The sequence below is a fragment of the Flavihumibacter rivuli genome (genome assembly GCF_018595685.2).
GTDB classification, from domain to species: Bacteria; Bacteroidota; Bacteroidia; order Chitinophagales; family Chitinophagaceae; genus Flavihumibacter; species Flavihumibacter rivuli.
In genome coordinates this window covers 4,011,661-4,242,346 of the sequence record NZ_CP092334.1, presented here as the reverse complement: position 1 = coordinate 4,242,346, position 230,686 = coordinate 4,011,661, and the positions used below count along the sequence as shown (strand labels likewise).

General features: G+C 47.8%; 188 protein-coding genes and 1 tRNA gene (2 of these 189 running past the window's edge). 79 read left to right on the top strand and 110 right to left on the bottom strand.

Annotation, left to right across the window (positions count from 1 at the left end; genetic code table 11):
* From KJS94_RS17965 to KJS94_RS17910, 12 genes are all read right to left on the bottom strand, one after another.
* A protein-coding gene (locus tag KJS94_RS17965) for a cell division protein FtsQ/DivIB (RefSeq protein ID WP_214446671.1) crosses the window boundary here: on the bottom strand, positions 1–784 show its 5' portion. The gene continues 302 nt to the left of window position 1, outside the view; the window shows 784 of its 1,086 coding nt (coding positions 1–784); the start codon lies at positions 782–784; the stop codon falls past the left edge of the window.
* 87 nt (positions 785–871) lie between these two features.
* The gene (gene murC / locus KJS94_RS17960; RefSeq protein WP_239804226.1) at positions 872–2,257 is read right to left on the bottom strand and encodes a UDP-N-acetylmuramate--L-alanine ligase; all 1,386 of its coding nucleotides are present in this window, start codon (positions 2,255–2,257) and stop codon (positions 872–874) included.
* A 15-nt stretch (positions 2,258–2,272) separates the two neighbouring features.
* A complete protein-coding gene (gene murG / locus KJS94_RS17955) occupies positions 2,273–3,382 on the bottom strand; it encodes an undecaprenyldiphospho-muramoylpentapeptide beta-N-acetylglucosaminyltransferase (protein ID WP_214446670.1) in 1,110 nt (369 codons plus the stop codon).
* Position 3,383: 1 nt separating this feature from the next.
* Positions 3,384–4,607: an FtsW/RodA/SpoVE family cell cycle protein gene (locus tag KJS94_RS17950; RefSeq protein WP_214446669.1), complete on the bottom strand. Its 1,224-nt coding sequence runs from the start codon at positions 4,605–4,607 to the stop codon at positions 3,384–3,386.
* Positions 4,608–4,704: 97 nt separating this feature from the next.
* Complete coding sequence (murD, locus tag KJS94_RS17945; RefSeq protein WP_214446668.1) at positions 4,705–6,045, bottom strand: UDP-N-acetylmuramoyl-L-alanine--D-glutamate ligase; 1,341 nt, start codon at positions 6,043–6,045, stop codon at positions 4,705–4,707.
* A gap of 132 nt (positions 6,046–6,177) precedes the next feature.
* Complete coding sequence (gene mraY, locus KJS94_RS17940) at positions 6,178–7,452, bottom strand: phospho-N-acetylmuramoyl-pentapeptide-transferase (RefSeq protein ID WP_214446667.1); 1,275 nt, start codon at positions 7,450–7,452, stop codon at positions 6,178–6,180.
* 137 nt (positions 7,453–7,589) lie between these two features.
* Positions 7,590–9,056 (bottom strand): UDP-N-acetylmuramoyl-L-alanyl-D-glutamate--2,6-diaminopimelate ligase, encoded by a 1,467-nt coding sequence (locus KJS94_RS17935; protein ID WP_214446666.1) that lies wholly within the window; start codon positions 9,054–9,056, stop codon positions 7,590–7,592.
* Entirely contained in the window at positions 9,056–11,026 is a 1,971-nt protein-coding gene (locus KJS94_RS17930) for a PASTA domain-containing penicillin-binding protein (protein WP_239804225.1), read from the bottom strand. Before KJS94_RS17930 ends, KJS94_RS17935 begins: the two co-directional genes overlap by 1 nt.
* A 196-nt stretch (positions 11,027–11,222) precedes the next feature.
* A complete protein-coding gene (locus tag KJS94_RS17925; RefSeq protein ID WP_214446664.1) occupies positions 11,223–11,540 on the bottom strand; it encodes an FtsL-like putative cell division protein in 318 nt (105 codons plus the stop codon).
* A gap of 123 nt (positions 11,541–11,663) precedes the next feature.
* Positions 11,664–12,653 (bottom strand): 16S rRNA (cytosine(1402)-N(4))-methyltransferase RsmH, encoded by a 990-nt coding sequence (rsmH, locus tag KJS94_RS17920; protein WP_239804224.1) that lies wholly within the window; start codon positions 12,651–12,653, stop codon positions 11,664–11,666.
* A complete protein-coding gene (mraZ, locus tag KJS94_RS17915; protein ID WP_214446663.1) occupies positions 12,637–13,098 on the bottom strand; it encodes a division/cell wall cluster transcriptional repressor MraZ in 462 nt (153 codons plus the stop codon). Before mraZ ends, rsmH begins: the two co-directional genes overlap by 17 nt.
* A gap of 460 nt (positions 13,099–13,558) precedes the next feature.
* Positions 13,559–14,305 (bottom strand): hypothetical protein, encoded by a 747-nt coding sequence (locus KJS94_RS17910; RefSeq protein ID WP_214446662.1) that lies wholly within the window; start codon positions 14,303–14,305, stop codon positions 13,559–13,561.
* Between the two features lie 47 nt (positions 14,306–14,352).
* Between KJS94_RS17910 and KJS94_RS17905 the strand changes: the two genes are divergently transcribed.
* Positions 14,353–15,609, top strand: a complete 1,257-nt coding sequence (locus KJS94_RS17905) for an S-adenosylmethionine:tRNA ribosyltransferase-isomerase (RefSeq protein ID WP_239804223.1) — start codon at positions 14,353–14,355, stop codon at positions 15,607–15,609.
* 56 nt (positions 15,610–15,665) lie between these two features.
* Here the strand turns inward: KJS94_RS17905 and KJS94_RS17900 are convergent, their stop codons facing one another.
* From KJS94_RS17900 to KJS94_RS17875, 6 genes are all read right to left on the bottom strand, one after another.
* Positions 15,666–15,956, bottom strand: coding sequence for a GNAT family N-acetyltransferase (locus KJS94_RS17900; RefSeq protein ID WP_214446661.1), 291 nt, complete (start codon positions 15,954–15,956; stop codon positions 15,666–15,668).
* 9 nt (positions 15,957–15,965) lie between these two features.
* Positions 15,966–16,820, bottom strand: coding sequence for a pirin family protein (locus KJS94_RS17895; RefSeq protein ID WP_214446660.1), 855 nt, complete (start codon positions 16,818–16,820; stop codon positions 15,966–15,968).
* Between the two features lie 29 nt (positions 16,821–16,849).
* The gene (locus tag KJS94_RS17890; RefSeq protein ID WP_214446659.1) at positions 16,850–17,719 is read right to left on the bottom strand and encodes a pirin family protein; all 870 of its coding nucleotides are present in this window, start codon (positions 17,717–17,719) and stop codon (positions 16,850–16,852) included.
* Between the two features lie 51 nt (positions 17,720–17,770).
* Complete coding sequence (locus KJS94_RS17885; RefSeq protein ID WP_214446658.1) at positions 17,771–18,148, bottom strand: hypothetical protein; 378 nt, start codon at positions 18,146–18,148, stop codon at positions 17,771–17,773.
* Positions 18,149–18,243: 95 nt separating this feature from the next.
* Positions 18,244–18,828, bottom strand: coding sequence for a Crp/Fnr family transcriptional regulator (locus tag KJS94_RS17880; protein ID WP_214446657.1), 585 nt, complete (start codon positions 18,826–18,828; stop codon positions 18,244–18,246).
* A 29-nt stretch (positions 18,829–18,857) separates the two neighbouring features.
* Positions 18,858–20,198: a sensor histidine kinase gene (locus KJS94_RS17875; RefSeq protein ID WP_214446656.1), complete on the bottom strand. Its 1,341-nt coding sequence runs from the start codon at positions 20,196–20,198 to the stop codon at positions 18,858–18,860.
* A gap of 170 nt (positions 20,199–20,368) precedes the next feature.
* Here KJS94_RS17875 and KJS94_RS17870 point away from each other — a divergent pair, with 170 nt between their 5' ends.
* Positions 20,369–20,926 (top strand): YqgE/AlgH family protein, encoded by a 558-nt coding sequence (locus KJS94_RS17870; RefSeq protein ID WP_214446655.1) that lies wholly within the window; start codon positions 20,369–20,371, stop codon positions 20,924–20,926.
* Between the two features lie 14 nt (positions 20,927–20,940).
* A complete protein-coding gene (locus KJS94_RS17865) occupies positions 20,941–21,207 on the top strand; it encodes a hypothetical protein (RefSeq protein WP_214446654.1) in 267 nt (88 codons plus the stop codon).
* Between the two features lie 224 nt (positions 21,208–21,431).
* Here the strand turns inward: KJS94_RS17865 and KJS94_RS17860 are convergent, their stop codons facing one another.
* From KJS94_RS17860 to atpD, 3 genes are all read right to left on the bottom strand, one after another.
* Positions 21,432–23,306: a mucoidy inhibitor MuiA family protein gene (locus KJS94_RS17860; protein WP_214446653.1), complete on the bottom strand. Its 1,875-nt coding sequence runs from the start codon at positions 23,304–23,306 to the stop codon at positions 21,432–21,434.
* 206 nt (positions 23,307–23,512) lie between these two features.
* Positions 23,513–23,782, bottom strand: coding sequence for an ATP synthase F1 subunit epsilon (gene atpC, locus KJS94_RS17855; RefSeq protein ID WP_214446652.1), 270 nt, complete (start codon positions 23,780–23,782; stop codon positions 23,513–23,515).
* 84 nt (positions 23,783–23,866) lie between these two features.
* Entirely contained in the window at positions 23,867–25,366 is a 1,500-nt protein-coding gene (gene atpD / locus KJS94_RS17850; RefSeq protein WP_214446651.1) for a F0F1 ATP synthase subunit beta, read from the bottom strand.
* A 196-nt stretch (positions 25,367–25,562) separates the two neighbouring features.
* On the opposite strand from atpD, the gene KJS94_RS17845 reads away from it, so the two are divergent.
* Complete coding sequence (locus KJS94_RS17845) at positions 25,563–27,161, top strand: L,D-transpeptidase family protein (protein WP_214446650.1); 1,599 nt, start codon at positions 25,563–25,565, stop codon at positions 27,159–27,161.
* A 526-nt stretch (positions 27,162–27,687) separates the two neighbouring features.
* Entirely contained in the window at positions 27,688–28,908 is a 1,221-nt protein-coding gene (locus KJS94_RS17840) for an IS256 family transposase (RefSeq protein ID WP_239804222.1), read from the top strand.
* 300 nt (positions 28,909–29,208) lie between these two features.
* Here KJS94_RS17840 and KJS94_RS17835 read toward each other — a convergent pair whose 3' ends face one another.
* From KJS94_RS17835 to KJS94_RS17810, 6 genes are all read right to left on the bottom strand, one after another.
* Complete coding sequence (locus tag KJS94_RS17835) at positions 29,209–30,597, bottom strand: efflux transporter outer membrane subunit (RefSeq protein ID WP_214449388.1); 1,389 nt, start codon at positions 30,595–30,597, stop codon at positions 29,209–29,211.
* Positions 30,587–33,745, bottom strand: coding sequence for an efflux RND transporter permease subunit (locus KJS94_RS17830; RefSeq protein WP_214449387.1), 3,159 nt, complete (start codon positions 33,743–33,745; stop codon positions 30,587–30,589). The genes KJS94_RS17835 and KJS94_RS17830 overlap by 11 nt, the downstream gene beginning before the upstream one ends.
* A 35-nt stretch (positions 33,746–33,780) precedes the next feature.
* On the bottom strand, positions 33,781–34,938 hold the full coding sequence (locus tag KJS94_RS17825; RefSeq protein WP_214449386.1) for an efflux RND transporter periplasmic adaptor subunit: 1,158 nt from the start codon (positions 34,936–34,938) through the stop codon (positions 33,781–33,783).
* A gap of 143 nt (positions 34,939–35,081) precedes the next feature.
* A complete protein-coding gene (locus KJS94_RS17820; RefSeq protein WP_214449385.1) occupies positions 35,082–35,453 on the bottom strand; it encodes a hypothetical protein in 372 nt (123 codons plus the stop codon).
* On the bottom strand, positions 35,419–35,805 hold the full coding sequence (locus tag KJS94_RS17815) for a phage holin family protein (protein ID WP_214449384.1): 387 nt from the start codon (positions 35,803–35,805) through the stop codon (positions 35,419–35,421). The genes KJS94_RS17820 and KJS94_RS17815 overlap by 35 nt, the downstream gene beginning before the upstream one ends.
* Positions 35,806–35,808: 3 nt before the next feature.
* Complete coding sequence (locus KJS94_RS17810; RefSeq protein ID WP_214449383.1) at positions 35,809–36,057, bottom strand: YtxH domain-containing protein; 249 nt, start codon at positions 36,055–36,057, stop codon at positions 35,809–35,811.
* A gap of 243 nt (positions 36,058–36,300) precedes the next feature.
* On the opposite strand from KJS94_RS17810, the gene KJS94_RS17805 reads away from it, so the two are divergent.
* Entirely contained in the window at positions 36,301–37,473 is a 1,173-nt protein-coding gene (locus KJS94_RS17805) for a hypothetical protein (protein ID WP_214449382.1), read from the top strand.
* A 12-nt stretch (positions 37,474–37,485) separates the two neighbouring features.
* Here KJS94_RS17805 and KJS94_RS17800 read toward each other — a convergent pair whose 3' ends face one another.
* Positions 37,486–38,583, bottom strand: a complete 1,098-nt coding sequence (locus tag KJS94_RS17800; protein ID WP_214449381.1) for a fatty acid desaturase family protein — start codon at positions 38,581–38,583, stop codon at positions 37,486–37,488.
* A gap of 148 nt (positions 38,584–38,731) precedes the next feature.
* Between KJS94_RS17800 and KJS94_RS17795 the strand changes: the two genes are divergently transcribed.
* Both KJS94_RS17795 and KJS94_RS17790 read left to right on the top strand, forming a co-directional pair.
* Positions 38,732–39,895, top strand: a complete 1,164-nt coding sequence (locus KJS94_RS17795; protein ID WP_214449380.1) for a hypothetical protein — start codon at positions 38,732–38,734, stop codon at positions 39,893–39,895.
* Between the two features lie 110 nt (positions 39,896–40,005).
* A complete protein-coding gene (locus tag KJS94_RS17790; protein ID WP_214449379.1) occupies positions 40,006–41,865 on the top strand; it encodes a DNA polymerase III subunit gamma/tau in 1,860 nt (619 codons plus the stop codon).
* A 48-nt stretch (positions 41,866–41,913) separates the two neighbouring features.
* On the opposite strand, the gene KJS94_RS17785 is transcribed toward KJS94_RS17790, so the two are convergent.
* Entirely contained in the window at positions 41,914–42,105 is a 192-nt protein-coding gene (locus tag KJS94_RS17785; RefSeq protein ID WP_214449378.1) for a hypothetical protein, read from the bottom strand.
* A gap of 239 nt (positions 42,106–42,344) precedes the next feature.
* On the opposite strand from KJS94_RS17785, the gene KJS94_RS17780 reads away from it, so the two are divergent.
* The 5 genes from KJS94_RS17780 (at position 42,345) to KJS94_RS17760 (ending at position 49,891) form a co-directional block, all read left to right on the top strand.
* Positions 42,345–43,613: a sensor histidine kinase gene (locus KJS94_RS17780; RefSeq protein ID WP_214449377.1), complete on the top strand. Its 1,269-nt coding sequence runs from the start codon at positions 42,345–42,347 to the stop codon at positions 43,611–43,613.
* A gap of 4 nt (positions 43,614–43,617) precedes the next feature.
* Positions 43,618–44,307: a response regulator transcription factor gene (locus KJS94_RS17775; RefSeq protein WP_214449376.1), complete on the top strand. Its 690-nt coding sequence runs from the start codon at positions 43,618–43,620 to the stop codon at positions 44,305–44,307.
* Positions 44,308–44,417: 110 nt separating this feature from the next.
* Positions 44,418–45,680, top strand: a complete 1,263-nt coding sequence (locus KJS94_RS17770; protein WP_214449375.1) for a TolC family protein — start codon at positions 44,418–44,420, stop codon at positions 45,678–45,680.
* Positions 45,681–45,689: 9 nt separating this feature from the next.
* Positions 45,690–46,766 (top strand): efflux RND transporter periplasmic adaptor subunit, encoded by a 1,077-nt coding sequence (locus KJS94_RS17765; RefSeq protein WP_214449374.1) that lies wholly within the window; start codon positions 45,690–45,692, stop codon positions 46,764–46,766.
* Positions 46,767–46,783: 17 nt separating this feature from the next.
* A complete protein-coding gene (locus KJS94_RS17760; RefSeq protein WP_214449373.1) occupies positions 46,784–49,891 on the top strand; it encodes an efflux RND transporter permease subunit in 3,108 nt (1,035 codons plus the stop codon).
* Between the two features lie 34 nt (positions 49,892–49,925).
* Here KJS94_RS17760 and KJS94_RS17755 read toward each other — a convergent pair whose 3' ends face one another.
* A complete protein-coding gene (locus KJS94_RS17755; RefSeq protein ID WP_214449372.1) occupies positions 49,926–52,046 on the bottom strand; it encodes a M48 family metalloprotease in 2,121 nt (706 codons plus the stop codon).
* A gap of 182 nt (positions 52,047–52,228) precedes the next feature.
* Here KJS94_RS17755 and ubiE point away from each other — a divergent pair, with 182 nt between their 5' ends.
* The 3 genes from ubiE to KJS94_RS17740 all read left to right on the top strand — a co-directional run bounded on the left by ubiE (position 52,229) and on the right by KJS94_RS17740 (position 54,689).
* Entirely contained in the window at positions 52,229–52,996 is a 768-nt protein-coding gene (ubiE, locus tag KJS94_RS17750) for a bifunctional demethylmenaquinone methyltransferase/2-methoxy-6-polyprenyl-1,4-benzoquinol methylase UbiE (protein WP_214449371.1), read from the top strand.
* A 5-nt stretch (positions 52,997–53,001) separates the two neighbouring features.
* Positions 53,002–53,700 carry a type IX secretion/gliding motility protein PorT/SprT gene (gene porT, locus KJS94_RS17745; RefSeq protein ID WP_239804221.1) on the top strand — a complete coding sequence of 233 codons (699 nt, stop codon included), beginning with the start codon at positions 53,002–53,004 and terminating at the stop codon, positions 53,698–53,700.
* Between the two features lie 200 nt (positions 53,701–53,900).
* Positions 53,901–54,689 (top strand): rhomboid family intramembrane serine protease, encoded by a 789-nt coding sequence (locus tag KJS94_RS17740; protein WP_239804220.1) that lies wholly within the window; start codon positions 53,901–53,903, stop codon positions 54,687–54,689.
* Between the two features lie 18 nt (positions 54,690–54,707).
* Here KJS94_RS17740 and KJS94_RS17735 read toward each other — a convergent pair whose 3' ends face one another.
* Complete coding sequence (locus tag KJS94_RS17735) at positions 54,708–55,850, bottom strand: hypothetical protein (protein ID WP_214449369.1); 1,143 nt, start codon at positions 55,848–55,850, stop codon at positions 54,708–54,710.
* 98 nt (positions 55,851–55,948) lie between these two features.
* Entirely contained in the window at positions 55,949–57,562 is a 1,614-nt protein-coding gene (locus KJS94_RS17730) for a pyruvate dehydrogenase complex dihydrolipoamide acetyltransferase (RefSeq protein WP_214449368.1), read from the bottom strand.
* Between the two features lie 203 nt (positions 57,563–57,765).
* On the opposite strand from KJS94_RS17730, the gene yihA reads away from it, so the two are divergent.
* Together yihA and KJS94_RS17720 are read left to right on the top strand one after the other, a co-directional pair.
* Entirely contained in the window at positions 57,766–58,398 is a 633-nt protein-coding gene (gene yihA / locus KJS94_RS17725; protein WP_214449367.1) for a ribosome biogenesis GTP-binding protein YihA/YsxC, read from the top strand.
* A 56-nt stretch (positions 58,399–58,454) separates the two neighbouring features.
* Positions 58,455–58,898, top strand: coding sequence for a hypothetical protein (locus KJS94_RS17720; protein WP_214449366.1), 444 nt, complete (start codon positions 58,455–58,457; stop codon positions 58,896–58,898).
* 157 nt (positions 58,899–59,055) lie between these two features.
* Here the strand turns inward: KJS94_RS17720 and KJS94_RS17715 are convergent, their stop codons facing one another.
* The 11 genes from KJS94_RS17715 to KJS94_RS17665 all read right to left on the bottom strand — a co-directional run bounded on the left by KJS94_RS17715 (position 59,056) and on the right by KJS94_RS17665 (position 69,413).
* Positions 59,056–59,529, bottom strand: coding sequence for a ribonuclease H-like YkuK family protein (locus KJS94_RS17715; protein ID WP_214449365.1), 474 nt, complete (start codon positions 59,527–59,529; stop codon positions 59,056–59,058).
* A 97-nt stretch (positions 59,530–59,626) separates the two neighbouring features.
* Positions 59,627–59,995 carry a CoA-binding protein gene (locus KJS94_RS17710; protein ID WP_239804219.1) on the bottom strand — a complete coding sequence of 123 codons (369 nt, stop codon included), beginning with the start codon at positions 59,993–59,995 and terminating at the stop codon, positions 59,627–59,629.
* Positions 59,996–60,008: 13 nt separating this feature from the next.
* Entirely contained in the window at positions 60,009–60,986 is a 978-nt protein-coding gene (locus tag KJS94_RS17705) for a TIGR01777 family oxidoreductase (RefSeq protein ID WP_214449364.1), read from the bottom strand.
* Between the two features lie 90 nt (positions 60,987–61,076).
* Complete coding sequence (locus KJS94_RS17700) at positions 61,077–61,583, bottom strand: GbsR/MarR family transcriptional regulator (RefSeq protein WP_214449363.1); 507 nt, start codon at positions 61,581–61,583, stop codon at positions 61,077–61,079.
* A gap of 51 nt (positions 61,584–61,634) precedes the next feature.
* Complete coding sequence (locus tag KJS94_RS17695) at positions 61,635–62,399, bottom strand: energy transducer TonB (protein WP_214449362.1); 765 nt, start codon at positions 62,397–62,399, stop codon at positions 61,635–61,637.
* Between the two features lie 31 nt (positions 62,400–62,430).
* Positions 62,431–63,909 (bottom strand): hypothetical protein, encoded by a 1,479-nt coding sequence (locus KJS94_RS17690; RefSeq protein ID WP_214449361.1) that lies wholly within the window; start codon positions 63,907–63,909, stop codon positions 62,431–62,433.
* Complete coding sequence (locus tag KJS94_RS17685; protein WP_214449360.1) at positions 63,893–65,032, bottom strand: NAD(P)/FAD-dependent oxidoreductase; 1,140 nt, start codon at positions 65,030–65,032, stop codon at positions 63,893–63,895. Before KJS94_RS17685 ends, KJS94_RS17690 begins: the two co-directional genes overlap by 17 nt.
* Positions 65,022–65,717: a methyltransferase domain-containing protein gene (locus KJS94_RS17680; RefSeq protein WP_214449359.1), complete on the bottom strand. Its 696-nt coding sequence runs from the start codon at positions 65,715–65,717 to the stop codon at positions 65,022–65,024. The genes KJS94_RS17685 and KJS94_RS17680 overlap by 11 nt, the downstream gene beginning before the upstream one ends.
* Before the next feature lie 5 nt (positions 65,718–65,722).
* Positions 65,723–66,808, bottom strand: a complete 1,086-nt coding sequence (locus KJS94_RS17675) for a type III polyketide synthase (protein ID WP_214449358.1) — start codon at positions 66,806–66,808, stop codon at positions 65,723–65,725.
* The gene (locus KJS94_RS17670) at positions 66,801–67,664 is read right to left on the bottom strand and encodes a UbiA family prenyltransferase (protein ID WP_239804218.1); all 864 of its coding nucleotides are present in this window, start codon (positions 67,662–67,664) and stop codon (positions 66,801–66,803) included. The genes KJS94_RS17675 and KJS94_RS17670 overlap by 8 nt, the downstream gene beginning before the upstream one ends.
* A 69-nt stretch (positions 67,665–67,733) precedes the next feature.
* Entirely contained in the window at positions 67,734–69,413 is a 1,680-nt protein-coding gene (locus KJS94_RS17665) for a hypothetical protein (RefSeq protein WP_214449357.1), read from the bottom strand.
* Positions 69,414–69,447: 34 nt separating this feature from the next.
* On the opposite strand from KJS94_RS17665, the gene KJS94_RS17660 reads away from it, so the two are divergent.
* From KJS94_RS17660 to KJS94_RS17635, 6 genes are read left to right on the top strand one after another with little or no spacing between them, the layout of a single operon-like run.
* Complete coding sequence (locus KJS94_RS17660) at positions 69,448–70,788, top strand: dihydroorotase (protein ID WP_214449356.1); 1,341 nt, start codon at positions 69,448–69,450, stop codon at positions 70,786–70,788.
* Positions 70,789–70,835: 47 nt separating this feature from the next.
* Complete coding sequence (locus KJS94_RS17655; protein WP_239804217.1) at positions 70,836–72,257, top strand: MutS-related protein; 1,422 nt, start codon at positions 70,836–70,838, stop codon at positions 72,255–72,257.
* A gap of 14 nt (positions 72,258–72,271) precedes the next feature.
* Positions 72,272–73,429 carry a nitrilase-related carbon-nitrogen hydrolase gene (locus KJS94_RS17650; protein WP_214449354.1) on the top strand — a complete coding sequence of 386 codons (1,158 nt, stop codon included), beginning with the start codon at positions 72,272–72,274 and terminating at the stop codon, positions 73,427–73,429.
* Positions 73,430–73,480: 51 nt separating this feature from the next.
* Positions 73,481–74,824, top strand: coding sequence for a flavin monoamine oxidase family protein (locus tag KJS94_RS17645; protein ID WP_214449353.1), 1,344 nt, complete (start codon positions 73,481–73,483; stop codon positions 74,822–74,824).
* A gap of 6 nt (positions 74,825–74,830) precedes the next feature.
* Positions 74,831–76,435, top strand: a complete 1,605-nt coding sequence (locus KJS94_RS17640; RefSeq protein WP_214449352.1) for a M1 family metallopeptidase — start codon at positions 74,831–74,833, stop codon at positions 76,433–76,435.
* A gap of 39 nt (positions 76,436–76,474) precedes the next feature.
* A complete protein-coding gene (locus tag KJS94_RS17635) occupies positions 76,475–78,013 on the top strand; it encodes a YifB family Mg chelatase-like AAA ATPase (protein WP_214449351.1) in 1,539 nt (512 codons plus the stop codon).
* Here the strand turns inward: KJS94_RS17635 and KJS94_RS17630 are convergent, their stop codons facing one another.
* Positions 78,014–78,709 carry a sugar transferase gene (locus KJS94_RS17630; protein ID WP_214449350.1) on the bottom strand — a complete coding sequence of 232 codons (696 nt, stop codon included), beginning with the start codon at positions 78,707–78,709 and terminating at the stop codon, positions 78,014–78,016.
* 125 nt (positions 78,710–78,834) lie between these two features.
* Here KJS94_RS17630 and KJS94_RS17625 point away from each other — a divergent pair, with 125 nt between their 5' ends.
* From KJS94_RS17625 to KJS94_RS17590, 8 genes are read left to right on the top strand one after another with little or no spacing between them, the layout of a single operon-like run.
* A complete protein-coding gene (locus KJS94_RS17625; RefSeq protein WP_214449349.1) occupies positions 78,835–79,731 on the top strand; it encodes a glycosyltransferase in 897 nt (298 codons plus the stop codon).
* A 13-nt stretch (positions 79,732–79,744) separates the two neighbouring features.
* Positions 79,745–80,860: a glycosyltransferase gene (locus tag KJS94_RS17620; protein ID WP_214449348.1), complete on the top strand. Its 1,116-nt coding sequence runs from the start codon at positions 79,745–79,747 to the stop codon at positions 80,858–80,860.
* Between the two features lie 45 nt (positions 80,861–80,905).
* Complete coding sequence (locus KJS94_RS17615) at positions 80,906–81,169, top strand: hypothetical protein (RefSeq protein WP_214449347.1); 264 nt, start codon at positions 80,906–80,908, stop codon at positions 81,167–81,169.
* 18 nt (positions 81,170–81,187) lie between these two features.
* Positions 81,188–82,801 carry a glycosyltransferase gene (locus KJS94_RS17610; protein WP_214449346.1) on the top strand — a complete coding sequence of 538 codons (1,614 nt, stop codon included), beginning with the start codon at positions 81,188–81,190 and terminating at the stop codon, positions 82,799–82,801.
* Complete coding sequence (locus KJS94_RS17605; RefSeq protein WP_369806949.1) at positions 82,801–85,134, top strand: glycosyltransferase; 2,334 nt, start codon at positions 82,801–82,803, stop codon at positions 85,132–85,134. The genes KJS94_RS17610 and KJS94_RS17605 overlap by 1 nt, the downstream gene beginning before the upstream one ends.
* Positions 85,135–85,143: 9 nt before the next feature.
* Positions 85,144–87,306 carry a glycosyltransferase gene (locus tag KJS94_RS17600; RefSeq protein ID WP_214449344.1) on the top strand — a complete coding sequence of 721 codons (2,163 nt, stop codon included), beginning with the start codon at positions 85,144–85,146 and terminating at the stop codon, positions 87,304–87,306.
* Between the two features lie 9 nt (positions 87,307–87,315).
* The gene (locus KJS94_RS17595; protein ID WP_214449343.1) at positions 87,316–88,113 is read left to right on the top strand and encodes an ABC transporter permease; all 798 of its coding nucleotides are present in this window, start codon (positions 87,316–87,318) and stop codon (positions 88,111–88,113) included.
* 5 nt (positions 88,114–88,118) lie between these two features.
* Entirely contained in the window at positions 88,119–88,853 is a 735-nt protein-coding gene (locus KJS94_RS17590) for an ABC transporter ATP-binding protein (RefSeq protein ID WP_214449342.1), read from the top strand.
* Here KJS94_RS17590 and KJS94_RS17585 read toward each other — a convergent pair.
* On the bottom strand, positions 88,850–90,163 hold the full coding sequence (locus tag KJS94_RS17585) for an O-antigen ligase family protein (RefSeq protein WP_214449341.1): 1,314 nt from the start codon (positions 90,161–90,163) through the stop codon (positions 88,850–88,852). The genes KJS94_RS17590 and KJS94_RS17585 overlap by 4 nt on opposite strands.
* A gap of 92 nt (positions 90,164–90,255) precedes the next feature.
* Between KJS94_RS17585 and KJS94_RS17580 the strand changes: the two genes are divergently transcribed.
* The gene (locus tag KJS94_RS17580) at positions 90,256–92,034 is read left to right on the top strand and encodes an ABC transporter ATP-binding protein (RefSeq protein WP_214449340.1); all 1,779 of its coding nucleotides are present in this window, start codon (positions 90,256–90,258) and stop codon (positions 92,032–92,034) included.
* Between the two features lie 32 nt (positions 92,035–92,066).
* Here KJS94_RS17580 and KJS94_RS17575 read toward each other — a convergent pair whose 3' ends face one another.
* The 5 genes from KJS94_RS17575 to KJS94_RS17555 form a co-directional block, all read right to left on the bottom strand.
* The gene (locus tag KJS94_RS17575; RefSeq protein WP_214449339.1) at positions 92,067–92,615 is read right to left on the bottom strand and encodes a hypothetical protein; all 549 of its coding nucleotides are present in this window, start codon (positions 92,613–92,615) and stop codon (positions 92,067–92,069) included.
* A gap of 15 nt (positions 92,616–92,630) precedes the next feature.
* A complete protein-coding gene (locus KJS94_RS17570) occupies positions 92,631–95,000 on the bottom strand; it encodes a TonB-dependent receptor (RefSeq protein WP_214449338.1) in 2,370 nt (789 codons plus the stop codon).
* 63 nt (positions 95,001–95,063) lie between these two features.
* Positions 95,064–96,698, bottom strand: a complete 1,635-nt coding sequence (locus tag KJS94_RS17565) for a sensor histidine kinase (RefSeq protein ID WP_214449337.1) — start codon at positions 96,696–96,698, stop codon at positions 95,064–95,066.
* 218 nt (positions 96,699–96,916) lie between these two features.
* Complete coding sequence (locus KJS94_RS17560) at positions 96,917–97,558, bottom strand: response regulator (RefSeq protein ID WP_214449336.1); 642 nt, start codon at positions 97,556–97,558, stop codon at positions 96,917–96,919.
* 285 nt (positions 97,559–97,843) lie between these two features.
* The gene (locus tag KJS94_RS17555) at positions 97,844–99,022 is read right to left on the bottom strand and encodes a thiolase family protein (protein WP_214449335.1); all 1,179 of its coding nucleotides are present in this window, start codon (positions 99,020–99,022) and stop codon (positions 97,844–97,846) included.
* A 162-nt stretch (positions 99,023–99,184) separates the two neighbouring features.
* Here KJS94_RS17555 and KJS94_RS17550 point away from each other — a divergent pair, with 162 nt between their 5' ends.
* Together KJS94_RS17550 and KJS94_RS17545 are read left to right on the top strand one after the other, a co-directional pair.
* Positions 99,185–100,231 carry a quinone-dependent dihydroorotate dehydrogenase gene (locus KJS94_RS17550; RefSeq protein ID WP_214449334.1) on the top strand — a complete coding sequence of 349 codons (1,047 nt, stop codon included), beginning with the start codon at positions 99,185–99,187 and terminating at the stop codon, positions 100,229–100,231.
* A gap of 175 nt (positions 100,232–100,406) precedes the next feature.
* Positions 100,407–101,234: a TerC family protein gene (locus KJS94_RS17545; protein WP_214449333.1), complete on the top strand. Its 828-nt coding sequence runs from the start codon at positions 100,407–100,409 to the stop codon at positions 101,232–101,234.
* A gap of 125 nt (positions 101,235–101,359) precedes the next feature.
* Here KJS94_RS17545 and KJS94_RS17540 read toward each other — a convergent pair whose 3' ends face one another.
* The 3 genes from KJS94_RS17540 to KJS94_RS17530 all read right to left on the bottom strand — a co-directional run bounded on the left by KJS94_RS17540 (position 101,360) and on the right by KJS94_RS17530 (position 104,645).
* Positions 101,360–102,061, bottom strand: coding sequence for an RsmE family RNA methyltransferase (locus KJS94_RS17540; RefSeq protein ID WP_214449332.1), 702 nt, complete (start codon positions 102,059–102,061; stop codon positions 101,360–101,362).
* Between the two features lie 75 nt (positions 102,062–102,136).
* A complete protein-coding gene (gene dnaB / locus KJS94_RS17535; RefSeq protein WP_214449331.1) occupies positions 102,137–103,690 on the bottom strand; it encodes a replicative DNA helicase in 1,554 nt (517 codons plus the stop codon).
* A 535-nt stretch (positions 103,691–104,225) separates the two neighbouring features.
* A complete protein-coding gene (locus KJS94_RS17530) occupies positions 104,226–104,645 on the bottom strand; it encodes a hypothetical protein (protein ID WP_214449330.1) in 420 nt (139 codons plus the stop codon).
* Positions 104,646–104,780: 135 nt separating this feature from the next.
* On the opposite strand from KJS94_RS17530, the gene pheT reads away from it, so the two are divergent.
* Genes pheT through KJS94_RS17515 form a run of 3 tightly spaced genes read left to right on the top strand, consistent with a single transcriptional unit; the run spans position 104,781 to position 107,822 of the window.
* The gene (gene pheT, locus KJS94_RS17525; RefSeq protein WP_214449329.1) at positions 104,781–107,204 is read left to right on the top strand and encodes a phenylalanine--tRNA ligase subunit beta; all 2,424 of its coding nucleotides are present in this window, start codon (positions 104,781–104,783) and stop codon (positions 107,202–107,204) included.
* 30 nt (positions 107,205–107,234) lie between these two features.
* Positions 107,235–107,522: a hypothetical protein gene (locus KJS94_RS17520; protein ID WP_214449328.1), complete on the top strand. Its 288-nt coding sequence runs from the start codon at positions 107,235–107,237 to the stop codon at positions 107,520–107,522.
* Positions 107,523–107,528: 6 nt separating this feature from the next.
* Positions 107,529–107,822: a cell division protein ZapA gene (locus tag KJS94_RS17515; RefSeq protein WP_214449327.1), complete on the top strand. Its 294-nt coding sequence runs from the start codon at positions 107,529–107,531 to the stop codon at positions 107,820–107,822.
* Between the two features lie 66 nt (positions 107,823–107,888).
* Here the strand turns inward: KJS94_RS17515 and KJS94_RS17510 are convergent, their stop codons facing one another.
* Complete coding sequence (locus KJS94_RS17510) at positions 107,889–109,016, bottom strand: TlpA disulfide reductase family protein (RefSeq protein ID WP_239804215.1); 1,128 nt, start codon at positions 109,014–109,016, stop codon at positions 107,889–107,891.
* A gap of 207 nt (positions 109,017–109,223) precedes the next feature.
* Here KJS94_RS17510 and rny point away from each other — a divergent pair, with 207 nt between their 5' ends.
* The 5 genes from rny to KJS94_RS17485 all read left to right on the top strand — a co-directional run bounded on the left by rny (position 109,224) and on the right by KJS94_RS17485 (position 114,477).
* Positions 109,224–110,789, top strand: a complete 1,566-nt coding sequence (gene rny / locus KJS94_RS17505) for a ribonuclease Y (protein ID WP_214449326.1) — start codon at positions 109,224–109,226, stop codon at positions 110,787–110,789.
* A 311-nt stretch (positions 110,790–111,100) separates the two neighbouring features.
* Entirely contained in the window at positions 111,101–111,466 is a 366-nt protein-coding gene (gene rplS / locus KJS94_RS17500; protein ID WP_214449325.1) for a 50S ribosomal protein L19, read from the top strand.
* A gap of 158 nt (positions 111,467–111,624) precedes the next feature.
* Positions 111,625–111,846: a Sec-independent protein translocase subunit TatA/TatB gene (locus KJS94_RS17495; RefSeq protein WP_239804214.1), complete on the top strand. Its 222-nt coding sequence runs from the start codon at positions 111,625–111,627 to the stop codon at positions 111,844–111,846.
* A gap of 53 nt (positions 111,847–111,899) precedes the next feature.
* The gene (gatA, locus tag KJS94_RS17490; protein WP_214449324.1) at positions 111,900–113,336 is read left to right on the top strand and encodes an Asp-tRNA(Asn)/Glu-tRNA(Gln) amidotransferase subunit GatA; all 1,437 of its coding nucleotides are present in this window, start codon (positions 111,900–111,902) and stop codon (positions 113,334–113,336) included.
* A 76-nt stretch (positions 113,337–113,412) separates the two neighbouring features.
* A complete protein-coding gene (locus KJS94_RS17485) occupies positions 113,413–114,477 on the top strand; it encodes a lytic transglycosylase domain-containing protein (RefSeq protein ID WP_214449323.1) in 1,065 nt (354 codons plus the stop codon).
* 53 nt (positions 114,478–114,530) lie between these two features.
* On the opposite strand, the gene KJS94_RS17480 is transcribed toward KJS94_RS17485, so the two are convergent.
* The 6 genes from KJS94_RS17480 to KJS94_RS17455 form a co-directional block, all read right to left on the bottom strand.
* The gene (locus KJS94_RS17480) at positions 114,531–115,721 is read right to left on the bottom strand and encodes an anthranilate synthase component I family protein (RefSeq protein ID WP_239804213.1); all 1,191 of its coding nucleotides are present in this window, start codon (positions 115,719–115,721) and stop codon (positions 114,531–114,533) included.
* Positions 115,722–115,835: 114 nt separating this feature from the next.
* Positions 115,836–116,273, bottom strand: coding sequence for a hypothetical protein (locus tag KJS94_RS17475; protein WP_214449321.1), 438 nt, complete (start codon positions 116,271–116,273; stop codon positions 115,836–115,838).
* 86 nt (positions 116,274–116,359) lie between these two features.
* Entirely contained in the window at positions 116,360–117,625 is a 1,266-nt protein-coding gene (locus KJS94_RS17470) for an adenylosuccinate synthase (protein ID WP_214449320.1), read from the bottom strand.
* 113 nt (positions 117,626–117,738) lie between these two features.
* Positions 117,739–119,049 carry a RagB/SusD family nutrient uptake outer membrane protein gene (locus KJS94_RS17465; protein WP_214449319.1) on the bottom strand — a complete coding sequence of 437 codons (1,311 nt, stop codon included), beginning with the start codon at positions 119,047–119,049 and terminating at the stop codon, positions 117,739–117,741.
* 18 nt (positions 119,050–119,067) lie between these two features.
* Positions 119,068–121,992 carry a SusC/RagA family TonB-linked outer membrane protein gene (locus KJS94_RS17460; protein WP_214449318.1) on the bottom strand — a complete coding sequence of 975 codons (2,925 nt, stop codon included), beginning with the start codon at positions 121,990–121,992 and terminating at the stop codon, positions 119,068–119,070.
* Positions 121,993–122,134: 142 nt separating this feature from the next.
* Complete coding sequence (locus KJS94_RS17455; protein WP_214449317.1) at positions 122,135–124,378, bottom strand: RelA/SpoT family protein; 2,244 nt, start codon at positions 124,376–124,378, stop codon at positions 122,135–122,137.
* A 167-nt stretch (positions 124,379–124,545) separates the two neighbouring features.
* On the opposite strand from KJS94_RS17455, the gene KJS94_RS17450 reads away from it, so the two are divergent.
* The 7 genes from KJS94_RS17450 (at position 124,546) to KJS94_RS17420 (ending at position 130,513) form a co-directional block, all read left to right on the top strand.
* A tRNA-Leu gene (locus tag KJS94_RS17450) sits at positions 124,546–124,627 on the top strand.
* 191 nt (positions 124,628–124,818) lie between these two features.
* On the top strand, positions 124,819–125,646 hold the full coding sequence (locus KJS94_RS17445; protein ID WP_214449316.1) for a universal stress protein: 828 nt from the start codon (positions 124,819–124,821) through the stop codon (positions 125,644–125,646).
* A 161-nt stretch (positions 125,647–125,807) separates the two neighbouring features.
* Positions 125,808–127,187, top strand: a complete 1,380-nt coding sequence (gene tig, locus KJS94_RS17440; RefSeq protein WP_214449315.1) for a trigger factor — start codon at positions 125,808–125,810, stop codon at positions 127,185–127,187.
* 337 nt (positions 127,188–127,524) lie between these two features.
* Positions 127,525–128,211, top strand: coding sequence for a ClpP family protease (locus tag KJS94_RS17435; protein WP_214449314.1), 687 nt, complete (start codon positions 127,525–127,527; stop codon positions 128,209–128,211).
* Between the two features lie 47 nt (positions 128,212–128,258).
* Positions 128,259–128,885, top strand: coding sequence for a ClpP family protease (locus tag KJS94_RS17430; protein WP_214449313.1), 627 nt, complete (start codon positions 128,259–128,261; stop codon positions 128,883–128,885).
* A gap of 144 nt (positions 128,886–129,029) precedes the next feature.
* Positions 129,030–130,262, top strand: a complete 1,233-nt coding sequence (clpX, locus tag KJS94_RS17425) for an ATP-dependent Clp protease ATP-binding subunit ClpX (protein WP_214449312.1) — start codon at positions 129,030–129,032, stop codon at positions 130,260–130,262.
* Positions 130,263–130,333: 71 nt separating this feature from the next.
* Entirely contained in the window at positions 130,334–130,513 is a 180-nt protein-coding gene (locus tag KJS94_RS17420; protein ID WP_214449311.1) for a hypothetical protein, read from the top strand.
* An 80-nt stretch (positions 130,514–130,593) separates the two neighbouring features.
* Here KJS94_RS17420 and KJS94_RS17415 read toward each other — a convergent pair whose 3' ends face one another.
* The 5 genes from KJS94_RS17415 to porX form a co-directional block, all read right to left on the bottom strand.
* Complete coding sequence (locus tag KJS94_RS17415; RefSeq protein WP_214449310.1) at positions 130,594–131,736, bottom strand: acyl-CoA dehydrogenase; 1,143 nt, start codon at positions 131,734–131,736, stop codon at positions 130,594–130,596.
* Between the two features lie 110 nt (positions 131,737–131,846).
* A complete protein-coding gene (locus tag KJS94_RS17410; RefSeq protein WP_214449309.1) occupies positions 131,847–132,821 on the bottom strand; it encodes a ComEA family DNA-binding protein in 975 nt (324 codons plus the stop codon).
* A 50-nt stretch (positions 132,822–132,871) separates the two neighbouring features.
* Complete coding sequence (locus tag KJS94_RS17405) at positions 132,872–133,654, bottom strand: MBL fold metallo-hydrolase (protein ID WP_214449308.1); 783 nt, start codon at positions 133,652–133,654, stop codon at positions 132,872–132,874.
* Positions 133,655–133,698: 44 nt separating this feature from the next.
* On the bottom strand, positions 133,699–133,998 hold the full coding sequence (locus KJS94_RS17400) for a hypothetical protein (protein WP_214449307.1): 300 nt from the start codon (positions 133,996–133,998) through the stop codon (positions 133,699–133,701).
* 113 nt (positions 133,999–134,111) lie between these two features.
* Positions 134,112–135,671: a T9SS response regulator signal transducer PorX gene (gene porX / locus KJS94_RS17395; protein ID WP_214449306.1), complete on the bottom strand. Its 1,560-nt coding sequence runs from the start codon at positions 135,669–135,671 to the stop codon at positions 134,112–134,114.
* 173 nt (positions 135,672–135,844) lie between these two features.
* Here porX and KJS94_RS17390 point away from each other — a divergent pair, with 173 nt between their 5' ends.
* The 5 genes from KJS94_RS17390 (at position 135,845) to KJS94_RS17370 (ending at position 141,155) form a co-directional block, all read left to right on the top strand.
* The gene (locus tag KJS94_RS17390; RefSeq protein ID WP_214449305.1) at positions 135,845–137,098 is read left to right on the top strand and encodes an HD domain-containing protein; all 1,254 of its coding nucleotides are present in this window, start codon (positions 135,845–135,847) and stop codon (positions 137,096–137,098) included.
* 11 nt (positions 137,099–137,109) lie between these two features.
* Positions 137,110–138,156, top strand: a complete 1,047-nt coding sequence (gene lpxD / locus KJS94_RS17385) for a UDP-3-O-(3-hydroxymyristoyl)glucosamine N-acyltransferase (protein ID WP_214449304.1) — start codon at positions 137,110–137,112, stop codon at positions 138,154–138,156.
* A gap of 57 nt (positions 138,157–138,213) precedes the next feature.
* Entirely contained in the window at positions 138,214–139,623 is a 1,410-nt protein-coding gene (locus KJS94_RS17380; RefSeq protein WP_214449303.1) for a bifunctional UDP-3-O-[3-hydroxymyristoyl] N-acetylglucosamine deacetylase/3-hydroxyacyl-ACP dehydratase, read from the top strand.
* 109 nt (positions 139,624–139,732) lie between these two features.
* Positions 139,733–140,539, top strand: a complete 807-nt coding sequence (lpxA, locus tag KJS94_RS17375) for an acyl-ACP--UDP-N-acetylglucosamine O-acyltransferase (protein WP_214449302.1) — start codon at positions 139,733–139,735, stop codon at positions 140,537–140,539.
* Entirely contained in the window at positions 140,520–141,155 is a 636-nt protein-coding gene (locus tag KJS94_RS17370) for an ABC transporter ATP-binding protein (protein WP_214449301.1), read from the top strand. The genes lpxA and KJS94_RS17370 overlap by 20 nt, the downstream gene beginning before the upstream one ends.
* 39 nt (positions 141,156–141,194) lie before the next feature.
* On the opposite strand, the gene KJS94_RS17365 is transcribed toward KJS94_RS17370, so the two are convergent.
* Positions 141,195–141,617: a Rossmann-fold NAD(P)-binding domain-containing protein gene (locus KJS94_RS17365; protein ID WP_239804212.1), complete on the bottom strand. Its 423-nt coding sequence runs from the start codon at positions 141,615–141,617 to the stop codon at positions 141,195–141,197.
* A 107-nt stretch (positions 141,618–141,724) separates the two neighbouring features.
* Between KJS94_RS17365 and KJS94_RS17360 the strand changes: the two genes are divergently transcribed.
* Positions 141,725–143,047, top strand: a complete 1,323-nt coding sequence (locus KJS94_RS17360) for an IS4 family transposase (protein WP_214449557.1) — start codon at positions 141,725–141,727, stop codon at positions 143,045–143,047.
* Positions 143,048–143,056: 9 nt separating this feature from the next.
* Here the strand turns inward: KJS94_RS17360 and KJS94_RS17355 are convergent, their stop codons facing one another.
* Entirely contained in the window at positions 143,057–143,866 is an 810-nt protein-coding gene (locus KJS94_RS17355; protein ID WP_239804211.1) for an alanine dehydrogenase, read from the bottom strand.
* Positions 143,867–143,983: 117 nt separating this feature from the next.
* Complete coding sequence (gene tsaE, locus KJS94_RS17350) at positions 143,984–144,397, bottom strand: tRNA (adenosine(37)-N6)-threonylcarbamoyltransferase complex ATPase subunit type 1 TsaE (protein WP_214449183.1); 414 nt, start codon at positions 144,395–144,397, stop codon at positions 143,984–143,986.
* A 118-nt stretch (positions 144,398–144,515) separates the two neighbouring features.
* Here tsaE and KJS94_RS17345 point away from each other — a divergent pair, with 118 nt between their 5' ends.
* Together KJS94_RS17345 and KJS94_RS17340 are read left to right on the top strand one after the other, a co-directional pair.
* Positions 144,516–146,642, top strand: coding sequence for a heavy metal translocating P-type ATPase (locus KJS94_RS17345; RefSeq protein ID WP_214449184.1), 2,127 nt, complete (start codon positions 144,516–144,518; stop codon positions 146,640–146,642).
* Between the two features lie 50 nt (positions 146,643–146,692).
* Positions 146,693–148,588, top strand: coding sequence for a RecQ family ATP-dependent DNA helicase (locus KJS94_RS17340; RefSeq protein WP_214449296.1), 1,896 nt, complete (start codon positions 146,693–146,695; stop codon positions 148,586–148,588).
* Here the strand turns inward: KJS94_RS17340 and KJS94_RS17335 are convergent.
* From KJS94_RS17335 to KJS94_RS17325, 3 genes are all read right to left on the bottom strand, one after another.
* The gene (locus KJS94_RS17335) at positions 148,572–150,578 is read right to left on the bottom strand and encodes an LTA synthase family protein (RefSeq protein ID WP_214449185.1); all 2,007 of its coding nucleotides are present in this window, start codon (positions 150,576–150,578) and stop codon (positions 148,572–148,574) included. The two genes, KJS94_RS17340 and KJS94_RS17335, sit on opposite strands and share 17 nt — an antisense overlap.
* Positions 150,579–150,677: 99 nt before the next feature.
* Positions 150,678–152,228 carry a helicase HerA-like domain-containing protein gene (locus KJS94_RS17330; RefSeq protein ID WP_214449186.1) on the bottom strand — a complete coding sequence of 517 codons (1,551 nt, stop codon included), beginning with the start codon at positions 152,226–152,228 and terminating at the stop codon, positions 150,678–150,680.
* A gap of 115 nt (positions 152,229–152,343) precedes the next feature.
* Positions 152,344–152,715, bottom strand: a complete 372-nt coding sequence (locus tag KJS94_RS17325; RefSeq protein WP_214449187.1) for a co-chaperone GroES — start codon at positions 152,713–152,715, stop codon at positions 152,344–152,346.
* A gap of 194 nt (positions 152,716–152,909) precedes the next feature.
* Between KJS94_RS17325 and KJS94_RS17320 the strand changes: the two genes are divergently transcribed.
* Both KJS94_RS17320 and KJS94_RS17315 read left to right on the top strand, forming a co-directional pair.
* Positions 152,910–153,614: a response regulator transcription factor gene (locus KJS94_RS17320; protein WP_214449188.1), complete on the top strand. Its 705-nt coding sequence runs from the start codon at positions 152,910–152,912 to the stop codon at positions 153,612–153,614.
* A 77-nt stretch (positions 153,615–153,691) separates the two neighbouring features.
* On the top strand, positions 153,692–153,967 hold the full coding sequence (locus tag KJS94_RS17315) for a hypothetical protein (protein ID WP_214449189.1): 276 nt from the start codon (positions 153,692–153,694) through the stop codon (positions 153,965–153,967).
* Positions 153,968–154,018: 51 nt separating this feature from the next.
* Here KJS94_RS17315 and ruvB read toward each other — a convergent pair whose 3' ends face one another.
* Both ruvB and KJS94_RS17305 read right to left on the bottom strand, forming a co-directional pair.
* A complete protein-coding gene (gene ruvB / locus KJS94_RS17310) occupies positions 154,019–155,050 on the bottom strand; it encodes a Holliday junction branch migration DNA helicase RuvB (RefSeq protein WP_214449190.1) in 1,032 nt (343 codons plus the stop codon).
* Between the two features lie 8 nt (positions 155,051–155,058).
* Positions 155,059–155,502: a DMT family transporter gene (locus KJS94_RS17305; protein ID WP_214449191.1), complete on the bottom strand. Its 444-nt coding sequence runs from the start codon at positions 155,500–155,502 to the stop codon at positions 155,059–155,061.
* An 83-nt stretch (positions 155,503–155,585) separates the two neighbouring features.
* Here KJS94_RS17305 and KJS94_RS17300 point away from each other — a divergent pair, with 83 nt between their 5' ends.
* Positions 155,586–156,014, top strand: coding sequence for a MarR family winged helix-turn-helix transcriptional regulator (locus KJS94_RS17300; RefSeq protein ID WP_214449192.1), 429 nt, complete (start codon positions 155,586–155,588; stop codon positions 156,012–156,014).
* A 203-nt stretch (positions 156,015–156,217) separates the two neighbouring features.
* Positions 156,218–157,243 carry an aldo/keto reductase gene (locus KJS94_RS17295; RefSeq protein WP_214449193.1) on the top strand — a complete coding sequence of 342 codons (1,026 nt, stop codon included), beginning with the start codon at positions 156,218–156,220 and terminating at the stop codon, positions 157,241–157,243.
* A 61-nt stretch (positions 157,244–157,304) separates the two neighbouring features.
* Here the strand turns inward: KJS94_RS17295 and KJS94_RS17290 are convergent, their stop codons facing one another.
* The 3 genes from KJS94_RS17290 to KJS94_RS17280 form a co-directional block, all read right to left on the bottom strand.
* Entirely contained in the window at positions 157,305–159,029 is a 1,725-nt protein-coding gene (locus KJS94_RS17290; protein ID WP_214449194.1) for an alpha-L-arabinofuranosidase family protein, read from the bottom strand.
* 313 nt (positions 159,030–159,342) lie between these two features.
* The gene (locus KJS94_RS17285) at positions 159,343–160,560 is read right to left on the bottom strand and encodes an OmpA family protein (RefSeq protein ID WP_214449195.1); all 1,218 of its coding nucleotides are present in this window, start codon (positions 160,558–160,560) and stop codon (positions 159,343–159,345) included.
* Positions 160,561–160,698: 138 nt separating this feature from the next.
* Positions 160,699–161,415 (bottom strand): peptidoglycan DD-metalloendopeptidase family protein, encoded by a 717-nt coding sequence (locus KJS94_RS17280; RefSeq protein WP_214449196.1) that lies wholly within the window; start codon positions 161,413–161,415, stop codon positions 160,699–160,701.
* Positions 161,416–161,546: 131 nt separating this feature from the next.
* On the opposite strand from KJS94_RS17280, the gene KJS94_RS17275 reads away from it, so the two are divergent.
* From KJS94_RS17275 to KJS94_RS17265, 3 genes are read left to right on the top strand one after another with little or no spacing between them, the layout of a single operon-like run.
* Positions 161,547–162,887 (top strand): MFS transporter, encoded by a 1,341-nt coding sequence (locus tag KJS94_RS17275; RefSeq protein ID WP_214449197.1) that lies wholly within the window; start codon positions 161,547–161,549, stop codon positions 162,885–162,887.
* Positions 162,888–162,897: 10 nt separating this feature from the next.
* Positions 162,898–164,073, top strand: coding sequence for an amylo-alpha-1,6-glucosidase (locus KJS94_RS17270; RefSeq protein ID WP_214449198.1), 1,176 nt, complete (start codon positions 162,898–162,900; stop codon positions 164,071–164,073).
* 6 nt (positions 164,074–164,079) lie between these two features.
* The gene (locus KJS94_RS17265; protein ID WP_214449199.1) at positions 164,080–164,958 is read left to right on the top strand and encodes a carbohydrate kinase family protein; all 879 of its coding nucleotides are present in this window, start codon (positions 164,080–164,082) and stop codon (positions 164,956–164,958) included.
* Positions 164,959–164,973: 15 nt separating this feature from the next.
* Here the strand turns inward: KJS94_RS17265 and treA are convergent, their stop codons facing one another.
* Positions 164,974–166,557, bottom strand: coding sequence for an alpha,alpha-trehalase TreA (gene treA / locus KJS94_RS17260; protein ID WP_214449200.1), 1,584 nt, complete (start codon positions 166,555–166,557; stop codon positions 164,974–164,976).
* A 28-nt stretch (positions 166,558–166,585) separates the two neighbouring features.
* Positions 166,586–168,631, bottom strand: coding sequence for a kojibiose hydrolase (locus KJS94_RS17255; protein WP_239804208.1), 2,046 nt, complete (start codon positions 168,629–168,631; stop codon positions 166,586–166,588).
* A 93-nt stretch (positions 168,632–168,724) separates the two neighbouring features.
* Between KJS94_RS17255 and KJS94_RS17250 the strand changes: the two genes are divergently transcribed.
* On the top strand, positions 168,725–169,687 hold the full coding sequence (locus tag KJS94_RS17250; RefSeq protein WP_214449201.1) for a GyrI-like domain-containing protein: 963 nt from the start codon (positions 168,725–168,727) through the stop codon (positions 169,685–169,687).
* A 22-nt stretch (positions 169,688–169,709) separates the two neighbouring features.
* Here KJS94_RS17250 and KJS94_RS17245 read toward each other — a convergent pair whose 3' ends face one another.
* From KJS94_RS17245 to KJS94_RS17230, 4 genes are all read right to left on the bottom strand, one after another.
* Entirely contained in the window at positions 169,710–173,057 is a 3,348-nt protein-coding gene (locus KJS94_RS17245; protein ID WP_214449202.1) for a VCBS repeat-containing protein, read from the bottom strand.
* Complete coding sequence (locus tag KJS94_RS17240) at positions 173,057–176,374, bottom strand: VCBS repeat-containing protein (RefSeq protein WP_239804207.1); 3,318 nt, start codon at positions 176,372–176,374, stop codon at positions 173,057–173,059. The genes KJS94_RS17245 and KJS94_RS17240 overlap by 1 nt, the downstream gene beginning before the upstream one ends.
* 70 nt (positions 176,375–176,444) lie before the next feature.
* Positions 176,445–177,980 carry a RagB/SusD family nutrient uptake outer membrane protein gene (locus KJS94_RS17235; protein WP_214449203.1) on the bottom strand — a complete coding sequence of 512 codons (1,536 nt, stop codon included), beginning with the start codon at positions 177,978–177,980 and terminating at the stop codon, positions 176,445–176,447.
* A gap of 19 nt (positions 177,981–177,999) precedes the next feature.
* Complete coding sequence (locus tag KJS94_RS17230) at positions 178,000–180,984, bottom strand: SusC/RagA family TonB-linked outer membrane protein (RefSeq protein ID WP_214449204.1); 2,985 nt, start codon at positions 180,982–180,984, stop codon at positions 178,000–178,002.
* A gap of 339 nt (positions 180,985–181,323) precedes the next feature.
* On the opposite strand from KJS94_RS17230, the gene KJS94_RS17225 reads away from it, so the two are divergent.
* Positions 181,324–182,343 (top strand): LacI family DNA-binding transcriptional regulator, encoded by a 1,020-nt coding sequence (locus KJS94_RS17225; RefSeq protein WP_214449205.1) that lies wholly within the window; start codon positions 181,324–181,326, stop codon positions 182,341–182,343.
* 15 nt (positions 182,344–182,358) lie between these two features.
* On the top strand, positions 182,359–182,532 hold the full coding sequence (locus KJS94_RS17220; protein ID WP_214449206.1) for a hypothetical protein: 174 nt from the start codon (positions 182,359–182,361) through the stop codon (positions 182,530–182,532).
* A gap of 54 nt (positions 182,533–182,586) precedes the next feature.
* Here the strand turns inward: KJS94_RS17220 and KJS94_RS17215 are convergent, their stop codons facing one another.
* On the bottom strand, positions 182,587–183,063 hold the full coding sequence (locus tag KJS94_RS17215) for a hypothetical protein (RefSeq protein WP_214449207.1): 477 nt from the start codon (positions 183,061–183,063) through the stop codon (positions 182,587–182,589).
* A gap of 195 nt (positions 183,064–183,258) precedes the next feature.
* Between KJS94_RS17215 and KJS94_RS17210 the strand changes: the two genes are divergently transcribed.
* Entirely contained in the window at positions 183,259–186,576 is a 3,318-nt protein-coding gene (locus KJS94_RS17210; RefSeq protein WP_214449208.1) for a S41 family peptidase, read from the top strand.
* Between the two features lie 149 nt (positions 186,577–186,725).
* Positions 186,726–187,742 carry a hypothetical protein gene (locus KJS94_RS17205; protein WP_214449209.1) on the top strand — a complete coding sequence of 339 codons (1,017 nt, stop codon included), beginning with the start codon at positions 186,726–186,728 and terminating at the stop codon, positions 187,740–187,742.
* 195 nt (positions 187,743–187,937) lie between these two features.
* Here the strand turns inward: KJS94_RS17205 and leuS are convergent, their stop codons facing one another.
* Positions 187,938–190,715 carry a leucine--tRNA ligase gene (leuS, locus tag KJS94_RS17200; protein ID WP_214449210.1) on the bottom strand — a complete coding sequence of 926 codons (2,778 nt, stop codon included), beginning with the start codon at positions 190,713–190,715 and terminating at the stop codon, positions 187,938–187,940.
* A 298-nt stretch (positions 190,716–191,013) separates the two neighbouring features.
* Here leuS and KJS94_RS17195 point away from each other — a divergent pair, with 298 nt between their 5' ends.
* From KJS94_RS17195 to KJS94_RS17175, 5 genes are all read left to right on the top strand, one after another.
* On the top strand, positions 191,014–191,886 hold the full coding sequence (locus tag KJS94_RS17195) for a cell division protein FtsX (RefSeq protein ID WP_214449211.1): 873 nt from the start codon (positions 191,014–191,016) through the stop codon (positions 191,884–191,886).
* Between the two features lie 126 nt (positions 191,887–192,012).
* A complete protein-coding gene (locus KJS94_RS17190; RefSeq protein WP_214449212.1) occupies positions 192,013–192,273 on the top strand; it encodes a DUF3098 domain-containing protein in 261 nt (86 codons plus the stop codon).
* Positions 192,274–192,385: 112 nt separating this feature from the next.
* A complete protein-coding gene (locus KJS94_RS17185; protein ID WP_214449213.1) occupies positions 192,386–193,210 on the top strand; it encodes an undecaprenyl-diphosphate phosphatase in 825 nt (274 codons plus the stop codon).
* 98 nt (positions 193,211–193,308) lie between these two features.
* Positions 193,309–194,637, top strand: a complete 1,329-nt coding sequence (locus KJS94_RS17180) for an MFS transporter (RefSeq protein WP_214449214.1) — start codon at positions 193,309–193,311, stop codon at positions 194,635–194,637.
* Positions 194,618–195,463 carry an MBL fold metallo-hydrolase gene (locus KJS94_RS17175; protein ID WP_214449215.1) on the top strand — a complete coding sequence of 282 codons (846 nt, stop codon included), beginning with the start codon at positions 194,618–194,620 and terminating at the stop codon, positions 195,461–195,463. The genes KJS94_RS17180 and KJS94_RS17175 overlap by 20 nt, the downstream gene beginning before the upstream one ends.
* 116 nt (positions 195,464–195,579) lie before the next feature.
* Here the strand turns inward: KJS94_RS17175 and KJS94_RS17170 are convergent, their stop codons facing one another.
* Both KJS94_RS17170 and KJS94_RS17165 read right to left on the bottom strand, forming a co-directional pair.
* Positions 195,580–196,374, bottom strand: a complete 795-nt coding sequence (locus KJS94_RS17170; protein ID WP_214449216.1) for a DUF3108 domain-containing protein — start codon at positions 196,372–196,374, stop codon at positions 195,580–195,582.
* 18 nt (positions 196,375–196,392) lie between these two features.
* Positions 196,393–197,430: a lysylphosphatidylglycerol synthase transmembrane domain-containing protein gene (locus tag KJS94_RS17165; RefSeq protein ID WP_214449217.1), complete on the bottom strand. Its 1,038-nt coding sequence runs from the start codon at positions 197,428–197,430 to the stop codon at positions 196,393–196,395.
* A gap of 20 nt (positions 197,431–197,450) precedes the next feature.
* Here KJS94_RS17165 and ruvC point away from each other — a divergent pair, with 20 nt between their 5' ends.
* Positions 197,451–198,020 (top strand): crossover junction endodeoxyribonuclease RuvC, encoded by a 570-nt coding sequence (ruvC, locus tag KJS94_RS17160; protein ID WP_239804206.1) that lies wholly within the window; start codon positions 197,451–197,453, stop codon positions 198,018–198,020.
* A 9-nt stretch (positions 198,021–198,029) separates the two neighbouring features.
* Here the strand turns inward: ruvC and KJS94_RS17155 are convergent, their stop codons facing one another.
* From KJS94_RS17155 to rsmA, 5 genes are all read right to left on the bottom strand, one after another.
* Complete coding sequence (locus KJS94_RS17155) at positions 198,030–198,419, bottom strand: HIT family protein (protein ID WP_214449218.1); 390 nt, start codon at positions 198,417–198,419, stop codon at positions 198,030–198,032.
* The gene (locus tag KJS94_RS17150) at positions 198,416–199,078 is read right to left on the bottom strand and encodes a toxin-antitoxin system YwqK family antitoxin (RefSeq protein WP_214449219.1); all 663 of its coding nucleotides are present in this window, start codon (positions 199,076–199,078) and stop codon (positions 198,416–198,418) included. Before KJS94_RS17150 ends, KJS94_RS17155 begins: the two co-directional genes overlap by 4 nt.
* Positions 199,079–199,249: 171 nt before the next feature.
* Complete coding sequence (gene greA / locus KJS94_RS17145; RefSeq protein ID WP_214449220.1) at positions 199,250–199,723, bottom strand: transcription elongation factor GreA; 474 nt, start codon at positions 199,721–199,723, stop codon at positions 199,250–199,252.
* A 120-nt stretch (positions 199,724–199,843) separates the two neighbouring features.
* The gene (locus KJS94_RS17140) at positions 199,844–200,767 is read right to left on the bottom strand and encodes an NAD(P)-dependent oxidoreductase (protein ID WP_239804205.1); all 924 of its coding nucleotides are present in this window, start codon (positions 200,765–200,767) and stop codon (positions 199,844–199,846) included.
* 4 nt (positions 200,768–200,771) lie between these two features.
* Positions 200,772–201,527 carry a 16S rRNA (adenine(1518)-N(6)/adenine(1519)-N(6))-dimethyltransferase RsmA gene (gene rsmA / locus KJS94_RS17135; RefSeq protein WP_214449221.1) on the bottom strand — a complete coding sequence of 252 codons (756 nt, stop codon included), beginning with the start codon at positions 201,525–201,527 and terminating at the stop codon, positions 200,772–200,774.
* An 89-nt stretch (positions 201,528–201,616) separates the two neighbouring features.
* Here rsmA and pdxA point away from each other — a divergent pair, with 89 nt between their 5' ends.
* The gene (gene pdxA, locus KJS94_RS17130) at positions 201,617–202,717 is read left to right on the top strand and encodes a 4-hydroxythreonine-4-phosphate dehydrogenase PdxA (protein ID WP_214449222.1); all 1,101 of its coding nucleotides are present in this window, start codon (positions 201,617–201,619) and stop codon (positions 202,715–202,717) included.
* A gap of 72 nt (positions 202,718–202,789) precedes the next feature.
* Here the strand turns inward: pdxA and KJS94_RS17125 are convergent, their stop codons facing one another.
* The 16 genes from KJS94_RS17125 to KJS94_RS17050 form a co-directional block, all read right to left on the bottom strand.
* Positions 202,790–207,217 (bottom strand): DUF8696 domain-containing protein, encoded by a 4,428-nt coding sequence (locus KJS94_RS17125; protein ID WP_214449223.1) that lies wholly within the window; start codon positions 207,215–207,217, stop codon positions 202,790–202,792.
* 358 nt (positions 207,218–207,575) lie between these two features.
* Positions 207,576–208,277 (bottom strand): LolA family protein, encoded by a 702-nt coding sequence (locus KJS94_RS17120; protein ID WP_214449224.1) that lies wholly within the window; start codon positions 208,275–208,277, stop codon positions 207,576–207,578.
* Between the two features lie 9 nt (positions 208,278–208,286).
* The gene (locus KJS94_RS17115) at positions 208,287–209,126 is read right to left on the bottom strand and encodes an ABC transporter permease (RefSeq protein ID WP_214449225.1); all 840 of its coding nucleotides are present in this window, start codon (positions 209,124–209,126) and stop codon (positions 208,287–208,289) included.
* Complete coding sequence (locus KJS94_RS17110; RefSeq protein ID WP_214449226.1) at positions 209,104–210,039, bottom strand: ABC transporter ATP-binding protein; 936 nt, start codon at positions 210,037–210,039, stop codon at positions 209,104–209,106. Before KJS94_RS17110 ends, KJS94_RS17115 begins: the two co-directional genes overlap by 23 nt.
* A gap of 91 nt (positions 210,040–210,130) precedes the next feature.
* Positions 210,131–210,421 (bottom strand): winged helix-turn-helix domain-containing protein, encoded by a 291-nt coding sequence (locus KJS94_RS17105; protein WP_214449227.1) that lies wholly within the window; start codon positions 210,419–210,421, stop codon positions 210,131–210,133.
* Entirely contained in the window at positions 210,414–211,037 is a 624-nt protein-coding gene (locus tag KJS94_RS17100) for a hypothetical protein (protein WP_214449228.1), read from the bottom strand. The genes KJS94_RS17105 and KJS94_RS17100 overlap by 8 nt, the downstream gene beginning before the upstream one ends.
* Before the next feature lie 54 nt (positions 211,038–211,091).
* Positions 211,092–211,733, bottom strand: a complete 642-nt coding sequence (locus tag KJS94_RS17095) for a hypothetical protein (RefSeq protein ID WP_214449229.1) — start codon at positions 211,731–211,733, stop codon at positions 211,092–211,094.
* Positions 211,734–211,861: 128 nt separating this feature from the next.
* Entirely contained in the window at positions 211,862–214,093 is a 2,232-nt protein-coding gene (locus KJS94_RS17090) for a TonB-dependent receptor (RefSeq protein ID WP_239804204.1), read from the bottom strand.
* A gap of 198 nt (positions 214,094–214,291) precedes the next feature.
* Complete coding sequence (locus KJS94_RS17085) at positions 214,292–215,047, bottom strand: hypothetical protein (RefSeq protein WP_214449231.1); 756 nt, start codon at positions 215,045–215,047, stop codon at positions 214,292–214,294.
* A gap of 427 nt (positions 215,048–215,474) precedes the next feature.
* Positions 215,475–217,052, bottom strand: coding sequence for a F0F1 ATP synthase subunit alpha (gene atpA / locus KJS94_RS17080; protein ID WP_214449232.1), 1,578 nt, complete (start codon positions 217,050–217,052; stop codon positions 215,475–215,477).
* A gap of 30 nt (positions 217,053–217,082) precedes the next feature.
* Positions 217,083–217,646: an ATP synthase F1 subunit delta gene (atpH, locus tag KJS94_RS17075; RefSeq protein ID WP_214449233.1), complete on the bottom strand. Its 564-nt coding sequence runs from the start codon at positions 217,644–217,646 to the stop codon at positions 217,083–217,085.
* Positions 217,647–217,670: 24 nt separating this feature from the next.
* Positions 217,671–218,171 carry a F0F1 ATP synthase subunit B gene (gene atpF, locus KJS94_RS17070; protein ID WP_214449234.1) on the bottom strand — a complete coding sequence of 167 codons (501 nt, stop codon included), beginning with the start codon at positions 218,169–218,171 and terminating at the stop codon, positions 217,671–217,673.
* Between the two features lie 104 nt (positions 218,172–218,275).
* Positions 218,276–218,524 (bottom strand): ATP synthase F0 subunit C, encoded by a 249-nt coding sequence (gene atpE / locus KJS94_RS17065; RefSeq protein WP_214449235.1) that lies wholly within the window; start codon positions 218,522–218,524, stop codon positions 218,276–218,278.
* A gap of 32 nt (positions 218,525–218,556) precedes the next feature.
* Entirely contained in the window at positions 218,557–219,669 is a 1,113-nt protein-coding gene (gene atpB, locus KJS94_RS17060; RefSeq protein WP_214449236.1) for a F0F1 ATP synthase subunit A, read from the bottom strand.
* Between the two features lie 724 nt (positions 219,670–220,393).
* On the bottom strand, positions 220,394–222,178 hold the full coding sequence (locus tag KJS94_RS17055) for an ABC transporter ATP-binding protein (RefSeq protein WP_214449237.1): 1,785 nt from the start codon (positions 222,176–222,178) through the stop codon (positions 220,394–220,396).
* A gap of 121 nt (positions 222,179–222,299) precedes the next feature.
* Complete coding sequence (locus KJS94_RS17050) at positions 222,300–224,498, bottom strand: hypothetical protein (protein WP_214449238.1); 2,199 nt, start codon at positions 224,496–224,498, stop codon at positions 222,300–222,302.
* 148 nt (positions 224,499–224,646) lie between these two features.
* On the opposite strand from KJS94_RS17050, the gene KJS94_RS17045 reads away from it, so the two are divergent.
* A complete protein-coding gene (locus tag KJS94_RS17045) occupies positions 224,647–225,333 on the top strand; it encodes a response regulator (protein WP_214449239.1) in 687 nt (228 codons plus the stop codon).
* Positions 225,334–225,367: 34 nt separating this feature from the next.
* Positions 225,368–226,411 carry a sensor histidine kinase gene (locus KJS94_RS17040; protein WP_214449240.1) on the top strand — a complete coding sequence of 348 codons (1,044 nt, stop codon included), beginning with the start codon at positions 225,368–225,370 and terminating at the stop codon, positions 226,409–226,411.
* 274 nt (positions 226,412–226,685) lie between these two features.
* Here the strand turns inward: KJS94_RS17040 and KJS94_RS17035 are convergent, their stop codons facing one another.
* The 3 genes in view from KJS94_RS17035 to KJS94_RS17025 are tightly spaced (at most 60 nt apart) and all read right to left on the bottom strand, a layout consistent with a single transcriptional unit that may run on beyond the window.
* Positions 226,686–227,126, bottom strand: a complete 441-nt coding sequence (locus tag KJS94_RS17035) for a hypothetical protein (RefSeq protein ID WP_214449241.1) — start codon at positions 227,124–227,126, stop codon at positions 226,686–226,688.
* 60 nt (positions 227,127–227,186) lie between these two features.
* Entirely contained in the window at positions 227,187–228,542 is a 1,356-nt protein-coding gene (locus tag KJS94_RS17030; RefSeq protein WP_214449242.1) for a beta-helix domain-containing protein, read from the bottom strand.
* A 45-nt stretch (positions 228,543–228,587) separates the two neighbouring features.
* Positions 228,588–230,686, bottom strand: partial view of a TonB-dependent receptor gene (locus KJS94_RS17025; protein WP_214449243.1) — the 3' portion only. The gene runs 688 nt beyond the window's last position; 2,099 of the gene's 2,787 nt are visible here — the last part of the coding sequence; its start codon lies beyond the right edge, outside the window; its stop codon occupies positions 228,588–228,590.

Below are 230,686 nucleotides of genomic sequence, written 5' to 3'. Positions count from 1 at the left end.
CCCCGCGCCTTACAGCAACTACCTGTCCTTCGTACTGCACATTCACCTGGCTATACCGGTCAAACCCTGTCCTGCTCAACACCTGTTGGTAAAATTGCTCCAGCCTCCTGAATTTGCTTTCATGGTCATTGCCATCCCCAAACAGGATCACATGGTTGCCCACCATCGGTATCAGTTCAAATTGCCTTTGCGGATTGATATCCACCTGCGTTATCTGAGCTGTCCAGAAACTGTCGCTGACAAGTTTGTTACTGAGTTGCTTTACCTGCTGCAACAGCGCGCTATCGGCAGCCTGCTTCATTCGTAATTTCTCCGGAAACCCGGTGAAAACAGGAAGCTTAACCGGTGGTTTACCATCGGCAAGCGGAAGGTAATGCCCACTGCTATCGATATAGAAAGAAGTCCCCAGTCTTGTAAATATCCTGGCAATGGGCTCCCTTTCTATGATCCGAACCTGCAAAACACCATCCTTATCAAAGAACAGATCAGCATCTTTCACCCATACATTCTTCCCCAACTTTTCCTCCAGTCCTCGAAGGTCAAACTGGTCTACCGGCTTTCCCTTTAGTTTCCTTGTTCCGTTCGGCTGCAAGACCTTCCACACATCATCCTTATCCAGGAACATATAGTTGTTGACACCGGCGATCTCGATCTCCACCCCTTTGCAAACAGAATCGTTGGTCTTCCTTATCGCAGCCACCAGCACCACCAGCATGGCTATGCCGGCCACCAGCCATAAGACAGCTGCTATAACTTTCCTGATATTGATTCTTGCCTTGCTCATTTTTCCCTGGGACCCGCCCGATAGCCACCTCAATCGCCCTTCGGACAGGTACTGTTAGTACAACTCAACTATATGATTCAAATAACTTTACACTCTTTCCAATTCCTTCCGGATCTGTGGCACCAGGGCATCAATATCCCCTGCTCCGGCTGTGATCAGCAACCCGCCAAACTCCGTATTCAATTGCGGAATGAACTCATTCCTGATATACTCCAGCAGGTCTGGCTTCTCCATCAATCGCTTGCGCTCCATTTTCATTTTATCCAGCACCATTCCTGAACTTACTCCCGGCATCGGCAATTCCCTGGCAGGGTAAATGGGCAACAAGATCGTTTCATCGGCCAGGTCAAGGCTTTCCGCAAATCCCCCGGCCAGGTCATTGGTGCGGCTGTACAAATGTGGCTGGAACACTACGGTGCACTTTCGTTGGGGGAACAAGGTCCGTGCCCCTGTTATCAATGCCCGCAATTCTTCCGGATGGTGTGCATAATCATCCACGAATATGATCCTGCTGTTCTTCACCACATATTCAAACCTGCGTTTCACTCCCCTGAAGGCAGCTACAGCATCTTTTATCAACTCCTCTTCTATCCCCAATTGGTTAGCAACCGCAATCGCAGCGATGGCATTCTCCACATTATGCATGCCTCCCATATGAAGCGTCACCCCATTGATCACCTTACCCGGCAGCACAATATCGAAATGATAGCTTCCATCGTGCATCCTGATATTGGCGGCATAGCAATCTGCATAATCGTTCTGCAAACTATAGGTGAAATGGTGGTCTGCCTTCAGGGCCGATCCCCTTTTCAATCCCATCTTGCTGAACAGTACACCTCCGGGCTTGATCTTTGAGCTGAACTCTATGAATGCATCCTGCAGCGCCTCTTCGGTTCCATAGATATCCAGGTGGTCCGGATCCATGGAAGAGATCACGGCCATATCCGGCTGCAAACGAAGGAAGCTCCGATCATATTCATCTGCCTCTATCACCGACACATTCCTGGAATGGCTCCAGAAATTGGTCTCATAGTTCACAGAGATCCCACCCAGGAAAGCATTGCAGCCATAACCACTATGACGAAGGATATGCGAAACCATGGTAGTGGTAGTGGTCTTGCCATGCGTACCACCAATACAAATATTAAAAGAGCTCCTGCTGATCACTCCCAACACTTCACTCCGCTTCATTACCGTATAACCCGACTGCTGGTAAAAGACCAGTTCCGTATGGTCCTTTGGAATGGCCGGGGTGTAAACCACCAGTTCCACTTCCTTAGGGATCAACTCAAGGTTCTCCTCAAAATGAATGGCGATCCCTTCCTGCTGCAAGGCATCCGTAAGCGGTGTTGGTGTTTTATCATAGCCACTCACCTGCTTGTCCTGTGACTTGAAGTAGCGGGCAAGGGCACTCATGCCAATTCCCCCTATCCCAATGAAGTAAACTGTTCGTATGTCTTTTAGTGTCAGCAAGTCAATTCCCTGTTTTCATTTCGAGGTTTCCTTACCGAAAACCAGTTGAATTATTGTATTTGCAATTACCTCGTCAGCGTTGGTAACACCTAAAGGGGTAATATTACTTCTCAGTTGCTTTTGCTTCAATGGATCCTTTGCCAGTTCAATTACCTCAGGAACCAGCTTTTCCTTTGCATCATTATCCCTGATCATGATGGCGGCTAGTTTCTCAACCAGGTTCCTGGCATTCACGGTCTGGTGGTCCTCCGCAGCAAACGGATAAGGCACCAGAACTGCTGGCTTCTTCGTTACACAGATCTCGGCGATGGCCATTGCCCCAGCCCTGGAGATCACTACGTCTGCTGCCGCATAGGCCTGGTCCATCTGCGTGATGAAATCGTTTACCCAAATATTCTTCTTCCCCTCTGCCGCCTGCCTGCCCTGTTCTGCAAATGGCTTTCCGGTTTGCCAGATCAACTGGAGGTCATTCGCGCCAAATTCATTTATAGAAGCTGCAATGGCCTCATTGATACTCTTGGCGCCAAGGCTACCACCTATGGACAGGACCGTTGTTTTGGAAGGGTCCAGCCGAAAGAACCGCAAGGCTTCTTCCCGACTGATCGCTGACTGAACGATATTGGTCCTTACAGGATTTCCGGTTACCGTTATCTTCTCAGCAGGAAAGAACTTCTCCATGCCATCGGTTGCAACAAATACCCTCGTGGCCTTCTTCCCCAACAACTGGTTGCTCTTACCGGCGAAGGAATTGGACTCGTGCAGGAAGGTTGGAATACCTTTTTGCTGAGCGAACCGCAATACCGGGAAACTGGAATACCCGCCAACGCCTATCACAGCGTCTGGCTGGAAGCGACCGATGATATCCCGAACCTGTAAGAAACTCCTGATCAGCTTGAATGGCAAACTGATATTCTTTATCAAAGAACTCCTGTTAAACCCTGCAATATCCAACCCCTCTATCTTATAGCCAGCTTGTGGCACTTTCTCCATTTCCATTTTCCCTTTTGCGCCAACAAAAAGGATCTCAGTATCCGGCATTGCATTTTTCAGCGCATTGGCAATGGCGATGGCCGGGAATATGTGCCCCCCTGTTCCTCCTCCTGCTATGATGATCTTCTTTCCCATTTTATGCCGCTGCCTTTTCTGTACCTGCCTGTTGTTCCCTTATTTCATTCTTCTCTACATACCTTGATACACTCAATATGATCCCAATGGCCAGACAGGTAAACAAGAAAGAACTTCCTCCCATACTTACCAGTGGCAGCGTCACACCTGTCACCGGGAAGAGGTTAACATTCACTGCCATATTGGCCATTGCCTGGATCACCAGTGTAAAACTCAGCGCCAATGCCAGGAATGCACCAAAGGCATAGGGACATTTCCTGAACAACTGTATACTCCTGAACAGGAAAATGAGATACACTATGATCACCACTGCACCTCCTAACAATCCATACTCCTCTATGATGATAGCATAGATAAAATCAGAATAAGGATGCGGCAGGAAATTCCTTTGCTCACTATTACCGGGTCCCAATCCCAGTAAGCCTCCCTTCGCAATGGCGATCTTGGCCTGGTTCACCTGGTAGTTGTCATCATCATCTGTTTCCTTTCCTCCATAAATAAAGTTCTCCACCCTGTTCACCCAGGTGGTGTAACGGGCTGTCAGGCGGGAACGGTTCTCCACTTTCGCCTTCACACCGTTTCCGCTATTATGCTGTACAATTGCCGAAGTCACCAGGAAGGCCACAGGAATAAGTGCCACACCTACACAAAGCAGGAGGTGCTTCATGCTTACGCGTCCGATGAACAGCAGCAACATACTCGTTGCCCCTACCAAAAGGGCCGTGGAAAGATTCGCTGGCGCGATCAGCACACAGGTTACCGCAACAGGCATGATCACCGGCAGGAAACCTTTCTTGAAATCCTTGATCACCTCCTGCTTCTTACTCAGCAATCGGCTGACATACATGAACAAGGCCAGCTTTGCCAGGTCTGAAGTTTGGAAGGTCAGGTTGATAATGGGAAGCCTGATCCATCGGCTACCTTCATTCAACTTCACACCAAAGAAGAGGGTGTAGATCAACAACGGTATGGTCAGGAGAAAGACAAAAAGGGCTATCCTTGAAAAAAGGGTATAGTTGACCTGGTGTACAAAATAGATCACCATGATGCCAAGTGAGATGAAGGCCACCTGCTTGAACAGGTACACCTCCGTATTCCCCCTGTACATTTTATAGGCCAATGAACCAGTTGAACTATAGACCACCAGGAGGGACATCAGCGCCAGCAGTACTACCAGTGCCCAGATCACCTTGTCACCCTTCGTTCTATTTAAGATTTGGTTCATTGAACAATTAAATACTAGATAATAATTTAGCTATGATCTTTTACCAACAACCCTGATCACCCCCTAAAGACTCTTCACTATCCTTTTCACACCTTACTTACAGCGACTTAACCGCCTCCTTGAACTGACGTCCCCTATCCTCATAATTCTTGAAGAGGTCAAAACTTGCACAAGCAGGACTCAGTAATACCGCATCCCCCTTTTCCGCCAGCTGGAAGGCCGAATGAACCGCTTCTGCTGCACTGGATGTATTAACGATAACGGTCACGATATTCTGGAAGGCCTCATGAATCTTCCGGTTATCAACGCCCATGCAGACAATGGCCTTAACCTTTTCCTTCACCAATTCATCCAGCACGGAATAATCATTTCCCTTATCTACCCCGCCAAGGATCAGGATGGTTGGCTTATCCATGCTTTCCAGGGCATACCATGTACTATTTACATTTGTCGCCTTGCTGTCATTGATGAACTCCACTCCACGAACGGTAGCCACCTTCTCCATTCTATGCTCAAGTGACTCGAAGGTCTGGATCGCATCCTTGATCTTCTCCTTCCTCAATCCGACAACGGATGCCGCAATCCCTGCTGCCATTGTATTGTATTGATTATGTTTTCCCCTCAGCGCGAAATCGAACACGCTCATGTCAAACTTTTCCTCTCCGGTGTTGACTGTCATCTCCTGGTCCTTGATGAATGCTCCTTGCAATAGTTCTTTTCTCATACTGAACGGTAATGGGTTAGATAGGATGGAAAATTTATTGATATATTTCATGGTCACTTCATCATCTGCACAATAGATGAAGTAATCGTTCTTATCCTGGTTCATCGTTATCCGGAACTTACTGGCTATATAGTTTTCGAACTTATAGTCGTAGCGGTCCAAATGATCTTCTGTTATATTCGTCAGCACTGCAACATTTGGCTTGAAGTACCGGATATCATCTAGTTGAAAACTGCTCACCTCCACCACATACCATGGTTTGGGTTCTTCTGCTACCTGTCTTGCAAATGAATAGCCGATATTCCCCACCAACGCACAGTCAAGGCCTCCATTATGGCAGATATGGTAGATCAGCGAAGTGGTAGTGGTCTTACCGTTGCTTCCTGTGATGGCAATGATCTTGCTGTCACCTGCAAAGCGGTAGGCCCATTCGATCTCACTGATCACCTCTATGCCCTTCGCCCTGATCTTCTTCATCAGTTCATTCTTCTCCGGGATACCCGGGCTTTTAATAACCAAAGAACTTTTCAGGATCCTATCCTCATCATGTTTACCTTCTTCCCATTCAATTCCGGCGGCATCCAATTCCTGCTTATGGATATCCTTCAGCTTGCCGCCATCACTGACAAAACAGTCATAGCCCTTTTTCTTTGCGAGAAGTGCAGCGCCTACGCCACTTTCTCCTGCACCGAGTATGATGATCGATTCATTCATAAAAAAGTGGTTCTTCACGGATCAGGGGGTTCTTCAAAAGCATTGGTTTCACTGCACCACAATTCCTTTCATGTTTTCAGTAAACCTTGGTCTTTTCCGGGATTGGATTCTTACTGGTTTTTCAGTAAAGCCTTAACGGATCTTCAAGGTCACTATTGAAAAGATCACACATAATATGGTCACGATCCAGAATCTTGTTACGATCTTACTTTCATGGTAGCCCAGCTTCTGGTAGTGGTGGTGAAGCGGACTCATCAGGAATATCCTCCTTCCCTCACCATACTTCTTCTTCGTGTATTTGAAGTAGGAAACCTGGATCATTACGCTCAGGTTCTCTACCAGGAATACACCACAGAAAATGGGTATCAACAATTCCTTCCTCACAATGATGGCCAGGGCAGCGATGATACCACCAAGGGTCAGGCTTCCGGTATCCCCCATGAACACCTGGGCAGGATAGGCATTATACCACAGGAATCCCACACAGGCACCTATCATTGCACCAATGAATACCGACAATTCACCAAGGTTGGGGATATACATGATATTCAGGTAATCGGCCAGCAAGAGGTTGCCGCTGGCATAGGCAAACACACCCAGACAAACCCCGATGATCGCACTCACCCCTGTTGCCAATCCATCCAACCCATCGGTGATATTGGCGCCGTTAGACACTGCGGTCACAATGAAGATCACAATAAGGATATACAGCACAGATGTGAACCCCCGCAGTGCCTCCGGCAATAACTTGGAATAATTGAATTCATGCGACTTTACAAAAGGAATGGTGGTCACCGGCTCATTCGCTTCAACGAAATAGCGCGTCTTCTCCTGGAACTTCAACTCCTTCACGGCTGCTTTCGCAGAAGGAGTACCTTCGTATTCCCGCCATGCCTTGGTATTATCATTGAACAATAGTGTAATGCCAATAACCAGCCCCAGACCAACCTGGCCTAATACCTTGAACCAACCGGCCAGGCCATCCTTATCTCCTTTCTTATAAGCTACACCCTGCTGCTGCGCCAACTTCTTAGCCCTCAGTTTGAGGTAATCATCGATGAAACCGATCATTCCCAGCCAGATGGTACTGAAGATCATCAGGCGTACATAAGCTTTATTGAGATCAGCCAAGAGTAGTGTAGGCACCAGGATCGCCAGTATGATGATGATCCCACCCATGGTTGGCGTTCCCTTCTTTTGCTGCTCCCCTGCCAAGCCGAGGTCCCGAACAGATTCCCCTACCTGCTTCTTCAGGAGGATACTGATCATCTTCTTGCCGAAAACTGTCGTAATGATGAGTGACAAAATCACGGCCAGTAACACCCGGGAAGTGATGAACTGAAACAGCGCACTTCCCGGGAATTTAACTCCCATTTCTTTCAACCAGTCAATTAAGTGGTACAGCATGATGGTTTGTTTGTTACCGGCTTGCTACATAGTGTCCAGCTATGCAGCGTTGATTGTAACCGTCCAATTATCGTTGTCAATCCAATGATGCAACTATTGCAACTTGGTTATTCAATTCCTTTTTTAATCCTTCTCACTCACTTATCCAGGTCCGCTATCACTTTTTCAACCTCTTCCTTATCATCGAAGTGGTGTTTCACTCCTTTTATTTCCTGGTATTTTTCGTGGCCCTTGCCGGCAATCAGGATGATATCTTCCGGGCCGGCAAGGCTGAATGCCGTTTTTATGGCCTCCCGCCTGTCCGCTATGGAGAGGTATTTCCTCTTTGCGGCGGTATTCAACCCCGCTTCCATATCCTTAAGGATCTCCTGGGGATCCTCACTGCGGGGGTTATCCGAAGTGAAGATGGCCTTATCACTGAAATCACAGGCGGCCTGAGCCATTACCGGTCGTTTTGTCTTATCCCGATCCCCGCCACAACCCACTACTGTAAAGATCTTTTCATGCCCCTTCCGCAACTGCTGGATCGTCTTCAACACATTCACCAGTGCATCCGGCGTATGGGCATAGTCTACGATCCCGATTATCCTTTCCTTGGGTGATACCACATATTCAAACCTTCCTTCCGCACCACTCAGCACACTCAGGCAACGCAACACTTCATGCTTGTCCTCGCCCAGGCAAATAGCCGCTCCATATACTGCCAGCAGGTTATAGGCATTAAACTCACCGATCAACCTGAAATGCACTTCCTGGTCGTTGATGGTCATTACCAGACCCGTCAAACCGTTCTCCAGTATCTTTCCCTTGAAATCTGCCAGCGAACGAAGACTGTAGAAATATTTTACAGCATTCGTATTCTGCAGCATTACCTGCCCCCTTTTATCGTCCAGGTTGCTGATCGCAAAAGCCTGGCCACCCAGACCATCAAAGAAGGATTTCTTTACCCTGATGTACTCATCGAATGTCTTGTGGTAATCCAGGTGATCGTGGGTGATGTTCGTAAACAACCCACCCCTGAATTGCAAGCCTGCGATCCTATGCTGGTGAACAGCATGGGAGCTCACTTCCATGAAAGCATACTTACAACCGGCGTTCACCATCTGGTGCAACAAGGCATTCAGGCTAATGGCATCCGGTGTGGTATGCGTAGCAGGCAATGCATTCCCGGCAATAACATTCTGCACCGTACTCAGCAAACCGCAATCGTATCCCAGTGATGTAAAGAGCTTATATAACAAGGTGGCTACCGTAGTCTTTCCATTCGTCCCGGTTACACCCACCAGTTTTATTTTTTCAGATGGCCTGTCGTAAAAATTATGTGCCATTATGCCAGCAGCCTCTGCACTATCCTCCACCTGCACATAGGTTACACCTTCGCTAAGGGAATCGGGCAACTGCTCACAAACGACCGCTCCCGCTCCCTGGTCAATTGCTTTTCCTATGAATTGGTGACCATCTGCCTGCACCCCTTTGATGGCAATAAAACAATCTGCTTTCCCCACCTTCCTCGAATCGATCTGCAACCCAGCGACATCCAATCGGAGGTCACCGTTGATCGACCTGATCCTCACTCCGTATAATATTTCCTGAAGGCTGGCCATTAGTTCAATTCAATCGTTACTGTATTACCTTTTGTGATCAGCGCACCGGGTTCAACCGACTGTTCAACCACCTTTCCCTTGCCTTTGGCCACTACTTTCAGGTTGAGGCTTTCCAGCAAATACAAGGCATCCTTTAACCCCATCCCTTTCACACTCGGCATATGCTGCTTTACTACCATTCGCTTCTGAAGAACAGGTTTATAGTCCTGGCCCGCATATACACTCGTCCATTCCATTTCACGGGCAGAATCCACAAAGGGCACTTTCAGCTTCTCCAACACCCTTCTCACTTCATGGCTTTCACCGGCGTAGTAAAAGGCAGAACTGTCTTTTCCCGGCAAAACTGCTGTTGACACCGGCACCTGGCTTCCATGTAAAGCAAAGAGCTTATCGGCTATTTCCCTGAAAACAGGACCGGCAACTGCACCGCCATAATATTTTACTGCATGTGGCTTATTCTTGATCACCACTATTATGCTGTACTTCGGGTTTTCCGCCGGAAAATACCCGGCAAAAGAGGACTGGTAAATGTGATCCGCATAACCCCTATTGCCATTCGCCACCAGCGCTGTCCCCGTCTTACCTGCTATCTTATAGTAAGGCGTCTGCAGGCTCTTGGCTGTTCCATTTGTCACCACACCTTCCAGGCAGGTCTTCAACTGTCTCAGGGTAGCCTCACTACAGATCTTTTCTTCAAGCACTACAGGATCATTCTTCTTTACCACCAGGCCATTCTCCCTTACTTCTTCCACCAGGTAGGGCTTCATCATCCGTCCGTTGTTGGCCACTGCATTGTACACCATCAAGGTCTGCAAAGGGCTCACCAATACTTCATAACCAAAGGACATCCAGGGAAGAGAGGTAGCACTCCAGGTCTTGGACTTTGGTGTCTTGATCACCGGCCTTGTCTCCCCCACCAGGTCGATCCCGGAGAACTCATGCAGGTGTAGTTTCCGCAAGTGTTCTATGTACTGCATTGGGTTCCTGGAGTAATAATTCATGGCCAGTTTCGCCATTCCCACATTACTACTCAACTCGAAAGCCTGTTGTACTGTCACATCTGTCCTGTTGTGACGCTCACTGTCAAAGACCGTCCGGCCATTCACTTTCCACACCCCATTCTCCAAGTTCACATGGTTGCCGATATGTACTTTCTGGTCTTCCAAAACAGCCAGCATCGTAGCCAGCTTGAAGGTCGAACCAGGTTCTGATGCCCTGATGGCGTAGTTCAGGTCCTCCCAATATTCCCCTTCCCCACGTTTCCCAAGATTGGCGATAGCCCTGATCTTTCCTGTAGCGGTTTCCATCACCAGGCAGGTTCCATGCTCCGCTTCATTTTCGATCATCATCTTCAACAAAGCATTCTCGGCAATGTCCTGGATATTCACATCCAGCGTGGTCACGAGGTCATTCCCATTCTCCGGCTCCACTTCGTAACCTTCAACCGGAACTGCAACCCCACCAGCGATAAAGCGTACCAGCTTCTTTCCCGACTCACCTTTTAACAGGCTATCATAAGTACGCTCCAGGCCAACGTTCTGTGCATTCTCCCGCGCAAGGCCGATGGTCCTGTTAGCCAGTAAGCCAAATGGATTCAGTCGCTTGCTTTTCACTTCGGCGATAAAACCACTTTTATTACGGCCCTGGCGAACCAATGGCAATTCACGCAATTGCTTGTACTGGTTGAAGTCAATGTTCTTCTTCAACTGGAAATAGCGATCCTTCTTCCTGAAGCCATACTGCAGCTGCTTTTTGTATTCAGCAGCAGTCTGGTCGCGAAAAATGGCTGCCAATCCAATACTCAGGGAGTCGATATTATCCCTGAAACGCTTTCCATTTTTCTCCCTCAATCCTTCCGCCCCAAAATCTATATAGATATTGAAGAAAGGAATGGAAGTACTCAGCATGCTACCATCCGCACTATAGATGGTTCCCCTCTCTGCTTCCAGGTTGATGATCCTGGTATGCATGCTGTCGCTTTTGCTTCGCCAATAGTTTCCTTCAACGTTCTGTATGTAAAGAGCTCTTCCTAAAACCAACATGGAAAGGATGACAATGCCAATAAAACTCAGGTACACCCTCCACAGTATGTCTCTTTTTACTTCCAAGTGATGGCAAGGTTATGGTTCTGAAAATTACTTTCTGTGCTTACTAATTCGTTTCAACTCAATTGGCCAGGCTATCCTTCAACACAACCGGTGGCGCAACCAGTTCTTTTAATCCCAGCGGCTCTACAGCCTTTGCCAATTCACTCTGCTTACTCCTGAACATCAATTCACTTTTCAGGGTCTTGTACTCAAATTGCATCTCCTTCAGTTCCCTGTTCGTTCGGTTGATATCCTTGATGATCTTGTCAGAATAATGCCCGTTGTATATATAGATAACAGCCAGCACACTCAGGAAAAGGAAGAATGGAATATTCTTCACTATCCACTGATAATTGATCCTGAATCGCTTTTCCTTCTTTACTGCTGCCTGTTCCATACCAGTTAAAAGTGGTTAATCAATAGGACATTACATTTAACAAGTATTCTTTACAAAAACCGTCATCAGAGGTCGGATACTTTAATTTGAACCATTTCGCTACCAATCTCGGTCTCACACCTACTACTTCGTTTCTATCTTTTCGGCCACCCTCAGTTTGGCACTGCGTGACCTCGGATTCATTTTCATTTCCTTTTCCGTGGGCAACACTGGTTTCTTGCCCACCACTTTCAATTCCAGTTTCACCTCCTTATTCTCAAAAGGATTCTGGTCTTCCACTTCTTCAAACACCCCCTTCTTAAAATAATTCTTAACGATCCTGTCTTCCAGCGAATGGAAGGTGATGATGGCCGCCCTTCCACCGGGATGTAATACTGCGGGCAATTGCTGCAGCATTTCCTTCAGGGCACCCAATTCATCATTTACTTCAATGCGAAGGGCCTGGAATACCTGGGCAAAATATTTGTTAGGATTGCCTTTGACCACAGGCTGCACTACCGCCTTGAACTGGCTGATGGTTTGCATCGGCATCTTACCCCGGGCGGCTACTATTGTCCTCGCCAGGGTCCTGGCATTGGTCACTTCCCCATACTGTTCGAACAGTTTATGCAATTGCTGTTCAGCATAGGATGCCAGGATCTCTTTTGCGGTCAGCTCTGATCGCTGGTCCATCCTCATGTCCAGGTCGGCATCAAAGCGGATTGAAAAGCCACGCTCTGCCTCATCAAACTGGTGGCTGCTAACACCCAGGTCAGCCAGCACCCCATCAACCCCATTGATCTTGTGTAACCGCAAGAAACGCTGGAGATACCTGAAATTCTGGGGAACAAACAATACGCGGTCGTCAGCCGGGAGGTTCTGCTTTGCATCAGCATCCTGGTCAAAAGCAACCAGACGTCCTTCCGGGCCTAACTTTTCCAGGATCGCCCTTGAATGCCCGCCACCGCCAAAGGTGCAATCAACATATACACCATCAGGGCGGATCGCCAATGCATCAATGCATTCCTGTAATAAAACCGGTATATGGTAGGCGGATGCCGACAGATCGGCTGGTTCCGTACCCGCGACCTGTATGTTCTTCTTTTTTACCATGCCACTATTGTCCGGGTTCATTGGCTTTAGCCATCACCTGTTGCGCCAGGTTGCTAAATGCCTCGGGTGAGAAAGAGTCAAAGAACTGTTTGTACTTACCAGCATCCCAAATTTCAATTTTGTTTACCGCCGACACCAGTACGATGTCTTTCTCCAGCCCCGCATGCTCCTTCAGGTTCGGCGGCAGCAGCAAGCGTCCTGCTGAATCCGGTTCCACCTCCGTTGCCCCATTCAGGAAATACCTTCTGAATTCCCTTACTTTGGGGTCAAAATCGTTCAGCTTGCTGATCTCCTTATATATCGGTTCCCAACTTTGCATGGGATACAGTGTCAGGCACTTCTCAAACCCCCGGTTGATGACGAAGCGTACCTCACCTTCCGGCATCTGCTTTTTCAGCCCTGCCGGTAAGAGGAAGCGCCCTTTGGCGTCCAGTGTTGCTTCGTATTCCCCGAGAAAACCTATCATTCACATCGTTATGTAAGAAGATTGACATTTATTACCACAAAATAACACTTTTTCCCACTTTCGGGACAAATTTTGGAAGCTTTATTTTTTCCACATGGGAGAAATACGCTCAAAGCTGCCGTAGTTCTACGTTTCAGCCTGTTTTCAGGGGCGTTTTCAACGCCTGTTTGTGGGAAACCTGTGGATAAGCGTGAATTGCTGTGGAAAAGCCAAAATTGGGTAAAGTCGGGAGCACTAAGAATGGAGAAAAAGCCTACCTGCCAGCAGGAAATTCAGGTATCATAGTTTTGCCTTGTCGTAATGGAAGGAAAGAACGCTAACCCCCTTCCTGGTTATGCTCATCAGGCTTACCAAGAGAGTGTCAGGTTGTAATGATTGCCCCAAACAAATAATGAAGTGTAGGAAAGTGGTAAAAAAACGCCCGGTGGATTTCATAACCCGAAATCCATGACCAACTGGACTATTGCTGCCACCTGGCCAACTTCCTATCCAATACCAGTGCCCCTTCTGAAATGGCCTGGGCACGAATAATACCCACACCGGAGGCATACCAAACATCCAGCTGGCCCAGCTCCAGGTCCGGACTGCCGGTAAGGGAAAAAACGATATTAGACCGGACACGTAAAACATTAGTGAAATTGGTTTCTAAAACCTGGTAGGAAGGCAACCTTTCCAGCATGGTTGACTTTGCATCAATGGAAAGATTGATGAGGAATATACTGGCTTTATAAAGATTATCCGTCCACTGCGCACCCGCTCCAGCACTGCTTTTGAGGATATTGATCAACAATGGGCCAGGCTGGGGAAGTGTACCCGGAGGCAGGCCGCCACCGCCTAATAATCCAAACAGGGAATCAAGGTTGAGGCCCAACTGGTCTGCTCGTCCATAGACCTGGTAATCGCCTCCACCACACTGGAAGAATATGCCCTCCCCAAAGAAGCCAATGGTGCTCATTTTATAAAACTTCCTGCCATTGATCGAGCTATCCCCTTCTATGGTGATCAGGTTGTAATTGCTATCCACCCCATTTGCCGTAGAATCAACATATACATAATAAGAGCTATCGCAGGCCGGAAGGAACTCACAACCTGTACAAAGCCTGCCATTACTACCACCATCCGGATCAGAAATTTCCTTCTGGCAACCTGCCAGGGAAAGGCCCGCCAGCATTACAACCAATACGAATATTTGCCAACGCAGTTTCATAAATTATCCTCCCCTTTATTCCTGTTTTTGCACCAATTTGCAGCCCAATGGCAACATCAAATATACACCCGAGATCGCTGAAGATCGAAGATTTCATTTATGACCTCCCGGAGCAGCGCATTGCTGCATATCCACTGGAGCAAAGGGATGCATCGAAACTGCTGGTTTACAGGGAAGGGGAAATTGTTGAGGACAAATACCTGAACCTGGCCGACCATATTGAGCCGGGACATTTACTGGTCTTCAATAATACCAAGGTGGTGGAAGCCCGGCTTTTCTTTTCCAAGCCATCGGGTGGAAAGATTGAAGTGTTCTGCCTGGAACCCCATGAGCGTTACCAGGATATCACCTCTGCCATGCTCCAGACAGGGGGCGTATTATGGAAATGCCTGGTTGGTGGCGCCAGTAAATGGAAACAGGACATGGTGCTGACCAGGGAAACTACCGTTAACGGGCAACCGCTTATCCTGAATGCCGCCATGCAGGAAAGGCGGTCCGACACTTTTGTACTGGAGCTTTCGTGGGCACCGGCCCATTATTCCTTTGCAGAGGTGCTGCACCATTTTGGCGTGATCCCTATTCCTCCTTATTTAAAGCGTGACACTGAATCGAGTGACCAGGAAAGGTACCAGACCATTTATGCCAAATGGGAAGGATCCGTTGCGGCACCGACAGCCGGATTACATTTTACGCCGGCCGTTTTCGATAAACTGGCAGCCCGCCAAATTGAACATTGCTTCGTGACCCTTCATGTAGGGGCGGGAACTTTCAAGCCGGTAAAATCTGAAACCATGGAAGGCCATGAAATGCATGCGGAATTCATGGATGTCAGCAAGACTACTATTGAACAACTCATCCAATATGCCGGTAAAGTCATAGCAATTGGCACAACATCCCTGCGTACCCTTGAAAGTTTATATTGGATGGGCATCAAAGCAGGATTAAACCCGGATGCCAGTATAGATGAATTGGAGATCGGGCAATGGGATGTTTATGATCACCTGTCAGATCACGCTACTTCCATTCAGATTGCCCTTTCACAACTATTGCGTTGGATGGAAAAAAATAAAACAGACCGCATTATCGCCAAAACCCAGATCATGATCGCCCCTGGTTATGAGTTGCGCATGATCGAAGCCCTGGTAACCAATTTCCACCAGCCGCAATCCACACTCCTGCTCCTTGTCTCGGCTGCCATCGGCGATGACTGGAGACAGGTATACAATTACGCCCTGGAACACGACTTCAGGTTCCTTAGCTATGGGGATGGCAGTTTGTTATGGAAGAGAAGCGTGAACCGGTGAGCCGTCATTTAGAATGACGCACACTGCCTTAGCTTTTGGGTTACCGCTGGCTTCTTTTAGTCGACAAGTATGTTCCATTCCGGGTGCCGCTTCAGGTAGGCTACTACCAAAGGGCATAAAGGAATGAGTCGATAGTGGTTGGCTTCCAGGTACTGCAGCGTCTTTTCGATAACAGCAGTGGCAGCGCCACGTCCTTCAAGGCCGGGAGTCACTTCTGTATGTATAAGGTATACCTTCTCGTCCTTCTGCTTGAATTCAATGAAGGCCAGTTCATTGCCTACCTTCATTTCAAACCTTTCCCCTTTGTCGTTGCGCTCAAATGGCAGTTCGATAAATTCTTCTTTCATATGGAAGTTTTAATAGTCAAGGGTCCCGAAAAGACCATTTTTTGCATCAGCGATCGCCTGGTCAACTTCTTCAACTGTATTCATCACAAAATTATCCTTTGCGGCTACCGGCTCATTGATAGGCTCTCCCGACAAGAACAATAATTGGGAGGGTTCTTCTGCACTGATAATGATCTCGTCATTCCCTTTTTCGAATACCACCAGGTGATGCGCCTCAACAGGCTCCATATTCACCACCAGCTTTCCCCTGATTACATATAGCAGTGTCCAATAACCGGGCTTCGCTTCCATTTGCACCCTGCTCCTTTCTTCCATTTCACCAATTACTGAAATGATCGGGGTAAAGGTATCAATGGGCCCTATGGCACCATCAAACGCTCCACTGGCCAGCCTGAAATTCACCCCTTCCTGCTGCAGCACTTGCGGCATCTGGTGGCGATAAGCAGTCTGGTAACTGGGTTCGTCCCATTTCCTTGCCGCCGGCACATTGATCCATAACTGCACAAACTCCTGCACACCTCCTTCGTTTAATATCCGTTGAGAAGGCCCTTCACTATGTAACAACCCTTTCCCTGCAAACATCCATTGAACATCCCCTGCCTGCAAGTTACCTTCATGACCTGCATTGTCCTTATGGTAGCCTTCGCCCTGCAACATAAATGTAACCGGGGCAAAGCCCCTGTGGGGATGAGGATGGATCCTTTGACGGGATCCCGGCCGGATGAGCTCAGGCAATTTGTGGTGCAGCAGGATAAACGGGCTGGCAAACCTGAAATCCTTGTGCGGCAGAGGCTGCAGCACTGTCTCTTCCCTGGTAATGGCTTTCTCCCTGCCCAGCAGGATATGCTCAATGGCTTTTCGCATTTTATAACATTGACTGATTACCTATAGTATTAATCCAATACACCGAACTTGCCGGATTGGAATTCCTCAATTGCCTCGTAGATCTCTTCCTGGGTATTCATCACAAAAGGACCATAACTGGCTATCGGCTCATTGATTGGTTCCCCACTTAAAACAAGCACTACACTGTTCTCCTGGCTGCTGATTGAAATGGCTTCTCCTTCATTGCCAAAAAGCACAAAGCTATGCTTGGGGGCAGCTGTACCATTTACTTCTACATCCCCATTTACCACCAGCAAGGCGGTATTATGACTGGCAGGCACAGTGAAGTCAAGTTTTCCACCAGCATTCAGGCGAATATCAAAAAGATTCACAGGGGAATAGGTTGCTGCTGGTCCCTTCACACCATTCAACTCACCTGCAATTATATTGACCACACCGCCATCCCCGGCAATATTGTACTTGCCCATTTGATCAGCGGTAATGCCCTGGTAATGCGGCTCCACCAGTTTGTATTGTTTTGGCAGGTTAACCCAAAGCTGCACCATTTCAAAAGGTCCACCCTTCTTTGAAAACTCCTCTTCATGGTATTCCTTATGCAGGATGCCTGCACCGGCTGTCATCCATTGAACATCCCCGGGATAGATAACACCGCTATTGCCTGCGCTGTCATGGTGTGCTACACAACCTTTATAGGCAATGGTAACTGTTTCAAAACCCTTATGGGGATGAACATCCACTCCCCTTGGATGGGGTGAGGGTCCAAAATCAAACTCCGCCCCAAAATCCAGCATCAGGAAAGGACTGATCCTGCGCTGGCTGATCCCGCCACCGGGAATGAAATTAAAAACACGGAACCCATCCCCTACCATACCTGGTCTTGCAGGCTTCGGGAAAATTCTTTCTATCGCTTTATTCATGATCTGTTTTTTTAAAAATTATCACCGACTATCGACTTATTGCTGAATTGATCATTCTATCCTGATCGGCAATGCCGCTCCTTTCAAGGCATCATCAACGAACCTGTAGGCATAATGTAGCTTCCTGTTCTTTTCTTCCATTACATCACTGATCGTTGATAACAGAGATGCATACCCGATACCAGCCATTGGCAAAACAGGAACCTCTTCCGTATGAAAGGCAATGATCTTCTTTAACCCTAGGGCCTCTGCCTGCATTTCAGCTTCTATTACCACAACGGAAGGGGAATAGGTATAGAAATATTCAATGGCCTCTTCCGCTGACCGGGCTATCACAAATTCCCATTTTGTACCATCAGGCCTTTCCGCGGCAGGGAATCCTTGCCAAGGCCCTGTCCGATCAACCACCAGCACGGTTATTTTGTTCATATCAACTCCTTCTTTATGGATACAAAACTACATTGGCAGGTTGCCATGGTCCAATAACCCAGGTTAACTTCCTGACTTAACCTGGATTAATTTTCTCAACTTTTCCGGGCGGATTGGTGTAGCATCTTGGAAAGGAACTCAGGGGTCACCCCAATATAAGAGGCAACATACTTCTGGGGAAGTAGTTGGATAAGGGTTGGATAGGTAGAACAGAAATTAGCATACCGATCCTTAGCCGGCAGGCTCAGGTTATCGATCAGGCGGTGCTGGAAGGTTATGAGGGCATTTTCCGCAAGCACCCTGAAGAAATGCTCCAGCTTTGGGATAGCGAGATATAGTTGGTCAAGATCGGCTTTGCTGATCATTAATATTTCACTGTCTTCAATAGCATCAATATAAAGTGTCGCTGGCTCCTGCCTTTTAAAGCTCTTCATATCGCTGATCCACCAGCCGGGAGGCGCAAACTGAAGGATATGTTCAAAGCCATTCTTGTCCACTGAATAACTGCGCAGGCATCCCTGCGTTACAAAGATCGCATGGTTAAGGACCTCACCTTCCTGCAGGATAAAATGCTTCTTCCTCAATTTCCTGGCGCGGAATGACTTCCCTAAAGCAAGCACATCTGTTTCCGACAGGCTAATATGGTTTTGGATGCTTTGTAAAAGAAGTTCAGCTGACATGTAGCGGGAATAATGAGGATTGAATACGATCAGGACTCGAATGGAAGTTCAATTGTAAAAGCCGTTCCCTTACCCAATGCACTTTCCACCTTTATCTTACCGTTATGGGCTTCCACGATCGTTTTCACATAGCTAAGTCCCAGGCCGAAACCTTTTACGTTGTGGAGGTTCCCGGTATGGACGCGATAGAATTTCTCAAAGATCCGCTTCACACTTTCCTTGCTCATACCGATACCGTTATCCTCAATCCTAATCTGCACCCCCTTTGCAGTGCTGGTAGTAGATATTTTCAAGACCAGGTTGTCACGGGAATACTTAACCGCATTATCCACCAGGTTATTGATAAGGTTGGTAAAATGCACTTCATCGGCATGGATTAGGTCCTTTTTGGCATTTAGGTCAACAATGGCATGACCATTCTTGTGTTGCAACTGGAGGTCAAAATTCTCTAAAACCTGCTCAATCACTTCATGCACATGAACAGGCTTCTTATTCAGGCTGATCTCCTGCCTGTCCATTAAGGCGGCCTGCAGGATGGTCTCCACCTGTTTATTCATCCTCCTGTTCTCTTCCTTGATGATACCGGTGAAATACTGCATTTTATCCTTGTCCTGCGAAACCTTTTCCGTTCTCAACGCATCAACTGCAAGGGATATGGTAGCCAATGGCGTCTTGAACTCATGGGTCATGTTGTTGATGAAATCATTCTTGATCTCACTGAGCTTCTTCTGGCGCAACAAAGCACTAACCGTTACATAGAATGCCGCCAGCAAGATCAGCGTGAACAATATGGCACCCCCGATCATCCATCTCAGCTGCCGCAGTACGATATGCTTAACATTTGGCACGATCACCATCATGACCTCTTCCGGTACAAGGCCTTCGAGGTTGGAGCCACCGGGCACCTGCAAGGGATAGATGAATTGGCGGTTCCTGAGTGTATCGTCGATCACCTTATCGAAACCTTTTGACCTTAATTCATCATATGTTAAAAAGCCGGCGTCGGAAGTGATCACAAATTCGAATCGGGTATCTTTGAGGCCATTGGCATCGAAGTTCTTTCTCAGTTTTTCCTCTACTTCAAATGTGGTGAACTTCTCTGAAATAGTGGAAGGCTTCATTAACTCCATCATCAACTGGTCCGATGGCCAGGTAATATTAGGTCTCAGCCTTTTGTTCTTCAGCGAGGGAAGCGTACCCTTCTGTGCCATCAACTCCTGGCCGGTCTGGTCCATTGCCTTGATCACCCTTTCAGCGAGGTGGTCTTCTTTAATTACCAACATGGATCGCAGCCAGGACACCTGGATAACAATGATACCCACAAGGGAAAGGGAAACCAGTATGATGATCAGGGGAAAGATCCGCTTCATGTACACAAAAATAAGTTTGGGACAGGGTTAATCTCCTTTTAGCCTTACCGGCTGCGCGGAATTAACAGAGTTTTGGACAGGTGCACCGCTCCAAAAACCTTGTTCATCAACCCTTATCTAAACGAAAAACAAATATTGGAATTTTTAACAATAATTGTTAAATTAACTTTATGAGTACCATAACCCCAGCAGCAGGTACAGTGTTGATCGCTGACCCCTTCCTGAAAGACCCCAATTTCATGCGAACGGTCGTGTTCCTGTGTGAACACCAGGACGAGGGCAGTTTTGGATTTGTACTCAACCGAAAATACGACTACACCCTTGACCAGTTGATGGCCAGCGCAGAGGGCATGCCCATTCCGGTTTATTATGGCGGTCCGGTACAGATGGATACCATCCATTTCCTTCACCAATACCCCGAATTGATACCCGGTGGCTTTGAAGTGACCGATGGTATTTTTTGGGGTGGGGAATTTGAAAAGGCTATTGACTTGCTCAAACAGGGTAAGATCGAAGCCAACAAGATCCGGTTCTTCATTGGCTATTCCGGTTGGGGGGAAGGCCAGTTAAAAACAGAATTGCAGGAAAAATCATGGATCACCAGCAAGGGTAGCAGGAAACTCATTTTCCACAAGAACCTGCAGGAAATCTGGAAAGATGCGCTGCGCGACCTGGGTGGCGAATATGAACAACTGGTCAATTACCCCATCGATCCTCAACTCAATTAAAAAAGACTTTTACCATGGTGAAAAACCTTTTTGCGATTGCCTTATTCGCAGGCCTGGGTTATGGTGCAATTGCACAAACAAAACCAACCTCAAATACAACAAAGTCCGGCTCAACCAAAACTCCTGCGACGGGCACCAATAAGTATAACGATAATGTGGACGACAGGATGAAAGGTCCCAATGGCGAAAAAATATATATCGGGCCCAACGGCGGCAGGTACTATTTGAAGAATGGCAAGAAAGTTTATGTGGAATATAAAGGCAATAAAAAGAAGTCCTGAACCTTCAGCATCCTGATTAAAAATGCCTGCAACAAACTGAATTGCTGCAGGCATTTATTTTCCAATCAAGGGAAGGCTTACCATTCATCCCCACATGTCCCTCTCGCTACTATTCCCGTTCCCTGATTGCTTATACAAGATTAAACCAAATGTAAACAGTGGTCAAGCGTTGAATCACCCATTCTCAGGAGGGTGAAAAAACGGTGAGGATCCAGACAGGGAAACTAATCCAACTGCAGGGTCTTGTCACGCGGATACTTAACCGAAAACTTAATGGTATATTTTTGTTCCTGCCTTTGGGCCAGGTTAATATTCCAGGTCACTACCCTTGTTTCCTCATCCAGCTTTCCACCTTTGTATTCTGTATCATCCACCTCGATGTCCTTGCTGGTGGCAATAGGCAATTGATCCTGCAATACAAGGCTAATGGGCACCGGTTTATTATTCCTCACCAACAGTTCATATGCCCGAGTATCCTTCTTGTTGCTGCCGATCATTTTCTTCTCCCTGTATTCATTGATCAGCTTGCGTTTCACGATCACCCCATCATCCTTACCTAGTGAGAGTTTAAGGGTATCCCCCTGTGAAGCCGGGTCCAGGTAGGACTTTCCAAGAAAACTTCCTTCGTAAATAAGGCCTGCCTCTCCTGCCAGGAGGTCAAACTCCTGCCAGTTCACCACTTTGGCAGTAAGATAGGCCGCCTCATCCAGTTTAGGTGCCGCATAGTATTCATATTGCGCTGCCATGGTTACCCGCTTCACTTCAATGATATTCACTTTCCCATCTGCTTCAATAGTGTAGGGCTGCGAGATATCAAACCTGGTGGTTGTAGGCTGGTAAACCGTTGTTACAGTAACCGGCTTCGATTTCATTGTTGTAGTGGATACATTCCTTTGGGGTTCATCACTGGCAACACTTCCAGCCGCATAGCCCATTACTACCACTTCCTGAAGTGCTGAAGAAGACAAATCAAGAGGGACGGTCAGGAATCCTTTCACTGCAGTGATCGACCGGCTTTCATAACCCAACGAGCTGACAACGAGCTCAGTTCCCGGCACTACATTGGACAACCTGAATATCCCATCCGCATCAGATACAACTCCTGACGAAGACCCTTTTATAATTACAGAAGCATTAGCGATAGGGGCTCCCTTATCATCCACTACCCTCCCCATCAATGCGGCATTACCTCCAAAAGCAGGCATGGGCGAATACCTGACGGAAGGGTCAATAAACCTCAGGTACCATGGTTCGATGGAAGGTTTCTCATTATTGGTGTTCGGGTTACCGGAGGACAAGGCCACTTTTACCTCCTTCCATTTCTCTCCTGAAGACTGGTACACATTGGCATTGAACTGCAATTCAAGGGGCGATCCGATATCCTTAACCCTGACCGTGTATGTAGGATACCAGCCTGCCTTCTTTACCACGTAACTGGCAGTCAATTTGGTCTGCACCGGTCGGGCAGCCTCCGTAAGGGCATAGACCTCATTGATCGCTTCATTTTTCCGCTGGTTAAGCTCTTGCAATTGAAGAACGATCTTATCTTTCTCCTTTGCCAGGTCCTTAACCATTTTCTGGATCTCCAATTGTTTCGCCAGCACTTCTTCCAGCCTGGTCCGCTGGAAGTCCAGGGAAGCCTTTAACTCTGCCGGTTTGAGCACCACACTGGTGCCCGCAATAGCCTGGTTCTTGACCAGCATATTCTCTTCCTGCTTGTATATTTCCAGCATCTTGTTCTGGCGGTCGATCTGTTCCTGTATGCCGTCCCGCTTGACCTCTAATTGCTTCACCTCTTCCCTCAGGGTCTTCTCATCCAGGAAGTTCTTCCGCATACCAACCGCAAGAATGGTAAGGTCGCCTTCCATTTCAACCTGTATGCTTTGCTGCTCAATATCGGAGGATATACCATCCAGGATGATCTCAGACCTACCCGCAGGCACCGTTACTGAACCTGACCTGAATACCTGTGCCCCGCTCAAGTAGACTGTAACCGATTGGACCTGGGTTTCGGCATTTACCTTTTTGTTCTGGGCAACAACAGGAAGTGCATAGCCAAGCACCACGAGGATAAGGTGGAAAGCAATTCGTTTGTCCATAGCTGTTTATTTTAAGACTGACATATAGACAAGATAGCTGCTCAAATTTTAAGATGCAAACAGCAAGGACCATGATTTTCCAGAACGGACAGGCAAAAAAAATCCCGTTGCCAATGCAACGGGATAATGACTTTTTCCGGATGGTTGGACCCTGTCGGGTATGAATTCTCTTCTTACTAGTTCTTTCCGGTACCGGATCAATAGGATTAACGGGAAGAATCAGCGGGAACCGCTCCTTCAACCAACACGGTCACTTTATTATTGAACACCTCTACAAAGCCTCCCTGGATAGAGTAGCTGGCAGATTCGGACTGGCTTTTATCCTTCAACACCTTCAGCTTACCGGCTTTCAGTGCGCTCACCATTGGAGCGTGCTTCTCCAGCACTTCGAACAGGCCATCCACGCCCGGCAATTGTACACCGTACACTTCGCCGCTATAGAGTTTGCGTTCAGGAGTTAATATCTCTAGATTCATGGAATGCTTTTGAAGTATTAAGACCGGGGTTTCTTATCAAGGTTTCAGTCAGATCCACCTTTATTAAAAAACCCCGGGTAAAAATTATCCTTGTGCCTGGGCCAACAGCTTCTTACCCTTTTCGATAGCATCTTCGATGGTACCTACCAGGTTGAATGCAGCTTCAGGATACTCATCCACTTCACCATCCATAATCATGTTGAATCCGCGGATAGTGTCTTCGATGCTTACGAATACACCCTTCAGACCGGTGAACTGCTCAGCTACGTGGAAAGGCTGGCTGAGGAAACGCTGCACTTTACGGGCACGCTGTACGGTCATCTTATCTTCATCGCTCAATTCATCCATACCAAGGATCGCAATGATATCCTGCAGTTCCTTATAACGCTGGAGGATCAGCTTTACGCGGTTAGCGGTATTGTAGTGGGCATCACCAACGATCAATGGGGTAAGGATACGGCTGGTAGAATCCAGCGGGTCAACCGCAGGATAGATACCAAGGTCAGCGATCTTACGGCTCAATACGGTAGTGGCATCGAGGTGGGCGAAGGTAGTAGCCGGAGCGGGGTCGGTCAAGTCATCCGCAGGTACGTAAACCGCCTGTACGGAAGTAATTGAACCATTCTTGGTTGAAGTAATACGCTCCTGCATCAGGCCCATTTCAGAGGCCAGGGTTGGCTGGTAACCTACCGCAGAAGGCATACGACCCAACAGGGCAGACACCTCAGAACCGGCCTGGGTGAAACGGAAGATATTATCTACGAAGAACAGGATGTCCTTTCCTTTACCGGTACCATCTCCATCACGGAAGTATTCAGCGATGGTCAGACCACTCAGGGCAACACGTGCACGGGCTCCGGGGGGTTCGTTCATCTGGCCGAACACGAAGGTAGCCTTGGATTCCTTCAGCTCTTCAAGGTTCACTTTCTCCAGGTCCCATCCGCCTTCTTCCATGCTGTGCTTGAAACCTTCACCGTATTTCATAATTCCTGCTTCGATCATTTCGCGCATCAGGTCATTACCTTCACGGGTACGCTCACCTACCCCAGCGAATACGGACAGACCACCGTAACCCTTAGCGATATTGTTGATCAGTTCCTGGATCAATACGGTTTTACCTACACCCGCACCACCGAACAGACCGATCTTACCGCCTTTTGCGTAAGGTTCGATAAGGTCAATTACCTTGATACCAGTGTACAGTACCTCGGTAGCAGTACTCAGGTTCTCGAATGCCGGCGGCTTGGCGTGAATGGCACGGCCATTGGTCTTCGAAACTGCAGGCAATCCATCAATGGGGTCACCGGTTACATTGAACAGACGGCCATTGATACCATCACCGATAGGCATGGTAATGGGCCTGCCGGTGTCAACAACTTCCATTCCACGTACCAGGCCTTCTGTACCGTCCATGGCAATACAACGAACACTGTCTTCACCGAGGTGTTGCTGTACTTCCAGCACCAGGGATTCGCCATTTTCGCGCTTTACTTCAAGGGCACTCAGAATTTCGGGCAGTTTGCCATCGAACTGTACGTCCAGTACGGCACCGATGATTTGTTTGATCTTTCCTTTAGTTGACATATATGAAGACCTTTTAAGGTGAGGTTTTCGAAATTTGCCGCAAAGGTAAGGGTTGCCTGCCAAAATTCAAGAAAAGACAATGGAATTTGGGAATAATCGGGATGTCGCGCCTTCCCACCGGCGGCAAAAGGGTATTATCCAGCCACAAGCCTGCCCAACTTGCCCAATCCAGTATATTTTTCTTTAATTTGATCCCATGCGCAAGACCTTTTTCTTCCTCCTGGCCGTCCTTTTTTTTGGACTCGGCCTATCCTGCGGCAACAGCCAGCCTGGCGAAGCCCCCAAAACTATATCCAGGGATACCAGCATCCTTCCCGGCAACTCCTATTCTGAGCTATTTTTCGATAGCCTGGACCTTGAACGATTCCTGGAAACCAGGAAACTCCCGGACACCGCCCGATCACTGATGCGGAACTTCTACAACCAGCGGAACTTCCAATATGCATGGTTCGACTCTTCAGGGCTGGCCGAACAGGCTGGCGCCTTTTGGAATTTGCAGGAAAACTATATTGCCTACTCCGGCGACAGCAGCATTTATAATCCATTCCTGCAGGGCTGGGCAGATTCTGCCCTTGCATATGGTAAAAACGCCATACCCTCGAGCATCAGGCCGGAGGTAGAGTGGCAGCTTACCCTCCAGTTCTTCCGCTATGCCGCCAAGGCCTATATGGGCGACCGCCACCTCAACGAGAGGGACCTCCAATGGTTTATTCCCCGTAAAAAAGCCGATATCCTGTCTTTGCTCGATACCCTGATCAAGGAAAAAGGAAAGTCCATCAGTTCCTATGAGCCTGTCAACCGGCAATACCAACTACTTAGGGAAGAATTGAAGAAATACCACACCATCCAGGCAGAAGGTGGCTGGCAACCCCTTGTTCCCAAAAAGAAGAAATACCAGCTGGGCGACAGCCTTCCCGAGATCAGCCAGATCAAACACCGGCTTTACCTGACCGGCGATTTCAATTCTCCCGACACCTCCGATCTTTTCACACCCGAACTGGAAGCCGCGGTAAAAGGATTCCAGCGCCGCTATGGCATGAAGGAAGACGGGGCAATTGGTGGCGGCACCCTGCGGGAAATGAACCAGCCCATCGAAAACCGCATCAAGCAGATCCTGGTGAATATGGAGCGGATCAGGTGGGTACCGGAAGAACCCAAGGGAGATTATGTACTGGTGAATATCCCGGAGTTCAAGGCCCATATTTACGAACAGGGCAAACTCGTCTTCGACATGAATGTGGTAGTGGGAACAACCCAAAACAATACAGTGATTTTCACCGGCAAGCTTAAGCACGTGGTATTTAGCCCATACTGGAACGTCCCCCCCGGCATCCTGAAGAATGAAGTCCTGCCGGGCATCAAACGCAACCCCAATTACCTGGCCAGACACAATATGAAATGGAACGGAGGCCAGGTTAGGCAAAAACCCGGACCCAGCAACTCCCTTGGCCTGGTGAAGTTCCTGTTCCCCAATAGTTATAATATTTACCTGCACGACACCCCTTCAAAAAGCCTTTTCAAGCAGGAGAAAAGAGCCTTCAGCCATGGCTGCATCCGGGTTTCTGAACCCAAGAAATTTGCCCAGTGGATACTCAGGGATGAAGCCAGCTGGACGGACGATGCCATCAATGCAGCCATGAATGCCGGCAAGGAAAAATATGTCACAGTCAAAAAAGACATCAATGTTTTCATCGGCTATTTCACTGCATGGGTAGACCGCGATGGCAAGCTCAATTTCAGGGATGATATTTACGGCCATGATAAAAGAATGGCGGATAAGATGTTTGGAAAGTGAGAAGAGGAGGTTGTGGAGATGAGAAGATGAGAATATGTGGAGATGTGAATGTGTGGACATGTGAACATGTGGTCCTTACGCCAACCAGAGGAGAGAAATATAATCCTTTCATCAGTGAAACTTTTGGACAACAGATTACTTCCCATTGTCCCCATTGTGTCTTATGACCAACGGGTATAAACAACGAAAGCAATTTGGATATACGTTTGTTGACATTACCCGACAGTAAGCAAAGTGATCATGGCATTATGAAAATGTGGAGATGTGAAAATGTGGAGATGTGAAAATGTGGAGATGTGGTCCTTAGGCCAACCAGTGGATGGAGAGAAGTTTTATCCCTTCCCTATTGAATCTTATGAACAACGTATAACTTCCCCTCGCCCCCGTTGTGTCTTATGACCAACGGGTTTAAGCAACGAAAGCCATTAGGATATACGGTTGTTGACATTACCCGACAGTAAGCAAGAGGCTGTAAAATGAACTGTGTCAAAGGTTAAAATTATTAATGACCTTTAACACAGTTTTTATGCTAGACAAACAACACCCTGATTATGACAGCCTTCAGAAGAAGGCCTTAGAGCAATTGCGCTCTGGCAAGTCGCTTTTCGGTAAAGACGGAGCCTTTGCCCCCATGCTAAAACAGTTCATTGAGGCAGCCCTTGAAGCTGAGCTAGAGGAGCATCTTGACGATGAGCAACGTGATAATGGCAATCGCAAGAATGGGAAGAACAGTAAACGGCTTAAGACAGCAGAAGGGACACTGGATATAGAAACTCCTCGCGATCGGGATGCATCCTTTGAACCACAATTAGTCAAAAAGCGGGAGACCATTTTAGCGGAGAGCCTGGAACATAAGATACTGGGGCTTTATGGCCATGGAATGAGTTTTCGGGATATTGCATCACATATCAAGGACATGTATGATACTGACATATCTGCGGCTACATTGTCTGCAATCACCGATAAGATTATCCCACTGGTAAAAGAATGGCAGAACCGGGTCTTGGAGCCGACCTACTGCATTGTTTTTTTGGATGCCATGTATTACAAGGTCAAGGAGGAAGGCAAAATCGTCACTCGCTGTGTTTATAATATCCTGGGAATAGCTCCAGATGGCCGAAAAGACTTACTCGGGATGTACATAGCCGAGAGCGAAGGGGCCAACTTTTGGCTAGGAGTGCTCAGCAATCTGCAACAGCGCGGGGTTGCCGACATCCTGATTGCCTGTATTGATAACCTTAAGGGGTTTGCCGAAGCCATAGCCAGCATATACCCCAAGACTGAAGTGCAAACCTGCGTGGTGCATCAGATCCGTAACTCGCTAAAGTATATTGCCAATAAAGACCAAAGGCCCTTTTTGGCTGATCTTAAGCCAGTGTACCAGGCGGTAAGCCTGGATGAAGCTGAACAGCAATTACAGGAATTAGAAGCTAAATGGGGTAAAAAGTATCCGATTGTCATTGACTCCTGGCACCGCAACTGGAGTAAGTTAAGGACATACTTTAAGTATTCCCCGGCCATCCGAAAACTAGTATATACCACCAATGCCATAGAGGGCTTCCACCGGCAAATCCGAAAGGTAACCAAAACAAAAGGGGCATTTACCTCTGATATGGCACTATTGAAATTGATCTATCTGGCAACCATGAACATCCAGAAGAAATGGTCAAAACCCCTGCCAAACTGGGCACTTACCGTATCCCAACTGTCCATCATTTTTGGTGACCGGTTGAAATTGATGATATAAAATCCTCTATACTGATCAATAATTATTGCAACTTTAGATCATTGATCAACAGTGCCAGAATAATTATTGATCAGCATAGAGTTTTGATCCAGATCCTTGAAATAAAAATTTGAAACAGTTTATTTTACACTCCCGTAAGCAAAGTGATAATGGCATTATTAGCTGTTGGTGATAACACCAACAGCGGCTAGAAACAACGGATTTAGGGGCAATTCCCTTACAGATTCCCACCCATTGGTTAGCGCAAGTGCCACATATTCACATTTTCACATATCCACATGTCCACATTCTCACATCCCCTCATCTCTCCCATCCACCCCCCAGGGCCTTATACAACTGCACCAGGGAATTCAATTTTTGCTGGAGCGTAATGGACTCCTGTAATTCCGCGTCAAAAAGGGCATTCTCCTGGACGATCACTTCCAGATAGGAAGTATAACCATAATTGTATCTTGCCATGGAAAGTGCCAGGGCCTTCCGGGCGGCTTCTACCTGAATCTTACGCTGGTCATATTCCTCTACCAAAGTCCGGTAAGCAGTGAGTGAATAATCAACATCAGCAAAGGCACTCAACACCGTTTGCTGGTACTGGTAGATCAACTGCTCGGTCCGCTTGCGCTGCACTTCCACCAGGCGTTTGTTCTGACCAAAATTAAAAATAGGACCGGCAAGGTTGGCAAACCCGTTGGCTACAAGTCCCTGTGAGCCAAGGAATGTGGATAATTGCGGACTGGCGAACCCCAGCAATCCTGTAAGGCTAAAGGAAGGAAAGCGATTGGCTTCTGCCACTCCAATACGCTCAAACTGTGCCTGCAGGTCGTTCTCGATCGCGCGGATATCCGGACGCCTTACCAGCAACTGCGAAGGAAGGCCAACCGGAATATCAGGGGTAATGACCTGGTCATAATTGCTAAGCCCCCTATCCAGGGTCCCTGGCCCCATCCCCATTAACACCCGCATGGCATTCTCAGTCTGAACGATCTGTCTTTGGATATTAGGGATCACTGCAGCAGCAGCAGCCTGCTGGGTTATAGCCTGGAGCTTATCCAACTCTGAAACATAACCGGTATCGAAACGGTTGGTAAGTATCCTTGTATTCTCCTTCCTGGATTCCAGGGTTCTTTTGGCAATGCCCAGACGATTGTCCAGGTCCCTCAACAAGAAATAGAGGGTAGCGGCTTCCGCCACCAGGCTTACTTTAAGGGCATTCCGGTTGTCTTCTGTGGCCAGCATTTGGGCAATCGCGGCCCTGTTGGCATGTCTCAGTTTGCCCCAGATATCGATCTCCCAGTTCAACACACCAAAGGCATTCAATACCCCTCCATCAAATCCCCCGGCTACCTTTTGCGCTTCGGATCCCGCAGATCCCCCACCTGCGCTCAATTGGTAATCAAACCTGGGATACAGATTAGCTTTTACCACCCCGGAAATAGCCCTTGACTCTTCTACCCTTGCGGCAGCAGTAAGAAGGTTACGGTTACTGTCCAGCACCCTTTTGATATAGCGCTGCAGGACAGTATCCTGATAAAGTTCGAACCAGGCCATCAGTGCAGAAGTATCTTCAACAGGGCCTTCCCTGTAACCAAAGTCCATGGATGTTTCCGGGCGACTATATTTTGGACCCACCATACATGCCGACCCAACAACGGTAAGGACCAGTAAGGAAAATATAATTCGTTTATGCTTCATGGTTAGTTGCAGGTTCAGGTGAAGAATCAGCTTTCTTTTTTGCAAGCCTTTTGTTGCGTTCGATCAATACAAAGAAGGATGGTATCAGGATACAACCGACTACTGTTGCCGTGATCATACCGGCAAACACCGCCATACCCATTACCTTTCTCGCCTCAGCACCGGCACCTGCCGCAGTCAGCAGCGGTACCACACCCAGGATGAAAGCAAAGGAGGTCATCAGGATAGGTCGGAATCGAAGCTTCGCGCCTTCAATTGCCGCCTCTAATACCGGCACCCCTTCTTCCATCTTCATTTTTGCAAACTCTACGATAAGGATGGCATTCTTGGCATTCAACCCGATCAGCATTACCAGTCCTATCTGGGCAAACACATTATTTACATAGCTTTCCGAAGATATCCTGGCCAAAAACAGGCCCAACATAGCTCCCATCACTGCCCATGGTGTTCCCAGCAATACTGAAAAAGGCAATTTCCAACTTTCATACTGCGCTGCCAGGATCAGGAATACAAACAGCAAGGCCATGGCAAATACCTGGGCACTTTGCCCCGAAGCTGCCTTTTCCTGGTAACTCATATTACTCCACTGGTATCCCATACTGGCTGGCAATGTCGCCTTGGCCACTTCCTCCAATGCATCAAGGGCCTGGGCCGAACTGTAACCCGGCGCTGGCGAACCAGAAACTTCCGCAGACCGGTAAAGATTAAACCTGTTCGTGTATTGGGGACCGGTAGTATCTTTTACAACAGCGAGGGTGGCCAATGACACCATATTCCCTTGTGCATCCCTGATGAACAATTGCTCAAGGTCATTAGGCTTCATGCGGTATGGCGCATCCGCCTGCACATAGGTTCTGTACTGCCTGCCGAAGGCATTGAAGTTGTTCACAAAGGAACCACCCAACATGGCAGAGATGGCACTGTTCACATCATTCAGGGTAAGCCCCAACTTCTCTACTTTTTCCTTATCCACCTGGATGCTCTTTTGGGGAACATTGGACCGGAAAAGGGTATAGATACTACCGATCTCAGGCCTTTCCCTGGCAGCTGCTATGAAGCGCTGTGCCTGTTCAGCGAGATATTGCGGAGTATTTCCAGCCCTATCCTGTAACTGGAGGGTAAATCCGGAAGCATTACCAAGTCCCGGAATTGGTGGCGGGCCAACCGCGATAACAGTGGCTTCAGTAATCTTGCCGGTAACTATAGCGTTGATCTGACGAATGATCTCCTTATCTGTCTTACCTCTTTCATCCCACTTCTTCAATTGCACGAATACTGTGGCAGTATTGGGCGCAACCGTACTGGAAAGGATATTATAACCATTGATCACAGTATAGGATTCAATGCCCTCTATCTCTTTAATGATCGTTTCAACCTTACGGGAAACTGCATCGGTTCTTTCAAAGGATGCAGCATCCGGCAGGATAACCCCCATTAGGAAATACCCATTGTCTTCTTCAGGCACAAAGCCTGCAGGAACCCGCCTGCCCAGGACAACCGTTGCAAATACAATTACCCCCAACACAATCAAACTCATCATCACCTTCCTGGCAAAGAAACCCGCCACACCGATGTATCCATTGGTGAATTTGTCGAAACCCCTGTTGAATGCGCCGAAAAACCGCGCCAGCAACCCTTTGCTTTCTTTCTTCGGCCTAAGGATCATAGCAGCCAGGGCCGGGCTCAGTGTAAGCGCATTAAAGGCAGAAAGCAATACTGACACCGCAATGGTAATGGCAAACTGCTGGTACAACCTTCCGGTGATTCCACCAGTCAGGGCCACCGGTATAAATACGGCTGCCAGGATTATGGCAATGGCCACCACTGGGCCGGCCACCTCTTTCATCGCCTTTTGGGTAGCTTCTTTCGGACTGAGCCCATGCTCCATATGGTGCATTACCGCTTCCACCACAACGATCGCATCATCTACCACGAGACCTATGGCCAAAACCAGACCTAGCAGGGAAAGAACGTTTACAGAGAAACCAAGCAGGGGAAAGAATATAAATACCCCGATCAGCGAAACCGGAACGGTCAATAACGGGATCAGGGTTGCCCTCCAGTCCTGGAGGAAAATAAACACCACAAGGATCACCAACAATACAGCCTCCAACAAGGTATGCAGGATCTCTTCGATACCCGCTTCGATCGGCAAGGTGGTATCCAAAGAAAACCGGTACTCCAGGTCATTGGGGAACCTTTGCTTTACTTCCTCCATTACTTTATGGATCGATTCCGCCACCTCGATCGCATTGCTTCCCGGCACCTGGTAAATGGCCATTGTTGCGGCTGTCTTCCCGTTCAGCCGGCTGTTCTGGAAATAGTTTTCCGTTCCCAATTCAATCCTTGCCACATCTGACAACCTCACCAGGGCGCCATTGTCCTTGGACTTCAGGATGATCTTACCAAACTCCTCTGCACTGATCAACCTTGCCTGAAGCTGGGCAGTATAGGTATTTTGTACACCAGGCAAGGCAGGGTTGTTTCCAAAACTACCGCCAGGATAGATATTGTTGTATTCCCCAAGGGAATTCTTCACATCGTTTACTGTAATCCCCAAAGCCTTCATTCTGTCAGGCTTCAACCATACCCGCATGGCATATTCTGCACCCCCAAACACAGTTACGTCACCTACTCCCTTGATACGCTTGATCTGGTCAACGATATTGATGTATACATAATTGCTTACGAACTGGGCATCATAGGAATTATTAGGGGAAAACACAGATACCAGCACTAGCGGAAAGGACAATGCCTTCTTGGTATTCACCCCCATGTTCTTTACATCAACCGGCAGGAAAGGATTGGCCATGGCCACCCTGTTCTGGGTAAGCATATTGGCATTATCGAGGTTGGTGCCCACTTCGAATGAAACCTGGATGGTGGTGGTACCATCATTGGCGTTGATGGATTGCATGTACAGCATTTCCTCAACCCCATTTACCTGTTGCTCGATGGGGGTAGCCGTTGTTTGCTCAACGTTAACGGCGTTAGCACCGTTATAAGTACCGGAGATCTTGATCATGGGTGGTGTGATCTCAGGGTACTGTGAAATAGGTATGCCCCTCAGGGTTAACAAGCCGAGCAGGATGGTAAATATGGAAATAACCATCGCCACAATCGGTCTTCGTATAAAAAACTTACTCATAATACGCGCAGTTGATTAGGTAAGGACATTTGTTTCTAATTGGCAATGGTTGAATCATAATCCCATTTCATTTGGATTGGCTTGATGGGCACCTTGGGATTCACAATGGCATTTCCAACAATGGCTACCCTATCGCCTTGTTTCAACCCTTCATTGATGATCCAATTGCTACCAACCCTTGCCCCTACCTTCACAACTTTCGGCACAACTTTATTACTATCATTCACCAGGAATACCTGGTAAATACTTTGCAGTTGGTTGATGGCTTGCTGCGGTACTATAACAGCGGCCTTATGTTCCTCCGTCTTGAACCTGACCTTAACATACTGACCCGGACGAAGCACACCCATTGAGTTGGGAAATACCGCCTGGATCAGGATCGACCCTGTTTGCGCGTCAACTTCCCTATTGGCCAGGTCAAGCTTACCTGTTTGCGAAAATGTATTGCCATCACTCAGGATAAGCCGAACCGGGAGGTCCTTATTCAATACCCCATCACCACTCTTTTGGAGACTTGCAAACCGCAAAAGCTCAGCCTCGGCAATTGGGAACCTTACCCTTACATTACCAGTTGAAGAAATGGTAGTGAGTGGTTGGCTGACAGTCGGCACCTTGCCAACATAATCACCCACCTGAGCTGATGAGATGCCAATAATTCCAGAAACAGGCGCAGTGATCCTGGTATAGCCCAACTCAATATTTGCGGTATTGAGGGCTGCTTCTGCTATTCGCACCTCCTCCTTTGCTGCCTCATAAGAAGCCACTGCCGCATCAAGATCCCTTTTACTCAAAGCATTCATTTCTGTCAATGGCCGTACCCTGTCAAGATCTGCCTTTGACTTCGCCAAAAGCGTCCTGGCACGACCTACCTGACCAGCGGCAGCATCGATCCTGGTCCTGATTGGCAGGTCATCCACCGTATACAACAACTGCCCCTTTTTAACTACTGAACCTTCCTTGAAATGAATGCCGGTTATCCAGCCTTCCACCCTTGACCTGATCTCCACATCGGTTTCCCCTAAGGTCTGGCCTACATATTCTGAATAAACCGGGATATCCCTCTGGCCTGCAGTAACTACATTCACTTCCGGGATAACGACTGCCTTCTCTTCGGACTTATCCTTGCAGGATGGCAAGACCATAAATAACAAAACTGGAACAAGTGCCCAGCATCTTTTTGCGTGAAATGTCATGTTGATCGTTTTGCTTTGATTGCACAGTTAATACAGAGGGAATAGACCAAGTGGACTTTACTGGAATATTGGAGAATATATTAAAGCAGGTTTTGAAACCTGATCATCTAACCAACGGAAGGAATATGATAAAATGTATCCCCTTAATTTTTGGCACCCTTCTTCATGAAATACCGGAAGGCCAATTGGGCCAGGGTCAATAAACCTGCCTGTTTTAAGGAGGCTGTCAATTGTTTTGCCCCGGATTCCGGGATCTTTTTCTTCAAGAGCAGGCTAAACAAAACACTTCCCAGACCAAGTGCTGCACCAGCATACTTCCCGGAAATCATCGAGGGAAGTAAATTACCGATACCGGCCTTCAATGACTCCCTGGGCAAGGCCCTGGCCATACCCCTCAACTCGCTTTCCTGCAAACCGATCTCTGCCTTGAGTCGTCTTTGCTCTTCCTGCAAATCTGCAAGGGTATTGATCTGGAATGGCTCACCCTGCCTGTTCGTTATTTTGTGTTTCCTCATCTTCATCTTTTTCAAACAGCACCCTGATGACGGTATTGGTCACAAGTGGCTCAATGTATTTTTTCCTGAAAACCAGTACCAGAATAAATAACAGGATATAGATAGCGGTAATGATACCAAAGCCGTAGAATAAGCTGCCGGTAAGTTCTGCAAAGAGGTACCCTGCCATGATGCTGATAAAAATCAGGACAAAGAACCCTACCAGGAGCAAAACCAGTAAAGCCACCAGTATACCCGCCAGCCGCGATGACTTTTCCGCAGCCTGCATCTTCATCAATAGCAACCTGTTCTGGAGGTATTCGCCAAACTTACCCTCCAGGGATGAAAAGTAGTCCTGCTGTTCGTTTTCCATAACTTAACCGGTAAATTTTTTAGCCTTATCCTCAAAATCCTGCGCCCATTCCTTTCCCTTCTCTACGGCATCTTCCATTTCAGCCCCAAATTTTGAAAGGACATCCTTGGCATCTTCCCCGGCTTTCCCTGCTGCAGATTTCAGGTCGTCGATGATTTCCTTTCCCTTGTCACTGGTAAGCAAGATTCCAAGGGCCGCACCGGCTGCTGCACCAAGCAGTAATCCAACAAGGAACTTTTGATTGTTTGTCATGCATTGGTATTTTAAGGATCAACTCATTATAATAAATTTACACTTAAGTTTTTACAATAATAAAGCCATTACCCTTCTAATTGCTATTTCACAGGCATTAAGCCGTTAAATGATGGCTTTCCCATTTTTTAACCTTCACCGATATCCGGGTCCACAAATGACGAGCGCCTGCTACTGCCAGAAAGCTATAATTCAAGACATCTATCTAACTTGCACCCGGTCTTTCGCTCTAAAACAACCAAAATGCGCATCATTCCTGTAATAAACCTATCTACCGCCAGATCGTTCCTGGAAGCTCATGTTGAGTTGAACCGTCAAAACCCCAATTTTATACGTCCCCTGGACCAGGACGTCGAAAAGGTTTTTGACCAGAATGCAAATAAAAATTTCAGGCACGGCGAATGCCAACGTTGGCTTTTGGAAGATGGGAAAGGAAAGCTCATCGGCAGGATTGCGGCATTTGTCAACAAGAAATACAGGAACAAAGGGGATGAACAACCAACCGGGGGTATGGGTTTCTTCGACTGCATCAATGACCAGGAAGCTGCCAACCTATTGTTCGATACTGCAAAAAACTGGCTGGCAGAACGGGGAATGGAAGCCATGGATGGACCCATCAACTTCGGGGAAAGGGATAAATTCTGGGGCCTTTTGGTGGAAGGATTCCAACCTCCTCCCTATGGCATGAATTATAATCCTCCCTACTATAAAACACTTTTCGAAAACTATGGGTTCCAGCCCTTCTATTACCAGATCTGTTGGTCCCTGCCCGTTTCAAGCGAAAATGCACAACTGCAAAGGAAATTCTACGATGCCCATGACCTCCATGCAGCCAATCCCGCACTCAGGGTGCAGATGGTCAAACGAAACAACCTGGAAAAATATGCCATTGACTTTTCCAAGGTTTACAACCAGGCCTGGGCCAAGCATGAAGGCAACAAGGAGATGAGCGAACAACAGGCCATCAAGCTCTTCCGTTCCATGAAACCCATCATGGATGAATCGCTTGCCTGGTTTACCTACCATAATGACGAGCCCGTTGCCATGTGGATCAATATCCCGGACCTGAACCAGATCTTCAGGCATTTTAACGGCAAGATGAACCTCTGGAACAAGCTTCGGTTCCTGTATTACCAAAACAAAGGGGAATGCAATCGCTTTATTGGGATCATCTACGGGATCATTCCGGCTTTCCAGGGCACTGGTATCGATTACTACATGATAGTAGAAGCGGAAAAGGTGATAAAGGAAAGGGGCAGGTACAAGGAACTCGAACTGCTTTGGCAGGGTGACTTCAATATCAAGATGCTGAATATTTCCCGCAACCTGGGCGCGACAGAAAGCAGGCGGCTGGCAACTTTCAGGTACTTATTCGATCGTTCCAGGCCCTTTAAGCGTCACCCCTTTATCGACTAGTAGCCCGATGGCTCACATATCCTCTTCCAGGATATCCATTTCAAGCGCATGTTGCTTCAACAGCAGGTAATGATTCCTAAGTGATTCCAACAAGCCATAAGCACGATAGGGGTACCAGTGTGTGGCAGCAAATTCCCTGATCACTCCTGTTACTTCCGGCATATAAACATGATGGATATTCGGAAAAAGGTGGTGGGCGAGGTGGTAATTGAAATTCCCTAACACCAGTCTGGCAAGGGGGTTGTCCAAGCGGATATCATTGGTGGTCAAAAACTGGTGTACCATCCATGAAGAAGGCATTTTACGATCGGCCTCCGGCACCGGAAATGAATTGTGGATATTGGCATGTGGGGTCAGCAAGACCAGCAGCGCAAAAACACTCGCAGTAAACAGGAGAACCAGAAAAGCACAAAAGGCCTGTCCCAGGGTGTACCCTCCCAGCCAAACAGGCAACACCAGTACATAGGTAATAAACACTGTCTTGAAAAAGAACAACTTAAAATATTCCACCAAGGGGATACGAACCATTTTCCTGATGGTCCGGCCAGCATCAAAAAAATCCTTGAAATCCCTTACCAGCAGCCAATTGGGCAAATAAAGTGGATACAGGAAGAACATCAGCCAATGCTGGTTCCTCGTAAAAAAGTTCTTACCAGCTTTACCTGCCACGTTGAAAAAAGCAGATTGCTCGATATCCGTATCCCATCCATCAACATTGGGGAAATTGTGGTGCATCAGGATATGCCTTTTCTTCCAGATATAACTATTGGCACCCAGCAGGTCGAATAACAACAATACCAGCCCTTCCCTGGACTTATTGCCATACAGTGAGCCATGAACAGCTTCGTGCACCAGGTTCAGGAAGATCAGCACGATCAGTATGCCCATAAGGAAATAGGCTGTATAAAGGAAGGCAGTGGAAAACCAACCACTCACTGCCAGTCCCCAAAGACCCAAATAGAGCAAAGGGAAAATAATCGACCTGGTCCGTGCCCAATGGATCCTTGCAGGATGGATGTACTGCATCCGCTCCTCCACCAGGCGCTTCAATTCCAGGTAATCCTTCTTCTGCCCGGTATTCTGCTGATAAGTAGGTTTTTGGACCTGCATGATGACTGAATAAGGTTTTCGACAATTGTCATTCATTCCGGAATTAACCCATTAAACAAATTTACAAAGTGAAAGCATCAAAGCGAGGCCCGTTTCGAATATTTGCTGGTACTAATCCATTATTTTTGAGCCCCATCAAGGACTACCCATGAAGAGAATTGTAGAAGTCAACAATAAGGAGCTGGCCCGTATCTTTCTAGAGATCCCCCTGGCCATTTACAGGGGCATACCGCAGTGGATCCGTCCACTTGATAAGGATATCGAAGAGGTTTTTACCCCGGAAAAAAACAAGGCATTCCGGCATGGGAAAATTAACCGTTGGGTTATGCTTGATGAGAATGGAAATGGGATCGGGCGAATTGCCGCATTTGTAAATAAACAATACCGCAACAAGGGCGACGAACAACCCACCGGGGGGGTCGGCTTTTTTGAATGCATTAACGACCAGGCCGCAGCAAACCTCCTTTTCGACACGGCAAAAAACTGGCTCAAACAGGAAGGCATGGAAGCCATGGACGGGCCGATCAATTTTGGGGAAAGGGATAAATGGTGGGGACTGGTGGTGAAAGGGTTCCAGTCACCACTCTACTGCATGAACTACAATCCTCCCTACTACCAGCAGTTGTTCGAAACCTATGGGTTCAAGGCATTTTTCAACCAGATCTGCTTTGGTATGCACCCAAAAGAAACACTGCACCCTAAGTTCTTTTCGCGCCATAGGGAAATTGAAAAAGATCCCGGATTTTCAGCCAGGCATATTGACATAAAACAGCTGGATAAATATGCCCTGGATTTCTGCACTGTTTACAACAAGGCATGGGCAGGGCATGCAGGCAATAAACAACTCAGCCCTGAGCAATGCCGCAAGCTGTTCAGGGCCATGAAACCTGTTATGGATGAAAAGATCGTTTGGTTTGCCTATTACAAAGAGGAGGCAATCGGCATTTTCATCAATCTTCCTGACCTTAACCAGTGGTTCAAATACCTGAATGGCAAATTTGGCTGGTGGCAAAAACTAAGGTTCCTCTGGCTAAAAGCGACCAAGCGCAACCCAAGGTTTACCGGGCTGGTCTTTGGGGTGATCCCGGAATACCAGGGAAGGGGGGTGGATAGCTACCTGATCGTCGAAGCCGCCAAAATCATCCAGCACAAACTCCACTATTCCGAATATGAGATGCAGTGGATCGGTGATTTCAATCCCAAGATGATCGCTGTGGCTGAAGCCCTTACCCCGATCAGAAGCAGGGAGTTGACCACCTACCGGTACCTGTTCGACAGGGAAAAGGCATTCAAGCGCCACCCCTATCTATGAGTCACTTCAACAAAAGGAACCCCAGGTAGTAATACATTAAAAAAGCAACGAATCAATTAGCGGGGAATTGACAATTGAAGATGGCAATTCTTTGGCTAACTTAGCCGCCTATGGAACAGTTCATCGTTTCGGCAAGGAAATACCGACCCCAGAATTTTTCTACTGTTGTTGGACAGGCACATATTACCACCACCTTAAAGAATGCGATCCGCAACCAGCAATTGGCGCATGCCTTCTTGTTTTGCGGACCAAGGGGGGTGGGCAAGACTACCTGTGCCCGTATCCTGGCTAAGACCATTAACTGTGAACATCCAACTGCAGACGGCGAAGCCTGTAACCAGTGCCATTCCTGTACTTCCTTCAATGATGGCACATCCCTCAACATCCATGAACTGGATGCCGCCAGTAATAACTCGGTGGATGATATCCGCTCACTGGTAGAGCAGGTAAGGTTTGCCCCCCAGGCCGGGAAATATAAAGTGTATATCGTGGATGAGGTGCACATGCTCAGCGCAAGTGCCTTTAATGCCTTCCTGAAAACCCTGGAAGAGCCACCACCCTACGCCATATTTATCCTGGCAACCACGGAAAAGCACAAGATCCTCCCGACCATCCTGTCCCGTTGCCAGATCTTCGATTTCAAGCGGATCACCACCAATGATACTGTTGAACATCTACAGGAGATCTGTGAGAAAGAAGAGATCAAAGCCGAGCAGGCCGCACTCCACCTGATCGCCCAAAAAAGCGAAGGCTGTATGCGTGATGCCCTGAGCATCATGGATAAGATCGTAAGTTTCACCAATGGCGAATTGTCCTATCGGAACACCCTAGAACACCTCAATATACTTGATGCAGATTACTACTTCAAGTTGATGGAATGCATGCTGAACCAGGACCTTAGCGGGGCCATGCTATTGTATGATGACATCAACCGTAAGGGCTTTGAGGGTGATATGGTCCTTAATGGCTTTGCGGAATTCCTCCGCAACCTGCTCGTAAGCAAGGATCCCAAGGTGGCTGCCTTGATGGAAGTGGTAGAGACATTCCGTCCCAGGTATCTTGAAATGGGCGCGAGGGTAAGTCCTGCCTACCTGGTCAGTGCCCTAAACCTGGTGACCGAAGCTGAGATGCATTATAAGGGTGCAAGAAATAAGCGTTTACAGGTAGAACTGGCATTGATCAAACTTTGCTATCTCCAGCAAGCCATTGAGCTTACCGGGGAAAGTGGTAAAAAAAAACTGATGGAAGTACGGCCGCTTAATTTTCGGCTACTCCAACCCGTTATTGCCAATCCTTCAGCGGAACAGGGAAGACCGTCACAACAACAACCAGGTGTCACAACCAGGGAGAACGGCGCCAAACTCATCATAGAGGAGCCGGTTGCCAGGAAGATCATGGAACAAGCGGCCGTAAAGACCCAACCTGTTCAACAACCCATTCCGGCTCCGCAGGCAAGTGCCCCAACCTTACCTCCACAACCCCAGCCATCCCAGGTTAACAACCCTGCACCTAAAGCTGGTAAACTGGGGTCACTGGACAAGATCAGGCAGAATGTAAGCGCGGCAACAGCCAATAGCGGCAGCATACCAAAGATCGAATTGACCGACGAGCTGCTTCGCAAAGCATGGATCGAATTCACCGACATCCTGAAAGCAGCCAAAAATCCTGCTGTACCAAGCTTTGAACTGGCCGAACTGAGGATCAATGATGCCAACAGTTTCCAGGTGGTAACGCCGAATAACCTGCAGCAGAAATTCATTGACGGACAAAGGATAGAACTCTCTGAGTACCTGCAAAACAGGTTCCATAACAGGGCATTGACTTACCAGGTGGTCATTGAAGCAAGGGAGGATTTTGAATTGACCACGGAAAGGCCACTGAATTCAAAAGAAAGGTTCCAGGCCATCATTGAACAATACCCGCTTGTAAAGGAGCTGAAGGACAGGCTTAAACTGGAATTGGATTATTAAAAAAAACGCCGCTTGGAAAAGCGGCGACTAAACCATAAGAACCCTCTATCACTTCCGGGAGGGAGCATGCTGCTTCGCATGATGAACATGCGACTTCTTTGCACCTTCGGAAGAATTTTTTGCCATTTGGTGCTTTTCTTTCTTTTGCCCTGTTTTTTCAGTGGCAGACGGATTTGTTTGCGCCATCAATACACCTGTGGTGAGTAAGCTGAACAGGCCGATAAAAACTGACTTTTTCATTTCTTAAGAATTTAGTTTGACCAATAATTTAACCATCCAAATTTGGCCAAACCTTCTCTTTAAAAGTGTTAACGATGGCTCCAATAACAGCAGGTTAACCCTTGTTAATCCTGTGTAATTTCGCCTAATTTTAATAAAGGAATCCGGCAAGGGACTCCATTAACAAGCGCTTAACCACAAGCGGATGTTTATCACCCCAAATGACACCAACTTTGCCTAAAAGAATCTTCCTCAACATTATGCGTGCAGCAACCTTACGATGGATGGTGGTCATATCAGTTGCCATTGCTGCAATTATCCTGCTTGCACAGGCCTTTTGGCTTAAGAAGATTTATGAACTCGAACAGAAGAATTTCAATAGCGATGTAGTAAAATGTATCCGGGGATTAATGGAAGACATTGATATCGCAGAAAATCCCGGAGTACAGCTCCAACAGCTGGTAGAACATCCCACCCCGAACAACTTCCGCATTAAACTAAACCGGGTTCCTGATGGAGACTCGCTCGCCTACTACCTGGCCAATGAGCTGCAGGACTTCGGCATCATTTCTTCCTGCATTGCCAGCGTATATGATCACAATAAAAACGAATTCGTCTATACCAAATACCTGCTGCATCCGGCAAACAGCAATCCCAAAGAAAGCCGCTATACGCTCCCGGAAGATGCCCTTCCTTATACCTATGCATACCTGACCTTTCCCAACCGTGAACAATTCATCCTTCGCCAACTGAATTACTGGATCCTGGGAACCATCATCCTGCTGCTCACCCTCCTGGCGATGGCAGGCAGCCTATTTCATTTATACCGGCAAAAAACATTAAATGAATTACAAAGGGACTTTGTCAATAATTTCACCCATGAATTCAAAACACCGCTGGCAGTTATGAAGCTTGCAGCAGAGGTGATCACCAATCCCGACATCACCACCAAGCCGCAAAAACTGGAACGCTACGGCAAGATCATCAAGGAACAGACCGAACACCTCCAAAACCAGGTGGAAAGGCTACTACATAGTGCCACTACAGACCAATACGAACTACCCCTACAGTTGGAAAAAACCAACTTAAACCAACTTGTAGAACAAGCCGTAGAACAACTGGATCCATTGATCAACCAAAGGGCTGTTAAACTTGACCTCCACCTTGCAGATGACTTGCCTGATATCCTGGCAGACAGTTCGCATATAGAAATGGTTATTGTGAACCTGGTGGAAAACGCGATAAAATATTCCAAGGATCCCCACGTGATCATTACAACGGAGTCAACCAATACCAACGCTGTACTATCCGTGAAGGACAATGGCATTGGTATAGAGAAACAATACCTTCCCTTCCTTTACAAAAAATTTTATCGTATCCCGACAGGCGATGTGCATGATGTAAAGGGCTTTGGTCTTGGCTTGAACTTTGTGAAAAAGGTGGTGGATGCCCACCGCGGTAAGATCAATATCCAAAGTATTCCGGGAATTGGAACCATATTCAGTATCACACTACCATTACAACCATAAGACTATGCAGGAAAAGGCAAACATTCTATTGGCAGAAGATGACGCCACCCTATCCATGGTGATCAGGGAATCACTTGAAGAAGCAGGTTATAAGGTCATAACTGCCGACAACGGGCAGCAAGCCATTGACCTATTCAGCAAGGACAATATCGACATCTGCCTGCTGGACATCATGATGCCGGTAAAGGACGGCTTCTCTGTAGCGAAAAAGATCAGGCAACAGACCGACCTCACACCAATCCTATTCCTGACAGCGAGGTCCCTGGAAGAAGATAAAATAAAAGGATTCCTGACCGGGGCAGATGACTATATCACAAAGCCCTTTAGCATGGCGGAATTGCTGCTGCGGATAGAAGTCTTCCTAAGAAGGTCAAGGAAACTGCATGCAGACCAGGCCATATCCTATAAGATCGGAAACCTCGATTTTTCTTTCACTGACCTGAAGATAAACACCCCCAATGGAACAGTTCCATTGACCCAGAAGGAAGCCGAGTTATTACTGTTCTTTTGCAAGCATCCTAATAAGGTACTAAAACGGGAAGAGATATTGCTGAATGTATGGGGCAAGGATGACTATTTCCTTGGAAGGAGTATGGATGTATTTGTGACCAAGCTGCGGAAGCACTTCAAGGCGGACCCGAACATCCAGCTGGAAACCATCCATGGAATTGGATTCAGGCTGAATATTCCTTAACAGGGAAGGACCCCACGGCGTCATTATACACCACTTAACCACTCAATAACATATGTAAACGGTGAATTAACAAATGTAAATGAAAGCTTTGCGTCAGATAATCAATAATAATGACGCGCGTAAAATTGCTGCTGCTCTTTTTGGCATTTTTTGTTACCGCCAGCTTACCTGCACTCAGCCAGCCACCCAAAAAAACAATAAGCCTTACTATTGACCAGGCAGACAGCATCTTCTTACGGAAAAACCTCCTGCTGCTTGCCCAGCATTATGAAGTAAATGCTGTTAGTGCAAGGGAAATCCAGGCAAAATTATATGACAACCCAACCTTCAGTACAGAACTCTCTGCCTACAATCCTTCAAAAGGTTGGTTTGACCTGGGAACCAATGGCCAGAAAGCTTTTGCTATAGACCAGCTGATCTACCTGGCGGGAAAAAGGAACAAAAGAATCGCACTTGCAAAAGAGGACACCAAACTAGCGTCCTATCAATTTGAAGACCTGATCAGGACCCTTAAATACACCCTGCATTCCAGCTATTACACCCTGCAGTACAACCAGGAAATCATTGACCAGATCACGAGTCAATTAGACCTGCTGGGTAGTATTACCGCCGCTTATGATAGCCAGGCGCAGAAAAGGAACCTTTCAGAGAAGGATGTAGCAAGGCTGCAAACGGAATATATCCAATTGAATGCTGAACGGAATAACCTGGTCACCGCTTCATTGGAAGCGCAAAACAACCTCGGGATACTCCTGGATACCAGCGCTATCGTTACTCCGCCAAGCGGCACCATACCTTCCATCAGCTCCTCCAACCTACCGGGAATGGATAGCCTCTTGAACCATGCCCTTAACTGGCGCCCTGACCTGAAACAACAGCAAACCCTAGCAGCCCAATCAAAGCTTTACCTCAATTACCAGAAAGCATTGGCCGTACCGGACCTTAAAGCCGGTGTTGGTTATGACCAAAACGGCAGTTACGTGCCCCATTATTATAACCTGCACCTTGCCATTGACCTGCCCTTCTTCAATAGGAACCAGGGCAATATTAAAAGCGCCGAGCAGCAGCAACAGGCAATCGATTATCAGCTGAAGGCCAGGCAACAATCAATAGAATGGGAAATCACTACTGCCCTTGCACAGTTTTACCAATTCGACCGGGACTACCAGGAAGCCAGCCGGAGATTCAATAAAAACTTCCCGCTGGTGAACAGGGGCATGATCGAAAACTTCAATAAAGGCAATATCAATATCCTTGAATTCCTCGACTTTTTCGAAAGCTATAATTCAGCCATCAGGCAAATCAACCAGCTGGGCCTTAACCGGGCGATGGCTTACGAACAACTTCAATTTGTAACCGGGATCAAACTATAAATCAACAGCATGAGGCCACTACTCCTTTTCAGCATCATGATAGCATTTACTGCTATAAGCTGCAACCATCGCGAATCCTCGCCAGAACAACCATTCTCCCTCACTGATACCATGCTGGCAAAGATCAGTATAGAGGAAGTGAAGGAAGAGCCGGTACAAAGTGAATTAAAACTGAACGCCAGGATCATACCGGAAGACAGGAAAATGACGAACGTGTTTGCTGTTGTAGGAGGGTATGTTACGACATTAAATGTTTCCCTTGGTGACTATGTTGAGAAAGGCCAGGTATTGGCAACCATCAGGAGCACAGAAATAGCCGCGTTCGAAAAAGAATACAGGGAGGCTCAAAGCGACCTGATCCTTGCCGAAAAGAACCAAAAAGTAGCACAGGAACTCTATGGCTCAAAACTCAACACCGACAGGGATGTTGCAGCCGCTCAGAAAGAAGTGGACAATGCACAGGCAGAATTGCAAAGGATCAAGGAAGTGATGAGGATCTACCGGACCAATAAGAGCTCCCTTTACAACATAGTAGCCCCAATATCAGGCTATATCATTGACAAGAAACTCAATGCCAATATGCAATTGCCCAGCAGCTATGATGAAAGCGTCTTCACCATTGCAGAGCTGGATGAGGTTTTCGTATCAGCTAACGTATATGAAACCGACATCTCCAAGATCAAAGTAGGAATGCCTGTTGAAGTAGAAATGCTGGGCTATCCAGGCAAAAGGATGAAAGGCCGAATTGACAAGATCCTCAATATCCTTGACCCTGACAGTAAAACTTTAAAAGTAAATATCAGGATGGGCAACCCGGGCCTGATGCTGAAGCCGGATATGGTAGCTACAGTGTTTGTACAATACAATGAAGGCGACACCATGCCATCTGTTCCCAATGAAGCCCTGGTATTTGATAAAAGCAAGCACTACGTGATGGTCTATTACAAAAAGGAGAGCATTGAGACCCGCGAAGTGGTTCCATACAAAACATCCGGAAACCGAAGCTTTATCCAAAGCGGTCTCCAAACAGGGGAAAAAATTATTGGCAAGAATGCCCTGATGATCTACGATGCCTTAAATGATTAAACCAAGGCCCAACTACCATGAATAAATTCATTCGAAATATAGTCGCCTTCTCCCTGAAGAACAAGTTCTTTACCTTCTTCATGGTAGGGATACTGGCAGTTGCAGGGGTGGTCAGCTTCATCAATACGCCAATTGAAGCATTCCCGGATGTGACCAATACCCAGATCATTATCGTTACCCAGTGGCCCGGAAGAAGTGCGGAAGAGATTGAAAGGTTTGTGACCCGACCGATTGAAGTGGCCATGAACAGCGTCCAACGCAAGACCAATGTGAGAAGCATCACCATGTTTGGCCTCAGTGTAATGAAGATCATCTTTGAGGACGATGTAGATGATTTCTTCGCCAGGCAACAGGTAAACAACCAGTTAAGGAATGTGAGCTTGCCGGAGGGAGTGGAACCTGATATCCAGCCGCCCTATGGCCCAACCGGCGAGATCTTCAGGTATGTGCTGCGAAGCAAAACAAAGAACAGCCGGGACCTTCTCACGATCCAGAACTGGGTGATCGACCGGCAGCTAAGATCCGTTCCGGGAGTGGCGGACCTGGTAGCCTTTGGAGGGGAACAAAAGATCTATGAGATCCAGGTAAATCCCGCACAACTAACCAAATACGATATCACCCCCCTTGAGGTATATAATGCGGTGAGCAAAAGCAACCTGAATGTGGGCGGTGATGTGATCGAGAAAAACAACCAGGCCTATGTAGTAAGGGGAATCGGTTTACTCAACAGCATATCCGACATTGAAAACATCATTATTGAACAACATGGTGATGCCCCTACCCTGGTCAGGAATGTTGCGACCGTTAAAGAAAGTGCAGCTCCGCGGGTGGGCCAGGCGGGTCTCGACGAACAGGACGATGTGGTAGAAGGTATTGTTGTAATGAGAAAAGGGGAAAACCCGGCCCAGGTCCTCCAACGGGTAAAGGAAAAAATAAATGAACTCAATGAAAAGGTATTACCCGCGGATGTGAAAATGGAAACTTTCTATGACCGCGACAAGCTCATGGAATACTGCACGGAAACAGTAATGCACAATCTTGTTGAGGGAATCATCCTGGTAACCGTTGTGGTCTTCCTGTTCATGGCCGACTGGCGAACCACCCTTATCGTATCGATCATCATTCCCCTATCCCTTCTGTTTGCCTTCTTCTGCCTTCGCCTCAAAGGCATGAGTGCCAACCTGCTTTCCCTTGGGGCAGTTGACTTTGGCATCATCATAGATGGTGCCGTAGTGATGGTAGAGGGGATGTTTGTGGCACTGGACCACCTGGCACATGCAAGGGGCATGGACAAATTCAACAAACTCGCAAAACTGGGCATCATCAAGAAAACAGGAGGCGAACTGGGAAAAGCTGTTTTCTTTTCCAAACTCATTATCATCACAGCGCTGCTCCCAATATTTTCATTCCAGAAAGTGGAGGGCAAAATGTTTTCCCCGCTCGCCTATACACTAGGCTTTGCTTTACTGGGCGCATTGATCTACACCCTTACACTGGTTCCCGTACTTTGTTCCATCCTGCTGAATAAAAATGTAAAGGAGAAAAAGAACATTTTTGTAACCACCATCAACAAGTATGTCACCAATGCCTTTCTCTGGTGCTTCCAGCACAAAAAACAAAGTTTGGGCATAGCCATACTAACCCTGGTCATCACTTTTGCTTCGGCGAAATTCCTGGGTACTGAATTCCTGCCCCAACTGAATGAAGGGGCCTTATGGGTAGAGGCGAAAATGCCGATGAGCATGAGTCTGCCAAAAACAGTAAGCATTGTTCACGAGCTCCGCAAAAAGCTGAATGAATTCCCGGAGGTAAATGGCGTTCTGTCGCAAACAGGAAGAAGCAACGACGGCACGGACCCAAGCGGATTCTATTACGTACAGATGCAGGTAAACCTCAAGCCGAAGAAGGAATGGAAACGTAAGATAAGCATGGATGACCTGATCGAAGAAATGGACAAGAAGCTGAAAGTTTACCAGGGCATCAACTACAACTATTCCCAGCCCATCATCGATAATGTTGCAGAGGCAGTAGCAGGGATGAATGCCAATAATGCGGTTAAGATCTTCGGGGATGACCTTGACAAGCTGAATGACCTGTCCAATAAGGTACTGGAGCAGATCAGGAACGTAAGGGGCATCAAGGACGCCGGCATCCTGAGGAATATTGGCCAACCGGAAATGAGCGTTATCCTTGACGAGGAGAAAATGGGCCTTTACGGCGTTTCCATTGCAGACGCGCAGGCTGTGATCGAAATGGCTATCGGCGGCAAGACAGTTACCCAAAAATATGAAGGCGAAAAAAAGTTTGATGTAAGGATTAGGTACCAGCCCCAATTCAGGCAGGAAGAGGAGGATATCATGAACCTGAAAGTACCTACCCTGAAAGGCACCAAGATTCCACTGGGCGAGATCGCCACCATGAAAAAGCTGACAGGTCCTGCTTTTATCTACAGGGATGCCAATAAGCGATTCATTGGCGTGAAATTCACGGTGAGGGAAAGGGACCTGGGAAGCACTATAGCTGAAGCCATGGCAAACGTAAACCGCTCTGTAAAGCTCCCTAAAGGGTATAGCATTGAATGGACAGGCGAATTTGAAAACCAGGTAAGGGCAAGCAAAAGACTGGCCCAGGTAGTTCCCATTAGTTTGATCGCCATATTCATCTTGCTGTTCATCACATTTGGCAATGCCAAAGATGCTGGCCTGGTACTGCTCAATGTTCCCTTCGCTTTAATAGGAGGCATTCTGGCCCTTCATATTACCGGCATTAACTTCGGCATCTCAGCCGGTGTAGGCATGATCGCCCTTTTTGGCATCTGCGTTCAGAATGGCGTTATCCTCATCAGCGTTTTCCACCAGAACCTGAGAAACAAAATGGAGCTCAACGAGGCCATTAAGAACGGCGTGACCAGCAGGATCAGACCGGTAGTCATGACTGCCATGATGGCCATGCTCGGTTTATTACCGGCAGCTACCTCTACGGGTATTGGATCGGAAAGCCAAAAGCCACTGGCCATAGTGATCATTGGAGGATTGGTAACAGCCACCATCCTTACCTTGATGGTATTCCCGATCATCTTCTGGATATTCTACAGGAAGAACAACCCCAGCCTGGAGCAATTATAATTCTGCATACTTTTTATTTGTAACAGACAGGTCATTAATGGCCTGTACTGTTATAAATAGAAGCCTGGTAGAACAGCAGGTCCTTGTAGATCCGGAAAATATAGGACTGCAAGGCAGACCAACATTCCCGGCCTATGGCCAGGATATCATCCAGTTCGTTACTAAAGAATTCCTTGCCGTTGAAATAGGCATAGCTGGCTTCAAGGTACCGGTCGATTTTTGACTTCAGCTCCTGGCTCTCTTCAAAAACCCCTTCCTTACTGAACAATTCGAGCATCTGGCGGAAATCTGGTTCATCCTTGGTTTTAAGTCCTGAAACAAGGGCATCCGCATGCTCCAACGTCAGGCTTTCACCCGCATAAACAGGGTTCAGCTTTTCGAACATGGCATTGGAATGATTGTAAAATTCATTAGCCCTGTTCCGCCAGATAAAATATTGCTCATACTGGTCCTTTAACTTGCCGGCCTCACCGCGCCTTGCTGCCAGCCAGTAACTGTTCCTGAACATCCGTTCATCGAAATCCTGTAGCCGCGATCGCCAGGCTTCCGCCTCCAACTTTAGCCTTTCGATCAACTTGCCTATATCCCCTTTACCCATCCTTTGCCCCTCGAAATCAAATGAACTGGTTTCGACACGGCCGTCTGCAATGGCCTGCAAGGTCTCTATATCCTGCTCCGCACCGCTGATCTTCTTCAGGATGGAAGCCTGTTCATTTGTACACAATGCTTTCACAACATCAACAGACACTTCTTCATCCGCAACACTCATCTGTTTGTCCAGGTCCATTTCACTCATTGGCCGGCCGTCATAACAGCCATTAAAGACCTCAGGAAAGGCATAATACTGGATCAACGCATTGTATTTTCCTTCAAAGTCCTTTTCAGTAATGAGTTCCTGTTCAGCCTCCCCTGTAGAAGCCTGGCTATATACAAATGCGGTCATGGAACGCTGCAAACCCAGTTCATCCGTAAAGATGGTCCAGGCAGATCGATCATCAATGGCCGCGTCCATTTTAAGGCTATGGAGGTGGGCGATCCGCTCTGCGGTGGGGGGATGGGAAGCCCATTGGTCTTTGAAGTTGACGCGGGTAGCAGACTCGCCGGAAGCAACCTCGTGCGTGATCAATGGCAACCCATTATTGATGGGCAGCTGGTATTTCCTGGCCAGTTCCTTCATTACCAATCGCTGGCCGGGATAGAAATTCTGGCTCACCTCATTCTTCCGGAACCAGTCATTGCAGGTATCCAGGACTGACTGATAACCCGAATCAGCCATTTCCAGCCGGAGCAATGCGGATTCCAGGTTATTCGCACCGCTGACCGCAGCAGCTACTGCATCCGCATGGAATTCCATTTCCCGGGAAAGGCCCATATAGCCCTTATTGACCAGGCCATAGAGTTTCCTTAGGACCCATTGGATACCGTTGACGATCTTCACGGTAATGGTCGCAAAAAAGGCAAAATACCCGCTGACAGCTGCCCACTTGTCCAGGAAAGCCCCATAACCTGTATTGTCATAGAGCATATTGAAGATGATCCGGTTAACCTGGTAGACAAAACTTCCCAGCTTCATGCTTCGCTGGGAAAAGTGGCCAAGTTCATGGGCCAGTACCGCACTGAACTCTCCCCTGTTCAATCCATTGACCAGTCCAAGCCCAACCACCAGGTTTTTACGGACAGGCAGGAACATGCTCCAGAAACCCGAATCGTAGAACACGCTCGCATTAACATCGGGAGCCAGGTACACATGCTTAGGGAAGCGGGCATTGGTCGCTTTGGAGATTTCACGAATGAAGGCAAATAGGGCAGGCTGGTCGGTTTCCTTGATTTCCATATAACCGGATACGTCCTGCCGACTGACATTGAAAAGGAATTTAACCAGGAAGAAAAAAACCATCACACCAAGGCCGATCACCCCCAGGCCGATCATGATGACGAGGAATTTAGGCACCGTTACGATCATCAGGACACCACCATAAACACAGGCGGCGGCGAAGGCAAATGCGGTTACTACCAGCAAAAGGTAGACAATAATGAACAAGGCAATTAAACCCACCACCTTTATCGCTTCTTTCCTGAAGGCCGCTGATGGTTCTACTATTTTGGGCGATGGTCCGGAATGCTGGAAAGGGTATTGGATAGAGGTTTCCTGCATGAAATTGGTTTTAACCCAAAAAGATAGGAAATAGAATCCGCAAATAAAACAGTCCGGGCATCATTGGAAATGGGCTATATCATCACAAAGCAACCTCAAGGGTTTCATCCATCAGGAAGGACGGTTCCTTAAAACTGAACATTACCATCCAGAAAACCCCAAACCTCCTAACTTCGCACCCCATGAGCGACACTTTACCACACGATTCCGTAGTGCCTTTTAAGGATTCAGACCAAAGCAAGAAGCAGCAGGTGGCAGAAATGTTTGACCAGATCGCTTTTCGTTATGATTTCCTGAATCGATTCCTGAGTGGTGGCATTGATGTGTACTGGCGCAAACGTGCAATTGCTGAATTGAGGCAATTGAAGCCCCAAAAAGTCCTTGATGTGGCTACGGGGACAGCAGACGTGGCCATCATGACCATGAAATTTCTGAAACCCGAAAGAATAATTGGCATAGATATTTCAGAAGGGATGCTGGAACTGGGAAGAAAGAAGATTGCTAAACTAAAGTTAAACGACAGGATCGAGTTGCAATCGGGGGATTCGGAAACAATAAAATTCCCGGATAACTCGTTTGATGCGGTGACTGTAGCCTTTGGTGTCCGCAATTTTCAGGACCTGCGTAAAGGATTATCAGAAATGTTCAGGGTGCTGAAGCCCGGGGGGAAATTGGTGGTATTGGAATTTTCCAAGCCTAAAGCCGCCGGGTTTAAGGGATTGTACCAATTATACATGAACCTGGTGGCACCCGGCATTGGAAAATTGTTCTCAAGGAACAAAGCTGCCTACCAATATCTGAATGATTCCGTACAAGCCTTCCCGGAAGGAAAAGATTTTATTAACATATTAGCAGAGACAGGTTATAGCCAAACCTATCTTAAAAAGTTGAGCCTAGGAATATGCACTATTTATTGCGGAACAAAATCAGCAGCAAAGCCCGATTCATAATCATTATGATGGTCTGCCTTTTGGGCAGTACCGGTTCCTATGCGCAACTAAGAGGCGGATTAAATCTCCCGGACAACGACGACAAATGGTACCATATCGGTATTGTGGTGATGGGGACCTCCAACCGTTTCCAGATCAACCAGCATCCGAGGTTCCTGCAGTATGATAGTGTGATGGTATCCAACCCGGAGAACAGTTTTGGGTTTGGCATAGGGGGCATGCATACTTTCCGGATCAGTAACCGATTCGAAGCCAGGGTGGTATTTCCCCAATTGCTTTTTGTGAACAAATCCATCCGGTATCACCTCAAATACCCCGACCCCAGTAATGAAGAAACGCCTGTCATGAACCAGAATGTGGAATCCATCCTGCTTGGCTTACCCATTCAGCTAAAACTTAAGTCAGACAGGATTGGCAATTTCAGGGTCTACATGATGGGGGGCATCAAGTTTGAGACAGATCTTTCTTCCAAGGCCAATGCCAGGAATGCAGAGAACTTTGTAAAATTGAAAAAATCTGATTTCGGTATTGAAGCTGGTATCGGATTCAACTTCTACCAGAAATTCTTCATCCTTTCACCGGAGATCAAGATCAGCAATGGCATCACCAATGTACATGCCCGCGATGAGAGCCTCAAATTCTCGAATGTCATTGACCGCATCCAAAGCCGACAGATCATCTTCTCCTTAATATTTGAAGGGTAATAACCCATCAAGAAAAATAAAGCCACCGACGAAACCGGTGGCTTTATTTTTTTTATTGAACATTATTATATATTTTTCTAATGCGAAACCCATTATTGCCTATCATGGAGCAATAATCTACCATACTGGTATAGCTGGTATCCATTCACTAAATCAACCGTTGGCTGATCCAACGGTTTTTTCAACCAAACACAGGAAGTATGCTGCTACCAATCGGGGATGACAACAGCGATCGCCACATTACACCCATTGTTACCTGGGCCCTTATCGCTGTCAATATTGGCGTTTTTGTTTTCCTTCAGGGGCTGGGAAGTAATGCAGCCTTTACTTATGCTTTTTCCACTGTACCGGGCGAGATCCTGAGTAACAGGGATATCATTACCGAGGGCAAGTTGGTCAGGGACCTTGCTTCGGGGCAGGTTTTTGAAATGCCGGGGCTACAACCCACCCCTATTCCTGTTTACCTGACCATGCTCACTTCCATGTTCATGCATGGCAGTATTGGCCACCTCGCAGGGAACATGCTCTACTTGTGGATATTTGGAGACAACCTGGAAAACCGGCTTGGCCACTTACGCTACCTGCTTTTCTACCTGCTATGCGGCATTATAGCATCCCTCTCCCATGTAATTTTCACCCAGGTTACTGGTGCGGACCCACTGATTCCCAGTCTTGGCGCTTCAGGGGCCATTTCGGGGATCATGGGCGGATACCTGTTACTATTCCCCAGGCGAAGGGTGAATGCACTACTCGGATGGTTTATCATTGCCATTCCCAGTTGGGTTGCCCTTGGCATGTGGATCCTCCTACAGGTGGTCAGCGGCTTTGGCTCAATTGCCGGTCAATCTGATGGTGTAGCCTATGCTGCCCATATCGGCGGGTTTGCTGCCGGCTTCCTCCTGATCAAGTTTTTTGACAGGGGCGCCCCTACCCCTCCAACACCAACGCGCAAACAACAATGGGTGTATAGAAGGCAGGCCCGTAACTGACCCTGCCGATACTTGAAATTAAAAACTGGAGAAGGTATTGATCCTGCTGATCAGCGACTGGTAGCAGTTCTGGATGAGTCGTTCAGCGATCTGGTTCCTTGAAGGAGCATAGTCATCATACCGGTTATTGATCAATGCCCAATCTTCGTTGGTCAGCGCCCTCCTATCCCCGGTATAGGTTGCCCATTCCTGCTTCCAGTCCAAGCGATCCGGGAACCTGTCGTAAAGGATATTGCCATTGCTTTCCCTGTCATATATCCTGCACTCAAGGGTGGCATAGCTGGACATGAATTTTCGGTTAACCCTTACTGTTGCATATACAGTTTCATAAACGGGCCTTGGGGGGTTGGATTTGGTAGAACCTGTTTGTATCTGTTTGGACCGTTGATAGGTCCGTGAATCCTGGTGCACCTGGTCAACAAAAAGGTCCACGAAATTCAGGTCCACGATCCTGTCCGGCACCAGTTGCCTTGACCTTAATTCCCAGTCCGTATAAAAACGGACATTCCTGAAAGACCTTGCATTGAGGTCCCTCACCATTTGCTGTTGTAGCCAGTCGTTCTGGAATCCCCAGTAGTTCCAACCGAAATTGTAATAATTCACTGGGTTGACCAGTACACGAATGGTGGCCTTCTCTGCTGCCAGGGCAAGCATTTGGTTCACATCCTTAAAACCGGGATAGGCCTTTGCTGCCTTTTCAAAATTATCATATGCCATTTGGGCGTATTGACGGGTGCTATACCCCATAAAGGTCATGCCTGCTTCATAGTATTCTTCTGCGGCCCTCAACTTTACCCTGGCAATTGCATCAGAGGGGTTCCAGGGATCGGGCACAGCCGCGCTGGCCGCCGCTGAAGCCCTGATCTGGTCATGCATTTGTTGCAGCACCATCAGCTCCTGACTGATCTCCATATACCTGTCCCCTGGCAATCCAAGGTCCTTGATCTGGGCATTGATCTCTTTCCTTTTATCTAGGGCAGCCTGGTAGGCATCAGGCAGCTGCCTGGCTGCATCCTTATCACCCGGGGTCTTATTCAGTTTCTCGATCAGTTCAAAGACCAGTTTGTCCTCGTAAGTGTATCGCTTGGCAACCGGGTTGGAAGACTTACACCCAAGGAAGGCGATCAATAAAAACAGCAAGAATAACCTGGGCAATTTCATATGATAAATTATTTAATACAAATAAATGACTTTGTGTAGAATGACAAAAAAAGCCCCGTCGAAACGGGGCTTATATTCCATAAATCTTTGCAAAACTATTACACCAGCATCCTCAAAGGCTCTTCCAACAGGCCTTTCAGGGTTTGCAGGAATGCTGACCCGGAAGCGCCATCCACTACGCGGTGGTCGCAGCTCAGGGTCACTTTCATGATATTTCCGGGTACCACCTGGCCATTCTTCACTACCGGCACCTGTTGAATAGCACCAACGGCGAGGATACAGCTATCCGGCGGATTAATAATGGCAGTGAAATCCTCAATACCAAACATACCCAGGTTACTGATGGTGAAGGTGCTGCCTTCCCAATCAGATGGTTGCAGTTTCTTATTCTTGGCACGGGTGGCGAAGTCTTTCACTTCGGTAGCGATCTGGGCGAGTCCCTTGGTATCCGCAAAACGAACTACGGGAACCAGCAATCCATCCTCAACGGCTACGGCTACCCCAACATTTACATGGTGGTTGACGCGGATGGTATCCCCCAACCAACTGCTGTTCACAGCAGGGTGTTGTTTCAATGCAATGGCCACGGCCTTGATCACCATGTCATTGAAGGAGATCTTAACTGGAGCCACTTCATTGATCTGGGCGCGGCTGGCAACAGCCTTGTCCATATCAATACTCATGGTCAGGTAGAAGTGGGGAGCTGTAAACTTGCTTTCAGCCAGTCGACGGGCAATGGTCTTCCTCATCTGGGAAACAGGCCTGTCTTCAAAGCTTACCTGTCCTGCAGGTGCTGCAGCGATAGCAGGTGTTACGGTTGCTTTGGCAGCCGGGGCTTCAGCCGCAGCGGCAGGCTTGAAGTTATCGACATCAGCCTTCACGATCCTACCCCCGTCACCGGAACCGGCAACCTGGGCGAGGTTGATACCCTTTTCCTGGGCCATTTTCCTGGCAAGCGGTGAAGCCTTGATCCTTCCATTCTCAGAAGCAGCTACAGGGGCAGCTTGTGCAGCAGGGGCTGCAGCTGGTGCCGTGGGAGCAGCCGGCTGACCGGATGAAGCAGTGGCAGCAACAGCGCCACCCTTGGCAGCAGCGATGATGGCATTCAGGTCTACTTTGCCTTCTTCCCCGATAACACAAAGAAGGGCATTCACCGGAACCTTATCACCAGGCTGTGCACCAATATATAATAGGGTACCATTCTTATAACTTTCCAACTCCATGGTGGCCTTATCGGTTTCCACTTCTGCCAGCAACTCACCCTTGGACACCTTGTCACCAACTTTCTTGTGCCAGGCAGCGATAACCCCTTCGGTCATGGTATCACTCAGGCGGGGCATCAGGATCACTTCCTCCACCTTGCTGAGGTCAAGGCCTGCAGCAGGGGCAGCTGCAGGAGCCGGGGCGGCCTCTGGCGCAGGGCTTGCAGCAGCAGGGGCAGCACCACCATTGATCAGTCCACTGATATCTTCCCCTGGGTTACCAATGATGGCCAGCAGGTCATTCACCTGCAACTTTCCTCCCTTTTCAATGCCAATATGCAGCAAAGTGCCATCCTTGTAGCTTTCCAGCTCCATGGTGGCCTTATCCGTTTCTACTTCAGCCAGCAATTCACCCTTCTTTACCGTATCGCCTACTTTCTTGTGCCAGGCTGCGATGACCCCTTCGGTCATGGTATCGCTCAATCGGGGCATCAAAATCACTTCTGCCATTGTGAAGAATTTATAGTTTGGTTTTCGTTTGCTTTTGAGAGGCCGAAATTAATGCAAAATGAGGAAAGCGGATGAGGGAAGGTAAATTTTGGATCACGACCATACAGATGACAACAATTCCACATATGAAAAAAATGACCCAGGCAACCTGCCGGGAAAACCCGGGGTCCTTGGTTCTACCATAGTTTGGTTAACTTGCGCCCATGCACATCACTAAAGCAGAATACCTGATCAGCAGCCCCTCGGTGGATCAATGTCCTTCGGCAGACAGGCCCGAATATGCCTTTATTGGCCGAAGCAATGTAGGGAAATCCTCCCTGATCAATATGCTTTGCAACAACCAGAAACTGGCCAAGACCTCTGGTTCACCAGGAAAGACCCAGTTGATCAACCATTTCACCATTACCAGTGTGAGTAAGGAAGGAGCAAGGGATTATTCCCAATGGTACCTGGTCGACCTCCCCGGTTATGGCTTTGCTAAGGTTTCCCAAAACCAGCGCAAGCAATGGGAAAAGATGATTGAAAAATACCTTCGGGAAAGGGAGAACCTGGTCCAGGTTTTTGTATTGATCGACAGTCGGCATGATCCCCAAAAAATTGACCTGGAATTCATCGACCAATTGGGCGAATGGGAGATTCCCTTCACCCTTGTATTTACCAAATCAGATAAGGAAAACCAACGAACGGTATCCCTGAATGTGAAAGCCTTCCTGAATGCCATGAAGGCCACCTGGCAATTCCTTCCGGCGCATATTGTGACCAGCGCGATCAAGAAAACAGGCAGGGATAAGATTTTACAGTTAATTGCCAGTGCCAACCAGGATTTGACAAAATAGTCCATAAGGTTTTGGATTTTTCAGTGTAGATTTCCGTTATACAAGAAATCTATTATATGAAACGTTTTATCGCCTGCCTTGCAGCCTTTCTTTTTATCCTGAATTCAAGCTTTGCGCAGAGCAGTTTTAAGGATGATGCCAAGACTGTTTTTGAGACCATCAAATCCAACATGTTCAAGAATGGTTACCAGTACCAGATTACCTTTGAAAATGCTTCAGATGCATCCATGTTCGTGAAGGAAAAAACCGACTACATGGTATTCTTTGTATACGATAATTCAGGCTATCCGGCTCCCGACTTTAAGCTTTACCTGATGAACCCCGATAATGAAATGAAGAAAAAATATAGCGCCCGACCCGATGACGTGGGCCAGGTTGGGGTGGCCAGGGTGGCCAGGGCAAAATTTGCAACCAAGAAATTCACCGGCGATAAGGATAAATACCCGATCAAGATCGAATCCAAGCCCAATGCCAATATTTATATTTTCTACAGGGGATAATACCCTTTATACCGGAACTGACCAGGGGCCATTGCAACAGCAATGGCTTCTTTATTGGTGCTTGGTGAGAAGGTAATTGGCCCTGGTGAGGTGAGGGGAGACAAAGGCCCTGGCAGTGCGGTTACACCACCTTGGACAATTGCTATAGGGATGCCGGTCAGTTCACCACCTTATTGGCGCAGCTACTGCTGGCGAAAGCTTCAGGCTTGGCCTTGAAAGCAAAGCCCATACCCAGGATATAACCCATTGCTTCCTTCAGGGCATCATTGCTCTTGAAATGCGGATTGGTGTTTATGTCGGCATGTACCTCCATATCCACATTGTACTCGGTGAACAGGTTACAAAGCTCATAGGCCACTTCAATACTCTTTGCAACCTCTACCAGCATCCGCTCCTTAATGGAATAGGACTGCCTTGTTTTCTCATTGTGGATGAACATGAAACCTCCATGTCCTTCCCTTAAAAAAACAATGACCGTGGCAAACTCAGTCTCACTGCCTTTTACCTGGGAGTCGGTGCCAATGCATACCTTGAGGTGATAACCCTCCTCGGTTTCCCGCTTGATGGCTTTTTCTACGGCGTCACGGATCGGGAGATCCAATGCATCGCCGTTAAACTTTCTCCATAACATATATAATGGGTTTTCCTAATTTACCAAAAAACCCATTAGCAGAAACAACAATAGATCAGGGAATAATCAACATTTGTTGATAACCTTAAACAGGTGCTCAGTACTGACCCGTGCTCAGTAATACCAGGGTGCAGGCTTCCAGCGGCTCGATCCCCTTTTCCTCAGCAAGCTGGGCAAGTTCTTCATTCTCGGCGCCGGGATTAAAAATGATGCGCCTGGGTTGCAGCGAAAAAATATAATCGTAGTATTCCTGCTGGTGTGCGGGGGATAAATAAAGGGTCACCGTATCTATATGCTGGAAGGCTGGCCTGTCCTGGTGTACTTCCACATCTCCTACCACCATTGCCTTACGGCCAATCGCTTCCACGGCAAATCCTTTCTGGCGAAGCATATTCATGGCCAGGTAACTATATCGTTGAGGATTATCTGAGGCACCCAGCACCAATGTTTTCTTTCCCATATTCATGTCTGCAGATTAACTAAAATATTCGATACCGCCTACGGGGTAAGCGCTCCACAATTTCCCGGAAGGCTGATTCCAATTCGCCAAACCTGAACACGAAACCCGACTCCATCAACCTTGTTGGCAATACCCAACGACTCTTCAACAATAACTCTGGTTCAGTTCCGACCAGTCGGGCACCTATTGCCAGCATCCATTCCATAGCAGGAAGCCCGATCTTCACCCCACATACCTTTCTCAATGTACGCATGAACACCTCATTGCTAACCGGGTTAGGCGAAGAACAGTTATAAACACCCTGCATTTCATTATGTTCGAAGATCCATTCCATGCTTCGCGCAAGGTCTTCCATATGGATCCAGCTAAATAGCTGATTGCCGTTGCCCTGCTTTCCGCCCAGCCCCCACTTCACCAGGTTGAGATAGGGCACCATCACACCACCATCACCCAGGGTTATCGCGGTTCGCAAGGCCACCTTCCTGGTTGTTCCAACTTTCTGCGAAAAAAAGGCCTCCTCCCAACGCTTGCAAACCTGTACGGAAAAATCATCATGGTATTCCCCAGAATATTCATCCATGGGCCGGTCCAGTGCATGCCTGTAAATAGTGGCCGATGAAGCATTGATCCATAAGGCAGGCGGACGGGATAAGCCTGCAATAGCTTTACCCAATGCAATAGTAGGCAGGGTCCGGCTGTCGAAAATAACGCGCTTGTTGGCTTCATTGTAACGACAATTCACCGAACGCCCGGCCAGGTTGATCAGCAGGTCCGCGCCTTCCAGTTCTGCCACCCATGGCCCATCATTCGCCCCGTCCCATTTTACCACCCTGCAAAGTCCATTGACTCCGGGAATGGAGTGACCAAACAAATTGCTTGCCTGGTCATCCAACTGCCTTGATAGCACCACTATTTCATTTTCCTTTCCCCATTTGGCTACCAGTGACTGCCCGATAAAGCCGGTCCCGCCAGCAATGATGATCTTCTTAGCTTTCATGATTCTTTATTTTCGATATTTTCAATATCTTTTGAAAATTAATCCCGAAATAAAAACCGGTTTCCCGGTTCTTACTTCTAAAAGGTTGATTTATTTGATCAATTTCATCAGGCTTCCCCAGAACCAACTCTCATCTGCCCTGATCATAGTGTCAAGGGTCTTATCCGCCTGGCGGGCAAATTTCCGGATGGAACCAACTGTTTCGGTAAACTGTCTGACCTCAGGATCCTTCTTGTCCCCTTCCACCTCCTGCAACTGGTCCAATACCCTCATCATGGGATCCAACTCCCGCTTTTTCCGCTCTTTGATCACCTGCCTTGCCACCCGCCAGATATCCTTGTCAGCCGTGAAGAACTCCTTCCTTTCACCACTAACCACTACCCTTTCCACCAAACCCCAGTTGATCAACTCCCGGATATTCATGTTGGCATTGCCCCTGCTGATGCTCAGTTGCTCCATCAGGTCATCCTGGCTCAAAGGGTTAGGGGTCACCATCAACAAGGCATGGATCTGGGCCATGGTCTTATTGATGCCCCACTGGGTTGCCAGTGATCCCCAGGATTGAACAAATTGCTGTTTGGCCGCTTCCAGTTTCATAACTTAAAGCTAGGCATCTTTTTCCAAACTTTCAATACTTTTTGAAAGTTTCTACTCCATGAGCCGGAAAGTAATGGGCTGCCGCTTATAACTCTTCACCTTCCTTCCATCCTGCATGGCAGGAACCCACTTGGGTGACTGCTTGATGATCCGCAAGGCTTCCTGGTCAATCGACCACTCAACAGATTGATAGATCATGGGATCAAGAACATTACCCTCCTTATCTACAATAAACTGGACAATAACCGTACCCTGGATCTCAGATGAAACCGCCCGTTCGGGATACTTCATATTCTTGTTCAGGTAGGCTGCCCAACCGGATAGCCCGCCGGGAAACTCGGATTCCTTTTCACTAAGCGCCAATTTCTGTGCAATACTATCAGGCAGTGTCTTGGCAGAAATAGTGTCTTTAAGGGGAACCGCTTTACCCTTGTCATAACGCACAGTTCGCACCAATTTTCCCGTATCATTTACCTTCCACCAATCCCCATGGGCCAGGTTGTCCTTAAAGGAGGCAATAGAATCGATCATGCCTTTGCTGTTGTAGTAGTAAAACTCACCATGGGCAATCGTAGCATCCTTGTCCTTGAAACTCTCATACCGGATCCTCGGTCCAAAAAGGTTATAATAACAGTAATGCCAGAGGCTGTCCCCTTCTGACCAGAGATGCAGGAAATACTTAGCATCCTTCACTTCACTGGTCCCATTCTCATTCTTGTCCAGCAGGTAAAAAAAGTCCTTGCCCTTTGAAGACTGACCCATTGTGCAGAAAGACAGCAAAGAACCCAGGATAAAAAGGCAGATCGTATGTTTCATGAGACAAATTAAAATCCCAAGAAACAAAAACTCAAAGAATGGGGCAAGCCAAACCAGAAGATTTTCTAGACCCGGTTATGGAAACTGGCCTGATCGTTAATGCCAGGTACCCACCGCCGGACGCCATTTTGTTCTTGCTGAAAATATTCCCAAGGTTATGGAAGCCCATTAATAGCGGTCCCAGTTTAACAGCCGCGCCAACCCAGATTTTATTGGCACTATTATACTGTAAGGGAAGATAGAAACCCAGCCGTCTGGTCTCCCACCTTGGGGTGATCCGTATCAGGTTCATATCCTTCATGTATAAGCGATTTTCTCCCAGGAGCCCGCTCACCGGGATACTGAGTTCCCCATTGATATAAAAGGCATCAAACAAATAATGATCTGCATTGAATACGATCCGGGCTGGTGAAAAAATCTTGTAATTTCCTCCCAGTCCCCTAACTGAGGCGAAAGTGGCCAATGAATCATTAAAAGTTGGAAGGCTATTTACTGTAGAATCAAACTTCGCGTCAAGGGCTGGACCCGTAATGCCATTAGCTGGCACAAGTACCGACCTGCTCTCCACCCCATAACGGTACTGACCCCAACCCGCATCGAGAAGGGAAAGGCCAAACTTCCAGGTATAATCATAATATGCCTCCTCATCGACCAGGGCACCGGGTTCCCCACCATCCTTTATCAGCAGTTCCAACCCACCATCTACCGAAAAACCGGTCCTTGTTGCAGTCATGAAATTACGGAGGTTCGCATTAGTGGATGCCCCATCCTGCCACCTGTCATAATTAGAGGAATAACCATAGATCAGGGAACCTCCCCTGACAACGTTGACCGGGCGTCCATCGATCACCTCGAACCCATGCTGCACATCATTCAGGTCTACCCTCGCACCGGATAATCCACGGTTGATCTTCACTGTTATACCGGCATTCAACCTGATATTGGTATTCTCAAAAATGGTCTGCCCATAGGACGCATACAATTCCAGCAGCGCCATACTTCTGGCTTTAATGGAAAATGGTTCCGTACCAAGGTTAATGGAAAGGAACTCATCGGCACTGCCAATGGTATCGGCATAGTTGTAACTGCTGCTCCTGATATCAGTTATCGCCCTGATATTCATTCCAAAGCCAATAGCCCTTCGCTGCCCCAAAGCCACCCTGGCATTCAGCAGGTTTAGGTTTACCTGCTCCTTGCCTTTCCTGGGATAAGTTCCACTATTGATGACAAAGGCTGAATTCATGGGATTCGACAACAAGGAATAATCCACAATGGTAACGGCATTGGTAGCATATTTGGCCTGTACACCAAACAAGGTAAAGTCCCAAGGGTAGGGAGTATTGACCATGGAAGCGGGATTATGATGCACCCCTAGTGCCCCTGAATGGTTGGATCCCTGGATCGCATGGTAATCCTGGCTCCATACAATCCCAGGTACCAGTTCCAGGGCAAGCCAACATAAAACCACAGCTAAATACTTCACCATTATGCGCTTAAAATACCTGTCCATGAGTTTGTCTTTCCAATTGCCTGACCAGGGCAGGGAAGGGTTTGATGACCCTCAGGAAACCTTCGGTCAACCATTCTGACCCGAAAAAACGCTGAATGGTCCTCCCTGCCTTCAACCTCCCCGAAAAATATTCCTGCCATTTTTTTTGATAGGCTTCTTCCATTTTCCGCCTTGACTGTGTACCCGATAAGAACTGCCCAACCTCATTTGCCACCAACTTGGCCGCATGCAATGCCATGCTCATGCCATTACCGCACAGTGGGGTGATCAACCCAGCCGCATCGCCAACCATCAGTATGTGCTCCCGAACCTGCTCCTTAGCAGCGAATGACACCTGGGATATACTCAAGGGTTGCTTCCATAAAAACTCAGCTTCATTGAATATCCTCGCTAAATGGGGATTCCTGGAAAGGATTTCCTTTTCCATGAGTGGGATGGAATTATTACATAATCCAAGGTTAATTGCCGAACTAAGGTAACAAAGGCAATATTTATCCCCTTCCACTTTCGAAATTCCACAATAGCCATTCCTGAAATTGTGAAGGGCGATTAAATCACTCTCCATATCGTAACGGATATGGTATTTCACCCCGATATAATTATCGAGTTTCCCAGCCTTGCGCTGAACAAAATCCCTGCCCAGTTTCCTATCGAGGTTACTACGCTTTCCCTGGCTGCCGATCACCACCCTGGCCGGATACTGATGCCCTCCGGCATGAATATGCGACAACTCATTCCCGGCCTCAATACTATCCACCTTAACTCCTTCCAATAATTCAACGTCCGCCACCCTCGCCTCCTGTGCCAACAGGGCATCCAATTGGTAGCGACTAATACCAAAACCACCCATCTCAAGGGGGACAGCAACGGAAAAACCGGATGGTGCACTTACCAGCAACCTGCGGATGGCCGGAAGGTCCATCACATTCACCGGCACCCCAAGCTCCGCCAGGAATGGCCTGCTTTCCTCACTGATATATTCCCCACAAACCCTGTGGAAAGGGTACTGGTGACGTTCAAACAATACTACCCGATGACCTGCCCGCGACAATAGAATGGCTGAAGCAAGGCCCGCCAGACCTCCTCCTATGACTGCAACGTCGTATGGTTGGTTATTGATCATGGCTTGGTTCTTTCTTTACTACCAGTAGCCAGCGGAATGCCCATTGCCATTTTAACTCATATTGGCTGATACCGGCCTTTGCCATCAGTTGCCGGATCTCGCTCCTATTAAAACCACGCAGGACAGATAAAGGTGCATCATGCTTAACCAGGAATGAATTTGAAAATAACTGCGTCAGGATCCTGATTGCCATATAGGCAATCCAATTCCTGTGCAGGTCGTTGATAAAAAAACCAATCCTTGCATTTTCCTTCATCCAGCGAAACTGCTCTACCAATTCCTCATCGGTAAAATGGTGACAGAAAAGGGAAGAAAATATAATATCAGGACGCTGCTTAAAGGATACCTTACGGTAATCGCTAACTATATAATCGCCTGGCCCGAAGTTCTGTTGGGCATAGGCAATACAATTGGCATTGATATCAATCCCGATATAACGGAACTCATTATTCAATCCCTTTAATTCCTTATGGATTGCCTTAAGGTTATCACCACCACCACAACCCAGCTCCGTTATCAACAAACCATGCTTTCCATTCGCCAACCTTCGTACCCCCCTGAGCGTTATAGCATGCCCTCCTAAATGTGAATTGATATATTCCAACTCAACCATATTCTGCCTAATGGCTTCAAAACTATGGCCATCCTGGTCAAGCAACTCCAATTGGGCGGATCGTTTACGCATGGCAGTTAATTGGCAGATTCCAAACAAAATGTTTCCATGGTTAGTCCCGGGCCAAACGCGGCACCTAGTATTTTCCCTGAAAGTGATTGCTGCAGTAGTTCCTGCAATACAAAAAGAATGGTGGCAGAGGACATATTACCATAACGATTGAGTACTTCATAACTCGCCTCCAGCTTTGAAGGACCAAGGCCCAATGACTTTTCAATCGCCTGGAGGATCCGCTTTCCGCCAGGATGGATACACCATGCTTCAATACCTGATTGCACAGACCCATATTTACCGAGTGCCCTTTGCATGAACGGCCCAAAATCAGCCTGGATAAGGTCAGGCACATAGCCACTCAGTGTCATCAGGAAGCCCGAGGAAGAGAGCTCCCATGCCATATCCTTTTTCCCTGCCGGAACTACTTCGGAATAAAAGCCATTGATCATCCAGCCTGTTGCAGCCCCCCTGGTCCCCAATAACATAGCGGCAGCACCATCCCCAAACAACAGGGAGGCCGCGATATTATCCGGGCTGGGTTCTTTTTGGAAATGAAGGGTGCAGAGCTCAACACAAACGATCAAGACCCTTGCCTCTTGATCGGAACGGCATATCGCATCGGCGATCTTCATGGCATGCACAGCGGCATAGCAACCCATGAAATTCACGGATGTTCTCTGGATGTGATTGGCCAGCCCCAACAAGTCCATTAACTCCAGGTCTAGTCCGGGAGCACTCATTCCTGTACAACTTACTGTTATCAGGTGGGTGATATCCCTGGCATCGTCCCCTGTCCTATCAAGGCAATCCCGGATAGCCGCGACAGCAAGTGGAGCTGCATACCTATTATAACAATTCATTCGATCTTCCAATGTAGGAAATGGCTCCAATGTTGCCGAACGGGGATAGAATTGCCATTCCTCCTTTTCAATGCTGTAGTCAGGAATAACAGAATACCGGTCACGGATACCACTGCTCTGGTATAAAAACCTCAGCTTCCTTTCTTCTACGGCATCCAGACCATACACCTGTTGCATAAAACGAAGGATATCCGTTTGTGAGTGCCTGAATGGCGGCACAGCTGTTCCTATGGATAGAATACTAGTCAAGATATTTCCAGATAAGGATCATTAAAAAACCGGCGTTGGTGCATATTGCAGCTATAAGGTTCATCCGCATCGCATGGTCAAAATCAGCAGCAGCCTTATCCTTCCATACTAACCTGGCCCAATAAAGGAAATATGCCAATACCGGCAATTCGATCAATAATAACCAAAAGAACCTTTCCAACTCTAATTGGAGTCCGAAATGCAATCCCAATACAATGAATGCCAGGTTGAACATGATCGCGGATAAGCGGAATGTTCCCTTATGGCCCATTACCATACTGATGGTCCTCACACCATCTGCCTGATCGGCCTCATGCTGGTAAACCTGCGTTAATGGGTAGGATCCCGCGATCAATAAAGAACTGGCAAGCATTCCTGTTAAGGGTACATTAAAAGGCTGCTTCATATGCGAACCATGATAGGTCATCCAGAATACCAGCGCCCCCTGGCATAAAGCTACCACTCCATAACTTAACCAAGGATATTTTTTTAACCGGACCCTTCGGTCACTGTATGCCCTTGATGCCAAAATATATACCAGCAAGGCCATCGAAAACCAAATACTTACCAATAAACCCAGCAAAACAGCCACCAAATCCATTACCACTGATGCATACAGCAATTGTCTCCCCGGGGTTAAAGGCGCCCTCACCCCTCCTATCGGCCCGCTGTCCCTGTCCATATAACTATTGAAACCATTGCTTGCCGGATAGACCAGTACATGCAGGATAAAAAAAATCAGCAAGGCCTTCCCCGGATGCACATATAACACCTGGCTAAGCGCAAAAAGATAAACAGGCAGCAGGAAAAATGAAAAGTGAAAACGCAGTAATTGTATGGTCGATCGTTCAAGCATAATGGAAAAGTAGCGCTAAAAAGGATAGAACAAAAAAGCCTGCCATTTGGATCGGCAGGCTTAAAACTTTTAAAAGTCATACTCCCTTCGGAACATGTTCAACCTAACCCCCAGTGTAAAAGTGGTGCTGCTGCGGGTAAGTTTGGCATCGGCAGGCACATCCTGGTTACGATACATGATACTACCATCAATGAATAGATTCTCAAACAGCTCATATCCTACCCATAGGGAAGCATTCACCCCTGTTGACTTACTACCTGTTCCGATCGACCATCCATAATCATAGGGACGGGTGGTGTACAACCTGAAAATGTTGGAACCATAGTTGATGCCGGCCGAATCCAGGCCCTGCTTCCACGCGATCAACTTAGCCTGGATATTCCATTTGGGATGGGGCTGGTAGCGAACGATACCGATGGCCTCATAGAAATTAGCACCCCTGGGGTGAGCCAATGGCTGGTTATAATGGCTGTAGTTGGCCACGGAATCATAATGGCTATAGGTAAAGGGCCTGGCCAGGTTGAACTCCCCCTGGATGTCCAGGTTCTTGATACCAAACACATCAATGTATTTACCGCCCAGCTGGAAACCGAATTTGTTACCCCACCATCCTTCACCACCTTTCACTTCGCTGAGTTTAAATTCATCGAACAACACCTGTGAATAGAATTGGAACTTCCTGGCTACATTGACCTTCACATCCAAACCGATATTGGCATTATCGGGACTCCCATTCTGCTGTTCAATGGAGCGGAGGAAAATAATGGGATTCAGGTAGGAAAACTCAAAATGATTGGGGCGGCCATAGATGATCGCTTCAAAAAATCCTATGTTCAGCCATTTGGTAGCCTGCCAGCTCAAATGGTGCATCGCTGCATATTTCTTATCTAACAATTGCCCACCGTCATTTATGGGCTCCTGCGGAGTAAGTTCCATGAACAGGTTCTGGTAGTTCAATTTCCAGATCCGGGTATTCAGTTTCAGGAAGAGGTTATTGTTGCCAAAATCACTCAGGTAGAAAGTCCTGTAACCATTTCCTATAAAGTGTTTATCATAACCAAAGGAGACATTGATATACTTGGTCACATTGAAAAAAATGGAGCCTCGGGCATCCAGGTAATCATAGGCCGTTGTCTTAAAGGGTTTATAGAAACCGGCGCCCGGAACCGCCCTCATGGAATCCTCCCATTGGGTCACAAAGTACGGAGGCCTTTCCTGGTTATCGGTCAGGTAAAAATCGAAACCAATTTTTCCGGCGATCAATCCCCTGCCTCGGGCACCCTTGCTATTCAGGAAAACGCGCTCATCATTACCGGATTCACTGGATTGCTGTTGCTGGATCACCGGGTTGATGCTGAGAAAGAAATCCTTGGTATCCACAAGGGCGAAGTCCGACTTTACCTTATAAAAAGTCTTGAACCATGGCTTCCTGCTCTGGAAAGACTCCCTTGAACCGCTTACCCACTCATAATTGTTCATGAGGGCGTCCTTCATGTTGTGCATATCCACTGCAGAAACGCCGGCGCCACTATCTGCCAGTGGCATGGTCCGTTCAATGAATTTCACCCAATCCTTGCGGTTATAGGGCCGCAGGTGTTGGAAGGAAAGGGCACTGTCCCTGAACTTGATCTCCAACCGATCCATTAACTGCTGGTGCTTGTATCCCTGGGGAAGCATGCTGGATTGCGCAAACCCACCAACAGGAATAAGTAAAACAAGGCCGTACACCAGTCTTTTTATAATTTGCATCAGTTTCCTTTTTTAAGCTGAATTATTACAAAATATGCATAAATATATAATCAGGAATGCCCAAATCGTCAATGAGGGCAGGATCTTTACCGGCGATGTGCTCATTAATGATGGCCGAATCGAAAAGATAGACAGCCAAATCAATGCCACAAGTGCATATCGCGAAATAAACGCCGAAGGCAAATATTTATTACCGGGAGCTATAGACGACCAGGTGCATTTCAGGGAACCTGGCCTCACCCATAAAGCAAATATCTATACCGAGGCCAAGGCTGCCGTAGCGGGCGGGGTAACCAGCTTCATGGAAATGCCGAACACCCAACCACCTGTGTTCACCCAGGAATTACTGGAACAGAAATATGCAATCGGGGCCAATACAGCCCTGGCCAATTATTCCTTTTTCATGGGTACTTCCAATGACAATATTGAGGAGGTCCTGAAGACCAATGAAAAGAAGCAGGATGTTTGCGGGGTAAAGATCTTCATGGGATCTTCCACCGGCGGACTGCTGGTTGACAGCCCACTGGCGCTGGAAAAGATCTTCTCTGCTTCAGAGGTACTGATCGCCACCCATTGTGAGGATGAGCGCGTCATCAGGAGAAACCTGGAAGCTGCCAAAGCCTCGGGCAGGACATTGACAGCCGCTGACCACCCCATCATCCGCGATGAGGAAGCCTGCTTTGAGTCTTCTTTCTTCGCGGTGCAGATCGCCAAAAAGCACAATACCAGGCTGCATATCCTCCACATTTCCACAGAAAAGGAACTGCAGCTTTTCAGCAATATGCTTCCCCTTGAAGAGAAGCGGATCACCTCAGAGGTTTGCGTTCACCACCTGCACTTTACCGCGGATGATTATGCGCAGAAAGGCAACCTGATCAAATGTAACCCGGCCATTAAGGCGGGCCATAACCGTGAGGCCCTATGGAAGGCACTTCTCGATGACCGCCTGGATATCATAGCCACCGACCACGCTCCCCATACCTGGGAAGAGAAGCAGGAAGACTACCTCCACGCCCACGCCGGCCTGCCCCTGGTGCAGCATTCGCTCCCGCTCATGCTTCACTATGTGAAGGAAGGCAGGATCAGCCTGGAAAAGGTGGTGGAAAAAATGAGTCATGCCGTTGCCAGGTGCTTCCAGATAGCAGAGCGCGGTTTCATCAGGGAAGGCTATTATGCTGACCTGGTACTGGTGGACATGAACCAGGGCTTTACCATCACCAGGGAAAACATCCTGCACAAATGTGGCTGGAGCCCAATGGAAGGCATGCACTTCCCTGCTTCGGTTACGCACACCTTCGTAAGCGGCCACCTTGTTTATGAAAACGGCCGCTTTGATGAATCCAGGAAGGGAATGAGGCTGAAGTTCGATCGCTAAGCCTTCCCATAACTCATACGGCTTATCTTTTTGCCAACTCAACAATAATGGCGCAGGTTTTTACCTGCGCCTTTTTATTTGCCGTTGCCTCCCGGTCCCAGCCTGCAACGACCTGCCGGTCAAGGACTAAAAAAACGTATATTGATGGCGCTATGGACATTGACAAGACCTCATTACTTGACCTTTCCATTTTTCACCAGGAAGAAGAATTCTCCATTTTCCACCGGTTGAATTTTACCCAAACTTCCGGTGGCCGGGATTGGCTTGCCAAACTTTTCCAGGAACCCTTCAAAGACCTGGCGTCAATCAGGAAGACCCAGGATATCCTTCGTTTTATTGGGGAAAACCTTGATGACTGGCCCACCCAGATCAGCAATGGAACGATCATGGTGATCGAAAAGTTTTATGAAACCCCTATCGACACCATCCCCCACAGCAGCGGCCCCATCAATGGGTACACCTATAAACTCCTGCATAACCCGGACTACTCCTTGCTGCGGTACTCCATCAGTCATTTCGGGGACCTGGTCAGGGGTTTCCAGCAACTTTCCAAACTACTGGACAAGGAGAATACCCCTCCTACCATTAAAGGATTGATGGAAAGTGCTGCCATGTATATCAGTGCGCCGCTGTTACAGGAATTAGCTGCCCTTCCGGCCGATAAAAAGCTTAGCCCTTCGCAGGTGATCGAATATGGTCACCATATCCGCTACAGGTTCAAAAATGCATCCGCTGAACTGATCAATATCTTCAGCAAGCTCGATGCCTGGTATTCCATGGCATTGGCCATGAAGAAATTCAACCTGAGTTTCCCTTCCTTTAAAGAAAGCGATAAGGCCTATTTTGAAGCCCGGGACCTTTACCATATCCTGCTTCCTACGCCGGTTGCCTATGATGTAAGCCTGGGGACCCAATACAATTTCCTGTTCCTTACCGGTGCCAATATGGCGGGGAAGAGCACCTTCATCAAATCAGTAGGGGCAGCTGTTTACCTGGCCCATTTAGGGATGGGTGTGCCTGCACGGACATTGGAACTATCGTTATTCGAAGGCATCCTCAGCAATATCAATGTCACGGATAATATTATCCGGGGGGAAAGTTATTTCTTTAACGAAGTGCAGCGCATTAAGAATACGATCCTTAAGATCAATGATGGCAGGAAATGGCTGGTCCTGATCGATGAGTTGTTCAAGGGCACGAATGTCCAGGACGCCATGAAATGCTCCCTTACCGTTATCAAGGGACTTATCAAGATACCCAATTCACTCTTCATCCTGTCAACCCATTTGTATGAAATAGGGGAAGAACTCAAGCCCTATCCCAACATCAGCTTCAAGTATTTTGAAACTGCCGTAACGGATGACCAGCTCCAATTCAGCTACCAATTAAAGGAAGGCATCAGTAATGACCGCCTGGGATACCTTATCCTGAAGCGGGAAAAGGTAGTAGAGCTACTCGATAAACTTTGACCCATCAACCCGCCATGAAGAAAACAATCATTCGTTTATTGGTCGCCGTTACTATCCTGGGAGGCATCTACTGGTTATGGTCAATCAGTGGCCGGGCAGATGAGACCATTGGCAATACTGAACCCCAAAAAACAACGGAGCTTTCAGCCATCAATCCCCTGCCAGATACCATCAGAGGCAACCTGCTTGGCATCCAGCCCTACCTAACACCTATTGATTACAGCAGTAAGGCAAGGCTCGGATGGATCCTGGAGGAACAATTATCACAGGCCAGGGAGAAGGGTTGGATCAACAACAATACCATCGCCGTTTACCCGGAATATATTGGCACCTGGCTGGTTGCAGCAGGGGAAAAGACATCTATTTACGAAGCCCCGGATATGCAATCGGCCATGACCACACTGGTCCTTTCCAACCTGCCGCGGTTCATCCGGCATTATGCTTCGGCACCAAAAGGGACAGACAAAACCAAGCATGCGCTTTTCAGCATGAAGTCAGCGCGCATGGCAGAGCAATACCAGCAGGTTTTCTCCAACCTCGCAAAACAATTCAATGTAACGATAGTCGCTGGCTCCATTGTCCTGGAAGAACCCTATATAGATAAAAGCGGTAACCTGCGCACAGGTAAGGGAAGCCTTTACAACACTACGGCCGTCTTCTCGCCGGAAGGAAGCATCATGCCCCCTTTGGTGAAGAAGGCATTCCCCATCAACGATGAAAAACCCTTTACGGCTTGCGGCAAACCAGGCGATATGCCCGTATTCTTAACTAAGGCAGGTAATATGGGGGTGCTGATCTGTGCGGACAGTTGGTACCCGGAAGCATATACAGGTCTGGCCAATAAGGCCGAATTCCTTGCCGTGCCTTCATTGGCCAGTACCGACAGTATCTGGAAAGGACCCTGGATGGGTTACAATGGCGCTGCAGCACCCGTCGATGTAGACACTACCAGGTACCGAAAGATCACGGAAGAAGATGCCTGGGCGAGCTATAGCATGGGCGGAAGGGGACCTAAGGCGGGGATCCACCAGGGAATTAATGTATTCTTTACCGGGGATATGTGGGATATGCATCCGGAAGGAAGGGTACTATCATTGATTGGTGATTCTTTGAACATTTCAGCCCCTGCTCTTAAGACCAGTAAGGTCTATAACCTTTGGCTGAAAAATTAACCCGTAGACCATAACGCTTACCAATACCTGAAAACAATTCAATCAACCAACATGCTTGATGTCATTATTATCGGTGCCGGTTATTCCGGACTAAGTGCAGCCAGGGACCTCCTGGATGCCGGCAAGGACTTCCTTGTCCTTGAAGCCAGGGACCGGGTGGGTGGACGGATACACAGCCAGGCTCTCGAAAATGGGACCTACATAGACCTTGGCGGGCAATGGATAGGTCCCGGCCACGACAACATGTATGCGCTTTGCAGGGAATTCAATATAGAAACATTTGCCACCCATGATAAAGGGAAAAGCACCTTGTACTATGATGGTAAAAGAAAAAATTACAGGGGACTGATCCCACCCCTCCCACTCTTTACCCTTCTATCATTGAATAAAGGGATACAGGGAATCAACAAACTGGCCAGGAAAATAGAATGCAGTCAACCATGGGCAATGAAAGAAGCCAATCAATTCGACCAAATAACGGTTGCAGAATGGATGGAGCGCACCATGAAAAAAGAGATAGCGAGGAATATGTTCCGTACGGCATTTGAAGCCATTTTCGCCGCTGATCCCGAAGACATCTCCTTATTGCATGCCCTATTCTATGTTCGAAGCAATAACAATTTCGATTACCTGATGAATATCCGCAAAGGAGCACAGCAGGACAGGATAAAGGGAGGCGCGCAATTACCTGCCATAAAACTGGCGGCAACCCTTGGTGAACGACTAAAACTCAACCACCCCGTAACCAGCATTTCACAGGACAATGAAAAGGTTACCGTTACAGGTGCAGGCTTTTCATTTGAAGCGAAGAAACTCATCGTAGCCATCCCACCGGTTGTGGCCAGGGATATCAACTACCAGTTCCCCCTAACCGAAAAAAGGAAACTCCTGATGGACCAGCAGTTCATGGGGGCAGTGGTGAAATGCTATGCCATCTATAACAAACCCTTCTGGCGGGAAAAGGGACTCAATGGCTTATGTGCAGCCCCATCAGAACTCACTTCCGTAGTATTCGACAACTCCCCTGCTGACGGGAGCAAAGGAATACTCATGGGATTTTCACTGGCCAAACAAGCAAGGCAACTCATGGCGCTGAATGAAACAGACCGAAGGACTGCTATACTGGACTGTTTTAGCAGGTATCTGGGCGAGGAAGCGCGGAATGCAGAATTGTATATCGACAAAAGCTTTACCGATGAAACCTGGACGAAAGGTTGTTATGCGGGCATGATGCCAACAGGTGCCTGGACATCGATTGCCGACCTGCTGTCGAAGCCGGAAGGCCATATCCATTGGGCAGGAACAGAAACCGCCACACAATGGAATGGCTATATGGAAGGCGCTATCCTTGCTGGGAAAAGGGCCGCAAGGGAAATAATTGATTGCCTGAAATGATACCACATGAAAAAGATTTTTGTACTGCTATCCACCCTATTTTTCCAGCATTCATTCGCGCAATCCTATAACTGGCATTCACCCGAAATAGATGTGATCCATTATGATTTCAACCTCAGGCTAAAGGATGAGTCGGATGAAATAGAAGGCACTGCTGGAATTACATTGAGAATATTGCGGTCAACCAATAAGGTTACCCTTGACCTCGCAGGAAAGTCAGTCAGCGGCAAGGGAATGCAGGTAATAAACACTACCAGTAACAGTCAATCTGTAACGCACCTGCATCACAACAACCTGCTGGAACTCTCCCTTCCTGCACGAGCAAACACAGGGGACACCATCCGGTTGACCATTCACTATAGGGGCATCCCGGAAGATGGGTTGATCATTTCCCGCAATAAATTCAACAAGCGGACCTTCTTCGCAGACAACTGGCCGAACAGGGCAAGGAACTGGATCCCTTGCAATGACCATCCATCCGACAAGGCAACAGTGGATTTCCTGGTCACCGCACCCAACCATTACCAGGTTGTATCCAATGGAATTATACTTGAATCATCCAATATTTCACCAGACCTTAACCTCACCCATTGGCATGAGTCAGTGCCCATCCCTACAAAAGTCATGGTAATTGGTGCCGCCCAATTTGCAGTGGGATATGCAGGGGAGCTAAAGGGAGTGCCGGTTTCCAGTTGGGTGTTCCCCGAGGAGAAAAAGAATGGGTTTCACGATTACGCCCAAACACTCGACATACTTCCCTTCTTTACAGAAAATATTGCTCCCTTTCCTTTTGAGAAACTGGCCAGCGTACAATCAAAGACCATATTTGGGGGTATGGAGAATGCAGGCTGCATTTTCTATCACGAAAATTCAGTCAATGGCGCAAGGAAGGAGGAAGCCCTGATTAGTCATGAGATCGCCCATCAATGGTTTGGGAACAGTGCAACAGAAAAACACTGGAGCCATATATGGCTGAGTGAAGGGTTCGCAACCTACCTGTCGGACATGTACCTGGAGAGCAGGTATGGGGCAGACACCTTAAAAAAGTTACTGGAACAGCAGAAGGCAACTGTTGTGCGCTTCTACAGGGAACAACCAGGCAAGCCCATTGTGGACAGCACCGAAAACAATTATATGGAACTGTTGAATGCCAATAGTTACCAAAAAGCTGCCTGGGTTTTACATATGATCAGGAAAGAGATTGGAGACCAGCTATTCTGGCGAACGATCAGGAACTATTACCAGGCTTATAAGGGCAAGAACGCGACTACAGAAGATTTCCTTCAAGTATTGAACAGTACCAGTGGCCGGGACTTTAACCAGTTCTTCCAACAATGGCTGCGGCAGCCCGGGCACCCACGGCTATCCATCGAATGGAAGAAAACAGCAACCAATAAGGTTTCAGTGAGGATAACACAATTACAGGAAAAACCATTTCAATTTAAGTACGAGCTGCAGTTCAGCGCAGGCCAACAATCCACTATACGACCCCTTTCTATTGACAAGAAAGAAACATTATTCGAATTAAGCCTGCCATTTTCCCCTGAGCAATTGACGGCAGATCCATCCATGAAGATCCTTGCTGAAACTATTATAAGTACCGTTAAATAACCCTCATTGGCGGCCGGTCATTTCCACTAATTTGGAGACATGTTAGTGAAGACCTTTGGAAGTGCAGTGTACGGTGTAGAAGCGATCACCATTTCGGTGGAGGTCACGGTAATGAACGGCAAAAACACCTTTATGGTTGGCTTGCCAGATAACGCCGTTAAAGAAAGTGTGCAAAGGATCGAAAGTGCATTCAAGGCAAATGGTTATTACTTCCCCAGGCAAAAAGTAGTCATCAACCTTGCCCCGGCTGATATCAGGAAATCAGGATCCGCCTTTGACCTCCCCATGGCCATTGGACTGCTGGGGGCAACTGGCCAAATGGACAACAGGGACCTGTTGGGAGATTTTGTACTAATGGGCGAAATGGGCCTTGATGGCAGCATTCACCCGATCAGGGGGGCCTTACCAATTGCCATCAATACCAGGAAGGAGCAGTTCAGGGGACTGATCCTCCCGAAACAGAATGCGAGGGAAGCGGCAATGGTCAACAACCTCGATGTCTTTGGGGTGCACCATATAAATGAAGTCATTGCCTTCCTCAACAACCCGGAGCTTTTACAACCTGTCAGGGTGAATACCAGGGAAGAATTCCTGCAGTCGCAATATGAATTCGATATGGATTTCTGCGATGTGAAAGGCCAGGAGAATATTAAAAGGGCAATGGAGATTGCAGCAGCAGGCGGCCACAACCTGATCCTCATCGGCCCTCCGGGAGCCGGCAAAACCATGTTGGCCAAAAGATTACCAACGATCCTTCCTCCCCTGAGCCTGCAGGAAGCACTGGAAACAACCAAGATCCACAGTGTTGCAGGAAAATTGCCGGAACATGCCACCCTCATCAATAAACGCCCTTTCCGATCCCCCCACCACACCATTAGCGATGTAGCACTTGTAGGGGGTGGTGGCGTACCACAGCCGGGGGAAATATCCCTCGCACACAATGGCGTACTATTCCTTGATGAATTACCGGAGTTCAAAAGATCTGTATTGGAAGTTATGCGTCAACCCATGGAAGAAAGAAGGGTTACCATTTCAAGGGCCAAGATTGCCCTTGACTTCCCCGCTAGTTTCATGCTGGTAGCCTCGATGAATCCCTGCCCCTGCGGGTTCTATAACCACCCTGAAAAAGAATGCACCTGCCATCCCGGTGTTGTCCAAAAATACCTTAACAAAGTTTCAGGTCCCTTACTAGACAGGATCGATCTTCACGTTGAGGTAACGCCAGTTGCTTTTGGGGAATTGAGCCTGCATTCGGGAAGGGAAAATTCTGAAGCGATTAGGCACCGTGTTATTGCAGCCAGGCAAATCCAGGAAGGGAGGTTCAGGGAACTTACAGGAATATATGCCAACGCCCAGATCACAGCCCGTCAACTCAAGGAATACTGTTACCTGGAATCGTCCAGCATGAAGCTCTTGAAAACAGCCATGGAAAAACTCAATCTTTCGGCAAGGGCTTTCGACCGCATCCTTAAGGTTTCGCGTACCATCGCCGACCTTGCCGGTTGCCCCTCTATCTTACCGGAACATGTCGCGGAAGCCATTCAATACAGGAGTTTGGACAGGACAAGTTGGGGATGATCATTGATTGCGGGAAACCAGCACACCCAATATATGTTTAATGGTCAGCCAGCTTATCCGAAGGTCCAAAACAATACCCGCATTCCTAACATAAAAAGCGTCCCAATTGAAACGGTGAACGATCAGCCTTGGATCATCAACTGGTCCTTTACACCCTTTCACCTGTGCCATTCCGGTTATACCCGGACGCACACTATACCTTAATCCATAGTTGGGGACCATCCCTGAAAAAACCAATTCATCAGCCAGCATATGGGGTCTGGGTCCTATTAAACTCATATCACCCATCAAAACATTCCAGCATTGCGGAAGCTCATCCAATCCAGTGGACCTCAACCAACTGCCTAGTTTAGTTACCCTTGGATCACCGGGAACAGCCTGCATCGTATGCGCATCGTCATTCAGCACCATGGTCCTGAACTTGTAAATCCGGAATACACGTCCCATATACCCCACCCTTTCCTGCGTAAAAAAAGCGGGGCCACGCGAGCCCATGCGGATTAATATTAACAAAACCGGTACGAGCCAGCTCAATATTCCAACCAGGATTACCAGGGAAAAAACAATATCAACCATACGCTTCATGGCGGCATAGAAGTAATCCCTTTGCCCATTTAAAGAAACTGCAAATAAAGATTGGTCAGCCGATGTATGATGAACGATCTTTTTGTAACCGGTCCTGGATAAGGTTTTCATCGATATGCAACAGGTTTTCAAAACCTGAGCCCAAAACTAATTGAACAGTTGCTCGAAAAAATTTCGATTACCACATTTCCTAAAATAAATACCGTTAATAAAATGAAAAATCAGTGTTTTCACCGATGGCAACAGGAGCATTTCATTTGATCTTTGCGCCAACCATTAAACTTTACCTGAGGCCCATGCTATCGTCTGGAAAACCACTGGACTTTATTGTCCTGATACCACATTATAATGACCCCAGAGGATTGGTGGAGGCAGTGGCAAGCATTGTATACACCCATGACAGGTTTGGGATTCTGATAGTAGATGACGGATCTGTTGTTCCTTTAAATGAATGGCAGGTAAGGACTGCCGCCAGGACTACCCACATAGAAATAATAAAACTACCCCTGAACAAAGGCATTACAGCTGCTCTCAATGCAGGCCTGGAGTATATCTACACCAACGGCAATTATATATACATAGCACGGCTGGACTGCGGTGATCAATGCCATCCTGAAAGGTTTTATGAACAGGTTGCCTACCTTGACAAGCATCCGGAAATAATGCTTGCCGGCTCCTGGTGTTATTTCATAAATACCAGTACAAAGGAAAGATTCCTTTACCAGACACCAGTAAAAATGAAAGGAATACGATTGGGAATGAATTTCAGGAATCTTTTTATCCATCCTACCATGATGTGGAGGAAAGAGGCGGCAGCTATCATCCGATGGTATCCAGAAACCTATCCATCGGCCGAAGACTATGCCTTTGCTTACAGTTTAATGGAAAGATCAGCGGCAACCATTATCCCTAAAGCCTTAGTGACCTGCCAGCTCAATCCTAATGGGATCTCTTATCAGAAAAGAAGACAACAATTACAAAGCAGGTCATTGGTAGTCAAAACAATAAGCAGACAGCCCCTACCAAAATTGCTGGGCAGGTTCAAGCTATGGCTAATGCAAATGATACCGTTTAACTGGATCCTACGGATTAAATTTTTAATCCACCGAAAGCAACACTCCATCCAAATCTAATCTCATTATCCCTATGAATATCGTACACGTTGTTGAACCCTTTGCTTCCGGAATTGCAGTATTTGTAAGGTCCCTGGTGGAAACCATGACTGATGATGTACACATTATCATCCATGGGGAACGAAGGGAAGTCACTCCTTTTGACCAGGTAAAAAAGCAATTCAGGCACAAGAACGTTAGGTTTATCAGGTGGCGCTCCGCCCAAAGGAGTATCAGCCTGAGGAAAGACAGTGCTGCATTCCTTGAGTTATATACCATACTCCGACGCCTAAAGGCTAAGAACCTTGTAGATGCAGTGCATCTTCATTCTTCCAAAAGCGGCTTTATCGGCAGGGCTGCATGCAGGGCTGCCAATATTAAAAATGTGATCTACACCCCTAACGGTGCACCATTCCTGATTGGCACTTCACCGGTTTCGAAGTTCCTTTACAAGCAATTGGAAATCATAGGAAACATGATCGGTGGCGAAGTAGTTTGCTGTTCGGAGTCAGAAATGCATGCCTACAGGCAACTTGGGATCAAGGCAAGTTTTGTCAATAATGGTATAGAACCGGAAAACATCAGGCAACTTAAAAAACTGGATAAAAGCCTGATGAAAAAAGATAAAAGCAAATTCAGGCTGGTAACCAGCGGAAGGATCATCTACCAAAAGAACCCACAGCTATTCAATACCATTGCAAGCTACTTTGAAGAATTTTCACAGTTTGAATTTATATGGATAGGAGATGGTCCGGATAAGGATATATTGACCAGTAAAAATATCATTATCACCGGATGGCAGCCACACGATAAGGTCCATCAATTGGTATCGTCTGCCGATATATATTTATCAACCGCGGTATTTGAAGGACTTCCATTCGCAGTATTGGAAGCCCTTGCGCTTAATAAACCTGTTATCCTAAGCGATTGTGTAGGCAACAGGGACCTTGTCAATAATGGATTGAATGGAGACCTGTTCAATACAGCTGATGAAGCCATCATCAAGATTTTACAATATCAAAACAACGAGAACATGTTAACCATAATGGGAAAACACTCAGCCTCAATATGTGACACATCCTTCAATATGCATCAATCATACAGACAATATAAAAATCTTTACAGCAGGCCACTTAATGGTATTGTTTAGTAATGATTCAACTTATAATTTCGCGCACTTCATCAATAAAATCCAATGCAGGAGCAATTAAACCACGTAATCAGGTTCATAGAGGAAGAGACAAAAAGGAAACAGGATTTAATTGACCACCAGGCTAAGATAATTGAGTCACTTCAGCAATCATTGGATGAATGCAAGAGAACCACTGAAGGCAATAAACAACTTATCAATAAACTATTAGGCGACATCACAAGGCTTACTCAGGAAATTGAGTGGTACAAAAGAACCTACGAAAGCAGGAGTCTATTGGGCGTTCTAAAGGAAAAACTACTCAAATAATACTGACAGAGATAGAAAATGATACCCAAAATCATCCATTATTGCTGGTTTGGTGACCAGGAATTACCAGAAGAATATAAAACCTTAATAAGAGAGTGGGAACTGCAACATCCGGACTGGACAATTATTAAATGGTCGGAGGAAAACTACCATTCAGAATACACCTATGCAGAAAATGCAAAACGGAATGGCAACTGGGCTAACCTAAGCAACCTTGCAAGATTAGAGATTTTATATAAGCATGGAGGTGTTTACCTGGATACGGACATGAAGGTGATTAAACCTTTGGACAACCTTATCCACCACAAGGTTTTCCTAGGTTTCGAAGAAGGGAAAGAAGGATCGGATAACTTCTGGGTAAACAATGCTATCCTTGGATCTGAAAAAGAAAGCCAGTTCATCAAATACTGTATTGAACAGCTGCTATCAAACTTTGATGGAAGCGAACCTGCCAGCGAGTCATCACCACAGTTAACCACCAAAGTATTAAAGCAGTATTATAACCTTAGGAACTTTGGAAACCAGCTATTAAATGAAGAAGTAAGCATTTATGAAACTGAATTTTTCTATCCCATTCCATGGTTCAATGCCAAGGAAGTAAACAACTACCAGGAACACATTACAAAAAACACGCACACAGTCCATATGTGGGCTAGAACATGGTTTAGCAAGAAGATGATGCTATCCATGATCGATGAATTACAAAGCTGGTCAATAAAACAGGACAAGCAAATAAAGGAATTACAGTCAAGGTTAGAAGAAGCATTCGATCAACTGCATAAAAAGGAAACCCAACTAACCGAACAAGGCAATATCATTAATGATTATACCATTAAATATGACCAGGCAACTAACCTGATCAACTTGAAAGAAGCGATCATAAATGAAAAACTTGCCATGCTGGAAGAAATAAAAAAGACCCTTGACACCATGACACACTCATTGATGAATAATGAACTGCTGGAAAAATACCAAAGGGATACCCTGCAACTGCTGGAAGCATCCAAACATACCCAGCTCCTCGCCTTAAGTGAAGTAAAGGCGGCTTTTTCCGATAGCCAAAATTCCATAAACGCAATAGAAGCTTCTATAAAACAATTAGGAAGTGGCCATGAAGCACTATCGCTTCTGCTCAAGGAATCTACCAGCAAAAGAGAAGGAGAAGATCTAACAAAAACCTACCTGATCGGCGAACTAAATAAAAAAGAAGAACAAATTTCCAGTTTAAAGTCCGAGCTGGATAAAACTGAAGAGACCATCAAATCATTAGAAATTAAAAGCCGGGATGCCTCATTAGAAACAAAGAGAGTGCAATTAGAGAAAGAGTCGCTACTAAAGGAAAACCATATTTACAAAGAGCAAAACAATATCCTTTCCAAGGAGAGTACCCAAGCCCATATCATAATAGCACAACTAGCCAAAATAGTAAAAGAGAAGGACTTACAATTATTCCAATTACAACAAGAAACTAAGGAATTACAAGCTACACTAACCGATCAAAACAATAGGCAGAACGAAAAAATCAGCTACCTGACCAATGCTATTGATTGGTACAAAAGAACGTATGAAGAACGAAGCGTTCCAGGCTTGATCAAGCAAATCATTGTAAGCAAAATCAAAAGTAAACAGTAATGAGATATTGGTTGATAACAACAGAATTCCCTCCATTCCATGGAGGGGGAATTAGTACCTATTGCCTGCACACAGGATTAATGCTAACTGAGAGGGGACATACTGTAACAGTGTTCGTTTCAGACCACCAGGTTCAGAGCTATATCACAAAGGAAAATTACCAAGGGATCAATGTAATTCGATTCAACCCGGGCATGTGCCAGGCTAATAATCAACTTGGATACTCAGCATCTTTAAGCTACCAATTTTCCGAGATCGTAATCAATGAAATAAGGGAAAATGGGAAACCTGATTTCATAGAAACCCAAGACTACCATGGCATTGGCTATTATCTTATCCTGAAGAAAAAATTAGGAGAAGAAACCTTGGTCGACACCCCAATAATTTTAACCGCACACTCACCTTCCTTTGACAACCTGAAACACAACCAATCCCCCGTTTATGATCTGCCAGGGTATTGGACAGGGGAAATGGAGAAATGGATCATGAAATCTGCTGATATTCTGATCTCACCAAGTGAGTTTATGGTAACCAACCTTAAGAACGACCTTGGAACTGAAATTGATCGCTATCACGTTGTAAGGAATCCATACAGCATTCATCAACCAATCAAACATAACATAAGGTTTGAAGAAGGAGATATTGCATTCTTTGGTAAGTTAACCTACCAAAAGGGCGGACTTCATTTGATAAAACAGATGTCCAACCTCTGGGACAATGGTTTTGACAAGAGCCTTAATATCATAGGGGACGATCACTATTTCGAACCGCGTCAAATGAGCATGAAGGAGTATTTGACCAAAAAATACAAAAGGCATGTCGATAGCGGAAGAATAAAATTTGAAGGAAAGATCAGTCCTGACCAGATAAACGACAGGCTATCAAAGGCCCAACTGATAATTGTCCCAAGCTTGGTTGACAATTTCCCCTATGCAGTAGTGGAAAGCATGCTGCTCGGAAAGGTTGTAATTACATCCAATGCAGGAGGGCAGGCTGAAATGATCGAAGACGGGAAAAGCGGGTTCATTTATGAACTTCACAACCAACAATCATTTGAGCAAAAGTTACATGAAGCGCTAACCAAAACCGAAAAAGAACTAGCCGAAATTGGGCAAAGGGCAATTCAAAGGATCAAGGAGCTTTGTTCTTATGAAAATGTATATAAGGCCAAAATGGATTGTATACTTTCTGGGGAAAAATTGGCCAACCCAAATCATTTCCCATTTGTGTATGATATTGAAAAATCCGTCAAAACCAAGGAAAAACCAACAGAAAAAGGCCTTTTAAGCGTAATTGTCCCTTATTACAATAGCGGTAAGTTCCTTGAAGAAACAATTGACAGTATCTACCAGACAAGCTATCCGTCAAAAGAGGTAATAGTAGTAAACGACGGCACTGATGAAATTGAAAGCCTTACAAAATTATACCTGCTCCAGGAGAAATACGGCTTCAAAGTGATCAATCAACCTAACCAGGGCCTTCCCTCCGCAAGGAATACCGGGATCTTGAATGCCCGTGGGGAATATGTAGCCTATCTGGATGCTGACGATAAAATAGACCCGCATTTCTACGAGCGGGCGATCAAATTACTGGAGAAGTATCCCAATGTAAGCTTTGTGGCATCATGGGTTAAGTACTTCTATGAAGCGGAAGGGATTTGGCCATGCCATATTCCAGAACCACCATTCTTACTGATCCACAATATGGTGCACACCATGTACCTGTGCAGGGCAGACGATTTCCTGAACTTCGGGATGAACGACAATGCCTTTGAGTACGGAATGGAGGATTATGATGCAAACATCTCATTATTAAAAAATGGATGTAGGGGAGTTGTCATTCCCGAACCCCTTTTGATCTACCGGGTTCATTCAACTTCAATGTCAAGGGGATTCAACAGGAATAACATGCTTTACCTATATAGATTACTATCCCATAAACATGCGGATTTCTATTCCAGGTATGCAAAAGAGATATTTAATCTTTTAATGGCGAACGGGCCCTCCTACCTGTATGACAACCCAACCCTAAAGCCGTATACCGATGTAATGGAATACAGGAAAAGGGTGGAGGAACTCGAAAAAGCGAATAGCTGGTACCAGAATACCTTAAACTACCTGCAGGAAACCCATAAGAATGGGAATAGGGTACAGGGCAATGAAGGATTGGAAGAAACTTCCCGGATAATCCTGCATTCGCCCAACCAGGCAGAGGAAATCAAACAATGGTACCACAAGGAATATGAAGTATTACCATTATGGTATAAACGATTTGGCCATATCATTAAGGTATTCCAGGGACACAGGAGCCTTAAATCGCTATTCATTGACTAAAAAAGGGATATGAAATTCTGGATTCTCACTACAGAGTATCCGCCTGAATTCGGAGGGGGGATCGGTACATATGTTTCTATTGCAGCACGCATGCTCCGGGATAAAGGGCATAGCGTAACGGTATTCCTGTATCAGATGGGCATCGCTTCTGATAGGATATCCATAGAGGATGGTATCAGGATAATCAGGTTCCCGCCTACCCAAACCAATGCAAGCAAATTCCTCGGATTCAATGCAGCATTAAGTTATGAATATGCAAAGGCAATAGAAAAATACATCCAAAAGGAAGGCGCACCTGATATTCTCGAATCCCAGGAATACCATGGCATAGCCTATTACACCCAACAATTCAAGCTATTGGGATATGAGTCATTTAAGGACCTTAATATCCTGATAACCTGCCATGCACCCTCATTCATCTGCCTGGAATACAACCATATTCCTGTCTACCAGCTTCCCTATTATTGGACTGGCCTGATGGAAAAATCAACGATCAAATGCGCTGACATACTGGTATCGCCTTCCTACTATTTTGTTGAACAAGCGAAACAAAGAATGGACTGGACTGATACACGGGCGGAGGTCATCCCAAACCCTATTGATATTCCTGACCTCAGGGAACAATCGATCAACCGAAACCATATTGTTTGCTTCGGAAAACTTTCCCCGCTGAAAGGAAGCTTTGAGCTGTTAAGGTATTTCAAGGAACTATGGGATAATGGATTCGAACATCCACTCCATATCATTGGGGGAACCGAACAGATCTTCCACCCGGAAGGCCTCACCATGGGCGATATCGTTAAGGAAAAATATGCCCGGTATATTGAAAGTGGGCTGCTGGTACTGGAGGGTAACCTGAGCCCTGAAAAAGCAAGGGCAAAGGTCATTAATGCCCATGTAGTGATCGTACCGAGTACCTTCGATAATTTCCCCTATACCGTATTGGAAGCAATGAGTTGGGGGAAAGTCCTTCTTGTATCCCAAAGTGGAGGGCAATCAGAGATGATTGAAGATGGTTTCAATGGCTTCATTTTTGACCATGACAAACCCCGGGAATTCCATCAAAAACTGGAACTCATCCTGACCCTTTCCAATAAGGAGTTAGCCCAGATAGGAAAACGGGCACACGCGTCCATAAAAGAAAAGTATGCTCCTGATGTGATATACAACCAAAAAATCAGGGTCATCCAGCAATACCTCGCTAATAAACCGGAAAGAAAGCACTTTCCATTTCTCGAAAGTGCTGTACCTGTCAACAACAAAAGCCAATCTGGTCCCCAAAACGAACTCCTTAGTGTAGTGATTCCCTATTATAATATGGGCGATTATATCCGGGATTGTGTGAGGTCGGTATTAAATGCTGACTACCCTGAAATGGAAGTGATCATTGTGAATGACGGCAGCACTGAACCCAACAGCATATCCATACTTAAGGAATTCGAGGATATCCCCAACGTAAAAGTGATCCACAAGAAAAATGAAGGACTATCCATTTGCCGGAATATTGGCGCCCAAAACGCAACTGGTAAATACCTGGCATTCCTTGACGCGGATGATATGGTCGCCCCTGATTATTATTCAAAAGCGATCAGGACACTAAGGCTGTATGACAATGTACATTTCGTTGGCACCTGGATCAAATACTTTGGCGAAAGCCAGGACACATGGCCTTCATTTAACCCGGAGCCACCCTATATCCTGGTCCATAACCTCGTAAATAGCAGTTCTCTGGTCTATAAGAAAAACACCTTCCTTGAATTTGGCCAGAACGACCACAAGCTGGTTTATGGAATGGAAGATTGGGATAGTGTTATCAGCCTGATCAGTCAAAACAAAGGAGGGGTTGTCCTGCCCGAGCCCCTATTCTTTTACAGGATAAGGAAAAATTCAATGGCAAGGGCATTCACCCACACCAAAAGGACCTACCTATACCGGTTAATTTCCCAAAAACATGCAACGTTTTACAACCGTTATGGTCATGAAATAGCCAATATCCTTAATCAAAATGGAAGTGGTATATATATCGATAACCCGACTTTGGAAACAAGTTTTGTTAGTGGGTTAAATGGCTTACCGATATCATCCAAAATGAAAGAAAAGATAAAGGAACTGGCTAAAAGAAACAGGCACATCAGGAAAGTTGCCTATACACTGTACAAAAACTTCAAATAATCTGTCGAAATGATACTGAAAGTTGCTAATGAATGGTTACGAGGGTCCAATAAGATGGAACGCCTATGGCTGCTGGCCAAGATCGAATTCAAATTAAGATACTATGAGAACAAGCTGGGGTTGTTCTGGGCATTGTTGAAGCCCATTATGGATATTTGTATTTACTATATAGTATTCAAAATAATCCTGAAATCAGATATCCCGGCGTTTGCCTCCTTCCTGTTTATCGGACTTATTCTTTGGAATTTCTTTGTGGAATCTACATCAGGCACCATCCAGATCTTAAGTGTCAAGAAATACCTCTATGAGTATTCTAACATGAACAAGATCGAGATCTACCTTTCTACCCTGATAAGCAACAGCATTGGTCTCTTCTTCAATTTCCTGATGTTTTGCATGTTCTATGCCTTCCTGGAAAAGGAAAGCATTGGCCTGTCGATTCATAACCTCTGGATCATCCCACTATATATCAACCTTTTTATTTTATCACTCGGGGTGTCCCTGATACTCTCCAACATCTATATTATCGCAAAAGATATTTCCCAGATATGGGCCGTATTTATCTCCTTTTTATTCTTCCTGTCACCTATACTTTACAATTTGAAAACATTCAAGGAGGCACTTCCTTCCTTTGATTATGTCAATCCCGTTGCTGGCATCATCATCAATGCCAGGCATGTAATGATGGAAGGAAAAAATCCCGACTTTGCATTGATGGCCTGGGATTTTGGCTATGCCATTTTTCTCTTACTACTGGGCATCTCTATTTTAAACAAACTGGGTTCTAAAGCCTCTGAAAAACTCTAATGCGAATGGACAAGCAACCGATAATTGTAGCAAAGAATATCTCCAAAACATTTACCATTAGTGAAGACAGCCACAACACGGTAAAACACAGGTTATTCAACCTTTTCAATCCTCCAAAGCACAAACGTGTAGAGGCACTTAAAATGTCCTCACTCGAGATCAGGAGGGGCGAGTGTATAGGCCTGATAGGCCGGAATGGTTGTGGAAAATCCACCATGGTCAAGCTCCTGGCAGGGGTTTACCCAAGTGATACGGGCTATATCAATATTAATGGCACAACCATGTTGATGAACCTTGGGGTCGGCATGAGCCATGAACTTACAGCCAGGGAAAATATTTATGTATCCGCATCAGTACTTGGGTTGTCCATAAAAGAAATAGACAAAATTTTTGATACCATCATCCAATTTGCGGAACTGGAAGAATTTGTTGACACAAAAATCAAATTCTTCTCTTCCGGTATGGTAGCCAGGCTCGGGTTTTCCATTGCAGTAAACGCAGGTGCTGATATCATGTTCCTTGATGAGATATTTGCAGTCGGCGACATGAAGTTCCAGGAAAAAGCGATCAAGGTGTTTGAAAGCAGTTGGATCCAGGGTAAAACAGTTGTCCTGGTGAGTCACTCCATGGATGTCATCAAAAAGTACTGCAACAGGGTGATCTACATGAAGAACGGGAAAATTGAATTCGCGGGGCAGCCCGAGGAAGCCATTGATCTTTATATGCAAGACAACCACTAACCAGTGGTTGTCTTGGCTTCTTTACCATATGCCATGGCAAGGGCCAGGCAAATGAAGAATCCGGTCATAACATTGCCAATGCTACGGTCAAAATAGGTTTCAGAAACATAGGAACAAGCGAAGGCAATGATCACCAATGCCCCCCATCCAAACCCATTCCTTACGGCTCCTATCAAAGGCAGGATGACCCAACCTGCAACCAACAGGACCAGTCCCACCAGTCCAAGGGTCACCCAGGCATCAAGGTAATTATTGTGCAGGTTGCGCCTGGTTGTCACCCCAAATACAAAGTCTTTGGAAGCATATACCTTCAACAATTCATCCATCTTATCGCCGATTCCCGTTCCCAGCCATAGATTTTCTTTCCCCACTATTTTCCCGCATTCCCAAACGGCCAACCTGATATTGGCGCCATTCCATTGTTCTGCATTCAATTCCCCATTATAATGGCTCTCTTTAGCCTGGCTCTTGAAATCATAATTAGTATAAGCCAATTCCCGGAAACGATTTAGTGTCTTGGGCGAAAACTTGTACAACAGGAAGCCGGCGATCAGCAACCCGATCAATAAGGTTGCCCCCTCCAGCACCATCTTTTTGCTAAGGACCTGCCAAACAACAAATGACCCAACCACTGCATAGAGTACAATGATGGCCATCCTGCTGGCCAGCATAAAATGAAAGGGCAACAGGATAAGGATAGCCATCCACAACCAACCTGCCAGGTTCGAAGGCACTTCCTTTTTGTATAGCAACCACCCTGCCCCAAACAGGACCAGGTTGGTCAACAAGGCTATATAAATGGATTGATGGCCAAGGATCCCTGTCAGGGCATCATTGTACAGAAAGCCTGAATCACCGGTGTTTTGCCAATTCCTGATCGCAGCAATAAAACAAATGATTGCTACCATTGCCATAACCATTGCCATCAGGAAAAGGAACCTGTTACGCACCCATGCAGGTATACTGATCAAGCCCAGGGAAAGCGGGAAGATCAATAAGGGAGCCCGCATGCCCAGCATCACGGAGGCTTCGGCCCTGTTGGCTGACCAGGCAAAACTCAACAGTTGCCATAATCCAAAAGCCAGCATGAATACCAGTGCCGGCCGCCTGCCAACAGAGGCTAACCTTTCCTTCCAACTGCTGTAGAAAAAAGAATAAACGAATATCCCCACTATGGCGATATTGTTGATAACAGGATGCCTCGCCAGGAACAGGGAGATATAAAAAACGGCAAGGATAGCATACAGTCCGGCATCTTTCCTGCCCCGGCCGGCAGAAGGCACGTCCTTCAGGATAAGGTAATTCAACATCAACGAAAATTTCCCAAAAATAAATCCTCCCCTATAAACTATCCCCTACTCTTGCGGGTAATTATCCTAATTTTAGCAAGATTACCTATTACATGAAAATTCTTTTACAATACCTCAAGCCATACAAATGGCTTGTCCTGCTGACACTGCTATTAGCCGGCATCAATACAGGGTTCTCCCTTATCGATCCGATCATTTTCGGCAAAATGACCAAGATCGCGTTTGATTACAAACAATATGACTGGCCGGGTTTTGCCAAAGCAGTAGGACTATTATTACTGGCATCCATCAGTGTAGCCATGGTAAGCCGCATCGCCAAAGCTTTCCAGGACTATTTCTTCAATGTGATCACCCAGAAATTTGGCGCAAAGGTCTTTACAGATGGACTGAAACATGCCATGAAACTTCCCTACCACGAATTTGAAGACCAGCGCAGCGGGGAAACCCTCAGCATCCTCCAAAAAGTGGAAACCGATACAGAAAGATTCATTTCCAATTTCATCAACATCTTGTTCGGTGTCTTTATCGGGATCCTGTTTGTGGCCATTTATGCTTTCAGTATACACTGGTCATTACCGTTGGTATATTTTGGTGGCATATTATTGTTGACCTTGCTAACCAATGCACTGAGCAAGAGGATCAAATCCATCCAAAAGACCATTGTAGCCCAGACTACTTCACTTGCCGGAACAACCACCGAGTCCCTTCGCAATATTGAACTGATCAAAAGCCTCGGGCTCACCAACCAGGAAGTGGAAAGGCTGAACAAGAATACCTACAAGATCCTTGGGCTTGAACTCACCAAGGTGAAGCGCATCAGGAGCCTCAGCTTTGTGCAGGGCACCTTTGTCAATACCTTGCGACAAGTGATCCTTTTCCTCCTGATGTGGCTGATCTATAAGGAAAGGATGAAACCTGAAGAACTGGTTACCATGCAGATCTTTTCCTTTTTCGTTTTCGGTCCTTTGCAGGAGATAGGCAACATCATTCTATCCTACCGCGAAGCCGAGGCTTCCCTCCAGAATTTCAGGAACCTGATGGAAAAGAAACCGGAGCCAAGGCCCGAGAACCCTAAACACCTATCGGCCATCCATACCCTAACCTTTGCCAATATCAGCTTCAAGCATAAGACTGCACAACAGCATGCCATCCAGGGCATCAGTTTTGAAGTAAAGAAGGGGGAAACCATTGCCTTCGTTGGCCCTTCAGGCGCAGGTAAGACCACACTGGTAAAGCTGCTGGTAGGACTTTACCGGCCGGAAGATGGCAGTATCCTTTACAATGGCATTGATGGGCGGGAACTGGACTTTGATGAACTCAGGAGCCAGATCGGTTTTGTAACCCAGGATACGCAGTTGTTCGCAGGCACGATTAAAGAAAACCTCTTGTTTGTAAATCCAGGGGCATCTGATGAAGCAGTGCTGGACGTGTTGGAAAAGGCAAGTTGCCAGAACCTGCTGAGAAGGGCCGAGAAAGGATTGGATACTGTAATTGGCGAAGGTGGCTTGAAACTGAGTGGCGGGGAGAAACAAAGATTAAGTATAGCCCGCTCGCTTTTAAGGCATCCCAACCTGTTGATCTTCGATGAAGCCACTTCGGCCCTTGATTCATTGACGGAAGATGAGATCACCAGTACCATCAGGTCCATCTCGGCCCAACGTGAACAGATCACCATTATGATCGCCCACCGCTTATCCACCATTATGCATGCCGACAGGATCTTCGTGCTGGAGAGGGGTGAAATTGTTGAAACCGGTACCCATCAGCAATTACTCAGCGAAAAAGGTCTTTACTACGCCATGTGGAGGCAACAGATCGGGGAAAGAAAGATAACCGAAAAATCCACTGTCCATCCAGAAATACTTTCGTAAAAAATAAAGGCTGCCTAAGCAGCCTTTATTTTTTATTGAAGCTTATAGGTAAAGTTCAGGTCAATATCTGTATCCCCTACAGTTACTGCATCCCCTGTGGCTTTAACGCCTGGTTTATGCTTTAACACAACCCTTACTGTTCCAGTGCTGGCAGCAGCAGTCTGCCATTCTGAAGTAATACCCACAGGCAGGTTATTGGCATCCTTATCCAATATCGTAATGTTGATATTAGGCGGTGTGGGAATGAAATAGAACTGGTGGTCAACTGCCTCTTCTTCCACTTCTTCCGTTATATCCTCCGCAGGATTTACACTTTCATTCAAAAGCGTTACGGCACAAGTATACTTGGTATTGGGCTTCAGTACGATCTCGTCAAAGGCTGAAGGAGGGTTTCCACCTTCCCCATCAGCATCCCTGAAAATTGCTGAAAACACATTGGAAGTTCCCTGTTCCTGGAAGGTCAACACCACAGTAGTGATCAACTCTTCCTCATTGGGCGTTTCCTTATCCTTTGAACAACCAGTAAGCACGAGGGCTGAAAGCAGCAACCCTCCGGCAAAACGCTTCATTACTCTTTTCATCAGTCTTGATTTTGATTAGTGATTATGATGGTTATCATTTCCAAGTGGCACTTTGAACTTCAGGCCGATATTCCGACCCATATCCAGGGAGAAATACCGGAATGCGTTCATATAATCCCGATAGGCAACATCGAAAAGGTTGCTGACGGTAAGGACAAGGTTTACGGGTTGTTTGCCCAGCATCAGGCCAGTACCGGCTTCCAGGCTTGTCAGGAAGTAGGCAGGAGGCGGTGGTGCGTAATCGGACACGTACTGGATGGATCCATCCGGCTGTGGCTTTTCAATATTTCCGGTCGAGGGAACCCTGGTCTGCTCCATCACCTGAGTGAAGCCCAATTTGATATAGCTTTCCTGCCATTTCCCGGTATTGCCAAAATCATATTGCAATTCTGCCTCATAACGGTCTGCCGGCATCTGGATGATCCAGTCATCTGCCCGCTTATCCCAGGCCCTTAAAAGGGAGGCCTTAAGGGTAGCTTTGATATGGGCATTGAAGGAATAACCCACAGCAGCATCCAACCCATTCAGCCTGGCATCTGTCTGTCTGTATTCAAAAGCAGGGAATGCGCCCCTGATCGTCAATACAGGTGGATAGGTTGGTGCCAGGTAAATAAAATCAACGATATCCTTATGATAAAAACCGAGATCGATGTCCCATTTCGAAGTATTGTACAACAGGTTCAACAACCAGCTGTTTGCCCTTTCAGGGCCCAGGGAAGGATCACCTGATTCAACCCTTGCCGCACTATGGTGAAGGCCATTCGCATACAATTCATTTACTTGTGGCGCCCTCCATGCAGTTGAAAAATTCAGCGTGGTCTTCAAATCATCACGCCAACGATAGGTCAACCCGGCATTGGAAGAAAGATTGCTGAAATACCTGCTGTCATATTCCCGGCCAAGGTTATCGTTTACATTATAGATGGAACGGATATCGTAACGCAACCCGCCATCTACCAACCAACGACCCTTACTCCATTTTTCAATGATAAAGGCGCCGGCATTGTAAGCCTGGTAATTGGGAATAAAAACCCGCTGGCGATAAGAGTCATTCTCCTGGTAGGAACCGGTAACCCCAATGGTACCCCTGATGTTCCGGAAAGAATGATGATCCCAAACAAGGTCAGCACCTACTGTTCCAATGGTGAGGTCCAGTTGTGGGACATCCGGACTGGAAGCAAATCGTTTGATATCGTACTCCTGCCGGCTGTTATACTGACCGGAAAGTACCAGGTTCAAGCGTCCGATCTCACCGGTATTCAGGTAGGATTTAATTTTCAGTAACTGGTGCTGCACTTTTTGGTAGGGGCGATCAATTTCATAAGTAAACCCTACATTTTTGATGTATTCAGGTGGTTCACCATTCTCAATCACTTGTTCCAGGTCGGAAACATTGCCTATATGTGATCCCCTGAAGATTCCCAGGCGGGTATTGAACTGGCTGTAAAAGACCTCAACACCCTTCTTCTCCTGCTGTAATCCTGCCGCAACAGAAAAATTGAACTCAGACACCCCGCTATTGTCCAACCAATAATCGGCCGTCCTGCCATTTCCTCCCCTTTTCACGGATGACTGCAGTCGCCAGCTGAAGGCGGGATGCTTCCTCGAATTGCCTTCAATGATTCCGGACAGTACCCCTTGCCAATTATTGCTGAACATAGCAGCATTCAATTCGCCTTTAATTCCGGGGGTAGCAGGCAATAACCTGGGCTCCACTAAAACAACTCCCCCTATGGCATCCCCTCCATAACGCAGGGAACTGGCTCCTTTGATAACGGTCAGGCGATTGGCAATATAAGGATCCACTTCAGGCGCATGCTCACTTCCCCATTGCTGCCCTTCCTGCCGGATACCATTGTTGAGGATCACTACCCTGTTACTATGCATCCCATGGATCACCGGCTTGTAAATATTTGAACCGGTCTGTAAAACACTTACTCCCGGAACCTGTTTGAGCGATTCCCCAAGGCTGAGTCCCCTGACAGCTTCCAGATTCCTGCCCTTTATTTCACCGGTGATGGCGGTCCCCCTTGAACTGGCTGCACCCACTACCGTTACCTCGGAAAGCTGGGATTGTGCATGTGGCAGTTCAAAATCCTGGTGCAGGTCATCCTTGATATGGATATGCGCTTCCAAAGGTTGGCAACCCACATGGGTGATCAGGATATTGTAGCTCCCGGGACAGAGGCCTTCCACCTGGAACCTTCCCTTCTCATCCGTTACCAGTTCCTTCCTGGTCTCCCTTATCGTTACTGTTGCCCCTTTCAGTTTCTCCCTGGTGTCCGCATCTGTCACTACCCCGCTAAACCGAAGGACACACTGCGCCGAAGCGTAAACAGGCATCAACAGGAAGACAAGAAGGCTATATTTCAATAGACTTTTCAACTAGTTTGTTTGTGGGTCACAAAACTAAGGGAAAAGGGAAAATTTGCAACAATGTTTCTTTTTTTATTTAGGGAAGCGAACTGTGAAAACAGATCCTTCGCCGGGGGCGCTGGTGAAATGGATGGTCCCGTTCAGTTCATTGACCAACCTTTTTACAATCGATAGGCCAAGTCCGGTAGAGCTTTCACCGGCTGTGGGACGCGAAGACAACTGGGCATATTTCTTGAACAGCAACTCTTGTTCATCAACGGGTATTCCCAATCCTTCATCCTGGACACTGATCCAGGTATCGGCTTCGGTCTCCCCGTAACTAAGTACAACCCGCTTCCCGGAGGGGGAATATTTGATTGCGTTTGAGAGCAGATTATCCACTATCCTTTTCAGGAGGTCCTGGTCGGTCAAAAGGAAGAATTCTTCAGGACCTTCTACCCTGACCGTGATATTCTTCTGTCCAGCGGCTGGAAAATGGAATTCAGCAAGGTACCCCAGATAAGCCCGCAGATCGGTCTCTTCGAGTTCCAGATTTTTCCCTGAAGTACCACCTTTCTCCACTTCAAGGATATTCCTGATCAGCTTCTCGCCATTCAAAGCAGACACCCTGATCTTTTGAAGCGCATTCCGTTGCTCTGGGTTCAGATCGGCTTCTTCTGTCAATAACTGGCTCCACATGGCAATACTGGCAAATGGAGTGGAAAGGTCATGGGACACAATGCTGATCAATGCATTTTTCTCATGGTTGAGGGTGACCAGCTTTTCCTTTTGTTTAACGATGACAGTATTGACCTCCTTGAGCTTTTTGTTTGCCCGACGGTACCAAACCAGGAAAAACGCTACCAGCACCAGCACTGCACCGGCTCCTATTGCAACAAACGTAATGACCTTATTGCGTAATTTTTCCTGCTCCACGGCCGCAAGCAAGAGTTTGTTTTGCTGTTCCCTGTCCCGGGCATGGAGCCGCTCCTGCATCTGGGCGATGGTGTTATTGGTTGACTCATTTACCAAAGCAGTATCCAATTGGTACCATTGCTGCTGGAATTCATATGCTTTCCGGTATTGGCCCAGCCGCTCATATAACTTTGCAAAAATGGAATAGGTATCAGCTTCCTTTTGCCGGGAATGAAGTGATCGGGCATTGGACAAGGCAAGGTCGGCGTAATGCCTGGCTGAATCGAATTGTTTCAGTTCAATGAACGCATCACTCAGGTTGAGGTAATCGGTCCATAAGTTCGATTCATTCCCGTCCTGTAAATGCAAGACCAGGTTGTTCCTGAAATACTCCAGGGACTTGGCAAAATCCTTTTTCTTAAAGTAAACGTTCCCTAAATTATTGTTGATGAAAGGGTCGGAATCGTGGTGATTGAATTGTTGTGCCAGCTCCGCTGCCCTTCGTAAATAATATAAGGCGCTATCGGGCATATTGAGAAGGTTGTAGATGGCCCCGATATTACTGTACCCCGAGATAAGGTTGGAAACCTCCCCATTCCTTTCGGAAATCTTAAGGCAGTCAAGGTAGAAATCACGTGCTCGGGAGTACTGCTTGATCTCTGTGTAGGCGATCGCGAGGTCGCTCAGTGCCGACATTTCATATTCCTGGTAACCGCCTTCACGGGAAGCAGACAAGGTTGCGAAATAAAAAGAAATGGCATTCTCGTAATTACCAAGGTATTCCTGTTGCAAGCCCTTCAATCGCAGGGCCAAGACCTTCCCTTTTGGGAAACCGATGCGTGAGGAAGTTTCTTCTATTAGCCCGGCATTGTACCCAATGGAGTCGATCTTGCTTTCGTCAAACGCAATACTGCGATCATACAGGCTTTTGAGGAATATTGTATCAGCCTTTTGCGCCCGGGCAAAAGAAACAAGAAAAACAAGGTATATGAAGGTTAGGTTCCGCAATACATCACCCGGAGAACAAGGAATTAGTCTATGAGCTTGTTCTTCAAAGCGAATTTAACCAGTCCAACGGTATTTTGCACACCCAATTTGGCGATCAGGTTCTTGCGGTGGGTTTCGACCGTGCTGATGCTCAGGAATAGTTTTTTCGCGATCTCAGCATTGGAAAACTCCTTGCAAACCAGTTTCAGGACCTCGATTTCCCTTTTGGAAAGGATCTCATCTACCTTCTTGTCCTCGATGGTAAGGGTGTTCCGAAAATTATCCTCATTCAGGATATCGATTTCCTTGCTGTAATAGGAACCCCCTCCTGCAACGGTGCGGATCGCACTGATCAGTTCATCTACACTGGCATTTTTCAGGATATAGCCCTGGACATTATACTTCAGGAGTTTATGGACATAGCGGGTACCCCTCATGAGGGTGAGGTAAATGATCTTCTGCTGGGGCATCCTTGACCTGATCTGCTTGATCAGTTCCTCTTCCTCCATGTCCGGAAGGTTTACATCCAGCAGGAGGATATCGGCATTAACAACACCCAATTGGTCCAGTAAGGCAGCACCTGACAAACTTGTCCCCGTAACTTTTATGTCCGGTTGTTTTTGCAGTAAAAGTGAAAGGCCTTCCAGGTACATCTCGTGGTCATCCGTAATAAAAACCGTGATCATGGCCTGAAACTGTTTAATGGTTTTTTTCAATTATTGGATAATGATTTACAAAGAAACCATTTTTTAATATTACCTAAAGTGCCGGCAAAAAGCCTGATCTGCCGGCCATCTTTGGCCGTTTGCCGCAAACCCTTACCAGGCCTGAATTAAGGGTATCTACTTATAGGTGGAAAAAAGGCCGAAAAAAATAAAAATACCCAATTACCAATAAGGATTACCCCTGCCCGGGAGCAAAAAAGCCGCACTTTCAGTCGGTGCGGCTTTTCAAAAAAATGTTTTCTGGCCTTATTGGATATTCTCAATAACCCCGGCAATTCCCTGGCCACCACCTACACAGGCGGTAACCATTCCATACTTCTTGTTCAGACGCTTCATGTCATGGGTAACCTGGATGGTCAACTTGGCACCGGTACAACCCAGGGGATGACCCAGTGCAATAGCCCCACCATTGATGTTCACAATATCAGGGTTCAGGCCGGCTTCCCTGATCACTGCAAGAGCCTGGGAAGCGAATGCTTCGTTCAGTTCAACCAGGTCAATATCCTGGAGTTTCATACCTGCCTGTGACAATGCTTTAGGAATGGCAGCAACAGGACCTATACCCATGATCCTGGGATGGACACCAGCGCTGGCACAACTGACCAGCCGGGCGATGGGCTTCAGGCCCAATTCATTCACCATCCTTTCACTCATCACTACCACAAAAGCAGCACCATCGCTGGTTTGGGATGAGTTACCGGCGGTAATACACCCCCCGGCTGCAAATGCAGGCTTCAATTTGGCCAGCGCCTCCAGGTTGGTATCCGCCCTGGGGCCCTCATCCGTATCAACAACAAATGACTTTTTCTGCTTCCTGCCTTTTTCGTCCAGGAAAACCTGCTCCACTGAAATAGGCAGGATTCCTGGCTTAAAGAAGCCCGATTCAATGGCATGGATGGCCTTACGGTGGGAGTTATAGGAAAATTCATCCTGCGCTTCGCGGCTGATACCGAATTCCTTAGCAACTGCTTCCGCTGTCAAACCCATGCTGAGGTAATAATCCGGCGTCTCACTGGCTACGCTAAAAGCCGGCACTGTTTTCCAGCCCGCTGTGGGCACCATGCTCATACTTTCCGTTCCTCCTGCTACAATACATTCGGCCTGCCCGGAACGGATCTTGGCAGTGGCGATGGCAATTGTTTCCAAACCACTCGCACAATAACGGTTCACGGTCATACCGGGCACGTCAATGCCCAATGCCCTTACAGAGATCATCCTTCCGATCTGAAGCCCTTGTTCTGCCTCAGGTACAGCATTCCCAACGATCAGGTCATCGACCCTGGCTGGGTCCAACTGTGGCAATGAAGTCATCAAACCCTTTATAACATCTACTGCGAGGTCATCGGGACGCACAAAACGAAAGCCTCCACGCTTGGATTTGGTAACAGCCGTACGGAAACCGGCCACGATATACGCTTCTTGCATAATGCGATTAGTTGATTGAACGATTTTAAATGACAAGACAAAAAGGTTGCATAGACAACCTTCTATCTCAAAGTTAAGCTTTATTCCATTCCGGCAAAATCAAAAAAGAGGTGATTGCACGGCTTGGTAACCGAAGGGGCAGCATGTATCTTCGCAACCGTTATGTACCAGTTACTCCGCAATATTCTGTTTTGGTTTCCAGCTGAATCCGTTCATTATTTTGCCATGAACAGCCTTCAGGCAGGTTGTTCCATCAGGCCCCTGAAAAAGTTGGTGGCATCGGGCTTCCAAAGCAATAATGAAAAACTGGCCACCCATGTCTTTGGACTGGATTTCCCCAATCCCGTTGGCCTGGCGGCTGGTTTCGACAAGAATGCCCGCTACCTTAATGAACTGGAAGCCCTGGGATTCGGCTTTGTAGAGATTGGTACGGTAACCCCCCAACCCCAGCCGGGAAATGACAAGCCCAGGCTTTTCCGCCTGCCAAAGGACAAGGCCCTGATCAACCGCATGGGCTTCAATAACGACGGAGTGAAAGCCGCCGTCAAAAGATTGCAGCAATGGAGGGATAAAGCAGCCAGGTCCGGCAGCCAGTTGATCATTGGTGGGAATATCGGGAAAAACAAGGTTACGCCTAATGAGGATGCCTGGAAGGATTACGAGATCTGTTTCAGGGAACTGTTTGAGTGGGTGGATTACTTCGTGGTGAATGTGAGTTCACCCAACACACCTGGATTGAGGGCCTTACAGGAAAAAGATGCCTTGCACAAGATCCTCTCCCACCTCCAGACCATTAATCAGCAGCAGGCCAATCCCAAGCCCTTATTACTGAAGATAGCACCAGACCTTAGTTGGGAAGAGATTGACGACGTGATAGACCTGGCTAGGGAAATCAACCTGGACGGCCTGGTAGCAACCAACACTACCATCAGCCGCGAGAACCTCCAAACTACCGGGGAAGAACTTGATGCTATTGGTGCCGGCGGACTAAGCGGTGCTCCATTACGTCAACGGTCAACCGAAATAGTTAGGTACATAGCGGAAAGGTCTGGAGGACAAATTCCCATTATCGCGAGTGGCGGCATCTTTACCGCTGCTGACGCCAGGGAGAAATTGGAAGCCGGGGCCAGCCTGGTACAGGTATGGACAGGTTTTATCTATGAAGGGCCGGGGATCGTAAAACAGATTTGTAAAGGCCTGGTCCAATAAACAACCGGCCTTTCTATATTGTCCATAAGTACCCGAAAAATATTCCACCCTTACAGGCAACCACTTGAAGCCGGGTTTCATCTTTTTTGCCTATCGTCAATCAATTTATTGGTAAAGGGGTTGACCAATTGAAAAACTTTAAAAAGCAAACAAGCACATAAATCAACACTAAACCATGGAACAACTGCTCACTGTAGACGCAATGATCAGCCTTATTACACTGGCTGTATTGGAAATTGTATTGGGCATCGATAACGTGATCTTCGTTTCCATCCTGATGGGACGCCTCGACAAAAAAGATCAGCTCAAAGCCCGACGGATCTGGATGATCGGGGGTATTACCGTAAGGATATTGTTATTGATGGCCATTGGCTGGCTGGTTAAGAACGGCAACAAGGAACTATTTGGTTTCGACTGGGGAAGTTCCCACTACGCCTTCAACCTCAGGAACATCATCATGTTCGTGGGTGGTCTCTTCCTTTTGTATAAAACGGTAAAGGAGATCCACCACAAACTGGAAGGTGATGAAGAAGCCCTTGAAGCCAAAAGCAAAGGGGAATCATTTGCTGCTATCATCGGCCAGATCCTGTTGATCGATATGGTATTCTCTTTCGATAGTATCATTACGGCTGTTGGCCTGGCAAAGATCGTTGCAGTGATGATCATCGCCGTGATCATCGCCATGATCGTGATGTTCTTCTTCGCAGACAAGATCTCTGCCTTTATCCACAAGCACCCCACCCTGAAAATGCTTGCCCTTTCCTTCCTGCTCATGGTCGGCTTCAGCCTGTTCTTCGAAGGGTTGGAACCCCTGCATGGAAGTCATATCGACAAAGGATATATTTATTTTGCAATGGCCTTCTCCTTTGGAGTAGAACTGCTGAACATGTGGATGCGGAAAAAAGACCAGAAGAAGAAACCTGTCGAATTGCGGGAACCTGTTTTGCGCCAGTCACAATACAGGGACACCATGCCAACCCCTTATGACGACCAGGCTAAATAAAAGATCTTGATACCCATTAATAAAAAACGGCTGAAACATCAGCCGTTTTTTTATTCAGGTATGCTTCGATATTGTCATAAAGAAGCTGTTCCACTTCTTATCCTACCTAATATTTAAGGATTCACTTATCGGATACACATCAGGCTTGCAGCAACCATGCCTGCCGTCTCGGTGCGAAGCCTGGTTGCGCCCAACATCACCGCCTTAAAACCATTTGACAGGGCAAGGGAAATTTCCTCAGCAGTAAAATCGCCTTCCGGCCCGATCAGGATGAGTTGGCTGCCTGAAGCAGGTGTAAGTTCCCTCAGGGAAAGCCGCTCTTCTTCCAGGCAATGGGCGATCCAACGATGATCAGCCTTTTCCTTATTGACCAAATCAGGAAAAGCAACCGGAGCCGATATTTCGGGTAACCATACCTGTTGGCTTTGCAACATGGCACTCACCAGGATCTGGCGCATGCGATCCAACCTGAAATGTTGTTTCTCCGTCCTGTGGCAAAGCAAGGGGAAAATAGCAGTTACGCCCATTTCAGTAGCCTTCTCCAGGAACCATTCCATCCTGGAAACATTCTTGACAAGTGAAATGGCTATTGAAACCGCTGCACCTTTCCGCTCCTCAAAATGCTGTTGGTCGATATTTACCGTGCATCGCTTCTTATGTGCATCCACTATGGTGGCTGTCATTAGATGCCCCTTCCCGTCGGTAAGGTGAAGTTGTTCCCCGTTCTCCATTCTCAATACGGACACCACATGCCTGGAGGTATCTTCATCCAGCACCAGCACCATTTCCTGGTTATACTCATTAACAAAAAAATAGGGGAGGCTCATAATGGCTGCAAAATAACAAAGTCCCGCCCAGAACTGGTGCGGGACCTTATCAATATGGTTACTCAGGAAAATAAATCAGAATGGCGGCTCATCATCATCAAAAGGCACATCATTCATCCGGCTGCCGATCTGGCGATAGCCACCGCCATCAGCCGGTCCTGCCACTGGCCCAAGGGGCTTCCAGCCTTGCGGTGCCCCTCCGCTTTCCCCTTCAATACCATCATCCACAAATTTCTGGATATGCAATTGGGCCCTGAGCTTAATGGTTTCCAGGGAACCATTACGGTGTTTGGCTATCCTGATATGGGTCTCCCCTTTTACACTTTCCCCATTCTCATTCGCATTCACATCATAGTATTCAGGACGATAGATGAACATTACCATATCCGCATCCTGTTCAATGGCACCCGATTCACGAAGGTCACTCAACTGGGGCATCTTATTGCCTTCCTTCCTGGTTTCTACCGCACGGCTCAACTGTGAAAGGGCGATCACCGGCACTTCCAATTCCTTCGCCAACTGCTTCAGGGAGCGGGAGATCTGGCTGATCTCCTGTTCACGGTTGGAATTCTTGTCCCCGGCACCACTCATCAACTGAAGGTAGTCGATGATTATCAGGCCAAGGTCATGCTTGTTCTTCAACCTCCGGCATTTGGCCCTGAGTTCAAATACATTGAGCGCAGCCGTATCATCGATGAAGATATTGGCCTTGGACAGCCTGTTGATCCCCCTCTTGTACAACTGCTCCATTTCATAGGGTTCCAGTTTCCCCCTGCTGATCTTCTCCAGATGGATCTCGCTTTCAGCAGAGAGGATACGTTGTACCAGCTGTCCGGCACCCATTTCCAGGCTGAAAACAGCAACTGCTGTAGGACGGACTGGGTTCAAAGCCGCATTACGTGCCAGATTAAGCGCGAAGGCGGTTTTACCTACAGCAGGACGGGCTGCGAGAATAATAAGGTCTGTCTTCTGCCAGCCGAATGTAACCTTATCCAGGCTGGGGAATCCCGAGGGAACTCCGGTAATATCTTCAGTCTGGTTCCTGAGGTCTTCGATACGTTGTATGGTTTGCACCAATACCGAATCGATGGAATTATAATCCTTGCGAAGGTGGTTATTCGTGATCTCGAATAGTTTGCTTTCCGCACTGTCCAGGAGGTCAAATACATCTGTAGAGTCCTCATAGGCATCGCTGATCACTTCCCCGCTGATCCTGATCAGTTCACGCTGGATGAATTTCTGCAGGATAATACGGCCGTGGGCTTCAATATTGGCAGAGGAGACTACCGTATTGGTAAGCTTGGTCACGTAATAAGGCCCTCCTACCATTTCCAATTCTTCCCTCTTACGCAGTTCCTCCACCACCGTCAGGATATCGATCGGCTGGCTTTTCTGCGAGAGGGCCTGCATGGCACGGAAGATGCGTTGGTGGGCATCAACATAAAAACATTCCGGCTTTAATATCTCCACAACCACATCGAAAGCGCCCTTCTCCAGCATAACGGCGCCCAGCACGGCCTCTTCCAGGTCTTTTGCCTGGGGAGGAACCTTGCCGTAAACCATTGTACTAAGATCAATCGAGCCTTTTCTTCGGTTCTTCCGGTCTTTGTTGATGTTTGTAAGGTCCATTGGGTGGTATAGAAATAATTTTAATGCCTAATCTTTCAGCCTCCGAACCGGTTTAACCACTGTTACTTTTCTGTTACCAATTTGTAAACGCGTAGTTAATCCCGGGTAAGGACGGCGAATATATATCCGGGCCTTTCTACTAAAAAAATTTTTTCGGCCGTTAATTTATGCTATAGATATCAAGAGGGTTATTAACAGGAAAAGGATGCTTTTCCACAATAATTATTCGCCTTTCCACAATTTAAAAAAGTTTTCCGCCAAATCCCCGCTGAAATACACACAGGATGTGAGAAAAGATTTCAAGGGCATTGTTTGGCCAGAATCCATCACCACCAGAATGGGCGTTGGCATCATCCCACGCCCGGAAAAGTGCTGAGAAAAGACCTGGAATGCAGCCAGAATGGCCCATCCAGGACAGAGCCCGGGGCTCCAAAAGGGTTCAGGTCCTGACAGGCCAAGGGTTACAGCCAATGTGACCGGCACCGTGAAAACACCCTTTTTGCAAAACGACCTGTTTCACTAGCGTTTCACGGACTCATTCATGAGCCCTTTCGGCAACATCATTTTCATTGTGGCAGCTATTGCATCGACGGACCAGGTAGGCGTAGCGGTCTTTTGCCAGTATTTCATCCTTTTGGCGGATGGCCTTCCTGAGCTGGGACATGGCAGCAGCCATTTTCCCTTCGTAATAGGACCGGAAAGGCTCTTTCAATCGATGGTGCCGCTCAAAACTGCGGCTGCACACATCGAATACACTATCCATGCTATTGGCCATTTGCAGGGCTCCCTCCCAGTCCCCTTTTTCCAGGTCCTGTCCAACCGTCTCCTGCAGGATAGCCAGCACATCCATTTGTTCGCTCAGGTCCTTTGCTGGCTCCCCTACCCCTTCCTCCATATGGCAAGAAGCGACGCCCATGATCAGTCCAATACCCGCTATCACCAAGACAATTTTCATAAATACCTTTTAGGGAATAGACATTGATAACCACCCCGGCAATCCCCCTTTTACTGGGACAAGCCTGAACAATCCGTTATATTTGCGGTCCGCTGTGCCGCGAAGCACTGGCTGCAATTTAAACCCGATAATTCAATGACGATTTCGTACAACTGGCTAAGTGAGTATTTACCTGTTACAATAGAACCGGAAAGACTGTCCCGCATCCTTACAGCAATTGGACTTGAAGTGGAAAGCATGGAGCAGTATGCCTCCATCAGGGGAGGGCTGCAGGGACTGGTGATAGGGGAAGTGCTGACCTGCGAACAACACCCGAATGCAGACAAACTCAAGTTAACTACGGTTACCATAGGTGGTCCTGAACCCTTGCAGATCGTATGTGGCGCACCCAATGTAGCTGCCGGCCAAAAAGTAGTGGTGGCCCCGGTAGGCTCCACCATTTACCCCAAGAGCGGCGACCCTTTGACCATGAAAGTGGCAAAGATCAGGGGAGTGGAAAGCTTTGGAATGATCTGTGCGGAAGATGAAATCGGGATGAGTGACGACCATGCCGGCATCATGATTTTGCCCGCAGACCTTAAACCGGGAACCCCGGCAGCCGATTATTTCAAACCTTACAACGATATTGTTTTTGAGATAGGCCTCACCCCCAACCGGATGGATGCTATGAGCCACCTGGGTGTTGCCAGGGACGTTTGCGCCTACCTCACCCACCACGACAAGAAGGAATTCAAGGTTAAAACCCCATCTGTCAACAGCTTCAAGGTGCAGGAACAAAGCCTGCCCATAGAAGTAAGTCTCGAAAATGAGGAATCCTGCCAGCGTTATGCAGGGGTAAGCATAACAGGTGTACAGATCGCCCCATCGCCGAAATGGCTGGCAGATCGCCTGCAGGCCATAGGTGTCCGCCCCATCAACAATATTGTTGACATCACCAACTATGTGCTGCATGAAACAGGGCAGCCCCTTCATGCATTTGATGCCGATGCCATTAGCGGGAAAAAAGTAGTTGTGAAGAACCTTCCGGAGCAAACCATCTTTGTCACCCTCGATGAAAAGGAAAGAAAACTGAGCAGCGAGGACCTGATGATCTGTAACGCTGAAAGCGGTATGTGTATGGCCGGGGTTTTCGGCGGACTGCACAGCGGTGTTACGGAAAAGACCACCAATATCTTCCTGGAAAGCGCCTGGTTCAATCCTGTTTCGATCCGCAAAACCTCCTTCCGCCATGGCCTGAGGACGGATGCTGCGTCCCGCTTCGAGAAGGGCGTAGACATCTCCCAAACGGTCAATGTGCTGAAAAGGGCCGCCTTGTTGATAAAGGAACTGGCCGGTGGAGCAATTGCCTCCGATATAGTTGACGTTTATCCCAATCCTGCAGAAAAGAAGCAGGTTGCCCTCAAGTACCACTACCTGAAAAAACTGAGTGGCAAGAATTACCACCCCGATACAGTGAAGAAGATACTGGAAGCGCTGGGATTCGAAGTGATCAAGGACGGCATAGACGAACTTTGGGTGTCCGTTCCATTCAGTAAACCAGACATCTCCATCCCGGCTGATATCGTGGAGGAAATCCTCCGGATAGATGGATTGGATAATGTTATAATCCCCCAAACCATCACCATCTCCCCTTCGGTTGAAGATTCATTTGAAGAAACACTGAAAGAGAAGATCGCCCAGTACCTGGCAGGATCCGGCTTCAATGAAGTATTGACCAACTCCATCACCAATAGCGCCTATTACGGGGAAGATACCCTTCGCAATTCGGTAAAAATGCTGAATAACCTCAGTGTTGAACTGGATGTGATGCGACCTTCCATGTTGGAAACAGGCCTGGAGCGGGTAGCCTACAATATCAACCGTAAGAACAACGACCTGGCTTTGTTTGAATGGGGTAAGACCTATAGCACCAGCGGTGTTGGCCAATATGCCGAACAGCCCCACTTGTGTGTTTACCTTAGCGGGCAATACATGCCGGCAAGCTGGCGCAGCAAAGGAGCTGCCAGTGACCTCTATGTGCTAAAAGGGGTGGTTGGCAAGATCCTCCAGGCAGCAGGACTGGAAAAGGCCCAGCTGGAACCGGTTGAAGAGCAGGGGCTCACTGCAGCGATCGCTATCAGTTTCGGCAAAGAGAAACTGGGGATTATTGGACAGGTGGCAAAGGCAAAGGCAGAGCAGTTCGATGTAAAACAGGAAGTATTCTATGCTGACCTGAACTGGAGCAAACTGGTGGAATTAGCCCGCAAGCAAAAGATCAGCTACCGCGAACTGCCCAAACAGCTGCCAGTAAACCGTGACCTGGCCATGGTGGTACCACAGCAGCTCTCCTACGGCCTGATTGAAAAAGCCATTCATGGGGCAGGCATTAAGAAACTGAAGAATATTTCCCTATTCGATATTTTCGAAAGCGAGAAATTAGGTGCAGGGAAAAAATCCGTAGCAGTTAGCTTCACCTTCCTTGACGAAGAGAAGACCATGACCGACAAGGAGATCGATACCATGATGCAGAAACTGATCCAGAACCTGGAAAAGGAAACCGGGGCTGAGATCAGGAAATAACCGACATCGCTGAAGTAAACCATTGGGAGCATGAACGATATTTTGCAACAGATCAGGCGGATCCAGGACAAATTGCAATTGCTGCAAAAACAAAACCAGCAACTGCAGAAGGACCAGGAGCGCCTGGTTTTCCAGTTGCAATCCTACCAGGAAAAAGACAGGTTGCAACAGCATCGCCTGGAAGAACTGGAAAGACAGATCGAAGTACTGAAATTATCGAGGCCCCAAATGGACGAAACAGATAAACAGGCACTCGAAAAAAGGATCAACCAATACCTGAAGGAAATTGACAAATGCCTTGCCCTGCTCAATACCTGATAACCCATGACAGATAGCCTGATACCCATAAATATCGTTATTGGCGACCGCAACTACCGCATCAAGATCCGCCCGCAGGATGAGGAGGCAGTAAGGAATACCATGAAAATGATCAATGACAAGATCATTGAGTTCAAGACGCAATTCTCCGCCAAGGATATGCAGGATTATGTGGCAATGGTGCTGGTGTGGTACGCAACAGAGAGAAGCCACCAAACCCAATCCCATCTTGACCAGGCTGCTATCGCCGATAAATTATCGCAACTGGAAAATATCATTGACAAAGAACTGGGTCAATAAAAAAGGACGGGATGATGATCATCCCGCCCTTTAACTATGTTTTGGAACTGGCCACTACAACCAGCCTTAATTACCCCCTGCAAACAGCTCCTGCAATTTCCTTTGCAGTTCCTCCCCGCGCAGGTTCTTGCCAATGATCCTTCCATTGGGATCAACCAGGAAGTTCTGCGGGATGGCATTAATCCCATACAGTTTGGCCACTGCATTTTGCCAGAACTGGAGGTCCGATACCTGTGTCCACATCAGTTTGTCATCCTTTATGGCCTTCAGCCATTTATCCCTGGCATTTGCACGGTCCAGGGACACACCCAAAACGGTAAAACCCTTTTCCTTATAGGCCTGGAATGCTTTCACTACATTGGGGTTCTCTGCACGGCAAGGACCACACCAGGAAGCCCAGAAATCGATCAATACATACTTGCCCCTGAAAGAAGAAAGACTAACGGGGTTACCTGCTGTATCAGCCTGGGTAAAATCCAGGGCCGGTTGGCCAATGGCCGTTTTCCTTACCGTTTCCACCTGTGTAGCGAATTCCGCTGCAGACGGGTAGCGCTGCACCCTGGCAGGGAGTTTCCTGAATAGGCCTTCAATTTCATCCGGGTTCTTAATATCGTAGCCGGCATACTGACGCAGTACAAAAAATGCGAGCGGCGAGTTTATTTTCTCCTTCAGGAATGGCCGGTATACTTTTTCTTTCATCTCTTCTTCCAGTGCTTCATACTGCTTGTCAATGGCTTCCATAGTGACCATATCTCCTGCTTTCCTGGCGGCAGTATACTGCTCCACCAACAGCTTCTGCCTGGCCTCAAAAGGCTGCAGGGTTTGCTGAATGTTCTGGTAATCCTCCTGCCCCTTTCCTGCCTTGATGACGGGATCGGGGAAACTGTCGCGATGCAGCACACTGGCCTTAACAGGCTCCATATAAAAAGTAACGCTATAAGGCTTATTACCCTGCACTTCTTCTGTCTGAAGGGTCACCATCCTGGGTTCATCCAGTTTACCCTTGAACAGGTAACTATCGCCCTGCACCAGGGCACTGTCCTTTACCCAGGCGCCATTGGCCCGATACTGCAGGTAAACCTTGCCAGGACTGGGTTTTACTTGATCCAGCTTCCCCTTGATCTGGAAGGAGCCGGATTGTGCAATGCTGGCAAAAGGAAGGGATAAGGCAAGAATTGTTGGAACTACTCTCATGCTTGACTACATATTTCAGCCCAATTTACAGCCGGCAGCAGGATATTGCTAACCGTTCACCCATTTCAAGACTAAAGCTAATGTTAAAACTGGTGATGCTGGTATGAAGCCCATTTCGTATTTTCGCAAATTAGCGTCTGACTCAATCATTTATGAGGAGAATGCAGGATATTTAAGAATTGAATTACAGATTTAAAAAACAAATCAATGGACTCGACAATACTTGCCTTAATTGCTGCTGTCATTGGCCTGGGGGTCGGGATAGTAGCCGGAAAGTTCATTTTCGCGAAAAACACCCAACAAAAGATCCAGGAAGCAGAATTACAAGCCCAGAAGATCGTTTCAGATGCCCAGGTGCAGGCTGAAACCATGAAGAAGGAGAAAATGCTGGAAGCCAAGGAGCGCTTTGTGCAACTGAAGGCCGAGCATGACAAGGAGGTGATGGAAAGGAACAGGAAGCTGGGCGACAGTGAGAACCGGATCAAACAGAAGGAGGTGAACATCAACCAGAAAGAAGCCTCCCTGGACAAGCAGATCAAGGAAAATGAAGCCATCAAGGAAAACCTGAACCGCCAGATCGAACTGGTCAACATCAAGCGCACTGAACTGGAAAAGCACCAGGAAGAACATATCCGCAGGCTTGAAAAGATCGCAGGCCTTACGGCTGAGGAAGCGAAAGCCCAATTGGTGGAGAGCCTGAAGCAGGAGGCCCATACACAGGCCCTGGGATTGCAGCAGGAGATCATCGATGAGGCCAAGCAAAAAGCCAATAAGGAAGCCCGCAAGATCATCATCCAAACCATCCAGCGTACAGCGGCTGAACAGGCCATCGAAAACTCCATTACCGTTTTCAACCTGGAAAGCGATGAAATCAAGGGCCAGATCATCGGACGCGAAGGAAGGAATATCCGCGCCATCGAAGCGGCAACCGGTGTTGACCTGATCGTAGACGATACCCCGGAAGCCATCATCCTGTCTTCTTTCGATCCGCTTCGCCGCGAGATCGCCCGCCTGAGCCTTCAGCGCCTGGTAACCGACGGACGTATCCACCCTGCCCGTATTGAAGAGGTAGTGGAAAAGACCCGTCGCCAGATCGAAGAGCAGGTAATGGAAATTGGTGAAAGGACCGTGATCGAATTGGGTATCCATGGCTTACACAAGGAACTGGTAAGGATCGTTGGTAAGATGCGATTCCGTTCTTCCTATGGCCAGAACCTGCTGATGCACAGCCGCGAAGTAGCCAACCTCTGTGGCATCATGGCTGCTGAACTGGGCATGAACCCCAAACTGGCCAAGCGTGCCGGATTGCTCCATGATATTGGCAAGGTTCCCGATGAGGAATCTGAACTGAGCCACGCCCTGCTGGGAGCTAAGCTTGCTGAGAAGTACGGTGAAAACCCTGCAGTAGTGAACGCCATTGGGGCACACCACGATGAAATGGAAATGCAATATGTGATCTCTCCTATCGTACAGGCCTGTGACGCCATTAGCGGTGCCCGCCCAGGTGCAAGAAGGGAGATCATGCAACAATACCTCCAGCGCATCAAGGACCTGGAAAACATGGCCATGAGCTATCAGGGTGTAGAGAAAGCCTACGCTATCCAGGCCGGACGTGAATTGAGGGTAATCGTCGAAGCCGATAAGGTAACCGATAACGACAGCGATAAGCTAAGTTTTGAAATCGCCCAGAAGATCCAGACCGAAATGACCTATCCCGGCCAGATCAAGGTTACCGTGATCAGGGAAAAGAGGGCGGTGAACGTGGCTCGCTAACCTTTAGCGAACGGTTATATAATAATTTAATCAGGGGGAAACCTATGCAATTGGAAACAAGGGCTGGGTTTCCCCCTGGTCTTTTCAAGGTAAACCAAAAGAGTGGCCCTCCCGGGGAATGCCCATTAACGGCAGGGTCGACAATCAATTCTATTGGAAACCAATAGTTAACGCTGTACCTTGCCTATCCATTGGTTACCCCAAGGAGGAAAAGGCCAGGATATTTCCCTTAAATTCAAAATTTCCTTTTGGTAAAATTCCATTTTTCCGATTTTCCCCTTACCTTTGCCGTCCGATAAAAAAACTAAGTCATGAACGCAGTAGCATTTGTTCACGAGCAGTTAACGCAGAAGAAAGACTTCCCGAAGTTTAAGGCTGGTGACAACATCACCGTTAACTATAAGATCGTTGAAGGTAACAAGGAGCGTATCCAGAGCTTCAAGGGCGATGTGATCAAGCGTCAGGGTCAGGGTAGCACCCAAACCTTCACTGTACGCAAGATCTCTGATGGTGTAGGTGTTGAGAGGACTTTCCCTCTTTTCTCCCCCAATATTGATTCTATCCAGCTGCACAAGACTGGTAAGGTGCGCCGTGCCAAGCTTTACTTCCTGCGTGAGCGCAGTGGTAAGAGTGCCCGTATCAAGGAGAAGAAGATGGCCGTTGCTGCTGCTCAATAATACTGACCTGCAAATGGTTGGAAACGGATGCCTTCGCATCCGTTTTTTGTTATTGTCTGGTGAATAATACCGCGCAATCGTTTTCATGGCGTAAATTACATGCTGGAAAAGGGGTTAATTTTCTTTAACTTTACAACTCACATATTAAATCACGTAGCATGTTAGTAGCTAGTCCGTTTTTGTTGATATCAATGCCTGGTGGCAGCGAATGGATTCTTATCATCCTGGTGGTGCTGCTGTTATTTGGTGGCAGAAAAATTCCTGAACTGATGCGCGGCCTGGGTCGTGGTATCCGTGAATTCAATGACGCCAAGAACAACGTGAAGCAGGAGATCGAGGAAGGGATCAAGGAAAAGGACAAGAGTTCTGCAGCGCAGTAATCTCTTTGACCAGTAGCCAGGATATTTCAAAAAGGTAAAACCCGAAAGCGATTTTGTTCTCCTTCGAATCAATAGCACAGTACCATAACGAATTGAAAAAAGGCTCCACTACCTGTTCTGCAGTAGTGGAGTTTTATTTGCTAGAGATTGAGTCTAAGCGCCATCTCAATGCCTTTGTGGAGGTATACAGGCAGGAAGCCGTAGAACGTGCTGCTGAACTGGATGCCCGCAGGAAGGATGGTTCCCCGTTGGAACCCCTTCATGGCGTTGTGGTTGGCATAAAGGACGTATTGTGTTATAAAGGACACAAGGTAACCGCTTCATCCAGGATGTTGGCCAATTATACCGCTTCGTATAATGCAACAGCCATTACCAAACTCCTGGAGGCAGGCGCCATCATTATCGGCAGTCTCAATTGCGATGAATTTGCCATGGGGTCCTCTAATGAGAACTCTTACTATGGCCCTACCCTGAATGCCCACGACAATACCAGGGTACCCGGTGGCTCTTCCGGAGGTTCTGCCGTTGCTGTCCAGGCCAACCTTTGCATGGTCAGCCTTGGAAGCGATACAGGCGGCTCTGTTAGGCAGCCGGCCGATTTCTGCGGGATCATGGGACTTAAACCATCCTATGGCCGCGTATCCCGTTATGGCCTCATCGCCTATGCTTCCTCCTTTGACCAGATAGGTATTTTCGGGAAGAACATCCCGGATATTTCCCGGACACTCTCTGTTATTGCGGGCCCTGACCAATATGACAGCACTGTTTCCCAGCTTCCTGTCCCGGATTATGCATCAGGACTGCAAAATGGACCTAATAAATGGAAGTTTGCCTATTTCAGGGACGCAGTAGAGCACCCCTCCCTGGATCCAGTGATCAAGGAATCCCTCCTGAACTATTTTGACCGTCTGCGCAGCGCAGGACACACCGTAGACGCCCTTGAATTCCCCTTATTGGAATACATCGTCCCCACCTATTATATCCTCACCACGGCCGAAGCCTCCTCCAACCTGGGAAGGTTCGACGGGGTCCGATATGGGCACCGGACTGAATTGGAAACGGGCGATTTAACAGACTTTTATGCCAGGAACCGTTCTGAAGGCTTTGGCAGGGAAGTGAAGCGCAGGATCATGTTGGGCAGTTTTGTCCTGAGCGCAGGCTATTATGATGCTTATTTTACCAAGGCCCAGCAGGTAAGGCGACAGCTTTACGATCAAACCCAATTGATTTTCAAGGATTACGATGTGATCCTTTCCCCCACAGCTCCCACCACTGCCTTTTCCTTCGGCGAAAAATCTGACGACCCGGTGGCCATGTACCTGGGTGATATTTATACGGTTTTTGCCAATCTGGCAGGCATTCCCGGTATCTCCCTACCTCTTTTTTGGCACAATAATGGCATGCCTTTTGGCTTGCAGGCTATGACAAACCAATTCCAGGAGTTATCTTTGCTCCAGGTTTCAGAGTTGCTGGTGCAGCACGCCCATTGATCCAATCCCTGGTCATCGCCTGACTAACTCCCCTGTGAGAAGCTATGGACTGTTATTGTGAACCAAAATCTGGAACATGAAATTATTTTTTTGGTTAGGTATCCTTTTCGGGGGATTGCTTAACACCTCCGTAGCCCAGGAAACTACCTTATCTACCAAACCATCGGTTGGAACGATTGAAGAGGTTTCTTCCTTTCCGGCCAAATCAGACAGTATTTCCCCCACCAGGAATGACTTTGTGGACCTGTATGATATTGAACTTACGGGCTCTTCCGCTGTCAAAGCACCAAGATTGAATCCCCGCGCGGTCAGTTTTGTTGAGGACTATATGGACAAATACTCCAGGTCCCTCCAGGAAATGAAGGGCTGGGCCTTGCCTTACTTCAATATGATGGATGGCATTCTTGCCCAATACGGGTTGCCCCGAGAACTAAAATACCTGGCGGTTATTGAATCCCGCCTCAAGGCCAGTTCGGTATCCTGGGCCGGAGCGGTGGGTCCTTGGCAATTCATGCCCCAGACCGCTATCAGGATGGGCCTCAAGGTAAACAGGAAGGTTGACGAAAGAACCCATTATGTGAAGAGCACCCATGCTGCCGCCAAATACCTGAAGGAGCTCTACAACCAGTTTGGCGATTGGCTATTGGTGATCGCCGCCTATAATGGTGGTCCGGGAGCCGTTCAAAGGGCCATTGCCAAAAGTGGCAGCAAGAACTTCTGGGACCTGCAATATTACCTTCCGGCGGAATCAAGGACACACGTGAAGAAGTTCATAGGTACCCATTACATATTTGAGGGACAAGGAGGTATTACTACCCTGACCAAGGCGGAAACCAAGGCCCATTATGGCCAGAACCTTTATGCATTCAATCGACAGTTGTCTTCTGAGGAAGATCAGTCAGCCCGCACCCAACAAGTATCCGGAAAATACAATTCTGTAGTGATCGCCAAGCATATCAGCATGGATATTACTGAATTCAACCGCTATAATCCTGAATTTGACAGGGTGATGGCCAGTTCAACCACCAGTTATGAACTGAAGCTTCCGGGCGATAAAATGGAACTGTTTAACGCCAACAAATACCAGATCCTGCAGGAATCTGTACAGCTCCTGCTGAACAGTGCATTGTCCTCGAAATAATTGATAACTTATACAAGGGGTTCAGCTAACCCCATAAAAAAAGTGCCGGCCGTTTAATGCGCCAGCACTTTTTTTATGGCTGCAGCCTTCAACAGGCATTCTTCATATTCCTTTTCCGGGTCCGCATACCAGGTAATCCCGGATCCCACCTGGTAGGAAAGGTAGCCATTGAGGGAGTTGTACATGAGGCTGCGGATCACCACATTGAAATCGGCATTTCCCCTTGGGTCAACATAACCGACTGCACCTGAGAAAATACCCCTGCCGGTGGTTTCATAGTGCTCGATGATCTCCATTACCTTTTTCTTAGGAGCACCCGTCATAGAGCCCATAGGAAAAGTAGCCCTCACCGCATCGACCCAGTTCTGACCCTCACTCAATTCGCCCTTGACGGTAGAGATCATCTGGTGTACCTGAGGGTAGGAATAAACACCGAAAAGCTCCTCCACAGTAACAGTTCCTTCCTTACAGATCCTGGACAGGTCATTCCTCACCAGGTCAACCACCATCACATTCTCGGACCTTTCCTTGACACTTTCCTGTAAAGACCTGGCCAGCTGCTGGTCATGAACAGGATCCTGACTGTCCCTGGGCGCCGTACCCTTTATCGGTTGGGACCAGATCACCCCATCCTGGATGCGCAGGTAGCGTTCCGGGCTTGCACAGAGCAGGTATCGATCATCCGTTTTGTAATAGACCGCAAACGGGTTAGGGGATACTTCACAAAGCTCCTGGAATACCGCTGCGGCATCCAGTTTCACGTCCCCTGCATAGAATTCCTGGCAAAAATTCACTTCATAACAGTCACCCCTATGGATATGCGCTTTAATGGCGTTTACCCTTTCCAGGTATTCCATTTTGGTAAGGCGGGGCATAAGCTGGGCCGGCACCCTTGGCTCCCTTGCGGTTGCTGGCATGGAAAGGACCTGCTGGAACAATTGTCGAGGGTCTGTGGAGTGGCTACTGATCAATACCTGGTCATTACCCACCAGAAGCAGGTGCTCCGGGACAAAGAAATGGAGATCCGGAAACCCGATTGGATCAGGCAGCTTTCTTTCCAGCTGTTCAGTTTCGGTACGAAGTTCATAGCCAAAATGACCGAACAACCAATCCCGCTGTTGCCTGGAAAAGGCATTGAGCAAATCAAATGCTTTTCCTGATGGCAATTTTAATTGGCGCCATGCCCCTGCAGCTATTAGGCACTCATAGCTGTGGTGACTGCCATCATAACCATTGTTATCCATAAAACAACAAATGTTGAACCGGTTAGCCCAATTCAACATTTGCGTTTTTATTTCGCGGTTCACTTTTACAGCGAAACCTGAAAATTCTCTTCCTTCAATAATTGACTTCATCAATTAAAAATCATCGTCATCATCATCAAAGCCGGTGTCGTTGAAGAGATCCATGTCCTTGAATTCCTCATCCAATCCCAGGTCATCGTCATCGTCCTTTGCACCCTTTTTTCCTCCAGTGCTCTTCTTGGTTTTGGATTTAGGCAGGTCGAACTCCTCAAAATCAGGATCCCAACTGTCTTCTTCGTCAACCTTTTCCCAATCATCCTCCACATCAAGATCTTCCTCATCATCTTCATCTTCATCCTTTGCGGATTTGGATGAGGATTTTGCGGCTTTCTTGGCAGAAGCTTTTGGAGTTTCCTCGTCATCATCTTCCAGGTCATCGTCATCCTCTTCCAATTGCTTCTTGGATTTTGAGGATGCTTTCTTCACTGGTTCATCTGCATTTCCAGCAGCTTTCTTGGTAGTCTTTTTTTCCTTGTCAGATTTGGATGCCATAACACAAAAAGGATTACGTTGTAAAATTTCAGCGTTCTTTTTAATTGGCCAAATTTTGAAAACATTTTTTTTCAGGACAAATTCCCTTATGGAACAGCCACAATTTGGTCACGACCTGGGCCATTGGAAATATGCGAAACGTTCACACCGATGAATTGGTTGATAAAGTTTACATATTCCTTCATTTTCACTGGCAAAGCTTCGTACGTTTTCACCCCGGTAGTATCCATGTTCCAACCTTCGAATGATTGCAGTACCGGTGCAATATTGTGCCTTGTCATCTGGAAGGGCACGTAAGAAGAAGCCCTGCCATCTACTTCATACCCTGTGCAAACATCAAGGTTCTTGAAGTTATCCAGCACATCCGCCTTGGTCATGATCACCTTGGTAACACCATTGATCATGCAGGCATATTTCAGGGCAACCAGGTCGATCCAGCCGCAGCGGCGAGGACGGCCGGTTGTTGCGCCAAACTCATTACCCAATTTACGTAATTCCTCCCCTGTTTCATCATGCAATTCCGTTGGGAAAGGTCCGCTTCCTACACGGGTGCAATAGGCTTTTGTCACGCCCATTACCTCGCGGATCTTTTGGGGAGCAACACCCAAGCCATTGCATACGCCAGAAGTGGTAGTATTGGAAGAAGTAACGAAGGGGAATGTGCCAAAATCTATATCCAGCATGCTTCCCTGGGCGCCTTCAGCCAGTACTTTCTTTCCAGCTGAAATCTGCTCATTGATGAAGTATTCACCATTCACAATATTCAGGCTACGGAGGAAATCAATGGCCTCAAAGAACTCTTCTTCCCAGGCGCTGATATCTTCCTGGAAATTAAAATTATCCAGCAAGCGTTGATGCTTGAGGCGCAATTTGATATAGGAAGTAGTAAAGCTTTTGTCCAGCAGGTCACCGACCCTGAGACCATTCCTACCGGTCTTATCCATATAGGCGGGGCCAATACCTTTCAGGGTGGATCCGATCTTATCATTTCCTTTCTGGATCTCCGATGCCTTATCCAGGGCCCTGTGGCCGGGCAGGATCAGGTGGGTCCTATGGGAAATGAACAGGTTCTTTTTTACGTCAACTCCGAAGCCGGCCACTGTATCGCACTCGCGCTTTAGTGTTACGGGATCCAATACCACACCGTTCCCTATCAGGTTGATGGTATTCTCATGGAAAACGCCGGACGGGATCTGGTGCAGCACCACTTTTTTCCCGTTCACGTAAAGGGTGTGACCAGCATTGGGGCCGCCCTGGAAACGCGCGATAATATCATATTGGGGGGCAAAATAATCAACGATCTTGCCCTTTCCTTCGTCGCCCCATTGGAGGCCTAGAATAGCATCTACCATGTAGTGTGGTTTGTGAAAATTCAGAATTGAATAGGCGGCAAAAATAGGTGATGGAGCAGAATTAAAAAAAGAGGGAACCTAATGGCTCCCTCAAAAAAAATCAGTATAACAACCTATTGTTCGGTCAGCGGTAGTGGGAATTGCACCCAAACATCATCTGTCGGGCGGTCCTTGGGCAATTCTGCCAGCCTGTTGTAACGACGCATATCTACCCAGCGGTGCCCCTCAAAAAACAGGGAATACCTGCGCTGCTTCAACATTTCGGTGATCAATTGGGCCTGGGTAAGGTTGCCGGGAAGGTTACCTAAACCGTGGGCATTCCTGATCTTATTCAAGGCCTTGGTAGCTTCACCCAGTCCGGCTCCGCCCAATTGGGCCTGTGCCTCCGCATAGATCAGGATAAGTTCTTCGTTCCTGATAAGGGGAATAGGCGATACGGCTGAAGTATACACCCAAACATCCCTGTCCCCTTCCAGTCCGGACTGGCTAGCTGGGGCAGTACGCAAGGTTGCCTTGCCAATCCTGTCATCATTGGCTTCGATATCCGTATCATAGGAAGGATGAGCCACTCTTACCTCGCCATTTTGGTTCTGGGGGAAGTAGGCACCATTCAACTGGTCACCGGAACCTGTCGTGAATACACTGTAAGCACCTGTGTTAAAATTGCCATCCAGGTTAAAGAAAGATTCATTCAATGCAGTGAGGGCTGCCTGCCATTGCTGGCGGTAAACGGCTACCCTGGCGGCAATGGCACGATTCACTTTCACAACACCATCAGGCCCGCCAACTGTCTCAAACCCGGAGGTTAGGATAAAGGTATTAGAGGAACCGGTTAGCGCTGTCTTTCCTTCTTCCAGTAAGGTGGAAATCGCCGATAAACATTCAGGCACACTCGCCACCACAGGGCCCAGGTTCTCCGGGTCTGCCACGTCGATCCTGATCCCATTATTATAGGTCATGTTCAGGTTGAGCAATAACTGATAGGCCAGGAAGGTCTTGGCGAATCCTATGTAACCATTGCGCTCAGCATCGGTCAGCAGTGTTGAATTTTCGGCTGCCTCGATCAGCAGGTTACAGTTCTTCACCACCCTATAGCGCGATGCCCAGGGGTTGGTCAGGTAGAAAGTATTGTTATCGAGCTGGGCCTCCCCTGCTCCTACCAGGTCAGAAGTATAACGGGGTTCTGAACCGGAGAAGCGGTACATCTCCCTGCCTATCACCCCAACTACATCGAGGTACATGGGAAGGTTATTACGCATTCCGGATTCGATACCTGTCACCAGGTTATTGAGCTGGGCTTTTGAGGCATTATTCAGGAAATCCTCAACAGTGGGATTATTAAGGTTGCCGATCTCTTTTTTACAGGAAGGCAAGGCCATACCTGAAAAAGCGGCAACTGCTAATATTAAGAGTTGTTTTTTCATACCATTTCTTTTTTCAGTTTAGAAATCAATGGACAGGTGAAGGCTTGCACGCTTAGCAGCAGGGAACGGGGTAACTTCCACACCAGTAGAGAATCCTGATCCGAAGTTTGACACTTCAGGATCATAGCTCTTGTAATTGGTCTTGGTCCAGTAGTTATTGGCTGATACACCGATCCGAAGGCCTTTAATGGTGTTACCTGGTACTTTAAAGTTGTAATACAGGGCGATCTCACGAAGCCTTACATAGCCGGCATCCTGCACAAAAGGCCTTGCCGTTACACCCAGGGCATTGATCCTGTCCAAAGCATCTTTCACACCGTTCTTGTTGGCATCCGCATCATAGTCCGGACTGGTACCACCGAGGTCGGTAAGCAACTCGGTCAGGTTGAGGTTATCGCCTCCCTGCTTCCAATGGATGAGGAATCGCAGGCTGAGGCGCTTCCAGAAGGTCAGTTCGTTCCAGAAGTTCATCTGGAAATCGGGCTCCTGGTCTCCCAGCTTGGTTGCGGGACCATTATCGATACCTACGATCTGGGTAGCAGACTGTCCCTCCTCGATCTTGAATGTACCAAGGGTATTACCAAAGGCACCAAGAACAGTCGGGGGAATTACCAGGCGGGTAACCTTTGACCTGTTCTTCCAGAAGTTAACGGTAGAGTTCCACCTGATATCGTCGCGGGCGATCACCAGCGCGTTCAAACCGATCTCAATACCCTTGTTCTGGAGGTCACCGGCATTCACCCACTCATTGGAGAATCCTGATGATGCAGGAAGGGTGCGGAGCAGGAGGAAGTCCTTGATCTTCTTGTTGTACCAGGTGAACTCAAGGTTAACCCTGTTGTTCACCAGGGCCAGGTCGAAACCAGCTTCAAATTCAGTCTGGCGCTCCGGTTCAATGGCTGGGTTACCACGCTGGGTACTTACGATCGAGCCGGGAAGACCATCGACATTGGAAACAACCAGGCTGGTAAACTTACTGCCGAAGGCTGGGAAGTTACCTGCCTCTCCATAGGCTGCACGCACCTTGATGTTATCGAAGATGCCTGAGTTCTTGATGCCCAAACGGGTCAGGTTCCAAGATACCGCAGCTTTGGGATAGGCATACAACTTATCGGGGTCACCATTGTTGGTTGACTTATCAAAACGGACGCCTGCTGTCAGGGTGATCGCATCAAACAGCGATGCTTCTTCCTGGATAAAGAAACCATCATCCTGGTTCTTGGTCCTGAACTGTGTTGCTGTGAGCGAACCGGCCTGGTCAACATTGGACTGGCCAGAGATCACCTGTGTGGCCACATTCAATAGGTTATCATAATCCCTTCTTTCCTGGGTGATACCTGCTGAAGTGGTCAGCCCCACATTCTCGTTGGGGTTAAAGTTGTTTACAAAAGAGAAGATGTAGTTCGTGTTTAGGTTATTGGCAAAACCCTGGATGGAAGTTCCCTTGTTCACCGCCTGGAACTGAAGGGAACTGGGGAACAGGGCATTGGTCTTTAGACTGTAGTAGTCCACACCTCCCCTACCGATGAAACGGGTAGTGGATTTGGAAGACTTCTGCAAGATCCAGTCAAGGTTAACACCCGTAACGAAACGGTTTACCTTTTCATTATTGGTCATCAGGTCACGCGTTTCAAGCGGGTTGGATGCAGCATAACGGTTCCTGGGATAGTTACCATTTGCATCCGGGTGCAATTCGGTAAAGCTGGGGGTGGAGGAAAGCGCCACACCAAATGTCACACCGGCATTATCGTTCTGTGTCAGACCGCGATCGGCTGAAGAGTTGATATAGTTGGTAGAGATACCGATCTTGATATTATCGGTGATACGATGGTCAACATTCAGGCGGAGGCTGCTATTGCGGTAACCGGTCCGGGCTATGATACCTTCTTCGTCCTTTTGTCCTGCTGAGAAGAAGAAAGTGGTGCGATCGGAACCACCCGTCAAACCGATGGTCGTATTCCTGGTAAATCCGGTTTCACCATACATTTCCTTTTCGTAATCATAAATTTTTCCGGCTGCCACTGCGGCTTTGTATTCGTTCACATCCCATCCCTGGGCTGCTACTTTCTCTTCATCAAGTTGCCTTGCCCCAAGCAGTTTACGCGCCTTCACGAAACCTACATCCTGGGATACATTTACCCTTGTCCTGCCCTGGCGGCCACGCTTGGTCGTGATCAACACCACACCGGCAGCAGCCTTGGATCCATAGATCGCTGCGGCAGACGCGCCCTTGAGGATCTCAATGCTTTCTATGTCTTCAGGGCGGATATCGGCAATACGGCTGGATGGGTTATCCTGGTTGGAAGCATTACCGGCAGCAGCGGCTGAGGTAACAGAGTTCAAGCCTGCGGGAGTAGCGGTATTATCCATGAATACCCCATCGATCACATAAAGCGGCTGTGTATTACCGAAAATGGAAGTAACCCCCCTTAACCTAACGGAAATACCACCACCCGGCGCACCGGAGTTGGCATTGATATAGGCACCAGGGATCTTACCGTTCAGTGCCGCATCAAAAGTTTGTGCCGGCGCTGTTCCCGCCAGTTCCTTACTGGAAACAGTGGCAACAGCATTGGCCAGGTTACGACGCTTCACCGTTGTAGCCAGACCCGTTACTACTACTTCATCAAGTTTGCCTACATCCTCAACCAATTGGACAGATATTCCTGAAAGGTTTGAGTTGTCGAAGGCAACAGATTGGCTACGGAAGCCTACAGAAGATATTTCCAGGTAACCGGTTGCATTGGGTACCGAAAGCGTGAATCTTCCGGATGCATCCGTTGAGGTTCCGATATTGGAATTACGCAATTTCACAGACGCACCGATAATGGGTGCATTCTTTCCATCGGTAACCATTCCACTTAAGGAAACCTGAGCGAAGAGGTAGGAAGGCAGTACCACCAATAATAATAAGGGCACTACTATCCTGAGTGTTTGTCTCATAGCAGCATTTTTTGGTTATTGAATCAGGTTCAATTTATATTCCCAAAAGTTATGAAAACTTTTCAAGAGTACTGAACTGAAGATTTCCAATGAGCAAATGCGCTATTTGAATGCTAACGTTAAAGCATACATGATAAGTTCGTCAGGGGGTATCGGTATCGAAGCGCTCAATGGAATGGATCCCGCTTAATTGTTTTAGCCGGCTCACCAATTCATCCAACTCTTCCTTATCGTGTACGAACACTTTGATAGAACCCTTGAAGATACCTTCCTTGGCTTCAATGGACAGGGCACTGATATTGATTTTCATTTCGCCCGAGATCAGGTTGGTGATCTTGTTGACCACGCCCACGTCATCCAATCCAATGATATGCAAACCGGTCAGGAAGGAGATTTCCTTGTTCTTGGCCCACTTGGTCTTCACCACCCTGTGCCCGTAATTTGCCAGCAATTTTGCGGCATTGGGACAATTGGTCCGGTGAATGGTCAGGCCTTTTCCTGTTGTTACAAATCCAAATACATCATCTCCGGGAATGGGCTTACAGCAATTGGCAAGATTGTAGACGATCTTGTCGCTGCTCTCACCAAAGATGATCAATTCCGCATCTTTTTTGGGTAAGCCGCCATGCAGGTTATTGGATTCAACCTTATTCTCTGTAAGAATCTTCAATGGCTTTGGAGCTTCCAGCTTATCACCAAGCACATTGAAATCTTTCAGTTCCTTGAGATCGATAACGCGTGTAGCGACATGGTAGAAAAAATCAAGGGAAGAAACCTGTTTATAATAACTGGTGAGTTCATCAATATTATGCTGGCTGAAAGATGCACCCATACCTTCAAGCTTTCGCTGCACTACATACTTGCCATCTTCTGCGATCTTCCTCTTCTCTTCCTTCAGCGCATCCTTGATCTTGGTCTTGGCCTTCGCGGTAACGACAAAGTTCAGCCAATCCTCGGTTGGCTTCTGCTTATTTGAAGTAATGATCTCGATCTGGTCACCACTGCGCAACTTGTGGCTCAGTGGAACAAGCTTGTGGTTTACCTTGGCACCAATACACCTGGCACCAACAGCGCTGTGGATGGCAAATGCAAAGTCAAGGGCGGTAGATCCCACAGGCAACATCTTCACGTCGCCCTTAGGTGTATATACATAAATCTCTTCCGCCAGGAAGCTGGTCTTGAAATCCTGTAGAAAATCAACGGAGTCTGTATCCTGGGTCTGCAAAACCTCCCTGATCTGCTGGAACCATTTATCGAAACGGCTTTCATCACTGGCCCCTTCCTTATACTTCCAGTGGGCAGCAAGTCCCTTTTCAGCGATCTCATTCATCCGTTTGGTCCTGATCTGCACTTCCACCCATTTTCCCTGTGGCCCCATCACCGTTGTATGGAGGGCCTCATAGCCATTGGATTTGGGATTACTTAACCAGTCACGCAGTCTTTCAGGGGATGGGGTATATTCATCCGTGATCATGGAATAAACTTTCCAGCAGTCCTCCTTTTCCTTTTCGGGGGGCGAATTCAGGATCACCCTGATGGCGAAGAGGTCATACACTTCCTCAAAACTCACTCCCTTCTTCTTCATTTTATTCCAGATAGAATGGATGCTTTTAGGCCGGCCATAAATATCAAAATCGAAATCACCCTTTTCCATTTTCTCCCTTAGCGGCCGGATGAATTCATTGATATAGCGCGTGCGTTCCCTTTTGGTTTCAGCAAGTTTCCTGGCGATTTCCTTGTAGGTTTCCGGTTCCATGTATTTCATGGCCAGGTCTTCCATCTCGGTCTTGATGGAGTATAAGCCCATCCTGTGGGCAAGCGGGGCATAAACATAGACCGTTTCAGAAGCGATCTTCAACTGCTTTTCCCTTTTCATGCTCTCCAGGGTGCGCATATTGTGCAGGCGATCGGTCAACTTGATCAGGATGACGCGCGGGTCATCGGTTAGGGTGAGCAGGATCTTCTTGAAATTCTCAGCTTGCTGGGAAGCATTCACATCAATAACATTCGCGATCTTGGTCAACCCATCCACGATACGGGCGATCTCGCCTCCAAACTCCCGCTCAATATCATCCAGGGTAACATCGGTATCTTCAACTGTATCATGCAGGAGGGCGCAGATCGTTGACCGGACACCCAGCCCCACCTCTTCCACACAAATCCGGGCAACCGCCAGTGGGTGAAGGATATAGGGCTCCCCGCTCTTGCGGCGCATGGTCTTATGGGCATCTGCGGCGATCTCAAATGCATTTCTCACCAATTCCTTATCACCAGGCTTTAATTTGGGTTTCAGGCAACGCAACAAGGCACGGTATTCACGAAGGATCAATTTCTTCTCTTGCTCCTCATTCAGGTTATACTTCGGTATCGCAGCTACGGTTTCCATTCCTATACTTATAAAACGAATTTACAGAAAAGGAGTTGTTTTCGTTTTTTCAATAAATGCCATTACATTTGCATCCCCTAAGGAAAACGGGAGGGGAAACAGAAGAAAACAACGGTTGTTTCTACAATATACCACAAGATCTTCTTTTTGACTTCCTGCTAAAAAATGCGGGCGTGGCGAAACTGGCAGACGCATCAGACTTAGGATCTGACGCCGCGAGGCGTGTAGGTTCGACTCCTATCGCCCGCACGAAGGGCCTTCTCCGGAAGGCCCTTTCTTTTTTGGTGATCACTCCAGCGACTCCCCTTTTCTTTTCCAAAAGCTTACCGCTATAATAAAGGCCGGACAGCATGATGGGGGCTTCTCATTCCAAAAACTGATAATTATCATTTTAACTAAGGAGCACTTGGACTATTTTCACGCATAATAATTCCTTAGATATGAAATCAATCCTGGTCGCAACCGACTTCTCAGTCCCCTCCAAGAACGCCGCCCGGTATGCTGCACAGTTAGCCAAACTAGCCGGTGCCAAACTCACTTTACTCCATGCTTACCTGCTGCCTACGCCCGTTAGCGAAGTACCTTATGTTATGGTTTCAGTAGATGAATTGCAGAAAGACAACGAAAAAGCAGCTGCAGAATTAGCGGAAGAACTGCGCGCCATTAGTGGCGGTGAGGTGTTACCTATGGTCACCATTGGGATGCCGGCTGATGAAGTGGTCTACCAGTCCAAGGAAATCGGGGCCGACCTGTTGGTGGTAGGTATGCGGGGAGAAAGCACGGTATTGGATAAACTGGTGGGCAGCACAACCTCGGCTATCCTCAGGAAATCCCATATACCGGTCCTTGTCATTCCCACCGGCAGGACTTTTGAGCCCATTAAGCAGATCACCTATGCTACGGATTACAGCTATACCATGAACGTCAGGTGCCTGAAGACCCTAAGGGAGATCAGCAGGCTCCATCCCGAAACCCAGCTGACCGTTGTAAACATCCAGCGACCCGGAGAGATCATGACAGCGGAGCAGATCAGCGGAAAGGTTCGCCTGGAGCCATTGCTGGAAGAAATGAAACACGAATACCAGACAAGGGAAAATATCAATGTGGAAGACGGGCTGTCCGAGTTCCTGGATGCAAACCCCAGCCAAATGCTGGTAATGGTAGCCCATAAGCACAACTGGTGGGAAAGGCTGGTCAGCGGAAGCCATACCGGACATATGGTACATAAAATTAATATGCCCTACCTGGTCCTGCAGGACAAGGACTAATAGAACACCTGATTTTCAATCCCCCGGCCTATGTCGTCCTGACATAGGCCTTTTTTCTGATTTAACGGCGTGGAAAAGTCATTTATTCCTACCTTTGCAGCCCATTTTCGGGAGTTTACTAAAATTCCCGTATTGATTCACTAATAAATAAATTCCAAAGCATGGCAACCGTTACGAGGGAAAATATCGGTCTGTTGAATGACAAGATCACCGTGAAACTGGCAAAAGAAGACTATTTGCCATCCTTCGAGAAAGCACTGAAGGCATATAGCAAACAAGCCAACATTCCCGGATTCCGCAAGGGTATGGTTCCCACCGGACTGATCCGCAAAATGCATGGCCAATCTGTTTTCGTTGACGAAGTTCTCCGCTCAGTTGAGAAGCAATTGAACGATTACATGGTCAATGAAAAGCTGGAGATCTTTGCTCAGCCACTTCCCTTACCAGAGAACGATGCCCGTCAGCTTGACTTCAACAATCCTGACGAATATGCTTTTGCATTTGAGATCGGCCTAAAGCCTGATTTCAAGGTAGCCGACCTGGGCAAAGCCAGTCTTACCTTTTACAAGATCGAGGTTACTGAAGAAATGATCAATGAAGAAGTGGAGCGCCTGCAAATGCGCAACGGCAACATGACTGAGCCGGAAGCCATCACAGGTGATGACAATGTGATCAACGTTACCTTTATCGAAACTGACGCAGCCGGCAACGAAGTGGAAGGTGGTGCTCGCAAGGAGAACTCCCTGCTGGTTAAATATTTCGCTGAAAGCTTCCGCCCCAACCTGGTTGGCAAGAAAGCCAATGACGAAGTTTCCCTCACCCTGGCCAACGCCTTCGACACAAAGGAGCGCGAGTGGATCCTGAGTGACCTGGGATTTGCCAAGGATGATGCCGCAGCAGCTGAAAAGAATTTCAAGCTGGTGATCACTAAGGTTGGCTTGCTGGAGAAAGCAGCTCTTGATGAGAACTTCTTCAAGGTGGTATTCCCTGGTAAGGAAATCGCTGACGAAGCAGCCTTCCGCGAAGCCATCAAGGCCGACATCCAACTGCAGCTGGACAACCAAAGCCGCAACCAGTTATTCGATAGCATTTATCATTACCTGCTCGACAATACTACCATCGAGTTCCCTGAAACTTTCCTGAAGCGCTGGATGCAAACCGGCGCAGAGCAGAGAAAGTCTGAGGACGAGGCAGAAAAGGAATATCCTTCTTTCTCCAACTCCCTGAAGTGGACCCTGATCGTAGACCAACTGGTAAAAGACAACAACATTGAAGTAAACCAGGAAGATATCCGTGATTTCGCCAAGGCCCAGTTGTTCAGCTATATGGGTAATATGGGACAGGTTGACATGGACCAACCTTGGGTTGACGACTACGTTAACCGTATGGTTAAAGACCGCAAATTTGTAGAAGAAAGCTTCCACCGCATCCAAAGCGACAAGCTTTTCGCCGTAGCTGAAAGCAAGGTTCAGAAAAATGAAACCCCCATCAGCCTGGAAGCCTTCAATAAACTGCAGGCAGAGCACCATCACCACCACTAATCGATTGGATTTCCTAATATAAAAGACTAGCCCCGGCTAGTCTTTTTTTTATCCATAAACAGGGTGTTTAAACGGTCGACGTCGGAAACGGGTCGGAGACGGGTCGGAGACGGGTCGGAGACGGGTCGGAGACGGGTCGGAGACGGGTCGGAGACGGGTCGGAGACGGGTCGGAGACGGGTCGGAGACGGGTCGGAGACGGGTCGGACCTGCGGCCGACCCGCGAGGGTGAGTTCACCAATTTTGGCAGTCGCGAACGGGTTTTTTGTCATGATTTTCAATTGGAAAGATATTTGCACCACTCTTCTACCTTATTTTTATCAAAATTGTCCTGAGATATGAGTTCAGAATTTGAAAAATACGCGGTCAAGCATAGGGGCATCTCCAGCCTGACCCTCCACGATTACCAGAAGCACCTGGTAACCAACCTTACCCCGAACATCATTGAGGAGCGTCCCATGAATATTGCGGTAATGGATGTATACAGCCGCCTGATGATGGACAGGATCATTTTCCTGGGCTATCCGATCAATGACGAAGTGGCCAATATTGTTACAGCCCAGTTGTTGTTCCTGGAAAGCACAGACCGTACCCGCGATATCCAGATCTATATCAACAGCCCGGGAGGTAGTGTATATGCAGGCCTCGGCATTTACGACACCATGCAGTTCATCACGCCGGATGTCGCTACTATTTGCATCGGGATGGCGGCCTCTATGGGCGCAGTACTGATGTGCGCGGGCACCAAGGGCAAGCGTACAGCACTGAAGCACAGCCGCATCATGATGCACCAACCCAGCGGGGCAATTGGTGGCCAGGCTAGTGATATCGAGATCACCGTTAACGAGATCAAAAAACTCAAGAAGGAACTTTACGAGATCATTTCCAGCCATACCGGCAAACCAGTTAAGCAGGTAGAAAAAGATTGTGACCGTGATTATTGGCTCACTTCTACCGAGGCAAAAGAATATGGACTGGTGGACGAAGTACTTTTCGTAAACCCAAGGAAGGAAAAAAAGGATTAATGCAATTGCAATAAACCTGAAATATCTAACCGAAAACAAACAGCAATATGTTTCCTAATAAATATAATTTCCTCCGCATGGAAGAGGAAGAAGAGCAACCCACTAACGACAAGAGGGATGATTTGTTGATGCTAAACAAAAGGCTCGAAAAGTATTTTTTCGACCAACGCGCCGTTTACCTTTGGGGGCCGGTGGAAGACAAGTCGGCCCGTGAAGTGGTTACTAAGATGTTGTTATTGGATGCTGACAAGCCCGGAGAAGAGATCAAGTTTTTCATCAACAGCCCCGGGGGTGTTGTCACCAGCGGCATGGTTATCTATGATACCATGAAAATGCTGAAAAGCCCGATTAGCACTATCTGCATGGGGCTTGCTGCCTCAATGGGATCGATCCTGCTGAGCGGAGGCGCCAAGGGTAGGCGTTTCATTTATCCGCATGGTGAAGTAATGATCCACCAACCCAGCCTGGGTGGCTATATGCAGGGGGTTAGCGCTGACCTGGAGATCCAGGCAAGGCAAACCAAGAAAGTAAAGGAAATGGGCGCGAAGATACTTGCAGAGAACTGCGGTAAAACCCTTGCCCAGGTCATGAAGGATTTTGATCGCGATTATTGGATGGATGCCCAGGAAGCCATCGAATATGGTATAGTGGATGGCCTTTTAGAGAAATTATGAGATAATTACCAATAAAAAAGGTCGTGGCATCGTAAATGCCACAGGTAAAAAAACCGTTTCTACCCAAAAACATGGTAGAAACGGTTTTTTATCTTCCCCTTTTGAAGGGAATGGGTAACTTTGTATTTGAAGTAATTGAGAGCTATGGCGAAAAACACCTTACATTGTTCATTCTGCGGCCGAAGCAGGGATGAGGTCAAGATCCTCATTGCCGGCCAGGATGGACATATTTGTGAGAACTGTGTGGAACATGCCCGGGAGATCATTGAGCAGGAACTGCTTACCCGGTCGGAATCACAGGGCTCCGGATTCAAACTGACGGTCAAGAAACCTATCGAGATCAAAAGATTCCTTGACGAGTACGTAATAGGCCAGGACGATGCCAAGAAGGTTTTGGCTGTTGCGGTTTACAACCATTATAAACGCCTCCAGCAAAAGAACACCGACAACGATATTGATATCGAGAAAAGCAACATCGTAATGGTGGGCGAAACCGGTACAGGTAAAACCCTTTTGGCCAAAACCATTGCCAAATTGCTGAATGTACCTTTTGCTATTGTGGATGCTACGGTCTTTACAGAGGCCGGCTATGTGGGGGAAGATGTGGAAAGCATCCTCACCAGGCTGTTACAGGTTTGCAACTATGATGTAGCAGCTGCAGAACGCGGTATTGTCTATATCGATGAGATTGACAAGATTGCCCGCAAGGGAGATAACCCTTCCATCACCCGCGATGTGAGCGGTGAAGGTGTGCAACAGGGCCTGTTGAAATTATTGGAAGGAACGGACGTACTGGTACCGCCGCAAGGTGGCAGGAAGCATCCTGAACAAAAGCTGATCAAGATCAACACCCAGAACATCCTGTTCATTTGTGGCGGGGCCTTCGATGGTGTAGACAAACTGATCGCCAGAAGGATCAACACCAACGCTATTGGATTCAATGTAAACAAGGAGCAACAGGAGCAGGCGAAGAATAACCTCCTGCAGTATGTGAATGCACAGGACCTGAAGCATTTTGGTTTGATACCCGAACTGCTCGGACGCCTTCCCGTGGTTACCTACCTTAACCCGCTGGATGCAGAAACACTTCGCTCCATCCTGACCGAACCCAAGAATGCCCTGATCAAACAATACAAGAAATTGTTCGAGATAGAAGGCATTGAACTGACCATTGACATTGAAGTCCTGGATTTCATGGTAGCCAAGGCCATGGAGTATAAACTCGGCGCCCGCGGCCTGAGATCCATCTGCGAAAGCATCCTTACCGATGCCATGTTTGAACTCCCTTCCAGCAAGGAAACCAAATTCCACCTCACCCTTGAGTATGCTGAGAAGAAGTTCGACAAGAGCAAGATGAGCTTGTTGAAAGTGGCCTGATAAAAAACGACAGATGATCCAGGGTAATCAATCCCCAGGGAGAATAACGGAAAAGCGTAAACGAAAAATAAATGAAAGAATTGATCGATAAGCTGATGGCAGAAGGATTAACTGAAGCCCAGGCCTACAAGGCCGTTGAGATCATCAAGAATTTTGCAAAGGAGAAGTTCCCCATTTTTGGTGGCGCCATCGACCGCTTGTTTGACAAGTATGGACCAAAGGACCAGGAGCAGGACGACTATCTCGATTGATGCTTTCGAACTAAACTTATAGCAAGAATCCCCCGAGACCGGGGGATTCTTTTTTATTAGCAAGCAACCAAAACTTCAGTTTACCCGTGAAGCACTTCCCTTGAGATCACCAATTTCTGGATCTCTGAAGTACCTTCACCTATTGTACATAATTTACTGTCACGGTAGTATTTCTCAACAGGAAAATCCTTGGTATACCCATACCCCCCGAACACCTGTACTGCTTCGTTGGAAACCTTCACGGCAACCTCACTGGCATAATACTTGGCCATTGCGGCCTCCATGGTCATCTTCATTCCCTTATTCTTCAGGTCGGCAGCCTGGTTGGTCAACAGTTCAGCTGCCAATATCTCGGTAGCCATATCTGCCAGCTTAAATGCAATGCCCTGGAAATTCGCGATAGGCTGGTCAAACTGGTAACGTTCCTTCGAATATTTAACTGCAGCTTCATAAGCCCCTTTAGCTATACCCAATGACAATGCGGCAATGGATATGCGTCCGCCATCCAGGATCTTCATGGACTGCTTGAAGCCGTCACCGATTTCACCCAGCCTGTTGGCATCCGGTGTCCTGCAGTTATCAAAGATCATTTCAGCAGTTTCGCTGGCCCTCATCCCCAATTTATTCTCCTTTTTACCTGCACTGAAACCAGGTGTTCCCTTCTCTACGATAAAAGCTGTGGCATTATTCTTTGCCCTTGGCTCGCCTGTCCTGGCAATCACTACAGCTACATCACCGCTTTTCCCATGGGTGATCCAACATTTGGTGCCATTCAACACCCAATGGTCACCATCACGGACAGCAGTGGTCTTCATATTTCCTGCATCACTTCCGGTATTGGGTTCGGTCAAACCCCAAGCCCCCAACCACTCAGCCGTGGCCAGTTTAGGAAGGTATTTACCCTTTTGTTCCTCATTTCCAAATGCGAGGATATGGCCGGTACAAAGGGAATTATGCGCTGCCAGGCTCAATCCAATGGACCCACATACCTTAGCAATTTCCTGGATCACCGCAACATATTCGAAATAGCCCAGTCCGGCACCGCCGTAGCGCTCAGGCACCAAAACACCCATGAGCCCCAATTTTCCCATTTCCTTGAATACGTGAATGGGGAATTCCTGGCTTTCATCCCATTCCATTACATGTGGCTGGATATGTTGACGGGCGAAATCCCTCGCCATCTGCGCCACCTGTTCTGTCAATTCATTTGTTTCAAAGTTCATAAGCTGTTCAATCTTGAATTCAGGCTATTATTTCCATCACCCTGCTGATAACCTTTCCCTTAACGGGAAGTCGGGGCAAGATAATATATTTTAACGTAAACTAACAATCGTTAGTTAGCAAAGTTCAGGTAGGGCCCCAACTTTTTTATAAGATCCTCATCCATACTATGGATTCCCTTCAGGTCACCCGGTCCGGCAAATAACCCATGCTGCTTTCGGTACTGCACGATGGCATTGGCAAGGTTCCAGCCAATGTAAGGGTGTTGACGCAACTCCTCTACACTACCTGTATTGATATTCAATACTTTCAACTGCACCGGGTCGCAGCGCAACATTGATTTGACCTGCTGGAATACAGAATCCTTCAACCCATAGGTCTCCGCCACCTGTTCTACCGAATGAAAGCCCCCCAATTTCTCCCTATAACGGATGATCCGCATTGCCAACCTTGCCCCAATCCCAGGCAAAGCTTCCCATTGAGTTGAATCCGCACCATTGATCTCGATGACCAGGGCCCTTTTACCTGGATTCCTATATTCAATCCTGGGATACATTTCACCAGGTTTGTCCATGAAAGCCTTCTTACCGCTATCCCTTGCAGCAATCCTGACATAGGGAATGAACTGGTTGGCCAATGCCTCATCCAGTCCATATATCTTCCGGATATCTCCCGGCTGCCGAAACTTTCCCCCTTTCTCCCTGAACTTCATGATGGTGGCAACTGTCCTTTCCTTCAGGCCCAACCGTAGCCAGCCCGCCTGGTCAAGGGTGTTAGGGTCGAAATAAAACAGATCAAGCCTCCTGGCTGGAGATGCATTTTCCCGGCCCTCCCCAGCACCTGAGATTGACCATGACCTGACAGTTCCCCTTGGCAGCCCGCTTTCCTCCTCCATTTTTTGTTGCATCAGGCTTAACACAAGACTATCCTGCACGACAGGTGCTGAAACTGTATCATTCACGGGAAGAAAGCGGGGAAGGGCAAAAACCACTATTAACAACAGGAGCAATACTAAAACAGCCAGTCTTTCCCTGGCATTGAAATGAAAATAATCTGCCAACAGGCGCTTCCAATCTTGCTGCTTCATCTTTCAAGCTAAGCAGAAGCATGGTTTCCAACAATCGTTCTTTAACGGTATTAGGGAATCTGAAGGGTGAGCCCATCATAGGCAAGTTGCATGCCTACGGGCAGTCCCTCGTCGATGTCCTGGTGACGGCCAAGTTGGTGGCTGATATGGGTGAAGTAGGCATGGGGAACCTCAAGCTCCTGTGCCAGTTCAATAGCTTCCCCAAGGGTAAAATGGGAAATATGTTTTTCGTGCCTCAATGCGTTCAAAACAAGATGGGTGCTACCCTTGATCTTTTCCATTTCCTCTGTGTCTATCCGGTTGGCATCAGTAATGTAAGTGAAGTTCCCAAATCGGAAACCTAATACAGGCATTCTAAGATGCCAGACCAATACCGGCTGTACAGGGATATCGCCCACCCAAAAAGGCTCAGTGTCGATCGCATTCATGTGGATCTCCGGGACACCCGGGTACTTGGTCTCAGCAAATGCATAGGGGAACTCCCTGATAATAGTGGTCTGCGTCATTTCATTCGCGTAGACCTGCATTGGCTGGCGGGAAAAGAAGTTGAAAGCCCTGACGTCATCCAGGCCAGCTATATGGTCCTTATGGGGGTGCGTGAAAATTATGGCATCGAGGTGTTTTACTTTCTCCCTGAGCATCTGGTAGCGGAAATCAGGAGTGGAATCCACCACCAGGGTTGTTTTGTCTGAACGAACAAGTATGCTCGATCGCAAACGATTATCCCGCCTATCAGTGGAAGCACAAACCTCACATTCGCAGCCGATCATCGGAACCCCGCTACTGGTACCGGTGCCCAGGAAAGTAATGGAGAGTGGGGGTGTTTTTAACATGATTGAAATGACCGGCTTTGGTATAAATCATCCACAGGCAGCAATCAGCCGGCTTGCTCATTACTGCTTTCCTGGTTGGCGCTGGCGGCCCTGGCCAATATATCTTCATACGTCTTACGGGCCTCGGGTGAAAGCTCCTCAGGATTCACATTCAGTTGGGGAATGATATCCAGCAGTGTATTGATGCGCCCTTCCAACTGAAGGAATTTATTCAATACGACCACCTTCTTCTGTTCAAGAATGCAATAGCCACTTTGGAATGTCCCCCTTTCATAGCGCACTATGTAAGAGGCCTCTTCCAGCACCTGTTCTATCTTATTAAGAGTTGCCTGGGTATATTTCATATCTTTTCCTTAAGGGATCCAGCTTCAACCATTCCTTGCAGCAAAATTAAGGCTTGCAGGGGGCTGCTGCAGTCCTGTTCCCCACCAATTTTCCACATCAGCCGGCCCTTACATCAGGCCTTACTGACCATTTTGATCACCGGCACGATCATTTCCTCGAGGCTCACCCCTCCGTGCTGGAAGCTGTTCCGGTAATAGTTGGCGTAATGGTTATAGTTGTTGGGGTAACAGAGGTAACCGTCCTCCCTGGCAAAAATAAAAGAGGAGTTCACGGACGGTACAGGCAGACCGGCCTCCCTTGGGTCCCTGAAAGCCAACACATCCCTGGGTTCGTAATTCAGGTTCCGGCCATGCTTATACCGAAGGTTGGTGGTGGTTTGCTTATCCCCAACCACTTTATGCGGGGTTTTCACCCGTACACTGCCATGGTCGGTAGCCAGTATGAGGTTGAACTTCTTATCTGCAATCCTTTTCAATGCCTGGTGCAGGGGGGAGTGTTCGAACCAGCTGGCCGTAATGCTCCGGTAGCTCATTTCGTCACTTGCCAGCTCTTTCAGCACTTCCATTTCAGTACGCGCATGACTGAGCATATCGACAAAATTGTAAACGATCACATTCAGGTCATTACCCAACAGGTTATGGATATTGTTCACCAGGTCAGTACCCGCCTGGTGGTTCAGCACCTTGGTATAGGTATACCTGATATCCTGTCGGTTCAGCCTTTTGAGCTGTGCCTTGAAGAACTCCTCCTCATAGAGATTCTTTCCTCCTTCCTCATCATCATTCTTCCATTGCACTGGGAATTGCTTCTCAATATCGATCGGCAACAGGCCCGCAAAAATGGCATTACGGCAATATTGGGTAGCGGTAGGCAGGATACTGTAAAAAGTATCCTCTTCCAGTACCCTGAAATGTTCCGCAAAGATCGGCTGGATGGCGCGCCACTGGTCGAAACGAAGGTTATCGATCACCACGAAGAAAGTGGGCACCCCTTTCTGGATATGGGGCAGGACCTTAAACCGAAACAGATTATGGCTCATAATGGGAGCCTCTGAAGATCTGGGGTTTACCCAGGAGGCATAATTCTTAGAAACGAACTTAAAGAACTCTGTATTGGCTTCTTGCTTCTGGCTGTTCAGCACTTCCTGCATTTCGGGGCTATCGCTCTTCTCCATTTCCAGCTCCCAATACACCAGCTTCTTGTAAATATCCATCCACTCATTAAAATCGGGGTTACTGTTCAGGGCCATGAAGAGGTTCCGAAACTGTTGCTGGTACGCATGGGTGGTCTTCTCGGCCACCAGCCGCTTATTGTCCAGTATCTTTTTCAGGCTCAGCAGCACCTGGTTAGGGTTTACAGGTTTGATCAGGTAATCGCTTATCTGGGATCCGATGGCGTCATCCATCAGGTTTTCCGTTTCATTCTTCGTGATCAGGACCACCGGGATCTGCTGGTTGATCTCCTTGATCTTGGCAAGGGTTTCAAGGCCGGTTATTCCCGGCATGCTTTCATCCAGCAGCACTACATCAACCAGGTTTTCCCTGATATAGTCCAATGCATCAAATCCATTCGAAAGGGTATTCACCACATAGCCCTTATTCTCCAGGAACATTTTCTGCGACTGCAGGCTTTCCATTTCGTCATCTACCCATAAGATTGTAGCCAATGCCATGCTTGTTGGTTTGTTGATTAGCGTTGTAGTCCCACCAGCCGGCAATTCCATGAGTAAAAAACCCTTTTCAGGAAACCGGACGGCAGCGCCTTTTCCAAATGTAATTTATCTGTTTTGCCTTCGTACTTTTGTCCACTTGATTTTTATCATTTTAACAAAACCGCCACGTCCTGATGCCATTGATGAGAAAGATAGTGAATGACCCGGTATATGGATTTATCACCATAGATCACCCGCTTGTTTTTGAGGTGATCGCCCACCCCTATTTCCAACGCCTGCGACGGATCCAGCAAATGGCCTTTGCCCACCTGGTTTATCCCGGTGCCGTGCATAGTCGTCTGCACCATGCCCTGGGAGCCTATCACCTGATGGGGAATGCCCTTGCGGAACTGAAGAGCAAGGGTGTGGCCATCAGCCAGGAAGAGGAAGTAGCCGCCAGGATCGCCATCCTGTTACATGATATCGGCCATGGGCCATTCTCCCATGCATTGGAGCACCGCCTGATCGAAGGCGTGCACCATGAAAGCATCTCCCTGCTCATCATGGAACACCTCAACAAGCAGTTGGGTGGACAATTGGAGCTGGCCATCAGGATATTCCGCAACGACTACCACAAACCCTTCCTACACCAGCTGATCTCCGGCCAGCTGGATGTGGACCGAATGGACTACTTGTCAAGGGATAGCTTTTTCACCGGTGTGGCAGAAGGGGTCATTGGCTATGACCGTATCCTTAAAATGCTTACCGTTCATGATGGCGAGCTGATGGTAGAAGAAAAAGCAATTTTCTCCATAGAAAAATTCCTGGTCTCAAGGCGCCTGATGTACTGGCAGGTATACCTCCACAAAACCGTCCTTTGCGCTGAACAAATGCTGGTCAAGATCATCAGCAGGGCGAAGGAACTAATCCGCAAAGGCATTGCTGTTAACGCTCCTACCCAGGCGCTGGACTTCTTCCTCCAGCAAAAAGGGAAGCTGGATATATCACAACACCTTGACCAGTTCTGTCGATTGGACGATGCCGATGTGATGGCCGCCATCAAAAACTGGACCTTACACCCCGACAGGGTATTATCGGCCTTATGCAGTATGCTGATGGACCGCCGCTTATTGAAAGTAAGGCTGGATTCAGACCCAACTGACGCTGAACTCCTCAACAGCATGAAGGTAGGCCTTGAAGAAAAGACCGGTATTTCCCCGGAAGAAGCAGCCTACCTTGTTTTTACAGGCGATGCCAGCAATACCACCTACGATCCATCTGACGAGAAAATAAATATTCTTTTTAAGTCAGGCGAAGTAAAAGACATATCCAAAGTGGACAATGCGCTTATCCAGCACAATTTAGCCCACCCTGTTAAAAAATATTACTTTTGCTACCTGAATCCGGCCAGTATACCGGATTTCTTTGGCACACCAAACCAGCTATAAAATCATTATTTATGCAATTCAGTGCGGCGCAAATTGCACTACTGATCAACGGGAAAGTAGAGGGAAATACAGATAGGACTGTCAGTGCTTTTGGGAAAATAGAAGAAGCCCGTGAGGGTCAGCTTTCCTTCCTTGCCAATCCTAAATACGAGGAACACCTATATACCACAAAGGCTTCTGTGATCATCATCAACGACAACCTGGAACTCAAACAACCTGTTGATGCAACCCTGATCAGGGTTAAGGACGCCTATACCGCCTTTGCCACTTTACTAAGCAAATACCAGGAACTGAAGACCCAACAATTGGTTGGCATACAGCAGCCCGCCTATATTTCCCCTACTGCCAAAATTGGCGAAGGGGTGTATATTGGGGCATTCGCCTACATTGGCGAGCAGGTCACCATTGGGAACAATGTAAAGATCTTCCCCAACAGCTATATTGGCAACAATGTTACCATTGGCGATAATACCATCATCCACCCCGGTGTGAAGATTTACCACGACTGCGTGTTGGGAAGGAGTATTACCATCCACGCCGGTACAGTGATCGGGGGTGATGGTTTCGGTTTTGCGCCCCAGGCAGATGGCAGCTTCCAGAAAGTGCCCCAGATCGGCAATGTGGTCATTGAGGACCATGTAGAGATCGGAGCCAATGCTACTATTGACCGTGCCACTATCGGATCAACCATTATCAAGGCGGGAGCCAAACTGGACAACCTGATCCAGGTAGCCCACAATGTGGAGGTTGGCCATAATACTGTTATTGCCGCGCAGGCTGGCGTAAGCGGAAGTACAAAGATCGGCAACAATGTCATGATCGGTGGCCAGGCGGGAATCGTTGGCCATATCACCATTGCCGATGGCAGTAAGATCAATGCGCAAAGCGGTGTGAGTAAATCCATCAAAAACCCCAATACTGCCGTTACCGGTTCACCGGCATTTGATTATACCAGTGCACTGCGCAGCCAGGCTGTAAGCCGCAACCTGCCTGACATGGAGCGCAGGATCAAGGAACTGGAAACCCTGGTGAAGCAATTACTGGCTGAGAAGGTTTAACATATCCGGAAGCAAACTGCCTGCGCTTTGCTATCTTTGCCGCTCAAGATGAAAAGCATGGATGCAAAATTCAACCCTGATAAGCAACATACCTTAGGCGCAGAGATCGGCATTTCCGGCACTGGTTTGCATACTGGTGTAAAGGTGGATATGACCTTCCGCCCGGCCAACCCGGGTTTCGGTATTCAATTCCAACGCATAGACCTCCCCGGCCAACCCTATATCAAAGCGGATTGTGACCTGGTAGTGGATACTTCAAGAGGAACCACCATCGAGGATAATGGGGCCAGGGTAAGCACCATTGAACACGTTCTTGCTGCCCTGGTTGGAACAGGGGTAGACAACTGCCTTATCGAGATCAATGGCCCGGAGACCCCCATCATGGATGGCAGTTCCCAGCCTTTTGTAGAGATGATCCAGGAGGTGGGCGTAATTGAACAGGACGCCACCAAGGCCTGGTATACCATTGATCAGAATATCTATCATTACGATGAAGTAAAGCGGGTAGAAATGGTGGTGATGCCTGCGCCTGAATATTGCATTACCACCCTCATTGACTTTAATTCCCCTGTCCTCGGAACACAGCATGCCCAGTTAAAGAGCATGAAGCATTTTGTTGAGGAAATAGCCATGAGCAGGACCTTCGTTTTCCTCCATGAACTCGAAATGTTGCTGGAGCACAACCTGATCAAGGGTGGTGACATCAACAACGCTATCGTGGTGGTGGACAAACCGGTTACCGACGCTGAAATGCAACGCCTTGCGAAGGCATTTGGCCGCGACAAGATCGAAGTAAAGCATGAAGGATTCCTGAATAACCTGGAGTTAAGGTTCCCCAATGAGCCAGCCCGCCACAAACTTCTGGATATCGTGGGAGACCTGGCCCTGATCGGCTATCCCATCAAAGGCAAGATCATTGCCAATCGCCCCGGGCATAGCACCAACGTTGAGTTTGCACGTAAGATCAAGCAGTACATCAAGAAGAACAAACACCTGAAAGATGTGCCTGTTTATGATCCAAACCAACCACCGATCTTCACTACCCAACAGATCGAAAAGACCCTGCCGCACCGCTACCCCTTCCTGCTGGTGGACAAGATCATTGAGCTGACCGATAAGCATATTGTAGGCATCAAGAATGTGACCTTCAACGAGCAATTCTTTGTTGGCCATTTCCCCGGCAACCCGGTAATGCCCGGTGTACTCCAGATCGAAGCCTTGGCCCAAACAGGCGGCATCCTGGCCATCAATGCCATGAGCGGTGGAGAATACGACACTTATTTCCTGAAGATCGACAACTGCAAATTCAAGCAGAAAGTTGTTCCCGGTGATACCATGATCCTGAAAATGGAACTGGCCGCCCCGATCAGGAGAGGTATTTGCGAAATGAAGGGTACCGTTTATGTGGGAAATAAGGTTTGCACCGAAGCTGACCTTGTAGCCCAATTGGTGAAGCGCAACCAGTAAAATCGAGTATTTTCAGCATTTACACTTATTTTTGCACGCTAGGTATATAGGCCTGGCGTTTTTTTTGCCGGCCCTTATCCACTCAATAACCAGAATTGTAAAAACCAAAATGATCCATCCGCATACCTACATACACCCCAATGCCCGCCTGGCTACCAATGTAAAAGTTGACCCATTCACCGTTATCCACCAGGACGTGGAGATCGGGGAAGGCACCTGGATTGGCAGCAATGTGACCATCATGGAAGGCGCCAGGATAGGAAAGAACTGTAGAATTTTCCCGGGAGCGGTAATTTCTGCCACTCCACAGGATCTCAAGTTCGAAGGGGAATATTCTATCGTTGAGATCGGGGATGGCACTACCATCAGGGAGTTTGTAACCATCAACAGGGGAACCAAGGACAGGGGAAAGACCGCAGTAGGTAAAAACTGCCTGATCATGGCTTATAGCCACCTCGCCCATGACTGTATCGTCGGCAGCAATTGCATCATGAGCAATAACGTACAGATGGCCGGCCACGTAACCGTTGGTGACTGGGCGATCATCGGAGGGGTGAGCGCCATCCACCAATTCGTACAGATCGGGCAACACGCTTTCGTTAGTGGTGGATCACTGGTAAGCAAGGACGTTCCGCCCTATATCAAGGCCGCCCGCACCCCATTGAGCTATGCCGGCGTAAATTCCGTAGGCTTGAAAAGAAGGGGTTTCAGTATCGATCGCATCAACCATATCCTGGATATTTACAGGGTACTCTACAATAAAGGCATGAACACCTCCCAGGCCCTCGAATTCATCGAAGAAGAATTCAGCGCTACCGATGAAAGGGACGAGATCGTCACTTTCGTCCGGGAAAGCGGCAGGGGTATCATTAAGCGCTATACCAAAGGCAGCAACGATGACGATATCGCTATCTGATGCCGGCAAGCGGTTCAACAGGGAATGGATCTTTCGTCATGTAACCTTTCAATTTGAGGAAGGAGCACACTATGCCATTACCGGGCCAAATGGTTCGGGCAAAAGCACCTTGCTACAGGTCATTGCTGGAGCCACAGCCACCAGTGAAGGAAAACTGATCTGGCAGCCCAACCAAAACAGGAATGGCCTTCCCCTGGAATCTGAAAAGGTGTTCCAGCATCTTTCCATAGCGGCTCCCTACCTCGACCTTATTGAGGAAATGACCATTACAGAGCTACTGGAATTCCATAGCCAGTTCAAGCCCCTGCTTCCGGCATGGTCAGCAAAGGAAATTGTTGGGAAAGTGGGACTGGAAAAAGCTGCGCATAAACAGATCCGCTATTATTCTTCAGGCATGAAGCAGAGGGCCAAATTGGCCCAGGCGATCTTTTCAGATGTGGAAGTGATACTGCTGGACGAACCCTGCACTAACCTTGACGCTACGGGCATTGCACTGTACCAGCAACTCATCCATGAATTCGGCGGCAACAGGACCATCATCGTAAGCAGTAATGATGAGCAGGAATATGGATTCTGCAAGCAACAGATCCATATCATGGATTACAAAAACTCCTGAGTACCCCTACCCTCAACTCCAAATCAAGGTAATCAAAACTTAACGCCTGGAAGCGATCAGCAGGTTCAGGTCTGTATACTTCAGGTTAAAGCGTTGGCTCAGGTGGAAATGGGTAAGTGCCCCTTTGAAAAGATAGATACCACTGCGCAAATGGATCTTGTGCCAGATCAGGCTTTCAATCCCCCCTTCCTCCCCGGCTTCCAGTAGCAAGGGCATCAGGACATTGCTGATGGCATGGGATGCTGTTCTGGCAAATCCAGAAGGGATATTGGGCACACAATAATGGATCACGCCATATTTCATGAAGATGGGTTGTTCATGACTGGTGATCTCAGAGGTTTCGAAGCAACCACCGCTATCGATACTAACGTCAATGATCACACTACCGGGACGCATATTGCTCACCATCTCTTCAGTAACCACGATCGGGGTTCTTCCCGTATTATTACCCAGTGCCCCCACAGCCCAATGTCATTAAGTTAAGGGGAGTTGGGTTGGTGTGCTAATAAAAAAAGCAGAGAATCACTTTGTTATTTTTGAGGTGCGAACTACAAAAAAACAGGATTCTCATGCTTGAGGCAAATTTACGTATCATCCAAGAACTAAAGCTATTCTTACAGTTAATTGTTAGCGATTCTGATCTGCTGTCGTTCTTTGGCAACACCCCTACTGCCTTTACCCGGAGGAGAAAACTTACGTTTGATCGGATGGTTTTGCTAATTGCCCGGTTATGTAAGAAGACACTGAGTGTGGAGCTGGCGTCATTCTTTAACGAGATAGGCACCTCCCTGGACTGCTCCACCAGCGCCTTCTGCCAGCAGCGAATGAAGCTTAACCCATTGTTCTTCAAAATATGGAACAAGCTACTATGTGACGCATTCTATGCTTATAATGCTGCAAATGTGAAAAAATGGAGAACTTATCGGGTCGTTGCCATTGACGGCTCCAATATGAGCCTTGTGAATACCCCATCACTATCCAGCCATTTTGGTGGTCAGCATAATCAGCATGGCTCTTTTGTCCAGGCAAAGGCAGTTTATCTGCACGATGTACTCAACTGCTTGACAATCAGCACCTCTTTAGTTCCTTTCAGAACCGGAGAGCAAATTGTTGCCTATTCTATGATAGAACAACTTGAAGAGGACATGCTGGCCATTTATGACCGAAATTTCTGCAATTACAAGATGTTCGCATTGCATTTATGGCAAGAGACGGAGCGGAAGTTCATCATTAGGGCTAAGGAAAGTTATGAACCCTTTAAGGGATTTATTGCCAGTGGCAAGAAGAGTGATATAGTCCAGTTGCTACCTTCATTTTCAGCAATAAAGGGATTACGTCAACATGGTTACATTATCACCCGTCAAACAGCATTGAAGGTCCGACTGGTGCGCGTAGACCTTCCCGATACTGTTGAAGTTCTAGTGACCAACCTTTGGGAAGAGGAAGATAATCCCAGCCATATTTTTAAGGAACTATACTTCCTGAGATGGAAGCTTGAAACGAACATCTCACACCAGAAAAACATCTTACAATTGGAGTCCTTTAGTGGCCTTTCACCCCTTTCGGTTGCCCAGGACTTCTATGCTACAGTATTTACTTCGAACCTACATGCCATTTTAGTAGCCCCGGCACAGAAAGAAGTTGACGAAAAACCATACAGGGGTAAATATCCCAGAAAGGTTAATGGAAACAAATCATATGGAGGCTTGAAGACCAAAATGGTAAAACTCTTCATTGTCCAAAACCCGGAATCCATATTATTAGAGCTACAGCGATATTTTGTAAGAAATACATTGCCAATCCGATCGGGGAGATCCTCGCCAAGACAGATTAAAAATAGAAATAGCAAAAGCAAGCATAAAACCTATATGAATTACAAACCCGCCTTCTAAAACCTTAACTTAATGACATTGCCCCACAGCCACTTCGCAGGTCTTCAATTGCTTGGCCAGGATCTTGGGCTCAATTACCGAAGTCCATAGCCGCTGGCCAATATTATTCTGGAGCTGCTTCAGTTTGAAAACGCTGTTGTCGAACACCTTTACCGATGCACCCAGTGCAAGGGCGGCACGGGCTGCATATTCGCCCACTATCCCTGCACCCAGGATCACCACTTTGGTGGGAGGGATGCCAGAAATTCCTCCCAGCAATACTCCTTTACCATGATTGGCCGATCCCAGGTATTGTCCTGCGATCAACATCACAGCACTGCCGGCGATCTCACTCATGCTGCGTACGATCGGGAAAGTGCCACTCTCATCCTTGAGCTGCTCGAAGGAAATGGCCGTGATCCTTTTCTCCATCATCTTCTCCAGCAGGTCAGCCTTCAGGAGGGAAATATGCATCGGTGAAATGATCACCTGGTTGGGTTGGAGGTAGGGAATATCATCATCTGTGATCGGCGCACTTTTCACCAGGATCGGCGCCTTGTACACCTCGGCCTTATCATACACGATCCTGGCACCGGCCTCACTGTAATCCTTGTCGCGGTAATGGGAGGCATCGCCCGCATTGTGTTCGATCACCACCTGGTGGCCATTGCTTACCAGCACCCCAACAGCATCCGGGATCAGCGCTACCCTGTTCTCCTGGTAAGCCGTTTCTTTGGGAATACCTATATGCAATTGGGCACCCTTGGGTTTGATATCGAGGGTTTCCTCAAGGGTTTCATAACTGAAAGCCGTACTGATAAAAGGTTTCTGCTGCGCCATGAATGGTTGCTGGATCTATGATTAATGATTCACCTTGAAAGGGATGGTAAATTACAAATTCTAAACCGGATTATTCCTTCCCGGCTCATGCTTAGGGAATAATGTATAAAAATTAAGTCAGGGAAGATTTAGTTTCAGCCTCCTGGTTACAGGATCCAATACATCAATGAATACTTCAGGGTAGCTGGAAGGAAAGAGGCCGGGAGCCTTTTCCGGCCATTCCACCAGGCAAAGACGGCCACTATACATACAGTCTTCCACGCCTGCCTGTATGGCCTCCTCCTCATCCCTTATTCGATAGAGGTCGATATGGTAAACTGGTCCACCGGGAGAGGAATACTCGTTGATGATGGAAAAGGTCGGGCTTCCAACGGGACTTGTCACTTTCAGCACATCACACAATGCATGGACAAAGGTTGTTTTCCCGGCGCCCATCTGGCCATGCATGGCAACCAGTCTGGCATCACCCAAGGCCGACAAAAATGACCGGGCTACATCAGGTAACTCTTTGAGGGTGTAGGTCCATTCCATCTGGCAAAGATAACTGCAACCGCGTTGAGATAATAGCTATAAGGACTTCAGGACAAAACAACCCGCCTTCTTTAAATTTGTATATGCAAATTGATCAAGCTGTAAAGGAGGAAGGCATATGGAAACGGTAAACTGGAAAGTAGAAGGGATGACCTGTTCAAACTGTGCGTTGAGCATTTCAAAATACCTGGAAAAGGAGGGCATGCAGAACGTGAAGGTGAACCCGATTGATGGCGACGTACAATTCGAAATCATTGAAGCAGCCGAATCCAATAAAGAGAAGTTAGCCAAAGGGATCGCCTCATTGGGTTACAAGGTGCAGTCACCTGAAAACACAGCCCATACGCAGGGAGCAGGATCCCAACCCATGAACAAATACCTGCGCTACCTCCTGCTCTGTCTCCCCTTCACCCTGGTGCTGATGCTGCACATGATCCCGGGCCTGCATATCCACTGGCTGATGAACCCCTGGGTGCAGCTGGCCCTTTGTATTCCTGTATTCCTGATCGGCATGTCCTTCTTTGGGAGAAGCGCATGGAAAAGCCTTCAATCAGGCGTTCCCAACATGAATGTATTGATCGCCCTTGGCGGGTCAGCAGCTTTCCTATACAGCCTTATCGGCACCCTGATGGGACAGGGTGAACAATACCTGTTCTATGAGACCAGCGCTACTATTTTCACCCTTGTATTCCTCGGCTACTACCTGGAAGATGTATCAGTAGGATCCACCCAGTCGGCCCTGAACAAATTGGCCAAAAGCCAAAAAGTGATGGCCAATATGATCGCATTTGACGACCAGCACCATGAAGTAATTTTTCCCATTGAGAACATTCACCTGAAACATGGCGATCTTATCCTGATCAAAACAGGGGAGCAGGTGCCTGCCGATTGCAAGATCCTATGGGGTGAGGCCAGTGTAAGTGAAGCCATTGTTACGGGAGAAAGCTTGCCCCTGGAGAAGAAACCTAAGGATATCATTATCGGAGGCAGCCTGGTGGTTGAAGGAACGGTTAAAGCATTGGTGGTTGCGGAAGCCAATCAATCAGTCCTGGCCAATATTATCAACCTGGTCAAAAAAGCACAGGGCGACAAACCTCCCGTGCAACTCATGGCCGATAAGATCAGTGCGGTCTTTGTGCCAGCAGTATTGGTGATTGCACTGGCAACCTTCGCCATCAACTATTTTATCCTGGGCGAGTTCACCCCTTCACTCATGAGGAGTATTGCCGTATTGGTGATCGCCTGTCCTTGTGCCATGGGATTGGCCACACCCGCCGCGATCGCAGTGGGTCTTGGGCGTGCAGCAAGAAATGGCGTATTGTTTCGCAATGCCAAATCACTGGAAGCCTTCAAGACCATCCAACAGGTGGTGTTCGATAAGACCGGCACGCTTACAACAGGTAATTTCGTGGTAGATGGATACCATTTTGAAAAGGTTGATGAAGCTGAATTCAAACAACTGGTATTCTCAATGGAGAAGTTCTCCAACCACCCTATCGCAAAGTGCATTGCCAATGAATGGAAGACCAACCAACCCATCCGCTGGGCAAAAATAGAAGAGGTGAAAGGAAGGGGGATGCGCGCCCTCACCAGGGAAGGGGATGAATACTGGGCAGGCTCTTATGAAATCGCCAGCAGGTTGACAACAGACTCCAGTCACAATGTTTATATTACCCGCAATGGCCAGTTGATCGGCTGGATCAATGTAGTTGATGAGGTCAGGCCAGAAGCTGGCGAAGTGATCGACTACCTCAGGAAAAAGAAAGTGAAAACCATCCTCCTGAGTGGTGACCGCAAGGACAAATGCCTGCAATTGGGCAATACCCTTGGAATGGATGAGATCATGTACGAGAAGAGCCCAGAACAAAAGCTTGGCATCCTGGAACAGCTCAACCAGACAGCCCCTACCGCAATGGTTGGCGATGGCATCAATGATGCGCCTGCATTGGCAAAAGCATCCATTGGCATTTCGATCAGTGAGGCGTCACAGGTAGCCCTCCAGACTGCAGACGTAGTGCTGATGAACCATGGCCTGAAAAACCTGCCCCTGGCACTAGGCCTTGGTAGGCATACCCTCCTCACCATTAAACAAAACCTGTTCTGGGCATTCGCCTACAACATAGTTGCCATACCAGTAGCGGCTGTTGGCCTGCTCACACCGGCCTTCGGTGCCCTGGTAATGGGACTTAGTGATGTGGTACTGGCCATTAACTCAGTCAGGCTTTTTGTAAAAAAAGTTATTTGAGAAGAAAAGGATATTTTGCCAAACTTTAAACCTGACCAAAGTCCAACAGCCTGTCGGCCATACATTCCATATTAAAGCAATACTGGGGCTATGAGGCTTTCCGTCCCTTGCAGGAAGAGATCATTACATCAGCAATTGACCAGAAAGATACCTTAGCACTGCTTCCTACCGGAAGTGGCAAATCCATTTGCTACCAGGTACCGGCTCTTGCTTCAGAAGGCCTGTGCCTGGTGATCAGCCCGCTTATAGCACTAATGAAGGACCAGGTCCAGCAGTTGCGGAAAAAAGGCATCACTGCTTTTGCCATTCATACAGGCATGAGCTTCAAGGAGGTGGCCAGGACCCTTGAACTTGCGACCGACAGCAACTGTAAGCTCTTGTACGTATCGCCGGAACGATTGCAAACAAGGCTTTTCAAGGACTACCTGCCGTCGCTATCCATTTCCCTGATAGCAGTAGATGAAGCCCATTGTGTGTCGCAATGGGGATATGACTTCCGTCCCAGCTACCTAAGGATAGCTGAAACGAGGGAAGACCTGCCCGGTGTTCCGGTATTAGCGCTCACTGCATCAGCCACACCGGAAGTGCAGCAGGATATCATCCAACAACTTCGTTTGACCAATGCAGTTACCATAAAAGGTTCCTTTGCAAGGGAAGCCCTCTCCTACAGCTGCTTTGAAACCGGTAACAAACCCGGCAAAATGCTGGAGATCCTGCAAGGCGTACCTGGTTGCAGTGTAGTGTATTGCAAGAGCAGGAAAAGAACCGTTGAAGTAGCCCGTCAATTACAATCAGCAGGCATATCAGCCACCTATTACCATGCTGGTCTTGACCAGGAAGACCGTAACGAACGCCAGCAACTTTGGATGGGCAACCAGGTCCGGGTAATGGTAAGTACGAACGCTTTCGGCATGGGCATTGACAAGCCTGATGTACGCACAGTCATCCACTATGATGCACCGGATTGCCTGGAACATTATTACCAGGAAGCGGGAAGGGCCGGCCGGGACAGGAACAAAGCCTATGCGATCCTCCTTTACCAAAAGACGGAATTGGACCAACTGGAAATCCAGCTTGAAAAAAAATACCCGCCTCTCCCGCTAATACAGGCAGTATACCAGGCGATCGCCAACTACCACCAAATACCAACAGGAGGCGGTGAAGGCATCACCTATGATTTTGAACTGGAGACTTTTTGCAAGAATTTCCAGCTGGACAGGACACCTACCATTGCGGCTATCCAATTGCTGCAGGCAGAAGGGTATATCCTGATGAACGAAGCCATGTTTCACCCGCCCAAGGCCAAATTCGTTTGCGACCGTTCATGGCTGGAGATACTGGAACAGCAGCACCCGGAATGGGATGAACTCAGCAAGACCTTGCTCAGGAACTATGAAGGCATCTTCAACGTACCGGTAACCATTTCAGAACTGCATCTTGCCCAACAGCTGCGTTGGGACAAGGAAAAAGTAAGGGAAGGACTCCTTTTCCTTCACCATTATGGGGTGATCAAGTACCAGCCTCAAAAAGAGTGCCCTCAACTTACCTTGCTCACCCCAAGGGTAAAAGCGGAATATGTAAGGATCGACCAGCAGAAAGTACAGCTAAGGAAGAAAAAAGAATCAGAACGAATCAGTCATTTCCTGAAGTATATCAACACCAACAGTTGCCGAAGCAGTTATATTGGACATTACTTCGGGGACAACGATATGAAAGCCTGCGGCATCTGCGACAACTGCATTGAAAATAAAAAACGACAGCATAATACACTTGACCTACAAAAAGAAATCCTTGCTAAAGTAAGCCAGGGAGCTTTTCACCTTCCGGAAATGGAAAAACTTTTCGATAACCTGGTGACCAAAGACCAATTATGGTCCGTGATCGAATACCTAAGGGCAGAGCAAAAGATCTCCATTGACCCAAATGGACTTATTTCGAAGCGATAGTAACGCTTTGTGGCCTGGGAACGCTGGCTGTAAACAGGTTATGGCTGAATAAATAGGATGCCCCCTCAAAATAAGCAATTGCCTCTTCGATCATTTTTGGATCCTTGGGAATAGGAACAACCGCACCAGTTCTATAGTCTGGCCGGAACATCCGCACCTGCTTCCGGGGAGACAACACAACCATTTTATCATTCTTCACATAAGCCACATCCTGGTAATTCACCAGCAACAGTCTTTCCCTGCCCGGTTCCAATTTGAATACATCATAACCAAAGAACCTGGAAGTATATGGAAGGTTCAGTAATCCCATGATGGTAGGATCAAGGTCGATCTGGCTTGTCAGGCGTTCAAATTTTCCAGGCTTAACAATGCCTGGCGCATAGATCCAACAAGGAATATGGTATTTATTAAGGGGCATATCAGTCCTGCCTCCGCTATCAGCACAATGGTCAGCTACGATCACGAAGATGGTAGAATTGAACCATGGCTTCCCGCGCATGGCCTGCAGGAATTTTCCGATTGCATAATCAGTATATTGTAATGCCCCCTCCCGCCTTTGAAATTTCGGTGGCACCGTCACCTTACCTTCCGGGTAGGTATAAGGCCGGTGATGGGAAACGGTCATGATATGCTGGAAAAAAGGCTTACCTGAAGCATAACTTATCGCCATTTCCTTTTCCGCTAAAGCATATAGGTCTTCATCGCATACCCCCCATACTGTTTTATGATGGATCGAATCTTCAGGAATTGCATCTTCATCAATTACTGCATAACCATTCTTGCCGAAATAATCCCCCATATTATCGAAGAAGCTGTTTCCACCATATACATACTTGGTATCATAACCATTCTGCTTTAATACCGACCCCAAAGTGAACAATCCCGAGCGGGTCGGCAACCGCTTGACGATAGATTGCCCCGGGGTTGGGGGAAGGGCTGTACTTAATGCTTCCAGCCCCCTTACAGTCCTCGTTCCGGAAGCATAAAGCTGGGTAAAGAAAAGGCTTTCATTGATCAGGGAATCCAGGTTGGGGGTAAGTTTTGGTGCATAACCCAACTCATCTATGAGGTAATCGGGATATATCCTATTATGGTATTCCTTGAAATAGTCCAGGTATTCAGCACTCAAACTTTCAATGCTGATAAGGACAACATTATATTTCCTTCCAGCACCAGCCGGCTCAATCGACCTTCCTAATTCCTGTGGTTCATTACTAACAAACCTCGCCCCTGGTGTTTGAAGCAATTGATGGAGGGTTGTGAAAACCTTTGAAGTATCTTCAGTTGGGTAGAAATCCTCGTAAGACATTTCATTCTTACGAAAAGCGCTTCCAAACTGGAACATCCCATTACCCGCCAGTTCATTGTTCAGTTTGTTATCAGAGAAATTACGAAGCCCTTCATCTACCCATACAAAATCACCAAGCCCAATGGTCACTACCATTAACAATACAGAGATATGGGTCACGGGGCCTACTTTCCCTGAAGGCGCAACCACCCGCTTCCTGACAAAAAACCAAACCAGGAAAGTCAGGAGTAGGACGCCTGCTATTACCAATGGGATATTATAGGACTGCCAGATATTACCTAAGACCTCATTTGTGTAGATAAGATAATCAACCGCGATAAAATTATACCGGACATTGAATTCCTGCCAAAAGAACCACTCGGCAAACGCGTTGAGCACCAGCAATAAAATGGAGAGAAGCAATACAGACTTCATTAACACAAGGCCAAACTTGCTACGTTGAAACCTGACTGGTAATAACCAAACCAATAAAAAAACCGGCAGGGCAAAATACCAGCCGGCAATAAGGTCATAGAACAACCCTATACCATAAACCCCCAACAATTGCAGGGGACGGAGGGAAACCTCCGGCCATCCAGAAACCAGCAATGCTGTCCTGCTGATGGCACTGACCGCCACAAACACCAGTAGTACGAGCCACCAAATGCGATACCTTTCAAGAAGACTTCCTGTTTTGTCCATATGATCTATTCCATTATTTGAAATTGAGGAATATTATTGGCCAAGTTAGGAAGCTCGCTACCGGTTTTTGGTGACACCTGTCACAGTGTTCTTCCCCAATTACCACAGGCTCCGCTTCTTGCTGCTGCGGCCACCTAATCCCAGTGCGCCCAGCAGGCTTCGCGTGATGACATTGGCAGCAGTCCTGCCTACCTGCCTGGCCGCGGAACTATCTAACATTTCCTCAAGAATTGACTTTTCTTCCTTTTGGCTGCGGCTTGTTTTCTTCCCCTCTTCAGCCTCTTTCACGCCTGCTGCTTCCTGTAATTTGGCAGTCAACATTTCATACGCACTTTCGCTATCCACTACCTGGTTGTATTTCTTGACCAGCTTGCTATTCGATACCAGCGCATTGATCTCCTCATCGGAAAGGATATCCATCCGGCTCCTTGGCGCTACCAGCAAAGTGTGCACCAATGGGGTAGGGATACCCTTTTCATTCAGCATGGTAACCAGTGCCTCACCGATTCCCAAACCGGTCAACAAGGCATCTGTATCGTAGAACTCTGTTTCAGGGTAGTTCTCCGCTGTCTGCTTGATCACTTTCCTGTCTGCCGCAGTAAAAGCGCGTAATGCATGCTGCACCTTAAGTCCCAGCTGGCCAAGGACAGCAGCCGGAACATCCATAGGGTTCTGCGTACAGAAGAATATGCCCACGCCTTTTGACCTGATCAATTTGATGATGGTCTCGATCTGTTGCAGCAAGGCTTCGCTGGCTTCCTGGAAAATGAGGTGGGCTTCATCAATGAACAAGACCAGCTTGGGTTTATCCATATCGCCCTCCTCCGGACAAGAGGCATACAACTCAGCGAGCAACTGCAACATAAAGGTGGAGAAAAGTTTAGGCCTATCCTGAAGATCTGTTACCCTTAACACTGAAATAACACCCCGGCCATCATCACTGATCCGCATCAGGTCATCCACCTCAAAGCTCTTTTCCCCAAAGAACACATCCGCTCCCTGCTGCTGCAACTCGATCACCTTTCGCAGGATGGTACCAGTTGAGGAGGTACTGATCTTACCATAATCTTTTTCCAGTTCAGCCTTACCCTCATTGCTTACATATTGTAATACCTTGGTAAAGTCCTTCAGGTCGACCAGGGGCAATTGGCTATCATCGCACCATTTGAATATCATGGCAACAATCCCGGCCTGGGTATCATTCAACCCGAGTATCTTGCTTAACAGCACGGGCCCAAACTCACTAACTGTAGCCCTCAACCGAACCCCGGGCTGGTCGCTCAGGGAAAGCAATTCCACCGGATAGGCAGCGGGTTGGTAGCTCATGCCTAAATGCTGGTACCTTTCATTGATCTTATCATTTGCTGACCCTGCCGCTGCAATTCCACTCAGGTCACCCTTGATATCCATGAGCAGCACAGGAACACTGTTATCGCTAAGCACTTCCGCCAAAACCTGGAGGGTCTTGGTCTTACCCGTACCGGTAGCACCGGCAATAAGTCCATGCCTGTTCATGGTCTTTAGAGGCAACAGGATATCTGCTCCTGCAACCGGCTGGCCATCCAGTATGGCCACGCCAATTTTTGCGGAATCACCTTTAAAAGAATAACCGGTCTTTATAGTGTCCAGGAATTTTTGCTGATCAGCCATAGTATCAAGTTTACCTGTGAAAGTTATTGCATTTCAAAATTCATTCCCCTCCTCACCTGAAAATAAAAAAGGCTGTCTTCATAAAGATGACAGCCCTCCCAATCTTTTTGGATGTTTAGAGTTCTTCCTCACGCTCCAGCATCAGGATCGCGCTTTGCGGGACGATAAAATATTTCTCCCCTTCATACATCACTTCAGTTGCGCCACTCAGCAGGAAAATAGCGAGGTCCCCTTCTTTTGCCTGTAAGGGAATATATTTCACCTGTTCTTCGGGCTGCTTCCAGCTTTCATCCTCTGGCGGGGTGGGAATGGCATAACCGGGACCGGTCCTTATAACATATCCCTGCTGTACTTTCTCCCTTTCCTGGACCCCGGGAGGAAGGTACAAACCACTTTCAGTCTTTTCATTGGGCCTGGAGGGGCGGATCAAAACCCTGTCGCCAATTACGATCAGCTTCTTCAGTCTGTTATCGGGTGTGATATGCATAATTCAATAGGTTGAAGGTGCAAATTTAATTACCTGATCCTTTTCTAGAGTTAACAGGCCTTATTCCTGTCCTTTCCCCGGTCCGGCTTACTGCCCATCCGGACCGCCCAGGCCGCTTTAACAAAATATTAGTCACCGTTGGCGGGGCTGCTGAAATGATTTAATTTTATTTTATCCTAATAAATACTCAAGCTATGGATGAAAAGAAAGCTAAAATACTGTTGTGCGAAGACGATCAGAATCTTGGACTGGTATTGAAGAATTATCTTGAGCTGAACGATTTTGATGTGGTTCTCGAAAGGGATGGCCGTTTGGGCCTTGCCGCATTCCAACGCGAAAAGTTCGATCTCTGCCTGCTGGACGTAATGATGCCCAATATGGACGGCTTTACCCTGGCAGAAGAGATCCGTGATATAGATCCGGATATTCCCCTGTTCTTCCTGAGTGCCAAGACCATGAAGGAAGATATTATCCAGGGTTATAAACTGGGCGCAGATGACTATATCACCAAGCCTTTTGACAGTGAGGTGCTGTTGATGAAGATCAAAGCTATCCTCAAGCGCAATGAGGAATTGAACAAGGAAGTAGAGAACAAGGAGTTTGACCTTGGTTCCTTCCACTTCAACCCAAAGTTGCGCGAACTCAGCCATGGAGGCCAGACCCAAACCCTGTCACCCAAGGAAAACGAGTTGCTTAAAATGCTTTGCGAGCACATGAATGACCTCCTTCCCCGCGAGCAGGCCCTGAAAAAGATCTGGGGCAGCGACACCTATTTCAATGGCAGGAGCATGGATGTGTACATTGCCAAACTGAGGAAATACTTGAAGGAAGACAGCTCCATCGAGATCGTCAATATCCATGGCAATGGTTTCCGCCTGGTGGTGCCAACCAATGCCTGAAAATAATCGTCTGTCTTTTGCCAAAGCCAATGTTATTCCAACATTGGCTTTTTTAATTAATGAAACCTGAAGTACATATGTTGAAGATTTTCCGTAACCTGGCCATCCTTTTTGTAAGTTTTTGGACCATGGTCACTGGCATGTTGTTCACCGCATTGGTCAACTGGGCTTTCGACCTCTCCCTCCCGACAAGCAGCGTCCTGATCTATGGAGGAATAGGCGGAATCCTTTTCATTGGTTTTCCGCTCCTGTTGATAGCCGTCTTGTTGCTTAACCGGTTCAGGAAGGTCCTGCAGCACCGGATGAACCTGCTATGGGTGATCAGGGACCTGGTTTGGCTGAGAAGGATTTGATTTGATGAATGCATAAAAAAAGCGGGCTTTGTTGCCCGCTTTTTTCTATCCTCAAAACAAAAGGTTTTCTCCCCCCTTGCCGGCTGGTTTTTTACCCAGGTGTTCATAAGCTTTCGCTGTCACTTCCCTTCCCCTTGGGGTGCGTTGAATAAATCCCTCCTGGATCAGGAATGGCTCATATACTTCTTCAAGGGTACCCGCTTCTTCCCCAACAGCAGTGGCAATGGTGGTGATCCCTACCGGACCACCCTTGAATTTATCAATGATCGTAGCAAGAATGCGGTTATCCATTTCATCCAGTCCATGCTCATCTACATTCAGCGCCTTAAGTGCGTGCTGGGTGATGCCCAAGTCAATCTGGCTATCGTTCAGGACCATGGCAAAATCACGTACCCTTCGCAACAAGCCATTGGCAATACGGGGAGTACCCCTGCTTCGCCTGGCAATTTCACCGGCAGCATCGGTAGTGATCGGCGCATTCAGGAGACCAGCTGACCTTTCAATGATCTTCTGCAAGGTTCCAGACTGGTAATACTCCAGCCTCGACTTAATGGCGAATCGCGACAGCAATGGCGCCGTAAGCAAGCCGCTCCTGGTAGTGGCACCGATCAGGGTAAAGGGATTGAGGTTGATCTGTATGCTCCTTGCATTTGGCCCGCTATCGATCATGATATCGATCCTGAAATCCTCCATGGCAGCATAAAGGTATTCTTCCACTACAGTACTCAGGCGATGGATCTCGTCAATGAAGAGGACATCATTGGGTTCGAGGTTGGTCAGCAATCCGGCAAGGTCACCGGGCTTTTCGATCACAGGCCCCGATGTCTCCCTGATATTCACGCCCATCTCGTTGGCAACGATCCTTGACAAGGTGGTCTTTCCCAAACCCGGGGGACCGTGAAACAGCACATGGTCAAGGGCTTCGCCCCTGATCTTAGCCGCCTTGATAAATATCTTAAGGTTCTCGATGATCTGTGGCTGACCAGAGAAATCACTGATCTCCTTCGGGCGAAGGCTATTCTCGAACTCCTTCTCATTGGAGCCCATCGATTCCTTATCTGGATGCAAGTTTTGATTCAACATGAATGACTTTATTTCTTCACCAATACCACTCCGGCAATGATCAATATTACACCAATAATCTTTTCCAGCGTTATCTGCCGCAATGGGGCCCCCAGCCATCCATAATGGTCCAATACAAGTGAAGCAACCAGTTGTCCAGTAACCACCAAAGCAAAAGTGAACCCTACTCCAAGTTTCTGGTTAGCCCAGGTTATATACCCAACGAAGATCGCCCCGATCACACCGCCCAGCCAGGCATACCAGGGCGCCTGCCCAATATTTCCCAACTGCCTGAAGGTATAGGGCTGACTAACCATTACCAGTGAAAGAAGGCATACCAAGCCAACTGTGAACGATACCAGGGCCCCCATTACCGGTCCGCCTGTCAGTTTGCCCATCTTGGAATTCAACAAAGCCTGGATGGGAATCAAAGCCCCCACAACCAAAGTAGCCAAAGCCATCGTCCATTTCATCCTACAAAATTTTAGCAAAACTAGGGGCTAAAGGCAGCAAATTTGTTTGCATATACAAATATATTTGGCATATCTTTGTTAACGTGAAGACTTCAGAAAGTAAATATTGCCAGTGCATGTATTTCGCCAGCAGCGCCCTTGCCAGGAAGATGGAGAAGCTGGCACTGGAAAGCTGGAAGAAGGTTGGACTTTCCCCTAGCCACGGTTACCTCCTGATGCTGGTAATTGAGGAACCCGGTATCCAGCCGGGTACCCTTGCCGACGAACTGCAATTAAGCCCAAGCACGGTCACCCGCCTGATCGAAAAACTGGAAGAAAGAAAACTCGTGGTCAGGACGACTGAAGGGAAAATTACCAATGTTTTCCCTACCAGTGCTGGAAAGGACATTCGGTCGGCGCTGAAGGAATGCGCTGAACATTTCCATCACACTTATGCTTCCATCCTTGGGGCAGAAGAAAGCGCCCGGTTGGTTCAAAACATTAACCGCATCACTGATAAACTTAATCCCTGAGGGACAAAACCTTTCCATTCTAGGATCAGCACCCGGGACTTACTTCTGTAAGAGGTAATGCTATGGATAGCATGGGCTGAAGGTCTTCCTTATGATCGAAAAAACTGAACGATGATTTGTCGCCAACAGTGCAAGGTCAACAATGCAGAACATTTGGTCAACCAGTTCTTCTCTTTATTGTTTAAAACAAACAATTCAATGATATGCGATATAAACTTTTAGGAAAATCAGGACTCAAGGTTTCGGAACTCTCCCTTGGCACCATGGGCTTTGGGCAGGAGTGGAAATGGGGTGCGGACAAGGAGACCTCATTCAAGATTCTTGAAGCCTATGCTGCGGCGGGAGGAAATTTCCTGGATACGGCTAACCGTTATACCGAAGGAACCAGTGAAAAGATCATTGGGGAGTTCATGACCGCCCATGACAGGGATTACTTTGTAGTTGCTACCAAGTATAGCCTGTTCGACAACCTTACCAACCCGAATGCTTCCGGCAATAACCGTAAGAATATGATGCGCAGTGTGGAGCAAAGCCTGAAGCGATTGAATACGGACTATATCGACCTCCTTTACCTGCATATCTGGGATAACCTTACCACGATAGATGAAGTGATGCGCGGATTGGATGACCTGGTAAGGCAGGGAAAGGTCAACTATATTGCCATCAGCGATACACCGGCCTGGATCATTAGTCGCGGCAATACCCTTGCAGAACTGATGGGATGGAGCCAGTTTGTGGCCCTGCAGGTGGAGTACAGCCTTTTGCAGCGAACCCCGGAAAGGGAATTGATCCCAATGGCCAAACACTATGGCATGACCGTTACACCCTGGGCACCCCTGGCTGGAGGCGCGCTAACCGGCAAATACCTGAAGGGTGACAGGGGGAGGATCCCTGATGGAAGCAAGCGATTGAATGAAAGAAGCGTTGGCATTACCCGGAAAGTGATGGAGATCTCGGAGCAAACTGGTGTTCCGGAATCACATGTTGCATTGAAATGGACCATGCAGCGCGGATTTTCCTCCATACCCATCGTAGGGGCAACAAAACTTTCGCAACTCGAAGAGAACCTTAAAGCGATCTATTTTGAACTCAGCCCAGAGCAGATTGCGCAATTGGATGCCGTAAGTGACATTGAACTGGGATTCCCCGGCGATTTCTTCAAGGAAGAAGGAGTAAAATCAGTAGTGTATGGAGGGTTTTATGATAAAATAGAACACAGGCAACCATAAATAGACCATAAAAAAAGCGGGACCAATTGATCCCGCTTTTTTATACCATGTCTTGAAAACTTTATTTAGGTTCGATCACCATTAACACCGTTCCGCGTGCCGGCAAGGTGACTTTAATACCGCCACTTGCAGCTGCACTATAAGCCGGAATAGAAGTGTAATTGGTTGGTCCACCTACACTACCCGGAGCTGGTCCACGGCCATTGATGAAAACAGATCTTGAAAAATCACCATTGTCATTGCCCGGAGTCAGGTTGTACCAATAATAGCGGGCGCCTGCTTCAAAATATTCAGGCTTGATCTCGATGTTGATGGCTGCACCGGATTTATTCACCATGGTAACCCCCAGGTGACCCGAGCTAAAGGATGATGCATGCGCATATACATTGGAGTTAGAATAGGTAGTCCTGATCAAACGGTCACCTAGGAATCGCTTGTACATTTGCATGTAATAGAAGGCAGGTCTTGGCTGCCAGGGTGCTTTCACACCATTCTCATCCCCGAAATAGAACATACCATAGCCGTTGCGGTCATCCCACTGGTCAGCCAGGCTCCAACGGGCAGTCATGGCAAATTTATTCTTGATCAATTCATTGATGGCAAGTATTGCATGGGCACCATTTACAACAGATTCGCGCTGTCCGGAACCCTTAGCACCGATATTCCACTCGTTAACAGCAATGGGCTTAGGGGTAGTACCAGTAGCCTTGAATATATCCACCATATGGTCTCCCATTTGCTTTGATTCAACACCGGCTGATTCAATGATAAATCCTGCGGGTGAATTTGCTTCGAAGGTGGAATAATAGTTATGGATCACGTAATAATCAGGCAAGTTATTCAGCGCTTTCAACACCTTTTCGTTCCAGGTGATCTCAATGGCTGGCGATATGCTGGGACGAGGCTTTTCCACCATCACAGCACCAATGAAAATGGTCTTGCCAATTTCCTGCGCAGCCTTGCGCATAGAGTCAGCAAATACCTTGAAATGGGCGCCATACACTTCAGGTGTAATGATAGCAGGCTGGCCATCCTTGTTGGTGGTTTGGTCGATCCGGTAACCTGCTTCCCAATAGCCAAAGTTCTCCTGGCCAACTTCCCAATATTTGGTGCGGCCATTATCGTACCGAACCCAATCAGCAGCATAATGGGCTGCAACCTCAACCGGTTTCGCCCCTGTACCGTAACGGGCATAGCCATAGTTAACCGTGATCATACCCTGGGCTCCGGTCTGCTGCAGTACCCTGTAATAGTTATCAAGGGAAATGGAATAATCAAAATTATTCTTACCTACCAGGTAGTTCCGCTCGATCGGCGTTCCTTCAGCGGTCACCAGAACTTTGGGAACATCGGAAGGAATAGTGGAAGGAGTAGCATTCCAGAAATACTCGTCGGCAATGTTACCGCCGGGGAACCGGAGGAAACTGGGCTGCATGGACTGCAAATGCCCCATCAGGTTGGGTTGGTCAACCACTTGCGACATCAGGGAATGCAGGTTATCGCCAAAGACATTGCGGGAGATCTTGCTCTCGATCCGGTACCTGTTCACATTGATGGTTAATTCAGTGGAGGATGGTATTGTTGTGTCAACAAAGGCCGGGGCAGTAAAATTGCGGGAAGCCCAATCCATAAAAAATCCCTGCGTAGCCGTTGTTTCCGGATCTACAGGGGGCTTACTGGTATCAACCGGCGGTTCACCACCACCATCATCACTCTTACTGCAAGAAGGTAAAGTTCCAATTGAAATGACCAGCGCACAACCGGCAATTAGATTACGGATTCTCATGTTCGTAATTTGTTATTGAGATAAGCGATTTAGACAAGGTTCTGCTTGCTTGGTAAAGCAGGTTTTTGTGAGAAGAACCCGGCTGGATAGGATATAAGAATAACGCTTCAAATATATAAAAAACCTATCAGAAACAATAGTAACTGCATCTTTTTATTAAAACACAAAAAATTGATTTTCAACATTTTAAAAAGAAAACAGGATGCCATTAGGAAAGAAACCGCTCGTTTTCCCGGAAAATACCAGTTGGGGCCATACGAAAAAGGGGCCCCTCAAATTGAGGGGCCCCGCTATCTATCGCTTGCCCGAAAGATTATTTAGCCCGCACACTAACAGAAACCCTCCTGTCCTTGATACGATCGGCTTCAGGTGCATCAGCTGGGTATTTCGCGAATTCGGAACCATAGCCTTCAGCTCCATCGATCTGGCTACCCACACCCGCTGCTTCCAGCGCCGCTTTCACAGCCTGTGCCCTTTCCCCTGAAAGTTTTTTATTTGCGGCCTCATCTCCTACCTTATCGGTATAACCCCCGATCTTGATCTTGGCATTGGGATAGGCTTTCAGTATCTGTACCAGGTTGTCCACTTCTTTCCTGCTTTCAGGAATGATCTCGGCAGTACCGAATTTGAAATTGAGGTCATTAAAGTCGAACCAATTGTCCTTGCCGGGTTTGGCATTGGGATCATTGAGGAAGGTAACCAGCAGGTCTTCGATACCCCCTTTGTAGGCATCCAGCTCAACCCCGTTAGGCAATTTCACTTTCAAAGATTCCTTTACCGGGGCCACTACTTCTGCTTTCGGCGAATCTACCACAACAGCTGGCACTTCAGTTGTCACAGCCTCCTTGTGCTCACCTCCCCCACAACCTTTCATCAGGTATAGCAACAAACCAACACCCGCTAGCGCCAATAAAACTGGCCATAACCATTTTCCACCTGAACTGGCCTGCTGTTCCACTTCATGGTGAACGGCTGAAGCGGCACTGGTTGCTTTTCCTGCCCAGTCTCCAAGGATACCGGAAAGGTTAAGTCCCGATGGTATGGCATTCAGGATACTATTCTTCTGGCCACTCAACAAGGACAGCAATCCACCCGCATTTAAACCGCTATCAGAAGAATGTTTACCCAACACCCCCAATGCCAAAGGTGCCACCATACCTAAAAGCGAAGCCGCAGAAGAACCTTTGATACCTGCAAAACTGGAGATAAGGTTGGCAATACCCCCGGCCTTCGAACCAAAGATCCCCTGGAGCATACCCGGAACGCCTTCAGGGATGCCCCCACCTCCACTCAGGAAATTACCGGCCAGGTTACCCAGGATACCGCTTCCGGCAGCCTGCTTGGCCAGGTTAAAAATTGCATCTGCTCCGCCGCTTTCGGCTTTCTGGGTAATTCCACCCAAAACAGTCGGGATCAATCCACCCAAAGCTTTGGTAACGGAAGAATCTGATTCACCCAGGAAGGAAGAAGCCTGTGAAACCAGGTCAGGGGTAAGAAATCCTTTTACTGCATCTAGAATGTTGAATGACATACAAGTCCCTTTTTAGTTAGTTAATAAATCCACAGGAAATGGACGGTAGACTTGCTACATTCAGACCTTAAGGATGCACAATATATATTTATTTTTAAATATATTTATTTTTTTGCATAACTATTTTCAGGAAAGGACCTAACGGGATTGACTAACCGAGTTTATATACTGATTCAGGTTGAGGACCAGGTCAGGGTCCGGGCTATTGGCCAGCCAGTAATCTTTTTCTGTGTTCCGGCATACTCCCGGGTAATCGCCATCATGCAGGCCGATATCTTCAATCAACTGGAAATGTAAATGCGGCGGCCAATACCCATTTTCAACGGGCTGGCCGAAATGGGCGATCTCCTGTCCACGGTTCACATACTGCCCTGTATTCAGGTGCTGGATATCCTTCAAGGCAATATGGCCATAGAGGGAATAAAATGCCTTTCCTTCCAGTTGGTGCAGCAGGATAAGGGTGGCCCCATAATCGCCCAGCCGGTCATTGAACGCAAAACTGTGAACCATACCGCCCATGAAGGCATATACCGGAGTCCCGGGTTCACCCCAGATATCTGTTCCCAGGTGCAGCCTGCGGGCTTCGCCTTCCCCATCAAACAATTCACTCCTTCCGTACATCCCCCTTAATTCCCCATACCCTCCTATCAGGTACTTGGCCTGCTTTTGAGCTCGCAACCTATCCATGTACGCAACAAAACGATCGGTATCGAGGCTTTCTTCATAAGGAAGTTCACCTCCTTCAACAGAAAGGTTCAATGGCATTAACCTGTCGCTGAACGGATCGAAATCAACCACCGGGTGAAAACCTTCCCGGTACTTGATCAGCAGGGAATCTAAACTGGCTGTACTCATGATGCATGCTTTCAACCTTTCAAATATAACGCAACGGTTTGCTGTGGGAATTTTTATTGGTAAAGATGTATGGCTTTTTTCCAATGGGTCATCGGAATGATTATTTTTAAATACCTAACTACCGATTGCTTATGAATCTTCCCAAACCCCGGTTATCCTTCTGGCAGATCATTAACATGAATGTCGGGTTCTTCGGCATCCAGTATAGTTTTGGTCTCCAGCAGACTGCCATTAACCCACTTTACACCTTCCTGGATGCAAGGCCTGAAGACCTGCCCATCCTTAACCTGGCAGGTCCCATGACCGGGCTACTCATCCAACCTATCATCGGGGCCTTGAGCGATAAGACCTGGCATCCCAGGTGGGGAAGGAGAAAGCCCTATTTCCTGATCGGGGCCATCTTTTGCAGCCTTTGCCTTTTTGCTTTTCCATTTAGCAGGACACTTTGGATGGCCGCCGGACTTTTGTGGATCCTCGATGCCGCAAACAATACTGCCATGGAGCCTTACAGGGCATTCATAGCTGATAAGCTTGACAGCAGCCAACAACCCATGGGCTTCCTGACCCAGAGTTTCTTTACCGGACTTGGCATTACGCTGGCTAACCTCTCACTAGGATTCTTCAAGTCTGTTGATGCACTAAACGGCAAATCACCCGCAGGCATACCTTACTGGGTTTATGGATCATTCTTTGTAGGTGCAGTCTGTTCTATTGTATCTGTACTTTGGTCTGTACTGAAGACCCCGGAGATCCCCCCAACAGCGGAAGAACTAAGACTCCTGAGGGAAAGAAAAGGCGGATTGTTTGAACCATTCCAGGAGATCATCCATGCCATCAAGGATATGCCCAAAGTGATGTGGCAACTTGCGCTAGTTTACCTTTTCCAATGGTATGCCATGTTCTGTTACTGGCAATTTGTTTCGCTCAGCATAGCCAAATCCATTTTCAACACTACGTCTACTGGTGAAGGTTATGAACAGGCCGTGGTGTTAGCAGGAAAAGTAAATGGCTTCTACAATATCGTCACCTTCCTTTCAGCTTTCGGACTAGTATGGCTTACAAGGAGGATCAATGCGAAATATGTACATGTGATCTGCCTGCTGATGGCCACTTCTGCCCTGCTCATATTCCCACACATCCAGAATCCCTCACTCCTGTATGCCCCCATGATCGGCTTCGGTATTGCATGGGCCAGTATGATGGGGGTACCCTATATCATTGTGGTGGGCAATATCCCTAAGGAAAGGTATGGGGTTTATATGGGCATCATCAACATGATGATCGTGATCCCGATGATCCTGCAAACCCTTTCCTTTGGATGGATCTATAATAATTTCCTGGGTAGCGACCCCAATAAGGCCATCAGTTTTGCTGGCATCCTGCTGCTGCTTGCCGCAATAGCCACACTCAGGATAAAATCAAATACCAAGGCATCAGCCAATATTACACTGCCCTCAGGAGGAGGACATTAGCATGACAACTATGACAAGGGAAAAGGATTATATAGCATCAATTGAATTGCTGAGAAAAGCTTCCACACCATTTGGTTTCGTAGCCAGCGTGCAGGAACATGACAATTACAAGCGGGTATGGACCAGGGACGGTACCATCATCAGTTTGGCAGCATTGCTCACGGCAGACACGGAACTAGTCAATACAGCAAGGCACACAGTCCAAACCATCATGGACCACCAGCATCCAACAGGGTTCATGCCCTCCAATGTTGCACCAGATGGCAAGGTAAGTTATGGCGGAACGGTGGGGAGGGCAGACAATCCCAGCTGGGCGGTGATCGGCCTCTGCCAGTATACTTTGTTCACCGGTGAACAGGAGCTAGCAGACCAATACAGGCCACAGGTCGAAAAATGTTTTTCGGTTATGGATGCCTGGGAATATAACGGCAAGCACCTCTTGTATGTTCCCCAAAGCGGTGACTGGGCGGATGAATATATTCAACACGGATATGTGTTGTTCAACCAACTACTCAGGGTATGGGCATTGCAGCTGGCAGCAAGGGTATATGGCGAAGAAGTCTGGCTGGAAAAAGCAAGACAGGTCATTACCGTGATCCAGACGAACTTTTGGAACAACCAGGATGCAGCCAACCTTTATGCCCCTAACCTAAAGCACCAGTTGGAAAAGGCACCACTTGATTTCTGGTTCCTGGGTTTCAACCCGGCAAGGATCTATTCCCAGTTCGACCTGCAGGCCAATGCAATTGCCCTGTTGCTGGGCATTGGTGACCACCAGCAGAATGCGACACTGCTGGAATTAATTGAAAGTTTTTTTGGCAAACAACAGGACATACTACCGTCATTCTTTCCAACCATTGACTGGAATGATCCTGATATGGCAGAACTCAGGAATAACTATGCCTATAGTTTCCGTAATAAACCCAATGAATTCCATAACGGTGGCCTGTGGCCGGTTTGGAATGGATGGATGGTTGCGGCACTGGAGGCACATGGCCACCAAAGAATAGCCGGCGCTATAACAGAAGCTATTGCAGTGGCCAACCGCAAGAACAATTATGAGTTCAATGAATGCCTGCATGGCGAAACCCGGGAACCGATTGGTGTACCTTATTGCACCTGGAGTGCCGCGGGTTTCGTGATCGCCAAGAACTATCTTAAAGGAAAAAGATTCTTCACCCAATAATTAATTATGCAACCCGCTTATGTACTTGCCATTGGCGAAGCATTGATCGACGCAGTATCAACCCAATTTGTTGATGACCTGTCACAGGCCAGGGCATTGGACTTGAAACCAGGTGGTAGTCCGGCAAATTTCTGCCGTTTCCTGAATCAACTGGGAACAAATTCTAAACTGGTAGCCGCTGTTGGTAAGGATGGCATGGGTTCCATAATCCTCCGGGATATGGATGAGAAAGGCATTGACACTTCTGACATCCAGCTGCTGGAAGACCATGCCACCACCATCATCCTGGTGGGCAAGAGCAAAGGCACACCCGATTTTATCGCATACCGCGGCGCAGACAAAGAGATACATGCCATCAGGCATTCCCTGGTTGAAGAATGTTCAATTATCCATACTACCGCATTCGCATTGAGCAAGGAACCGGCCAGGCATTCCATTATGCATGCTTTACAACAGGCTAAGGCAACCGGGAAGCAGGTCAGCATTGATTTCAATTATGCGGAAAAGATCTGGGGAAAGAACAATGATGCTGAAGATATCTTTACTGCCTTGCTCTCCATGCAACCACTATTGAAATGCAGCATGGATGATGTTGAACGATTTACCGGCAAGCCACTTTCAGAACATGAGGCCAGGGAATTCCTGGGAAGCTACAATACAACGGTGACCTGTCTTACCTGTGGCAGTAACGGGGTCTGGTTCAAGACAATGCAGGACGACTGGAAACATGCCCCGGCCGAACCTGTGCAGGTGGTAGACAGTACCGGTGCCGGGGATTCTTTCTGGGCAGGCTTTATCCATGCATGGATGCAAAGGCAACCGGTTCAGGAATGCATTAAAAATGCCCTGGCTACGGCTGCATTGCGTCTCCAGGGCAAACTATGATCGTTGACAAATCTGTCAATTAGCTGTTTTCTTCATCCAGGCCTGCATGGCCAGGTAAACTCCATTGGTCCAGCCAAAACCGTCCTGTGCGGCATACTCGCCACCACCGGCCGGAAGGTCAATATTCATCACATTATACTTCTCCATCAACTTCCCGGTCTCCTTGTACACCTTTTCATTCAATTTCATCCAGCGGGTGCATATATCCCTGGCCATTCCCCTTTGCCCGCATCGGTCAAGTGCCACAACAGCCATCCACTGCAATGGAGCCCATCCATTGGGAGCGTCCCATTGCTGGCCTGATTGCTGCTCAGAGGTCACAATGCCACCGGGCTTCAACAGCTTATCCTTAACAACTACAGCCGATTGATTGGCCAGCATACTAAGGAAGCCCTGGCGCTGGGGAAAAAAGCAATAAGGAAACAATCCTGCCGGTGTAACCATCCCTGTTGACTTTCCTGTCCTGTAATCCACGTCAGTATAGAATTTCAATGATTTGTTCCAGCAATATTTATCTACCGCCACCCTTCTTTTTTCCGCCCTGGCCTCCAATTGCTGGGCCTTTGATGCATTACCTCCCACCAGGTAAGCAGTGGATAGTACCATTTCCAGTTTATACAAAAGGCTGTTCAGGTCAACAGGAATATAATAGGTCGTTTGGATACTGGTTATATTCTTCCTGTCAGCAAACCACCTGCTGCTGAAATCCCATCCACTCGCTGCCCCCGCACGAAGATGCTGGTACATTTCAACCTTGTTCCGCTTTGACAGCCTGGCTGTTTCAACATCTTCGCGGTAACTCTCCTGCCTGGGTTCGCGGCTCTCATCCCAATAACGGTTCAGGATGGTACCATCCTTCAATTTCACCACCGCTTTAATAGCCGCACCAGGCTTAACAACTGTTTCGCCGTCCATCCAGTAGGCATACTCTTTTTCCAGGGCCGGCAAAAACTCTTTGTAGGCACCATCCCCTTTGATGGATGCCAACAATTCCACCATCATGGCAAAAAAAGGCGGTTGAGAGCGGCTTATATAATAGCTGCGGTTGCCATTGGGTATATGGCCGTAGGTATCGATCAGGTAAGCGAAATTCCTGACCATACTTTCCAGGATCTCATGTTCACCACTTTCCTTCAACCCTAACATGGTGAAATAGGAATCCCAATAATAGATCTCCCTGAACCTTCCTCCCGGGACGATGTAAGCATTGGGTAAAGGAAGCAGGGAAGAACCTTTCACAGGCAGGTCGGCTTCCCTTCTCAAAACCTTCCAGAGTTTATTGATATGGGTGGTAATATCCTCTGCTTCGTCTGTCTTGTATTGCTCTGCCGGATTCACCGGAAGGTCGAAATTCTCTTTAACAAAAAGTTCCAGTGAGAACCTTAGCGCCGGGTTCTTTTTTGCGGCCAGGTAATCCTTCACGATCTCTGACGGATCCCTTTTGGGAATACAATCCACAAAGGTCTTACCATCCGGGAATATCCTTGCTTCCTGTACATCACGGAAGAGTTCACCATAGACCTGGTCAGGGGTACCCACCTGGGCAATTACTGACCAGGAAGAAAAGACCAAAGCTCCAATCAACAAGACTTTACGCATAATTTCCCTTTCTATTTTCAATCTACAACTATTTGACCGTAAAGGTTTTCTTTTCAGGCCCAACACCTGTTATAGTAAGGCTTTTCCAGTGCTTAGGCAATACAGATTTGGTTTGCACCACTCCTTTTGGGGTGATCTCCAATCCACCAAAACCCATCAATACACTTTGGATGATACCACCTGCCCCTGTCGCAAAATAAGGGTTCGTGCCGCCCTTTGTCTCAGCGATCACCCGGAAGGGTGCATTCAGGTTGGGCAGGTAGGAATCCTTGAACCAGTAATAGGCCTTCTCCTGGTCACCTAACCTGGCATAGAGTGTTGTGAACACCGCCTGCGTCATAGCCGGCGTACCTTCATTCGGAACCCTTTGCTCATAATATTCAAGATCCTTCCTGACAGCCTTGGGATCAGTGACTTCCTTCAAAGGATAAGACAACAGGTTGACATCTGCCTGCTTGATCCCTTCACCATTGTAAGTGGCGTGTTCACGCGTTACCCCATCAGGGAATTTAAGGATGGGGATATTGCTGGCCACCACCATCCAATCAGGATCAGGTGCCAGACCCAATAGTTTGGCCGCTTCAGTGGCGTAAGAGAGGTTGGCTTTTGCAGCTGCATTAGTGAAGGCGTTATTATCAACGTTCTCTGCCCACTCATCAGCAGCTACGACATTTTTGATATCATACTTACCCGAGCCATTCCTTTCCACCCTGCTGGCCCAAAAATCAGCGGTAGCTGATAAAATAGGCCAGCCCCTGTCCCTGAGCCATTGCTTGTCCTGTGTTACACAATAGTAATTCCAGGCAGCGATCGCCACACAGGCCGTGATATGGTGCTCAAATGGACCACTAAGCGCCCAAACAGGGGTTTCTTCCACCCCGGTCTCCGCACTTTCCCAGGGGAACATGGCGCCTTTGAACCCTTTTGAGAAAGCATTGCGCTTGGCGGCGTCCAGTCGCTGAAACCTGTACTCCACCATGCTTTTGGCCAGCTCCGGATGCATCAACAATACTGCAGGGTACATCCACAATTCGGTATCCCAGAACACATGCCCATTATAACCTAAACCACTCAAGCCCATGGGTGAGGGGGAATTAGCCGTTCCTTCCCTTGTGAAAGAGTAAAGATGGTATAACATGCTATGGATGTCCTGCTGGGCCTGTTCATCACCACCAATGGTGATGTCACTTTTCCATAATTCATCCCAGGCTTTTTGGTGGAACTGCAACAACCTGTCACGGCCTTCCAGTTTGGCATAAATGGTCAGGCGCTCTGCTTCATTCAAAGGATCATCGTGGTGGGCGGAGGTAATGGAAGAACCGGCTACGGCAAAACGATAGGTCTGGCCGGCCTTTAACTTCTTGGCAAATTTCACCAGGTGCATATTATTGTCCCACATCTCATGGATCACCCTTGGCTCTTCCCCATGGTGTTCCTCAAATAGAAAGGTATTGGAAGCACACATCAATAATTTACCCGTAGGGCTTTTTGCAGAGGAAGTCAGCAGGCTCAGCACCACATGCGGGCGGTCGATCTCATTGTAGTAATTCTGCACATCCCTTAATGCATCCGGCGCTTCCATGATACTGGCCGCATGGATGGCGATATCCTTCTTTGGCGTTATAGCAACATCCATCAATACCGTGAAGGGCAAATGCCGAAGGGAATAATAGGTATAACTCACCGTTGCCTTGTCGGCATAATCGAAGGATGCAGTGAAAGCAGCCTTCCGCATATCCAGCGACTGGCGGAAATTGGTAGCTGACCTTGCATCCATTCGCCTGCCATCGATATCCAGGGTCATGTTCAGGAGATTGAAGCTCCGGAGGAAATTACTCACCCTGCCCCTGCCATACTGGTCGTAAGCGCCGGCCAGCACCACATCCTTTACCTTGAATGGTTCAGGGGAAGAAACGATCCCGATCATGCCATTGGCAACGGTAATACCATAGTAGTTGGATGGATCAATATTGCGGGCTTCTATTACCCATGGGTCTATCGCCTGGGAATGGGCAGGGCCCGCCCAGCATTGCCAAACCAGGAGCAACAGTAAAACGTTAAACTTCTTTTTCATAATAAGATTATTTGAGCTAATTCATGGAAACCTGGTCATGTTATCTGATGGAATGATAAATTTACCAATTGATAAAAACCAACTGTAAGATATATGATGAAATCAAGGAAGAAACCGTTATTGCTGCTGGCACTGGGCATTTTGTTATCCACCGCAATCGTTTTCTTCATTCCATTTACCTATTCCAAAACCATAGACGTCCCGTTTGCGATTGTCAAAACCACCGAACTGGTCATCTACCCCAACCAGCTGCAAAAATGGTTCCTGCCATTTACCGTCCAGGACCAGGGGGAAGTGGAGCGGGTCTATAAACCCAAGGCCGGCTTGAAGTGGGATGGGTATACCCTAAGTCTTGAGTCCAGCAATGCTGTAATCACGCAATATTCTTTCACCAACAATAAGGAGAAACTTTCCTTTAGTATTGGGGTAGAACCCGAAATAGCCAATGCACAAGCCTGCAAGGTTATCCTGCAGTTCAGGTCTTCCCTATGGAAAATGATTGCAGGATCCTTTACCCCACTTGAACAATATGCTATTAACAGCATTGATAATTTCCATGATTATACCAATCGCACGGAACGGTTCTATGGTTACAAAATAGAATTGGGCAAGGTGGTGGACACTGCCTACCTCTATGCCAGTAAAACCGTCCCTACCGGCGACATCAAAGCCGGCCAAATTGCACTTTACGATACACTGTTGGCCTTTGCAAGGGAGAAAAATGCAAAGTACAATGGCACCCGGATATTCTATAAGGAACCGGCAGGTGAAGGCAGCACCAAACTCTTTGCCAGCATAGCCGTTAATAGCCGGGTCCTTGTACAACCGGATGATGAGATCAGGTATAAGATGATGCCGATGGGAAAGAATTTATTGATCGCTACTTACCGTGGCCCTTATGGTAAGGTAGATGCAGTGTATAAGGCACTTGAAGATTTCAAGCGCGATTACTCCCTGGTAAGCATGGCGATCCCATTTGAAAGATTCAAAACAAAAGGATATGGGTTCAGTCCAGGCGATACAGTAGACCTTGAAGTTTGTTATCCCGTATATTGACGGGCATGAAAAAAGCCGGGTTTTATTTACCCGGCTTTATTATGCTTACTGGTCCATTATTCCTGGCATAGACCAGGATTGTTTCCCCTGACTTTAACCTTACAGGTACTATCCGCCTGATCTCCCCTTCTATTGGGGCGCCATTCCATTCTACATAATCAAACCTGCCCTTTCCCTTATTCATCAACACCCCTCCAAAATCGGCATCATTTCGACCCATCTGGATGGTATTCTCATAGAAGTTGAACCCGGGCAGGATATCAGGAAGACCGTCACCGTTCACATCCATGACCGCTATGGTCATCAATGGTGACAGCTGGGCTTTCCAGGGCAAAGGAATTTCTACATACCCCTTCGACCCATTGTTCAGCAATACCATGCTGCTAAAATTATTCGCCTCAAGTTTTTGGGATGACTTCAGTTTGTCGGCTCCAAAAACCTCTTCCAGGCTGGCCTTCGCAAAATCCCCTGCATACAGGAATTTCTTCTTCAGCAATGGCATTTGTTTCTCCAGGTCAGCCTTATTCGCAAAGGGCAACTCTTGTCCATGAAGGTAATAAGTGAGCACCTGCTCCTTCTTGCCATTACCATCAAAATCATTGACGTATAGTCGAACCGGCTCCTTAGCATTCGCCTTTAGCCTGCTGTTCAACCCCAGGTTGCCGGCTACAATATCCAGGTCGCCATCATTATCGAGGTCAACTGCATCCACCGTATTCCACCAGCCACTTTGTCCACTAAGCACTTTTCGTGCAAACTTTCCTCCCTCATTCATTAAGGCTATGATGCCATCCCATTCCAGGGCAAGCAGCAGGTCCTTATCCTTGTCACCATCGAGGTCCACCCACCTTGCCTGCTTCACCAGGCCAAGCTGGTTGAAGGCGGCTGATAAGACGGGAGGCGCAATAGTAAATTTCCCTTTGCCATCATTCAGCAACAGGTAGGAGGTTGGGATCACCCCATACTCAAATGGAACAGCACGTGCACCAATGAATAGGTCAATAGCACCATCACCATTTACATCATGGGGGGCTATACATGAACCCGTCAGGAATATGCCTTTGAATGCTTCAGGCAATTTGGAGAGTTTCCCCTTACCATCATTAAGGTAGGCGCGGGGTTGCATCAGGGAATCCTTACCATAGAACTCATTTCCTCCACTCACCACCACCAGGTCATTGGCCTTGTCACCATTGATATCAAGCATTACGGCATCTACATCTTCATAGGCACTATCGGCATTCAATACCGGCTGCATTGACAGTGTAAACTTCCCATCCGGCTGCTGCAGGTAAATTGCTGCTATGGCATTGCGTGCATTACCCAGGAAAAGGTCATCCAGTCCATCACCATTGAGGTCCCCGCTGGCAACAGCCGGCCCTTCCTTCGACAACATGCGCGGGATCAGGGGTTCGCGGTTGAATTCCACGAACAGGTTCTCGGTATGATTGAAAGCAATACCCGAAGCGAGGGTTTCATCTGAATACCCGATGCGACTATATTCGATCCGTTGAAGCAAGGCCTTTCTATCGAAGACTGGTAAGCCTTTGCGGTAGGTGACAGACAAATTCCCTGTACTATCCTTCAACCGGACCTTCTCATAGGTATTATCCGGCCAAACCAGCAATAGGGAATCAAGGGTTGCGGTACCTAGACCCAGGTGAAGGGGAACCTCCATGCTGGATTGGAATCCACGCACAGGAAATTTTTCCAGGGTCTGGATCCCCTTTGACGTATAGGCAACTGCCATTGCGCCAATGGCCTTATTGTTACCGGCAGGCCCTTTCAATTGGATGTCCAGCCAGTTTACTTTCCCCTTGTTACTGCTATGGTTCTCATACAGGAATACCTTATCATCAATATTATTGACAACCACATCAACATCCCCATCATTATCAAAGTCAGCATAAGCGGCTCCATTCGAGTAGCTGTCGAGGTTGTTACCGATCGACGCTGTAACATCTTCAAATCGAGCCTCCCCCCTGTTCAGAAAGAACCGGTTGGGTAATTTGATCTGCGGGAATTTATCAATCAGCGCCATTTCCTTTTCCCCCATCTTGCCCTCCCTGATCTTCGATTGCACTTCCTCGTTAGATACATAATTCACGTAGTCGATATCATTCAACCGTTTCGGAATACCATTGGACACAAACAAATCCTTCTGGCCATCATTGTCAAAGTCCAGCCAAAGTGGCGACCATGACCAGTCTGTGGCATATACTCCACTGTACAGGCCGGTTTCCCTGAATTGGCCCAATCCATCATTAAGTTGTAGGTTATTGCGGGCATATTGGTGGTTATACCCATAGCGGACCTTCATCTGGAAAAGGTTATACTCATCCTCGCCCAGGGAACGGCGGAGGATATAGGGATCCTCCGGCAACATATCCATGGTGATGATCTCCGGTGCCGCATCATTATTGATGTCTGCAATATCCACCCCCATCGAAAACTGTGAAGTATGGCGGATCCTTGAGGTCAATTCATCCTTGAATGTCCCATCGCCCTGATTGATATAGAGGTAGTCGTTCTCATGGAAATCATTGCCGATATAAATATCGGGATAGCCATCTGCATTGATATCGGAAATAGCGATCCCTAAACCATAACCGATCACAGAACTATTGATACCCACCTCATTGGTTACTTCCTTAAAGCGACCATTATCATTCCGGAAGAATTTATCCCCTGATAAGGGATGCGAAGTCCCTAGGAAGTTCTTGCGCTCGCCAAATGTGCCATTGTGGTGAACAGAGTGGTTCATGAGGTACATGTCCAGGTCGCCGTCAAGGTCATGATCGAAAAAAGCTGCCTGGGTACTGAACCCGGAAAAATCCACGCCATATACTGCTGCCCGGTCTTCAAAGACAGGCACACCATCTTTGATGCCCGTGCAAACCAATAACTGGTTCTTTCCTTTCAGCACTTCATACTGGCCAACCCTGCAAACATAAATATCGAGCAGGCCATCGTCGTTGATGTCCACTACAGATACCCCTGTAGACCATGCCCCATCATCAGGGATACCAGCTTTTTCGGTAACATCCTTGAACTGCAAACCTCCATCGTTTAGGAACAACCTGTTCCTCCCCTGGTTGGAGGCGAAAAACACATCTATGCGGCCATCATTATTGAAATCCCCGGCACCTACCCCTGCCCCGTTGTAGAAATACATGTACTTGAACATGTTGAAATCCGGGGTGGATTGAAGGTTATTCGCGAAATCAAGGCCAGTTCGTTCTGCCCTCAGCATGGAAAAGACGGGAGCAGCTTCCTTTCCCTTGTTGCAAGCGCAAGCCAGGACCATTAAAAATCCTGTCAGCATAATGGTTCCCGAAAACACCCTGCCATTGGAAAAACTTCTCTTCATCACTTAGCCTTTTTTGCAGTACTGAGGTAAACTGGGGTATTGTTATTCCTGAAGAACAACAGGTCAATGCCATTGTCCTTTTTAATGGCTACTATGTCCCTTACAATGCCATCCACCTGGATGCCACTCTTCTTATTTTCCACCCATTCAAAGCCTTTACCAGACCTATTCAGGAGCAGGTCACCGAATCCGGCATCTATCATGCAGAACTGGGGCAGCAAGGCGTGGTTATTACCACCCAATACAATATCACCGAAACCATCCTGGTTGACATCAGCGATGGCTATGGCATTCACCGAACTCAACTGCGACATATAAGGCAAAGGTTCGAACCTGAATCCGGCCTTCCCGTCGTTCCAGGCAATCCCAGATAATGCAATATTGAATAGGGATATCCTTGCCTTTTTCAATTCTGTTTCAGTAAACAAGTCTTGTATTGCCTTATCGGCGTATTGTTCGTGACGGAGGTTTTGTTTCTTCAGGGAAGGGATCTGGTCGGTCAGTTCCCTTTTCATGAAGACCGGCATATCCCGGCCCTTTACAGTTCGGGTGAATATCTTTTCAAGACTTCCATTCGCATCAAAATCATTCATCCAGAGTTTAACGGGGTTGAGCGAGTCGGGTTGCAGGTAAAAGTTCTTGCCGATATTTCCTAATACCATATCCTGGTCTCCATCTTTGTCAAGGTCGGCCAGTTCCACCGTCTGCCACCAGCCAAACTTTCCTTCCAGACCGGTTTGGGCCTTTACCATCTTTCCCTTTTTAACAAGGAAAACAGAAGGCTCCATCCACTCGCCTACCACCACGAGGTCATTCACTCTGTCACCATCCATATCTGCCCATGCAGCACCGGTTACCATACCTGATCTCTTCAGGTCAGGATGCCACTGATCGGCTTGTTCCGAAAACTGGCCGCTGCCGTCATTGATCATCAGGTAACTGGTAGGGATATTGCCATACTGGTAAGGAACAGAACGGGCACCAATGAACAGGTCCTGGTCACCATCACCATCCACATCGCCGGCCACCGCAACCGAGATATTCATGTTGTTGGCAGGGAAGGCGGCTTTCTTCAGGGTAAAATTCCCTTTACTATCGTTGATGTATAAGCGATGTTGAAGTTCTGGGCTGTTGGGTAGTTTGTTATTCCCCCCTGCACCGATATACAGGTCCAGGTCACCATCCTTGTCTGCATCAAAGAATAAGGCAGCGGTTTCTTCAAATGCAGCAAGCTGCTGCATTTCAGGGATCAGTTTCCTTGTCCAACCTTCCCCTGAACGAAGGTAGAATTGACCTGCCTGGCCATTGGGTCCACACACATACAGGTCTTCAAGGCCATCCCCATTGATATCGCCCGTGGCAACCTTAGGACCTTCCTTGGACAACATCATGGGGATATTTCGCTCGGCATAAAAGTCTACATAATCATCTTCCTTCTGCGCTTCAAATACAGGGTTATTGGCCACAGTAAAAATGGATGGGCCATTTGCCCCGGATGGCACATAGCGTGGTAACCCTTCCTGCCAGGCAATATTCAATACCTTGTTCACGGCTGGCTGCACCATTTTGGTGTAGCTGCGATCCGGCCAGATCACCACTACTGAATCCACCTGTGCTTTGCCCAGGCCAAACACCATTTTATAATCGACCGAGGACTGGAAGCCACGGGTTGGTATCAATTCACGGGTCAGGACCTGCCCTCCCTGGTACACTTTAACGGCAGCGCCAATCGCAAAACCGTTTGGCGACTTTCCTTTCAGCGTTACAGCCAGGTAGTTATTGCCCAGTTTTTCGCTGGACTGGTTGCGGAATACAAATGCTTCCTGGTTTACGTTGTTCACCACCAGGTCGAGGTCCCCATCGTTATCCAGGTCCCCATAGGCAGCACCATTGGAGAAGGAAGGCATATCTAGTCCCCACTGTCCACCCACTTCCTCAAATCGCAACTCACCCATATTCCTGAACATCTTATTGGGGATCGGTCGTGAAGGCATCTTGTTGATGACCTTATCCACTTCTTCCTTTTGCCCGGTGAGCACCATATTCTGGATCACTTCATTGGCAAAGAAATCAATGAAGTCCTGGTCGGTCACATCGTGGTAGATACCATTACAGACATAGAGGTCACTTTTGCTGTCGTTGTCGGCATCAAAGATCAATCCTCCCCAGCTCCAATCGGAAGCAGCTACGCCGCTGTAGAAGGCTGTCTCCAAGAATTTACCGTTGCGGTTGTTTACCTGCAGGGTATTTTGCATGAATTGGTTGTAGAAACCGGAATTCTGTTTCAGTCGCTGCACATCAATATTCTCGAAAAGGGTAGTCGTTTTTAATCGTTTCTCGTCATCGGGGAGCATTTCCGTAACGAAAATATCCGGGTAACCATCGTTATTGATATCGGCCATATCGGCACCCATGGAAGAGTGGCTGATGTGCTGCATCTGGGTTTCCAGTTCATCGCGGAAAGTCCCGTCCTTCTGGTTAATATAGAAATAGTCCCTTTCGAAGAAATCGTTGGAAACATAAATATCGGGATATTGGTCTCCGTTCACATCGCCAACGGTAACGCCAAGCCCAAAGCTGATAAGACTGCCATAGATCCCTGCAGCCTCACTTACATCCACGAACTTGCCATTGTCGTTCCTCAACAGGTAGGAACCGCCGCCCTTCAGGAAGTCGGCAACCGGCCAATCCTTGGCGCGCAATTCCCGTTTATTGGAATAATTCAGGGTGTTTACGGGAATGAAACTATTGTTCAGGATATAGCAATCCAGGTCACCGTCCAGGTCATAATCAAAGAATGCGGCATGTGTGGTATAACCATCATTATCAAGACCGTATTCCCTGGCTTTTTCCGTAAAGGTATTGTCATGGTTATTGATGAACAGGGCATTCTCCTGGCGCATCCCCTTTTGGTAACCGGCATTGCAAACATAAATATCCAGCCAGCCATCATTATTGATATCCACCATCACTACCCCGGTACTCCACTTTTCCTTTTCGGTTATCCCGGCCTTTTCCGAGATATCCTCAAACTTCCAATTGCCCTTATTGAGGTAGAGCTTATTGCTGCCCATATTGGCAGTAAAGAATACATCCGCCAATCCATCATTATTGATATCCCCGATGGCGCAGCCGCCTCCATTATAGAAATTACGGTAACTGAAAATATTGAAATCCTTATTGTTCTCAACCTTGTTAGTGAAGGCGATACCTGTACCCTTCATTTCCGTGAAAAGGGCATCCGCCTTATCCTTCGACCCACTGCAGGAAGCCATGAAAACAGCGACTGAGAACGGGTACAACAACTTTCTCATCATAGCACAATCTAGTAAAGAAAAGAGGTCATTTGTTGCCAAATGACCTCTTTATTTTCAAAAGAACTAACTATTAGTAGCCAGGATTCTGGGTGAGGTTGGGGTTAACTGCCAACTGCTCATTAGGAATCGGGAATATCAGCACCTTGGTATCAGTACCGGCAGGTTTCTCTTCCCATGCGGTCAGGAACTTCTTGAAACGGATCAGGTCATTCCTTCTCCAGCCTTCCCAGTACAGTTCACGACCACGCTCATCAAGCAGTTGATCTTCTGTAATGGTGGTAATAGCAGCCAGGCCGCGCTTGGTCCTGATCTTAGATACCTCGGTAGCAGCATCTCCAGCCTTACCTGTACGCAACAATGCTTCAGCCTTCATCAGGATCACATCTGCCAAACGGAAGATAACATATTCGTTATCTGACTGGTCACCGCTCACATAATCAATAGGATACTTCATAACGCGGATACCGGTTACCTCAAGAGTATTGGGATCGGTCTCGGTCAATTTAACCTCACGGGTGAATGAAAGAGGCGCACCATTACGATCCTTCAGGGCTACACCGTTCTGGTCGAACTGCTGACCGAAAAGGAAACCATTCTTTACGCCACCCTTACTGAAGATTCCTGGATACTCATAAGTCTTGCGCTTATCAGCGTCGGTGAATTTGTCATAGAAGGAACCGAGAGTTGTAAAACCATTCCAGCCACTTGGGTTCTGGTTGTAATGCAAACCAAGGAACCAGCGGGAACGAACGTTACCACCCCTTACACCCGGAGTATTCTCAAGGGCATAAATCAACTCCTTGGAAATGGCAGAGTTGTTGGGGGCAAAGTTCTCGAAATAGTTATCCTGCAATTGGTAGCCACTTGCTTCAATCTCATTGGCCAAGGTAATTACAGTATTCAGGTCAGCCTGGGCAGTTGCAGTAGAGAAGTCAGGGTTGGCACGGTTAGCATAAACCGGCTTGTTCAACAACAACTTCATCTTGAGCGCCTTGGCTGCATTCCTGTTGGCTTTGGTAACAGGATTGTTAGCAGGCAGTTCAGCAATTGCCTTATCCAACTCAGAAATGATGAAATCAGCACACTCTGCTCCTTTCTTTGTCTCAGGAAGGATGGTCACATCCTGGAAGGTCTCACCTTCGCGGTAAGGAACCTGGTCCCAGCCATCCAATACAGCGAACATGGTAAGTGCACGGATGAACCTGGCCTCACCTTTCTGGGCAGTTGTGGAGGAAGAAATTTCCAATACGTTGGTAGCGGTGTATTGTGCCTGCAACAGTTCCCTGTAGGTATCACGGAGGAAACCGTGGTCAGCATCCCACTTGTGGGAGTGCAATACCCTCCAAACACCGTTATCATCCCAGTCACCACCCCTAGTCGGGCCGATGGTTTCATCGGAGGTATGTTGCTGGGCAGCCCAGAAACGGGACTGATCCTGGAAGGGATTGTTAAGTGCGTTGTACGCACCCTGAAGGATTGACTGCGGGTCAATATTTCCTTCTTCTACAGCACTAAGGCTGTCTTTGAATGTTTCATCCAGCTTGGTACAGGAAAACAGTACTGTGGATGAAATTCCGGTTAGCAATAATAGGTTTCTAAACTTCATATAGCTACAATGTTTTCGATTATAAAGTAAAGTTTACACCGAACAGGATGGTCCTGGCGGTAGGGTAAGGAGTGTATTCGATACCGAATGAAGGAACACCACCTACAGACTTATCAGTATTCACCTCAGGGTCAAATCCGCTGTAATTTGTGATCACGAACAGGTTCTGGCCAGTCAGTGAGAAGGTCACATTACGGAAAGTCTTGCCGATTGATCCCATGTTATAGGTGATAGTAGCGTTTGCCAGCTTCATGTAATCACCCTTCTCCATATAACGTGTAGATGGAGCAAGCGGGTTGGAAGTGCTTTCCAGAACATCACCACCGATCAGGTTCTTGCTGATATTCCTGGTAGGCAAGTTACTAAGAGGAGTTACACTGTTAGCTGTATTGTTGTAGATATAGTGGCCAAAAGCGCCATTCATGTTAACATAAGCAGACCACTTCTTGTAGGTAAAGTCGGTGCTCAGACCCAGAATGATATCGGGGTTGGGGCTTCCAACATAATACCTCGTGTTACCGCCATCCTTGTAAATGCTCTGGCCGGTGGTCTTATCGATACCTTCCCACACACGCAGGTAGTACACGTTCAGGGGCTGGTTGTTCACCAGGCGCTGGGCAGTGGCACCGCTCAGACCCTGGCCGCTCAGTGAACCAGTTTCAATGATCTGGGCACCGAAATTGGTCAGGTTGTTGTCCAGGAAAGTCGCAACTACACCCAGGTTCCAGTTCATGTCCTTCTTCCTGATGATAGCGCCATTCAGGGCCAATTCAACACCCTTGTTGATCAGCTCACCCGGCAGGTTAACCCAATATTTGGCGTTACCGGCAGGACCAGGCTGGGCAATGAATTGCTCAAACAGGATATCCTCAGTGTTCTTATGGAAGAAGTCAACACTACCATAGATACGATCGTTGGCGAAACCGAAATCAAGACCGAAGTTGATGGTGGTAGAGGTTTCCCACTTCAGGTTCTTATTACCAAAGTTGGTCCTTTCAGAAGCACCTGGACCTGTAAAGCGGTAACGGGTAAGGGAGGCACCTGCAGGGAATTCCTGGTTACCGGTGATACCCCAACCTGCACGCAAGGCCAGGTTGTTAACCGCACTGCTACCTTGCAGGAAAGACTCGTTGCTGATGGTCCACTTGGCACCGAATGAAGGGAAATAACCATATTTGTTGTTCTCACCGAATTTACTTGAACCGTCAGCACGGAAAGTTGCAGTGAAAGCATACTTATTGGCATAGTTCAATACAGCACGACCAAAATAAGACTGCAATTCGCTGGTAGGATCAGCATAGGAAGTAATGAACCTGCTGTTGTTGGTAGAGTACTGGAGGAAGTCAGTATACTTCAATCCATTGTCTACGAAATCCTGGGCAGCAATAAAGTCTCCCTGGTTATCGAACTTCATGTATTCATAACCTACTACTGCATTCAGGGAGAGGTCATTCTTGAAGGTCTTGTTGTAGCTAAGGGTGTTGGTCCACTGCTGGGTCAACAACTGGTTGTTACCAATCGCAGCCAGACCACGGTTCTCGATATTCTGGATATTCAACCACCTTTTCACTTCCTGCTCACGATGACCGGTAGCATAACGCACACTATACAGCATTTTGAACTCCAGGTCATTGGTAAACTTATAAGAAGGAGCAATGCTAGCCAGGACGTTGGTCAGATTGGAAACGTCATCATAGGCTTCCAGCATGGCTACAGGGTTTACGGTGGTAGCACCGATCTGGTTGTTCACCCAGGTAGAACCATCAGGCTTACGGAGCGGGTGTGTAGGGTTCCACTGCAATGCCTGCGCGATCAGGTTACCCTGGAAACCGGCATCATTGGTGATAGGCGCAATGTTCTCGATGTTATGTGAGGTCAGCACGTTGAAGTCAATAGCCAGTCGCTTGTTCTCCAGGAACTTGTAGTTAGAAGACAAGCCAGCTGTGTACTTACGGAAACGAGATTCCCTAACGATACCTTCCTGGTCCAGGTAACCGGCAGAGATGCGGTAGCGACCACGATCATTACCACCGGAGATAGAAAGGTTATAGTTCTGGGTGAAACCGTTCTGGGTGATGGCATCCATAGCGTCAACATCACCACCGAAATCACCGGTGGTACGGTTGTACAGCTTTAATGCGTTGCGATATTCATCAGCATTCAGCACTTCCATTCTCCTCATCAGGGAGCTTACACCAAATGAAGTGTTGAAGGTGATGGATGGCTCACCGCTCTGACCACGCTTGGTAGTGATCAGGATTACACCGTTAGAACCACGTGAACCGTAAATGGCAGTGGCAGAGGCGTCCTTCAACACATCCATTGAAGCAATGTCATTTGGGTTAAGGAAGTTCAGCGGGTTGGCACCGGGAGTAGTACCAATACCAGTAGAACTGGCAGCACCACGGGCATTGTTATTGTCCAGGGGAACACCATCCACTACATAGAGCGGGGTATTACCGGCACGAACAGATGCGTTACCGCGGATACGCACAGTAGTTGCACCACCGGGCTGTCCACTGTTGTTCAACATCTGAACACCAGCAACCTTACCCTGGATCAACTGGTCCGGAGCGGTCATTACACCACGGTTGAAGTCCTTTTCCTTTACGGAAGCAACCGAACCGGTGATGTCCTTTTTCTTGGCAGTACCATAACCTACCACTACTACTTCATTCAAAGCAGCATTGGTAGTAACCAGGCTAACTGCAACTTCAGATTTGTTGGAGATATCAATCTCCTGTGTTCCGTAACCAACAGAGGTCACTACGATCATAGTGGCGCTGGCGGGAACGCTTAACTTAAAGCTACCATCGGCTCCTGTGGAAACACCTTTGGTAGAACCCTTTACAGTCACCGTAGCGCCTGCCAGGGGGGATCCGTCTTTTGAATCGAAAATTTTACCGGTGATCAGCCTGTCCTGAGCATGAACGGCCGCACCTAGAAAGAGCAATAGCAAGAACGCACTCAAGCGCCTTACCCAACGTGGCATTGCAGCAATCATAATTGTGAAGTTTTGGTTTTGGTTTTCTTGTCGGTTTATAATTGAGATATCTGACCCATTAATTATACCCTACTCACCATACAAACTAAGGCAACCACCTGAACAACCCCTGGCCAACCCAGCATAACGCAAACCGGAGAGACCTATATGTTCAGGCAGTTGCTAGGCCTGAAACGCTGCTTACGATAATCCCCATTATTTTGTAGGATTCACCGGAAACAGGGGTCAAATTCCTGTTTTTTTCTATACTATTATGCTACCGTTTAGGGCAATCGGTTGTGCAAACGATTGTTGTGTACAAAATACATATTTAAAAACGAATGTATAAAATTTTTTTTTGTGGCCAGAATCACCATTAAGGATATAGCTAAACGATTAAATATCAATCCGTCCACTGTTTCCCGAGCCCTGCGCGACCATCCCGATGTGAGCGCCCAGCTAAAAGAGACCATCAAGGCCCTGGCGGATAAAATGGGCTACAAACCCAACCACCTGGCCATCAACCTCAGGAGGGGTAAAAGCCATACCATCGGGCTCATTATCCCTGAGATCGCCCAGTTCTTTTTTCCTTCGGTTATCAAGGCCGTGGAGGAAGCTGCCCATGACAGGGGCTACAACCTGTTGGTCCTCCATTCCAATGACAGCATTGACCGCGAAATTGAGAACGCTGAGATCTGCGCCAATATGGGCGTGGACGGCATCCTGGTTTCCCTTTCCCGGCAAAGCACGGACATAGAACACTTCCAGGAACTGGAAGCCTCTGAAACACCGATAGTCTATTTCGACAAAGTGGTCCCCAACAGTGTTGCCCATAAAGTGGTAATGCCCGGCGAAAAAGCAACGGAAATAGCCATCGGTCACCTTTTGCAAACCATCCCCAACCCCAGGAGGCTGGTCGGCTTTTTTGCTGATGAGCGACTGTCCATTTCAGAAGACCGGATCAAAGGCTTCAACCAGGCCCTGGCCGCCCACCATATCCAGGCCCCCGAGAATAACTGCATTATTGTCGATTCAAGTGAGGCTGCCCGGACTACCCTTATCGGCCTGATGCAATCCGATAACCCACCCGATGCCCTTTTTGCCATGAGCGACGAGATCCTGCTAGGGGTAGTGCAGGCGGCCTATGAGATAGGATTCAGGATACCTGACCAGCTTAAGGTAGTGGCCTTTAGTGATGGATGGCTGCCACAATCCATTCCCTTCTATATCCCCTATGTGAAAACCTCAGGGTACGACCTTGGCAAGACCGCAGCCGGGCTGCTGTTTGAACTGATCATGAAAATGCCCATCCTGCCGGACACCCATTATATTGACGTTACGTTGGTCCACAACCGAAAGGAAGACCAGCAATTCCCATAACCTAAATCTTAAACCATGACATTATTAGACATCAACAACGGCGGCCTTTTTGGAGGTGTGGGCCTTGGAAGCATTATTGCTATCGTCATCAGCTGGTCCAGGAACAAATCCGTCCTTTGGGCGATCATCCATGGCTTCCTGGGCTGGCTCTATGTCATCTATTACGCCCTGTTCCTGCCAAAAAAATGATCCCCTTCCATCCGGAAAGGGATCATTTCCATTCTTCTCACTAAACCTTCTGCCTCAAACGAATTGTTCTTCCCCAACCGGATGCAATACTTCTTCGGGTAAGGGAATCTGTTGCAAAAACTTATCTTCCAAAACATTGGCGAATGCCTCGAAGTACGCCACCACATCTTCCCTTACATTGCGCTTTAACCAACGGAAACCTCCCGGCAAGGCAGCCAGCACCTCCCTGTCTTCCAGGTATTCGATGTTATGGATATCAGTAGGGGTCAACCCCAGTTGCTCCAGCTTTGACATCAGCAGGTAGAGGGGAGCATTCGTCACCCCGCAGTATTCTTCAGCAATCTCCGTCCATTCACCGGCCCCGGTATGGGCATAGGAAACAATCTCCTCCTTCGTCAGGTGGGTCACTACCTGCAAAAGGTTGCCACAGTTGCATCCTCCGTGGTGGCCCCAGGCGTAATATGCCCCGTTCCTCAACCTTGTAGCGGTTTCCCTCAGCGCTTCGATCAATTGTATATTTGGATATGCCATAAAGAAATTTTACCTGAATTTCGGCAACTGTCGCAATGCGGGACAATATTGTTGAAGTTTGCCCGGAATTAGCCCATTTGGCCGCGAACATTCAGGGCCCTTTCCCGTTCATACCAATTTCCGTACGCTGGTGCAACTCAGGGCGCAGGAAGCCCTTGTTGCCATTAACTTTAGTATACCTTCAATTGAACACATATGAGAATACTATTCACCACATTACTCCTGGCCACCAGCCTTACAGGGTTGAAAGCACAGGATGAACCATTATGGCTGCGTTACCCGGCCATCAGCCCCGATGGTAAAACGATCGCCTTCGGCTACAAGGGGGATATTTACCGGGTTGACGCCAATGGCGGGGTGGCCATCCCGTTAACCATCCATGAGGCACATGACATGATGCCTGTCTGGAGCAGGGATGGCAAGTCCATCGCCTTCGCTTCCGATCGCCATGGCAACTTCGATGTTTTCGTCATGCCTGCAATGGGGGGAACCCCAACCCGTTTGACCCATCATAGCTCCCCAGACTACCCCTATGATTTTTCACCAGATAACCAACAGGTCATCTTCGGTAGCGCACGTAACATCCCGGAAAAGAATATCCGGTTCTATAGCCCCAGGCTTTTCCAAAACCTTTACACTGTTCCCGTCAAAGGCGGCAGGAATATTCTGCTGACCTCTGCAGGAATGGAAAACGCCCACTACAACAGCAAGGGAACGCATATCGTATTCCAGGACAGGAAAGGGTATGAAGATGCCTTGCGCAAGCACCATAATTCTTCCGTGACCCGGGATATCTGGATCATGGACAAGGCCAGCAACAACTACAGGAAGATCAGCGGCTATGAAGGTGAAGACAGGGAACCTGTATTCAGCGCAGACGACCAGTTCGTTTTCTACCTGAGCGAGAAAAATGGCATCCAGAACATATACAAGACACCGGTCCTTAACCGCATGGCGGAGCAGCAACTCACCAACTTCCCCACGCACCCTGTAAGGCACCTGAGCGTTAGCAAGGACAACACACTTTGCTTTACCTATAACGGGGAGGTATATACGCTGAAAGAAGGCTCTCAGCCATCCAAGGTAAAGATCCAGATCTTCAACGATGGTCGCGCCGGGGTAGAGAAGAACGTTTCCATCAATGGCAATGTGACCCAATTCAAACTGTCGCCAAATGGGAAGGAGATCGCATTCGTATCAAGGGGAGAGGTCTTTGTCACCAGTGTGGAAGGCACGCAGACCAAGCGTATCACCAATACCCCCCAACAGGAAAGGATGGTCCAATGGAGCCCCGATGGCCGTAGCCTGGTTTATGCCGCAGAAAGGAACAACAACTGGGATATCTACAGGGCGACAATAACCCGCAAGGAAGAACCCTATTTCTATGCAGCGACCATTGTTAATGAAGAACCTTTGATCGCCACAGCAGAGGAAGAATTCCAGCCCAAGTTCTCACCTGACGGAAAGGAAATCGCCTATGTAGCGGAACGCAACATACTAAAGGTGTACAATCTCGCATCCAAACAGTCCAGGACGCTGTTACCAGAAGGAAGGAACTTCTCCTACAGTGACGGTGACTGGGATTTCAACTGGAGCCCGGACGGGAAATGGATCATCAGCGATGATAGTGAAGGCAACTGGTTCACCGGCAATGCAGCCATGATCAAATCGGATGGTTCTAACGGCATCCAACACCCGATGAAAAGCGGTTTCGGCCAGGGCAACCTGAAATGGGGAATGGATGGTAAGGCAATATTCTGGACCAGTGCCAAGGAAGGCAGGAAATCCTTAGCCATGCAGGGAAGCAGGGAGGTAGATATCTACGCTGGATTCCTGGACCAGGAACTTTATGACAAATTTAAGCTAACGAAGGAAGAATACGCACTTCTGAAGGAAAAGGAGGATAAGGAAAAAGCCGAGCAGGAAAAACTGGCCAAGGAAGCTGCCAGCAATGCGGTCGCCAACACCAAGGGTAGCAAGAATGGTAAAGACAGCAAATCAAACAATGCTGCACCAGTCAGCAAACCATCCTGGACACCACTGTTGAATGACCTCGAGAACAGGGTGGCAAGGCTGACCATCAATAGCTCTTCCATTGCAGATTATGCAGTATCATCCGATGGAAGCAAATTGTATTACCTCGCATCATTTGAAAAAGGATATGACCTATGGGTAACCGAACCCCGCACCAGGGAAACCAGGATCCTGGCCAAACTGGGTGGAACGCCGAGTGGTATTGAAATGAGCAAGGATGGGAAATCCTTATTTGTAACCAACCGTGGCGCTCTGGTGAAGGTAGACGAAAGCGGTAAGGTAACACCCGTTGGCATCAATGGGGAGATGGTGCTGAATGCGGAAAAGGAAAGGGAATACATCTTCGATCATGCCTGGCGCCAGGTACAGAAAAAATTCTATGACCCCAAACTACATGGGCTGGACTGGGCTGGACTCAAGCAATCATATGCCAAATTCCTGCCCCATATCTCTAACAACTACGATTACCAGGAACTGCTGAGTGAATTGCTTGGGGAACTGAATGCTTCGCATACCGGTGGACGTTATTCACCGCAGCCCCAGAATCCTGACGCTACTGCCGCTCTCGGTTTGCTCTATGATGAAAGTTCCGTCGACAACGGGTTGAAGGTTTCAGAAGTGATTGGTGGTGGCCCGCTGGATAAATCCACCAGCAGGGTGAAGCCCGGGGTGATCATTGAAAAGATAGACGGGGAGGCCATTACCGCGACCAACGACTGGAATGCCTTACTGAACAGGAAGGCTGACAAGAACACCTTACTGAGTCTTTACGATCCGTCCACCAATACCCGTTGGGAAGAAACCGTTAAGCCCATCAGTTTCGGGGAAGAAGCCAACCTGATGTACAAGAGATGGGTTAAAAAAATGGATGAAATGGTCAATAAACTGAGTGGCGGAAAGGTTGGTTACGTGCATGTACAGGGCATGAATGACGGAAGTTTCCGGAATACTTTCGATGCCGTACTGGGTAAGAATTTCGACAAGGAAGCACTTATTGTAGACACCCGATTCAATGGTGGCGGTTGGTTGCATGACGACCTCTACCAGTTCCTGAGTGGTAAGCGCTACCTGGACTTCGCACCACAGGGCAACAGGCTGAAAGATGGCGAGCCCATGGGCCGCTGGGCCAAGCCCAGTTGTGTGGTGATGAGCGAGGGCAACTACAGTGATGCCTTTATCTTCCCCTACATCTACAAGCAGAATGGCGTAGGCAAACTGATAGGCATGCCTGTACCCGGCACCGGTACAGCAGTTTGGTGGGAACAGCAGATCGACCCCACCATCGTTTTTGGCATTCCGATGGTTGCCACCATTGGTAAAGAGAACAGGCCTACAGAGAACCTTCAACTGGAACCCGATATCAGGGTGCCGCTGGCATATGAAGAATTCCTGAATGGTAAGGACGCCCAGATAGAAGCAGCCGTGAAGGAAATGCTGAAAACCATTGAGGAAAAAAGCAAGGAGAAAAAAGCATTCTGATCTTCAAGCAACTATTTCAAGACCGGCAGTTTTCAATGCCGGTCTTTTTTATGCCTGCAGCTAAAAGCCATTGTGGCTGGCGCCGTTAAAAGATTCCTAAAGGGAAATAAGGAACAGCCGTTCAACGTTCTTTCCATTATATTGTCGAAATGAAAAAGGTTTTTCTTCTTTACGTATTGACTATCGCCTTCTTCCCAATACTCCTCCAGGCCCAAACACTGACAGGGGTTTGGCGCGGGAAGGTCAAGGGCACCCAGGCAGAATTGAAACTGGTCAAGTCCGGCGACCAGATCGTTGGGGTTGCCTACTATTACCAGAATAAGAATCGCTACAAGCGCTATAGTATCAAAGGTCATTTCGACCCCAATACCAACAGTGTGATCTGGTGGGATGAATTGCTGCTGGAAGACCAGGGCAAAAGGGGATTTTTCAAATTGGGCCCTGATCCGGATGCACAACTGAGCGTAGCTGATTTCAATTGCCCGGGGGCAGATGAAATGTACCTCGATGGCACAAGCTCAGCAAGGGATAACAAGGAAAAGATCAATGGCACCATTCACCTCGAAAAGAAGGAAAAACCCATCTTCCGGGATGAATGGGACTTCATCATTGAAAACTACCTGGTAGGGGCAAACGATCCCACCCTGATCGACAGCATCAGCACCATTGGCATAACGGCAACGATTCCGGAGGAAAAAGAGCTTCCTCTCGCCCTGATACCATCACCAGCTCCCGGCGCACCAGTAGTTACAATGCCCGTGGTAACTGCACCAGCCACCAAACCTAACCCTTCAGGCATTACCGACAAGTTTAACAATCGTAAAAACGTACTGCAAACAGTGATCCCCATCACAGCGAAAACAATTGAATTAAGATTCTATGATAATGCGCAGATCGACGGCGACTCAATTGCACTTTTCCTGAATGGCAGGTTACTCTTCCAAAACATCCGCCTCACCGACCAACCTTATACCGTAAAACTTGATGCTTCTGAACTGGGAGCCGACAATGAACTGGTGATGGTTGCGGAAAACCTGGGCAGTATCCCACCCAACACCTCACTGATGGTCGCGATCGTGGGCGACAAACGCTATGAAGCGCGTCTATTTGCCAACGAACAAAGCAGCGCACTTGTACGGATCATGAGACCAAAACCCGGTGAATAAACCCTCCGGGTCGGACTCGAATCCGACCCGAATCCGACCCGTCTCCGACCCGTTTCCGACCCGTCTCCGACCCGGGTCCGACCCGTCTCCGACCAAAACAGTGAAATCACCCAATGAAATAGGGGTATTTCAACCCAAAATACAAACAGGGGCACCAGTGGCACCCCTGTTTTTCATTTTTAACCCTAATTGTCATTAGACCACCACGTTGATCATCTTGTTCTTCACATAGATGATCTTCTTCGGTGGCTTTCCTTCCAGCCACTTCTGGACAGTTGCATCCTGGAGGACGATGGATTCCACCACCTGCTGGTCGGCATCCAAAGAGATGGTTATTTCAGCGCGTGTTTTTCCATTGATAGCGACAGGGTAGGCTTTCGCCGTTTCCTTCACATACTTCTCTTCAAAAACCGGATAGCTGGCATCCAACACGGAGCCACTGTTTCCGATCGCATGCCACAACTCTTCACTGATATGGGGCGCGTATGGCGTCAATAAAACCAGTAACTGCTCCAATACAGCCTTCTTATGACATTTCAGGTCATGCAGTTCATTTACGCAGATCATTAAAGTACTTACAGCCGTATTGAAGGAGAACCTTTCGGTATCCTCCTCTATTTTACGGATAGTGCGATGCAATACCTTCAACTCTTCGGCAGTAGGCGCATCATGGGTAAGAAGCAATCCTTTTTCCTCACCTGCGAACAAGCGCCAGAGCTTCTTCAGGAAACGGTGTACTCCTTCAATACCCTTGGTATCCCATGGCTTACTGATCTCCACCGGACCGAGGAACATTTCGTACATCCGGAAGGTATCGGCACCGTATTTCTCTACAATATGGTCGGGGTTAACGGTATTGAATTTGCTCTTGGACATCTTCTCCACCTCACTGCCACAGATATACTTGCCGTCTTCCAACACGAACTCAGCTTGTGAGAAATCGGGCTTCCAGGTCCTGAATGCCTCCTGGTCCAATTCATAACCGTCGACAATATTTACGTCAACATGCAACTTATCGATCTTCGTGCCCTGGTAGGACTCTTCACCTTCCAGCAAGCCCTTTGAAACAAAAGTATTGGTGCCATTGATCCTGTACACAAATCTTGAAGAACCCTGGATCATACCCTGGTTCACCAGCTTCCTGTACGGCTCATCATGACCAATATATCCCAGATCAAATAGCACCTTGGTCCACATGCGGCTGTACAGCAAGTGACCTACTGCATGCTCTGTACCACCAATGTACAGGTCAACCTGTCCCCAGTAATCACTCACCTTGCGGTCGCAGAATGCCTGCTCGTTATGCGGGTCCATATAACGCAGGAAGTACCAGGAAGATCCGGCATAACCGGGCATGGTATTGGTCTCCAGCTCCCTGGCCACCCATTCAGGGATATTGGCCAAAGGACCCTCACCTTCCGGACCGGGCTTGTAGCTTTCCACATAAGGCAATTCCAGCGGCAGTTCTGATTCATTCAATGGTATCGCCACGCCATCTTTCCATTGGATGGGGAAAGGCTCTCCCCAATAACGCTGACGGCTAAACGCCGCATCGCGCATCTTGTAGTTCACCTTGCGCTGGCCAATGCCCATGGATTCGATCTTTTCGATCACGATACCGATGGCCTCCCTCATGCCCACACCGTTCAGGAACCCGCTGTTCTCCAGCACCGCATCCTTGGTCGGATTGGCTTCTTCCCCATCGTAATGCGCGCCAATGATATTGGTAATGGGGATATTGAAATGACGCGCGAACTTATGGTCACGTTCATCACCGCAGGGAACTGCCATGATCGCACCGGTACCATAACCTGCCAGTACATACTCAGAGGTCCAGATAGGGATCTCGCGACCATCGAATGGATTTATCGCGTAAGCGCCAGTGAAAACGCCACTGATCTTCTTCTCCGCCATGCGCTCGCGTTCACTGCGGCTCTTCACATAAGCCAGGTAATAATCCACCGCAGCTGCCTGTTCTGCAGACTTCAGTTGCTCCACTATTTCCAATTCAGGGGCTACTACCATAAAATCTACCCCGAAAATGGTATCCGGTCGGGTAGTGTAGACCCTCAGTTTATCCACCGTACCCTGTTCACTCCTTACTGCAAAATCAATCTCCGCACCATAGCTCTTACCAATCCAGTTGGTTTGCATCTCCTTCATGGATTCGCTGAAATCAATCTGCTCCAGTCCTTCCAACAAGCGATCCGCATATTCGGTGATACGCAGGTACCATTGGCGCAGCTTCTTCTTCACGACCGGATGTCCGCCCCTTTCACTCACACCGTTCACCACTTCATCATTGGCCAATACTGTTCCCAATGCCTCACACCAATTCACCTCCCCATACCCGCAAAAAGCCAGACGGTATTCCATCAGGATCTCCTGCCTGCGTTTCTCATCAAAACCACTCCACTCTTCAGCCGTAAAACGGATAGATGTATCACCGGGACAGGGATGAACCGCTGTACCCTCTTTTTCCAAAGAAGCAATAAGGTTCCCGATGGGTTCAGCCTTTTTGGTCTGGCGATTGAAGAAGCTATTGAAGAGCTGAAGGAAGATCCACTGGGTCCACCTATAATATTTCGGATCACAGGTACGCACTTCGCGGTCCCAATCGAAACAAAAACCAATATTATCGAGTTGTTTGCGGAAATTATTGATATTCTGATCCGTACTCACTGCAGGGTGCACCCCATGCTCAATGGCATACTGCTCGGCAGGCAGGCCAAAAGCATCATACCCCATCGGATGCAGCACGTTGTAGCCCTTCAGCCTCTTGAAACGGCTGTAGATATCACTGGCAATATACCCGAGGGGATGCCCCACATGCAGTCCAGCCCCACTTGGATAAGGGAACATGTCCAGTACATAACACTTAGGCTTGTCACTTTCATTCGAAACCTTGTAGACACCGGATTGCTTCCAGTGCTCCTGCCATTTCTTTTCAATCTCTCTGAAACTGTATTCCATTGCTGTTGATTATTGCGTTCGTATGCCATCTGGCAATCCCATTCAACCACTGCCGGACATCAAGGGTCGGTTAACAAGGAAAGATCATTTCACCTTGAGATTCGGACACAAAGCCAAAGGGATGGTCAATTTGTGAAAGATGACTTAAAAAACATCAATTTGGGCAAAGCGCCTTCCAACCTGCACACTTTATGCCGGCAGCAACCGTTGAGAGGGTGACAAAAATACGGATTGGTAGGCTAAATCCGCTATTTTTGCCCGTATCCTCGCAGTACTAACCCACTGAAAATTGTAACGCATGACGCAAATCGGAAAAGGATCCGCTAAACGTTCAACACCATCGTATTTCATGTCTATACTGGGGGTATCCCTGGTGCTGTTCATCCTGGGTCTACTGGGGTGGATCGTGATCAATGCCAACAAGCTCGGGCAGTATTTCAAGGAAAACGTGGAAGTGAGGGTTTACCTGAGGGAAAATATCTCTCCTGCCGACAGCACCAGGCTGGTCGACTATATTGCCACCAAGCCATATGTAAAGGAATACCAATATGTCACCAAGGACCTTGCCAGGCAAAAATTCGTGGCCGATGGTAACGAGGACTGGAAGAACATCCTGGATGCCAACCCCCTGCCTGCCAGCATTGATTTCAAGCTGAAGAACCAGTATGTGCATTCTGATACCCTGAAAGCGATCAAGACCGACCTGGAACAGAACATCGCGGTGAGCGACGTACAATATCCCCAATCCCTGGTAGACAACCTCAACAAGAACGTACAAAAAGTCAGCATGATCCTCCTGATCATTGCCGTGGTTCTTTGCCTGGTAGTGATCGTACTCATTGACAATACCATCAGGCTGGCCATGTTCAGCAATCGTTTCCTGATCAAGACCATGCAGATGGTAGGGGCCACCCGGTGGTTCATTGCCAAGCCAATGGATATCAGGGCCATCATCAATGGCGCCATCAGCGGCCTTATCGCGCTGGCTGGCATTTTCGCCCTTGTATTCTTTGCGGAGAAGCAATTACCCGAACTCAGGGCCATGCGCGATACCCAATGGTTGGTGATTTTGTCATTGGTCATTATCTTGCTGGGCATAATGATCTCCCTGCTCAGTACGCACAGGAGCGTGGTAAAATACCTGAAGATGAAACTGGACGACCTGTACTAGGCAAGTGAGGGCAGCGTATGGAGGATGGCTAACATACCATTGTGATCGGCGTATCCATGATAGCTTCCGGCAACCAGAACTGAATTTTCTTACATACCAGAACCAAAAAATATTAAAACCTTCACCATGAGTGAACATAAGAAACAAGACGTAGTCGGGCACACTTCGGAAAGCCTGTTTGGAAAAGAAAACTATATCTGGATGATCGCCGGTATCGTTGTTATCGTAATCGGCATGCTGTTGATGGCAGGAGGCAGAAGCGCCAACCCGGCTGAGTTTGACCAGAAGGAGGTATACAGCACCACCCGCATCACTATCGCCCCCATCCTGATCATTGCAGGACTGGCCCTGGAAGTGGTGGCCATTTTCAAAAGACCCAAAGCATAAAATTCCCCCAGTAATTCATTACCGATTTGGATCAGAAAGAATGCTTTCCGAATTCAAATCGGTTTTTTATTGGCATTTACCAATCACTACCTAGCGGTTCACTTTAATCCTTATGAATCTTTTTGAAGCCATTGCAGTAGCCATTGTTGAAGGTTTGACAGAATTCCTTCCCATCTCTTCCACCGGGCATATGATCATTGCCAGTTCCCTGATGGGCATCCATAAGGAAGAGTTCACCAAACTATTTGAAGTTGCCATCCAGCTGGGCGCTATCATGGCTGTAGTGGTATTGTACTGGAAAAAATTCATCGACTTCAAGAGTTTCCATTTTTACCTCAAACTGGTGGTGGCAGTGATTCCAGCCCTGTTGCTGGGGTTCCTCTTCTCAGACAAGATCGATGCCATGCTGGAAAGCCCGCTAACGGTAGCCATTACCCTATTGCTGGGAGGCCTGGTACTCCTGTATATCGACAAGGCCTTCCAACATCCGACCATCCATGAAGAAGAGAAGATCAGTTTCCGCAGGGCATTCATCATTGGCGGCTGGCAATGCCTGGCCATGATACCCGGCGTCAGCCGTAGTGCTGCATCCATTATCGGCGGCATGCAGCAGCAGCTCAGCAGGCACCTGGCAGCAGAATTCTCCTTTTTCCTTGCCGTGCCTACCATGGCGGCAGCCACAGGTTATTCCCTCGTCCTGAAAGATTGGGAAACAGGCAATGGCGGTGTCCAGAAAGGTTATGAGTTATTGATGGCCTCGAATGAAAACCTGACCGCCTTCATCGTGGGAAATATCGTAGCTTTTGTAGTGGCATTACTCGCCATCAAGTTTTTTATCGGCTTCCTCCAGAAGCATGGATTCAGGTGGTTCGGTTATTACCGCATCATTGCCGGCATCATCCTGCTCCTGCTTATCTGGACAGGAGTGATCCATTGATGGCAGGATGAACCATCCGTGAAATGGCAACAGTGAAAATATACCTTATCTTATCATTAGCCCAATGAAACACCAAACCAAAACCATAACAGAAAGACATGCAAACAGCCCCCAAAAAAGTCATCAACGGATGGGCCATGTACGATTGGGCCAACAGTGCCTATAACCTGGTGATCACTTCCACTATCTTCCCTGCCTACTATGTAGGGATAACCAGTAAGGGCAATAACCCTGACGACCACTACGTAGAATTCTTTGGAAGGAAATTCATCAATACCGCACTCATGGACTATGCCTTGTCGGTGGTATTCCTGATCGTGGCTTTCTCCTCGCCCATCCTTTCTTCCATAGCCGACTATCGTCAGAACAAAAAAGTGTACCTGCGCTGGTTCTGCTTTATGGGTTCCGCCGCCTGCCTGGCACTCTTCTTTTTTACTCCCGACCGGATCGAATACGGGATCATCATGTTTTCCATTGCTGCCCTTGGTTATTGGGCAAGCCTGGTCTTTTACAATTCCTACCTGCCGGACATCGCTGCGCCTGAAGACCAGGACAGGGTAAGTGCCAAAGGATTTGCATTGGGTTATATTGGCAGTGTATTGCTGCAGATCATCTGTTTCGTCATCATCCTTAAACCAGCCCTATTCGGCTTAGATGAATCTGACAAGACCATTGGAGCCAGGCTCTCTTTCTTATTGGTAGGCATCTGGTGGTTCGGATTTGCCCAGTTAACCCTTCGCGTATTGCCATTGAGCAGCAAGGCAGAACGGAAGGCCAGGACCAATGTGCTGACCAACGGATTCAAGGAACTAAAGCTGGTTTGGCAGCAGTTGAAATCAATGCCTGCAACCCGGCGCTTTCTTTTCTCTTTCTTCCTGTATAGTATGGGTGTGCAGACTGTAATGCTTGTTGCGGCAGGGTTTGCCAAGAAAGAGATATTCCCCGACCCGGAAGATGAACCAAAGTTGTTGGTCACCATTATCCTCATCCAACTCGTTGCGGTGATTGGAGCCCTGGTCCTCAGCAGGCTGTCCAGGCTCATCGGGAATATCTGGGTCCTTATCCTTTCCGTAACCCTCTGGATTGGCATCTGTATAGCAGGATACTATGTAAAAAACCAGTTCCAGTTCTACCTGCTGGCCTGTGCCGTAGGCCTGGTGATGGGCGGTATCCAAAGCATGAGCCGGAGTACCTATTCCAAATTGCTCCCGGAAACCAAGGACACCACTTCCTTCTTCAGCTTCTACGATGTTACCGAAAAGATTGCCATAGTGATCGGGATTTTTACCTTTGGACTCCTGGAAGAACTCACCGGCAGTATGCGAAATTCCATCATTGCCCTGGGCACCTTCTTTATACTGGGGTTGGTAGCCCTCTTTTACACGAAAAAAGTCTACGATAAGCAACATGCAACTGTACACCATTAATACCGGCTATTTTAAACTTGACGGCGGCGCCATGTTTGGCGTGGTTCCCAAGACCATTTGGAACAAATTGGTTCCGGCAGACGAGAACAATCTTTGTACCTGGGCCATGCGCTGCCTGTTGATCCAGGATGGCAACAGGCTTATATTGGTAGACAATGGCATTGGCGATAAGCAGGATGCCAAATTCTTCTCCCATTATTACCTGCACGGAGAAGACAGCCTGGACAAATCCCTTGCCAGGCATGGCTTCCACCGCAATGACATCACCGATGTGATCCTGACCCACCTGCATTTTGACCATTGTGGTGGGAGCATTATCCGCCAGGGTGATAAATTGGTGCCGGCCTTCCCTAATGCTGTTTTCTGGAGCAATGACCGCCATTGGAATTGGGCCGTAAACCCCAACGACAGGGAAAAAGCATCCTTCCTGAAGGATAATATCCAGCCCATCCAGGAAAGTGGACAACTTCAATTCATTCCTACACCGGAAAACGGCATTGCCCGGTTCTCTGACACTATACAGTTGCGTTTTGTGTATGGCCATACCGATGCCATGATGTTGCCACAACTGACCTTTAAGGATCGGACCATTGTGTATATGGCTGACTTGTTGCCGTCTACCGCACATATCCCGGTTCCCTACGTAATGGCTTACGACATGTTCCCATTAACCACCCTGAATGAAAAGAAAAGTTTCCTTAAGGAGGCCCAGGAAAACAACTACATCCTCTATTTTGAACACGACGCAAAAAACGAATGCTGCGAGCTGGAACTAACGGAGAAGGGCATTCGCAGTGGAAGGACATTTGACCTCAAGGAACTTTAGGCTATTGACTAAGCGGCGGCGTCCATGTGATTGCAAAAGAGTCATGCCTTACGGTTTCATTATAGGAAAAAAAAGACCGGATCCAAAGTCCGGTCTTTTTATATAATTCAATCAACCTATTTTAGTCCAGCCAGGGATGACAACGGAAAGCGGAGGTTTCGATAGGAGATCATATCAACGATCACACTACCAACCGAGATCGGGCTTTCCACACGGAGTGGTATCTTATTCTGGTCATCACTCACCCAAACATTCATCTTTTCCCCTCCTTCGAATATTGTACCCTTGATCAGCAGAGGCTTGAATTTGATGGCCCGGAACTTACCATACTTTGTCTTGATGGTCTCCTTACCAAGGTAGCGGATGTAGAGGTTATACACTTCATTATCCAGGAACATGGCAAACGGGATCTTATCTCCCGGCTTGTATTTATTGAAGTCGATATTCCTGGCATAATAGATAGAACTCAACACATCCTGCACGCAATTGGGCACTTTGAATACACCCACATTGGTGACAGCAGTATTGGTTTCCTGGTTGAAGGTCACATTCTCGTACTTCTTGTAGCCGCCTTCATAAATATTCCGGATGAACTTATATGGCTGAAGGGTAGCGGTATCGATATACGATTCATAACGGTCACGAACCTTAAAAAAAGAATCATAGAAGCTGTAGGTCTTGCCATCGCCTACAATATGGTAAACGGGATTGTTGTTGAATTTAGATAAGCCTACATGAAAACTGGCCTCCCCCGCCCCAATATATATACCTGTCAGTTTGTAGAATACTTTAAAGGTAATGGACTCATCATTCTGGAAGGTATTGTTCCTGATACCACAGAAGTCGTCCCCGGCGTCCAGCCTAAGGGTAAGTAATAGCGCGAAAAGCAGCGTGATAAGGTATCGCTTCATGTTATGGTTCTTATGGTCTCAGGGTGATCCTTGTCCCACCCCTTCCGTTTTCACTGGGTCAAATACTTTTACCCTGATGATCAGGATACTACCAATGATCGCAGGAATGATCAGGTTGAGCAGCCAAATAGACACAGTGGTGGCCAATATACCCAAAGCATTACTGCTGATCCATCCGAATAATTCAAGTGACAGTTTTCCCCTCAAACCTAACTCCGCAAGTGCAATGGTGGGGATAATGGCCAAAACCAGGAACTGCAGGGCTGTCAACCAAAATGCCATCCACCAGTTGCCGGTCACTTGTAAACTTTGTAGTAACAAGATATATTGAAAAATAAATACAAGGTACCTTACCAAAGACCAACCAAACACTCTTAACAAAATTGTAACCGGCAGGTTATCCAGCACCCAGACCGGTTTGCCCCATTTTGCCATGGCCGGAACCTTTTCCACCCACCTCACCAACCAACTTATCCTAATGTAAAAGAGAAAACCTCCTATGGCGAGCGCCGTGATCAGCCATGTCATCGCCTTCAACAACCAGTTATATGACAGGTAGGGAGCAGGAATTGTTGCGTCCTGGCCATAAAACCAGCCTGCCTGCCAAATCCACAAACCCGCTGCACCCATCAGTAAGGTTACCAACAACTGGGCAAAACTCCCGATCAGTGTTAGGGAAACTGCCTCCAGCCTTTTTCCTTCCGGAAGGTAAAGCACCCGTCCACCATACTCACCAATCCTATTAGGCGTATTCACAGCGAAAGAAACCCCTGCCAGGGTAGCAACAAATGCACGCAGGAAGGAAATGCGGGTAACCCTTCCCACCAACTCCTTCCATTTAATGGCTTCCAATCCCCAGTTGACCACTACCAGCAACAGGGCTAGCCAGCATTTCCATCCCTGTTCCCCGCTGATAGCCTGTAAGATATTCGACCAGGAACCACCAAGATCGGGTTGCCTTGTCACCTGCCTGTAAATAGACCAGGCCAGCCAAATGAAGATGATGGGCCCCAGCCAGTAATTGAGGAAGTTTTTGATATTTTTGTTGGGGAACATTATTTCATAAAAATAACCTGTTGTCGGAAAAGCCTTCTAAAATAATTCTGGGCATTGACCCTGGTACCCTTGTAATGGGCTACGGTATCATTGCCGTGACCGGGCAACAAATGCAATTGCTTGAGATGAATGTACTCAAGCTGAATGCCAAAAAAGACCAGCACATCAGGCTGGAACAGATCCACCGAAAAGTTTGTGAACTCATCCTGGAATATAAGCCCAATGCGTTTGCCATTGAAGCACCCTTCTTTGGCAAGAACGTTCAGAGTATGCTTAAACTGGGAAGGGCCCAGGGAGTTGCGATCGCTGCTGCCATCCAGGCCGGCCTGGAGGTTTCTGAATACTCCCCTAAAAAAGTGAAACAATCCATTACCGGAAATGGTAATGCGGACAAGGAACAAGTCTGGCATATGCTGCAACGCATCCTCACCATCCGCGACATCCCTGATTATCTTGATGCTTCGGACGCGCTTGCCGTGGCCGTATGTCACCATTACCAAAGCGGAACCGCCCTGACCCTTACAGGCGGAAAATTGAAAGGATGGGAAGACTTCCTCAAGAAGAATGCCCATCGGATCAAGACCAAATAAGTAAGTCAATTAAAGATTAGCAAGGATCTTCTCCCTATCAGCCATAAGTTCTTCAGGGCTCACTTTAAGTTTACCCCTGGTGAAATTCAGGTCATCGATCCCTTTGATGGGTACCAGGTGAAGGTGTGCATGAGGAACTTCCAGTCCTATAACGGATAAGCCTACCCGATCACAGGGGAAAGCCTTTTCTATTGCACTGGCGATTGGCCTGGCGAAGACCAGGATCTCTGAAAGATAACTCTCGGGGACTTCGAAGAATTTGTCCACTTCTATCTTGGGCACCACTAAAACATGTCCGCGCACGATAGGAAAAATATCAAGGAAGGCATAGAACTTATCGTTCTCGGCTATTTTGTAGGAAGGTATCTCGCCCTTAATGATCTTGGTGAATATGGTCATCTTGCTGTGATTGTCTGAAGGTCTGCCCCCAATGACATCGTCAGCTTTATCTCCCTGGTTTGCCAGGTATCGAAGAATGGCTGCCAGCGGCCCATGCTGTAGAACATTTCATACACTTCGCGCTCCATAACATCTGAAAGCACTTTATCCCTGTCCTCCATTTCCACATTTGTTACCCTACCCGATGCATTGATGGTGATAACAAAGTTATGGTTCCAATTGGCAATTGTGTTGGATTTTGCATAGGCAGAGGCAAAATACTCTACCATCGATTGCATCCCGAACATGTAAACCGGTTCGATCTTGATCGCATACCACTTCTTAAGGTTGGCCAGGTCATTTTCAGTGAAGTTGGCAGGAAGGTGGTCCAGTTCTATCCTGAACTTACCGTCATTATTCACGAAAGCCCCAGAGATCGGCTCGTCCTTGTGGTAATAGATGAAATGTTCCAGGCTATCGGCATCCTTTAATCGAACCAGTACGGTGTCCCCTTTATCAAAGAAGACCATGGGACCTTCAACCTTATCATTTTTGAAGGAACAGTTCATCAAAACATTACCCTGCTTGTCGAAAAAGAGCCATTCGCCCTGTTTACGACCTTGCTTATCCACTTCATTCAGGTGTACACCATTCCACTTGATGGTTCGCTGCGCCATCATAACAGAAGGTATCAAAAGAAGTAAGACTATAAGGTTCCGTAACATGGTCGCAAAGATACCAGCGGCCTGAAGGGTGGGGAAGAAACCAAGGTTATCAAATGTTTACCTGATTGTAAACTTAATGTTACCGCAATGTTAACAAAAACCCCCTCGGGTGAGGGGGTCGGTAAATTATGCTGAGATATTCTCGATCTTGAATTTGATGATCCCGGCAGGTGCCTGGACCTCTGCAACCTCCCCAATGGTCTTGCCCAGCAAGCCTTTCCCAATGGGTGAGGTAACTGAAATTTTACCCGACTTCAGGTCGGCTTCCTTCTCGGAAACGATCTGGTAGGTCATGGATTTCTTGGTTGCAATATTGGTAACTGTCACCTTGGTCAGGATAGACACCTTGCTGGTATCAATAGCATCGGCATCCAGGATACGAACATTAGCCAGGTCTCCCTCCATCTTTTTGATCTTCGCCTCCAGGATACCCTGAGCCTCTTTGGCCGCATCATATTCCGCGTTCTCCCTGAGATCCCCCTTTTCACGGGCTTCAGCAATAGCTTTGGATGCTGCAGGACGATCTACGGTCTTCATCCTGTGCAGCTCTTCCTTCATCAATTCCAGCGTTTCCTTGGTCACGTAAATGATTTCTGCCATAATGCACCTCCTTTGGTTAGAATAGAAAAAAAGAACAACGCCTCCAGCATTAGCGAAAGCGTTGCACTTATATGGGCAAAGATAGTAATTCCTGATTAACCAAACACCTGTTAGTAAATTCTATAATCCCAACTTCTCCAGAACAACTTTTGCCATTAGCAGGTAGGCTTCATGGCTATACCCGGCAATATGGGGGGTGACGATCACATTAGGTTGGGAACATAGCCAATCCAACTGTTCTTTCTCCCCTGCTGAATAGGTTTCAAGCTTTTCATTCTCCAGCACATCCAGGCCGGCTGCTGTTATCTTCCCATTCTTCAGGGCCCTGATCAGGGCTGCTGTATCATGTACTTTACCCCTGCTGGTATTAAGGAATACAGGCTGCTGTTCAAGGCTGCCAAAGAATTCGTCATTGGCCATATGGAAAGTCTCCCCTGTTAGTGGAACATGAAAACTTACCACATTTGCATAGCGGGCCACCTGCTCCAGGCTGGCCTCCTTAATATATCCTTTTGCGAAACCGAATTTATATTTGTCGTAAGCAAGAACCGTTACCCCGAAAGGCTCCAGCAGCCTGGCAAAAGCCCCACCGGTATTTCCCAAACCAATGATACCCACCGTTTTACCACTCAGCTCAGTGCCCCTGTTGGCATCCCTTATCCATTTTCCCTCCCTCACTTCAACGGCACTGGTACTGATCTTATTCAGCAAGTTGAGCAGTAAACCCAATTCGTGCTCAGCTACAGCATTACGATTACCTTCCGGGCTACTGACGCACCTGATCCCCTTCTGGCCGGCGTATTCCACATCTATCAGTTCCATGCCACTTCCCAAACGGCCGATCCACTCGAGTTTCGGGGCAGCATCCAACACCTGCCTGTCGATCTTCAGGCGGGTGGTAACGATCAGGCCGGTACAGCTTTCTATTGCCTTGAGAAGGTCTTGATAATTGATCTGCGGCTGGACATCCACTTCAAACCCTTTTTGGGTAAGCCGTTCTACCAGCCATGGGTGCACCTTTGCGGTCACCAGGACTTTCGCCATAATTCTATTGCATTTTAAAGGTAAGGGCAGCAAAATCTTCTACACTTAATTGCTCGGCACGTTGGTTGAAAATCGGGTCCTGCAAAACTTCCGGGGTAAACAAGCCTTTTACGGCATTCCTAAGGGTCTTACGGCGCTGGTTAAACGCTGTTTTAACCAGGAGGAAGAAATGTTTCCTGCTTCTCATTTCAGGTATATCAGGCCGGGGAACCAGGCGGATGACCCCACTCATCACTTTGGGCGGGGGATTAAAACAGCCCGGAGGCACATCGAAAAGGTACTCCACCTTGTAGAAGGCCTGCACCAGCACGCTGATCACCCCATACACCTTATTTCCTTCACCGGCCGCAACCCTTTGGGCCACCTCCTTTTGGAACATGCCGATCACCCCTTCCACCTGTGGTCCCCACTCCAGGATCTTAAAAAGGATTTGGGTGGAAATATTGTAGGGGAAATTGCCCACTACGGTAAAATTGCCGTCAAATGGCGGGTCAATGTCGAGGAAGCTCTTATGTATGATCTTACCCTGGATGGCCGGATAAGTTTTTTCGAGGTAAGTCACCTTCTCTTCGTCCAGCTCAACCGCCTTGAAATCAATACCCGGCAGCTCCAACAGGAACCTGGTAAGCGCTCCCCCACCCGGGCCAACCTCCAGCAAACGCCCGAAGGGCTGCTTATTCAGGGCATCAACGATCTTCCTGCAGATGTTCTCGTCCCGAAGGAAATGCTGGCCAAGGGATTTTTTAAGTGTATAATTCATGTACCAGCAAAAATACACCCCGCGGAAACAAGGCCCGCCCCCATCGGCCAGAAATTGTATTTTTATGCCTTAATACATTTCAAAGCCATATGTCAGCTACCCAGGAACATCATAAGCCGGTTATCGGCATCAGTTGCGGGGACCTCAACGGCATCGGCCTGGAACTGATCATCAAAACAGTGTCCAACAGCCGATTGCTCGACCTCTGCACCCCTATCATCTTTGCCAATAACAAGGCCATCAATTTTTACCGCAAATCCCTACCCGAAAGCAATTTCAATTACCAAAGCATTAAGGACTTCAGCCGGATCAATCCGAAACAGGTGAATATTTTCAACTGTTGGGAGGAAGAAGTGAATATCACCCCCGGCCAGCTAACGGAAGAAGGTGGCAAATATGCAGTACTCTCCCTTCAGGCTGCACTACAGGCCTTTAAGGATAAGCAGATCCAGGGGTTGGTAACAGCTCCCATCCACAAGAAGAATACGCAGTCAGAGCAATTTCCTTATACCGGCCATACCCCCTTCCTGAAGGATGCATTCAATGCAAGGGATGTGCTGATGCTGATGGTTGCTCCTAATATGCGCGTGGGTTTGCTGACAGAACATGTTCCTGTAACCGAACTCTCCCAACATATCACCCGCCAGAATATCCTTTCCAAGCTTAGCCTGATGCAGGAAAGCCTGGTCCGCGATTTCGGGATCGACAAACCCAAGATCGCCGTATTGGGGCTCAACCCCCATGCCGGGGATGAAGGCCTTATCGGCAACCAGGAAGAAACCATCATCAAGCCGGCCATCAAGGAATTCAAGCAGCAGAACAACTGCATTATCCAGGGTCCCTTCAGTGCTGATGCCTTCTTCGCCCGTGGTTACCACGAGCGCTTCGACGCCGTGCTGGCCATGTACCACGACCAGGGCCTGATCCCCTTCAAGTCACTGGCCTTTGGCGATGGCGTAAACTTTACTGCCGGCCTGCCAATAGTGAGAACATCCCCCGACCATGGGACCGCCTTCGATATCGCGGGAAAAAACCTTGCAGACGAAAGTTCTATGTACTGCGCCATCTTCACCTGTATTGATATCATCAGGGCAAGGCAGGAATATGCCACCAACAGGAAGAATCCCTTGAAGAAAATGGGCAGTGCCGTATTGGGCAATGTTGTGGATGAAAAAATTGAGGAAGAATAGGATCATCCAGATCGATTCACCAATAATAGAGAAAGGCTACCGCGTTGGTAGCCTTTCTTCATTTCAGGTCATTTACCGAATGATCACCTGCTGGGTTGTCGCCTGCTGGTTATTCAGCACAATCCTGACTGTATATGTTCCCTTGGGCAATGAACCCAGGTCATTCAGCTGCACGGAGTTCATACCCCTTAATGCACTGGCAAAATGGTTCTTTACCACCCTTCCCATTCCATCGATCAACATTACCTGCATAGACTGCGGTTCCTTAACCACCACCCTTACAACAAGATGGTCGGAAGTGGGATTGGGCGAAATATTGATGGACCAATCCATCTGCAGCCTTACCGTAGCCGGGTTGCTATACTCCTGTTTACCTCCGGCTACCAGGGCCTTCACCCGGTATTGGGCAACCGCACCGTTCACATTCCTTAAGGGATCCAGGAACTGGTAGGCAACATCATTGAGCACCAGGTTACCAAGCTTGATCTGGCCCACCTGCACATAGGCAGCGCCATCGATACTTCTTTCGATCACAAACTCCTCTACCGGCTCTGAAGAAGTGGCCTTCCAGGAAACCTTCACCCCGTTACTGGTCAGACTGGCTGCGAGTCCAAGATATTTTACGGGGAGTATGTAGGGCTGGAACCTCCAGTCCCTATCCAGGTAATAGGATTCCGTTCGCTGCACCATGGTCATGGATCCTGGATCCGGGTCTCCGGACAAGCTTCCCCCGTTACCCATGAATGCAGAAGTACCCCTGGCTGAACTATTATCGCGGTCAAAACGATTATCTAGTCCATCACCATCTGTATCATTGCCGGTCAACTGTACATTGTCATCCAGCCTGCCATTGTTGTTAAAGTCATTTCCTTCATAGATATCAAGTGCCGTATCGTTATCGGAATCCTCATCCAGGTAATCGGGCCTGAGGTCACCGTCCTGGTCGTTCGGGGTAATACCATTGCCCCCAAACCCTGAAATGGAATCATACCTGTCATCGATACCATCATTATCTGCATCCAGATAGGAGGGCAGCTGGTAACTATTGGTGGCCATGGCCTCAACATTATCAGGGATACCATCATCATCAGCATCTATATCTAGATAGTCAACCGGTCCACGGCCATCTGTATTCCTCAGGGTAAGGCTGGCCAATGCATCAACAGCTGCGTTCCATCCGGTTGGGTTAAGGGCTCCATCTATCCTTCCATCATTATTACTATCCGTAAATCCCGCTTCGCGAACATCGGTAATACCATCACCATCACTATCGAGGTCATACGCATTCATCCGCCTGTCATTATCCATATTGTCAAAGGGATAACTATCGGCCCTTCCGTCATTATTGTTGTCAGCGCCCGTTCTCGCCAGGGCGTTGGAACTGTTCTCCGCGTTATTATCATTGTTGGCATCACCATCCACAGCATTCGCGAATCCGTCCTGGTCAGCATCTGCAAACCCATCGACCCTTCCGTCATTATTGGCATCCGTGCCGCCTGCCTCAATAATATCAGGGATTCCATCATTATCGCTATCCAGGTCGAACTGGTTGGGAACACCATCCCCATCAAGGTCCTGAAGGCCAAGGCCGGTGCCCGAGCCCGTAACCCCTGAGGTATTGGCATCCACATTCTGGGAAAGGCCATCACTATCTGTATCTGAATAGTTATCAATCCTGCCATCACCATTGGCATCAACACCATAAGCTTCCACCACGTCAGGAATACCATCATTATCACTATCCAGGTCAAGGGAATTGATGATTCCATCCCGGTCACTGTCATACCTGTCATCAATACCATCGCTGTTGGCATCGGTAAAGCCAGGCGAACCCGGATCCCTGAAATCAGGCAAGCCATCACCATCTGTGTCCAGGTCAGCATCAAGACCATTGTTTTCCGCAAGGTCAGTGATACCATCATCATCATCATCAATATCACAACTTACTGTCACGGTCACGGAAGCACAAGCGGTGGTATTACAATCGCCTTCTATCCTTACAAAATAGGTTGTCGTGGATATCGGGTTTACAGTAATGGTTTGTCCCGTTCCAACAAGGGTTCCACCACAGCTTCCCCTGTACCATCGGTAAACCGCATTGGTCCCGAGTGTGCCGCCCTGCGCTGTAAGTTGCACAGGCTCACCAACACAAACCCTGATCTTATTCTTCAAAGCGGCAGTTGGCGCTGTGGAAGGGTTCTTCAGGTTCAGGAAGAAACTATTGGAAACATAGCGACAGGAAGTGTTATTGATATTACCAATAGAAGCAGCGATCAGCCTGTAATACCTGGAATGGCTGGCATTCATATTGGTAATGCTGTAAGAGGTTGAGGTAGCCCCGGAAATATTGGTCCAGTTAACATTATCTGTAGAAGATTGCCACTGGTATTCCAATGAACTACTCATTCCAACAGTATCGGTTAACACGGCGCCAAGTGTGGTTGATCCACCTATACAACCACCGGAAGGAAGGGTGGAGACAGTTGGAGTAGGATCACAAAGCCCGAACTGCAGGTCATCAAGGGCAAAATCATTACCGCATCCTCCTTCGCCGGCGTTGTAAATCTCCAGCCTCACCCTTGTAACATTGTTGGGCATTACCCACTTCATTCCGAACTGCGTCCAGCTGCTACTGGTGAACTGCCCTGTTGTTACACTCGCAATGATCTGGTTGGTATTCGCATCCCTTACCATTACGGTAAGTTTGGGATACCTGAACCCTCCGAAGCCATTACACAAGGTTTGGTAGGAGCTGTTTCCTATGAAGGAGATATAACCAAAGAATGAGTATTTCAATCCTCCGCAGGACACATTCAATTCGTCGGCAAACACCCTGCGGGGCGAGGCATCTGCGTTAACCAGCAACATCCTTCCAGTTCCACTTCTATCCGGCATGTTCAGCCAATTGCTGGCGTTTGCGTTGGCAGCATTGTTACTAATGGTAGCCTGATCAACACCAACTGTACCCGAAGAAACCCTGGTGTAATCTGTGGTGGAGGTTCCCGGCATGGTCGCCGACATACCTGTACCAGTTCCAAAATCCTGGTTGTACAAAATGGTATTCAAAGCTTCACAGGGAGGCGTTTCGGCTACTACGGAAACGGTGAATGGGGTGGGTGTATTTTCCCCCGGGCTATCGGCCTTGTTATCACTGTTCTGGTCTGGGTTAGGGCCATTCGTAGACTGGTCCGTTACTGCAACGCCCCTGAAACCTGTACCGTTTGCTGTAGCGCTGTTTGAGTAAATATTCCCGGGAACGATCCCAGAAAGCCTGACAGCCAGCCTGATGACAAGGTAATTATTTGCAAGGGGAATATTAGGCAATGTTTGGGTGCCACTCAACATGTTTGTATTGGTGGTCCCGTTATAGGAAGTATTAAGTGTCAGGTTTAGCGGGTTATAAACCGAACTGATGCTTACATTAGAAACGGCTGCAGCACCTAAGGCAGGATTGATGCTGGCAAGGTTATCATTTGCCTGCAGGTTCCGGATAGGTACATCTCCCATATTCTGGATCCTGATATGGTACACAAGGTCATATTGCCCTGCCACACCAGTAGGCGTAGCCGAAACCAGTTCTTTCGACACGCCTATTGCGGTAGTAACGCTGGTCAGGTCAAAGGAACTGAAAACCGTTCCGGACATCAGGTAGTTGGGGGCTTCCCTTGCCCCACTCAGGATATCAATTTCATGATACTGGCAGGCCGAGAAATTGGAAGTATTGAGGGTACTTCCCAGCAATTTCCCATCTGCATAGGTTAACCCTACCAGCGTTTGGTTACTGCCAAAATTCACATTACTGATAAATGTGGCAACCAGTGGGTTGGACGTGAAATAGTCCTCATAATTGAGGACGAAGTACTTGTTATCAAAAATGAACAGGAACTGACCTTCAGGGGTGATCACCATATCACCGTTCATGCTATTGATGTTCACGCCGGCAGGAAGGGTAATTACTTTAGCAGGGCCTTCTACCCCGGTCGCCAGGTCGATGGTTTGCAACTCCAGGCCATAAGGAGCCGCTGAACCGGTAAAATTGATCTGGAATGCCCTACCTTGCTGGTCAAATTCGATACCAGCGATATAGGTATTGTTGAACTGCCGAAACAAAGAGGTGGTTGGACAGATGGCATTGTCGGCCGCCCATCGCCAAATGAATGAATTATAGGTGCCATTACTTTGCCTGATCGACCTTGTCATGTAATACATTTGGTCACCTGGGTTAAAGGCTATACTGGCACTGAATACACCAAAACCGGGAGCAGTAAAAGTTGGCCGGCATCTGGAGAAAGGCCCCAAACCATTGGTGGTACTGTTATAGGTAAACACCTTCAGGGAGTCGTCAGTGGTTACATTGGGTGTTCCGCATGGACTTCCTATACCTACGGGCATTGAAATGGTCGCCTGTGAGAACAATTCCCCACACGAAATCATCAACAATAAGAACAGGATTGCGCGGAAGGTGCCGGCAATGGAAGGCTTAGTAGAATTGGATTTCATACTTCGGTTTATGGTTTCTCAGGGTCGGTATTACCATTTGGCCTGCCTTCCCCGCAAAACAATAAGTCGCTATCACAATGCTACAGGAAGACAGACACGGAGTATCCCATTAAAAGGTTAGCTGAGGGACGATAATACATGTATTCATTACCGTTGGTACACAACAATGAACGATCATGCAGATGACCAGTCAAGATCAACCAAACAAGTCCTGGAAACTCCTAACAATTAACGGATTGCATAAAAAATTCTTGCGTCCCGCACAATAAATTACCCATTCCCCTTAGGAACTTTGGGGTAAGTCGAAGATTTCCTCGTAATAATACATGGGACAATTACGAGGAAAGACAGCAGGTGATCACTTATTCTTTCCAGCACTGAAAATGGAAGCCGGTATGCCTTTATTGATCTGGTAGGATGAATAGGTTATATCCACCTTTCCCTTTCCATCTGTGGCCTTTTGTTGCGCTGGCTTTTTCTTTCCGGTCTCATACTCCATGGTCACGCCCTTGGGCAATTTGAAGTCGCGGGTATTAAAAGTGAACAAGACCTTATCGGGCAGTCCCCAGCTGGCATAACGACCGTATTGAAGTTGGGTTTCATAGGTGCCGTTATCGCGGGTGGTGGTCGTAGAGCGATAGACCAATGCTGTAAATTCATCGATATACAAAGTGGTCAGGGCGACCTCACTATTCTCCTGTACGGGCAGCAATTTTATAACTGCGAGTTTCTTGTTATTCCAGTTTGTATAGCCCCCAGCCACTGCAACAAAGTCCTTGTTGGATAAAAGGGAATTGAGACTAACACTCACACCACCTTTGGGAAGAATGGAAATACCATCTTCCTTGACGATCTTGAACTGATCGGGGTCCCTGAAATAGACCTTCACCTTCGAATCAGGGATATTCATGAAGCTCACGTCAGTTTTCAGCATTCCATCGGCGACATAGTCCTTCACCTTTGCCATTTTTGCCCTTACCTGCTTCAGCAAACCATTGGCGTCCTGCGCAACCACCGGACTGCAACAAATCAAACCCATCAAAATGATCAAGTATCGCATAACCCACATTTAAGACAAAATATCTTTTCTCCTGAATATTGCAATGGCAGCCCCTACGAACACAATGATGTGCAACACAAGGACACCTGCAGATGTTAAAACAGACTCCCATACCACAGGGGCATCAAAAAAGCCCTTCCAGCCGATCATGTGTGTGGTGAAGAGGAAAGGTTTGATCTTATTGAAGACCGGGATATCCATGGTGGTCAGGATGGTGAAGACAATGATCACACTCATGGTTGTCACGATCGGTCCAATAGAATTCTCAGCAAAGATGGACAATAGAAAGGAAAGGGCAGCGACGGTGGTCATGGCGATGGCGGCAAAGCCAAAAGCTGCGAAATAGCGCCATAATACATCGGCCTTGTTCAACACCACCACTTCCTCGCTTTTCAGGATCATCAGGTCACCCAACCCAAACACCAATACAGAAACCAAAAGGGAAAGAATGGCCATCCATACCAGCAGCATCATGGTATATACCACAGAAGCCAGGAATTTACTGAACATTAATTCTGTCCTGCTCACCGGCTTGGTGATCAGCAAGCGAAGGGTTCCCATATTGGCCTCACCTGCCACCAGGTCACCCGCAACCAACGCGATCAGCAGGGGCACATGGATCAATAAGGTCTGTAAGATGATGAAGCAGATCAGGTATCCATTTAACACCTTACCTTCTATATCGAAGGTCTGGGTAAGGGATTGCAGGCCAAAGGCCATGTAATTCCGTCCATCCACATAAAAGGCCAGCAGGATCAGCATCACAATGGCACCTATAGCAGCAAAGCTGATATAGGTACGCGGCCTTTTGAAGATCTTGTATAATTCAATTCGTAAAAGCTGCCACATGTTGTTTTCCTGCTGTAATTGATAGAAAATATTCTTCCAGGGAATTTGCTGACCTTACTTCTTGGATGAGAACCCCTGATGCTGCCAGTTGCTGTACCAATACTGGCACTTCCCCCGGAGGCATATTGATGGCCAGCCGGTCACTACCTTCCTGCAGGTAGGCTGCCGCCCATTTCGATTGTTGTACTACCTCAATGGCTTCCTGCATATTGCCAACACTGAGGTGTACCCTGTTATTAGCTGGATGGAACAGGTCAGCTACAGCGCCTTCCACCATCTTCCTTCCTTTATCTATGATGATCATCCTGGTGGCGATCTGCTCGATCTCACTGAGCAGGTGGGAGGACACGATCACGGTCTTACCAAAGTCCCTGCTCAATCTCAGGATCAGGTTGCGCATATCTGCGATCCCTTGTGGATCCAGTCCATTGGTGGGTTCATCCAGTATCACCAGCCCCGGATCATGGACCAGGGCTACAGCAATACCCAATCGCTGTTTCATACCCTGCGAATAGGTCCTCACTTTGGAATGGGCCCTTTCGGCCAATCCCACCATTTCCAATTGGTCCATTAGCTTTTTCCTGTCCGGCCTTTGGCCACTCATCCTGGCGAAAATGGACAGGTTCTCCAATCCGGTGAGGTATTTATAAAGGTCAGGTCGCTCAATGACCGCGCCAACCTGGCGGAGTATCTCTTTGCGGTGGGTTTGCAGGTCCATGCCAAAAACCCTTATGGAGCCCGAACTGGGCGCTATGAGGGAAAGCAACATCCTGATGGTGGTTGACTTTCCTGCCCCGTTCTGGCCCAGAAAACCGTAGACATCAGCCTTATGTACCGTAAAGGAAAGGTCATCCACTGCTACCAGTTCATCAAAGCGCTTGACCAGGTTATTGACCTCAACAATAGGCTGCATAAATAGTATCGGGTATTATCACTTCCAATAACAGCGATCAGGAAAGATTGTTGTGGAATCCTGACAGGGCGCTCAATAATTCTTAAGTCACTTATTTCTTTACCTGGAGATAGGATTGGAGGTTGGCGACATATTGCTCAAATGCATTGATGCCAACAGGGGTGATCCGGCAAATGGTTTGGGGATAGTTGTCCTTGAACTGTTTGATGATCTCAATATACCCCGCTTCCTTTAGCTTGTTCAATTGCACGCTCAGGTTGCCGGCAGTAGCATTGGTCTTCTCCCGGATAAAAGTAAACTCTGCCTCTTTTACACTGATCAGTAAAGAGACCACAGCAAGTCTTAGGGGTGTATGTAATATGGGGTCGAGATCCTTAAACATGCTTTTTTTTCTGAGCCGCCCTGCTCTGGAAGTAGAGCAGGTAACCGGGGATAAGATAACCAAATAAGATCGCCATAGCTCCCAGGAGCATATCAAATTTCATATCCGTTATCCTGAACATGGCGATACCGGCGATCCAGTTCAAAATCGCCCCGAATATCAGCGGACGGAATTTTAACGCACTGCCATGGATATACATCCAAAAGGCGTAGAGGATATAAAAGAAGCCCCAGAACTCTACATTGTCCGGCGATGCCTCGGAAGTAAAGAACAGGTTGATACCAAGAATGGTTGCAAACAGGCTGGCAAAAAATCCAACACCCATTTTATCCAGCAATGACCTGGCATAGGTAAGGTTACGATGGCGCTTCTTACGGAAGATACCGGAAAGGATCATCAGCACTACCCCAACTGGCAATACGGCATTCCATAGCCAGAAGCTCCCCTTCCAATTGAACTCAAGCGAAAGGAAGGTGCCAAAGGAGGCAATGAACAATATCCACCCCCAAAGGCGCCACCCAAAACCATTATCATTATGCTCATCCCTTGCTGCCTGGATCATTTGCTGGATCAGTTCCAGGCTCTGCTCTTCCGTCATTGTTTGTTGATCGGGCATTAAAAATTGTTTTGAACAGGATTGACCAAATATGTAATTGGAATTTAGCACAAGTTATTTGCATTGGGCTAAAAAGTATTCCGCAGCACGCTTGCCCCATGTAGGATGCAGACTTGATTTGGGTTGAAAGGTATCAAACATGGCGATCGACTTCTCGAATAAAGGAGCTGCTACTGATTTACCTCCGCCGAACTGCTCAGGAGTATAGAATTTGGATTGTGCTTCCAGGTAAACCGGTCGGGGGTTGGTCGGGTCCAGTTGTTTTGCCTTTTCAATTTGAGCGGAAGATGCCGGGCCATATTGCATCCAGCGGCTCTGTGGATCTACCATCATGTGGGCAGAGGCAATCATGCTTTTGATCACACAGATCTCACTATTCTCACCACCTGCAAGGACTTCAGCCCTTCTGATAAGGCTATCTGCCTTGTCGGCAATGGCATCCTTTTTTGAATTATCCTTGTCCATATAGGCTTGCATCACATAACAATAAGCAGCATAATAATAAGGCAGCCATTGCTCTTTCTCTGCCTGTGCGATCCTTTCAAAGGAATTGGCAGCAGGGGTAAAATCCCCGTTTTGGTAACCATTCTCCATAGTAGCGATTTGCTTTGACATGGCACTGGTATACTTATCAGACTGGGCATTTGCCAGGTTAACAACAATGAACAATACGATCGTTCCGAAGATTCTTTTCATGGTGTTTATTTTTAAAAGTTTAGTTTTTACATCCCTTCTGCCCTGATGAATCAGCATTGATCATCAGGACCCAAACTTATCAATACTTGCAAAGCCTGACCAGTTTTGCGCTGATCCCACGGTTTTCCTTACAAGTTACTGTTGATCACATCCTCCGTCCTGTCTATCCCAAAACTGATGAAGCAGCCAAGGAAGAAGAACTGGTTGGCCGGCGGCACAACGGGCCGCTTGATGCTTCCGTTAAAGGAATAGTTATAATTAAATACCTGGTCCTGGTTCAATACGTTGGTGACAGAAAGCACCCATACCACAAACTTCTTGGCATTGGGGTTACCAACCGTTGGCAGGTAGTTTACGCTAAAGCTCAGGTTGTTGTAGTTGATGGTCGTTCCCTGGTCGTAGATGGCGAACTTGTCCTCATTGCTGTTATACCTTATGTCGTAATAGGGCCTCCCGGTTGAAAAGGTATAGGAAGCATTGAACTGCGTCTTCCATTTGGTAATGAATTTCTTCAGCACCAGGGATGCAGTATGGTTGGCCGCAAAATTGGGCTGGATGGAATTGGGATAATTCAGGTAGTCGCGCCTGGTATCAAGGAAGGAATAGGATACCCAGTAATCGAAGCCCTTGAAGGTTTTTTTATCCCGCCAGAACAATTCCACGCCCTTCGCATAGCCATAACCGCTATTATCCAGCCCGGGAAAGGTCTTTACCAGGTCTTCATACTTTTTGTAGAACGCCTCAACCCGGAAAGTATTTCCCGATGTCACCTTTTGGAAATTGGCAATATAATGTGTGGACCTTGTGTAATCCAGGTTGGTATTGATCACTAATTGATTTCGCTCAGGTTTCTGGTAAAACATGCCATAGGCAAGGGACGCCTGGCCCAGGTTGCCAAGTTTATAGGCAAGGGAAATCCTTGGCACCAGGTTCGACCTCGATAAAAGGGAACTATGTTCAAACCTTGCCCCCAGTTTTGCCGCCAGGTCATTGGTGATGTAAATATCTGTCTCGGCAAATACAGCCTTGAAATGATCATCCAGGCTCCTTGCCCTGAAACTGGTATCCCGTGCTTCCAACCTGTCATGGAAATAGAGGTATTCCCCTCCGAATCGCACAGCACTCAGGCCTTTCAACTTTCGCTCCATTACCAGCTTGGTTTGGGCAAGGCTTGACCGCAGGTCGTAAGCAAAATTCTTGAGTACATAAGGCAGCCCCTGGATAGCGATCGGTTTATCATCCTGGTCCTGCAATTGGTTTCCTATATCATCCAGGTTATTGCTGTAGGATAGTCCAAGGTTCATTCGCCATTTCTTTCCCAGTTTTTCCTTCCAGGAAAGGTTCGCATACAGGTTCTGGTTAGACAACGAAAAGGCATTCTTAAGGGCGGCTGAATCAATATCTGCATTCCTGAGTCCCAACTGGTTGGCCTGGAAAGTACTGTAAAACTTGACCATGCCGCCGGTTTTCGTCTTGAATCTGAAATTAGCATCGGCATAATGGAACTGCGGCACCTTAAAATAATCCGGCCGTTGTGGCACCAGTTCAAAGTAGGGTAACAGGTTGGTATATGCGTAATTGACACCCCAGCTTGCATCCTTCTTTTTATTCAGGTGCTGGTAACCACCGTTCAATCCCACCGTTGACACCCCTATATTGGCAGATGATTGGTCCGGAAGGTCGATGGTTTCCAGGATCAGGGCAGCTGAAAGAGCCTGGCCATAGAGTGCAGAATATCCGCCTGAAGTAAAAACAGTTCCCTTGAACAGGAAGGGGGAAAACCTTCCACGTTGGGCAATATCCGGCACACTGGAATAGAAAAAATTGTTGACAAGGGTACCATCAATGAACACCTTTGCTTCCTCACCAGATCCGCCCCGCACAAACAGGCCTTCCTTTTCTCCTACCTGCTGCGTACCCGGAAGGGTCCTGATCGCCCCGGTCACATCCGCATTCGCACTAGCAGTGGTCACGATATCAATGGAGTTAAGGACAGTGGTCCTTTTGCTGTCGCTTGCCTCAAATGAACCGGCAGTCACCACCACCGCCTTCAACTCATCCGGTGCTTCCTTAAGCTGAAGGTCGAGCTTCAGGGTGGAAGAACCGATGGTGACAGGTCTTTCCAGGAGCAGGTAACCAATGGAACTCACCAATACCATCCGCTCCCCCTTCTCTTCTGTAACAAAGCTGAATCCGCCAAGAGAATCAGCCGTAGCACCATCATAACTATCCTTGATGCTGATACTGGCCCCGGCAACAGGACGCCCTTTGGTGTCTTTCACTTTTCCTTCGATCCGGGTCTGGGATAAGCCGGTAATACTGGTCAATAGCAGTACGATGCTGCAAAGGAATCGGTTCAATGGATAAAATTTTTTCCAAATGTAAACTAGTTTATGATATAAACCAATCGGGTAATAATAATTACCCATAAACCATAGTATAAAAAGGCCCGGCTAAGAATAGCCAGGCCGTTGTTGATCGTACCCTTTAAAACTATACGCTTTTGAATATCATCGGGGAGGGCGGTACGTGAATACCCTCTTTATTTCAACTATCCATTAGTTCCGGAGGATGGCAAACGCAGTGATCATTTCACTGAATTCAAGGTTATATTGGGCTTCCCCTGACCACTCCTTACCATTCTTTTTGAGGCCAAAACGAACTTTTACCGAACCTACTTCATGACTAAAGAAGGATATCTTCTCATTATAGCCATTGAAACCTGCATAACTACCTGTCATTTCCTGTTTGTTCTCTGTCCTGAACAGGGTCCCGAACTGGGTTACTTCCAGGTTATTGATCTGGCTTCCCACCACTACATTAGTTTCCCTGCCCAGGTCACATTCTATAAATGACCTGGCTTCTTCATAACCTTCCAAACCATAAAATGAAGCGATCAGGAAAGGAAGCAAAACGGGTTGTTTAGGGGCCTGCTGCCTATCAGCTGAAAGAAATGAAAAACCAAATTCGATCCATGCATCACTTTTACCCGCTTTATAATTTACCAGGGGCTGAAACGCTGTTCCATTGCCGCTTACAGGAATATCGACAGACTTGAGTTCAACATCACCGGAGTGATCATTGATGGTTACTATACAATCTATGGAGGCATTACCCAAAACATCTTTCGCCACACCCTTGAACAGGTACTGAGCGCCTTTCCCGCCATCCTTACCGCCTATCAGTTTAGCTTCACTGAAATCCAGTGTCTGCGCTGAGGCGATTGCTGATACCAGCAATGCGAAAATGATCATCCACAATTTGAAGAAAGGAACCAATGTGTTTACCAACGGGCTTGGGTTCGAATGCTTCATAACACTTTGTGTTTGGGTAACGAACTTGAACAATGCCCATAGGTATTGGAATACGAACGAAACGACTTTCGAAGGAATCGGAATGGATCAATAAAACAGGAGGATGATTGGGGTACGGTTGTCCGGAGAGGATTGGATGGATCGATTAGAGTGATACAAAGATTAACAATGAATTTGAAATATGCAAGTGGTGCAAAAAAAATATTTCAAGGCCGACAGGAATGGCTTCGGCTACCCGCTTCTGTTACCAGGTATAACTCCAACAGGCTCAATTAATCGCTGAACTCTCCCGCCCTACTCACTGAACAAAGAAAAAAGTCGATCATACTGTGTGTTAGTTCCATTACAACGCTAACTATTTCCTCTCGAAGTGGGCAATAAAAAAGCCCATCCGGTTGGATGGGCTTATATAGGGAGTTATTGTTCCTTACTTGTATTGAGCCATCAGGCCTTTAGCCAGCTCAACCATTTTGCTGATGCCATCTTCAGGAAGGTTACCCTTCTTGAACTCAGCCAGAACGTTGGGGAGTTTGTTTTCCATCTCCATCAGGAAATGCTCTTCGAACTCCTTCACGCGCTTAACAGGCACTTCACGCAACAAGCCCTGTGTACCCAGGTAAATGATGGCCACCTGCTTCTCAACAGAGAAGGGGGCATACTGGGACTGCTTCAGGATCTCTACGTTACGGGCACCCTTATCCAGTACAAGCTTGGTAGCTGCATCAAGATCACCACCGAACTTAGAGAAGGCTTCCATCTCACGATAGAGGGCCTGGTCAAGCTTCAGGGTACCGGCAACTTTCTTCATTGACTTGATCTGGGCGTTACCACCTACACGGCTAACCGAAATACCTACGTTGATCGCAGGACGGATACCGGCGTTGAACAGGTTACCTTCCAGGAAGATCTGACCGTCAGTGATCGAGATTACGTTGGTTGGGATGTACGCAGATACGTCACCAGCCTGGGTTTCAATGATCGGAAGGGCAGTAAGTGAACCACCACCTTTCACCATGTGCTTGATACTCTCAGGCAGGTCATTCATGTTGCGGGCAACCTCATCCTTGTTGATCACCTTGGCAGCACGCTCCAGCAAACGGCTATGCAGGTAGAATACGTCACCAGGGTAAGCCTCACGGCCGGGTGGACGACGCAGCAGCAGGGATACCTCACGGTAAGCTACAGCCTGCTTACTCAGGTCATCATAAACGATCAGTGCAGGACGTCCGGTATCGCGGAAGAATTCACCGATAGCGGCACCGGCAAATGGAGCATAGAACTGCTGGGGAGCAGGGTCACTCGCAGAAGCGGCAACGATGGTAGTGTATTCCATAGCGCCATTTTCTTCCAGGGTCTTCATCACACCTGCGATGGTAGAAGCTTTCTGGCCAATGGCAACATAGATACAATATACAGGCTTACCAGCCTTGAAGAATTCTTTCTGGTTGATGATGGTATCGATCGCAATAGCGGTCTTACCGGTCTGGCGGTCACCAATGATCAACTCACGCTGACCACGACCAATGGGGATCATGGCGTCGATGGCCTTGATACCAGTCTGCAGCGGCTCTTTTACCGGCTCACGGAAGATAACCCCAGGGGCCTTGCGCTCCAGTGGCATTTCATAGAGGTCGCCGGTAATGGGACCTTTACCATCGATGGGCTCACCCAAGGTGTTGATAACACGGCCTACCAGACCTTCGCCCACTTTAATAGATGCGATCTTACCGGTACGGCGAACCTTGTCGCCTTCCTTGATCTCGGAAGATTCACCCATCAATACCACACCCACATTATCTTCTTCGAGGTTCAACGCAATGGCCTTAACGCCATTAGCAAATTCAACCAGCTCACCGGAACGTACGTTACCAAGGCCGTACACGCGGGCAATACCGTCACCCACCTGCAAAACCGTACCAACTTCCTCCAGCTCAGCCGAAGTGTTGAAATTGCTCAACTGCTGGCGCAGTATCGCTGATATTTCTTCTGGTTTAATGTCTACCATGTTATCTTATTTTGATGGTTTACTTTTTTATTATCTGATTTTCTGAACGTACATGTTTTCAACAAACTGTTGTTTGATCACCTGGAGGTCGTGGCGGATGCTGGCATCATAAAGAATATCTTCTACCTGAAGCACAAATCCTCCCAGGATGTCCGGATCCACTTTTTCCCTGACTTCTAAAGTCTTGCCCTGAAATCGGGGCCTGGACTCCAACCCTTTCCTGATGTTCTCCTTCATCTCCTCTGAAATCGGCACAGCTGTTGTCAACTCGAGTACAGCAATACCTTTCATCTTGCGGTACAGTGCGTGGAAGGCTTCATTGATCTCAGTCAGCGAAGTTTCCCTGCCCTTGGTAAAGACAAGATTAAAGAAGGACTGGGTCAGGGAACTGATCTTTCCTTCAAAAATAGCCTTGAAAATGCTCACCTTCTTATCATGCTTGATAATGGGTGACAACAGAACCTGGCGAAGTTCTGCATTGGTCACAGCCTGGATGGCAGCAATATCTTGCATCACTGCTTCCACCTGGTTGGTCTCAACAGCGAGGTCCATCAGGGCCTTGGCATATCTATGGGCAACACGTGAATTACGCATCTTACAATTATTCTTTAGGTTCTTTTAGTTCTGGTTTGCTGTCAGGTCGTTGGCCAGGGTGCGGATATACTGCTCCTGGTCTGCCTTATTGGACAGCTCCTTGCGGATCACTTTCTCAGCTACTTCGATAACCATGTTGCCGATGCTGTTCTTGATATCGGTAAGGGCGGCATTCTTCTGCTGCTGGATGGAAGCCTGGGCATCAGTAATGATCTTGTTCGCTTCCAGCTTCGCCTGCTCCTTCGCTTCATTGATGATACGATCCTTGGTTTCCTTAGCTTCTTTCAGCATCTGGGCACGCTCTTCGCGGGCTTTAACCATCAGGGCTTCGTTCTCGCTCTGCAGCTGGGCCATTTCCATTTTCACCTTCTCGGCAGTAGCGATAGAATCAGCAATATTCTTCTCACGCTCATTGAGGGTAGAGATGATCGGCTTCCAGGCAAACTTCTTCAGGATGAAGAATACGATCAGGAAAGCAACCAGGGTCCAAACGAAATAACCTAAGGCAGGCAGTAACAATTCCATATTATTTACTTAAAAGTTGACAATTAACACAATTCCGTGGTCAAAAAGCGAAATAACTGCATCCTCCGCCCTGTGCTTTGGATGCAGTATTCTTTTTACGTGGATTACTTGGTCAGAACGGCCAGCAGACCCGCGATCACAGCGAACAGGGCAACACCCTCGATGAACGCTGCAGTCAGGATCATGTTACCACGAATGTCGTTAGCGGCTTCTGGCTGACGAGCGATAGACTCAACGGCACCTTTACCGATTTGTCCGATACCGATACCAGCACCGATAGCTGCCAGACCAGCACCAATAGCACCACCCAACTGAGCCATGCCTACTTCCAACAGGATGTTCATGATTGACATACAAATTGTGTTTTGTTGTTTATAAAAAAAGATTAATGTGCTTTTGCTGTTTCGTGTCCATGTGCATCATCGTGATGGTGCTCTCCTTCAAACGCCTGGCCAATGAATACCGCAGTCAGGTTGGTGAAGATGAAGGCCTGGATAAAGGCCACCAGCACTTCGATCACATAAATGAAAACGGAGAAGGCAATGGATACCGGAGAGAAACCCCAGCCGGCTACAGTGCTCATTTGTCCGAATATGAAGATCAGGGAAACGAAGCTCAGGATTACGATGTGGCCGGCGGTCATGTTCGCGAAAAGACGGATCATGAGGGCGGCTGGCTTGATGAACACACCCAGCAGTTCAACCGGGATAAGGATCAGCTTCACCAGGAAAGGCACACCGGGAGGCCAGAAGATATGGCCCCAGAAATGGCCGTTGGTGCTGAACAGGATCACGATCAGGGAGATCAGCGCCAGCAGGGCCGTGAAGGCGATATTACCGGTTACGTTCGCCGCACCAGGCAACAAGCCAAAAATATTATTGATCAGGATGAAGAAAAACACAGTCAACAGGTAGGGAAGGTACTTCTGGTACTTATGGCCCAGGTTGGGCTTGGCCACATCATCACGAACAAAGGTGATGATCGGCTCAATGGCGTTCTGGAGCCCTGTGGGTGCTTTGCCCGCACCATTCTGCTGGTACTTCTTAGCAACAGCCATCATGATCCAGATCAGCACAACAATCGCGATCAGCATCTGCACCACATTCTTGGTCATGGAAAAATCGTACACCTTCACTGACTCATCAACAGTACCGTCTTCCTTAACCGCAAGGATATGGTCATGCTCCAGCTTGTACCCTTCATGAACCGCTTCACCATGGTGGAAATGGGAAGAAGAGAACATGCTCAGCCCACGTTGGGGAGAGTAAACGATCACCGGAAGGGGAATAGTAAAATGCTTTTCACCGATGGTAAAGAAATGCCATTCATGTGAATCGGCAATGTGGTGCAGGATCGCCTCACCGGCGTTGAATTCCTGCTGCTGACCCTCTCCATGGCCTCCTTCACCGCCTTCATTCGCCATAACAGAAGTTCCCAAAAACATTAAAACTGCGCTGAAAGCCGCTACCAGTAAAGATTTGACGCTTTTCCTTGCCATGCGGGTCTAAAATTTTGCGCAAAGATAAGGAGGGAGGGGGGAATGGAGAAATTTTGGAATTGGGGAATTGGGAATTTTTGAAAATACCTGCCAGATTTCCCGGAATGCCCCTGATCCTGCCCAAAAACCCGCAGGGAAAAACCGGCATAAAACGCAGAAATCAGACTCAATCATTTAATAATCAAACAGTTAAGAAAATATCAAACACTCCTGCCCTATTCCGGCCCTGCTCCAGGAATCCGCGCCTGCCCAACCAGGATTTCCAGGGCAAGCTTAGGTCTTTACAGGCTGGTTAGCTTTAAAGCCAAAGCTCCTCTGCCATACCCTTAGCGAAGGAATATATGAGCTGTTGGTGATAACACACAACAGCGGCGCACAATAGAATTGCATCGTTACAATCAACGGCGCAGATCATTTAGGACCGCCCCCGTTGTGTTTGATGACCAAAGGGGGCGACGGGGGATACCTCATCTCATCACGCCAGCGGGCGTGGTCGCATAGGACTTCCGATGAATTTCTCTCCTACTATTCATCAGGGTCCCCTGCGGGAGACCCTGCTGAGGTGAACATGTGGGTACATAGCAGCCCCTTAGGGAGACCCCAATGGGGTTAGGAATTATTTATTTAATGGTTAGATGGCCCAGGTTGGTGTAAGGATCACATTTTCACATATCCACACCGCGCCCGCCGAAGCTTTAGCGTAGGTGGGTTTCCACATACCCTCCTACCCCGCCTTCTCCATCTTTTCAAACTGGCTCTGGTATAATTTATAATAATACCCCTGCTGCTCCATCAGCGATTCATGGTTGCCCATCTCCCGGATCTCGCCCTTATCCAGCACAATGATCTTATCGGCCCGGCGGATAGTGGAAAGCCGGTGGGCGATTACGATGGCCGTACGACCGGCGATCAGGGTATCGATGGCATGCTGGATCAGTTTCTCGCTCTCCGTATCCACACTGGAAGTGGCTTCATCCAGGATCAGGATGGAAGGATCATACAATAAAGCCCTGATAAAGGACAATAACTGTCGCTGACCCAGGGAAAGGGTGCTTCCCCGCTCCATCACCTTATAATCGTAACCACCGGGTAGCTGGAGAATAAAGTCATGCACCCCGATAAGCTTTGCGGCTCTCTCCACCTGTTCACGACTGATTTCGGGATTCCTTAAAGTAATATTGTCCAGGACCGAGCCCGAGAAAAGGAATACATCCTGCAGCACCACCCCGGTCTGCTTTCTCAGGGCATCCAGTTTATATTCTTCAATAGGCACCCCATCGATCCTGATCTGCCCTTTCTGGATATGGTAGAGGCGGTTCAGGAGGCTAATGATGGAGGTCTTGCCGCTACCTGTATGCCCTACAAGGGCAACCGTCTCCCCTGGCTCAACCGTAAAATTGATATTCTTTAGTACATACTGCTCAGGATTGTAGCCAAACCAAACATGGTCGAATTCGATCTTACCGATTGCCTTACCTGGCGCATAACTACCCTCTTGGTTAATAAAATCATCGTTATCCAGCACCTTGAATACCCTTTCGCTGGCGACCATGCCCATCTGGAGGGTATTGAACTTATCCGCGATCATGCGCAAGGGGCGGAAGAGCAGGTTCAAATAAAGAATAAAGGAGATCATTTTGCCTGCCATGGCTGCTGCTTCCTGTTCCGGCAAAAGGATGGCCTTACTGGCCCCCCACCAAACCAGGAGCCCCGTTGATACGGCCAATACGATTTCCACTACAGGAAAGAAAACCGAATAGGCAAAAATGGCCTTGATATTGGCATTCCTATGTTCCCTGTTGATGTGCTGGAATTTCTTCAATTCCCTGTCCTCTGCCGCAAAGGCCTGCACCACCTGGATCCCCGTAATATGTTCTTGCACGAAAGCATTCAATGCTGCCACGGCATTCCTCACCCTGATAAAAGAGCGGTTCACGCTTTCCTTGAACACATAGGTGGCAATGATCAGGATCGGGAAGGGCGCAAGACTCACCAGTGCCAGCTTCCAATCCACGGCAAACATGACGATTAGCACCGAGATGATGGAAAGCAGGTCGGCCACAATGGGGATCAACCCGTCACTGAATATATCATTGATGGATTCAATATCATTAATGGTCCTGGTGGTAAGGGTGCCGATCGGGGTTTTGTCGAACTGCGAGAGATTCAGGCGGATGACCTTATTGAACACTTTTACCCTCAGGTCCTTAACCACGGTTTGACCCAACCAGGCTGTGGTAAAGGAGAACATGAACCTGAACAGGGTTTCGATGGCCAGGAACACTACCTGGATGATGGTGATCCTTACCACCCAATCCAGCAGCCCATTCTTGATATAATTATTGACCGTCACCTGGATGAGGTAAGGGCGTAGGGGAGATAGAAGTGCCAATAAAATGGCGAGGGTCAGGGAAAGGTAAACCCTTCGTTTATAGGGCGCCGCGAGTTGCAAAACCCTGCGGAGTAAACTAAAGTCGAATATTTTATTACGTACCGGGACAGATGCCATCAGGCAAAGATAGGTCTTAGAATAAAGTCTTTTTGTTAAGACAAAACCCTGTACCGTTAACATGGATATCCTCCAATTCAGGCACAGGGTTATGAGTCAGGAAAATGCATTGAACCCTACCCTATTCCGCCGTCTGGTTGCGGTAGGCCTTGATGAAAATGGCACCGAGGTTTTTATAGGGAGGAATATAGTCATCGAAGCGCTCCTTGCTTTCACCGGTAAAGAGTTTGCTCAGGTCGCGCCACATCGGGATCCAGTCGATATTCTTACCATTGCGCAGCGAGGTATTGATCGCATTCAGGATAGGCTCGTTCACTGTTCTTGTACCGATCTGCTTGGAAGAAATAATATGCGCATCATTGCTGATGGTCAGCACATCGTTCAGGTTATTATAGCCTCCACAGGATCCAAGGATCACCACCCTTGCGCTGGGCATGATCTGTGCCAGTGATGATTTCACATGGTAACTATGGCCACGGTGGATGAAGATGGTAGGCTCCAGGTTGTTCTTGGCCAGGTATTCCGCAAGTTTCTCCTGGGCTTTGGCATCAGGATCATCCTCGCCATACAAGGGTTTATTGGCGAAGATCCAAACCGGCTTACCCTTGGTGGATTTGATGGTCACATAATCCGGGTTCTCCTGGATGGACCAGTCCGCTTTACCCCTGAACAGGGTCATGAAATTCGCATAGGAATTCTGCCCGTCCTTATCATCATCACCATAGAAGAACACTTGTTGCACCACCCTTCCGGCTGAATCAGTCAGGCTGTTATAGTCAACTGTATATACCGGTGCAATGCCCAATGTTGTGGACAGGTTGATATTATTGGAAGAATCTGCGGATTCAAAAAGGGTCTTCTCTATGAAGTAGATCTTTTGGCCATTCAGGTCGCCATTCTTTTGGCAACGATCATAGTTCCACCTGGCTTCCTGTAGCATGGAAGCGGCCAACTCCTTGTTCTTCTCCACAATACTGCTGTAAGCATCGGCCACATCCACTGCGTCTTCCACATTGTCGAGGTTGGTGCTTTTCTCCAGGCCGAACATGAACGACTTCATGAGCACCGTAGCATTGGAGTCCGGCATGAGTTTAAGCAGGGTATCCAACTCATTGTACGCTGCTGCCATTTTGATGAACTTCCGGAAATAATCAAAGTTCACGCTCATGAAAAGACTGTCTGTGGGTACACCCTTGAGTTTCTGGATGATCCTTTTGAACACGCCACGATAGCTGGAGGTGTAGATCTCATCCTCACCCAACACACAGAGGTAGTAGAGTTCCTGGGGATTCAGGTTTTCGATCCGTTTGAACCTTACAGGGTCAGGCGAATTGTGCAAACCGTTTATTTCAGAGATGTAATAATTCCTTGCCTTGTCGCCCATCTTTTGGATCAGGGCCTGCATTTCCATTGGGGTATCCTTCTGCAACAACCTGGCGGTATAGGAAAGGCGGGTTTTGACCATCAGTTTATAGTATTCCTGGTCATTATCCTTGACCTTGTCCAGGTCGTCCAGGGTCATCTTACCCCTGTAGATTTCATCAATGAAGGGGAAGTACTGCTGGCCGCTTTTGCTGGAGGCCATCTCGGCGATCACCTTCACCACGGGATCGGGATGGATCCTGATATACCTGGCCAGGGCATCATTGGCCGCGGCATAATCATACACCTTACGGGGATCCCTACGCGCCACTACCGCAATGAGGCTATCACGGCCGGGGTAAGTAATATTTGACCTCAGGTAGGGCATGATCCGGTCAGGGTACTGGTTCAGGAATTTGGTGGTCAGCACTTTCCTGCTGGCCGGCACCCCAATATTCTCGGGATAGGAGAAACAGTCCACGATGATCTTTCCCACCCAGTAGGTATTCCCCTGTACAATAGGTTCAATACTCTTGTTCCTCCTGTCGAGGGTAACCGCCGCATCAAAGGCCGATACAATCGAGGGACCCAAAACCGGGGAAAATTCCCTCCTATTGGTGGAACTGCCGTAGGTTTTCACGAGGATCTCCAAACCCTTCAGGTATTTTTTCTTGGCATTATCGCCCAGGGCTGAATCCAGCTCAAACTGTTTCTGGAGGGCATCTACCTGGTCGGTAAGGGCATACCTGATCTGGGAATTGATGGATTCATCATGTCCAAGGGGTACAATACCCCTTACTTTGGCACCATTGAAATTGAACAACTTTTCCTGCTCTTTATCCAGGTTTTCATGGAACAGCAGGCGACCCTTATCCACAGGATAATCGGGCCTTCCGGCCTGGGCAAGTCCCGCCGAGGCGCTGCCAAACAAAAGTAAAAAGAGTAGATTTCTAACCATAGGCATGACCATAACGACAAAACTAGGGGTCTTCGTATATCCATGGTCATAACCTTAAGTTAACAGGCTCAACCAGTTAACAATTTCATAATTAAGGCAGGACGCTACCGATATGACGGGTGGTTAACTTTGCGTAAATAAATTGTTAATGGACAACAAGGGCAAAAAGATCCTGATAGCCGACGACGAACCCGATATCCTGGAGATCATCCAGTATAACCTGGTCAACGAAGGCTACGAAGTATACACAGCAAAGGATGGAGATGAAGCACTAGCCAAGGCCAAGACCGTAAAACCCGACCTCATTATCCTGGATATCATGATGCCTAAAAGAAGCGGCGTGGAGGTTTGTGAGATCCTCCGCACCCAGCCGGCTTTTAAGGATACCCTGATCATTTTCCTGACCGCCCTCAGTGATGAAAGTTCCCAGATGAAGGGTCTGGATACCGGGGCAGACGACTATGTAAACAAGCCTATCAGTCCCAAATTACTGCTCAGCAGGGTGAATGCCCTTTTCCGAAGAATACAGAAGAAGGAGTCCGATAACAATGGCATTCTGAAAGTTGCCAATATTGTTATCGACCCGGTAAAATTCGTGGTGGAAGTAGATGGCAATGAGATCCTGCTGGCCAAGAAAGAGTTCGAACTACTTTACCTTCTCGCCTCAAGGCCGGGCAGGGTATTCCTCCGCAATGAGATCCTGAACCAGGTTTGGGGCAATGAAGTGATTGTAGGGGACCGCACCATAGATGTACATATCCGAAAGATCCGGCAAAAACTGGGACTCGATTGCATCACTACGGTGAAGGGTGTGGGCTACAAATTTGACCTCTGAACCTTTCCACCTTTAGCGCTATATTAGCCATACCATGTTTAATCTGAAAAACCTTTCCCCCAGGCAGGTAGCGGCCATCAATGCTTTCTCCATCTCACTGCTGGTTGGATTGGCCAACCTGATCCTTTTGAAGTCATGGCAGATCGCGCTGGCATCCTTTGCCGTTCTTTTCCTTGTTGCTTACCTGCTGATCTTTTATTTTCTCCAACAATTCATATACCGCAGGATAAAGCTCATTTACAAGTTTATCTACCAAACCAAGGCAACCAAAAGGGAAGAGTTCTACAATAAGTATGTCGTACCCCAAAAGAGCATCGATGAGGTTAGCCAGGATGTGGAGAAGTGGGCACAACAAAGGCAGGGGGAAATTGAATTGTTGAAAAAAAACGAAGCCTTCCGCAAGGAATTCCTCCAGAACCTGGCGCACGAATTCAAGACACCCATTTTCGCTATCCAGGGATATGTGGACACATTGCTGGGAGGTGCAATGGACAACCCGGACATCCGAAAGAAATTCCTCGAAAACACCAGCCGCAATGTTGACCGTTTGGTTAACCTGATGAACGACCTTGATGAGATATCCAGGCTGGAAAGGGGCGAGCAAGTCCTGTACAAGCAGCATTTCGTTATCCAGGACCTGATAAGGGAAGTAATGGAATCCCTCTCGATCAAGATCAACCAGAAGGAGATCATGGCTTCCATCAAGAAAGGCTGTGAATCTCCGGTAAATGTATTTGCAGATAAGGAAAAGATCAGGCAGGTATTGATCAACTTGATTGAGAACGCTACCAAATATGGAAAACCGGGCGGGTCAATTGTAGTGAGCATCTACAAAACAGACCTGGACAAGGCCCTGATCGAGATCAGCGATGACGGCATCGGCATAGAAGAAGAACACCTCCTTCGGATCTTCGAGCGTTTTTACCGGACCGATAAAGCCAGGAGCCGCGACAAGGGGGGCACAGGACTTGGTCTTGCCATCTGTAAACACATTGTGGAGGCACATGGAGAAAGTATGCATGTGCGCAGTAAACCGGATGTAGGAACGACCATAGGTTTCACACTTGCCCTGAGTTAACCATTCAGCATAAAAACTAAAATGGGGTATCCGATCTTGCGGATGCCCCATTTTAATTTGACCAGACAGCTAAAGGAATATCCATACGACAGCGACGGTGCATATACCGGCAAAAAAGCCAGGATATGGAAATACCCTGGCTACTGCATGAGAAAAAATCTTGATCTTGATGCTCAACAGTATTGACCAATTCATTGACTACTGCTGGAACAAAAATAGTATGGTCATGTTAAGCCAGTATTGTGTGAAGATTAGCGAATCATGAAGAAATGCCTTAGGGCCTAACTGCACTGGACCGCTTGCCGGTCAACAATTCCCTCGATCTTTCGGACATGGAAAAACAATACAACTGCGCATCCCTGATGCAACGGAAATGAGGGGAACAGCCTCCCTTTCCTGTAGAAAAATAAATGGTGGTATAGATATTCCCTTTTACGAAACAATAGATCTTCCCTTCTTTTGGGCAGGTGGTCGTATCAATGGTCATTGCACTGGCATCCTTCACGACAGGTGCAATGATGGAAGTGTCCGTACTACTGAAAAAGGTGAAATTCCTTTCCTCGCCAAGGGTGTCATAATAGATCACCTGCACACTGTCTGTCAGCACCAGCTCGGGGTACAAGCTTGCACCCTTCACGCGACCATCCGGCCTTTCACCGCATGCCATAGCCAACATGGAAAGCATGGACAGTATAGAATACAACAAACGCTTCATAGACTAAAAACAGAAACCGTTCCGGAAACCCGGAACGGTTTGGATTAAAGGTGAAACTTATTAATAAACGTTAGACTTCGGGTTAAAACTTGTCCAGCCTTGCAGCCAGTTGGTCGTACCAAATGCGCCTACGAAGGTAGTGGGGGTGAAAAAGTTATCCAATCCTGTAAAGTCTGTGCCAGTCAAGGCAGGAGAACCAGCCTTGGGAAGGAAATTAGGAGCAGTCAGGTTGAATGGGTCCGTCAACTGAACATCATCACGGGAAGCGAAAGTGCGACAACCGTCTACAGTTTCTGCTTTGGTCTTGATGTCAGCACTGGACATCACACCCTGTGCAGCAGCATCCTGCGCATTGTAAGGCTTGGCATAAACAGCAACGATATTGTTCTTGAACTCAGACAAACCATCCTTATAAGCCTGTGCAGTAGCCGCAGACTCCATGGAGAAGCCGGCCTTCCTATGTCCCATGAGGATGGAGTTGCGCAGGACAAAACGGGTAGCCCTTCTCCAACGGTTGCTAAAGCCGTGGTTGGAAGAAGATCCAGTGGTATCATAAGGTCCGATCAGGGTAAGGTTGGAAAGGACAGGACGGGTAAAAGGCTCTACCAGGTCACCCGCTCCGTTATTGTCACACTCTATACCATTAGCCTGGTCAGTATCAGAAGGCTTATCGCGAAGGGCAACGGCATACTGGATCTTACCCACATAACCGAAATCAAAATCATAGTCATCATCCATGGTTCCAATTGCTACCAGGTTCTTACAATTCACTGTTCCCCCAAAGAATTCGAATGCATCGTCAGCACCGTAGGAAACCTGGACATTCTCAATGGTAGTCCCTGAACCTACACCGGCAAGGGTAAGGCCATTGATCTCGGAGCCGGGTTCAGCCGCAATACCAGAGAATTCAATGCGCACATATTTCAAACTGCCGCTATTGTCATTCGCTACGGTTCCGCCATAAGGACGGTTAACACCGCCTTCCACGATCGGAGCAGGTGAAGTAGGCCTGTTGGTAGGGGCATTACCTAACAGGATAACACCACCCCAATCACCAGGACTGCGCTCGCCGGGAGCTTTTCCAGAGGTAAACACGATAGGTTCTGAAGGGGTTCCTTCAGCAATCAATTTAGAACCACGCTCAATGATCAGGGCTCCCTTCAGGGTAACATCACTTTTAATGATAGTGCCTGGCTCAATGGTAAGGATAGCGCCATTGTTCACATATACATATCCCTTCAGGATCCATGTTCCCTTTTTCAGGGTAGTGCTCTGGTCAATAGTTCCGGTAAGCACATTGGAATTAGGGTCTACAGGCGGATTAGTCACTTGTTCATCACCTACTTCCACTTTTATACAAGAAGCGAAAGACAAGGCACTGATCGCTGCAATGGTTATTTGTTTAAGCAATTTCATATCAGATCGCGTTTAATTTTTTTGTTTTCAGTTTAGGTTGCTATGTTATTTTTTCAGGTCGAAATCATAAGTAAAGCCTACAGAGATGGTGGAACCCGGACGATAGCTGCTGAACATCCTGTCATTGCCATTGAACTCCTTGCTGCCACCTACATTCTCATAGAGGTAGATAGGATTATTCAGGATATCTGAGAAGGTAAGTTTCAGTTCTCCCTTCTTATCCAGGATACGCTTTGACAACTGGAAATCCAGCAAATGACGGGGGCGTTCATAGATATCAGGGAATTCGGTATTCCCTACCAATGCCAGGCGGGGTCCGATTCGGTTATACAAGATGGTGGCATTCAGGTATTTCTCAGAAGAATACTGGATACCCGCATTGATCAGGTAAGGCGACTGGCCCTGGATAGGACGGTTACTGTTCACGGGCTGGCCGGAAACCTCATCCGGGAAACTTACATCGGAGAAGAGGTAGGTTAGGTTACCAAAGGCGGTCACATTCTTCCAGAACTGGCTACCCTTGCTGAGGAAGCCCATATTCTTCCTGATCTCCAGTTCCGCACCATAGGTATTGGCACTTCCGGCATTCTGGTAGAAGTACAAACGACGGTCCGCATTGGAACCCGGGTCAAGCCTGAATTCGATCGGGTCAGTGAAGCTCTTGTAAAATGCCCCAATGCTGAAGGTCTCACCAGCTGCTGGATACATTTCATAACGCAGGTCAAGGTTCAGGATCTTGGTACGCTTCAGGTCAGGATTACCGGATACACCATAGTTCGCTTCATAATCGAAGAACGCGAAAGGCGCGATCTCACGAAACTCCGGACGGGCAACCGTTTGGAAAGCTGCGAAACGGAGGTTATTCCTGGTATTCAGCGACCAGGTCAGGTTAAGTGAAGGAAGGAAGTCCCATGTTTCTGTGTTGAGGTTTACTTCCTTGGCGTCCAATTCCGTGTTCAGGTATTGCTCAAAGAACTCCAATCTAGCACCCCATACCAACCTGATATCATCACTGAGTTTGTTATCAAATAAAAGGAAGCCGGAGTTGATCGCGGAGATCCCATAATACTTATCCTGCGAGTTGGTGAACTCATCCAACACGAATCCACCCCTGCGGATATTGTCAGTAAGGAAGATCTTATCAAATGGCAGGGAGGCCAGGTCTTTATCGAATGACTCGATCGGCGGGGTCTCAATATAGCGGAAGATGCGTGAGTTGAAGTCCCTGAAACGAACAATGGAAGATCCGCCGAACTTAAGGTTGTGCTTCTGTTTGAACAACTCAAACGGTACAGTAAAGGCACCGGAAGCGGTCAGGGTATGGTCTTTCAGGTCAGAAAAAAATCGACGGGTATCATCGGGGTCGATCTCAAACTCATTCGCAGTGCTGGATTTTACATACTGCTGTGTCCTAAGGTCAGGCTGTGTACGGGTTACCAGTGAATAACCGGCATTCCACCTGAACTTGATGCGCTTCCAGTTCAACTGGTGATCACCCTCCAGCTGGCCGCTGTAAAAACTACGTTGGTTCAGGAAGGAAGAATAAAAGTTAATATCCTGGTTCCTGTTGGTGTTAAACCCATTTCGCTCGAAGAAGTTATCATCAAAGAACCTGTTGAAAATATTCTTGAAGGAAATCTTATTGTTCTTCTGGGAGTAGGTAAGGTTAACAAGGGCCCCGATATTGGTCTGGTACCTGTTCTGGTTATCGAGGAAATTAAAGATGGGGGTACCATCGGCCTGGTTGAACTGGCGGCTTACATCATAACGCAATTGGGCATTACGGTAAACCACAGAAGCGATGAAACCAAGTTTCGCATCATTCTTCAGGCTTTTGGCAGAACCGTAGGAAATATTGTATTGCTGGATGGGCAGGGCAGTAACAGTCTGTTGCTGGTAAACCTGGTCATTGAAGAGTTTGGATTTTTCTACCTGCTGGTCGGTTGTCAAACCTGCATATTCCACCCTGGTGGCGGGAAAGCCTGCTGGCAACTTACGGTTACCATTATCCCAACCCAGCCAGTCAGTACTGCTACGGGGATTGCTGGTAAAATCCTTGAATGCAGAGTTGGTATTGAAACCTAACTGGGCACCTATGGAAAGGAAATTCCTGGAAGGGACATCCTTTGTTTGAACCTGTATCA

Excerpts from the sequence above, each read along its gene's own strand:
- murG (WP_214446670.1), bottom strand. The coding sequence starts at position 3,382 with ATGGGAAAGAAGATCATCATAGCAGGAGGAGGAACAGGGGGGCACATA.
- KJS94_RS17950 (WP_214446669.1), bottom strand. The coding sequence starts at position 4,607 with ATGAACCAAATCTTAAATAGAACGAAGGGTGACAAGGTGATCTGGGCA.
- murD (WP_214446668.1), bottom strand. The coding sequence starts at position 6,045 with ATGAATGAATCGATCATCATACTCGGTGCAGGAGAAAGTGGCGTAGGC.
- mraY (WP_214446667.1), bottom strand. The coding sequence starts at position 7,452 with ATGCTGTACCACTTAATTGACTGGTTGAAAGAAATGGGAGTTAAATTC.
- KJS94_RS17935 (WP_214446666.1), bottom strand. The coding sequence starts at position 9,056 with ATGGCCAGCCTTCAGGAAATATTATACGGAGTGAGGATCAGGTCGATC.
- KJS94_RS17930 (WP_239804225.1), bottom strand. The coding sequence starts at position 11,026 with ATGCATACCAGGATCATCAACCTGGAAGCAGAGAGGGGAACCATCTAT.
- KJS94_RS17925 (WP_214446664.1), bottom strand. The coding sequence starts at position 11,540 with ATGGAACAGGCAGCAGTAAAGAAGGAAAAGCGATTCAGGATCAATTAT.
- rsmH (WP_239804224.1), bottom strand. The coding sequence starts at position 12,653 with ATGAACCCGGACAATAGTGGCATGGTAAAAAAGAAGAACATACAGGTC.
- mraZ (WP_214446663.1), bottom strand. The coding sequence starts at position 13,098 with ATGATAGGTTTTCTCGGGGAATACGAAGCAACACTGGACGCCAAAGGG.
- KJS94_RS17910 (WP_214446662.1), bottom strand. The coding sequence starts at position 14,305 with ATGAAACTGCGTTGGCAAATATTCGTATTGGTTGTAATGCTGGCGGGC.
- KJS94_RS17905 (WP_239804223.1), top strand. The coding sequence starts at position 14,353 with ATGGCAACATCAAATATACACCCGAGATCGCTGAAGATCGAAGATTTC.
- KJS94_RS17900 (WP_214446661.1), bottom strand. The coding sequence starts at position 15,956 with ATGAAAGAAGAATTTATCGAACTGCCATTTGAGCGCAACGACAAAGGG.
- KJS94_RS17895 (WP_214446660.1), bottom strand. The coding sequence starts at position 16,820 with ATGCGAAAAGCCATTGAGCATATCCTGCTGGGCAGGGAGAAAGCCATT.
- KJS94_RS17890 (WP_214446659.1), bottom strand. The coding sequence starts at position 17,719 with ATGAATAAAGCGATAGAAAGAATTTTCCCGAAGCCTGCAAGACCAGGT.
- KJS94_RS17885 (WP_214446658.1), bottom strand. The coding sequence starts at position 18,148 with ATGAACAAAATAACCGTGCTGGTGGTTGATCGGACAGGGCCTTGGCAA.
- KJS94_RS17880 (WP_214446657.1), bottom strand. The coding sequence starts at position 18,828 with ATGTCAGCTGAACTTCTTTTACAAAGCATCCAAAACCATATTAGCCTG.
- KJS94_RS17875 (WP_214446656.1), bottom strand. The coding sequence starts at position 20,198 with ATGAAGCGGATCTTTCCCCTGATCATCATACTGGTTTCCCTTTCCCTT.
- KJS94_RS17870 (WP_214446655.1), top strand. The coding sequence starts at position 20,369 with ATGAGTACCATAACCCCAGCAGCAGGTACAGTGTTGATCGCTGACCCC.
- KJS94_RS17865 (WP_214446654.1), top strand. The coding sequence starts at position 20,941 with ATGGTGAAAAACCTTTTTGCGATTGCCTTATTCGCAGGCCTGGGTTAT.
- KJS94_RS17860 (WP_214446653.1), bottom strand. The coding sequence starts at position 23,306 with ATGGACAAACGAATTGCTTTCCACCTTATCCTCGTGGTGCTTGGCTAT.
- atpC (WP_214446652.1), bottom strand. The coding sequence starts at position 23,782 with ATGAATCTAGAGATATTAACTCCTGAACGCAAACTCTATAGCGGCGAA.
- atpD (WP_214446651.1), bottom strand. The coding sequence starts at position 25,366 with ATGTCAACTAAAGGAAAGATCAAACAAATCATCGGTGCCGTACTGGAC.
- KJS94_RS17845 (WP_214446650.1), top strand. The coding sequence starts at position 25,563 with ATGCGCAAGACCTTTTTCTTCCTCCTGGCCGTCCTTTTTTTTGGACTC.
- KJS94_RS17840 (WP_239804222.1), top strand. The coding sequence starts at position 27,688 with ATGCTAGACAAACAACACCCTGATTATGACAGCCTTCAGAAGAAGGCC.
- KJS94_RS17835 (WP_214449388.1), bottom strand. The coding sequence starts at position 30,597 with ATGAAGCATAAACGAATTATATTTTCCTTACTGGTCCTTACCGTTGTT.
- KJS94_RS17830 (WP_214449387.1), bottom strand. The coding sequence starts at position 33,745 with ATGAGTAAGTTTTTTATACGAAGACCGATTGTGGCGATGGTTATTTCC.
- KJS94_RS17825 (WP_214449386.1), bottom strand. The coding sequence starts at position 34,938 with ATGACATTTCACGCAAAAAGATGCTGGGCACTTGTTCCAGTTTTGTTA.
- KJS94_RS17820 (WP_214449385.1), bottom strand. The coding sequence starts at position 35,453 with ATGAGGAAACACAAAATAACGAACAGGCAGGGTGAGCCATTCCAGATC.
- KJS94_RS17815 (WP_214449384.1), bottom strand. The coding sequence starts at position 35,805 with ATGGAAAACGAACAGCAGGACTACTTTTCATCCCTGGAGGGTAAGTTT.
- KJS94_RS17810 (WP_214449383.1), bottom strand. The coding sequence starts at position 36,057 with ATGACAAACAATCAAAAGTTCCTTGTTGGATTACTGCTTGGTGCAGCA.
- KJS94_RS17805 (WP_214449382.1), top strand. The coding sequence starts at position 36,301 with ATGCGCATCATTCCTGTAATAAACCTATCTACCGCCAGATCGTTCCTG.
- KJS94_RS17800 (WP_214449381.1), bottom strand. The coding sequence starts at position 38,583 with ATGCAGGTCCAAAAACCTACTTATCAGCAGAATACCGGGCAGAAGAAG.
- KJS94_RS17795 (WP_214449380.1), top strand. The coding sequence starts at position 38,732 with ATGAAGAGAATTGTAGAAGTCAACAATAAGGAGCTGGCCCGTATCTTT.
- KJS94_RS17790 (WP_214449379.1), top strand. The coding sequence starts at position 40,006 with ATGGAACAGTTCATCGTTTCGGCAAGGAAATACCGACCCCAGAATTTT.
- KJS94_RS17785 (WP_214449378.1), bottom strand. The coding sequence starts at position 42,105 with ATGAAAAAGTCAGTTTTTATCGGCCTGTTCAGCTTACTCACCACAGGT.
- KJS94_RS17780 (WP_214449377.1), top strand. The coding sequence starts at position 42,345 with ATGCGTGCAGCAACCTTACGATGGATGGTGGTCATATCAGTTGCCATT.
- KJS94_RS17775 (WP_214449376.1), top strand. The coding sequence starts at position 43,618 with ATGCAGGAAAAGGCAAACATTCTATTGGCAGAAGATGACGCCACCCTA.
- KJS94_RS17770 (WP_214449375.1), top strand. The coding sequence starts at position 44,418 with ATGACGCGCGTAAAATTGCTGCTGCTCTTTTTGGCATTTTTTGTTACC.
- KJS94_RS17765 (WP_214449374.1), top strand. The coding sequence starts at position 45,690 with ATGAGGCCACTACTCCTTTTCAGCATCATGATAGCATTTACTGCTATA.
- KJS94_RS17760 (WP_214449373.1), top strand. The coding sequence starts at position 46,784 with ATGAATAAATTCATTCGAAATATAGTCGCCTTCTCCCTGAAGAACAAG.
- KJS94_RS17755 (WP_214449372.1), bottom strand. The coding sequence starts at position 52,046 with ATGCAGGAAACCTCTATCCAATACCCTTTCCAGCATTCCGGACCATCG.
- ubiE (WP_214449371.1), top strand. The coding sequence starts at position 52,229 with ATGAGCGACACTTTACCACACGATTCCGTAGTGCCTTTTAAGGATTCA.
- porT (WP_239804221.1), top strand. The coding sequence starts at position 53,002 with ATGATGGTCTGCCTTTTGGGCAGTACCGGTTCCTATGCGCAACTAAGA.
- KJS94_RS17740 (WP_239804220.1), top strand. The coding sequence starts at position 53,901 with ATGCTGCTACCAATCGGGGATGACAACAGCGATCGCCACATTACACCC.
- KJS94_RS17735 (WP_214449369.1), bottom strand. The coding sequence starts at position 55,850 with ATGAAATTGCCCAGGTTATTCTTGCTGTTTTTATTGATCGCCTTCCTT.
- KJS94_RS17730 (WP_214449368.1), bottom strand. The coding sequence starts at position 57,562 with ATGGCAGAAGTGATTTTGATGCCCCGATTGAGCGATACCATGACCGAA.
- yihA (WP_214449367.1), top strand. The coding sequence starts at position 57,766 with ATGCACATCACTAAAGCAGAATACCTGATCAGCAGCCCCTCGGTGGAT.
- KJS94_RS17720 (WP_214449366.1), top strand. The coding sequence starts at position 58,455 with ATGAAACGTTTTATCGCCTGCCTTGCAGCCTTTCTTTTTATCCTGAAT.
- KJS94_RS17715 (WP_214449365.1), bottom strand. The coding sequence starts at position 59,529 with ATGTTATGGAGAAAGTTTAACGGCGATGCATTGGATCTCCCGATCCGT.
- KJS94_RS17710 (WP_239804219.1), bottom strand. The coding sequence starts at position 59,995 with ATGAATATGGGAAAGAAAACATTGGTGCTGGGTGCCTCAGATAATCCT.
- KJS94_RS17705 (WP_214449364.1), bottom strand. The coding sequence starts at position 60,986 with ATGAAAGCTAAGAAGATCATCATTGCTGGCGGGACCGGCTTTATCGGG.
- KJS94_RS17700 (WP_214449363.1), bottom strand. The coding sequence starts at position 61,583 with ATGAAACTGGAAGCGGCCAAACAGCAATTTGTTCAATCCTGGGGATCA.
- KJS94_RS17695 (WP_214449362.1), bottom strand. The coding sequence starts at position 62,399 with ATGAAACATACGATCTGCCTTTTTATCCTGGGTTCTTTGCTGTCTTTC.
- KJS94_RS17690 (WP_214449361.1), bottom strand. The coding sequence starts at position 63,909 with ATGGACAGGTATTTTAAGCGCATAATGGTGAAGTATTTAGCTGTGGTT.
- KJS94_RS17685 (WP_214449360.1), bottom strand. The coding sequence starts at position 65,032 with ATGATCAATAACCAACCATACGACGTTGCAGTCATAGGAGGAGGTCTG.
- KJS94_RS17680 (WP_214449359.1), bottom strand. The coding sequence starts at position 65,717 with ATGCGTAAACGATCCGCCCAATTGGAGTTGCTTGACCAGGATGGCCAT.
- KJS94_RS17670 (WP_239804218.1), bottom strand. The coding sequence starts at position 67,664 with ATGCTTGAACGATCGACCATACAATTACTGCGTTTTCACTTTTCATTT.
- KJS94_RS17665 (WP_214449357.1), bottom strand. The coding sequence starts at position 69,413 with ATGCAAATTATAAAAAGACTGGTGTACGGCCTTGTTTTACTTATTCCT.
- KJS94_RS17660 (WP_214449356.1), top strand. The coding sequence starts at position 69,448 with ATGCATAAATATATAATCAGGAATGCCCAAATCGTCAATGAGGGCAGG.
- KJS94_RS17655 (WP_239804217.1), top strand. The coding sequence starts at position 70,836 with ATGGCGCAGGTTTTTACCTGCGCCTTTTTATTTGCCGTTGCCTCCCGG.
- KJS94_RS17650 (WP_214449354.1), top strand. The coding sequence starts at position 72,272 with ATGAAGAAAACAATCATTCGTTTATTGGTCGCCGTTACTATCCTGGGA.
- KJS94_RS17645 (WP_214449353.1), top strand. The coding sequence starts at position 73,481 with ATGCTTGATGTCATTATTATCGGTGCCGGTTATTCCGGACTAAGTGCA.
- KJS94_RS17640 (WP_214449352.1), top strand. The coding sequence starts at position 74,831 with ATGAAAAAGATTTTTGTACTGCTATCCACCCTATTTTTCCAGCATTCA.
- KJS94_RS17635 (WP_214449351.1), top strand. The coding sequence starts at position 76,475 with ATGTTAGTGAAGACCTTTGGAAGTGCAGTGTACGGTGTAGAAGCGATC.
- KJS94_RS17630 (WP_214449350.1), bottom strand. The coding sequence starts at position 78,709 with ATGAAAACCTTATCCAGGACCGGTTACAAAAAGATCGTTCATCATACA.
- KJS94_RS17625 (WP_214449349.1), top strand. The coding sequence starts at position 78,835 with ATGGCAACAGGAGCATTTCATTTGATCTTTGCGCCAACCATTAAACTT.
- KJS94_RS17620 (WP_214449348.1), top strand. The coding sequence starts at position 79,745 with ATGAATATCGTACACGTTGTTGAACCCTTTGCTTCCGGAATTGCAGTA.
- KJS94_RS17615 (WP_214449347.1), top strand. The coding sequence starts at position 80,906 with ATGCAGGAGCAATTAAACCACGTAATCAGGTTCATAGAGGAAGAGACA.
- KJS94_RS17610 (WP_214449346.1), top strand. The coding sequence starts at position 81,188 with ATGATACCCAAAATCATCCATTATTGCTGGTTTGGTGACCAGGAATTA.
- KJS94_RS17605 (WP_369806949.1), top strand. The coding sequence starts at position 82,801 with ATGAGATATTGGTTGATAACAACAGAATTCCCTCCATTCCATGGAGGG.
- KJS94_RS17600 (WP_214449344.1), top strand. The coding sequence starts at position 85,144 with ATGAAATTCTGGATTCTCACTACAGAGTATCCGCCTGAATTCGGAGGG.
- KJS94_RS17595 (WP_214449343.1), top strand. The coding sequence starts at position 87,316 with ATGATACTGAAAGTTGCTAATGAATGGTTACGAGGGTCCAATAAGATG.
- KJS94_RS17590 (WP_214449342.1), top strand. The coding sequence starts at position 88,119 with ATGGACAAGCAACCGATAATTGTAGCAAAGAATATCTCCAAAACATTT.
- KJS94_RS17585 (WP_214449341.1), bottom strand. The coding sequence starts at position 90,163 with ATGTTGAATTACCTTATCCTGAAGGACGTGCCTTCTGCCGGCCGGGGC.
- KJS94_RS17580 (WP_214449340.1), top strand. The coding sequence starts at position 90,256 with ATGAAAATTCTTTTACAATACCTCAAGCCATACAAATGGCTTGTCCTG.
- KJS94_RS17575 (WP_214449339.1), bottom strand. The coding sequence starts at position 92,615 with ATGAAAAGAGTAATGAAGCGTTTTGCCGGAGGGTTGCTGCTTTCAGCC.
- KJS94_RS17560 (WP_214449336.1), bottom strand. The coding sequence starts at position 97,558 with ATGATCACGGTTTTTATTACGGATGACCACGAGATGTACCTGGAAGGC.
- KJS94_RS17555 (WP_214449335.1), bottom strand. The coding sequence starts at position 99,022 with ATGCAAGAAGCGTATATCGTGGCCGGTTTCCGTACGGCTGTTACCAAA.
- KJS94_RS17550 (WP_214449334.1), top strand. The coding sequence starts at position 99,185 with ATGTACCAGTTACTCCGCAATATTCTGTTTTGGTTTCCAGCTGAATCC.
- KJS94_RS17545 (WP_214449333.1), top strand. The coding sequence starts at position 100,407 with ATGGAACAACTGCTCACTGTAGACGCAATGATCAGCCTTATTACACTG.
- KJS94_RS17540 (WP_214449332.1), bottom strand. The coding sequence starts at position 102,061 with ATGAGCCTCCCCTATTTTTTTGTTAATGAGTATAACCAGGAAATGGTG.
- dnaB (WP_214449331.1), bottom strand. The coding sequence starts at position 103,690 with ATGGACCTTACAAACATCAACAAAGACCGGAAGAACCGAAGAAAAGGC.
- KJS94_RS17530 (WP_214449330.1), bottom strand. The coding sequence starts at position 104,645 with ATGAAAATTGTCTTGGTGATAGCGGGTATTGGACTGATCATGGGCGTC.
- pheT (WP_214449329.1), top strand. The coding sequence starts at position 104,781 with ATGACGATTTCGTACAACTGGCTAAGTGAGTATTTACCTGTTACAATA.
- KJS94_RS17520 (WP_214449328.1), top strand. The coding sequence starts at position 107,235 with ATGAACGATATTTTGCAACAGATCAGGCGGATCCAGGACAAATTGCAA.
- KJS94_RS17515 (WP_214449327.1), top strand. The coding sequence starts at position 107,529 with ATGACAGATAGCCTGATACCCATAAATATCGTTATTGGCGACCGCAAC.
- KJS94_RS17510 (WP_239804215.1), bottom strand. The coding sequence starts at position 109,016 with ATGAGAGTAGTTCCAACAATTCTTGCCTTATCCCTTCCTTTTGCCAGC.
- rny (WP_214449326.1), top strand. The coding sequence starts at position 109,224 with ATGGACTCGACAATACTTGCCTTAATTGCTGCTGTCATTGGCCTGGGG.
- rplS (WP_214449325.1), top strand. The coding sequence starts at position 111,101 with ATGAACGCAGTAGCATTTGTTCACGAGCAGTTAACGCAGAAGAAAGAC.
- KJS94_RS17495 (WP_239804214.1), top strand. The coding sequence starts at position 111,625 with ATGTTAGTAGCTAGTCCGTTTTTGTTGATATCAATGCCTGGTGGCAGC.
- KJS94_RS17485 (WP_214449323.1), top strand. The coding sequence starts at position 113,413 with ATGAAATTATTTTTTTGGTTAGGTATCCTTTTCGGGGGATTGCTTAAC.
- KJS94_RS17480 (WP_239804213.1), bottom strand. The coding sequence starts at position 115,721 with ATGGATAACAATGGTTATGATGGCAGTCACCACAGCTATGAGTGCCTA.
- KJS94_RS17475 (WP_214449321.1), bottom strand. The coding sequence starts at position 116,273 with ATGGCATCCAAATCTGACAAGGAAAAAAAGACTACCAAGAAAGCTGCT.
- KJS94_RS17470 (WP_214449320.1), bottom strand. The coding sequence starts at position 117,625 with ATGGTAGATGCTATTCTAGGCCTCCAATGGGGCGACGAAGGAAAGGGC.
- KJS94_RS17465 (WP_214449319.1), bottom strand. The coding sequence starts at position 119,049 with ATGAAAAAACAACTCTTAATATTAGCAGTTGCCGCTTTTTCAGGTATG.
- KJS94_RS17460 (WP_214449318.1), bottom strand. The coding sequence starts at position 121,992 with ATGAGACAAACACTCAGGATAGTAGTGCCCTTATTATTATTGGTGGTA.
- KJS94_RS17455 (WP_214449317.1), bottom strand. The coding sequence starts at position 124,378 with ATGGAAACCGTAGCTGCGATACCGAAGTATAACCTGAATGAGGAGCAA.
- KJS94_RS17445 (WP_214449316.1), top strand. The coding sequence starts at position 124,819 with ATGAAATCAATCCTGGTCGCAACCGACTTCTCAGTCCCCTCCAAGAAC.
- tig (WP_214449315.1), top strand. The coding sequence starts at position 125,808 with ATGGCAACCGTTACGAGGGAAAATATCGGTCTGTTGAATGACAAGATC.
- KJS94_RS17435 (WP_214449314.1), top strand. The coding sequence starts at position 127,525 with ATGAGTTCAGAATTTGAAAAATACGCGGTCAAGCATAGGGGCATCTCC.
- KJS94_RS17430 (WP_214449313.1), top strand. The coding sequence starts at position 128,259 with ATGTTTCCTAATAAATATAATTTCCTCCGCATGGAAGAGGAAGAAGAG.
- clpX (WP_214449312.1), top strand. The coding sequence starts at position 129,030 with ATGGCGAAAAACACCTTACATTGTTCATTCTGCGGCCGAAGCAGGGAT.
- KJS94_RS17420 (WP_214449311.1), top strand. The coding sequence starts at position 130,334 with ATGAAAGAATTGATCGATAAGCTGATGGCAGAAGGATTAACTGAAGCC.
- KJS94_RS17415 (WP_214449310.1), bottom strand. The coding sequence starts at position 131,736 with ATGAACTTTGAAACAAATGAATTGACAGAACAGGTGGCGCAGATGGCG.
- KJS94_RS17410 (WP_214449309.1), bottom strand. The coding sequence starts at position 132,821 with ATGAAGCAGCAAGATTGGAAGCGCCTGTTGGCAGATTATTTTCATTTC.
- KJS94_RS17405 (WP_214449308.1), bottom strand. The coding sequence starts at position 133,654 with ATGTTAAAAACACCCCCACTCTCCATTACTTTCCTGGGCACCGGTACC.
- KJS94_RS17400 (WP_214449307.1), bottom strand. The coding sequence starts at position 133,998 with ATGAAATATACCCAGGCAACTCTTAATAAGATAGAACAGGTGCTGGAA.
- porX (WP_214449306.1), bottom strand. The coding sequence starts at position 135,671 with ATGGCATTGGCTACAATCTTATGGGTAGATGACGAAATGGAAAGCCTG.
- KJS94_RS17390 (WP_214449305.1), top strand. The coding sequence starts at position 135,845 with ATGCCATTGATGAGAAAGATAGTGAATGACCCGGTATATGGATTTATC.
- lpxD (WP_214449304.1), top strand. The coding sequence starts at position 137,110 with ATGCAATTCAGTGCGGCGCAAATTGCACTACTGATCAACGGGAAAGTA.
- KJS94_RS17380 (WP_214449303.1), top strand. The coding sequence starts at position 138,214 with ATGGATGCAAAATTCAACCCTGATAAGCAACATACCTTAGGCGCAGAG.
- lpxA (WP_214449302.1), top strand. The coding sequence starts at position 139,733 with ATGATCCATCCGCATACCTACATACACCCCAATGCCCGCCTGGCTACC.
- KJS94_RS17370 (WP_214449301.1), top strand. The coding sequence starts at position 140,520 with ATGACGATATCGCTATCTGATGCCGGCAAGCGGTTCAACAGGGAATGG.
- KJS94_RS17360 (WP_214449557.1), top strand. The coding sequence starts at position 141,725 with ATGCTTGAGGCAAATTTACGTATCATCCAAGAACTAAAGCTATTCTTA.
- KJS94_RS17355 (WP_239804211.1), bottom strand. The coding sequence starts at position 143,866 with ATGGCGCAGCAGAAACCTTTTATCAGTACGGCTTTCAGTTATGAAACC.
- tsaE (WP_214449183.1), bottom strand. The coding sequence starts at position 144,397 with ATGGAATGGACCTACACCCTCAAAGAGTTACCTGATGTAGCCCGGTCA.
- KJS94_RS17345 (WP_214449184.1), top strand. The coding sequence starts at position 144,516 with ATGGAAACGGTAAACTGGAAAGTAGAAGGGATGACCTGTTCAAACTGT.
- KJS94_RS17335 (WP_214449185.1), bottom strand. The coding sequence starts at position 150,578 with ATGGACAAAACAGGAAGTCTTCTTGAAAGGTATCGCATTTGGTGGCTC.
- KJS94_RS17330 (WP_214449186.1), bottom strand. The coding sequence starts at position 152,228 with ATGGCTGATCAGCAAAAATTCCTGGACACTATAAAGACCGGTTATTCT.
- KJS94_RS17325 (WP_214449187.1), bottom strand. The coding sequence starts at position 152,715 with ATGCATATCACACCCGATAACAGACTGAAGAAGCTGATCGTAATTGGC.
- KJS94_RS17320 (WP_214449188.1), top strand. The coding sequence starts at position 152,910 with ATGGATGAAAAGAAAGCTAAAATACTGTTGTGCGAAGACGATCAGAAT.
- KJS94_RS17315 (WP_214449189.1), top strand. The coding sequence starts at position 153,692 with ATGTTGAAGATTTTCCGTAACCTGGCCATCCTTTTTGTAAGTTTTTGG.
- ruvB (WP_214449190.1), bottom strand. The coding sequence starts at position 155,050 with ATGTTGAATCAAAACTTGCATCCAGATAAGGAATCGATGGGCTCCAAT.
- KJS94_RS17305 (WP_214449191.1), bottom strand. The coding sequence starts at position 155,502 with ATGAAATGGACGATGGCTTTGGCTACTTTGGTTGTGGGGGCTTTGATT.
- KJS94_RS17295 (WP_214449193.1), top strand. The coding sequence starts at position 156,218 with ATGCGATATAAACTTTTAGGAAAATCAGGACTCAAGGTTTCGGAACTC.
- KJS94_RS17290 (WP_214449194.1), bottom strand. The coding sequence starts at position 159,029 with ATGAGAATCCGTAATCTAATTGCCGGTTGTGCGCTGGTCATTTCAATT.
- KJS94_RS17285 (WP_214449195.1), bottom strand. The coding sequence starts at position 160,560 with ATGTCATTCAACATTCTAGATGCAGTAAAAGGATTTCTTACCCCTGAC.
- KJS94_RS17280 (WP_214449196.1), bottom strand. The coding sequence starts at position 161,415 with ATGAGTACAGCCAGTTTAGATTCCCTGCTGATCAAGTACCGGGAAGGT.
- KJS94_RS17275 (WP_214449197.1), top strand. The coding sequence starts at position 161,547 with ATGAATCTTCCCAAACCCCGGTTATCCTTCTGGCAGATCATTAACATG.
- KJS94_RS17270 (WP_214449198.1), top strand. The coding sequence starts at position 162,898 with ATGACAAGGGAAAAGGATTATATAGCATCAATTGAATTGCTGAGAAAA.
- KJS94_RS17265 (WP_214449199.1), top strand. The coding sequence starts at position 164,080 with ATGCAACCCGCTTATGTACTTGCCATTGGCGAAGCATTGATCGACGCA.
- treA (WP_214449200.1), bottom strand. The coding sequence starts at position 166,557 with ATGCGTAAAGTCTTGTTGATTGGAGCTTTGGTCTTTTCTTCCTGGTCA.
- KJS94_RS17255 (WP_239804208.1), bottom strand. The coding sequence starts at position 168,631 with ATGAAAAAGAAGTTTAACGTTTTACTGTTGCTCCTGGTTTGGCAATGC.
- KJS94_RS17250 (WP_214449201.1), top strand. The coding sequence starts at position 168,725 with ATGATGAAATCAAGGAAGAAACCGTTATTGCTGCTGGCACTGGGCATT.
- KJS94_RS17245 (WP_214449202.1), bottom strand. The coding sequence starts at position 173,057 with ATGAAGAGAAGTTTTTCCAATGGCAGGGTGTTTTCGGGAACCATTATG.
- KJS94_RS17240 (WP_239804207.1), bottom strand. The coding sequence starts at position 176,374 with ATGATGAGAAAGTTGTTGTACCCGTTCTCAGTCGCTGTTTTCATGGCT.
- KJS94_RS17235 (WP_214449203.1), bottom strand. The coding sequence starts at position 177,980 with ATGAAGTTTAGAAACCTATTATTGCTAACCGGAATTTCATCCACAGTA.
- KJS94_RS17230 (WP_214449204.1), bottom strand. The coding sequence starts at position 180,984 with ATGATTGCTGCAATGCCACGTTGGGTAAGGCGCTTGAGTGCGTTCTTG.
- KJS94_RS17220 (WP_214449206.1), top strand. The coding sequence starts at position 182,359 with ATGACATTATTAGACATCAACAACGGCGGCCTTTTTGGAGGTGTGGGC.
- KJS94_RS17215 (WP_214449207.1), bottom strand. The coding sequence starts at position 183,063 with ATGGCATATCCAAATATACAATTGATCGAAGCGCTGAGGGAAACCGCT.
- KJS94_RS17210 (WP_214449208.1), top strand. The coding sequence starts at position 183,259 with ATGAGAATACTATTCACCACATTACTCCTGGCCACCAGCCTTACAGGG.
- KJS94_RS17205 (WP_214449209.1), top strand. The coding sequence starts at position 186,726 with ATGAAAAAGGTTTTTCTTCTTTACGTATTGACTATCGCCTTCTTCCCA.
- leuS (WP_214449210.1), bottom strand. The coding sequence starts at position 190,715 with ATGGAATACAGTTTCAGAGAGATTGAAAAGAAATGGCAGGAGCACTGG.
- KJS94_RS17195 (WP_214449211.1), top strand. The coding sequence starts at position 191,014 with ATGACGCAAATCGGAAAAGGATCCGCTAAACGTTCAACACCATCGTAT.
- KJS94_RS17190 (WP_214449212.1), top strand. The coding sequence starts at position 192,013 with ATGAGTGAACATAAGAAACAAGACGTAGTCGGGCACACTTCGGAAAGC.
- KJS94_RS17185 (WP_214449213.1), top strand. The coding sequence starts at position 192,386 with ATGAATCTTTTTGAAGCCATTGCAGTAGCCATTGTTGAAGGTTTGACA.
- KJS94_RS17180 (WP_214449214.1), top strand. The coding sequence starts at position 193,309 with ATGCAAACAGCCCCCAAAAAAGTCATCAACGGATGGGCCATGTACGAT.
- KJS94_RS17175 (WP_214449215.1), top strand. The coding sequence starts at position 194,618 with ATGCAACTGTACACCATTAATACCGGCTATTTTAAACTTGACGGCGGC.
- KJS94_RS17170 (WP_214449216.1), bottom strand. The coding sequence starts at position 196,374 with ATGAAGCGATACCTTATCACGCTGCTTTTCGCGCTATTACTTACCCTT.
- KJS94_RS17165 (WP_214449217.1), bottom strand. The coding sequence starts at position 197,430 with ATGTTCCCCAACAAAAATATCAAAAACTTCCTCAATTACTGGCTGGGG.
- KJS94_RS17155 (WP_214449218.1), bottom strand. The coding sequence starts at position 198,419 with ATGACCATATTCACCAAGATCATTAAGGGCGAGATACCTTCCTACAAA.
- KJS94_RS17150 (WP_214449219.1), bottom strand. The coding sequence starts at position 199,078 with ATGATGGCGCAGCGAACCATCAAGTGGAATGGTGTACACCTGAATGAA.
- greA (WP_214449220.1), bottom strand. The coding sequence starts at position 199,723 with ATGGCAGAAATCATTTACGTGACCAAGGAAACGCTGGAATTGATGAAG.
- KJS94_RS17140 (WP_239804205.1), bottom strand. The coding sequence starts at position 200,767 with ATGGCGAAAGTCCTGGTGACCGCAAAGGTGCACCCATGGCTGGTAGAA.
- rsmA (WP_214449221.1), bottom strand. The coding sequence starts at position 201,527 with ATGAATTATACACTTAAAAAATCCCTTGGCCAGCATTTCCTTCGGGAC.
- pdxA (WP_214449222.1), top strand. The coding sequence starts at position 201,617 with ATGTCAGCTACCCAGGAACATCATAAGCCGGTTATCGGCATCAGTTGC.
- KJS94_RS17125 (WP_214449223.1), bottom strand. The coding sequence starts at position 207,217 with ATGAAATCCAATTCTACTAAGCCTTCCATTGCCGGCACCTTCCGCGCA.
- KJS94_RS17120 (WP_214449224.1), bottom strand. The coding sequence starts at position 208,277 with ATGCGATACTTGATCATTTTGATGGGTTTGATTTGTTGCAGTCCGGTG.
- KJS94_RS17115 (WP_214449225.1), bottom strand. The coding sequence starts at position 209,126 with ATGTGGCAGCTTTTACGAATTGAATTATACAAGATCTTCAAAAGGCCG.
- KJS94_RS17110 (WP_214449226.1), bottom strand. The coding sequence starts at position 210,039 with ATGCAGCCTATTGTTGAGGTCAATAACCTGGTCAAGCGCTTTGATGAA.
- KJS94_RS17105 (WP_214449227.1), bottom strand. The coding sequence starts at position 210,421 with ATGTTTAAGGATCTCGACCCCATATTACATACACCCCTAAGACTTGCT.
- KJS94_RS17100 (WP_214449228.1), bottom strand. The coding sequence starts at position 211,037 with ATGCCCGATCAACAAACAATGACGGAAGAGCAGAGCCTGGAACTGATC.
- KJS94_RS17095 (WP_214449229.1), bottom strand. The coding sequence starts at position 211,733 with ATGAAAAGAATCTTCGGAACGATCGTATTGTTCATTGTTGTTAACCTG.
- KJS94_RS17085 (WP_214449231.1), bottom strand. The coding sequence starts at position 215,047 with ATGAAGCATTCGAACCCAAGCCCGTTGGTAAACACATTGGTTCCTTTC.
- atpA (WP_214449232.1), bottom strand. The coding sequence starts at position 217,052 with ATGGTAGACATTAAACCAGAAGAAATATCAGCGATACTGCGCCAGCAG.
- atpH (WP_214449233.1), bottom strand. The coding sequence starts at position 217,646 with ATGCGTAATTCACGTGTTGCCCATAGATATGCCAAGGCCCTGATGGAC.
- atpF (WP_214449234.1), bottom strand. The coding sequence starts at position 218,171 with ATGGAATTGTTACTGCCTGCCTTAGGTTATTTCGTTTGGACCCTGGTT.
- atpE (WP_214449235.1), bottom strand. The coding sequence starts at position 218,524 with ATGTCAATCATGAACATCCTGTTGGAAGTAGGCATGGCTCAGTTGGGT.
- atpB (WP_214449236.1), bottom strand. The coding sequence starts at position 219,669 with ATGGCAAGGAAAAGCGTCAAATCTTTACTGGTAGCGGCTTTCAGCGCA.
- KJS94_RS17055 (WP_214449237.1), bottom strand. The coding sequence starts at position 222,178 with ATGGCATCTGTCCCGGTACGTAATAAAATATTCGACTTTAGTTTACTC.
- KJS94_RS17050 (WP_214449238.1), bottom strand. The coding sequence starts at position 224,498 with ATGGTTAGAAATCTACTCTTTTTACTTTTGTTTGGCAGCGCCTCGGCG.
- KJS94_RS17045 (WP_214449239.1), top strand. The coding sequence starts at position 224,647 with ATGGACAACAAGGGCAAAAAGATCCTGATAGCCGACGACGAACCCGAT.
- KJS94_RS17040 (WP_214449240.1), top strand. The coding sequence starts at position 225,368 with ATGTTTAATCTGAAAAACCTTTCCCCCAGGCAGGTAGCGGCCATCAAT.
- KJS94_RS17035 (WP_214449241.1), bottom strand. The coding sequence starts at position 227,126 with ATGAAGCGTTTGTTGTATTCTATACTGTCCATGCTTTCCATGTTGGCT.
- KJS94_RS17030 (WP_214449242.1), bottom strand. The coding sequence starts at position 228,542 with ATGAAATTGCTTAAACAAATAACCATTGCAGCGATCAGTGCCTTGTCT.